Consider the following 225,547-nt stretch of genomic DNA (forward strand, 5'->3'; position numbering starts at 1 on the left):
GGTAGAACTCGAAACTGAGATGCGTCATCGCGGCGGGTCCGGCGGATCGTGCCAGCATAATATCGCTTCATCGCGATGAATGCATATTTGGTTGCGGGTGTCCTGCATTACCTCGCGTGCTGTCAGCGGAATGACGGCGCGATCTGCGGGGACCTGCAGGCGCTTGCCGCGCGGCGGCGAGCGAAGCCTCGCATCGACTAGGTGAACCGCTTCTGTTGCAGCACTGGTTTCACGCGTGATGCCGGCCATCGCGTCGTTGCTTGCCGAGGATTGGTGTAGATAGGGTTTCGCCACGCCTGCGTGCTATGTCGCGACCCGGCTTGCGCCGGGCGTTGACGCAGGCAGCTCTACACTGGGCGCACTTTCTACGGAGTGCTGCGCATGAGCGATACCACGATGACTGCAATCGCCATCCGCGATGGCAAGGGCGATGCGGATGCACTGTACGCCTGCGAGCAGCCGCGCCCGCGTCCCGCGCCGGGGCAGGTGCTGATCCGCGTGCATGCGGCCGGGATCAATCGTCCCGATCTGTTGCAGCGTGCCGGCCACTATCCGCCGCCGCCCGGCGCGCCGCAGACGCTCGGGCTGGAAATCGCCGGCGAGATCGTGGAGCCGGCCGGTCGCTGGAAGGTCGGCGATCGGGTGTGTGCACTGCTGGGCGGTGGCGGTTACGCACAGTACGCAGCGGTCGACGCGCGGCATGTGCTGCCGATTCCGCCGGGCATGGATCTGGCGCATGCCGCGGCGCTGCCGGAAACCATCTTTACCGCGTACACCAACCTGTTCGAGCATGGCCGGCTGGCGGCCGGGGAATGGCTGCTGCTGCACGGCGCCACGTCCGGGATCGGTGTGACTGCGATCCAGATGGCCAAGGCCGCCGGTGCGCATGTGCTGGCGACTGCGCGTTCGGCGGGCAAGGCGGCGCAGGCGCGCGAACTGGGCGCCGATGTGGCGATCGATTCCACCACCGAATCGTTTGTCGACGTGGCCAAGGCGCACGGCGGGGTGGATGTGTCGTTGGATATGGTGGGCGCTGCGGTATTCGCCGATACCCTGGAGGCGCTCAACCCGCGCGGGCGCATCGTCTACATCGCCTCGCAGGCCGGCTCGAACATCGAGGTGCCGATCCCGCTGCTGATGCGCAAGCAGGCCATCCTCACCGGCTCGACGCTGCGCCCGCGCAGTGCCGACGAAAAGGCGCGCCTGGCCGCGGAAGTGGAGCGCGTGGTGTGGCCGTGGATCGCGCAGGGCAAGCTGCGCGTGCTGCTCGACAAGCGCTTCCCGCTCAACGAAGCGGCTGCAGCGCACCGCTATCTGGAGCAGGGCAGCCACCTGGGCAAGGTCGTGCTGGAGATGTGAGCGCATGTGGCCACCTGTCTGTCCTGCGAACTCAGGTCAGACAGGTGGCGACGCGGAAGTTTCTGGGCGTGGCATTGCTGGCATCCACCATGGCGGTGCGCAGCGCGGGCATCGCGTGCGCGGAGACGTGGATCTGCCGGCCTCTGCCCGGTTGCCAGTGGTCAGCGCCAGTGCGCCGATGGCGCAGGAGCGCATTCTGCAGATCAGTCTCGTGCTCAAGCCTCGCACAGATGCAGCCGCGCAACTGTAGACAAGCGCCCGCGCTCAGACCGTCGTTTTGACCACCGCTTCGAGGTGGTGCCCGTCGGGATCGATGACAAACGCAGCGTAGTAATCGTCGCCGTAGTCCGGCCGCAGGCCGGGCGCGCCGTTGCAGCTGCCGCCGTGCTGCAGCGCGGCCAGATGGAAGGCATCGACCGCCGCCGCATCGCTGGCGGCGAACGCCAGATGGAAGCCGGCCCCCGGCGCGCATTGCGCAGCCTGGCGCTGCTTCAACGCCAGGCTGTCATCGCCGCCAGGCCGACCGTAACCGACCGCCTGATCGAGCGTGCCCGGCTCCAGGTCGGACCACACCCGCACATAACCGAGTGCGGCAAGTACGGCGTCGTAGAAGGCGGCCGACGCCTCGATCGTGCGGACGCCCAGAGAAAGGTGATGCAACATCGGTGTGATCCTTCAAGGGGGGCAGTAGATCCGCGTGCCGGCGGCGATCGTGGTCCATGCCCGCCCACGCGTCAATTGACGTGTCGGCAGGATTGGCCGGGCCGCGTGCGCTTTCTGATCCTGAGATACGCCGTCTTCAGCTGGTTGCGATAGGCCGGCTGACACATTAGCAGTGGTGCCGCCATAACAACGTAGCGATGGCTGCCTTTGCACGGCCATCGGGCGGCGCAGGTATAGCAAAACAAGCAGGAGCGATGTCTCGCAGCGAACCGCAGCCTGACCTTACACTGCGCCGTTGCGTGCGCTGCTGCATCGCGCCGCTGCCGCAGTGTCCGTGCATGCGCCTGAATCGGGCGATCGCGCGGGTCCCGCCACGTCACTATCAGCCCGAAGGTTTCGATGAAGCATCCAGACGCATTGCGCATTGCCCTTGTCGGCATCGGCAAGATCGCCCGTGACCAGCACGTGCCCACCATCGCCGCGCGTGCCGATGTGCAGCTGGTGGCCACCGTGAGCCGGCATGGCACGGTCGATGGAGTGCCGGCCTATCACAGCCTGGAAGAGGCCTTCGCGGCGCATCCGCAGATTGAAGCGGTGGCGCTGTGCACGCCACCGGTCGGGCGGCACGCGCAGGCACAGGCCGCGCTGGCCGCAGGGCGCCATGTGTTCCTGGAAAAACCCCCGGCCGCCACCCTGGCCGAAATCGACGATCTGCGCGCGTTGGCGCAGCGTGCGCAACGCAGCCTGTTCACCAGCTGGCATTCGCGCTGCGCCGCTGCCGTGGAGCCTGCGCGGGCGTGGCTGGCCGACAAGCAGATCCTGCGCGCGCACATCACCTGGAAGGAAGACATTCGCCATTGGCACCCGGGCCAGGACTGGATCCTGGAGCCGGGCGGCATGGGCGTGTTCGACCCCGGCATCAATGCGCTGTCCATCGTCACGCATCTGTTGCCGCGCCCCTTCGCGCTGCGCGAAGCGGAGCTGCACACGCCGGAAAATCGCCAGGCACCGCTGTACGCCAGGCTTGGCTTTGTCGATACCGCAGGGGTGCAGGTAACGGCGGAACTGGATTTTCTGCAGACCGGCCATCAGCGCTGGGATATTGAAGTGGACACCACCGATGGCCTGCTCATGCTCAGTGAGGGCGGTGCCAGGCTCAGTATCGATGGCCAGCCGCAGCCAGTGGAAGCTGCCGGCGAGTACGACGGCTTGTACCGGCGTTTCGTGCAGCTGGTGCGCGCCGGCGAATCGGAGGTGGATGTCACCCCGTTCGTGCATGTGGCCGATGCGTTCATGCTCGGCGCGCGCAAGGTCACCGCGCCATTTGCCTGGTAGCCGGTCGCACCATCCAACGTGTTGCAGCATCCACAACACCGGCGATGAGCCGGTGTTTTCCTGTGTCAAAGGCCGCGTGTCTTTACGATCGGGCTTCAACCACGCAGCGGACGCCTCGTGCTCACCCGACAGCTCAGCGCCGCCACATGCGTGCACCGCGCGCCGGCAGCGTGAAGGTGTAGGAGCCGCTGGAAATACGCACCACGCTGCCCGAGCCCAGTGCATCCACATAATCCGCATTCCAGTACAGCACGCTGCCATTCATCGCCACGGTAGTGGTGACCGGATTGCCGCACTTGTTGATGCCGACGATGCCAAGGCTGCCGCGCCGGAACAGCACATGGCAGGAACTGGACGACAGCACCTGCATGTCGCTGCCTTGCACGCCGTTGTGGAAGCCGATCATGCGGCGCAGGTCGTCGCGCAGATAGGCGTTGACCCAGCGGTTGTCGCCGCTTTCGTTGTTGTCGGTGTAGACCATCGGCATGCCGCCGTTGCGGCCGATCAGATACGCGTATGCCAACGTCTCGTCGACGGGGTCGAGGATGGCGTAGCGGAAGCCGGCATTGTTGGGGATGTCGTGGGTGACGGCGAAGGTCACCGCGCGATTGCCCGGCAAGGCCTGTCCGGTGGACGCGGGATCCACCAACTGCTGCAGGCTGGCGCCAATGGCGAATGCATTGCGCACCGCGTTGAACAACGGGAAGTCGTAGGCCGCATGCGGTGTGGACTGCAGGTACGGCGCCAGGAACTGGTCGTAATCGCCGTTGCCGCTGCCGCCGCCGGTGATCACTTCGCCGAACACATACACGCCGGAACGAATGCCCGCATCGAAGACCCGATTGAGATGGTCAAAGCTCATGTGCTTGGCCGCATCGACACGGAAGCCGGTCACACCCAGGCCCTTCAGCGCTTGCAGATAGGCGCGCTGCTGCTGCACCACCCAATCGTTGCCGACCAGGTCCGGCAGGCCCGGATCGCTGCCGCCACCGCAGATACGATAGGTGCGCACCTGATAGGCGTCGTTGTAGTTGGTGATGCACTGGGCCGGACCGAAATCGCTGGCGCTCAGGAAATTCGATTGCAAGGTGCCGAACAGGCGCAAGGTGTCATAGCGGCCTGGATTTGCAGCGTATTGCGCGAGCACGGCGCTGCCGGGGTAGTTGAGATCCGAGCGTGTCGCGGCCTCGTTGGCCATGTGGTTGAGCACCACATCGGCATAGGTTTCCACACCGTTGTTGGCCAGCGCCTGCACCATGCGCGAGAACGCGGCGGTGTCGCCCAGCGGGCCATCGATCACGCGCAGATCCTGCGGCTGGTAGCGTGCCCACCACGCGCTGCCTTGCGAGCGATAGGCGGGAGCGACCAACACCTTGCGATAGCCGGCATCGGCAATCTGCTTGGCGCGTGCTTCCACCGTGGCATACGGCCAATTGAAGGCGTGCAGGATCACATCGGCCTGCACATTGGCGGTGGTCAGCAGCAGCACCAGCGCGGCGAGCAGCAGCCGCGAGCTGCGTTGAAGCCGTGAGGGTGGGGGTGGAGTGTGCGTATCGCGCATCGGATGGATCTCCAGTCGGTAAGCGCGAGCACACGCATGTTGCGCGATACCCGCATCAAGGCCTCCGGCCCCTGTTCCGGAAAGCGCGCGCACGGCGTGCAGCGCGCGGTGATGCTAAGCGTGCATCGCGGCGCAACATCGCTGTTGTGCATACGTATTCAATGCGAGTACCTGCGAAAACCCCGATGCAGGTCGCGCTTTGCGCGGTGGCGGTGGATCGCGGTACCGCGGTACGGCGCGGTGCTGCAGCCGGCGCGGGCTTGGGCAGTCAGGCTGGGTGGCGCGGGGCGCGGTAAACTGGGCGCACATTCACCGGTTCCCCTCCCATGCGCAATCCGCTGCAAGAACAACTGCTCAAGGCCGGCCTGGTCAAGAAGGCCCAGGTGGACAAGGTCGCGCGCGAGCAGAACAAGCAGCGTCATGCCAAGGGCGCGGCCGTGGCACCGGCCGAGGTCGACAAGGTGGACGCGGCGCGGCTACAGGCCGAGCGCGCCGAGCGCGATCGCGCGCTGGCCGAAGAACGCAAGCTGCAGCTGCGGCGGCAGGAAGTGCTGGCCCAGGTCCGGCAGATCGTGGAGACCAACAAGGTCAAGCGCGATGGCGAGATCGACTACCGCTTCAACGACGGCCGCGTCATCCGCAGCGTGCTGGTCAATCCCACGCTGCGCAGCCAGCTGGCCAGCGGGGCGCTGGTGATCGTGCGGCATGGCGATGGCTTCGAGCTGATTCCGCGCGCCGCCGCCGACAAGGTCTACAGCCGCGATGCGGACACTGTGGTGCTGGATCATGGCCGTAGCAGCACGCCATCGGCGCCGGACAGCGACGACGATTATTACAGCCAGTTCAAGGTGCCGGACGATCTGATCTGGTAAGTGGTCGCATGGCAGGGCTGCAGGCTACCCTGGCGTTCTTTGCCACCCACCACCGTCATGTCCATCGTTCTCACACCGTTTGCCCGCACCCGTCTGTTTCCTCGCGATGGTCGTCGCAACGCCATCCAGGATTGCACGCCCGAGCAGTTCATCCAGCGGCTCAATGAAGAGGCGCCGGTGCGCGTGATAGAAGGCTATGCGCCGTTCTGCCAGCTGCATGTGCACCGCAACTGGACCTCGACGCGCTGCCTCACTGCGCCGATCACCGACGACAAGCGCCACCAGCTGCGCTCCGGCTACGAGGCACGCAGCACGCAGGAATTGCCGGTGCTGGTGCGCTGGTTCGAAGGTGTGGAGCCACCGGTGGCGACGTATCTGCTGCCGATCCTCTACAGCCGCGATCAGCTGGCCAAGGAGGGCGCGCCGATCGACGCCGACTGGGGCGTGGTCGGTTGCCTCTATACCACCGAGCCGGAAGAAATTCCGATGGCACCCATCACCATGCTGCGCAATGCACTGGGCGTGGAGGAGGGCGGCTCCGGTGTGGCACTGGACCGCGATGCGTACCGGCGCAGCGTGGCGTTCTGGGAACGCAATGCGAACTGGCGGCCGTAGCAGGTAGATGGCTCGCTTCGTATCGTGGGATTTTCCCGTGGTAGGGAAAGCAGCGCTGCTCTTGAACTCAGGCGTGGCGGCGGCATGGCGCCGCTTCGCCGCCACCGGCGCATCCTTTCGCCGAGCGTGAACGTGGTTGCACGTACGGCTGCAGAGTCGAGCTGCGTCTGCTGTTTCGGACTCGCCGCAGCTCGACATGCTGATGGCTGTCAGAACCGGTACTCGGCATTCACCGATGCCATGTCGGTGCTCAGATCGACATCGAATTTCTTGGCGTTGTAATGGTTGTAGTTGGCGCCGATGCTGAAGTGCTCGCCCAGGTTGTAGCCCACGCCGGCGCCTGCATACCACGACAGCTTGTCCAGGTCGGAGCGGTCGGGCACGGTGTCATTGCGCAGGCCCTGGCCCTTCCAGCCATACAGTCCGCCACGCATGCTGGCGTACCACCTGTCGCCCAGTGCGAAGCGTTGATTCAGGCCAACGGTCCAGCCATGCAGCTGGCTTTCGTCTTCCACGACGGCATCACCGTTGAACAGATTTTTCGCCTGGATATTGCCAAGATCGTTATAGCCAGCTTCCAGGCCAATCGATAACCACGGAAACAGCACGTTCCAGCGATACCCGGCGGCGATGTTGTAGCCGGTAGCGCTGCCATCGTAGGGCCCGCTCTTGAGCGAGGTGCGGCCGACGCCGCCGTTGACGAACCAACCCGCACCGTCGCCGGATGCGGACTGCGCAAAGACATCGGGTGCGGCCGTCACTGCCAGCCCCGAAAGGGCCAGTGCGACGAGGGTGTTTTTCATGAGCATGTCTCTTCAGAGTGCGATGACAAGGAGTGATGCACGCCGTCGTCCTGTGAAACGGCATCAGCGTGGCAGCGCGACGTTCTCCCTCAGAGTTTGGAAAGTTATTGGCTGCAGCTGCGTGCTGCCGGGTTGTCGCAATGTCGTCCGGGGATCCATACCGTGCAGTCGCTCGTCCAACGCTGCGCGTCTGCAGGCAATCGTCGGCGGCGCGGCTCTGATCATTGCAAGGGTGAGTGCGGGGGAAGGCTCGGCCCGCTGCCTGGCGACGCCGATCAGCGATCACTGCGGCGCGCAGCAGCAACTCCTTCAGCGGTGCCTTGCCTATCACCGAACAATAAGCACCGGCGTTGATGGGTTGATTGGATGGGGTGACGCTGTCGGTTCGTGATGCCGATGCCAGGTTGCCCAGTCGCTAGCCAATGCCAAGGGCTGGTTGGTCGGGTCGGCTCCAGGTGATGGTGCGTATCGGTCCGTGGACCAAGCCTGCGTCACGCAGCTGGCAAAAAACCGCCGCTGGTGGCCAGCCTCCCGGCGCATCGCCGAATGGCAGCTGCAGCGATTGCAGATGGCTTAGCGCCGCCGCAAGGGCCTGCTTTGACGTGTAGGCAATGGCAACCCCATCATCGGTTGCTGTCCCCACCGCAAGAAGCCGCTCGCGCACAGGGCCGGTCGAACACACGACACGGATGCAGTCGTCGAGGACGGCTTCTACGTGCTCCTGACGGGCTTTCAACGGTAAGTCCACTGCTGCGTTACGTGATGCCAATCCTACCTCCCCTGACGTGGCGTCGCCCTCATGACGGACTCGAACCCGTGCTGCCTCCGGGGAGTCCGATTGCTGGAGATGCAGCGTCTGCAAGCACCGATCGTGACGCAGCGTGTATGTGCCGGTGCACTCTGAATCGATGGACCGACGCCCATCCGTCAATCGGCGGTCCATTCCCACCAGGGGTAATGGTATTCGCGGTCGGTGGCGTGCCAGGGGCGGCCGCAGCGGGTGCAGGCGACGTGGTGGCACTCGCCCCAGCCATCGTCGGCTACTTCCAGCCCGAGCAGCTGCATCTGCTTTTGGTCGATCAGGCTGCGGGGGTCGAAGAACAGGTAACCGGGATTGAGCGCACACAGGCAGCCCGCCCGGGCGTGCCAGAAGCGCAGGCGCCGCACGGCGGCGATGAGGTGCACGCTGTTGCTGAGCAGCAGGCCGCCGAACTGCAGGCCCTGGCTGCTTCGCTCTATCCGCTCCGCATGCGTTGCCAGTGCATCGAGCACCGTTGTGTCGAACGTCTGCGCGACCTCGTGCGCGGCATCGGTGATGCGCGCACCGTCACGTGACAGCAGGGCCTGCAGCAGGGTATCGGCCTGCGTATCGGCCAGGCGGGGAGCAGGGGCGGACCACGGCCAGCGCATCAGCGCGGTTTGCCGATTTGCACGCAACGGCCGACGGTTGCGCGCAGCAGGTCGGACGACGCCCAGTCCACTCCCAGGCGGCGCCGCACGGCACCGAACTGCCGGTGCTTCGTCTGCCGCGGTGGACCGACGCTGTCGAGCAGATAACCGATGGCGCGCTGTGCGGCAACATTTGCATCCATCGCGGACTTCTTGAACCCTGTCGCGTCTGCCAGTGCCTTCATGTCCCGCCGCGCGGCCGACGTCATGATCGCTGCCGGCAGTTCATGGGCTTCGCTGTTGCCCAGCATGGCTTGAACACTTGCGTTGGTTCCAGGCTACTGTTTTCCACGGCTTCGCCTCGCGTAGGGTTCGGCGTGGGCGTTGTGCACGTAGCTGCGCATGGTGTGGGCGATCTTTTCGCGCTGGACCAATGTAATTTCGGGAGCATGGGCGCATTTTAACGCAGCGTCTTGGGCGTCCAGGTCGAGTCCCTGGCCGGGGGGCTGGCAACGGGCCTCCTGTCTGGCCACCGATGGCGCTTCCGCATCGCGGTCGCCGCGCCACTGCGATAATGGCCGCCAGATCCTGCCTGGAACCCGAGCATGCGCGCTCCTCAACGTCTTCATGGTTTGACGCTGGACACCGCCGTCTGCGCAGGTCCCTATCCGCCACAGGGCTTTTGGACGATTGCCGAAGGCGCGCTCGGTAACGGCGATTGTTTCGGTCTGTATTGGCCGTTGGGCTGCGAAGGCGAAACGCCAGTGGTGTGCGAGATGTTTCACGATGAAGGGCGCATGGTGTTCAGCCATTCGTCGCTGGATGTATTCGCGCAGTGGCTGGACATCAACCATGTGCTGGACGAGCAGGCCTGGGACGACGAGAGTTGGGACCCACGCGCGCATGATGTTCCGGATGTGGATTCGCCGTTGCCATTGATCGAGCGCGCGCAGCTGCATGTGCAGGCAGGAGAGCCGTCCGAAGCGATCGAATTGCTGCAGGCGGCATGCCGTCGCTTCCCCGAGCTGCAGCGGGCGTGGACGATGCTGACAGTGCAGCACAGGCGTCTGGGGCAGCACGAGGCTGCGGTGGATGCGGCACGTGCGGCGATCCTGGCCAACTGGGCGTTCGGTATTCCCGATCCAAGCGTGCTGCGTCTGCTACGTGCGGCCGAAGCAGGCAATGATCCGGTGCTGGCGATGGTCCAGCAGATGGAGTTTGCGTTCGGCGGAGCCAAGACCAACCCGGACTATGCAGCGATGCAGGTCTGCATCGACCGTTGCTGGGAGGCGGGCGATCACTTGGCTGCATTGCGTTTGACGCAGAATCGCTGCTATGCATTGCGTGGCGAAACCGTGTCGTTCCAGCAGCGCGAAGGGTTTGACTTGGCGTCCTGGCAGCATGACTTCGTCGCGCAGTGCCGCAGTGCGCTGCGCGACGACCGGCAGGGCATGTAACGACGTATCGGGCAGCATCTCCGCATGGCGCGCGGCGTAAACACAGAACGGGCGCCTTTCGGCGCCCGTTCTGCAAATGATCAGCACTGACGGCCGCTGGCCGTCAGCCTGCATGATCAGTAGCGGTAATGATCCGGCTTGTACGGGCCGGCCACGTCCACGCCGAGGTAGTCGGCCTGGTCCTTGGTCAGGGTGGTCAGCTTGACGCCGATCTTTTCCAGATGCAGACGTGCGACTTCTTCGTCCAGGTGCTTGGGCAGGATGTAGACCTTCTTCTCGTAGCTGTCGCGCTTTTCCCACAGGTCGATCTGCGCCAGGGTCTGGTTGGCGAACGAGTTGGACATCACGAAGCTCGGGTGGCCGGTGGCGCAGCCCAGGTTGACCAGGCGGCCGTCGGCCAGCAGGAAGATCGCATTGCCGTTGCCGAACACGTACTTGTCGACCTGCGGCTTGATATTGATCTTTTCCACGCCCTTGAGTGCGTTCAGCGCATCGACCTGGATCTCGTTGTCGAAGTGGCCGATGTTGCAGACGATGGCCTGATCCTTCATCGCCTGCAGGTGCTCGACGGTAATGATGTCCTTGTTGCCGGTGGTGGTGACGTAGATGTCGCCGCGGCCGAGGGTGGATTCGATGGTGTTGACCTCGAAGCCTTCCATCGACGCCTGCAGGGCGCAGATCGGGTCGATCTCGGTGACGATCACGCGGGCACCGTAGGCACGCAGCGAGGCGGCACTGCCCTTGCCGACGTCGCCATAGCCGCAGACCACCGCGACCTTGCCGGCCAGCATCACGTCCATCGCGCGCTTGAGGCCATCGGCCAGCGACTCGCGGCAGCCGTACAGGTTGTCGAACTTGCTCTTGGTGACCGAGTCGTTGACGTTGATGGCCGGGATCAGCAGCTTGCCGGCTTCGGCGATCTGGTACAGGCGGTGCACGCCGGTGGTGGTCTCTTCGGAGACGCCCTTCCAGTCCTTGACCACGCGGGTCCAGTAACCCGGACGCTCGACGGCCACGCGCTTGAGCAGCGCCTTGATCACGCCTTCCTCGTGCGAGGAGGCCGGCTCGTCGACCCAGGTGCTGCCATTTTCGAGCTCATAGCCCTTGTGGATCAGCAGGGTGACGTCGCCGCCGTCGTCCACCACCAGTTCCGGGCCGGTCTGGGTGCCGTCGGGCAGGGTGAAGGTCAGCGCGTCCAGGGTGCAATCCCAATACTCTTCCAGCGTCTCGCCCTTCCAGGCGAACACCGGCGTGCCGGAGGCGGCGATCGCGGCGGCCGCGTGGTCCTGGGTGGAGAAGATGTTGCACGAGGCCCAGCGTACGTTGGCGCCGATGTCCTTGAGCGTTTCGATCAGCACCGCGGTCTGGATGGTCATGTGCAGCGAGCCGGTGATGCGTACATCCTTCAGCGGCTTGGTCTGCGCATGCTTGCGGCGGATCGACATCAGGCCCGGCATCTCGTGCTCGGCGATGTCCAGCTCCTTGCGGCCCCAATCGGCCAGGGAGAGGTCGGCGATCTTGTAATCGGTATGTGGGGCGATTTTCGTGACAGCGTTCATGCAATAGCTCCGGTAAGCAGACCAATGTCTGCAATGCGGGGCGCCGTTGAACGATGAATGCTTGTCGAGCCTGGCCGTATTTCCCGCACTTTTCGTGCAGTTGGCGGATCAGTCCGCCATACCGGTCGCAGCGCCCCTCGACGAGAGCGTTGATTATATCGGCAGCACCCCCCTCCGGCATGAATTGGCCGGCTTGAAGTGGCACGCGCCCCAACCAACGGCAGGGGAGCGGGGGGCACGTGGCTGCTATGGTCCGGAGTCGATCGACACTGGGGATGGACAATGCAGGCGACACCCGATGCACGGCACGGCAGGCGGCAGCAGCGATGGGCCCTGGCAGGCGTACTGGCGCTGAGCGCACCACTGGCTGCGGCCGCAGGCGTCGCGCCGGCTGGCCCGCCTGCCGCTGCGGCAAGCACTGGCTACCAACTGCCCTCCAAGGCGCTGCAGGCAGTGGTGGACGCCCCGCGCGCGCCGCTGCTGCACCTGTCGCCCAAACGCGACCTGGGCGCGATGGTGCAGTTGCCGGCGTTGCCGGACATCGCCGAGGTGGCCCAGCCCGAACTCAAGCTGGCCGGCCTGCGCATCCATCCCCAAACCTTTGCCAGCAGCCGGTTCTCCTTTGCCGATAAGCTGTGGCTGCTGTCGGTGGCCGACGGCAGCGAGCGGCAGATCGCCGGGCTGCCGTCACCACTGTCGCTGGCCACGTTGAGCTGGTCGCCGGATCAGCGCTACCTGGCGTTCCGCCGCGAGGACGCGGCCAGCGGTGCCAACGAGCTGTGGCTGGTGGACGTGGCGGCCGGGCAGGCGCGGCGTCTGGTGGCCGGTTTGAATACCAGCGTCAACGACGATCTGCGCTGGTTGCCCGATGGCAGCGGCCTGCTGCTGCAGCAGCAAGTGGCCGGGCAGGGCGCGTCGCCCACCCGCGATGCGGTGCCGGACGGCCCGGCGATCCAGCAGACCAGTGCCGCTGCCGGCGTGCGTTCACTGCCGACCTATCAGGACTTGCTGCGCAACGAGGCCGATGCGCGCGTGTTCGAGTATTACGCCACCGGCCAGCCGGTCATCGTCAGCGTGAGCGGGCAGGTGCGCCCGATCGCCACGCCCGGCATCTATCTCAATCTGTCGGTGTCGCCGGATGGCCGTTACATCCTGAGCGAACGCAGCGAACGGCCGTTCTCGTATCTGGTGCCGGTGGACAACTTCGCACGCCGTATCGAGGTGCTGGACCTGCAGGGCAAGCTGGTGCACCAGATCGCCCGGCTGCCATTGGTGGAAGGCCTGCCGACCGGCAACGATGCCGTGCCCACCGGCGTGCGCGACATCGCCTGGCGCGTCGATGCGCCGGCCACGCTGGTCTGGGCCGAGGCGCAGGACGGCGGCGACCCGGCACGCGAGAGCAAGATCCGTGATGCGGTGCTGATGCAGGCTGCGCCATTTACGCGTGCGCCGGTCACGCTGGCGCAACTGGGCAGCCGCATCGAAGGCATCCAGTGGGGCCGCGGCGATCTGGCCATCCTCAGCGAAAGCTGGTGGAAGACCCGCCGCACCAAGCAGTGGCGCATTGCACCGGACCAGCCGCAGCGCGCGCCCGAACTGCTCTGGGACCGCTCCTCGCAGGACCGCTACAACGATCCCGGCACGCCGGCGACCGTGGCCGACGGCAAGGGCCGCACGCTGCTGCAGACCGGCGCCGATGGCAACAGCCTGTTCCTGCTCGGCAAGGGCGCCTCGCCGGAAGGCGACCGCCCGTTCGTGGATCGCTTCGATCTGCAGAGCAAGCGCGCCACGCGCCTGTTCCATTCGCAGGCGCCGAGCTATTCCGCACCGCTGGCATTGCTGGATGCGCAGGGCACGCAGTTGCTGCTCAGCCGTGAATCGCCCGAGGAGCCGGCCAACTATGTCGTGCAGGCGCTGGGCGATGCAGCGCCTGCGCCGCGGGCGTTGACGCATTTCGCCCATCCGCTGCCGCAGTTGCGTGGCGTGCAGAAGGAGCAGATCCGCTACAAGCGCGCCGATGGCGTGGACCTCACCGCCACGCTGCTGCTGCCGCCCGGTTACGACCCCAAGCGCGACGGCCCGCGGCCGCTGCTGATGTGGGCTTATCCGGGCGAGTTCAAGAGTGCCGACACCGCCAGCCAGGTCACCGACTCGCCCTATCGCTTCAATGCGATCAGCTACTGGGGGCCGCAGGCGTTTCTGGCGATCGGCTATGTGGTGCTCAACAACCCGACCATGCCGATCGTCGGCGAAGGCGATGCCGAACCCAACGACACCTATGTGCCGCAGCTGGTCGCCGATGCGCAGGCCGCGGTGGACGAAGTGGTGCGGCGCGGGGTCACCGACCGCGAGCACATCGCCATCGGCGGGCACTCCTACGGCGCTTTCATGACCGCCAACCTGCTCGCGCACACGCGGCTGTTCAAGGCCGGCATCGCGCGCAGCGGTGCCTACAACCGCACCCTCACCCCGTTCGGGTTCCAGGCCGAGGAGCGCAACTACTGGCAGGCGCAATCGGTGTATCAGGCGATGTCGCCGTTCAACTACGCCGACAAGATCAAGGATCCGCTGCTGTTGATCCACGGCCAGGACGACAACAACACCGGCACCTTCCCGATCCAGAGCGAGCGCATGTTCGCCGCGATCAAGGGCCTGGGCGGCAACGCGCGGCTGGTGTTGCTGCCCAACGAATCGCATGCGTACCGCGCGCGGCAGTCGATCCTGCAGATGCTGGCCGAGAGCGAGCAGTGGTTGAAGACCAATCTCGGCGAGCCGGTGAAGGAGACCGGCGCTACGCGCACGCGTTGATCGATGGTGCGCTGGCACCGGTAGGAGCGCGCTTGCGCGCGATGCGGCTTTACCGGTGACGCTTCTTCGCGCCCGGGTGCGCTCCTACGGTGAATGCGTCCGCCTCGCGTCCCGGGAAGATTTGCTGCGCCGTCCACACGATTGCCGCGATCACCGGTAGGAGCGCACCCGGGCGCGACGCAGCATGACCAGGACAGCCACATCGCGTAGCAGCGGGCTGGCCCGCGATGGGGCATGACCGGGAAAGCCCCATCGCGCGCCAGCGCGCTCCTACGAGATTCATCGCCACGTGCGCCAGCACACGATGGTTGGTGTTGAAACCGTCGTGCCGGTCGCGATCATCTAATCCTTTTGGGTTAGTCTTCGACGACTTTGCGCTTGAGAGGGTGTGCGTTTCCGATGAACGAGTACCGCAGCAGTCTTGTGTTCGCTACCCCCGATCTTGCCTTGCGCGACGATGTGCGTCGGCTCGGTGCACTGGTCGGTGACCTGCTCGCCGAGCAGGTCTCTGCGGAATTCCTCGATGAGATCGAACGCGTCCGCACCACGGCGATTGCGCGCCGCGAGAGCGATGCCCCGCCGTCGACGCTGAGCGAGCAGCTGGCCGGGCGCGAGCCGCGCGAGGCCGAGTCGCTGGTGCGCGCCTTCAGCACCTATTTCCAGGTGGTCAACATCGCCGAGCGCGTGCACCGCATCCGCCGCCGCCGCGAATACCAGCGCAGCGGCACCGACACGCCGCAGCCGGACGGGTTGCACGATGCCTTGCGCCGGCTCAAGGCGCAGGGCGTGACGCTGGACGAACTCAGCGAGTGGTTGCCGCGGATCGACGTGGAGCCGGTGTTCACCGCGCATCCCACCGAGGCGGTGCGCCGCGCGCTGCTGGAAAAAGAGCAGCTGATGGTCGCCAGCCTGGTCGACAACCTGGACGGCATGCGCACGCCCAACGAGCGCGCCACCGACGCGGCGCGCTTCCGCATGGCCTTGACCGCGTCCTGGCAGACCGCCGACTCCTCGCCGGTGCGCCCCACCGTGGAGGACGAGCGCGAGCATGTGGGCTTCTATCTCACCCAGGTGCTGTATCGCGTGGTCCCGGTGATGTACGAAACCCTCGAACACGCCATCGAAGAAACCTACGGCAGCGTGCCGACCCTGCCGCGGCTGCTGCGCTTCGGCACCTGGGTCGGCGGCGACATGGACGGCAACCCCAACGTGGATGCCGTCACCATCGCCGGCACGCTGGATGCGCAACGGCGTGCGGTGCTGGACCGTTATCAGAAGGAACTCTGGCAACTGGCCAGCCTGCTCAGCCAGTCGACCACGCTGGTGGCGGTGAGCCCGGCGTTGAGCGAGCAACTGCAGCGCTACCGCGCGCTGTTGCCGGAGGACGCCGCACGCTCGCGTCCGCGCCACGGCGACATGCCGTACCGGCTGCTCAACGATCTGATGCGCGCGCGCCTGCAGGCCACGCTGGACGATGCCGCGGGTGCCTACACCAGCCCGTCCGAGCTGGAACACGACCTGCAATTGATCCTGGACAGCCTGCAGGCCAACAAGGGCCTGCACGCCGGTTGGTTCGCGGTGCGCCGCCTGTTGTGGCGTGTGCGCACCTTCGGTTTCCACCTGGCGCGGCTGGATGTGCGCCAGGAATCGAGCGTGCATGCACGTGCAGTGGCCGACGCACTCGGCCAGGCGGATTGGGACGAACAGGATGCCAGGCAGCGCGCTGCATTGCTCGGTCCGTATGCAGCCGGAGAGCAGGCATTGCCGCGCGTGGATGACGAAGGCAATGCGCGGCTGGATGCGGTGTTTGCCGCGCTTGCCGATGCGCGCAGCCGCCACGGCGCCGATGCGCTGGGCAGCTACATCATCTCGATGGCGCACAACCGCGCCGACGTGCTCACCGTGCTGGCGCTGGCGCGCCGTGGCGGCCTGGTCGACGACGCCGGCGCAGTGCCGCTGGATATCGTGCCGCTGTTCGAAACCGTGGACGATCTGCGCGGCGGCACCGGCACCGTGCAGGATCTGCTGGCCGACCCTGTCTACCGCCAGCACCTGGCCGCGCGCGGCGATACGCAGATGGTGATGCTCGGGTATTCGGACAGCGGCAAGGACGGCGGCATCACCGCCTCGCGCTGGGGGCTGCAGCGCGCGCAGGTGGAACTGCTCGAAGCCGCCGCCGAGCTGGGCGTGCGGCTGACCTTCTTCCACGGCCGCGGTGGCTCGATCGCACGTGGCGGCGGCAAGACCAGCCGCGCGCTGGATGCCGCGCCGCGCGGCAGTGTCGATGGCCGGCTGCGCGTGACCGAGCAGGGCGAGGTGATCCATCGCAAGTACGGCATCCGTGCCCTGGCGCTGCGCTCGCTGGAACAGATGACCGGCGCGGTGCTGCTGTCCAGCCTGCGTCCGCGTGCGCCCGAGCCGCGCGAGGATCGCTGGCGGCCGGTGATGGACCTGGTCGCCGAACAAAGCACCGTGGCGTATCGCGCGTTCGTTGGCGCGCCGGATTTCATGCAGTACTTCCGCCGCGCCACGCCGATCGACGTGATCGAACGCATGACGCTGGGCTCGCGCCCGTCGCGCCGGCTCGGCCAGGACGCGGCCTTGTCCAACCTGCGCGCGATTCCGTGGGTGTTCGCGTGGAGCCAGGCGCGTGCGGTGATCCCGGGCTGGTACGGCGTGGGCAGCGGCCTGCAGGCGGCGGTGGATGCCGGGCACGAAGACACCTTGCGCGAGATGGCGCAGGACTGGCCGTTCTTCCGCACCTTTCTCGACGACGTGGCGATGGTGCTGTCCAAGGGCGACCTCACCATCGCCGAGCTGTTCTCGCGGCTGTCGGGCGAACTGCACGAGCGGTTCTTCCCGGGCATCGGCGCCGAGCTGGCGCTGACCAAAGGCTGGGTGAAGGCATTGACCGGCCAGCAGTCGCTGCTGCAGCACGACCCGCGGCTGGCCTTGTCGATCCGCCTGCGTAACCCCTACATCGACCCGATCAGCGTGCTGCAGGTGGACCTGCTGCAACGCTGGCGTGCCACCGATGGCGAAGACGACGAGCTGTTGCGCGCGCTGGTCGCCTGCGTCAACGGCGTCTCGCAAGGCGTGCAGAACACCGGCTGATCCGGTTCGGCGCTACGACGATCGGATCAGACGGTCGAATCAGACCGCCCGATCCGACCGTTGGTCGGAGAGGGTGCGGAATCGGCAAGCGGACTCTGGTGTAACCGGACAAATCTGTCCGATAATGCCGCGATGACGACTTCCCGCCCTGATGCCGCGCTGCGCCGCCGGCAGATACTCGATGCCGCCGACGAAGTGTTCAGCGAACACGGCGTCAATGCCCCGCTGGAGCTGGTGGTCGAGCGTGCCGGCCTTGGCCGCGCCACGCTGTACCGCAATTTCCCTGACCGGCTCGCGCTGATGACCGCGCTGATGACCCGCGGCCTGGACGGCCTGGAGCGGCTGGCCGCCGATCTGGCCGAGCGCCCGGACGGACTGGCCGTGCTGCTGCACGACGTGGCCGAGCACATCGCCCAGTCCGCGCCGCTGGTGGATTTCTGGCGTTCCATCGAACGCGCGCACCCGGCGGTGGAAACCGCCGACCGGCGCGTGGTGAGCATCTTCCTGCCATTCGTGCATCGCGCCCGCGACGCCGGCCTGTGCCGCGCCGATGTCGACGACGAACAGCTGCTGCTGGTGATCGACATGCTGGGCAGCTGCCTGCGCGGCAATGACGAATCCGAACGCAAACGCCTCGCCCATCGTTCGGCCGATCTGTTGATGCACGCATTGGGCATGCAGGTACCGGAAGGCGGCACCCGATGAAACCGGCCACGCGTTCGCGCATCGGGCGCTGGGCGTTGCGGGTGGCGCTGGTGCTGGCAGCGCTCTGGGGCGGGCTGGCGATCTACTTCGCGCTGACCGGCAACGCGTTCGTGCGCGCGGCGTGGGTGGGCTCGTGGTGCGCGATGGCAATCGCGGCGTTGTGGGGCTTGCGCCGTGGCCGCGAGAACTGGGCCTTGGTGGGCATCTTCAGTGCGGCATTTGCGGTGCTGGCGGTGTCGTGGTGGATGATGCAGCCCAGCCAGGACCGCGACTGGGCCGACGATGTCGCCCAGCGCCTGCAGCCCGAGGTGCACGGCAACATCGTCACGCTGCACAACGTGCGCAATTTCGACTGGCATAGTGAAACCGACTACCAGCCGCGCTGGGAAACCCGCCAGTACGATCTGGACCGTTTGGTCAGCGCCGATCTGGCGCTGTCGTACTGGATGGGCCCGGCGATCGCGCACACCCTGGTGTCGTTCGGTTTCGACGACGGCTCGCACGTGGTGTTCTCGCTGGAAATCCGCAAGGAGCGCGACGAGTCGTTCTCGGCATTGGGCGGATTTTTCCGCAGTTTCGAAGAGACCCTGGTAGCCGCCGACGAGCGCGACATCCTGCGCGTGCGCACCAATGTGCGCGGCGAGGACATGTATCTGTATCGGCTGGCGATTCCCAAAGCCGGGCTGCGCCGCATGTTCATGGGCTACGTGGGCCTGGCCAACGACTTGAATCGCGCGCCGGCGTTCTACAACACGCTCACCAGCAACTGCACCACGATCGTGTTCGCGTTGGCGCGGCAATTGCAGCCCACATTGCCGCTGGATCATCGCCTGCTGCTGTCCGGCTACGCCGACGAATACGCCTACGATCACGATGGGCTGATGCCCGGCTACGACTTCGCGACGCTGAAGCAGCGTGGGCATTTCACCGCACGTGCGATCGCCGCCGACAAGGCGGCCGATTTCTCCGAGCGCATCCGCGCCGGCATGCCGCAGGCACCGGCGCCTGGGGCCACCGCGAGCGCACCCCGGTGAAGGCTTGCCTGCGTGGATGTCGTACCTCTGCAGTGCTGGCGGGTGTACTGGCGAGCCTGTGGCTGAGTGGCTGCGCCATGGTCACGGTGCAATCGCACAGCAGCGGCGACTTCATCGCGCGCACGCGTGGCGATGTGCTCAGCACTGGCGCGTTGAGCCAGGCCAGCGGCGAGACGGTGCAGGTGGCCGGTCTGCAACCCAAGGCCTGCCGCAGCGACCCGCTGCCCTGCCTGCAGCAACTCGCCACCGTCGCAGGCATCGGCGATGAACGCCGGCTGGCAACGCAGGCCGAGCTATGGACCGCGCATGCGGTTGCGCTGGGCGGGCGCGACCCGACAACCATGAGCGATGCCGCAGTCGACGCCTGGCTGGAGGCCGCGCGGCACGCATACGCGTATCTGTTTTTCACCGATCGGGCGCCCAGTGCGCGTGCGTTCGAAAATCGCCAGACGCAGGTGCGCGACTACTACAACTACGCCGTGCAGCAGGTGATCGAACGCCTGTTCGCACGCGCGCAGCAGACCGGCCAGAGCGAGCGCGAACCGACCAGCATAGGCCGCTGGCAGGTCGGTATCGATATGTCAGCGTATCGGTTGCCGGGCGGCGGCAACACGCCGCGCGCGATCTTCGCCGCCTCGGCATTGCGCTTCGATGGGCTGCGCAGCACATATCGACGCGACGGCTTCGGCGCCGAACTGGTGGCCGAGGTGGACCCACAGGTGGTCGGCGACCCTGCCGGACTGGCCTTGCAACAATCTGCCGCCGCTGTCGCGACACCGGAGCGTCCGCTGCCCACCTTCAGCGAGATGCCGTATGCACCGGCAACGCTGCTGCTGCGCTTCGAGGGCGATACGCTGGATGCGGTGCTGCGCGGTCGTGCCGTCACCGTGGTGCCTTACGATCCGTATCGCCAGAACGAAGTGGTACTGCATGGCCAGCGCGTGCCGCTGGCGGCCAACTTCACTGCCGCGTATGGCCTGTGGTTGGCCAGGTCCGGGTTTGCCGCGCAGTCCCTGCGGTCGATGCTGGGCAGCGCGCGCGGCATCGACCGCCCGCACCTGTATCTGATGCAGCCCTACGACCCGGACCGACGCGTGCTGTTGATGCTGCATGGCCTTGCCAGCAGCCCGGAAGCCTGGGTCAATGTCGCCAACGAAGTGATGGGCGATGAAGCGCTGCGCCAGCGCTACCAGATCTGGCAGGTGTACTACCCCACCAATGCGCCGGTAGCGGTCAACCGCGCCGAAATCCAGGCTCTGGTGGAGCGCAGCCTGCAGCACTTCGATCCATCCGGCACGGCGATCGCATCGCACGACATGGTGTTGATCGGCCACAGCATGGGCGGGGTGATCGGGCGCCTGCTGGTGTCTTCGTCGGGCGAGCGCCTGTGGAATTCCCTGCTGGAAAACTACCGGCTGGACGGCGAGCGCGGCGCACGCGTGCGCGCGAAGTTGTCGCCGTTGCTGCATTTTTCGCCAATGCCGCAGGTCGACCGCGCCATCTTCATCGCCGCGCCGCACCGCGGCACGCCCCTGGCCGAAGGTGGGCTCGGGCGCTTCGTCGGCCGCCTGGTGCGTTTGCCGATCGCCTTGCTGGATCGCTTCGGCGATGTGTTTCAGGATCTGGCCAGCAGCGAGCGGCGCGCGCAGGGCGACGACCCGCGACGCAAGCGGCGCCTGCTGCCGCCGACCAGCATCGACAACCTGCGCGATACCGACCCGTTCGTACGCGCCAGCATGGACCTGCCGATCTCCCCGCAGGTGCATTACCACACCATTGTCGGACGCGAAAAACCGCAGGTGCCGCTGGCCGATTCCGACGATGGCCTGGTGCCGTATCGCAGCGCGCATCTGGACGGTGCCGAGTCCGAGCTGGTGGTGACCTCCTGGCACAGCGTGCAGGAAACCCCGCAGGCGATTCTGGAAATCCGCCGCATCCTGCACGAGCAGCTGCAAGCCGAAGCGGCAGACACAAACCAGGCGCAGGCCGCGCGTCCGGCTGGGGCGCCGGCGACGTTCTGAGTGCGCTGCACCATCAGTGGAAGGCGTGGCTGCTAGTCACGCACCGCGGGGTGTGGAGTTTGCCGCTGCCAATGCGCGCCATTTTCCAGTTCCCGGCGTTGCGATTGCTCACGACTGGGCCGGCCAACCTGGGCAACGCGCGGTCATCCGGTGGGTGCGACGACGCGCAGGAGCCGGAGTACACGAGCATGCCGATCCCGGCACCGACCGCACTGCCTGACGGTCGCGCAGTCGTCGCGTCGGCCGCGTTTAGCGCGTTGTTTACCTGGCCCGTGCTATCAGGCGGTTCTCGAACACGCTCGAACCAGGGAAGACGCAATGCGCAAGACGCTGTCGGCAGTGATCTGGGTGCCCTTGCTGCTGGCCGGTTGCGGCCGCGGCGAAGGTCAACGCGAGCCAGCCGACCCTGCGGGCGCCACGCCCCCGGCAGCGCAGACCGCAGCGCCTCCGTCCGCATCGCCACCGGTCGCCGATGAAGCGGTGCCCGAGTTCCCGGCCATCCCGTCGATCGTGGTGCCGGAGATTGCCGGCGTGACCCCGGCGCAGCGCGCACTGGAGGCCTCGCTGCAGGACATTCTCGACCCGATCGAAGGCGTCAGCGTGACGCCGGCACGCTGCGGCGATGGCGGCAGCCTGATCAACGACGCCGGCATCACCAGTGTCGATGCCAACGGCAATCTGCTGCGCAACGGCGACGGCGGGCTGTTCGACCTCAAGGCCGATGGCAGCGGTACCGCCAACTTCGACGGCGGCCTGATCCGCGTCAATGCCGACGGCAGCGGCACCATCAATGCCAGCGGCGCCGGTGGCGACGACGCGATCGTCCAGGTCCAGGCCAGCGGTGCCGGTACCTACAACGGCCCGGCCGGCCTGATCAGTCTGGATGGCAAGGGGGCAGGCACCTGGAACAGCGACAAGAGCGGCTTGGTCGACAACCACGGCGATGGCAGCGGTACCTGGAACGGCCCGCGCGGTCTGATCACCATCAACGCCGACGGCTCGGGAACCTGGAACGGCCCGGACGGGCTGGTGCAGAACCGCGGCAATGGCACCGGCACCGTCGGTACCCCGCCGCGCGAAGTGCGCATGCCGCCGCTGCCGAAGGTGCCGCCGGCCGGGCGCTTCCCGCTGCTGCAGAAGTTCGCACTTCCCGGCGCACCGTGCGGCTATCTGATCACCTTGAACGAGCGCATCCTGTTCGACTTCGACAAGGCCGAGATTCGCCCCGACGCCGCGCGCGTGCTCGACGTGCTGGCGGCCGCACTCGGCAAGGTCAGCGCCAAGGACATGGAGGTTCGGGGGCATACCGATGCCAAGGGCAGCGATGCCTATAACCAGGCGCTGTCCGAGCGCCGCGCCGAGGCGGTGCTGGCCGCATTACGCACCCGCGGTGCCGCGCAGTCGGCCGGCGCAAAAGGCTATGGCGAATCGCAACCGGTGGCACCCAATACGCTGGATGGACAGGACAACCCCGGCGGGCGACAACTCAACCGACGCGTGGAAATCTTCCTGCGCACCTGAGTGCGGGCCGATCTGCACGCATACAGTCGCATGCAGGCGCAGGAGCACGACGGTCCCAGATAGCTGGCGCGCTGCGCAGGCGTGTGTCGATGGATGGATGCCGGTCCACCTCATGTCAGCGCGGCGCGGCCTCGCGCAGTGCGTCCTGATGGTCGGTGCGCGGGGGATCTACTCAAAGCGGCGCACCATGCGGTGAGTTGCGGGTGTACAAGGCTGATGCCGAGCTTCGAGCGGCCAACACACCGACTGCGCCGCCGTCAGGTGAGGCGCTGCCGGTGCTCGGAAGCGGTATGGACCTATTCGTACATTTCGATTCTGAGCGCACCCTCCGCACCCACCTGACGACCGCCAGCTTTCTTGTGTTGTCCGCTCTTGGCACCGCAACCGTGCGACTGCTTAGGAGCATTCATCGCTGCGTGGCAGCTTCCCGGACATGTTGGATAAGTTCCGCCAGGTGTCGTCTGCCTTGCACATTGGCCCGGTAAATTCCGCGATGAACAACCGGATGACCGACAGGTATGGGTTTCAGGCAAGCGAAGAAAACGGGGCAGGGTGGTGAACAGACGCCCGCAGGCGATGACGGCAGCGACGCGATGGGGATCGCGTCGTTGCCGTCGTGCAGGATCGTCGCGCCGTTGCACGCAGGCGTCAGGCCACGTTCGACGACAGCGCTTCGTCCACGATGGCGGATGCCGGTACTCGCACTCGGCGCGCTGCTGCTGATCGGCTGCACGCCGCGTCCGCCCGGGCCGCCCGCAATCGCGCAGACCGCGCAACTGAAACGCGTGGTGGCTGTCTTCCGGCACGGCGTGCGCGCACCGCTGCAGGGCGAAGCCGCCGCAGCGCACTATGCCGACGCGCCCTGGCCGCAATGGTCCACACCGGCCAGCCTGCTGACGCCGCACGGGCGCATCGGCGTGCAGTTGAGCGGTGACTATCTGCGTCAATGGCTGGCGCAGCAGGGCGTGTTGCCGCTTAGCGGCTGCCCGGCAGCAGGCAGCGTGTCGGTCTGGGCCAATACCGATCAGCGCACCATCGACAGCGGCGCCTTGCTGGCCGAGGCGCTGGCACCAGGCTGCGGGATCGTCGCCGGACATCGCCAGGCCGGCAGCAACGATCCGTTGTTCCGCCCGATCGAAGCCGGCGCGGTGCCGTTCGATGGCACGGCGGCGGTTGCGGCGATCGAAAAGCAAACCGGTGGCCCCGCCGCATTACTGCGAGGGCACGCAGCCGAGTTGCAGGCAATGCAGCAGATCCTGGGTTGTACGCGCACGCCCTGCGACTTTGCGCAGATGCCGTCCACGCTGGCACCGTCGGCCAACGGGCGCGGCCTGGCCCTGGGTGGGCCGATCGATCTGACCTCCGGCACCGGCGAGGTGTTGCTGCTGCAATACGCCGAAGGCCTGCCGCTGTCGCAGGTCGGCTGGGGCCGCGCCACACCCGAGCGGCTGACGCAGGTCTCGCGCCTGCATGCCTTGTTGTTCGACATCTACGCACGTCCGCATTACATGGCTTCACGTTCGGGCGCACCGCTGGCGCGTGAAGTGCTGCAGCGCTTCGGCGATGTGCAGGCGCCAAAGGTCTCGGTCTTCGTTGGCAGCGACACGCATATCGCCGCGTTGAGCAGTTTGCTGGGCGTGCACTTTCATCTCCCCGGCTACGGCGCCGACGATCCGCCGCCGGGTGGCGCATTGCTGCTGGAGCTATGGCGCGAACCGAATGGGCAGCAGGTGGTGCGTGCGAAGTATCTTGCGCAATCGCTGGATCAACTGCGGACGCTGGCGCCATTGGATCTGGCGCACCCGCCGTTGCAGCAGGAACTGGCCTTGGGTCTATGCACGGGCGAGCAACGGATGGCGTGTCCGTTGAAGGCATTCGCTCAGGCGTTGGAGCAACAGTTGCAACGTGAGCCTTGAACGCAATGCCGGGGCTGCGATGTGCAGGCACCTTCAGCTCATCGAAGCATCCGCATGGAGAGGGTAGATGTCGTGCGCAAGATTGATCGGAGTACGGAGTTGGTCGGCAGCGCGGCGCCGCATCCGGTGTCGGGACACGCCGTAAATCCATCCCTGGAGGCTCGGTGGCGGCATCCATGCCGCCACACGGTCCCGCCCCCGGACGCGACACCACGCTCCCAGCATTGCCACTGCTGATCGGCAAGCAATGTTTTCAAGCAGACGTGGCGCTTGCGGATTGGGCCGGCCAGGTCGTCGAGATCACCTCAACACTTGGTCTTTGAGTAGTGGAGAAGGAAACACGATCCAAACCACGATCACTTAACCAGCCGCCGCTTTTCTATCAGCCGCCGACAATGATCGCTGGTACGCGTGCAAGCGCCCGCAGTAGACCGAAGCAGTCGCATGAAAACGCCAGATGTCGTGCGCAAGATCGATCGGTGTGCGGAGTCGGTCGGCAGCGCGGCGCCGCATCCGGTGTCGGGACACGCCGTAAATCCGCCCCTGGAGGCCCGGTGGCGGCGTCCATGCCGCCACACGGCCCCGCGCTCCCAGTATTGCCACTGCTGATCGGCAGACACTACGCGTGCAAGCGCCTTCAATGGCCGAAGCCCTCAGTAACAAAGCATCAGTGACCGGAGCATTCGCACAACCCCACTAGACGTCCAACACGGAGATTCGTCAGCAGGCGGTGGCCGCATCAAAAAACCGGACACGCAGTGAATCTATCCGTGGAACTCCATTGGAAACATCCATTCCGCCAAAACGCACATGGGCCGCATCAGCGGCCCATGTGCAATTCACTATATTCGCTCCCGCAGGAGCAGCTGGCTTACTTCAGCTTGGCGTCGGCGCGCAGGGCGTCGGCGCGGTCGGTCTTTTCCCACGAGAACGCGGTGGCGCTGTGCTGCGCACCGGTTGCGTCGGTGTAGGAGAAGTCCTTCGGCTTGCGGCCGAAGTGACCGTAGGACGCGGTCTGCTGATACATCGGGTGGATCAGGTCGAGCATCTGGATGATGCCGAACGGACGCAGGTCGAAGTGCTTGCGGATCAGCTTTTCGATCTGCTCGTCGGCGATCTTGCCGGTGCCGAAGGTGGTGACCGAAATCGAGGTCGGCTCGGCCACGCCGATGGCGTAGGAGACCTGCACTTCGCAACGGTCGGCCAGGCCGGCAGCCACCACGTTCTTGGCCACATAGCGCGCCGCGTAGGCTGCCGAGCGATCGACCTTGGACGGATCCTTGCCGGAAAACGCACCGCCACCGTGACGCGCCCAGCCGCCGTAGGTGTCGACGATGATCTTGCGGCCGGTCAGGCCGCAATCGCCCACCGGCCCGCCGATCACGAACTTGCCGGTCGGGTTGATGTGGAACTTGGTGCCCTTGTGCAGCCACTTGGCCGGCAGCACCGGCTTGAGGATTTCCTCGCGCACGGCCTCGACCAGATCCTTCTGCTTGATGCCCGGATCGTGCTGGGTCGACAGCACCACCGCGTCGATCGCGGTCGCAACGCCGTCTTCGTAGCGCAGGGTGACCTGCGACTTGGCGTCCGGACGCAGCCAGGACAGCGCTGAGTTCTTCTTCTTGCGGATCTTGGCCTGCTGCTCGACCAGGCGGTGCGACAGATGGATCGCGGCCGGCATGTGGCTGTCGGTCTCGTTGGTCGCGTAGCCAAACATCAGGCCCTGGTCGCCGGCGCCCTGCTGTTCCGGGTTCTTGCGATCCACGCCCTGGTTGATGTCCGGCGACTGCTTGCCGATCAGGTTGAGCACGCCACAGGTCTCGCCGTCGAAGCCGACGTCGGAGCTGTTGTAGCCGATGTCCAGAATGACCTTGCGGGTCAGCGCTTCCAGGTCGATCCAGGCACTGGTGGTCACTTCGCCGGCAACGATCGCCACGCCCGTCTTGACCATCGTCTCGCATGCCACGCGGGCGCGCTTGTCCTGGGCCAGGATGGCATCCAGCACTGCGTCGGAGATCTGGTCGGCGATCTTGTCCGGATGGCCTTCGGAGACCGATTCGGAGGTGAACAGGTAGCTGGACATCAGGCTTATATCCCTTGATTCGGATGAAAAGATGGGTGCGGATGATACACCGTCCGACAACCCTGTGCATTGTGCGCCTGAACAGCCCGCTGTGGCGTTAAACCCGTGTCGTGGCGGGGGTTTGCACGGTCATCCGGGTGTCGTCAGCTTGCCATGCAATGGTCGTACTGACCGGTCAGCATGCGCGCGTGCCTGGCGGCATGGCTGCGTGCAGCCACGCCGCTGGAGAGGAATGCGCGATGTCGCTGGACAGTGTGCCGGTGCGAGGGCGCATGGCTGCCATGGCGACCACGAGCCGGGATGCGGGTGCCCGATTGCAGCGCTCCGCCGCGGCTTGCTGCGCGCGCATCTGCGTCAGCGCGCTGCCGACGCCTGCGGGCGGCGCACGCAACCTGCCTGCGCAGCGCCCGATCGCGGCGCCGAGATTTTGCCCTGGAGATGTCCGCATGCACGTGTCCACATTGCACCCTCCCGTCCGCGCCCTGTTCCTGTCCGACCTGCACCTGGGCTCGCGGCACTGCCATGCCGCCGAGATCGCCGCGTTCCTCGGCCGCCAGCGTTGCCAGACCCTGTATCTGGTCGGCGACATCATCGACCTGTGGTGGATGTCGCAGCGGCGCGCGGTCTGGGATGCGGCGCATCAGCAGGTGATCGCCGCCCTGCATGCGCAGGCCAGGCGCGGTACCGAGATCATCTACGTGCCCGGCAACCACGACCGTGCCATCCGCCGCTTCTGCGGCCTGGTGATGCCGGCCATGCAGGTGCGCCGACGCAGCGTCCACACCTTGCTGGACGGCCGCCGGCTGCTGGTCACCCATGGCGACGACTACGATGCGCAAACCCATTTCGGCGGCTTGCAGGAACGATTCGGCGACTGGCTCTACTACCGCATCCTCACCGGCAATCAGCTGACCAATCGTCTGCGGCGGCGCCTGGGCATGCGCTACTGGTCGCTGGCCGAGTTTCTCAAGCGCCGCAGCGGCGCGGCCGAGCGCTATATCGGCCGCTTCGTGGCGGCCGGCCTGGCCGATGTGGTGCGCCGCGATCTGGACGGCATCGTCTGCGGGCATATCCATCGCGCCGCACTGCGCATGCAGGCCGGCCATCTCTACGCCAACACCGGCGACTGGGTGGAGAGCCTGACGGCGCTGCGCGAGACGCAGTCCGGCGCACTGCAACTGGTCAACCATCATGGCGACGTGCTGGCCGAACTGGCGCCGCAACCTCATGCCGCGCAGCAGCGCGCGGCGTGAGGTTGGTCAGGCGCAGCAGCTGCCGGCAGACCGCAGCTGCCGGTATGTGCCATCGGATGTGCGCGGCGTGCAGCGTTCGCTGTCCTGGCGCAAGGACTGCGGACGGCGGCTGCAGCGTCGTTTTCGACCGCGAGCCGCAGCGCAATGTGAGCACCGCGGCTGCTGGCTGACTGCCGGCCGGCCAGAACGCACGTGATGGCACTGGACGATGCCCGTCCTGCTAGCATCGGCCGATGGATTCATTGACCCAGATCGTTCTTGGTGGCGCCGTCGCTGCCGCCATCGCACCGGCCGGACAGCGCCGTGCCGCCCTGTTGGCCGGCGCCGCACTGGGCACCTTGCCCGATCTCGATGCGCTGGTATTGCTGCCGCTGACCGACGATCCGGTCACGCTGATGACGGTGCATCGCAGCGCCAGCCATTCGTTGTTCGTGCAGCCGTTGCTGGGCTGGCTGATCTGGTGGCTGTTTCGCCGTTACGGCAACGGGCGCGTGGCCACTGCGCCCAAGCGCTGGTTCTGGGCGATCCAGTTGGCGTTGATCACGCATCCGCTGCTGGATGCCTTCACCGTCTACGGGACCCAGCTGTGGTGGCCGCTGCAGCCGCATCCGGCAATGTGGTCGAGCGTCTTCATCATCGACCCGGCCTACACGCTATGGCTGTTGCTGGCTTGCGCGGTGGCATGGTTTGCGCGCGCGCGACCGGTCGCGCAGCACGCGATGGTGATCGGGCTGGCGCTCAGCTCCGCCTACCTGGGCTGGTCGTTGCTGGCCAAGCACCTGGTCGACCAGGAAGCGGACCGTGCACTGGCCGCGCTCGGCTTGAAGGATGCGCCGCGCTTCTCGGTGCCGATGCCGCTCAACACCTTGCTGTGGCGCGTGGTGGCGATGACGCCCAACGGCTATGTGATCGGCGAACGCTCGCTGGTGGCCGACAAGGGGCCGATGCAGTTTCGCGGCTATTCCAGCAACACCCAGGCCCTGGGCGAGGTGGCCGGTTTCGACGCGGTGCGCCGGTTGACCTGGTTCAATCGCGGTTTCATGCGCGCACGCCTGGTCGATGACGAGCTGATGCTCAGCGATCTGCGCATGGGTCTGGAGCCGGACTACAACTTCAACTTCGTGGTGGCCCATCGCCAAGACGGGCAATGGCAACCGATTACGCCGCGGCAGATCCAGGCCGCCTACCGCGCGCCGGTGGCGCGCGATCAAATCGGTGAGGTACTGGCACAGATGTGGCGCCGTATCTGGCACGAGCCCACCGGCACGGTGCTGACCGGCGATCTGGAACACGCCGCCACGCCTGCGCCGGCCGCTCGGTAGGTTCGCTCAGTCGGTTCGCCCAGCAATACGCACGCAGCAAGTCCGGGCAGCCGGCCGGCTCAATACACTGTCGCGCGCGCCTGCACGAACGAGTAGAAGAACACCGCGTTCGGGTCGCTGTGCACCTGCGCCAGTTCGCGGCGCATGCCGTCCACGGTGTCTGCGTTCACCGCACCGGCCTCGAGCAACTGGTCGGCCGCCGACAGCAGCACTTCTTCCCAGAACCCGATCATGGTCTTGCGCCGGCCTGGCTCGCGGTTGTCCAGATGCAGCGTCTTGATCTCGGTGTGCACATCGCGAAAGCCGCCGGCCAGCAGCAGGTTGCCCAGCTTGGCGCCGACGAACGGGTCGCCGCCCTGGTCGTGCTGGAAATCGTTGAAGGCCATCCAGTAGCGCCACAGGTTGGGCGAATACGGATGCAGCAGGAACGAAGCGTTCATCACCTCGGTGACGTACACCGGCGAGCCCGGCAGCAGCACCCGCCGCACCTCGTTGAGCACGCGCGCAGGCGAGGGCACATGCTCGAGCACCCAGCACAGGAACGCCGCATCGAACTGACGCGCCTCGAACGGCAGATCGCTGGCATCGGCCTGTTGCAGCGTGTAGCGCTCGCGGCACCATGCCAGCCGTTCCAGATTGGCGCGTGCCGCGCCCAACTGCGCCTCGCTCAGATCCACGCTGGTGACGTGCAGGTCGGGAAAGCGGCGCAGCAGGATTTCGGTCTGCGCGCCCACGCCGCTGCCCACTTCCAGCAGCCGGCGTGCGCCGCTGTAGTCGATCTGGTTGAACAGCGTGGCTTCCAGCAGGCGCGCCTGTTTGAGCAGGCGTGCCTGTTCGGTGGACGAAAACCCATGCAGATAGGTCGGGGTGTCGCTCGGTGCGGTCATGACTGCAGCTCCAACAACGCAGGAAAACTCAGGCGGCAACCGACATCGCTGGCGGCACACCGGCGATCAAGGCGTCGAAATACGCGCGGGTCAGTTCCAGCTGCGCTTCCGGCGTTTCGGCGCGATTGACCACCGCACGGAAGTCGGCGCTCTGCGGGTGATCCTTGGCGTACCAGCCCAGATGCTTGCGCGCGATGCGCACGCCCTGCGGCTGCCCGTAGAACGCATGCAGCGCTTCCAGATGGCCGAGCAGGGTGTCGCGCACGAATGCCAACGACGGCGGCGGCAACAGCTCGCCGGTGGACAGATAATGCGCCACCTCGCCGAAGATCCACGGGCGCCCCTGCGCGGCACGCCCGATCATCACCGCATCCACGCCGGTCTCGCGCAGCACCTGCGCTGCCTTCTGCGGCGAGTCGATATCGCCGTTGGCGATCACCGGAATCTGCAGCGCCGCCTTGATCTGCGCAATCGTGGCGTACTCGGCAGTGCCGGTGTAATGCTGGTCGCGGGTGCGCCCGTGCACGGCGAGCGCGGCGATCCCGCAGTCCTGCGCGATGCGCGCAATGGTCGGGCCGTTGCGGTGATCGCAGTCCCATCCGGTGCGGATCTTCAGGGTCACCGGCACATCCACCGCCTGCACCACCGCGCTGAGGATGCGTGCCACCAGGTCCTCGTCGCGCATCAGCGCCGAGCCGGCCCAGGCATTGCAGACCTTCTTGGCCGGGCAGCCCATGTTGATGTCGATCAGCTGCGCACCGTGGTCGACGTTGTAGCGCGCCGCCTCGGCCAGTTGCTGCGGCTCGGTGCCGGCAATCTGCACGCTGACCGGATCCGGCTCGCCGGCATGATCCATGCGGTGCAGCGATTTGCGCGTGCCCCAGAAGCGTGGATCGGAGATGGTCATCTCCGACACCGCCAGCCCGGCGCCCAGCCGTTTGCACAGCAGCCGGAACGGCTTGTCGGTGACGCCGGCCATCGGGGCCAGGATCACTTTCGGGTCGATGGAGTAGGGGCCGATCTGCATGGTGGCATTGTAGCTGGGTGGGGATTCGGGAATCGGGAATCGGGAATCGGGAATCGGGAGAGCAGTTCCGGCCTTCGGTCTTGTGCGGTTGCTGTGCGGGTCGCGTGGCTAGTAGAGCGAGGGCAGCGGCGAGATTGCTGGCTGACCGTACCCTCACCCCAACTCCTCTCCCGTCGGGAGAAGGTGGCGTCAGCGCCGGATGAGGGTACGGGTGCCCGACGCGGCATCACGCCAGGTACCGCCGCCCAGATTGCTATCCGATGGAGACGATCGAAGCTCCGACGCAGCGGGCCTGGCGGCGTCCGTCGATGGACAGGCCTCGACATGCCGTTCGTGGATCGAAGCAGTCCCATGGGATGCCGACGCCTTGAACGCAAAAGGCGACCGCATCGCTGCGGTCGCCTTCGTTGTTTGCTTGAAGCGTGCGGATCACACGGCCGGTTCGGGCACCATGCGCGGCATCGAGGTGGCGGCGCCTTCCACTTCGGTGGAGCGCGCGGCGTAGCGGGTGGCAAAACGCACGTGGGTGATGAAGCTGGCAGTCGGCGCCTGCGCCAGCGAGGCCACCAGCGCGCCGTTGAACGCGTCGCCGGCGCCGGTGGTGTCCACCGTCTGCGCGCTTTCCGCGCCCACGCGGTAATGCGCGGCCGTGTCGCCGCGCAGCTGTTCTTCCGCATGCGAGATGAAGGCGCCCACCGATCCCAGTGTCACCACCACGGTACCGCCCGGCAGCAGCTTGCGGCACAGCGAATGCAGCGTGTTGCCGTCCAGCGCCGCCACATCGTCGGCATTGATGCGTTCGCCGACGTGCCGGCCGAGCAGGGCCGCAAATTCGGTTTCGTTGGGCGTCAGCACGTCCGACAGCTTGAGCAGGCCGATCGAGGTCGGCGCGTTGGCCGGTGCGGCGTTGAGCACGGTCAGCACGCCGCATTCGCGTGCCAGCGCCAGCGCCGACTCGATGGTCTCCGCCGGCGATTCCAGCTGCGCCAGCAACACGCCGGACGAGGCCACCAGCGCGCGCTGGTTGTCCACAAACGCTGCGCTCAGCACCGAGTTGGCACCGGCGCCGATCACGATGGTGTTGCGGCCGTGCGCGTCGACATAGATACCGCCGGTGCCGGTCGGCTCATTGCTGGGCTCGGCGATCAACGCAAAGCCGTCGTGCGCAGCCAGCGAGCGCGCTAGCGCGCCGCCGGCATCGTCGCCCAGCGCGCACAGAAAGTGCGTCCTGGCGCCGGCACGTGCGGCCGCGACCGCCTGGTTGAAGCCCTTGCCACCCGGGCCGGTGCTGTAGCGACCGGCGATGGTGGCACCTGGCGCAGGCAGGACATCACAGCGCCACACGTGATCGACATTGAAGGACCCGACAACGACGACCGAACTCATAAATACCCTTGACTTGAATGACTGAATGAAACGTGGCGTGCGGCGATTAGACCGTCACGCCGATGAACCCGCGCCGCCTCAACCGAAATGCGATAGCACGCCGGCAATGGTAGCGGTCATGAACGTGGCGATCGAACCGCCCAGCACTGCGCGCAGGCCGAACTTGGCCAGATCGTGACGGCGTTCCGGTGCCAGCCCGCCGATGCCACCGATCTGGATCGCAATCGAGCTGAAGTTGGCAAAGCCGCACAGCGCATACGTGGCAATCAGCCGACCTTCCGCGCTCAGGCCAACGCCGGGCACTTCGCCCTTCACGATACGCGACAGCTCGCTGTAGGCGACGAACTCGTTGATCACCACCTTCTGCCCGATCAGAGAACCCACCGTGGTCGCGTCAACCCACGGGGTGCCGATCACCCAGGCGATCGGCGCCAGCACGTAGCCGAAGATCGTCGACAGGTTGGTCGGCCGGCCCAGCAGTGCGGCGGCGCCGGTGATCTCGCCCAGCCAGGTCAGCGGTGCGTTGATCAAGGCGATCAGCGCAATGAAGGCCAGCAGCATCGCGCCGATGTTCAGCGCCAGGCGCAAGCCGTCGCCGGCACCGGCCGCCGCCGCATCGATGACGTTGCTGGTGGTCTTTTCCACTTCCATCTTGACCGTGCCGCGGGTCAGCGGGGTGCCGGTTTCCGGCACCAGCAGCTTGGCCACCACCAGGGTGGCGGGCGCGGCCATGATGCTGGCAGCGAGCAGATGCTTGGCATAGAACGCCTGCTGCGCGGGGTCGCTGCCACCGAGCATGCCGACATAGGCGGCCAGCACGCCGCCGGCGATATGCGCCATGCCGCCGATCATCATCGTCAGCAGCTCGGACTGGGTCATCTTGGGGATGTACGGACGCACCGTCAGCGGCGCTTCGGTCTGGCCGATGAACACGCTGGCACACACGCTGGTGGTTTCCGCACCGGACACGCGCATCACCTTGGTGATTGCCCACGCCATCGCGCGGACCACCACCTGCATCACGCCCAGGTGGTAGAGCACGCCCATCAGCGCCGAGAAGAAGATGATGGTGGGCAGCACCTGGAACGCAAAGATGAAGCCATAGCTGTCGATGTTCATCAGGTTGCCGAAAATGAAGGTGGACCCCTCATTGACGAAGCTCAGCACCTTGACGAAGCCCTTGCCCAGCGAGTCGAACACGTCGCGTCCGCCCGGCACCAGCAGCACCAGTGCGGCGAACGAAATCTGCAGCGCCAGACCAGTGGCGACCAGCCTCCAGTCGATCGCGCGGCGGTTGCTCGAAAACAGCCAGGTGATGCCGATGAGCACCGCCAGACCGAACAGGCCGAAACCGATCCTTCCCAAACCTTCGACCATTCCAATCCCCGGGGCTGCTGACGGCAAAACGAGAAGCCTAGAGCAGGGGGTGACCGTGGGCAAGGCGAGCAGCATTCAGGGCCCGCCCGTTGGCCCGCAGGCAAGCCAGGGCGGGCGCGGGCAGTTCCCTGCGCGCGGGCGGGCGAGCCGCGCTTGCGCAAGGTCATGGGGCAGGGGCGTCGATCCGCTGCCCGTGCGTCGCCCGCAAAGACCGCACCCCGAAGCACGGTCACCCGACCGGATGCCGCTTTTCCTTTCAGCCGTCGACGAAAGCCGGTGCTGCCTGCGCGCGTACCGGCATGGAACCTGGAGCGGCATGGATGCCGCGCCAAGCGCCTACACGGACGTACTTCGGCGTGTCCCACGCTGGTATGCGCGCAAGCGCCCGCAGCAGACCGAAGCATTCGCGTGGAACTCTAGATGTCGTGCACAGGATTGATCGGTGTGCGGAGTCGGTCGGTAGCGCGGCGCCGCATCCAGTGTCGGGACACGCCGTGAATCCGTCCCCGGAGGCTCGGTGGCGGCATCCATGCCGCCACACGGTCCCGCCCTCGGACGCGGCACCCCGCTTCCAACATTGCTATCGCTGATCGGCAAGCAATGCTTCAAGCACGTGTTGATGCCGGCGGATTTTCCTGGCCGATGTAATCGGCAAGCCAGTTATCTGCTCACATCGCCAGGATGGACGCTCCGAAGGACCTCCAGCCCAGCATGCCCTCCGCATTTCTTTCAGCAACCGATAACAACCGGTGGTGCTTGCGCGGGTACTGGCGTGGGACCTTGAGCGGCATGGATGCCGCGCCAGAGCCTACACGGACGTACTTGCGGCGTGTCTCACGCCGGTACGCGTGCAAGCGCCCGCAGCAGACCGAAGCATTCACATCAAACTGGCAGACCACGTCCGCGAGGCTGGTCGGCAGCGCGGCGCCGCATCCGGTGTCGGGACACGCCGTGAATCCGTCCCTGGAGGCTCGGTGGCGGCATCCATGCCGCCACACGGTCCCGCCCCCGGACGCGGCACCACGCTCCCAGCATTGCTACTGCTGATCGGCAAGCAATGCGTCAAGCACGTGTTGATGTCTGCGGACTCCGTGGCCGATGTGATCAGTAAGCCATCCATCTACTGGCATGTCGCCAGCGATGGTGACGCTCCGAAAGACTTGCAGACCACCAGGCCCTCCGCATTTCTTTCAGCAACCGACAACAACCGGTGGTGCTTGCGGGCATGGGACCTTGAGCGGCATCGATGCCGCGCAACCCTGTCGCCCCGGTAGCACCACGTCCTACACTGCGCACGCCGATCCGGGGCAGGGCGCCGCGGAGGTTGCTGGAGTCTGCCAATGCAATACCGTCGTCTGGGGTCCACCGGGCTGCAGCTGTCGGCCCTGTCGTTCGGGGCCTGGGTCACCTTCGGCAAGCAGATCGGGCGCAGCGAAGCGCGCAACCTGATTGCCGCCGCCTGGGACAACGGCATCAATTTCTTCGACAACGCCGAGGTCTACGCACGCGGCCGCGCCGAGGAGGTGATGGGCGATGTGATCGCCGACCTGCGCCTGCCGCGCGATGGTTACTGCGTGTCGAGCAAGGTGTTCTTCGGCGCGGTGGACAGCCCGCGTCCGACCCAGCGCGGACTCTCGCGCAAGCATGTCACCGACGCCTGCCATGCCGCGCTCAAGCGCCTGCGCGTGGACTATCTGGACCTGTACTTCTGCCACCGGCCTGATCCGGACACGCCGATCCGCGAAACCGTGCGCAGCATGGATGCCCTGATCCGCCAGGGCAAAGTGTTGTACTGGGGCACCTCCGAGTGGAGCGCCGAGCAGTTGCGCGAGGCCATTAGCATCGCCGAGCAGGAACACCTGCACGCTCCGGCGATGGAGCAGCCGCAGTACAACCTGCTGCACCGCGACCGGCTGGAGCGCGAATACGCGCCGCTATGCGAGGGCGGGCTGGGCACCACGATCTGGTCGCCGCTGGCCTCGGGCCTGCTGACCGGTAAGTACAACGCCGGCGTGGACGCGGACAGCCGCCTCGGCCAGCCGGGTAATCACTGGCTGCAGGACGAAGTGCTGGGCGCACCGGAAGCGCGCCGCCTGGAACGTGCCCGCGCGTTCTGTGCGTTGGCCGCCGAGCTGGGCCAGTCGCCCGCACGCCTGGCCATCGCCTGGTGCCTGCGCAACCCGCACGTGTCCACGGTGATCCTGGGGGCCAGCCGGGTCGCGCAGCTGGAAGAAAATCTCGGCGCGCTGGAGACCTTGACCCAGGTCGATGCCGACGGTTGGGCACGGGTGGAGGCGGCGACGCACTGAGGGGTGCCTCATGCGGTGGGCGCAAGTGCGGGACGGTTGGCTGCGACGCTTTTTGTCGGGCGCTTCAAAGCAAGCGAGAAGCCGCATCTGACCGATCGTGCACGTCAGCCAACCTCTGCGGCGCAAGGTGCGTCATGCCAGTCGCGCTTTCGCTTGCCAGTGCGTGCCTTCCACCTGCGATGTAATCAGCAAGGCCAACGATCACCGTGCGTAAAAACCGCTGGTGGAACCCGTGGCTAGATCTTTTCAATAGGCACGGTGAATCGAAATCGTTTAACCCATGCAAAGGTCGTGTCGAGAAGATGAGAATGGCTCTTGATCATTAAATGAGAATGGTTATTATTTGTCTGGCTAACCGACTGGAGATCCAGATCATGACCGCTCATCCCGTGCTGCTCCGCTCCGAACCGGTCAACCTGCGCGACCGCGCTGCGCCGCGTGCCGTCCCCGCAGAAGACCTCATCAGCAGCGAGGCGCTGCTCAAAGGCCGTCGCGAAGTGCTGATCCAGCATGGCGACCGCGTCTATCGTCTGCGCCATACCAGCAACGACAAGCTCATCCTGACCAAGTAAGTTCCACCCTCCGATTCCGCGCATTGGCGCAGGGGATCGGGTTGCCTGCCGCGGGCGTTGCCGCCGCCGTCCGCGCACCCCACGCTCTCCCCCGGCGGCCGGTCGCGGCCTAGTCTGCAGCACACGCTGCCGGGAACTTCCCTTCAAAGGTTCCCGATGATTCGCCTGCATCCGCTGGTGGTCGCGCTGTCGCTTGCGCTGCCCGCTCTTCCGTTGAGTGCCCACGCTGCCGACCTCGCCGCCAGTGGTGATGCCGCGCGTGAGGTCCACGACTTCGACCGCTTGCAGGTGACCGCCACGCGCACCCAGCGTGCCCTGGTCGATGTGCCGAGCACGGTGGATGTGATCGATCGCGAGCAACTGGACAACCAACTGGTGCGCGAGCTCAAGGATCTGTTCCGCTACACGCCCGGCGTGTCGGTGACCAGCACCAGCGGCCGCTTCACCGGCGCCAACGGCATCCGCATCCGCGGGCTGGACGGCAACCGCGTGGCGATCCTGGTCGACAACGTCCCGGTGTCGGACACCTTCAGTTTCGGCAGCTACCTCAACGCCAACCGCAACTTCGTCGATCTGGAAACGCTCAAGCGCGTCGAAGTAGTGCGCGGGCCGGCCAGCTCGCTGTACGGCTCCGACGCGCTGGGTGGCGTGGTGGCTTTCGTCACCAAGGATCCATCCGATTACCTGAGTGCCGACAAGCACAGCTATGTCGGCCTGAAGTTCGGCTACGAAGGCGACTGGAACGGCCTGTTCGCCGGTGCCACCGGCGCGTTCGGCGGCGAGCGCTGGAGCGGCATGGTGGCGGTCAGCCATCGCCAGGGCCAGGAAGCACAGAACCAGGGCGACAACCGCAGCCGCGATTTCACCCGTACTGCGGCCAACCCGCAGCGCATCGATGGCCGCAGCGTGCTGGCCAAGCTGGTGTACGCGCCCAGCGCGCAGCAGCGTTTCAAGCTCACCGTGGAAGGCAACGAAGACTACGGCAGCATCGAGGCATTGACCGGCATCGACCCGCGTGTGACCACGCCATCGCAGCGCATCCTGTCGCAGGACGGACGCGACCATCAGACCCGCGCGCGCGTTTCGCTGCGCCACGAACTGGATGCATTGGATTGGGCGCTGGCCGACGATCTGCAGTGGCAGCTGTATCGCCAGGACAGCGAGAGCCTGCAGCGCACCGACGAGCTGCGCGGCAACAATACCCGCCGTCATAACGAACACAACTTCGATCAGCGCGTGTACGGCCTGCTGGTCAACGCACATAAAGCCATCGACACCGGAACGCTCAGCCACGACATCACCTACGGCCTGGACGGCACCTGGACCGACACCCGCGCCAAGCGCGATGGCTACTCGGTCAATCTGGCCAATGGCGCAATCACCAACCGCGTCGGTCAGGACGTGTTCCCGGTGCGCGATTTTCCCAAGAGCGAGACCACCAAGCTCGGGCTGTATGCGCAGGACGAGATCCGCCTGTTCGATGGAAAGCTGTCGCTGACGCCGGGCGTGCGCGTGGATTATTTCCGGCTGTCGCCGCAGGTGGACGACATTTTCCGCGAAGACAATCCCGGCGTTGCTGCCGAGACCATCGATGAAACGCAGGTGTCTCCCAAGTTCGGTGCGGTGTGGCGGTTTTCGGACGCCTGGTCGGCGTATGCCAATTACGCGCACGGCTTCCGCGCGCCGCCGTACAACGACGTCAATATCGGCTTCACCAATCTGCAGGCGCGCTACACCGCTATCGCCAATCCGGACCTGAAATCGGAGACCAGCCGCGGTGGCGAACTCGGGCTGCGTTTTAACGATGCAGTCGGCTATCTGGGCGTCAGCGTGTACTACACCGACTACCGCAACTTCATCGAATCGTATGCGCCGGCCGGCTTCAATGCCGAAGGGCTGATGCTGTTCCAATCGCGCAACGTGGACGATGTGGTGATCAAGGGTGCCGAAGCGCGCGGCGGAATCGATCTGGGCGCGCTGGCCGGCTGGCAGGGTTGGTCGCTCAACAGCGCCGTGGCGTATGCGGAAGGCGACAATCTCACCGACGACACTCCGCTCAACTCGGTCGACCCGCTGCGCGGCACGCTCGGCGTGGCCTTCGACAGCGATGCCTGGGGCGCGGAACTGATCGGCACCTTCGTCGCGCGCAAGCGTCGCCCGCAGCTGGACAGCTACTACACCCCGGCCGGCTACGCCACGCTGGACCTGCTGGGGCATTGGGAGTTCGCACCCGGTGCCAAGGTCACCGCCGGCATTTTCAATCTCGCCGACCGCCGCTATGTGGACTGGAATGCGCTGCCCAACGGCACGCTGGCCAGCAGCACGGTGCTCGATCGCTTCACCGGCGCCGGGCGCACCGCCTCGGTCAGCCTGGCGGTGAGCTGGTAGCGGCCATGCCCATCGCCCGCCCGCTGCCGTCGTTGTCGCATGCACGTGCCACCCGCGCTGCGTTGCCGCGGCCGCAGCAGTTGGCGGCGTTGGGCACGGTGCTATGCCTGTACCGGCCGGCATTGGGCAACGAACTGGATGGCTGGCAGCACGCGGTGGGGGCGGCGGCGTGCCGGCAGGTCGATAGCGATGGCGTGCGCGAGAGCATCTGGTTTTTCGATGCCGAGGGGCAGTGCTGCTGGCGCATCTGCCTGCTGCCTGACAGCGATTTCCTGATCTGGGATCGCCTGGTCTCGCGGCTGCCGCCGTTGCCGATGGAAACCCATGAGCTGGGCGTCGGCGAGCGGCTGTGGCGTCGTCTGGCCGGGCGCATGCGTGGGGAGGCGTGGCGCTTGAGCGCGCTGCGCCTGCAGGCCGCCGCCGCCCGCGAGCAGCCGTTTGTCGCCAGCCTGGCGACCGTGTCGGCGCTGGGTGCGGAGGTCGCCGCACGCCTGGCGCGCGAAGAGGGCATCGACGGCCGCGTGGCGGTGGACGATTGCTGCTGCGCGCGCGCTGCCGCCTTGCGCACGGCCTCCGCCACATCCAATAACAACAACCCATCCGACATGACGACGTCGCTGGTGCGCCTGCGCCGCTGACGTCTCCAACCACTCCCGAGAGTTCCGATGAGCCGAACGTTTTCCCGTTGTATCGCACTGACGCTGAGCCTGTTGCCGTTGACTGCCGCCGCCGACGTCCAGCGCGATCGGCAGAGCATCCTGGCGATGCAGGGCGAATACGCGGTGGACTTTGCCTTCGACGAGACGGTGTTGCTCAAGCCCGGTTACGAGCGTGCATCAGCCATGCGCAGCGGCGCCAGCGAAGTGGTGATCGTGGTGGAGGATTCACCGCGCAAGCTGGTGTTGCAGCATCTGCTGGTCGACGAGAAGAGCAAGCAAGTGACCAAGCATTGGCGGCAGGACTGGATCTACGAGGCGCCGCAGCGTTTCGAATTCAGCGCCGATCAGACCTGGACGGTGCATGCGCTGCCGCCGGCAGTGACCGCCGGTGCCTGGACCCAGTGCGTCTACGAGGTCAGCGACGCGCCACGCTACTGCGGCACCGGTCGCTGGGACTATGCCGACGGCCATCCCACCTGGACCAGTGATCTGAGCTGGCGCCCGTTGCCGCGCCGCGAGTACACCAAGCGCAGCGATTACAACGCGCTCGCGGTGATCAATCGCCACACGCTCACGCCCAACGGCTGGACCCACGAACAGTTCAACACCAAGGTGCTGCGCAAGCCCGACGGCAGCCAGGAAGCGATCGCGCGCGAGTTCGGCTTCAACGATTACCGCAAGACCACCGAGGTCGACTTCGCCCCGGCCTATGCGTACTGGAAGGGCACCCAAGGCTACTGGGCCAAGGTGCGCACGCGCTGGGCCAGATTCCTCGATACGCCACCCGGCCTGCATCTGAAGACCAAGCCGGACGGCATGGCGATGATCATGCCGATGTTCCAGCAGGCCGAGGCGGTGCAGAACGGCAGGCGGATCAAGGATGCGCAGCTGGACGCGGTATTCGCGCAGTGGGTCGAACCGGCGAACTAGGCACCCGCATGCCGTAGGAGCGCACCCGGGCGCGACGTGGCATTCCCGAAAACGCCCATCGCGCCACAGGACGCTTCTGCGAGGTCGCGCCCTGGTGCGCTCCTACCAGCGAGACGGCTGGAAGGCGCCCAGCAAGCCGGACGGCATGGCGATGATCATGCCGATGTTCCAGCAGGCCGAGGCTGTGCAGAGCGGCAAGCGGGTCAAGGACGCGCAAATCGATGCAGTACTCGCGCAGTGGGTCGAACCGGCGAACTAGGGACCCGTATGCCGTAGGAGCGCACCCGGGCGCGACGTGGCATTCCCGATAAGGCCCATCGCGCCGCAGGACGCTCACGCGAGGTCGCGCCCTGGTGCGCTCCTACGAGCGAGAAGGCAGTTAGCCGTTCAAGAGCCGTTATTCCTTGAACATCAAGAATGCCGCGACCAGGATCAAGCCGAATGCGGCCCAGTGATTCCATTTCAACGACTGGCCCAGGTAGAAGGTCGAGAAGCCGGCGAACACCAGCAGCGTGATCACTTCCTGCATGCCCTTGAGCTGCGGCGCCGAGTACACCGCGCTGCCCAGGCGGTTGCCCGGTACCTGCAGGCAGTATTCGAAGAACGCGATGCCCCAGCTGACCAGGATCGCGATCATCAGCGGCGTGCTCTTGTACTTCAGATGCCCGTACCAGGCAAAGGTCATGAACACGTTGCTGGCGATCAGCAACAGCACCGGATACAGATAGGCAGTGAAGGGGGCGGTAGGCATGACGGCAGACGGCAGGTAAGGGGCCGGCAGCATAAGCCAGCCCCGTTAAGCGCACGCGACCGTGCCGATGAGCCCGGCACGCGGGCTCAGGCCGTTGGTGGCCGGCGCAACACGTTCATCTGCAGCGTGGCCAGGCAAAACGCCTGGCCACTCACCGCTGCGCTCGCAGCGTCTGCGGTCATCCCGCTAGCGCTGCATGCCCCAGCGGCGCACGGTCAGCCGCTCGATGGCCTGGAACACCACGCCTTCCACCAGCAGGCCCAGCACGATCACCATCGCCAGGCCGGCGAACACGCGGTCGGTATACAGCTCGTTGCGGTTCTGGAAGATGTACCAGCCCAGGCCGCCCTGGCCGGAGGTGGCGCCGAACACCAGCTCGGCGGCGATCAGGGTGCGCCAAGCGAAGGCCCAGCCGATCTTCAGCCCGGACAGGATCGCCGGCAGCGCGGCGGGAATCAGCAGCTGCGCCACGTAGCGCGGCCCACGCAATCCGTAATTGCGCCCGGCCATGCGCAGCGTTTCCGGCACCGCCTGGAAACCGGCGTAGGTGGTCAGCGCCAGCGGCCACAGCACCGAATGCACCAGCACGAACACCAGGCTGCCGGTGCCCAGTCCGAACCACAGCAAGGCCAGCGGCAGCAGCGCGATCGCCGGCAGCGGATTGAACATGGCGGTCAGCGTGCCGAGCACGTCGCGGCCCCAGCGCGTGGAAGCGGCCAGCGCGGTCAGCACGAAGGCCAGCACCACGCCGAGCGCATAGCCCTGCGCCAGCACGCGTAGCGAAGCGCCCACGCGGCGCAGCAACTCGCCGGACAGCAGCCCGTCGTAGAACGCGCGCGCGGTCTGCAGCGCGCTGGGCAGCATCAGGTCGTCGCCAACCACGCGTGCGGCGATCTCCCACACCGCGACCAGCACCACCAACACCAGCGCCTTGCGCAGCCACGGCGGTGCCTGCCAGCGCGTTGGCGCGGCGGCTGCAACCAATGCCGGGTCCAGCGGCTGCAGGGCGACTTCGTACTCGGCCCGCACCGGTGGCAGTGGCGGCAGCGCGGTGGCGGTACTGCGGCTCATGGCAGCGCCTCGCGTTGGCGCTCGGCCGGGCGACGCAGCGGCGCCACCTTGGCATCATCCAGGGCATCGTCGGGCAGGTCGAACAGCAGCCGATGGATGCGCTGCGCGGTCTGCTGGAACGCCACGCTGCCGGCGCTGTGCGGGCCGAACGCATGCGCGTTGAGCTCGGCGCGCACCTGGCCCGGATGCGGCGACAACAGCAGCACGCGATTGCCCACCACCAGCGCTTCCTCGATCGAATGGGTGACGAACAACAAGGTGAAGCGCGATTGCTCCCACAGCTCCAGCACCTGCTCCTGCATGCGCGAACGCGTCAGCGCATCGAGTGCGGCGAACGGCTCGTCCATCAGCAACACGCGTGGGCGCATCGCCAATGCGCGCGCAATCGCCACGCGTTGCTTCATGCCGCCGGACAAGGTGTGCGGGTAGGCCTGGGCAAACTCGCTCAGCCCGACCTGCGCCAGGCTGTCGTCGGCACGTTCGCGCGCCTCGGCGCGCGACAGCTTGCGGGCTGCGCGCAGGCCGAACACCACGTTCTCGCGCACGGTCTTCCAGGGCGCCAGCTGATCGAATTCCTGGAACACCACCACCCGGTCCGGCCCCGGCCCGGTGACCGCTTTGCCATCCAGACGGATCTGCCCCTCGCGCGGGGTGACGAAGCCGGCCACCGCCTTGAGCAGGGTGGATTTGCCGCAACCCGAAGGCCCCAGCAGCACGAAGCGGTCGGCTTCATGCACATCGAAGCGCACGCGATGGGTGGCGCGCACCACGCGTTGCGCCGAGGCGTATTCCAGGCTGACGTGATCGACCTGCAGCAATGGTGTGGACGGACTCATCGCTCAGCTCCCGCCCGCAATCAGCGGATCGTCGAAGAAGTAGTCGCTCAGCTTGCCCGGGGTCTGCTTGATCGCGCCGCTGTGCTGCATGAACTTGCCCAGCCCCAGCGTGTTCTGCGGCACCACGGTGAACTGCACTTTCGGGTCCTTGAGGATCTGCAGCACCAGCGCGCGATCGATGCTAGAACCATTGCGACGCAGGAAGATATCGGCCGCCTGCTCCGGATGCGCGGTGACGAAGCGTGCGGCCTGATCCAGTGCCGCGACGAAGGCGCGATAGGTCTTGGGATTGTCGCGGCGGAATTTCTCGGTGGCATACAGCACGGTGGCCGAGGAGGGGCCACCTTCGATCTCGTAGGAACTGGTCACGATGTGCGCGGCCGGGTTGCGCGCCAGCTCCTGCTCCTGGAATGGCGGGCTGGCGAAATGCGCGGTGATCTCGGTGCGGCCACGGATGATCGCGGCGGCCGCGTCCGGGTGCGGCAAGGCGACCTGCAGCGGATCCAGCTGGTGGGTGCCCTTGTCGCCCCAGCGTTGCTGGGAGGCGTGCTGCAGGAAGCGCGACTGCACCGACACGCCGGTGGCCGGCACCGCAATGCGGTCCTGCGGGGTGAAATCGCCGATGCTCTTGATGCGCGGATTGTTGCTGATCAGGTAGTACGGGAAGTTGCCCAGCGACGCCACGCCGCGCACGTTCTGGCGGCCATGCGTGCGGTCCCAGATGGTGAACAACGGCCCGACACCGGCGCCGGCGATATCGATCGAACCGGTCAGCAGGGCATCGTTGACGGCGGCGCCACCGGACAACTGCAGGAACTGCACGTCGATATCCACGCCGGCAGCCTTGCCCTGCTGCTCGATCAGCTTCTGATCCTGTGCCACGTCCAGCAACAGATAGACGATGCCGAACTGTTTGGCGATGCGCAGCTTTCCTTCGGCCTGCGCATGCGCGCTGTGCAGCAACGGCAATGCGGCCAGGAGCAGCAGCGCGACATGTCGGGAAAAACGTCGGCGCTGCGGACGTGCGTGAGAGGTGACGGTCAAACGCATGCGGCGCTCCAGTCGAGGGGGGGGGGAAGAAGGCGCGTTTCCCAGCGCATTACGTGTTGCGAAACGCGCGCGAGGCAGCACCCGGCTAGAACGGCGCATCGCCTTCGATGGTGGTGCGGTTGAGCCGACGACGCAGGTGATCGGGCGTGCCGGCGGCCAGATGCATGACCGAGCGGTTGTCCCAGAACACCATGTCGTGCGGCTGCCAGCGATGCCGATACACCAGCGCATCGCCGGTGCTGTGTTCAAACAAGGCCTGCAGCAGTGCAGCACTTTCGTCGTCGGGCAAGCCGACGATGCGGGTGGTGAAATGCTCGCTGACAAACAGCGCTTTCTGGCCGGTTTCCGGATGGGTGCGCACGATTGGATGCTGCACCGGCTTCACTTCGGCAACCTGCTCCGGCGTCAGCGCCGGCCGCCACGGATTGCGCGCACGCAGTTCTTCGTACTTGGCCAGATAGCTGTGCTCGGCACGCAGGTCCTGCACCGCGTGCTTGAGCGCGTCGGGCAGGGTCTGCCAGGCCAGGTGCTGGTTGGCGAACAAGGTGTCGCCGCCTTCGCTGGGCAGTTCCTGCGCATGCAACAGCGAGCCCAGGCTGGGGGTGTCCTTGTACGACAGGTCCGAGTGCCAGTAGTGGCCTGCATCGCCCAGACCGATCGGCTCGCCGTTCTCCTTGATGTTGGACACCACCAGTACTTCCGGATGTCCTTGCAACTGGAAGTTGCGCAGCACATGGATCTGCAACGGGCCGAAGCGACGGCTGAAAGCGACCTGCTGTGCCGGCGTGATGCGTTGCTCGCGGAACACCAACACGTGGTAGTCCAGATGCGCCTGGTGGATGCGCGCGAAGGTGTCTGCATCCAGCGGCTGCGACAGATCCAGGCCGATCACCTCGGCGCCCAGCGGGGCATCGAACGGTACGATCCGGACACTGGAAGAATGCTGTGGGGAAACCGCATCGCGCGGCGGCTGCGCACGCGCAGCGGAAGTGACGCTGGCCATGACGGTGGCACCTCGACGGCAACGGATGGCCGCCTGGGCCGGCGGCCGGACACACCACTGTAGGCAGTCCGGACGCTGCTGCGAACGTACGATTGGCAAGGTGCTTATGCGCTGCCGGTATATGCAGCGGTGCGACGGAACGCGAACGGGCGACGCCTGCGCGCCGCCCGTTCGCGGGTTCAACCGACCCGCCTTAGTCGGTCCGCAGTGCCAACGCCGGTGGCGTGGATAGGATGCGTCGCGTGCCCGACCAGCCGGCCAGCAGGCTCAGCGCAAGGCCAAACGCGCCGCCGAGCAGCAGGCGCGGCCAGTCCGGCGTCAATGCGATCTCGAACGCCTTTTGCCCGACCACCGCACCGATCACCGCGGCGGCGGTCACCGCCAGCGTCGCCGCCAGCAGACCGAGCGCGCCGAACTCCACCAGCACCGCACCACGCAACTGGCCGCGACGCGCGCCCAGCGTGCGCAACACCGCGCTGTCATAGCGACGCTCGCCGGCGGTGGCCTGCAAGGCCGCCAACAGCACCAGCACGCCGGCCAGCAGGCTGAAGCCCATCACCAGCTGCACCGCCTGCGCCACCTGGTCGATCACCTCGCGTACGCGGCCGAGGATCGCATCGATGTCCAGCACCGAAATGTTGGGGTAGTCGCGGCTCAGCGCCGCCAGCTTGGGTGCATTGCCGGGCGGCAGGTGGAAGCTGGAAATCAGGTTGTACGGCGCATCGCCGACCGAGCCCTGGTTGAGCAGCAGGAAGAAATTGACCCGGAACGAGTCCCAGTCGGCCTTGCGGATGCTGGTGACGGTGAAGCTGCGCTGCTGCTCGCCCAGCAGCAAGGTGATGCGGTCGCCGAGTTTGAGCTGATACCGCTGCGCCCAGCCTTCTTCCACCGAGGCCTCCGGCGCGGTGCTGTCGGCCGCCCAGAACTTGCCTTCCAGCAAGGTGTTTGCCGGCGGAAATGCATGCCGCCAGGAGAAATTGACCGGCCGGTTGTCGCCGTCGCCATCGTCGGCCGGATCGCGGTCGCCGCGCAGCGGCGGCTTGTCGTTGATCGCCACCAGGCGCCCGGTCGAAAACGGCTCCACGGCCGCATCCTGCACACCCAGGCCGCGCAGCGTCTGCAATACCGGTTCGGTCTGCTCGGGCTGGATATTCATCAGGAAATAGTTGGGCGTGTCCGCCGGCAGCCGATCGCGCCACTGCCCGAGCAGGCCGGGGCCGACCACCGCCAGCAATAGCAGCGCGCACAACGACAGCGACAGCCCGACCAGCTGCACCACGCTCAGCCCGCGGCGCCGCGTCAGCGAGGCCAGGCCCAGCTTCCAGGCGCCGCGCAGGCGGTGCTGGATCGGCCGCAGCAAGGCCAGCAGGCCCAGCCCCAGCGCCATCGCCACCAGCGCCAATGCGGCCAGGCCACCGAGCACCCAGCCGGCCAGCACCAGGTTGCCGGTCGCGTATACGGTCAGCGCCAGCGTGGCCGCCAATGCCGCGGCGTAGACCAGCAAGGAACTCGGCGGCACCGCGGCAAAGCTGCGGTTGAGCACGCGCATCGGCGGCACGTTGCGCAGCCGCAGCAACGGCGGAAGGCCGAAGCCCAGCAACAGCACCAGGCCAATGCCGGCACCGGCAAGGGCAGGGGTGGCCTGCGGCAACGGCAGCCGGTTCGGGATCAGGCTGCCCAGCGCCTGCACCAGGCCTTCCTGCGCCAGCATGCCCAGCCCGATCCCGACCAGGCAGGCCGGAATCGCGGTGAGCAGCAGTTGCAGCGACAGCATCGCCAGGATGTCGCGCTGGCGTGCGCCCAGGCAGCGCAACACCGCCACCGTGTCGATACGCCGCATTGCAAAGCGGTTGGCCGCCAATGCAGTGGCCACACCGGACAACAGCACCGCCAGCAACGCCGACAAGGCCAGGAAACGGCCCGCACGGTCGAACGCCGCGCGCATGCCGCGCTGGGTGTCCTCGATGCCGACCAGGCGGTATTCGCTGGCGCGCGGTTTCAGCCAGGCGCGCAAGTCGGCGATGGCATCGGGCGCGCCGGAGAACATCAGCCGGTACGAGGCGCGGCTGCCCGGGCCGAGCAGGCCGGCACCATCAATATCGGCGCGATTGACCAGCAGCGGCGGCGACAGCTGCATCAGCTCGCCGGAGGCATCCGGTTCGGCACGCAGCACGCCGGTGATGGTGAGATGGCCGGCGCCGAATTCCAGCTGTTCGCCCACGCGCAGGCCCAGGGCCTCCAGCAGGCGGGGATCGGCATAGGCCTGGCCCGGCGGCGGTGCACCCGTAGGCTTGCCCTGCATGCCGGCACTGTCCGTGGACACCAGCAATTGCCCACGCAGCGGGTAGCCCGCGCCGACCCCGCGGATATTGGCCATCTGGCTGGCGTCGCCATGGAACAGCACGCTGGGGAAGCTGACCATGCGCGTGCTCTGCAAGCCACGCCGCTGCGCTTCCGCGGCGAAGTCGGCCGGAATCTCCTGGCGGCCGGTCACGCCCAGATCGCCACCGAGCACCTCGGCCGCGCTGGAGGTCAACGCCAGGGTCACCCGATCGACCAGCGTGCCGACGGCCGTCATCACTGCCACGCCCAGCACCAGCGCGGCGAACACGGTCAGCAAGTCGCCGGCCAGGAATTCGCGGCGCACCGCGCGCGCGGCTTGGCGCAGCACGTTCATGCGGCCGAACCGGGCTGGGCGTGCAGGCGGCCGCTGTCGATGCGGTAGATGTGGTTGCAGCGCTGCGCCAGCGTCATGTCGTGGGTCACCAGCACCAGCGTGGTGTCGCTGGTGGCATTGAGCGCAAATAGCAGGTCGCTGATCTGCGCGCCGGTGGCCTGGTCCAGGCTGCCGGTGGGCTCGTCGGCAAACAGGATGCGCGGTTTGGCCACGAAGGCGCGTGCCAGCGCCACACGTTGCTGCTCGCCGCCGGACAGCTGGCGCGGGTAGTGGCGCGCACGCGCGCTCAGGCCCACCGCCTCCAGCACCTCGCGCACCCGCGCCGGGTCTTCGCGGCCGGCCAGTTCCAGCGGCAGCGCGATGTTTTCTTCGGCGGTGAGTGCCGGCAGCAGGTGGAAGCTCTGGAACACGAAGCCGACCTCGCGCGCGCGCAAGGCGGCGCGCGCCTCTTCGTCCAACTGGCCCAGCTGCTGGCCGGAGAGCGCGATGCTGCCGCGGCTGGGCAGGTCCAGTCCGGCCAGCAGGCCGAGCAGGGTGGTCTTGCCCGAGCCGGACGCGCCGACGATGGCGATACTGTCGCCTTCACTGACCGTCAAGCTGATGTTGTCGAGGATGTGTAGTGTTCCCTCCGGTCCGCTGACGGACTTGCCGACCTCGCGGACGTCGATGGCGGTGCGGGTGCTGGAGCGGGGGGCCAGACTGTCGATGAGGAATCTCCGAATGCGTGAAAGAACACTGCGATATGGCGCGCTGGTCCTGTGGCTGCTGACACTGTCCCTGCTTGCGCCGGGAATTGCCTCTGCCAAAAGTCCGGTGGCGACCGCACCGATCCTGGTGGTCGGCGACAGCCTGAGCGCTGCGCACAACATCCCGGTGCAGTCCGGCTGGGTCACCTTGCTGGACCAACGCCTCAAGCGTGACATGGCGACGCCACCGGCGGTCGTCAATGCCAGCATCAGCGGCGAAACCACCTCCGGCGCGCTGACGCGGCTGCCCGGCCTGCTGCAGAAGCACCGCCCCGGCGTGGTGGTGATCGAACTCGGCGGCAACGATGCGCTGCGCGGCCTGACCCCGGCCCAGCTCAAGGGCAACCTGGAAAAGATGATCCAGCTCAGTCAGCAGGCCGGCACGAAGGTGCTGCTGCTGGGCATCGATGTGCCGCCCAATTACGGCCCCGCCTACCGTGAGCGCCTGAAGGCGAGCTACGCCGACCTGTCCAGGCAGTACAAGACCGCATTGGTGCCGTTTTTCCTGGAAAAGGTCGCGCTGCAGCCAGGCCTGATGCAGGCGGACGGCCTGCATCCCACTGCCGCTGCCCAGCCCAGGGTGCTGGAAACGGTGTGGCCAGCGCTGCGTCCGTTGCTCGGGCGCTGACAACCGGCGGCCACCGCGCGCCGTCACAGAACGTTAGTTGGTCTTCACGCCCTTTCCACTGCCGATCCGGCATGTTTCACAAAGCTGAAGACCGAGGAAAGTCCATGCGTCAGACCAAGGAAACGTCCGGCCTCGTGCTGGTCGTCGAAGACAACCGCAATATCTCTGAAATGATCGGCGAGTACCTGGAAGGCCGTGGCTTCGAGGTCGACTATGCGCAGGACGGACTCGACGGCTACCGTCTGGCCGCCGAGAACAGCTACGACGTGGTCGTGCTGGATCTCATGCTGCCACGTCTGGACGGCATCGAAGTGTGTCGCCGCCTGCGTAACGACGCACGCAAGTCCACCCCGGTACTGATGCTGACCGCCCGCGACACGCTGGACGACAAGCTCACCGGTCTGGGTTTCGGTGCCGACGACTACCTGACCAAGCCGTTTGCGATCCAGGAACTGGAAGCGCGCCTGCGTGCCCTGATCCGCCGCGAGCGCCGCCAGGTCGGCTCGGAAGTGCTCAAGGTCGCCGACCTGGTGCTCGATCCGGTCAGCATGCGCGCCACCCGCGCCGGCACCGAGCTGCAGCTCTCGCCGATCGGCCTGCGCCTGCTCACCATCCTGATGCGCGAGTCGCCGCGGGTGGTCACCCGCCAGGAAATCGAGCGCGAGATCTGGGGCAACGGGTTGCCGGATTCGGACACCCTGCGCAGCCATCTGTACAACCTGCGCAAGATCATCGACAAGCCGTTCGACCGTCCGTTGCTGCACACCGTGCAGAGCGCCGGCTATCGCATCGCCGACATCGCCCAGCCGATGGCCTGATGTCACCGGCCGGCCGCCGTTCTGGCGGCCGGTCACCTCCTCTAGGCGCCCACGCGCCTGTCGCTTCCGCGTGCTGCCGTCTGGCTGCACGACGGGCTTACGGAAGCGTTGCCTATAATCCGGCGCTCTCCCCTGGATGCAGCAATGCCGCACGGGCTTCCACGAAAAATACGTCTCGCCTTCCTGCTGCAGGTCGCCCTGGCGAGCTTGGCGATCGTGCTGGGCGGCTATCTGCTGTCCTTCGTGATCAAGTACAGCCTGGTGCGCACCGTGCTTGCCGACGAGGCGGTGCATTTCTGGCGCCTGCACAAGAGCGCGCCGAATAATCCGCCACCAAATACACGCAACATCCAGGGCTATTTTTCGCCCGCCGGCCAAGGCCGGGACCCTGCGCCAGCGGCCTTGCAGCGGCTGTCGCCGGGCTTCAGCGAAGTAGCCGCCGCCGATGCCCTGGTGTATGTCGACCAACGCCCGGAAGGGCGCTTGTACCTGGTATTCCCACGCTCGCGTGCGGCGCACCTGACGCTCTGGTTCGGGGTGGTGCCGGCGATGCTGGTGCTGCTGGCGATCTATGGCGTGTTCTGGGTGACCTACCGGATTTCCAAGCGGCTGGTCTCGCCAATCAGCTGGCTGGCGCGGCGCGTGTCGCAGTGGGATCCGCGCAATCCGGATGTCGACGAACTGGCGCCGGAGAGGCTGCCTGCCGACCTGCAGGGTGAAACCCGGCAATTGGCCGCCGCGCTGCATGCGCTGGGGCAGAGGGTCAGCGACCATGTTGCACGCGAGCGCAATTTCACCCGCGATGCCAGCCATGAGTTGCGCACACCGTTGACGGTGATCCGGGTGGCCAGCGACATGGCGCTGGCCGACGACGAACTGTCGCAACGCACCCAGCGCAGCCTGCGCCGGATCCAGCGCGCCGGCCGCGACATGGAAGCGGTGATCGACGCCTTCCTGATCCTGGCGCGCGAGGCCGAGATCGACCCGCAAAGCGAAACCTTCGATGCCGCCGAACTGGCCAGCGAGGAAGTCGACAGCGCCCGCGAACTGCTGGGCGACAAGCCGGTGTCCCTGACGATGGTCGGCGACCGCAGCCTGCAGATGTTCGCCCCGCCGCGGGTAATGCGCGTGGTGCTCAGCAACCTGCTGCGCAATGCCTGCGCCTATACCGACACCGGCAGCATCGAAGTGGAAGTCACCCAGGACCGCATCATCGTGCGCGATACCGGCATCGGCATGAGCGAGGAAGCGCGCGCGCGCGCGTTCGAGCCGTTCTTCCGCGCCGATCCCACCCGCCCGCAGGGTACCGGCCTGGGCCTGTCGATCGTGCGCCGGCTGTGCGACCGCTTCGGCTGGCGGATCGAACTGCATAGCGAGTCCGGGGTGGGCACCTCGGTTGCGGTGGTGGTGGCCTGAGGTAGTGGTGGCCGGCTGACAAGGCGTGGCGAGCAGTCGCCAAGCGGATGTGGGCGGCGCGCTCGTTAGCGGTACATGCCGATTCCGAGCAGCGGCTGTGCCCGATTGATAGCTGCGCAGTGCTTTGTTGGCCGCTCTCAGGCTGCGACATCTGTCGTCTGCTGGCACAGGCAGCGCCTGCAGCATTGGATCAATGTTGGTTTGGAATCGTCTGCTGACGAGGCAGACGCGCTGCATGCGCCTGGGGCGCCGTTTACGGTTGCGATGATGGTGTTTTCGACCGCGCGGCATTGATCTCGCGCGCTGTGGCGATCCACCGCAGACGACAGCTGCATCTGCGGGATCGCTTGCCGCAATCGATCAATGGACCGATCTGGCGAGTGCGTCGCCAGATCGACCTGCAGGGCGCTACTTCTGCTTCAGTACCGGAGCCACCGCCTTGCGCCAGATGGCATACCCATCGGCGGTCATGTGCAGCATGTCCTGGCGAAACAGCTCGGCGCGTGGTTTGCCGTTGGTGTCGAGCATCGGCGTGTAGACGTCCACGTAGTCCACGTGCGGCAGCGGCGCGAGTGCGTCCTTGATCAGGCGGTTGGCAGTGACGATCGAAGGCAGCAGATGCGCGCGCGACGGGCTGGGTTTGATCGACAGATAGCTGATGCGCGCGGTGGGCAGGCCGCGGCGGATGCGCTGCACGAATGCCAGCACGTCGTCGCGCACCTGCTGTGGCGTGCGGCCGCTGTTGAGATCGTTGTCGCCGGCATACAGCACCACCTGGCGCGGCGCATACGGAATCACGATGCGGTCGGCGTACCAGGTGCTGTCGCGGACTTCCGAACCGCCGAAGCCACGATTGATCACCGGCATGCCGGGGAAATCCTGTGCCAGCGTGTCCCAGAAACGGATCGACGAACTGCCGACGAAGACGATGCCGTGCTTGGGCGGCGGTTGTTGCGCATCGCTGTCGGAAAAGCGCCGCATGTCGTCTTCCCAGGCGACGTTGGACACCTGTGCCGGTATCTGTGGCGTGGTGTGCGGGGCGGCGGCGTGGACGTGGCCGGACAACAAGGCAAGCGCGCACAGCAGCGTGCGCAAGGGATGTTTGGTCATGCGAAAGAACCTGCGACAGTGAAGCGGACCACCATGGTGCGACAGGCTGGAAGCCCAGGGCAAACCGGCGGGCGTCCAGCGCCTGTCATGGGTTGCTCGCAGAGCGTGCCGCCGAGCCTGCACAGACAATGTGGAAAAGATTGCGCCATGCGGCAGCATCTGACTGCCTTGCAGGCCCAACGCCAGCTGTTGCTGCACCTGGTCACGCCCTGGCGGCGCGCTGCACGACGGTGCAAGATTCGCACTTTCCCCAGCAGTGACCACGCCATGCGTTCGAGCCGTCCCCAGACACGCCCTTGCGGCCGGAAGCACTGACGCATGGCCGATCAACTGGGACACGTGCCGCGCGGTCCGCGCCGCATGCTCAAGGCGGCGGTCTGGTCATGGCAGGGCCTGCGCGCGGCATGGCTGCACGAATCCTCGTTTCGGCTGGAGGTGTGCCTGGCGGTAGTGCTACTGCCGCTGGGGCTGTGGCTTGGCCAGTCCGGCCTGGAACGCATTGCGCTGATCGCGCCGTTGCTGATCGTGCTGGCCGCCGAACTGCTGAATTCGGCGATCGAGGCGGTGATCGAGCGTTACGGCCCCGAGCACCACGTGCTGGCCGGCCGGGCCAAGGACATGGGCTCGGCGGCGGTATTCCTGCTGCTGATCAATGTGCTGCTGTGCTGGGGACTGATCCTGCTGCCGCGCTTGTTCTGAAGAGCACTACCTCTGCGCGACGTGCAGCTACCAGTTCGCTTCTGTAGGCGACTGGATTGGCAGATGCATGGAGACCTTCGTTGCGATGAGAGGCACCGGATCGCGCCAGCCGACGTAACAACCTGTCACGCGGCATGCAGTGCCTGCTTCAGCCGATGGCCGGGCCTCATCGCGTCTGGCCGGAATCGCCTGCCAGGCGCACGTGTGCATGCCGGCTTGACTCGCCGCATGGCATGCTGCGGCTCTCTTTCAACGGAATCGCCTGCATGCCCGTCCTGATTCGCGCCCTGGTGTTGCTGATCCTGACCGTCTCGCTGTCCGGTTGCGGCTACAACGCGATCCAGCAGAAGGAAGAAGGAGTCAAGGCAGGTTGGTCGGAGGTGCTGAATCAATATCAGCGGCGCGCCGATCTGATTCCCAATCTGGTGCGCACCGTGCAGGGCTATGCCCAGCAGGAGCGCCAGGTGCTGACCGAGGTGACCAATGCGCGCTCGCGGGTCGGGCAGATCCAGGTCAATGCCGACGACGAAGCCTCGCTCAAGCAGTTCCAGCAGGCGCAGGGCGAACTCGGCAACGCACTGTCGCGCCTGTTGGTGGTCAGCGAAAACTATCCGCAGCTGAAATCCGATCAGTCGTTCCGCGATCTGCAGGTGCAGCTGGAAGGCACCGAGAACCGCATCACCGTGGCGCGCGGTCGCTACATCCAGACGGTGCAGGAGTACAACACCTACATCCGTTCGTTCCCGCAGGTGATCACCGCCAAGATCTTCGGCTACCAGCCCAAGCCCAATTTCAGCGTGGAAAACGAAGCGCAGATTTCGCGCGCACCGCAGGTGGATTTCGGCAATCAGCAGACGCCTCAGCAGCCGCAGCCAGCGCAGTAAACACATGCACATTGCGCAGTACCAAATACTGCGCAATGTGCCGCACGGCATGTCGAGGCAATCGTTAGGTTTGCGATGGCAACCCATCGATCGCCAGTTGGATCAATGCCAACTTTCAGGAGCGGCACATCAAGCCTCTCTGCCCCGGGGGCGATAAGGCACGGCTTGCGCGCCACTGGCGCGCGTGCCCTGGAGCGCCCGCGCTGCCAGCGAGGGCTGGGTGGCGGAGCGGGGGCGGGTACGGGGCGAATTCCTCATGCTATTCAACTGTACGAGGCTTCGCTCGCCTCCTCATCCGCCCCTTCGGGGCAGCTTCTCCCGCAGGGAGAAGGATCAGTCAAGCCAGTGCCGATGAAGTGTCAGTGCTAATCAGCCAGGAGTTGCGAATGCGGAAGAACTACACGCGGGTGTTCTGGATGTTGGTGCTGTTGCTGTCGCCGGCCTCGCTGCTGGCGCAGGATCTGGCAGCCATTCCGCCACTGCGCTCGCCGGTGGTCGATACCACCGGCACATTGGACGCCACGCAGATCCAGCAACTCGAGCAGCAGGCGCTGGCCTTGCAGCAGCGCAAGGGCGCGCAGTTGCAGGTCCTGATCGTGCCGACCACGCAGCCGGAGGCGATCGAGCAGTACACCCAGCGCGTGTTCGACCAGTGGAAGATCGGCCGCAAGGGCGTGGACGACGGTGTGTTGCTGCTGGTGGCCAAGGACGACCGCCGGGTGCGAATCCAGCCGGGCTATGGCCTGGAAGGTGCGATCCCCGACATCACGGCCAACCGCATCATCCAGGAGTATCTGGCGCCGCGCTTCCGTGAGGGCGACTACGCCGGTGGCATCAGTGCGGCGACTGCGACGCTGGCCGGCCTGATCGAGGGCGAGGCCTTGCCGGCGCCGGTCAGCGGGCACGCCGATGGCGGCGCGGGCAATGGCTCGGGTGGCGGCGGCTGGATCATGGCCTTGTTCATCGGTTTTGTGGTCGCGATGGTGGCGCGCGGCATTCTCGGTGCCCTGCCGCGGCCGCTGCGTGCATTGCTGACCGGCGTCGCCGCCGGCGGTGCCGCCCTGCTGTTTACCTCGCTGTTGTTTGCCAGCGCCGGTGCTGCGGTGATCGGGCTACTGGCCGGCCTGGCGTCCGGTTCGCCGGGGCGCTTTGTCGGCGGCGGTGGCTGGGGCGGTGGTGGATTCGGTGGCTTTGGAGGCGGTGGCCGCGGCGGTTTCGGTGGCGGCGGCTGGGGTGGTGGTGGCGGATCATCGGGAGGCGGTGGCGCCTCGGGGAGCTGGTAATGCGGTGGCTCAGGCATGTCTTCGCGCCCTCGGCGCAGCGCAGTTTCCCGGCCGGCTGCATGGACGCGATCGCCGCGGCGGTTGCCGCCAGCGAGCGCACCCATACCGGCCAGGTCATGGTGGCGGTGGAAGCCGACCTACCGCTGAGCGCGCTATGGCGCGGTCACACCGCGCGTCAGCGTGCCGAGCAGGCCTTCGCGCAATTGCGCACCTGGGACACCGAAGCCAACAACGGGGTGCTGCTGTATCTGCTGCTGGCCGACCACGCCATCGAAGTGGTTGCCGACCGTGGGCTGCGCAGCCGGGTGCCGGAGGCGCAGTGGGCCGAGGTGTGCCGGCGCATGCAGCAGTTCCTGCGCGATGGCGAGCACGAGGCGGCGGTGCTGGCCGGGATCGAGGCGGTGACCGAGCTGTTGACCGAGCATTTTACTGTCGCTGCCGGCTCCCAGCATGAAGACGAGCTGCCCGATCGTCCCCAGCTCTTAGGCTGAACGCGTGCGAGGTGTCAGAATAGACGCCTCGCTTTTTTGTGATCCGCGGTCCGCATGATCTATCTGCACGCCATCGACCCCATCGCCTTCTCGCTTGGACCGGTGCAGGTGCACTGGTACGGGTTGATGTACCTGGCCGCATTCTTCTCTGCCTGGGCACTGGGACGCTCGCGCATCCTGCGCGGCCGCCTGCCGGGTGTGGACATGGACGGATTTTCCGACCTGTTGTTCTACGGCATGCTCGGCGTGGTACTGGGCGGGCGCATCGGCTACATGCTGTTCTATGCGTTCGACAGCCTGCTGGCCAACCCGTTGATCCTGTTCAAGGTGTGGCAGGGCGGCATGAGCTTCCACGGCGGCCTGCTGGGCGTGCTGATCGCCTGCGGGCTGTGGGCGCGCAAGCACCGGCTGCACTTCTTCGACGTGATGGATTTCGTGGCGCCGCTGGTGCCGCTGGGTCTGGGCTTCGGGAGGCTCGGCAATTTTGTCGGCGGCGAGCTGTGGGGCAAGTTCACCGATGCCGGCTGGGGCGTGATCTTCCCGCTTGCGCCGGAACTGGCCGGCAAGTTGCCGGCAGAACTCCAGGCACAGTACGCCGCCGGCGCATTGAACCAGTTTGCGCGGCACCCTTCGCAGCTCTACGAGGCGGCGCTGGAAGGCGTGGTGATGTTCGTGGTGCTGTGGACCTTCTCGATGAAGCCGCGCGCACGCTATGCGGTGTCGGGGATGTTCGCGCTGCTGTACGGCGTGTTCCGTTTCATCGTGGAATTTGTGCGCGTGCCGGATGCACCGATCGGCTACCTGGCCTTCAACTGGCTGACGATGGGGCAGATCCTGAGCCTGCCGTTGATCATCGGCGGCCTGGTGTTGCTGGCGATGTCGCGCCGCGCGCCGGTGTTGCAGCCGGTGCTGGTGCAGACTGCGGGCGCGGAGGCGGCCAAGTGAAGCCCTATCTGGACCTGCTGCAGCATGTGCTGGAACACGGCGCCGAGAAGTCCGATCGCACCGGTACCGGCACGCGCAGCGTGTTCGGCTGGCAGATGCGCTTCGACCTCAATGATGGCTTTCCGCTGGTCACCACCAAGAAGCTGCACCTGCGCTCGATCATCCACGAGCTGCTGTGGTTCCTACAGGGCGACACCAACATCGGCTATCTCAAGGACCACCAGGTCCGCATCTGGGACGAATGGGCCGACGACAACGGCGATCTCGGCCCGGTTTACGGCAAGCAGTGGCGGCGTTGGACCGGCCCGGACGGTGTCGAGATCGACCAGATGCAGTGGCTGGTGGACGAGATCAAGCGCAACCCGGATTCGCGTCGGCTGGTGATCAGTGCCTGGAATGTCGGCGAGCTGCCGCAGATGGCCTTGATGCCGTGCCACAGCCTGTTCCAGTTCTATGTGGTGAACGGCAAGCTCAGCTGCCAGCTGTATCAGCGCAGCGGCGACATCTTTCTCGGCGTGCCGTTCAATATCGCCAGCTATGCACTGCTGACGCATATGGTGGCGCAGGCCACCGGCCTGGGCGTGGGCGATTTCGTGCATACGCTGGGCGATGCGCACCTGTACTCGAATCACTTCGCGCAGGCACGCGAGCAGCTGACCCGCACGCCACGCGCGCTGCCGCGCCTGCGCCTGAATCCCGCGGTGACCGACCTGTTCGCGTTCCGCTTCGAGGACATCGCCATCGAGGGGTACGACCCGCATCCGGCGATCAAGGCGCCGGTGGCGGTATGACGAGCGAGTTGCGGCATGGTCCGCCGGCATCCACTTGAGACGACAGCATTGTGATGGCCAAGCATTCGATCAAGGCACGGGAAAAACTGGCTGATTCGCTGATGGCAATGCAGGCCAGCCTGTTGGTGAATCTCACGAGCATCCTGCTCATCGCACCGATCGGCTTTTTCGGTATTGCCTTGTACAAGGGCGAACCCCTGCAGCTGACGAACATCTTCGGCGAGCAGTCTTCGGCGGCGCTGGCGGTGATTGCCGTGTTGTACCTTGTGGCTTTCTGCCTTGGAATGATGGGCCGGCACGCCGCGATGAAAATCTACGACACGCTGTATCCGGACCGATGAAACTGACCCTGATCGTCGCCTTCGACCGCAACAACGCCATCGGCCGCGACAACGAATTGCCGTGGAAGTTGCCTGACGATCTCAAGCGCTTCAAGGCACTGACCTTGGGCAAGCCGATCTTGATGGGGCGCAAGACCGCGCAGTCGCTGGGGCGTGCCTTGCCGGGGCGAGTGAACCTGGTGCTGACGCGTTCGGGGCAGGTGCCGTTCGCAGACATGCAAGCGGTGGCGTCGCTCGATGAGGCGGTTGCGCAGGCCGAGGCGGCCGGTGCACAGGAGCTGTGCGTGATCGGTGGCGGTGAGGTCTATCGCCTGAGCATGGAGCGTGCAGACCTGCTGGCCGTCACCGAAGTGGACACCATCGTGGAACGGGCCGACACCTACTTTCCGCCGATCGACCCGGCCGTGTGGGAGCCGGTGCAACGCGAGCCGCATGCGCCCGATGCGCGGCATGCCTTTGCATTCGATTACGTGGACTATCAGCGGCGCTGAGCTCACTTAGCCGCGCATGCACGACGGTGCTGCCGAGGGCATGCAGTCCGCGGTTTCGAGACGGCGATGCAAATCGATGCGCTCGCGTGCCGAAAGGCCCAATGTGCAAGCGTGCCAGTCGCGTAGCGGATGCACGATCAGGCTGAATCGCAATCGCCGAGGCATCACCCCGGCATTCTGCAACCAGTGCGCCGATCACGCCCGTTAACTAGTCCGCAGCGGAAGCGGGCGGAGCAGCACTGGGAGCGGTCGAACCGGCGCTCGCGTTCGCATTGTCTCCGCCACCGCCACGCTGGCGTTGCCTACGGCGCGGTGGCCGGCTGCGCTGTGCGGTCTTCGGCGGCTGCGTGATCGGGATTCCCGGCACCTGCACCACGCGCAGTTCGTCGGTATCCAGCTGCAAGGCGGTGAGTTTGCCGCCCCATACCGCACCGGTATCGATGGCGTGCACGCCCTGGGTGATGGTCAGCCCGAGTGCGGACCAATGCCCGCACACGATCTTGAGGTCGCGCTCGACCCGGCCCGGCACTTCGAACCACGGATACAGACCCTGCGCCTGGGTACCCGGTGTGCCCTTGTCGTCGGTGGCAATGCGCCCGCGCGGGGTGCAATAGCGCATGCGCGTGAACAGGTTGATGATTGCGCGGCTGCGGTCATACCCGCTCAGGCCCGGCGACCAGCCCGGCTGATCGCCGTACATGTTGCGCAGCAGTTTGCGATAGCCGCCGCCCTGCAGTTGCTGCTCGACCTCGCGCGCATGTTTCTCGGCCATCTGCGTGGTCCATTTCGGCGCCAGCCCGGCATGGATCATCATCCAGCCCAGTTCGCGGTCCACGTGCGCCAGCTTCTGCATCCGCAGCCAGTCGAGCAGCAGGTCGCGGTCTTCGGCCAGCACGATGCGCAGCAGATCCGGGTTGACCTTGCGCTGTTCCTCTTCCGAACGCGCGCCGATCGCCAGCAGCGACAGGTCATGGTTGCCCAGCACCACCACGCTATGCGCGCGCAGCGAATGCACCAGGCGCAGCGTTTCCAGCGATTGACCGCCGCGGTTGACCAGGTCGCCGCAGAACCACAGCGTGTCCTGCGCGGGGTCGAAGTTGATTTTTTCCAGCAGGCGCTGGGTGATGTCGTAACACCCCTGCAGGTCGCCAATTGCCCAGACGCTCATCGCGTGCGCTCCATCAGTCCAGCATCCATCAGTGCAGCGTCCTGGGTACGCTCAGCACGAAGGCGGCGATCGGGGCGGTGAATTCGGTGCCATCGTCGGCCACCATGTCGTAATGACCTTGCATCTGTCCCTGCTCGGTCTCCAGCAGCACGCCGGAGGTGTAACTGAATGCCTCGCCGGGACGCAGCCATGGCTGTTCGCCGACCACGCCCTCGCCATCCACCCGTTCGGTGCGTCCGTTGGCGTCGGTGATCTGCCAGTGGCGCGCGATCAGGCGCGCAGGCACGGCCCCCGCGTTCTGGATGCGGATGCTGTAGGCGAAGGCATAGCGGCCTTCGTCAGGGGTCGATTGGTGGGCGAGGAAGCGGGGCGACACCTCGACCTCGACCCGGTAGCGCGGATCATCGTGCATGCGGAAAGTCTAAATAAAACCGTGTGGGAGCGGCGCTCAAGCCGGCTCGACATTGGCCAGGCGGATGAAATCCGCGACCTCGAGTTGTTCGGCGCGTGCATCCGGGCGCACCTGCGCGGCCTCGAAATGGGCAGGCTCGCAGACGTTGGACAAGGCATTGCGCAGGGTCTTGCGACGCTGGCCAAAGCCGGCGCGCACCACGTCGGCAAAGCGCCGCCGATCCCTGATCAGCACCGTGGCCGGATCGCGCGGCACCAGCCGTACCACCGCCGAGTCCACCTTCGGCGGCGGCCGGAACGCGCCCGGCGGCACCACGAACAGCGCGGTGACCTCGCAATACGCCTGCAGCATCACGCTCAAGCGCCCGTACACCTTGCTGCCGGGGCCGGCGGCCATGCGGTCGACCACTTCCTTTTGCAGCATGAAGTGCATGTCGGCCACCGCTGCGGCATGGTCCAGCGCATGGAACAGGATTGGCGAGGAGATGTTGTAGGGCAGGTTGCCAACCAGCCGGATCGGCGTGCCATCGGCCAGTGCAGTGAAATCCACACTGAGCACATCGCGATGGATGATGCTCAGCGCGCCGATCGGTGCGGCCGCGTCGGTCAGTGGTGCGATCAGGTCGCGGTCGAATTCGATCACGGTCAGTGCGCCATGCTTGCGCAGCAGCGGAAAGGTGATCGCGCCCTGACCAGGGCCGATTTCGACCAGGTGCTGGCCGGCGCGCGGGTCCACTGCCTGCACGATGCGGTCGATGTAATACCGGTCGGCAAGAAAGTGCTGGCCAAGCGACTTCTTGGCCGGTGCGCTGAAAGAATGATTCATGTGCGCAGTTTAACGTGGCAGGGCCTGCACGCGGTGCCGGTTCTGCGCATCGCCGGCATGCCAGACGGGCTGCGTGCACGCTGCGCCCCGTCGATTGTTGGCAATCAGGCCTCGCTCAGCCGCGTGCGGCCAGGCGTGCACACAGCTCGGTCGCCGCCATTAGGCTGGACGGGTCGGCGATACCGCGCCCGGCCAGCTCCAGCGCGGTGCCGTGATCGACCGCCACGCGTGGATAGGGCAGGCCGAGCGTGATATTGACCGCCTGCTCGAAGCCGCTGTACTTGAGCACCGGCAGGCCCTGGTCGTGATACATCGCCACCACCGCATCGAAGCCGGTGAGCTTCTGCGGCAGGAATGCGGTATCGGCCGGCAGCGGGCCGATCAGCTGCATGCCGTCGCCGCGTAGCTGCTCCAGTACCGGGATGATGACGTCCAGCTCCTCGCGGCCCAGGTGCCCGTCTTCGCCAGCATGCGGGTTGAGGCCCAGCACCGCGATGCGCGGGCGTTCCAGGCCGAAGTCGCGTCGCATCGCGGCGTCGGTGATGCGCAGGCAGCGCGTCACGGCCTCGGCAGTGATCGCATCGGCCACTGCGCGCAGCGGCAAATGGGTGGTCACCAGGGCGACACGCACGATGGCATTGGCCAGCATCATCACCACCGGGCAGCCCGCCTGCTCGGCCAGCAGCTCGGTGGTGCCGGTGTAGGGAATGCCGCCGGCATTGATCACTGCCTTGTGCACCGGGCCGGTGACGATGCCCTGCAGCTTGCCGGACAGGCAGTCGCCGGCAGCGCCACGCAGGCCGGCGATGACCGCCGCCGCATTGGCGGGGTCCGCGGTGCCAAAACGGGTCGGCACGGCCTGGCGGATCGGATGCAGCGGCAGGTCGCCGGGCGCGCGGGCGCGCTGGTCCGGATCGAGCAGCCGTACAGACAAAGACAGCGCCTTTGCGGCGCTGTGCAGGGTATCCGGATCGGCGTAGGCGATCAGGTGGGCGTCCGAGCGCGGCCGCTGGGCGAGCCGGACGCACAGTTCCGGCCCAATCCCGGCCGGCTCGCCTGGCACCAGCGCGAGCGACGGGAGCATCGAATCAGCGCGTCGGCTGTGCCGGCGGCGGCGTCGGTGCAGCAGGCGCCGCAGGGTCAGCCGGCTTGGCCGGAGCGGCAGTGGCATCGCCATCGGCGCGGTCGCCGGTGCGGAAGCTCACATACGCTTCGCCACGCAGCTCCTGCAGATAGCGGTTGTACTCTTCTTCCAGCTTGCGGCGGCCGATCGTTTCACGGATCTGCGCACGCTGGCTTTCGGCACTGACGTCGGTCTGACGGCTGCCCACGCGTTGCACGATGTGCCAGCCCGCCTGGGTGCGGAACGGTTCGGACACCGCGCCATCGGCCAGCCCTTCGACCTGCTTGCCGAAGTCCGGGCCGAACGCATCGGCCGGGAACCAGCCCAGATCGCCACCCTGGCCACGGCTGTTGGTGTCTTCGGAGGATTCCTTCGCGGTAGCCTGGAAATCGGCGCCGCCGGTGATGCGGGCACGCAGTGTGTCGATCTTGGCCTTGGCCTGCGCCTCGGTCTGGCTGTCGTTGATGCGCACCAGGATATGGCGTGCGTTGTATTCGGTGACCAGCTTCTTCTCGCCGCCGGCATTGGCGTCGCGCATTTCCACCAGCTTGAGCAACTGGAAACCGCTCGGGCCACGCAACGGACCGGCGACCTGACCGGGCTGCATGTCCCGAATCAGCTGGGCGAATGCATTGGGGATTTCGTCCAGGCTGCGCCAGCCCAGATCGCCGCCTTCCAGCGCGTTCGGGCTGTCGGAATACCGCACTGCCGCTGCTGAGAAGTCCAGCTCGCCCTTGTCGATCAATGCCTTCACGCCATCGACCTTTTTCTGGCCGGTGGCGATCTGGTCGGCCGTCGCACCTTCCGGCAGGCCAACCAAAATGTGCGCCAGGTGATATTGACTGCCGGTGGTGGCCTGCTGTGCCAGCGCAGTGTCCACTTCACCTTCGCTCACGCTGATGCGGCTCTGCGCAAAGCTCTGACGCAGGCGCTGCACGATGATTTCGTCACGCACCGAAGCACGGAAATCGCCATAGCCCATGCCGTCGGCCGCCAGTTTCTGGCGCAGGCCATCGACGGTGGTGCCGTTCTGCTGGGCGATGCTGGCGATTGCCCGGTTGAGTTCCTCGTCGCTGACGCGGATACCGCTGCCATCGGCACGACCGACCTGCAATTTGACCAGGACCAGACGCTCGAGCACCTGGCGCTGCAGGACATCGTCTGGCGGCAGCTGGTTTTCCCGGCCGGCGTACTGCGACTTGACGTTGCGTACGGCGCGATCGAGCTCGCTCTGCAGCACCACGTCTTCATCGACGATGGCGGCAATGCGATCCAGCGGCTGGGATTGCTGTGCCGAGGCCAACGGCGAGAGCGTGCTGGTGAGTACCAGCAGCGAGGCAAGAACAACAGAGAAAGGCTTGGTCATGGAATCAAGTTCGGATCGTAATCGTCCGGATTAGTCGTGGTATTGCTGGGCGGGACCAGATACAGGTCGTCGCGGTAATAGCCGAGAATAGCACGGCGCAAAGTGCGGTCCGTGTTCTGCCCGAACGAGCTCAAGCCCTTCAGCACGAACTCCACCTGGATGGAGTTGTCCATCTCACCATTGCGGTTGCGCACGAACCGGCGCACCAGCGCGCGCACCGCCAGGCAGCAGCTGTCCCACTGCACGCCACCGATGATTTCCAGGGGCTTGCGGTCCAGTAGCGAGTAGTAATAGCGGCCGACCGCACTCCAGGTGGGGTTGATCGGGTACAGGAAGGAGAAGTCGGCCTGCTTGAGCTGGTCACTGTCGTCGATCAGGTTGCGACGATAGCGATACGCCAGATTGATGATGCCGTCGTTATTCAGAAGATAACGCGTGCGCAGGCTGGCCAGATCTTCCTTGCGGGAATTCGGATTCCACTGATAGGTTGCGCCCATCGACCAGCGGTCATTGATCATGTAGTTGGCATCGGCCACCCAGGCCGACTTGCCCTGATCGATGGTCTGCTCGCTACCGGCAGCGGCATTGGTGCTGTTGTTGATGGTGACCAGCGAGTCGTTGAAATACAGGATCTGGCCTGCACTCAACGACAGCTTCTCGCGGCCGTCGTCCTGGCGCAGCCAGCGCGAGGTCACCGCCAGGGTCAACTGGTTGGCATCGTTCTGACGGTCGGCGCCGGTATAACGCGTGTCGCGGAACAATTGGCCATAGCTGAAGGTGAACGGGCGGGTATCGAAGACCGGCAGATCATCCTGGTCGCGGTACGGCACGTACAGATAGTACATGCGCGGTTCTAGCGTATTGAGATAGTTGGTGCCGAACACCGAGGTCTCACGGTCGAAATACAGACCGGCGTCGACGGATGCGATCGGCAGGCTACGCGACGGAGACCGGTCGCCGGTCAACGGCGCGGTGTTGGCCAACGTCGAATCCAACTGATACGCGGTGTAGCGCCATGCCACGGTCGGAGTAAAGAACCAGGCAGCGCCGGACAGCGGCATCGAGATGTAGGGCTTGATGTCAAAGCGCGAGCCGCTGCCATATTCCTTGTTGCGGATATTGGTGCGGACGTACTCGTCGCCGTTGTTATCGTTGTTGCCACTGTTGGGCGTGAACGTCACCAGATACGAGTCGTCATGAGTGAAACGCACCGCCTCGGCATACACGCCGGCCTCGAAGACGCCGAATGGCTTGTCCCAGGTGAAATACGCGCGCGGCTGGCGGTTGTAGGGCAACGCCTGCTCGTCCAGCGTGTAGTCGGTGAGCTGCCAGCGGTCGGCCATCAGTCCGGCGGTCCAGGTCTCGCCCGTGCCGTAGATGCCTACAGTGCTCTGCAGGCTGGAGGCCGAGCCCATCCCATTGATGCGGCTGGTGAAATCTTCCACATAGCGGGTGTCGCTGACCCAGGAAATGCTGGCGCGCGCCTGCCAATACGTGTTGACGTTATGGTAGCCGCTATAGAAAACGCTGCCGCGATCTTTGTCGCGCAACTTGTCGTTGGGCAGATAGTTGCCGGTGATCTCGCCGCGACCGCCTTCGTACAGGTAGCGGAACTCGGTACCGAACATGAAACCGCGCTTGCTCATGTAGCGTGGCAGCAGGGTCGCGTCGTAGTTCGGCGCCAGGTTCAGGTAGATCGGTTGCAGGTAGTCGAAGCCATTGCGGCCGGACAGGCCGAACTGCGGGAACAGCAGGCCGGTCTGGCGACGGTCGTCGATCGGGAACTTGAACCAGGGGAAATACAGCACCGGCACCTTGCCGATCTGCAGCACGGCGTTGCGGGCGGTGCCGAAGCCTTCTTCGTTGTCGACGTCGATCTCCGGCGCACGCACGCGCCAGATCGGCTGCGAGGGATCGCAGGTGGTGTAGGTCGAGCGGTGCATCTGCCCGACCTGGCCCTGCAGGTCCACCGATTCGGCCGCGCCGTTGCCGCGCCGGTCCACCAGCTGGTACTGGATGTTGGTGACCTTGTGGGCGTCGGTGTCCTGGTTGCCTTCGGCACGGTCGGCGACCATGCGGAAGGAGGTGTCCTGGTAGCGGACATGGCCTTCGGCGATGTAGTTGCCGGTCTCGGTGTCCATGCGCAGGTTGTCGGCGCCCAGGAACTGGTCGCCGCGCTTGAGCGCCACATTGCCCTGGTACTGCGGGGTGGTGCTGGTGCCGGACAGCTGGTCGCCTTCGATGTCGGTCGGCAACTGCTGGCGCATTTCGGCGGCCTTGGCGTCTGCGGCGGGCGCGCCGTCGAAGCCTGGCAGCGGATCCACGGCCGGGCACAGTCCCCAGTTCAACGGCTTGTCGGCAGCCATGGCCGGGAGGCAGATGGCGATGCTCAGAGGCAGGGGCAGCAGGCGGAGAACTCGGCGCACGCGTGATTCAACCAATAAAATGGCGACTAGCTTGCCGCATACCCCGCATAGGGGCAATGAAGAGCTCCCTGGTCGGGAGGGCGAGGTTCATCGCGATGGGAGCGCGAGCAAGGCGCCGGTAGGGTTCAACGCAGCGCGGCCACGTGCGCCACGCTGCTTTCGCGCAAGGCCTGCAGGTCGTAGCCGCCTTCCAGCATGGACACCACCCGGCCACGGGCATGCCGCTCGGCCAGGGTGCGCAGCGCGCCGGTCAGCCAGGCGAAGTCGTCGGCATCGAGCATCAGATCGGCCAGCGGATCGCGCAGATGAGCATCGAAGCCGGCCGAGATCAGGATCAGCTGCGGGCGGAAGGCATCCACCAGTGGCAGCATCTCGTCTTCCCACACGTTGCGGAAGCGCAGCCCGTCGCTGCCTGGTTGCAGCAGCAGGTTGTGGATGTTGCCGATGCCGCGCTCGTAAACGCTGCCCGAGTGCGGATACAGCCCGGACTGGTGGGTGCTGAGATACTGCACGCTCGGGTCGCGCTCGAAGATCGCCTGCGTGCCGTTGCCGTGGTGGACGTCGAAATCCACGATGCTGATGCGTTCCAGCCCATGCCGGTCGCGCGCGTGCGCGGCGGCCACGGCAATGTTGTTGAACAGGCAAAAGCCCATCGACACCTGCGCGGTGGCGTGGTGCCCGGGTGGGCGCACTGCGCAAAAGGCGGTGCGGGTGGCGTCCTGCATCACCGCGTCCACCGCGGCGATGCCGGCACCTGCCGCGCGCAATGCTGCCGCGCGCGAGCTGGGAGACATCACGGTGTCTACGTCGAGCCGATGGTGGCCTTCGAAGGCGGTTTCCAGCACCGCGTCGACCTGTTCGCGCTCATGCACCCGGCACAGGTCGCCGAGCTTGGCCAGCGGCGCCTCGCGCCAGTCCAGGTCCGGGAACGCGTCGCGCAGAGCCTCCACCACCGCTTCCAGGCGGGCGGGGCTCTCGGGATGCTCGGGGCCGGCGTCGTGACCGAGGCAGGCGGGATGGGTAAAGACCAACATGGGGCAAATCTAGCCTGTCCGCCGTGCCATGTGCAGCTCAGCCGCGCCGGCGGTCGTGCCGCCACAGCACTTCCTGCTGGCCATCGGCGCGCGCCAGCACGCGCGCCAGCACGAATAACAGGTCGGACAGCCGGTTCAGGTAACCGATCGCCTCGCTGCGCACGGTCTCCTGGCGCGATAGCGCAACGGTCTCGCGCTCGGCCCGACGCACGATGGTGCGGGCCAGGTGGCAGCGCGCAGCGGCCTCGCCCCCGGCCGGCAGGATGAACTCCTTCAGCGGGGGCAGCGTGTCGTTGAAAAGGTCCAGCTGGCGCTCCAGCGCATCGATATCGGCGCTATCGATGGCGGCATGGCCGGGGATGCACAGCTCGCCGCCCAGATCGAACAACTGGTGTTGGACGGTGGTCAGCAGCTCGGCGATCGGTTCCGGCACACCGGGGGCGGCCAGCAGCACGCCGATGGCCGAATTGGCCTCGTCCACGGTGCCGTAGGCGTTGACCCGCAGCGCGTCCTTGCCGGTACGGCTGCCGTCGCCCAGCCCGGTGCTGCCGTCGTCGCCGGTGCGCGTATAGATCCGCGAGAGCCGGTTGCCCATCTCAGCCGGCCTGGGTCTGGCCGGGTGCGCTGGTCAGGCGCTCGGCGGCCACCTGGATCGCCGCGGCTGCGGCGACATACAGCGCGGCGCTGCGCAGATACGGTCCCAGCCAGTCGGTGTAGTTCTTGAACCAGCCGGCCACGGTCGGCTCGGCCACGCTGGCACTGATCCAGTAGAAGCTGCCCTGGGCGATCAACTGGCACAGCGCCACCGAGAGCAGCAGCGCCGGCACCAGCCGGGCCAGCGCGCTCCACTGTGCGCCGTGATACTGCCGACGCAGCCACACGCCGCCGGCCCACAGCGCGAAATACGCCGGGATCAGGCACCAGTACGCCGGCGACACGCAGTAGTGCTGCCAGAAGCTCAGGCCCTGGTTGGTGATCACCAGCCAATCCACCGCCACCGCCAGCAGCATCAGCAGCGGGAACGCCAGCCTGGTGCGCGCGGCCAGATGGAAGCCGCCGATGAAGAACACCGCCCAGGATGCGTCCGGGATCGGCGCGAAGTGATTGATCCGCGTGGCCGCCATCAGGACGGCAAGCAGACTCAAAACCAGGGTGTCGTGCGAGCGAGGAGTCATGCGCGGAGGTGGCTGGATCACAGGCTGGCGAGTGTAGCGTGGAACCCGGCATGCCCGCGCCATTGGCAGTCTTGCGGTGGCCGCCTGACGCAGGCGACCGCCTAGTGCCGCGTTGCTGGACACGGCGGACGCAAATCGGTGGGTGTCCGGATGCGCCCTGCACCGGCAAGGGTCGGGCAGCGCTCCCTGCGCGATCAGCCGGCCGCGCCAGACCAGCTAGGGCGCGGCAAGCTGTCCCACCCGGGCGCGGCAACGGGTCACGGGCGAAGGCTTATCATGTGGCAATGACATATCCACATGACGTTCTGATCGTCGGCGGCGGCCTGGTCGGCTCCAGCCTGGCGATTGCGCTGGACCGCATCGGCCTGGATGTCGGGCTGGTGGAAGCCACCCCGGCCGGCACGCCGCCAGCGGTGTTCGACCAGCGCAACCTGAGTTTTGCCGCCGCCACCGTCAATGCGCTGAGCGTGCTGGGGGTGATGGCCAAGCTGTGCAGCGCCCCTGGGCCGATCCGGCGCATCCACGTCAGCCGGGCCGGCGACTTCGGCCGTGTGCAGCTGGACGCGGCCGATTACGGCCGCGACAGCTTCGGCCAGGTGGTGGTGGCGCGCGATTTCGGTGAGGCCTTGCAGGCACGCCTGGACGAGCTGATTCGGCTGCGCCGCTATCGCCCGGCACGCTGCATCGGGGTCGAGCCGGTGCAGGACGGTCTGCGTGCGCTGCGGATTGCCACCGCCGATGGCGAGCAGCGCGTGCAGGCCCGGCTGGTGGTCGGCGCCGACGGCACCCATAGCGCAGTGCGCGAGCTGCTGCATATCGGCAGCGATGCGCACGACTTCCTGCAGACCTTGTTCGTGGCGCGGGTGCGTGCCTCGCGCCCACCGGATGGCACCGCCTGGGAGCGCTTCGGCGAGCACGGGCCGACCGCGCTGTTGCCGCGCGGCGACCGCCATTACGGCGCGATCCACTGCGTGGCGCGCGCCGAGGCCGAGGCGGTGGCCGCGCTCGACGAGACCGGCTGGCTGGCTCGGTTGCAGCGGGCGGCCGGATGGCGCGCCGGGCGCTTTGTCGCCAGCGGCGAGCGCAGCGCGTACCCGCTGGTGCAGGTGCTGGCCAACGAGCTGGTCGCCGAGCGCGTGGTGCTGCTGGGCAACGCCGCGCAGACGCTGCATCCGATTGGCGCGCAAGGCTTCAACCTCGGCTTGCGCGATGCACTGACGCTGGCCGAACTGATCGAGCACGATCGCAGCGATGCCGGGGCGGGCGCATTGTTGGCCGAGTACCTGGCGCGGCGGCGCGTGGACCGCGAGCAGACCATCGGGTTTTCCAGCGGTCTGGCGCGGCTCACCGGCAATCCGGCGCCGTTGCTGCGGCCGTTGCGCAGCCTCGGCCTGCTCGCCACCTCGCAGGCGGCGCCGCTGCAGTCGATGCTGGTCGGCGGGGCGATGGGTTTCCGGGGTGATGTGCCGCAGTTGTGCAGGGGCGTCGCATGAGTCGCCGTGGTAGCCGCGATGCCTTGATCGTCGGCGGTGGCGTGGTTGGTGCTGCCTGCGCGCTGGCGCTGGCCGATGCCGGCCTGAGCGTGGCTCTGATCGAAGGCCGCGAGCCCGCGCGCTGGCGGGCCGACCAGTCCGATTTACGCGTCTATGCCTTCGCCGCCGACAATGCCGCATTGCTCGACAGCCTGGGCGTATGGTCCTTGGTGCGCGCTGCCCGCGTGCAGCCGTACCGGCGCATGCGGGTCTGGGATGCGGCCGGTGGCGGCGAGCTGAGCTTCGATGCCGACACCCTGGGCCGCGAACAACTCGGCTGGATCATCGAACACGCGGTGCTGGTCGATCGCCTGTGGGCCGCCGTGCACGCGGCCGGCATCGAGGTGCATTGCCCGGCACGCGTGGTCGAGCTGGAGCAGGATGCACACAGCGTGCGCCTGCGCCTGGACGATGGCAGCCGCCTGGAAGCGGCGCTCGCCATCGCTGCCGACGGCGCCGCATCGACCCTGCGCGAGCTCGCCGGTCTGCCGGTGTCGCGGCATGCCTACGCGCAGCGCGGCGTGGTCGCCTTCGTGGAGACCGAAGAGCCGCATCAGGCCACTGCCTGGCAGCGTTTCCTGACCACCGGCCCGCTGGCATTCCTGCCGTTCGCCGATGGACGCAGTTCGATCGTATGGACCTTGCCGGATGCCGAGGCCGCGCGCGTGCTGGCGCTGGACGATGCCGACTTCGCGCGCGAGCTGACCCAGGCCTTCGCGGCGCGGCTGGGGCAGGTGCGGGTGGTCTCCGCGCGCACGGCGTTTCCGCTGCAACGGCAACTGGTGGAGCAATACGTCAGCGGCCGCGTGCTGACCTTGGGCGATGCCGCGCACGTGGTGCATCCGCTGGCCGGGCAGGGCGTCAATCTGGGCCTGCGCGATGTTGCTGCGCTGCGCGATGAAGTGCGCAATGCGCTGGCAAAGCGTGCGGACTGGGCCGCCCCGCATCGGCTGCAGCGCTGGGCGCGCACCCGGCGCAGCGAGAATACCGTGGCCGCGTATGGCTTCGATGCGATCAACACGGTGTTCTCCAACGACGACATGCACCTGACCCTGTTGCGCGGGTCGGTGCTCGGGCTGGCCGGCAAGTTGCCGCCGCTGGTCGATGTGCTGTGGAAGCGCGCCTCCGGCAGCGCGTGATCGCCTGAGGGCCGACGCGCACGGCGTCGGCCATGTCTTGGTATGTGGATTCGCTTATAGCGCGGGCAGCATGTTCCATACGACGGGCGCAGCCGGCGTGGCTACAGTCGAGCCATGTCATCTTCCACCACCCGTTCGTCCAAGCCCGGCCTGCTGCTGCTCTGCGGCCTGCTCTGCGACGCCAGCATCTGGCAGCCGCAACGCGCGGCGCTGAGCGATCTGGCCGAGGTGCAGGTGCTGGACTTCGCCGGCTTCGACAGCATCGTGCAGATGGCGGCACACGTATTGGCCGTCGCTCCGCCGCAGTTCGCAGTGGCCGGCCATTCGATGGGCGGGCGGGTGGCGCTGGAGATCATGCGCCAGGCGCCGCAACGGGTGCAGCGCCTGGCCTTGCTGGACACCGGCATCGCGCCACGCCGCGACGGCGAGCATGAGCAGCGCGCGGCGCTGGTGCGGCTTGCGCAGACGCAAGGCATGCAGGCGCTGGCACGGCAATGGCTGCCGCCGATGCTGCATCCGGACCGGCACGCCGATGCCGAGCTGATGAACCCACTGATGGCGATGGTGCAGCGGCATAGCGTGCAGGACTACGCCGGCCAGATCGAAGCCTTGCTGGAGCGCCCCGACGCCGCGCCGGTGCTGGCGCAGATCCGCTGCCCGACCTTGCTGGGCGTGGGTCGGCAGGACGTCTGGAGCCCCCTGGCCCAGCACCAGCAGATGGCGCAGCAGATCCCGCACGCACGGCTGGTGGTCTTCGAAAACAGCGGGCATATGGCGCCTCTGGAAGCGCCCGCGGCCGTCAGTGCAGCAATGCGCGACTGGCTGCAGGACGCGTGATGGCGGCCCGGTCCGGCTGGCGGCGCGTGCGCTGCCGTCGCTGATCAGGCGTGTCGGTTTTTCAGTAATGACCCGAGGAGGCTGCATGCCCGACGATGCATCGATCATCATTGCCTGCGAGCAGGTGATTCGCCAATTCGCGCTGCTCAACGATCGTCACGATCACGACGGCCTCGCCGCATTGTTCACTGCCGACGGCGTGTTCGCCCGCCCCAGTGCGCCGGAGCTGCCGGTGCACGGGCGCGAGGCGATTCTGCAATCGTTCCGCGCCCGTCCGCCGCGGACGACCTGTCACCTGATGCTCAACACCCTGGTCAGCATCCAGTCGCCGACCCTGGCGCATGCGCACAGCAAGGTCCTGCTCTACACCGCTGCAGACACCTCGACAGCGCCGCCCTGGACGGCCCAATCGCCTGCGTTGCTCGGCAGTTTCGACGACGTGCTGGTACTGGAGCAGGGGCGCTGGTTGTTCAAGCAGCGGCTTGGCGCCTTGCTGATGCGCATCGGCGCTGACTGATCGCTGCCTCGAACCGATTCAACGACGCACAGACGGCGCGTTCGCCGCCGCCGCGTACCGCAGCACCGCTTTCCTCCCCCACGTCGCGCCGCAGTCATCCATCCATCGCATTGGAGAATCGCCTAGTGGAACGCGTGAGCTCATCTGCCTGCTGTGCTGTTGCACCGCCACGGTTGCCGTCGTACCGGCGCCGTGTCCTGACCTTGCTGACACTGCTTGGCGCCGGCGTGCCCGTTGCGGCATCCGCACAAGCGGTGCCGGAAACCGCTGCACCGCCGCAGGGCATCAACCTGGGCGGGACAAGTTTTCTCGATGGCTTCGGCTCCTCGACGCCGGGCTGGACGGTGATCGAGTATCTGCGCCACTACGACTTCGACGCGATCAAGGACGCGCGCGGCGACGATTCGGCTGCCTTCCGCGATCCCAAGGTCGGTGTCAGCGTCCTGCTGACCCAGCTGATCTATGTCACGCCCTATCGGTGGAAGCGCGCGTCGCTGAGCTTCAATACGATCGTGCCGCTGGTCAACTACGACACGTCCTTCGCTGCAGACAGCCCGGTGCAGTTGCGCGGCAACGGGTTCGGGATGGGCGACATTTCCTTCGGCCCGGCGCTGCAGATCGACCCGGTGATGCGCAACGGACGAATCCTGTTCTTCCAGCGGTTCGCGATCGATGCGTTTGCTCCGGTGGGCAAATTCGATCGCGATGTCGCGATCAACCAGAGCACCGGATTCTGGTCGGTGGCGCCGCATTGGGCGTTCACCGTACAACCCAGCGACAACTGGGAGATCAGCATGCGGCTGAACTATCTCTACAATTTCCGCACCGATCGCGCCGGCGGCATACCGCCGATCCCGGGATTCCGTTTTCGCAATGGTCAGGCCGGCGATGTGCTGTGGGCCAACCTGGCCAGCTCGGTGAAGGTCAACGAGCAACTGCGCCTGGGCATCAACGGGTATTACCTGCAGCAGCTGAAGGACAATCGCACCAACGGGCAGCGTGTGCCGGACAGCAAACGCATGCAGTTCTATCTCGGGCCGGGGCTGTCCTGGCGGCTGGATGCCAACAACCTGCTGAATTTCAATGTCTATCTGCCGGTAGAGGTGAAGAATTCGGTGGCCGGCACCAGCGTCAACCTGATGTTCGTGCATTCCCTCTAGCGTGGACTCTCTGGCGTGGAAATCCGCAGGTATCCGCGGCATGCACGCCGGTGTATCTGCGTGCATGCCGCGGCGCAGACGAATGCAGCACGCTGATGCAGGCAACGCTGCATGCAGCGCAAGGCCGGGTGATCCCACGTTCGAGCTATGAATCTGTGCAGGCTGCTGCGCCAGGCCAGTGCACGCTGTCCGCGGCAAACCTGTGCGCGCGTCAGATGCCCATGCTGTGGCGCTGGGTATTTGCGTGCTCGCGGAACAACAGTTCGGCACGCGCGCCATCGCGTTGTTCGATGGCCGAGACGATGGCGCCGTGCTGCCGATGTCCGTAGTACAGATCGTCGTAGGCCAGGGTGGGCGAGCGTTGGCCGAACACCACATTGACCGGGCTGACGAAGGGCACCACGGTGCACCGGTCCACGGTCTCGGTCAGGATCGGCTTGTTGGCGGCCACCACGATGGCGCGGTGGAAGCGGGCATTCATCGCGCCATAGGCCTGCTCGTCGTCGGCATCCAGGCTGCGCGAGGCCAGGATCCGGTCGCCTTCGCCCAGACAGGCATGCAGCGTGGCCAGCAAGGCAGCCGAGGCGCCCTGTTCGGCGACGGCGCGTGCGGCCATGCCTTCCATCAGGGCACGCACCGCCAGGGCGTCCAGGCTCTCCTGCTGGCTGAAACGTCGCACCGCATAGCCGCGGTTGCCGGCCTGCACCAGCAGGCCTTCCTGGCACAGGGCTGGCAGGGCCTGACGGATGGGAGTGCGCGAGATGGCCAGTCGTTCGGCCAGCGCGGCCTCGGTGATGCGCTCACCGGGGGCGAAGGTGCCGCACAGGATCAGTTCGCGTAGCTGCTGGACCGCTTGCAATCGGTGGTTGTTCGCCATTGGCTCCATTCTCTCGCGCCGTACTGCAGCGCACGTTCCTTCGACGGGGAAAACTCGCAAAACCGGTATAAAAACCTTGCAGATGAGAGCGCTTGGTGGCACTTTGGATCCCAAGGATACCGTTTTGGCGGTCCGGAGTGGCTGGTCGGCGTTGTTGGGATCCCAAGGCGGGACGGATTTCGACTCAATCAATGATGCGCAATCGGCCAGCAGCGGTGGCCGGCGTGCATCGCAGGAGTGCAGCATGGCAAGCATCATCGGCGGCATCGGAACCTCGCACGTTCCCACCATCGGGGTGGCCTACGACAAGGGCAAACAGCAGGATCCGTTGTGGAAGCCGTTGTTCGATGGCTACACACCGGTAGCTGCCTGGTTGGCCGAGCAGCAGGCAGACGTGCTGGTGTTCTTCTACAACGACCATTGCACGACGTTCTTCTTCGACCTGTATCCGACCTTCGCCCTGGGCATCGGCGAGCGCTTCCCGGTGGCCGACGAAGGCGCAGGGCTGCGCAACCTGCCGCCGATCCGCGGCGATGTGCAATTGCAGGCGCATATCGCCGAATGTCTGGTCAACGACGAGTTCGATCTGACGGTCTTTCAGGACAAGCCGATCGACCATGGCTGCGCTGCGCCGCTGCCGTTGCTGTGGCCGCACGTGCCGGACTGGCCGGGCACGGTGGTGCCGATCGCGATCAACGTGCTGCAGTACCCGCTGCCGACCGCGCGCCGCTGCTATCGCCTGGGCCAGGCGGTGCGGCGGGCGATCGAATCCTATCCGGAAGATCTCAGGGTGGTGGTGGTGGGCACCGGCGGGCTGTCGCATCAGATCCACGGCGAGCGCACCGGTTTCAACAACACCGACTGGGACATGGAATTTCTGGACCGCTTCCAGCATGCGCCGGAAACGCTGACCGATCTCACCCACACCGATTACGTGCGCCTGGGTGGCGCCGAGAGCGTGGAGCAGATCATGTGGCTGGCGATGCGTGGCGCGCTGGGCGGACCGATCCGCAAGCTGCATCAGAACTACTACCTGATGACCACCACCGCGATGACGGTGGTGCTGTACGAGCCGGGCGTCGAAGCCGCTGACGCGCCGTCTTCGGCGCAATTGCTCGCGCACGCCACGTCTACCGCGAATGCTGCATGAGGGCCGGCCGATGAATCCGCAAGTACAGGGCATGGACCAGATCGGCGGCACTTACCTGTTCGATCTGCGCACCAGCAACCGCGCGTTGCGCATCAACCGATTCTTCTGGCATATGATCCGCGCCCCATGGCGCGACCGCTTTCTGGAAGATTCCGAAACCCTGATGCAGGAAGCCGGCCTCACCGAGCATGAAAAGGCGCTGATCCGTGCGCGCGACTGGCTCGGCCTGGTGCAGTACGGCGCCAATTTCTTCGTCATCGAAAAATTCGCCCGCGTGGTGCGCATGACCAATCTGCAGGTCTACGCCATCATGCGTGGCGAATCCTTCGAAGATTTCATGCAGACCCGGCGTGTACCCGATGCACGCTGAGCTGCAGGCGGCGGCCTGGTGCCGTCCCGCCGCATTCCCCGACTTCCCAACGTAAGGTCTACCCCCATGACCATGTCCTCTGTGTTCTTCGAACACCGCATCAAGGTCCGGCATCTACGTGTCATCGAGGCGCTGGACCGGCAGAAAAGCCTGCTCCGCGCCTCACGCGTCTTGAACGTCACCCAGCCCGCATTGACGCGTGCCCTGCAGGAGATCGAAGAGATCGTCGGCGCGCCGCTGTTCGAGCGCCATTCGCGCGGCGTGCGCCCCAATGCGATGGGCGAGGTGCTGGTACAGACCGCGCATGTCGTGCTCGGCCAGTTGCGCCGCGCGCAGGACACCTTCGAGGGGCTGCTGCAGGACGATGCGCTCACCATCACCGTGGGCGCGTTGCCGGTCGCCGCCAGCGGCCTGTTGCCGGCCGTGCTGGCCGCCTTGTATCGCGCCGAGCCCACGCTGCGGGTACGCCTGCTGCATGGGCGCACCGACGAACTGCTGCCCAAGCTGGCCGGTAACGAGATCGACCTGGTGGTGGGCCGGCTGTATCCGCTGGCCCGCTACGACGCGTTGATCCGCAAGGTGCTGTACCAGGACCCGATCGCACTGGTGGCGCGCAGCGATCACCCCCTGTTTGCCAACGGCCAGGTGCGCATTGCCGAAGCCGCTGCGTATCGCCAGGTGCTGCCGACGCTGAGCCAGCATGTCGAGCGCGACGTGGCGCAGGTGATGCGCGAGCACGGGCTGGCCACGCGCGATCAGCTGCGTTCCAGTTCGGCCAGCTTTACCCGCGAGATCCTGCTCGGCACCGACAGCATCGCGGTGATGCCGAGCATGATGGTGGCCGGGGATATCGCACGCGGCGAGCTGCGTGCCTTCCAGCTGCAGCAGCCGTCGCAGGCGCGCGCAGGCGGGGTGATCTATCGCGATGGCAGTGCCATCCACAAGCCCGGCGTGCGCCTGTTGATGCGCGAACTGGAACACCAGTTGGCGGTCATGGCCGAGCAGGGGGCGGTGTGGGTGGACGACCAGATCAGCGAGGACAACCTGTTGCTGGGCGAGTCCGCGTGATCGATTGAGCGCGGCATGCGCGGCGCAAGCCGCTGCCGTGTCGGGATGGCGCTGGAGTGCGGCATGCACACAACGGGCAGCTCAGGCTGCCCGTTGTGCTGTCTGGCATCGGTCGCTGCCTTGGCTGGGGCAGCGAGCCTGCGGGTCACTGCCGGCTGCTCGCGGCGTAATCCACATCCGGCCGCATCACGTCTCGGTGGCCAGCGCATCTTTCAGGCGCGCCTTCTGCAGCTTGCCGGTCGCGGTGCGCGGCAGTGCCTCGACCACGCGCAGGTGCTTGGGCACCTTGTACTTGGCCAGCCGTTCGATCAGATAGGCGCGGATCTGCTCCAGATCCGGCGTCTCGTCGGCCGGTACGATCGCCAGGTAGCCCACCTCCCCCCATTGCGGGTCGGCGATCCCCACCACTGCGCATTCGCGTACCTGCGGGTGATCGGCAAGCAGCGCTTCGATCTCGGCCGGATACACGTTCTCGCCGCCGGAAATGAACATGTCCTTCTTGCGATCGACGACCCAGAAGAATCCGTCGGCATCGCGCCGCACGATGTCGCCGGTGCGGAACCAGCCGTGCTCGTCGAGCGCGGCGGCGCTTGCCTGCGGGTCGCGCCAGTAGCCGGGGCTGAGGTTGGGGCCGCGCAACAACAACTCACCGGGCACGCCGACTGGGCAGTCGTTGCCATCGCCATCGACCACGCGCGTCTGCACTGCAGGGGTCGAAATGCCGACCGCGCCCAGCTTGTCGCGGATCACCGCGCAGTCCACCGACATGCCGAACACTGTGCCGGCCTCGCTCATGCCGAAGCCGCTGACCATCGGCACACCGTCGTCCAGCCAGCCGAGCAGGTCATCGCTGGCATGCGGCGCGCCGCCGCTGACCAGCGCGGTGAGATGCCGCAGCGACGCCGCGTCGAAACCGGGCTGGCTGCGGAAGGCCTGCATCATCTGCGGCACGCCGACGTAATGGGTGATGCCCAGCGACTGGTCGCTCAGCCAGCCCAGCGTGCGCCTGGGCTCGAAGCCGTTGGAAACCTGGATCGAGCCGCCCACCGCCAGCACCGGGCGCACGTTGGTGGCCAGGCCGATGATGTGGAACATCGGCGCTTCGCACAGGAAACTGCTGCCGGCATCTACGCGCGTGGTGACGCCGAAGTTGTGCGCCACCTGCTGCAGGTTCTGCTCGCTCAGCATCACGCCTTTGGGCTGGCCGGAGGTGCCGGAGGTAAACAGGATCAGGCTGATGCGTTCGGGGGGAATCGACCCGGTGTCCGCCGGCTCGAGCGTGTTCGCCGCATCGACGAAGTCGGCCAGCGAGGCGACATCGGTGCGCCCTGCCGCAACGTCGTCGCCCAACAGCAGGCGTGGCTCGGCGCGCTGCAGCAATGCATCCAGTTCGGCCGTGCTCAGCCGCCAGTTCAGCGGCACGTAAATCGCGCCGACGCGTCCGCAGGCGAAATGCAGCGCCACCTGCCAGACCGAATTGCGCGCCAGCACGGCGAGCCGTTCGCCATCGATGCAGCCGCGCGCCTGCAGCAAGGCGGCCAGACGGCCGATCAAGATATCCAGTTCTGCGTACGTCCATTGCCGGTCCTGCAGCAGGTCGCGGGCGGCAAGCCGGTGTGGGGTGAGGCGGGCGTGGAAGGAGATCGAGTCGGTCGGCATGGTCATGGCGCTGTCTTCCGAATGCAGATTGGGGGAGTGACTGGCGTGAGTGCGACGGCTGCGGCTGAAGGTTGACGCCTGCGCCAGGACACCTGGCGAACGTTCACCAGAAAGTGCGGACACACCGCAGGAACCGACGGACAAGGCAGTGCCTGTCGCATCGCGTTGCGACCGCGCTGTGTTGGTTGCGCGGTCGGTGGGCTGAAGGGCCTAATTGAGGTAGATGGTTTTGGTTTCCAGGAAGGCGTGCAGCCCTTCGACGCCGCCTTCGCGGCCGATCCCGGAGTGCTTGACCCCGCCGAACGGCATGTCGAAGTCCACCCACATGCCATTGATCGAATGACTGCCACTGCGCACGCGGCGGGCGATGCGGTAGGCGCGATCGGGATCCTCGCTGTAGACCGTGCCGTGCAGGCCGAAGTCGCTGGCATTGACCTTGGCGATCAGGTCGGCCTCGTCGTGGTAATCGATGAAGCTCACCACCGGGCCGAAGATCTCTTCGCGGGCGATGGTCATGTCAGGGGTCACCTCGGCAAACACCGTCGGCTCGATGAAGAAGCCGCGCGGCAGATGCGTCGGCCGGCCGCCGCCCATGACCAGGCGTGCGCCCTCGGCGCGGCCTTGTGCGATGTAGGACTGCACGCGCTCGAGCTGGCGGCCAAGCGCCAACGGGCCCATGCCGGTCTCCGCTGCGAACGGGTCGCCCAACTTGAGCGCGCCAACGGCCGCGCAGTACGCCTGCAGGATCTCCTCGCGTCGCTGCGCCGGCACCAGCACGCGGGTGAGTGCGAAGCACACCTGGCCGGTGATCGGCATCGAGTAGGGCACCAGGCTGGGCAGTAGCTTGGCGATGTCTGCATCGTCCAGCACGATCGCGGCCGACTTGCCGCCCAGCTCCAGCCCGACCCGCGCCAGCCGCTCGGCGCAGGCCACCCCGATCAGCCGCCCGGCCTGGGTGGAACCGGTGAAACTCACCTTGTCCACCTGCGGATGGCGGATCAGCTGTTCGCCGACCTCGCGACCACCGGGTAGCAGATTGAACACGCCATCGGGCACCCCGGCGGCGCTGATGCACTCGGCCAGAATGTAGGCATCGATCGGCGTTTCCGGCGAGGGTTTGGCCACCACCGTGCAACCGGCCGCCAGGGCCGCAGCGACCTTGTAGCAGAGCAGTACCAGAGGTGCGTTCCAGGGAGTGATCGTGGCGACCACACCCACCGGCTCCTGCACGATGTGCACGCGGCCGCCGTTGGCACGTGCACGCGGCTCCACGAACGGATGGGTCGCGATCAGATCGCCGTAATAGTCGAACAGGCCGGGTGCCTGCTGCGAGGCGCGGCGACTGAAGCCGATCGTGGCGCCGACCTGTCCGGTCCAGGCCTCGGCCAGCTCCGGCAGGCGCGCACGCAGCTGTGTGGCCACGCGCTTGAGCACGACGCCACGCTCTTGCGGCGATAGCTGCGGCCAGGGGCCGCTGTCGAACGCGGCACGCGCGGCGGCGATGGCCGCCTCGGTGTCTGCCGGCGAGGGCTCGGTGTAGCGCAGCAGGCGTTGTTCGGTGTGTGGGGCAATCACATCGACGTCGCGATCGCCGCTGCTTGCGCGCCATTGGCCGTCGATGAACAGGCCCAACGGCCCACGCGCGGCGATTCCGCGCAGGGTTGCGGACAAGGCTTCCATACTCCCTCCTCGGTGCAGAAAACCACTGGCAGCGCCAGCGATGCGCGTGCTGCACGCATCGCTTCAGGCGCCGTAGGACGTGCTCAGGCGCTGTTTTTGGTCAGGTCGTATTCGCCCAGGCCCGGCTTGTAGCTCTTCTCATCGATGAACTGACGGATGCCTTCCTTGCGGGCGTTGTTGTCGAAGGAATTGGCCGCTTCCTGCATGCGCACCAGGTAATCTTCGGCTTCGTCGTAGGTCATGGTGCCGACCCGGCGCACCGCGTCCTTTGCATACTTCAGCGCGACCGGATTCTTCTTGAGCAGTAACTGGGCCACTTCGCGGGTGCGTGCTTCCAGCCGTTCCAGCGGCACGCTTTCGTTGACCAGACGCCATTCGGCGGCCTTCTTGCCGTCGACCATTTCGCCGGTCAGTGTCATCCACATCGCATCGCGCATGGACAGCAGTTCCACCGCGACCTTGGTGACGCCGCCGCCGGGCAGGATGCCCCAGTTGATTTCCGACAGGCCGAACTGCGCCTCGTCGGCGGCGATCGCCAGGTCGCAGGCGAACAACGGCCCGAAACCGCCACCGAAACACCAGCCGTTGACCATCGCGATGGTGGGTTTCTGGTACCAGCGCAGGCGGCGGAACCAGCCGTAGGATTCGCGCTGCGAGCGACGCACGCCGCGCAGGCCCTGGGCCTCGGTCTCGCGGAAATATTCCTTCAGGTCCATGCCGGCCGACCAGGCGGTGCCTTCGCCACCGAGCACCAGCACGCCGACGTTGTCGTCGAATTCCAGCTCGTCCAGCACGTCCATCATGCGGCGGTTGAGCGCCGGGCTCATCGCATTGCGTTTGTCGGGGCGTGCAAACTTCACCCAGGCAATGCGGTTTTCGATGCGGACCGATACCACGTCATGCTCGTTCAAGCGGCGTCTCCTTCGAGTCGGTACAGAGTGGAAGTCACAGTTCTTCGGCGAGCGCGGCGTCCGGCACGTTTGCCCGTTCCAACGTGGCGCTGGCGTTCAACTTGCAGAGTAGGCGCAGCAAGGTCTGCTGCTCGCTGGCCTGCAGGCCGGTGCAGGTGCGCGCGACCGCCCGCGCCAGGCAGCCCTGGGCGGTGCCGAGCGTGCGCTCGCCAAGCGGGGTGAGGTACAGGCCCTTGCTGCGTCGGTCGCGGCCGGCCAGGCGCTCGATCAGGCCCTGCTCGGCCAGTGCGTTGGCGATCTTCATGCCGGCAGCGCGATTGACCAGCAGGCGGTTGCCCAGTTCGGTCTGGTCGCAGCCGGGCTGATCGCGGATATGGATCAAGGCGGTGACGCGCGCCGGAGTCAGGTGCAGTTCGGCCAGTTCCTGGCGCGCGGCGTGGCTGGAGGCCAGGGTCGCCAGCTGCAATTGATAGCCAAGGTCTGCGGCAAGGGCCAGGCGAGCGCTCATCGATCCATCCAAATTGTATCCGTTAAATACAATCTAGCCGACCGAAGCGGGCACTGCAAGAGGTTGTGGTGGTCATATACGAAGGGCCGTGCGCGCCTGCGTAGCGCGGGTGCGCACGGCCCTGTTTGCGATGCTGCCGAATGCCTTACTGGATCAGCCAGCCGGCCAGCTGTTCGCGGCTCAGGTGGCCGCTGTGCTGGGTGTCGAGCGCGTCGAATTCATCGGCCAGTGCCGGGTTGGCCTGTGCCTCGGCGCGGCTGATGCTGCCGTCGCCGTCGGTATCCATGGCCTGGAAATCGATGCGGTAGCTGCCGACCACGCTGTTGGGCTGGATCGAGCGCACGATCACGCTGGACTCGCCGCGCGGACGCTCCAGCTGGGCCTGATGGGTGACCTCGCCGCTGGACAGCGGCTGGGTGCGAATCACGTTGGGCACATCGATCAGCGGCATGCTGCTGGCCGGCGTCGGCGCCTGTTGCGCGAGCGCGTGGCCGCCGAGCAGCAGCAATACGGAAAACGAAACGGTACGAACGGTGGTCATCAGATCCCCCTGATGTGGAACAGCCCGCAAGCAGAGAGGCTGTCGGGCGTCCTGAGGTGTGCAACGTGCGCTCGATGTCTGACGACAGTGCCTGCATGCACTAGCTGACGGTGCGGCGTGCGCGATGCGGCATCGGCAATCGGAACCCATGGCCACACCGCACCGTCGCACGCCGCATCCAGGAAAGCGGCTCAGCCGGGGATGAATGGAAACACGATCTTCAACAAGCCCTTCAGACCGCCCTCGGCAGTGCTGGCCACGGCTTTGGCGCCCAGGCTGTTGAGCGCGCGCCGTACGTCTTCCCAACGCACCTGCGCGATGTCCTTCTTCAACAGGTCCGCCACTTCTTCGGCGGTGGGTGTGAGCTTTTGCAGCTCGCGCACGGTGGCCTGCGGATCCGGCTGCAGATAGCCCCAGCGCTCGGCGACTTTCAGCAGCGTGTCGAAGCGCACCGCGACCACTTCGCGATTGCGCTCGTACACCGGCAAGGCACCCACATCCAGGATGGCCTGTTCGAATTGCTGCGCGTCATCCGGGTGTTCGATGCGCACCGCCAGAAAGCCTTCCTTGCGGCTACGCTCGCTGACGTGCTTGGCACCGGAGCGCAGGTTGTCTTCGGTGAGCACGTTGGCGACGATGCGCTGCATTGCCGCGTCGCCTTCTTCGGGCACAAGCGAGCGCCAGCGCGCATAGCCGTCGCGACGCAACGCCTTGACCTTGGCCGAGGTCACCCGCAGCTGCAGCGCGACCATCGCGTTGGAGCTGTTGCGCGAGATGGCGCCGTCGCGTTCGAGCAGCACGAAGATCAGCAATTCCAGATCGCGCTTGGTCAGCGATTGGAATCCCTGCAGCAGGGTCAGGCGCAGGAATTCGTTGCCGAAGGCAGCCGCGTCCTTGAGTTCGATCGGTTGCATGGGGAGTCCTCCACGGGTGACCTGCAGGATGCCAGGACGCTGTTGCGCGACCTGAGAACCGTTGCGACGCGCGCAGCAGTTTCAGCGTCCGGTTTCGCGGCCCGGGCGATCGGACCTGAACGTTTCAACTGCGCCACGATCCTGCAAGGTGACGAACACCTGTTTGCCATCGGTGCCGCCGAACGCGACGTTGCTGGCCTTGCGGCCTTTCAACGCGACCGTGCGCAGCAACTTGCCCTGCGGCGAGACCACCGCGATCTGCCCGGCATCGTAGCGGGCGATATAGAGGTTGCCGTCGGCATCGCAACGCATGCCATCCATGCCGAAGTCCGGGAAGCTGATCAGCAGGCGCTTGTTGCGCAGGCCGCCATCGACGCGGTCGTATACCCACACCTTGCGCGACATGCTTTCGTTGACGTAGAGATGCTTCCCGTCGGGGCTGACGTCCAACCCGTTGGGCGTGGTCATGCCCGATTCCATCAACGCGACGACGCCATCGCGGCTGATGTGCCACAGGCGGCCGCTGTTGTCCTTCCAGTTCGGGTCGCTTGCATAGAAGCTGCCATCGGGCGCAATTGCCAGATCGTTGGGGCCGTCGGCATCGGGTAGCGAGGCGAAGGTGCTGACCGCGCGCGTCTGCAGGTTCACCTGCAGGATCTTGTGGCCGGTGAAATCGGCCACGTACATCGTCCCGTCGCGGAAGCGGATGCCATTGCCGGTGCTGCCCTCGGGCAAGGTCACGAACACCTCTGCCTTGGCGCTGCCATCGGCGTGCAGGGCAATGCGTGCGATGGTGCCGTCCTTGCCCAGATTCACCGCATAGAGCGCGCCATCCGGTCCGGCTGCAGGACCTTCGGCATTGTGGGTGAAGGCGCCGTCGCCGATCAGGTCGCGCGCAACGAACGGCGCATCGGCAGCGATCGCCAGCGAGCTGGACAACAGTAAGGCCAATGGCAGGAAACGATGGCGGGCAACAGCGGTCATGCGGCATGCTCCAGATGGGATCGTTGCCAGTGTGCCAGAACGTGCGCAGCGGCCATGGCGGTGATCACGCACGATCAAGTAAGGTGCCCGGGCAGCATTGGCCGACGAGCGACCAACAGCAGCACTGCGCCCACCTGCGGGCAGTGTGATTGGGCGCGGTGCGGCATGTACCCACTGACACTCCGGTGCGAGTGTGTTGTCGTCGCTGACGAACGCACGCGATGGTGTCAGCCGCTCTCAATCTTGCCAAGGAGGTTTGCATGTCCGTGGAATCGATCACACGTCGCCGTTTGCTCGCCGCGTTCGGCGGTGCAGGCATCCTGCTTGCTGCGCCCGGCTGGGCGTTGCCGAAGAAAAAGCCGGGCAAACCGCTCAATGTGGCACTGGCCGGTCTGGGCAGTTATGCCAGCGAACAGCTCGCGCCGGGCCTGGCACTGACCAAGCATTGCAAGCTGGCCGGCATCGTCACCGGCACGCCCGCGAAGATTCCGCAGTGGCAAGCCAAGTACGGCATCGCCGACCGCAACGTCTACAACTACGAGAACTTCGACCGGATCGCCGACAACGACGACATCGACGTGGTCTATATCGTCACGCCGACCCATCTGCATGCGCCGCTGACCCTGCGCGCAGCGGCGGCCGGCAAGCACGTCTGGTGCGAAAAGCCGATGGCGATGCATGCCGGCGAGTGCGAGGCGATGATCGCGGCGTGCAAGCGCAACAAGGTGGCGCTGACCATCGGTTACCGCATGCAGCACGAACCCAACACGCGTCGCCTGATCGCGATGGCCAGCGAGAAGCCGTTCGGCGCGATGCAGCGTGTGCGCGCCGAGGCCGGGTACAACGGCTATCACGATGCGACCAAGGCCGATCGTCCGTGGCGCTTGCGCTCCCAGTTCGGCGGCGGTGCGATGTACGACATGGGCGTGTATCCGCTCAATGCCGCGCGCTACACGGTGGGCAGCGAGCCGTTGGCTGTGACCGCCAAGCGTTGGACCGATCGCCCCGAACTGTTCGACGAAGTCGACGAGCATATGGACTTCACCCTGGAATTCCCGAACGCGGTGCGTGCCGAGTGCAAGACCAGCTTCGGCAACAACATGAATGTGCTGCGTGCCGAATGCGAGCGCGGCTGGTACGAGTTGTTGCCGTTCCAGAGCTACCAGGGCGTGACCGGCAAGGCCAGCGACGGGCGCGTGTTCGATGCCAAGGTGCCGCACCAGCAGGCGCTGCAGATGGACGAGGACGCGCTGGCGATCATCAACGGCACCCCGCTGCGCGCGCCCGGCGAAGAAGGCCTGCGCGACATCCGCATCGTCGATGCGATCTACCGCTCGGCCCGCGAGGGCAGCAAGCGAATCGTGCTCTGATCGCGCCTAAGCTCCGTCAATCGACGGAGCTGGCCCGCCCAATCCAGGCGCAGGCTGGCCCGTACCAGCCTGCCACGATGAAGTCCCCAAGGGCCGTGCAGTCCAGCACCGAAAGCGGCTGCCGATCAATCACGCCGTACTGCCAGCACTGCCGACTGCGCTGATGTGGAACGCCACACCAAAGTAATGCGATACCCGCCAGCACCCACAGCAACAACGCCACCAATCCCCCGCTTTTACGATTCCCGATTCCCCAATCCCGAATCCCAGTCCCTAATCCCGCATCGCCAACACCGTGATCTCCTCACGATCGTGATACAGCTGCTTGGCACGCACGATCAGCGATTTCTCGGCCTGCTGCTCGAACAGGTCCAGGCACAGGCGGGTCTCGTCCCAGCGCTTTTTCATCGGCAGCTTGAGGTTGAAGATGGTGTTGCGGCACCAGCCTTCGCGGATCCAGGTGGCCATGCGTTCGGCCACGCGGCGCGGTTGCTCGACCATGTCGCAGACCATCCAGTCCAGCGCCTGCGCAGGCTTCCAATGAAAGCCGTCGGCACGCAGATGCTCGACCAGGCCGGTCTCCAGCACGTGCTCGCGTAGCGGGCCGTTGTCGACGCTGGTGACATGCAGGTGCTGGCGGGTGAGCACCCAGGTCCAGCCGCCGGGAGCTGCGCCCAGGTCGGCGGCGCGCATGCCGGGTTTAACCAGCGCTTCGCGTTCGTCCGGCGCGAGCAGGGTGAGCAGGGCTTCGTCGAGCTTAAGCGCCGAGCGCGATGGCGCCTCCGGCAACAGCTTCAAACGTGGAATGCCCAGAGGCCAGGGCGCGCTGTCGGCACTATCTGCCACCGCCAGCAAGGCGTGGTCGCCATCGAGAAAACAGATGTGCAGCCGTGCCAGGCGCGACTGCGGCTTGTCGGTGAGCAGGCCGGCCTTGCGCAAGGCCGGACGCAAGGCATTGCCGAAGCTGCGCGCCAGCCCTGCCAGCGGCTTGCCCGCGTCCGAATCCGGGTGTTCCACCCACAGATCGCCGAAACGCGGCTGGCCTTCCAGAGCGGCCAGGATCGGCGTGATGCGGTCCTTGGGGTCGATGCCCTTGAGTTCGGCAATCACCACCAGCTTCTGCCGCGCGAAGATCAGCTCGCGCCAGTGCAGTTTCGCAGCGAGTTGTGCGGCCTCATCGCAGACGAACAGCACATAGCCGTCGTTGCGCTGGGTACGTGCATAGCCGGCGATGCCGACGAATGCGGCGCGCGCGCTCAACTCGGCGGCCAGCTCCGGCTCGAAGCCCTGGCGGCAGTAACACAGCAGGCCGCTCATCGCAGTGCCTGGCGTGCGCGATCGCTGCGGGGCAGATCAGTAATGGTCACCGCCGCCCTCGCCATAGTTGCGCAGCACCGCGCAGGCCTGATCGCGATGCACGTCGCGCACCACCTCGATGCCGCGGCGGGTGAGCTCGCCCACCCAGTCGGCAGGCAGCGGGCCTTCGTCGAATTCGGTCAGCGCCATCACGTCTTCGGCGCGTGCGCCGATCAGCAGGCGGTCGATGCCGGCCCACACCGTGGCGCCGTAGCACTGGCAGCACGGCTGCGCGGAGGTGGCCAGCGTTACCGGCGACAGCACATCGTTCAGGCGCGGCGTCTGCAGGCGCTGCTGCGCGAGCATGTAGGCCATGTTTTCGGCATGCGCCAGCGAGGTGGTCTGCGGCACCACGCGGTTCACCGCCGCGGCGATGATGCGGTGGTCCGGGCCGAACACGACCGCACCGAACGGGCCGCCGCTGCGCTCTTGCACATTCATCCGCGACAGCTCGATTGCCAGCGCCACCTTGTCCTCGTCGCTGGGATAGGCGCGGCTGTCGTCGACATGCGCGTGGATCCAGTCGGGCAGCGTGAGGTGGACTTGCGCGTAAAGCATCAGTGGACCATTTCTGTAGAGGGGGGAGCGGGGCGCAGTGTATCGGCCTGGGCGTCCTTTGCGGCACATTGCCCGGCCACGCACTGGCAGGCACTGATCTCGCGGAAGCCGCACACGCTCATCATGCCGCTGGCCTGGCACTGCGCCAGTACGCCTTTGGGGTCGGTGGCACTGTTGACGTTGACGCAGGCCGGGAAGGCGCCGCAGCAGTTGCCGACGTTCTTCACCGTGCAATCGGCGTCGGTGCGGCAGGTGGTGGTCACGGTGACCGGTTTGCCGGTGGCCGGGCCGCTTGCCGAGTCGGTCGCCGGAGGCTGCGCGGCGGTATCGGCCGGTGGTGCGGCCACGCAGCCGATCGACACCAGGCAGGCCAGCAGCAACAGCGTGCTCAGACACCGGGACAAAAGACGGGACATGCGGCCGCTCCGATCAGGACAGGTGAGCGGCCATGGTAAGCCCGGGATGCGCGGAATGTGGCGCGCGCTGGATCAGCTACGGAAACCCCTGGGATCGGGGCCCTGCGCGCGTTACGGCTGATGACGCTGGCCGGGGCGCGGCGTGCGACCGCAACACGCCTGCAGTTTCACCGCAGTCAACGCTGTCTGCGCAGAGCCCAGTGGCAGCGCGTGGCAAGGTCCAGTTGCTGCATGCTTTCGTCGCGGCGGTCGCTGGGCAGATCGTCATCTGGCCGGCTCGGAAGAAGCGTGCAGAACACCTCGGCCGGGGTCACCGCGTTCGAGACGGGTGGCTGCGGCGAGCAGGCCGCCAGGCCGAACGACAGCGAAAACACCGCGCTGCGCAGCGTGTTTGCAGGCGGGCGTGGACATGGTTGTGGAAGGCACATGGCGGCGTTGCTGGCGGACACAGCCTGCAATCTAGGCGGCTGCGTGCATCAGGTGCCTGCATCATTTCGCTTCCGCATGCAGTGCTGCGCACCACAGCACGCCGACCAGCAGGCAGGCGATGGCGGCAAGCTCCAGTGGCGTGGGTAGGCGCATTTCCCAGGCAAAGCCGTACAGCAACGCAAAGACCGTCTCGAACACGATCATCTGGCCAACCAAAGTCAGCGGCAGCACCCGGCTGGCCCGGTTCCACAGGGCGTTGCCGATCACCGAGGCCAGGATGCCCAGCAACAGCGAGATGCCCCAGAAACTGGCCCAGTCGATCGGCGCATGTGGCGCGCTGCCGATCAGTGCGGCCGGCGCCAGCAACAGCGCCAATGCGCCGGTGACCACGCCGGTCAGCAGCGACCAATCGCCACCTGACAGGTCCGGGCGCCGCCGCAGCCAGCGCGCATTGCCGATGGAATAGGCCGACCACGATACCAGCGCACCGACTGCGCACAGCAGGCCGGCGATGCGGGTGGCGCGATCGCTGGCGTGGTGAGCGGCATCGTGCTGCAAGGTATCCAGGGCGACCAGCGCCACGCCGATGACGCACAACACGCAGGGCGCGGCCAGGCGTCGCAGTTGCACCGCGCCTGCGGCCCGCGTGCCGATCACGGTGACCACCACCGGCAGCAGGCCGATGATCAGTGCGGTCGCCGCGCTGCCGGCCCACTGCACCGCGCTGCCGAGCAGCACGTAGTAGATCAGGTTGCCCAGCAGGCTCAGACGCACCAGCGCCCACCATTCGGCGCGCCCCAGCCGCGCAGCGGTCTGGCGCGCGCGCGGTGCCAGCACCAGGGCTGCGACCGCGCCATACGACAGATAACGGGCAACGGCCAGTTGCAACGGCGTAAACGCCGCCAGCAACTGCGGCGCCAGAAACACCAGTCCCCATAACGCACCTGCGCCGATGCCGCAGGCAACACCCATCATCAAGCGCTCACGCATCGTGCTGCTCCTTCATGCCATGCAGCATGCAACGAAGTGCGGCACGCAGTCTCCATTGCGCTTGCTCATCAACTCAGAAGATACCGCTCTGAGGCGTCGTCACCGCTGGCTGGATCACGCGCGGTGACCACCAGCGATGCGCCGATTACCGCAGGCCTGGCTGCGGCTGCCTGCCGCCGTTCCCGCGCCGGATGGCTGGCATCCGGCGCGGTCTGAATCACTTGGCCCAGGTGTCGCGCAGGGTCACGCTGCGGTTGAACACCGGCGTGGCAGCGCTATGGTCGCGGCGATCGGCAACGAAGTAGCCGGTACGCTCGAACTGGAACGACTGCTCGGGCGCCGCCTGTGCCGCACTTGGCTCCACATAGCCGCGCACGCTGCGCTTGGACTCGGGGTTGAGATAGTCGCGGTAGGTCTTGCCCTCGGACTCGTCATCGGGCTTTTCCACCGAGAACAGGCGGTCGTACAGGCGGATTTCCGCTTCCACCGCATGCGCGGCGCTGACCCAATGGATGGTGCCCTTGACCTTGCGGTTGGCGCCTTCCATGCCCGGACGTGACTCCGGGTCCAGCCAGCCACGCAGCTCGACGATCTCGCCTGCGTCGTTCTTGATCACCTCGTCCACGCGCGCAATGCCGGCGCCGCGTAGACGGATCTCGCCGCCGGGCACCAGGCGCTTCCAGCCCTTGGGCGGGACTTCGGCAAAATCCTCGCGCTCGATCCACAGCTCGCGTGCGAACGGCACCTCGCGCGTGCCGAAGCTCTCGTCCTTGGGATGGTTGGAGAAACTCAGCGTCTCTACGTGGCCTTCCGGCAGATTGGTCAGCACCAGCTTGAGCGGGTCGACCACCGCCATGCGGCGCGCCGCGGCCGCATCCAGGTCCTCGCGCAGGCAGCCTTCCAGCACCGAGAAATCGATCAGCGAGTTCTGCTTGCTGATCCCCACCCGGTCCACGAACAGGCGCATCGCCGCCGGCGTATAGCCGCGCCGGCGCAGGCCCTGCAGCGTGTACATGCGCGGGTCGTCCCAGCCGTCCACCAGCTGTTCTTCCACCAGCGCAGTGAGCTTGCGCTTGCTCATCACCGTGTAGTTGATGTTCAGACGCGAGAACTCGATCTGGCGCGGCTTGGCGGCCTCGCGCGGCAGCCCCTTGTCCAGCAGCGGCTGCAGCAGCTCCGGATGCGCGGCCAGGTCCACCTTGTCCACGCACCAGTCGTAGAGCGGGCGGTGGTCTTCGAATTCCAGCGTGCACAGCGAATGGGTGATGCCTTCCACCGCATCGCCCAGCGAATGCGCGAAGTCGTACATCGGGTAGATCGGCCACGCATTGCCGGTGTTCTGATGCTCGACATGCTTGATGCGGTACAGCGCCGGGTCGCGCAGGTTGATGTTGCCGCTGGCCATGTCGATCATGGCGCGCAGGGTGCGTGCGCCATCGGGGAATTCGCCGGCACGCATGCGCCGGAACAGGTCCAGGTTTTCCTCGACGCTGCGCTCGCGGAACGGCGAATTGCGGCCGGGCTCGGTCAGCGTGCCGCGGTATTCGCGCACCTGCTCGGCGGACAGGTCGCAGACGAAGGCATGGCCGTCGCGGATCAGTTTTTCCGCGGCCAGGTAATACACCTCGAAATAATCCGATGCATGGCGCAGCTGCGCCCACTCGAACCCCAGCCAGCGCACGTCGTCCTGGATGGCGACCACGAACTCGGGGTCTTCCTTGGCCGGGTTGGTGTCGTCCAGGCGCAGATTGCACAGCCCGCCGAACTCGGAGGCCAGGCCGAAATCCAGGCAGATCGCCTTGGCGTGGCCGATATGCAGATAGCCGTTGGGCTCGGGCGGGAAGCGGGTGCGGATGACCGTGTGCTTGCCGCTGGCCAGATCCTCGCGGACGATCTGGCGGATGAAGTCTTTCTTCTCCGCCGGGGCGGTGGCGTCGGTGGCTAGGGTCTCGGACATGCGCGCATCAGCAATAGGTAAACCGCAAGTTTAGGCGGTGGCACCGGTTAGGGGTAGGCGGCGTGTCGGAGGCCGGCCATCGCGCGTGGCCTGTGCGCGGTGATCCTGCGCGTAAGCGCCTTGCTGCCGGGGCCTGCATGGGCTGACCGCACCCAGGCCGGGTGCCATCGGCAGGCGGCACGACGGGCTGGCCGGCACCGCCGCCGGCGCGTACGCTGCGGCGATCCTTCGGAGTGCCTCACGCATGCCTTTGCCCCGCCTGGTGATCGGCGACAAGACCCTGTCCTCCTGGTCGCTGCGCCCGTGGCTGCTGCTGCGGCACTTCCAGGTACCGTTCGAAGAGATCGCGCTGCCGCTGGATACGCCGCAATTCCAGGCCCGCATCGCCGGTTATTCGCCCACCCGCAAGGTGCCGGTGCTATGGGACGACACCCTGCATGTCTGGGATTCGCTGGCGATCTGCGAATACGTCAACGAACGCTGGCTGGATGGCCGCGGCTGGCCGGCCGAGCTGTCGGTGCGGGCGCAGGCACGCGCGGCGGCGGCGGAAATGCACTCGGGCTTTGTGGATTTGCGCACCCAGCTGCCGATGAATCTGGCCCGCGCGCCTGGCCCGGCCCGCTGGGACGCGGCTGCCGAGCGCGACATCACACGCATCCAGGCGCTATGGGCCAGCCTGCGCGCCGAACATGGTCATGCCGGGCAGTTCCTGTGCGGCGACTTCGGCATTGTCGATGCGATGTTCGCCCCGGTCGCGCTGCGTTTTGCCAGCTACGGCGTGCCGCTGTTCGAGGCTGCCGGCGATTACCTGGCTGCACTGGATGCACTGCCGGCACTGCGCGAGTGGAAGCAGGACGCCGCGCGCGAACGCCTGGAGCGCGGCTGACATGCAGATCGCCTATCGCGCCAGTCACATCATCGACGCGCATCTGGCCAAGCACGCGCTGGAGGATGCCGGCATCACCGCCTTCGTGTTCGGCGAGTCGCTCTTGGGCGGCGCCGGGGAACTGCCTGCCTTCGGCGTGCTGCAGGTCTGCGTGGCCGACCTGCACCTGAGCCAGGCACAGGCGGTACTGGCAGAGATCGGCCTGTGCGGCGAGGTCACCCGCGCGCTGTAGCGCAGCGCCCGTCGTAGGAGCGCACCAGGGCGCGACGAGGCTGTGCCGATAAACGCCACGTCGCGCCCGGGTGCGCTTCTGCGCTGGTGTTATCGGCAAAGCCCCGGTCGCGCCCGGGTGCGCTCCTACGATTGGCGCGCGTCATTCCGGCTGGCGCCACCCTGGCGGCGCCGCATCCGGTGCGGCCAGCGCCCGCAGGCGCTTGAACAGCACGGTGGTTTCGGCCACGTTCCAGACCCGCAGCGCGACCTCGAAGGTATCCAGCGGCTTGGTCAAAAAGTCCTTGGCGCCCAGGCCCAGGGCGCGATGGCGCGCGCTGCGGCTGGGGTCGGCGGTGAGCACGATCACCGGCAGGAAGTGGCCAGGATCGGACAGCCGCGCCAGTTGTTCCAGCAGTGCATAGCCGTCCAGTTCCGGCATCTTCAGATCCAGCAGGATCAGGTCCGGCGCGAACGCCGACACCAGCCCCATCACCCGCAATGGGTCGGTGGTGGCGATGACCTGCTGGAAGCCTTCGCGCTGCAGCAGGTCTTCGAGCAGCCGCACATTGGCCGGCTCGTCGTCGACGATGAGGATGCGGGAAGCCAGGATTTCGTCGCGTGTCATGCCAGCAGTCCGTCGATCACAGTGAAGAATTCCGCCACATCAAGCGGCTTGGTCAGATACGCGCGCACGCCCTGATTGCCGACGCGCGCCAGGGTGGCGGTGGTGGCATCGGCACTGATCACCACCACCGGCACGCCGGCCGTGGCCGGCTGCGCCTGCAGCTCGCGCAGCAGTTCTTCGCCGTTGCCGTCGCTCAGATGCAGGTCCAGCAGGATCAGATCCGGCACGCCGTGCTGCAGCAGCGCGCGCGCCTGCGCCAGGCTGGCCGCTTCCAGCAGCTGCCATTGCGGGCGGCGTTCGCTGAGGGTGCGGATCAGGGCCTGGTTGGACGGGTTGTCTTCGATGCTCAGCAGCCGGCACACGCCCGTGCCCGCGTTACTCGGCGGCACGATGGCGCGTGCCGGCTCGCTGCGTTGCGGTTCGCCCTGCGGCAGCGAGATCCAGAAGCGCGCGCCATCGCGGCTGCTGTCCACGCCGATGCACCCGCCCATCGCCTCGATCAACCGCTTGCTCAGTGCCAGGCCCAGGCCGGTGCCTTCCACCGCCGAGCGTTCCGCACCCAGCCGCTCGAACGGCGTGAACAGCCGCTCGATCTGCGCCGGCGTCAGGCCCGCGCCCTGGTCGGCGACCGTGATGCGCACCTGCTCGCCATCCGGCTGCGCGCTCACCTGCACCTGGCCGCCGGTGCGATTGAACTTGACCGCGTTCGACAGCAGGTTGAGCAGCACCTGGCGCAGCCGCTGCGCATCGGCGCGCACTGTCCACGGCCCGTCGATGGCAGCCGGCTGCAACGCGATGCCGTGCTTGTCCGCGTCCGGGGCGATCAGGCCCAGCGCCTCGTGGACGGCCGCGCGCACCGAGATCGGCTCCGGGCTCAGATCCAGTTGGTCGGCTTCGATACGCGCGATGTCCAGCAGCTCGGTGATCAGCCCCAGCAGGTGCCGGCCGGCGCCGAGAATATGCTGCAGATGACGGCGATGCCCGGGCTCGGGCAGATCCATTTCCAGCACCTGCGCATAGCCCAGGATCGCGTTGAGCGGTGTGCGCAATTCGTGGCTGCTGCGCGACAGGAATTCGGTCTTTGCGCGGTTGGCGGTTTCTGCCTCGCGCCGTGCCAGTTGCGCTTCGGCCGCACGTGCGGCGAGCAGTTCGCTGGCCTGCGCCAGGCGCTGGCCGACCTGGCCCAGCTCGTCGCCGGCACGCGGTTGCGGCGCCAGCGGCAGGCCTTCGCCCAATCGGTCGGCGTTAGCCGCCAGCGTGCGCAGGCGCCCGGAAAGCGCCGAGGCGAACCACGCCACTGCAAACACTGCGCCCAGGCCGCCCAGCATTGCCGCACTTAAAGTGATGATGAGATTGCGCTGGCGCAGTCCCTGCGCTTTGGCGGTACGTACCTGCAATTGCGCGGTTTCGTAATTGCGCAGTTCGCGCAGTTCGGCACGCAGGATGTCGAGCTTGTACTTGCCGTCCCACAGCTGGCGGATCTCTTCTTCGCGGCTCAGATCCGGTGCCAGCAACCGGCGCCACCCCTGCATTTTTTCCGCAAACAACGGCTTGATGCGTGCAAACCGCTGCGCCTGCCCCGGGTCGGTGATGCGTTGCGACAGCCGTTCGGCCACCCGTTGCAGGCGCGGCTCGGCATCGCGGTACGGGGTGAGGAATTCATCGCGGCGCACCAGCCGATACCCGCGCACGCCGGCCGCGGTTTCGGCCAATAGCGCGTGTGCTTCGTACAGATCGCTCAACACCTCCAGCGTCTGCCGCACATCGTTTTCGGCGGCGATGTTCTGCCGCTCCACGCTGTAGATCGCCATCAAGGCCACCGCCAGCAGCAGCAGCGGCAGGGTCACCACCGCCAGGCTCTTGCGGGTGATCGGCCAATCGTTCCAACGCACCGCCATTGCATTCATAGCGCGAGTCCGGCTTGGACCGCGTACACCGCGGCCTGGGTGCGATCTTTTACCTCAAGTTTCTGCAGGATTCGCTCCACATGCACTTTGACCGTGCCGGGAGAAATCCCCAGTTCAGCTGCCAGCGTCGCATTGGTGAGGCCGCGCGGCAGCAGGGACAGCACCTGTTTCTCGCGTTTGCTGAGCGCGGTGAGGCGGTCGTCCTGCACCGGCTTGCGCCGACGCGTGGCGAGCGGTCTGGCCGGTTCTGCCACCATCGCCGGCAGCAGCAGGGCGAAGGCCTGCAGCGCCTGCACATCGTCGTTGCCGGGGGCGGGACGGTTGTCGTTCCAGGCCACGCACAGCATGCCCAGGGTGCTGCCCAGCGCCTGGATCGGCACCTTGGCCTCGCGGATATCGGCCGGGCGCGGTGGCATCAGCCAGGCCGCTTCATGGCTGTCGCCGGCTGCGCTGGCACCGGGCGGCAATGCGCGGCCGCGGCTGGCCAGCACCTGCGCGCGTGGCCCACGCTGTGCCAGCACCGCGCCATGTTCCAGGCCCAGCAACAGCAGCACCCGGCCCAGTACTGCGTCGCAGGCCTGTTCCGGCGTCTGTGCCTGACGCAGCGCCACCGCGACCTCCCAGAGCGCCTGCCAGCGTGCGCTGTCGGATGCTTCGCGGCGTAGCGTCAGGCGCCAATCGCCAGCATTGGTAGGGGTTTCCATGAGTTCGCTCTAGGCCGATCAGCATATTTGAGTATATGCCAGTCGGCAGAATTGTTGGGCCCGCTTGGTTTCGATACTGAGCTTGCCCGATGCGGCAACCCCCTCAACCACACGGAGATTTCCCATGCGTCGCACTCTGTTCTCTCTGGTTCTGGCTCTGGCTGCCACCCCGGCGCTGGCTGGCGGCGTGATGCACTACACCGACAAGGCCACGTTGCCGGCCGGCGGCGAAGAACGCGAAGTCGCCGCGCTGTTCGACACCTGGAACGCGGCACTGGCTACCGGCAATCCGGACAAGGTGGCCGATCTGTATGCGCCGGACGGTGTGTTGCTGCCGACCGTGTCCAACGAGGTCCGCGCCTCGCGCGAGCAGATCGAAAAATACTTCGAGATGTTCCTGACCAAGAAGCCGCAGGGCGTCGTCAACTACCGCACCGTGCGTGTGCTCGATGACGACAGCGCGGTGGATGCCGGTGTCTACACCTTCACGCTGACCGACAAGAACGGCAAGAAGACCGACGTGCAGGCGCGCTACACCTTCGTGTACGAGAAGCGCGACGGCAAGTGGCTGATCATCAATCACCACAGCTCGGCGATGCCGGAAGTGGACACCGCCACCGCCGCGGTGACCAGGAAGTAACGCCGCATTGGCCGTAGTGGCTTGAAAGCCGCTACGGCCGGCGCCATCCAGCAGGCAATCCTCACAATTGCGGAGTTGCACCATGCTGGGAATCGGCGCTTTCAAACAACGCATGCCACGTCCGGGCGAGGCCTTGCCCGGACGCGCGCAGGCACTACCGCTCCACAACGCCCACCTGATCAACGGCCATCCGTTGCGCGGGGAGTTCACCGGCCTGGCCCAGGTGCAGTTCGGGCTCGGCTGCTTCTGGGGTGCAGAACGCAAGTTCTGGAACCTGCCAGGGGTGTACACCACGGCGGTGGGTTACGCCGGCGGCGAGACACCCAACGCCACCTACGGCGAAGTGTGTTCCGGGCAGACCGGCCATACCGAAGCGGTGTTGGTGGTGTACGACGAAGCGTCGGTGTCGTTCGCACAGTTGCTGCGCACGTTCTGGGAAAGCCATGACCCCACCCAGGGCATGCAGCAGGGCAACGACGTCGGCACGCAATACCGCTCGGCGATCTATTGCACGACACAGGCGCAATACGACGCCGCGCTTGCCAGCCGCGATGCGTACCAGCAGCAACTGGACGCCGCCGGGTATGGCGCGATCACCACGGAGATCCGTTTCCCGGCGCCTGCTTTCTACTACGCCGAAGACGATCACCAGCAATATCTCGCCAAGCATCCCAATGGTTATTGCGGGCTTGGCGGAACGGGAGTGAGCTGCCCGATCGGGCTGGATGCCTGACGGAAAGGCGGGCCGGATTGAAGCGCTGTCATCCACGTGATCGTGGTGGCGTGCCGATGGCCAACAGTGACCGGCAGCGTTATCACGATCAGGCAGCGCATGGGAGTGCATGCCAGGCAACTTGAATGGCTACGTCGGAGACGACGTGGCCATCTTTTTTTGCGGCGTGCGCACCACGCGCCGGCACCGCCGCGGGTGGCCGAGCGGCGAACCGGCCCGGCGGATCATTGCGGTCAATCCCGACAGCCAATCGGTGCGGCGACCCACTGCATCCAGTCAGTGCAGCCAATGCGCCAGGCGTGCCGGAATCCGCCGGATCAGACGAACTCGCCGGCGAACATGCCGCGCAGCTGGGCGAGCATGTCGGTGCGCTCCGGATGCAGCAGTCGCATGCAGGCAAGCGCGAAGCCGACCGGGCTGGTGCCGGGTGCGGTGATCACGCCATCGGCGGTCACCACCTTTTCGTGCCGGTATTGCGCAGCACCGGCATACGGCACCACGTGTTCCTGCAGGAAGGCCAGCGCGTTGCTGGTATGCGCGCGCTGGTCGAGCAGGCCGGCATAGGCCAGGGCGATGGTGGCGCCGCAGATCGCCGCGACCGGGCGCTGGTGCTGCACGCGCTCGACCAGCAGGCCACTCAGGCCGGGAATTTCGCCTGCCTGCCAACGCTCGCTGCCGGGCAGGATCCAGAGATCGGCGTCCAGCGGCGCTAGATCGGAGAGAGCAAAGTCCGGGGTGATGCGCAGCCCGCCGATCGACTGCACCGGCTGACCATCGATGCTGGCGATGGCGACCTGGTCGCCGAACCATTCGCGCGCCGCCGGCAGGACAACGCCAATTTCCCAATCGGCCACGCCGTCGACCATCACCACTGCAATGTTTGCCATTGTCCGCTACGCCAGTTGAGGAACCCGGATTCTAGGCAGTGCGGGTTGCGCGGGTGTAAGCGACGTGTGGAGAACGACGCCGAACCGCGCGCCGATCAGGCCAAAACGCGCGCATGGCAGCTCGGTGGCGGCTGTGCAGGCGTCAATGCGCCCACAAGCTCAACGTTGCCTGGGAGGTAAGGCAGCCCGAGGGCGGCCGCAGTTTCCAATGCCAGCATCGCGAGGGCCTTGCCTTACGCGTCGTGGCTGCAGCGTGCTGCGCAGCCAGACTGCAAAAAACAAAACGCCCACAGCCACCAGGCTGCAGGCGTTGGTATTGCGACCCGCGGTGCTGCAATCAGCCGGCGAGCTTGTCGGTGATGGTCTTGCGCAGTGCCTGCAGATCCTTGGCGAAGGCATCGATGCCGCTGGCCAGCTTTTCGGTGGCCATCGGGTCGGCCGCCAGATCGGTGGCGAAGCTGTCGCTGTCGATCGGGGTGATCTGCGCGTTATCGGCCTGCGCAGGCGAGAGCTTGCGCGGCAGTTCGCCATATTCGGCGTCGAGCTTTTCCAGCAGCTCCGGCGAGATGGTCAGCCGGTCGCAACCGGCCAGGGCCTCGATCTGCGCGGTGGAGCGGAACGAGGCGCCCATCACCACGGTGGACGAGCCGCGCTGCTTGAACTCGTTGTAGACCGTGCGCACGAACACCACGCCCGGGTCTTCGTCGATGCTGGCCGGGGTCTGCCCCTGGGCGACGTAGTAGTCCAGGATCCGGCCGACGAACGGCGAGATCAGGAACACGCCGGCTTCCGCACAGGCCAGCGCCTGCGAGCGGTTGAAGATCAGGGTCAGATTGCAGTCGATGCCTTCGCGCTGCAGCTGGCGCGCGGCCTCGATGCCTTCCCAGGTGGCCGCGATCTTGATCAGGATCTTGTCCTTGGACACGCCACGCTCGGCGTACATCGCGATGAACTTGCGCGCCTTGGCGATGGTCGCCTCGGTGTCGTGCGCCAGGTCGGCATCGACCTCGGTGGAGACACGGCCCGGGACCAGCTCGGCCAGCCTGACGCCGACGCCGATAGTGAGGCGGTCGGCCACTTCGTTGACGGTGCTGGTGCGGTCTTCGCCGCCGTGTTCGCGGCCCCAGGCCAGTTCGCGCTCGATCAGGTCGGCATACACCGGCAGATCCAATGCCTTTTTGACCAGGGTGGGATTGGTGGTGCAGTCGACCGGCTTCAGGCGCTTGATGGCGTCGTAGTCGCCGGTGTCGGCAACGACGACGGACAGGTCACGCAACTGGGCAAGCTTGGAGGGAGCAGTCATGCGGGTTCTCTCGAATCGTGGAACGGGTCGTGGATAGGACGCAGCGCGCTACGGTAGCGCGCCTGGCGTGTGAAGTCAGGCGCCGGCCAGGGCATGTTGATCGTGCACGGCGCTGACACGCAGACGCAGGTCGCGCCCGTCGGGCGTACGCCAGTCGATGCTCTGACCGACCGACAGGCCGAGCAGCGCACTGCCGACCGGCGCCAGCACCGAGATGCGGCCGTGCTGCACATCGGCCTCGTGCGGATACACAAGGGTGAGCGTATGTCGTTCGCCATGCAGCTCATCTTCGCAATCGATGCGGGAGTGCATGGTGACGACATCGCCGGGAATCTGGTCGGGCGGCACGACGCGTGCGCGGCCCAGTTCGTCACTCAGCGCGGTGGCAGCCGGGTGCTTGTTGAAAGCGGGGGAATCGAGCAGGGCCTCGAGCCGGGCGAGGTCGTGGCTGGAAACCAGGATGGACGGGGGCAAGCCGCTGTGGTGCTGCGAAGTCATGGCAATCTCCTTGACGATGACGACTCGCCAACATGGCAAGCCTCACTGCCCAGATGAGGGCGCCGCTGCCCGATCGCAATGCATGCGAGATGGCGCAATGCACGGCAGATGTCGGGTACGGCAGGCGAGGCACCGCTAGTGACGGGCCGTGGCCAGTGAATCAGGCAGGCAGCGCTGCAGCGCCCAGGTGCGTGCCATCTGCCATCACCCAGCGACTGACTTGCCTCGTGGGAGTCCACCACGTGCCAACGACGCCGCAACTGCCACGTGCGTCCAGATACATCACGTCGTAACCACCCACCAAACAAAAAACGACGCTTGCGCGTCGCTTATGTCCGAGAACAGGTGAAAAAACATCCCGCCAAGCAACCGCAGCCATGAAACGATCTTGCGATTCCCGATTCCCGATTCCCGATTCCCGATTCCCGATTCCTCAGGCCGCAACCGCCTTAGGCCCAGTCGCCGGCTGGTCCAACGTGAACAGGCTCTCCGGCAGCTCCTTGAACAGCTGCGCCAGCTGCTCCAGGAACGCGGTCATGGCCGAGCTGCGGCGCCAGGCCATGGCGATGCGGCGGCTGGGCTGCTTGTCTTCGCGGAAGCGGATCAGGCGGATGTTCTCCGAGCGCGCGACCGGCGGCTTGACCGCCAGCAGCGGCAGCAAGGTCACACCGACGTTGGCGGCCACCATCTGGCGCAGCGTCTCCAGGCTGGTGGCCTGGAATTCGGATTTTTCCAGGGCGCCGGCAAGATGGCAGACATCCAGCGCCTGTTCGCGCAGGCAGTGGCCATCTTCCAGCAGCAACAGCCGCTGCTCGGACAGATCGTCCAGCGTCATGCTGTCGTGGCGCGACAACGGATGGCTTTCTGGCACCGCCAGCACGAAGGGTTCCTCGAACAGGAATTCGGCATGCAGCTGCTCATCCTGCAACGGCAGTGCGAGCAGCGCCGCATCCAGACGGCCTTCGCGCAGCTGGTGCACCAGTTGATCGCTTTTTTCCTCGATCAGCAGCAGTTCCAGGCGCGGGAACCGCTCGCGGATCCGCGGCACCACATGCGGCAACAGATACGGCGCCAGGGTGGGAAAGATGCCCAGCCGCACGGTGCCGGCTTCCGGATCCTGGCTGCGCCGCGCGGCTTCCTTCATCTGTTCCACTTCGGCCACGATGCCGCGTGCGCGCATCGCCGCTTCGCGGCCGGCCGGGGTCAGCATCACCTTGCGCGGCGCACGTTCCACCAGCGGCACGCCAAGCTCGTCTTCGAGTTTCTTGATCTGTGTGGACAGCGTCGGTTGACTGACGAAGCAGGCCGTCGCAGCACGGCCGAAATGCTTGTGGTCGGCCAGGGCGACCAGATATTTCAGGTCACGCAGATTCATGTGCAGCAGCCCTCATTGCGGTGACGGGGTACGACTGGAGCTTAGCGCCCGGGCTGGCCGGGCGCTGGCTTGAGTGCGCTTATGCTGCCTGGGCGACGTTGTCGGCGCTGACCGGTGCACTGGAGCGGATCAGGTAATCGAACGCGCTCAACGCAGCCTTGGAACCTTCGCCCATCGCGATCACGATCTGCTTGTACGGCACCGTGGTGGCGTCGCCGGCAGCGAATACGCCTGGAACATTGGTCTGGCCACGGTCGTCGACGATGATTTCGCCGCGTGGCGACAACGCCACCGAGCCCTTGAGGAATTCGGTGTTGGGCAGCAGGCCGATCTGCACGAACACGCCTTCCAGATCCACGTGCTGGATGTCGCCGCCGGTGCGGTCCTTGTAGACCAGGCCGGTGACCTTCTGGCCATCGCCCAGCACTTCAGTGGTCTGCGCGCTGGTGATGATGCGCACGTTGTGCAGGCTGCGCAGCTTGCGTTGCAGTACTTCGTCGGCACGCAGCTTGTCGTCGAACTCCACCAGCGTGACATGCGCCACGATACCGGCCAGATCGATCGCCGCCTCGACGCCCGAATTGCCGCCGCCGATCACCGCCACGCGCTTGCCCTTGAACAGCGGGCCATCGCAATGCGGGCAATAGGCCACGCCCTTGTTCTTGTACTGGTCTTCGCCCGGCACGTTCATCTGCCTCCAGCGCGCGCCGGTGGACAGGATCACGGTCTTGCTCTTGAGCGAGGCGCCGTTGGCCAGCTTGATCTCGATCAGGCCATCGGCACCGGCCGGAATCAGCTGCTCGGCGCGCTGCAGGTTCATGATGTCCACGTCGTACTGGCGCACATGCTGCTCGAGCGCAGCGGCCATCTTCGGGCCTTCGGTTTCCGGCACCGAGATGAAGTTTTCGATCGACATGGTGTCCAGCACCTGGCCACCGAAACGCTCGGCGGCCACGCCGGTGCGGATGCCCTTGCGTGCGGCGTAGACGGCCGCTGCCGAACCGGCCGGGCCACCGCCGACCACCAGCACCTCGAAGGCGTCCTTGGCGGCGATCTTGGCGGCGTCGCGCTTGGCCGCGTTGGTGTCGAGCTTGGCGACGATCTGCTCCAGCGTCATGCGGCCCTGGTCGAACAACTCGCCGTTCAAGTAGACGGTGGGCACCGACATGATCTGGCGGGTTTCGACCTCGTCCTGGAACCACGCGCCGTCGATGGCCACGTGCTTGATGCGCGGGTTGAGCACGGCGGCAAGATTCAGCGCCTGCACCACGTCCGGGCAGTTCTGGCACGACAGCGAGAAATAGGTTTCGAACTGGTAGTCGCCATCCAGGTGCTGCACCTGCTCGATCAGCTCGGCGGCAGCCTTGGACGGGTGGCCGCCCACCTGCAGCAGCGCCAGCACCAGCGAGGTGAACTCGTGGCCCATCGGCAGGCCGGCAAAGCGCAGCGAGATGTCCTGGCCCGGCGTGGTCAGCGCGAACGAGGGCTTGCGCTGGTTGTCATCGCGGTGGATGTCCAGGCTGATCTTGTCCGACAGCAGCACCAGATCCTCGAGCAGGTCGAGCATTTCGCGCGAGCCGGCGCTTTCGTCGATCGAGGCATTGATCTGGATCGGACGGGTAACCCGTTCCAGGTAGGCGGTCAGCTGGGTCTTGAGGTTGGCATCCAACATGGAGAACTCCTGGGAATGGGCAAGGGGAGGGCGTGGCGTCGCTGCGCTGAGGCAGGTCGCCGGGGAGGAAGGGGATGAACCGCAGCCGGCGCGATGTCGGGAATGCGTGCTGGCGATGGCTGGCGGGCAGCCCGGCACCGGCTCCGGTTCACCCCCGGCCCAGTGCTGGGCCGGAGATGCTCCGGCCTCAACCACAGGCCGGAGGTGTCAGTCGGTTTAGATCTTGCCGACCAGGTCCAGCGACGGAGCCAGGGTCTTGGCGCCTTCCTTCCACTTGGCCGGGCAGACCTGGCCGGGGTTGTTGGCGACGAACTGGGCAGCGGTCAGCTTGCGCAGCGTCTCGGTGACGTCGCGGGCGATCGCGTTGTCGTGGATCTCGAGGGTCTTGATGACGCCTTCCGGATTGATGATGAAGGTGCCGCGCAGGGCCAGGCCTTCTTCTTCGATGTGCACGCCGAACGCACGGGTGAGCTTGTGGGTCGGATCGCCGATCAGCGGGAACTGCGCCTTGCCCACGGCCGGCGAGGTTTCGTGCCACACCTTGTGCGAGAAGTGCGTATCGGTGGTGACGATGTAGACCTCGGCGCCTGCCTTCTGGAACGCGGCATAGTTGTCGGCGGCGTCTTCCACTTCGGTCGGGCAGTTGAAGGTGAAGGCGGCCGGCATGAAGATCAGCACCGACCACTTGCCCTTCAGGCTGGCCTCGGTGACTTCGATGAAGTTGCCGTTGTGGTACGCATTCGCCTTGAACGGCTGGACCTGAGTGTTGATAAGAGACATTGAGTTTCCTCGTGCGATGAAGGGGGCGGGGGATGGAACAGTCGCCATGGTAGGTAGGATCGATAGATTTCTCAAATCGATTGATGGAATTGTATAGATAGGCTGTGGCTATCGAGTTTGCAGACGGCGTCTGCCGCTGCAGGGGCCGATTCCATCTCCGATAATGGTCAGCCGATGTTGCGCATGAGTGAATGATCCGTATGAGTGAGGACCCAGCCGGTCTTGCCGCCGAGCAGTTGCTGCGGCGTGCGGTCGAGCGGATCGAGCGCAGTGATGCCGAGCCGCTGCTGCTGCACGCGCTGGGCCGCGACCGCGCCTGGCTGTTCGCGCATGGCCGCGATCCGGTCGAGCCGTCGGTCGCGCAGGCATTCGCGGCATTGGTGCAGCGGCGCCAGGCCGGCGAACCGGTGGCGTACCTGACCGGCACGCGGGGGTTCTGGACGCTGGATCTGGCGGTCTCCACCGCCACGCTGATCCCGCGCGCCGACACCGAGGTGCTGGTCGAGCTGGCACTTGAGCGCCTGGACGCCCGGCCAGGCCGCCGCGTTGCCGATCTGGGTACCGGCAGCGGCGCGATCGCGCTGGCCATCGCCAGCGAGCGGCCGCAGGCACAGGTGATCGCCACCGATGCCAGCGCGGCGGCGCTGGCGGTTGCCCGGCGCAATGCCGACAGCCACCGCTTGCGCAATGTCGAATGCCGGCAGGGCAACTGGTTTGCGCCGCTGGCCGGCGAGGGCTTCGACCTGATCGCCAGCAACCCGCCGTATATCGCCGCGCAGGATCCGCACCTGGGCGAAGGCGACCTGCGCTACGAACCGGCCAGTGCGCTGGCTTCCGGCCCCGATGGCCTGGACGACATCCGCCTGATCGTCACCGATGCGCCTGAGCATCTGCTGCCGGGCGGCTGGCTACTGCTCGAACACGGCTGGGACCAGGGCGCGGCGGTGGCCGCGCTGCTGCAGGCGCGTGGCTTCGATGCGGTGGCCACGCATCAGGACCTGGAGCAGCGTGACCGGGTGACGTCGGGGCGCTGGTCGCCCGCCGCGAGCTAGCGCGGCGGGCCACGGAGCGGTCGCCAGGTGGAGGGGGGACGGCGCGCTCAGAGCTGAAACAGGACATGCCGGTTCCGGGCACTGGCCGCGCCCGTCCCGCGCTGCGTGCAGGAGCCTGGCTCCGTCGCTCCACGCCTTCGCGCTTCGCCGTGTGCCTGCCCTTGCTCGATCGCATGAGGCGCCCGCGTGTGCAGACCGGGTGCCGATACACTAGCGGTTTCCCGCAGGACCGACGCATGCGCACGCTCTATCCCGAGATCACGCCGTACGACCACGGCACCCTCCAGGTCGACGACCGCCATACCCTGTATTTCGAACAGTGCGGCAATCCGCAGGGCAAGCCGGTGGTGATGCTGCACGGCGGCCCCGGCGGCGGTTGCAATGACAAGATGCGGCGCTTCCACGACCCGGCCAAGTACCGCATCGTGCTGTTCGACCAGCGCGGCGCAGGCCGTTCCACCCCGCATGCCGATCTGGTGAACAACACCACCTGGGACCTGGTTGCCGATATCGAGCGCCTGCGCGAACACCTGGGCATCGCGCGCTGGCAGGTGTTCGGTGGCAGCTGGGGCTCGACCCTGGCGCTGGCCTATGCGCAGACCCATCCGCAGCAGGTCACCGAGCTGGTGCTGCGCGGCATCTTCCTGCTGCGCCGTTTCGAGCTGGAATGGTTCTATCAGCAGGGCGCCAGCCGGCTGTTCCCGGATGCCTGGGAGCATTACGTCAACGCGATTCCAGTGGTGGAGCGCGCCGATCTGATCTCCGCCTTCCATCGCCGCCTCACCAGCGACGACGAAGCCACGCGTCTGGCCGCGGCCAAGGCGTGGAGCGTGTGGGAAGGTGCCACCAGCTTCCTGCATGTGGACGCCGACTTCGTCACCGGACACGAGGACGCGCACTTCGCACTGGCGTTCGCGCGCATCGAGAACCACTACTTCGTCAACGGCGGTTTCTTCGAGGTCGAAGACCAGCTGCTGCGCGACGCACACCGCATCGCCGACATCCCCGGCGTGATCGTGCAGGGGCGTTACGACGTGGTGTGCCCGCTGCAAAGCGCCTGGGACCTGCACAAGGTATGGCCGAAGGCGCAGCTGCAGATCAGCCCGGCATCGGGGCATTCGGCCTTCGAGCCGGAAAATGTCGATGCGCTGGTGCGCGCCACCGACGGGTTCGCCTGAGCGCAACCGCGAGCGTGCACGGGAAGCTGCAGCAGCGCTCGCGCGCCAGCGGTAGGAGCGCACCCGGGCGCGACGTAGGGTAACGGGACGGCCTGTCGCGCCCGGGTGCGCTCCTACGAGGCAACCGTCGTCACCGAGGCTGCGCGGATCAGCGCGGCCGCCGCATGCCCCGTAGGAGCGCGCTTGCGCGCGATGAGGCATTACCCATAACGCCCCATCGCGCGCAAGCGCGCTCCTACGGTGACTACTGGAGTCAGTGCGGCAGCAGCGCCTGCGCCAGCGGCGGCAGGATGCGCGCCAGGCGTTGTGCCCACGCCTGTTGCCCGCTGGCATCGGCAATCAGGTCCTGGCGCAATTCCAGCTCCACATGCAGCAATCCGCGGCCTTCGCCGTAGACCGGAATCGCGTAGTCGCTGGTGTCGCTGACCGCGTAGGGCTGGTTGTCGCCAACCACCAGATCCGGCTCGTTGCGCAAGGCCTGCAGCAGGCGGTGCGCCAGCCGCGTGTCGCGGTGGTACAGCACGCCGGCATGCCAGGGCCGTGCATTGCCGGCCATGATCGGCGTGAAGCTGTGCATCGACACCAGCACGGTGGGTTGCCCGCGCTGTGCGCGTGCATCCAGTTCCGTCGCAATGCGCGCGTGGTACGGCGCAAAGATCGCATCGATGCGCTGCTGCCGATCGTCGGCCGACAGCTGCAGGTTGCCCGGAACCGAGGTGCCGTCGCTGACCTCGGGCATCAGCGTGGCCGAAGCATGCGGGCGATTGCAGTCGATCACCAGGCGCGAGTAGGTCTGCGCGATGGCGACCGCATCCAGCGCATCGGCCAGCAGGCGGGTGACCTCGGCAATGCCGATATCCCAGCCGATATGGCGGTCCAGTTCCTGCTGCGGTAAGCCCAGATTGGCCAGCCGCGCCGGCACGCGCTGACCGGCGTGGTCGGCGATCAGCAGCCACGGCGAGGCGGCCTGTGGGTTGTGCACGCTGAACGGTGCGGGATCGTCGGCGCCCAGCAGGCGGGCAGCGGTCGCTTCAGCCACGCGGGGTGCCGTCCAGTGCGTGATCGACCAGGTACAGCCCGGCCCACAGCTTGGGATCCATCTGATAGCCCTCGGCCATCTTCTGCACCAGCCAGGCGCCGACCTGCGCGCGCGGGATCTCGTGCACGGTGATGTCTTCGCTGGCATCGCCGCCGCCGGCGCCGACCTTGCGCAGCCCGGTGGCGCGGACGAAGGCGATCTTCTCGCTGCTGGCGCCGGCCGAAGTGGGGCCGATCATCAGTACTTCGGCGTGCTCGGCGGTCCAGCCGGTTTCTTCTTCCAGTTCGCGAATGGCCGACAGCTCGATCGACTCGTCGGCATGCACATCGCCGACCAGACCAGCCGGCATTTCGATGGTGCGGGCCTGCAGCGGCACGCGGAACTGTTCGACGAACAACATCGCATCGTCCGGGGTCACCGCCACGATGATCGCGGCCAAGCCGCCGGCGTGCACGCGTTCGGAATATTCCCAGGTGCCGCGCACGACCATGCGCTGGTACTTGCCTTCGTAGACCACGGTGGGCGGGGTGTCGTGTCGGTTCATGGATGCAGGCCTTGTTCCAGGGAAACGGGAGTGCGCGGTGCCGGCGCGCCGCCGCACGCGGCCAGCAACCGGCGCCGGGTGAGCGGGCCGAAGCGCAGGCTCTCGCACAAGCCGCCCAGCATGTCGGCATCGGCTTGCGCGCGCGTGAAACCGGCATCGGTCAGCGCCAGCGGCGCGTCGAGCGCAATGGTGGTTAGCTGACGCCATAGCAGTGCGTGCTCGCGTTGCTCGCGCAGGCGCGCGGCCATCTGCGCCGCGCCGCGCAGGCGCAGGAACGGGATTTCGTCGATACGTTCCAGCAAGGCGTCCAGGCTGCCGAAATGCGCCAGCAGGACCGCCGCCGATTTGGCGCCGATGCCGGTGACGCCGGGAATGTTGTCGATCGCATCGCCGCACAACGCCAGGTAGTCGGCGATCTGATGGGCGTGCACGCCGTGGCGCGCCTTGACCCCGTCCATGCCCCAACGCAGGTTGCGCGCGTAATCCCACTGCTCGTCGTGCTCGAGCAGCAGCTGCGACAGGTCCTTGTCGGCCGACACGATCACCCCGCGCAGGCCGTGCGCACGCACGCTGTGCAAGGCGCTGCCGATCAGGTCGTCGGCCTCGTAGTCGCGGTGCGCCAGCACGCTCAGCCCCAATGCCGCGCACAGCGCCTTGCAATGCGCGAACTGGCGCCGCAACGCATCCGGTGCCGGGGTGCGATTGCCCTTGTAGGCCGGGTAGATCGCATGCCGAAAACAGCTGTCCAGCGCCTCGTCGAAGGCGATGGTGATGTGCTGCGGATCCTCGCGTTCGAGCAGGTCGAGCAGGAAGCGCGCAAAGCCGTGCACGGCATTGGTCGGCCAGCCCTGCGCATCCTGGAATTCGTCAGGGATCGAATGCCAGGCGCGGAACACGTACAGGCTGGCATCGACCAGATACAGCGGGGTCGGGCGGCTGATCGCCGGCGGCGCGCCTGCAAGCATGGGGACGTGCGTGGTCACGGGGTCCAGTCGCGCAGCAGCGCACGCGGGTCCGGGCGCTCGCGCTCTGGCACCTGCAGGCGCGGGGTGCCGATATGGATGAAACCGGCGATGCGCTCGTTCTGCTCCAGGCCCAGATAGCCGGTCACGGCCGGGTCGTAGGCCATCCACGCGGTCAACCACTGCGCGCCGAAGCCATGCGCCTGCGCAGCCTGCAGCAGCGCAAAACACACGCAGCCGGCGGTGAGCAGCTGTTCCTGCTCGGGCACCTTGTGCCCGGGGCGCAACGCGGCGATCACCACGATCACCAGTGGCGCATCGTTGAAACGGTTGCGGTCTTTTTCGACCGCGGCGGGCGGCGTCAGTGGATCGGCGGCCAGGCTGCGCTCGGCCAGGAAATCGCCCAGTGCCTGGCGGGCATCGCCGCTGATGCGCAAGAAGCGGAACGGCACCAGCTTGCCGTGGTCGGGCACGCGCACTGCCGAGGTGAGCATGCGCAGCAGGGTGTCTTCATCCGGGCCGGGTTCACCCAGCTGTTTGGAGGGGACCGAGCGGCGCGCGTCCAGCGCCTGGAGCGAATACGGTGCGTGCATAATTCCGGGTCGAGGCGAGGATGCGGGCAATTATAGACGGGCCCTTCCCAACGCCCGCCGCATCATGGGTGGCGGGCCGATGCCGGCCCGGTCGTGACATCCCTTCCATGTTCGTCCTGTGCGCCGCCCGATGACCCAGTTCGTATCCACCCCCGTGCTCCCCAGCCGCAATCCGCAGCTGCTCGATCAGGTACGCGAGATCGTGCTGGTGCCGCTGGCCGATGCCTTTGTCCAATTCCAGGACACATTGGCCGAGGCGCTGTTCCAGCTGGCGGCCGATGCCGGCCCGGCCCAGAACGACTTCCTGGAAGCGATCCAGGCGGTGCGGCAGCAGCGCGAGCCGATCACCGCGCGTTTTCGCGGGCATCTGGCCAAGGCCTGGCAGGGGCTGGAATCCGGGCGGCCGTTGTCGGCCGATCGCAGCCTGGGACGCGGTGCGGCCGGGCTGACCCTGCTGCCCGAGCAGGATCTGGAGGTGCGCCTGGCGGTGCGCAACCTGGCCGGCGCGCTGCAGCACCAGTGGCGCACGGAGCTGATGCGGCTCAATCGCTATCTCGGCTTCATTGCCGGCGGGCTGCGTATCGACGGCGACAGCAATCCGTTCGGGCCGGAGCATCTGGGCGTGGCCCTGTACGAGGCCTTTCAGGGGGTGACGCTGGCGCCCAAGGCGCATCTGGCGGTGATCAAGGTCTGCGAGCAGCACCTGATGGAACGCGTCGGCCAGCGCTACGGCGCGCTGGAACAGGCGCTGGCGCAGGTGGCGCGCTTGCGCGAGTTGCCGCAGCCGCGCAGCCGGCGGCGCGGCATTCCGCGCCAGGACGAAGGCGCCAGCGAGCAGGCCGCCGAGACGCCGGACTGGATCGCGCGCTTCTTCGCCGACTGGTCGGGCGGGCAGGGCGCGCTGGCCGGCGTCGAGGCGATCGACGTGCATCTGCGCAGCGGCCGCGAGCTGTTGCCGGCCAGCCTGCGCCATTTGCTGCAGCATGCCCGCCGCCAGCGCGAACCCGATGCCGACACGCCCGCATCTGCCGGGCAGCGCCTGCTGTCGCCGCGCGAGGTGGTCTCGGCGCTGTCGCTGCTGCAGACCATGCCAGCGGCCGGCTTCGATGCCATCGACGGCACCGATTCGGGCCTGGCGCGTGGCCTGCGGCAGCAGGTCAGACGCGCCGCCGCCGCGCTTGGGGTGGATCCGGCCACCACCTGCCTCAACCCCGACGACGAGGACGCGCTGGATCTGGTGGCCTTGTTGTTCGCCGCGATCCTGGTGCAGAGCCATCTGTCCGATACGCAGCGCAGCCTGCTTGGCCAGCTGCTGGTGCCGATGGCCAAGCTGGCGATGCTGGACGGCCACCTGTTCGTGCGCGACGGCCATCCCGCACGCCGCCTGCTCAACCTGTTGGTCGACGCCTGCGATGGCAATGCCGGCGAAACCGCGGCAGAGCAGGCCTTGCTCGGCCAGGTGCAGGCGGTGATCGACACGGTGGTGCGCGACTTCGACGAGCATCCGGGGCTGTTTCTGACGCTGGAAGCCGAGTTCGGCGCCAGTTACGAACAGTATCGGCGCCGGGTGGAAATTGCCGAGCGCCGCGCCAGCGAATTGCAGCGCGCCGAAGAACGCCGCGAAGCCGCACGCAGCATTGCCGCGCAGGCGCTGGCAGAGCGCCTGGCGCGCGGGCCGCTGCCGCCGCTGGTCGAGCACTTCCTCGGCCGCGTCTGGCAGCCGTATGTGCAACAGGCGGCGTTGCGTGGCGACGGCGCCGGCCCGGCCTTGGACGCCGCCGTGGCTCTGGGCGATGCGGTGCTGGCGCAACTGGGTGCTGCGCCTGGCGACACCGCGCTGGAGCCGCAGCGTGCGCAGCTGCTGCAGGCTTTCGCGCTGGCCGGGCTGGCGCAACGCGACGCCGAGTTGGCCCTGCAGGAACTGCAGCGCGCGCTGCTGTCCACGTCATCGGTACCGGCTGCGGGAGCGCCGGATCCCGCCCTGCTCGCACCGACCCTGAGCGCGCTGCGCCCGAGCCCCGGTCCGGCCGACCCGGTCGGCGAGCCGCTGACACCGATGCTGGATGCCGACGCGCAGGTGGAATTCGATCGTGTCACCGCCGATTTCTTCCGCGGCATGGCGCTGGGCACCTGCCTGGAGTTCGTCGACCGGCACGGCCGTGTGCAGGCCGGCAGGTTGTGCTGGATCAGCCCGATTTCCGGGCGGCTGATGTTCGTCAACCGACGCGGCGGGCGGCTGTGCGTGTCCTCGCCGGAGGAACTGGCGATGATGGTGTGGCTGGACCGCCTGCGTCTGTACCGCGACGAGGACGCCTTCTACAGCGCGATGCAGGACGTGGTCGATGCGCTGGACCGGCCGCACATGCTGAAGGCTTAACCCCCGCAGGCGGTTAATACGCGCTGGCAAGCGCCACCGCAGCGATGCACGCTAGGATGTCCGACTGACACGCAAACCCTGGGCGGTCACGACTAAAGTGCGAATTGCGTCACACTTAACAAACGAGCGAAACGCCTACCATGCGGTGGCGGAATTTGGGGCCGCGTCCGTTTCCTTTCGTTTGAATATTTTCACGCCTGCAGGGGCGGGGAGCCTTTGCGCATGACTTTTCAGCCCAGTCCGTCGGGACACCCGGGCCGTGACCAACGCTTGCTCGAACAGGCGCACGCCGTGTTCGTGCCCGCACTCGCGCAGGTTTTTGCAGCTGCAGTCGCCCACTTTGATGATGTGCTGTTCGATCGCGCAGAATCCGCGGGAACATCGCAGTTGCTGTTTCTCGATGGCATGCGCGAGTTGCGCCGCAAGCGCGACGAAGTGGCCACGCAGTTCCGCCAGCAGCTGGACGACGGCTGGCAGGCGTTGCTGCTGGGCGAGCCCTTGTCGGCCGAGGTGGTCCTGGCAGGCGACATCGGCACCGGCCCGCTGAGTCTGGTGCCCGAACATGTGCTCGAATCGCGGCTGGCGGTGCGCAACCTGGCCACCGTGCTGCTGCGCGACTTCAAGCAGGTGCTGGCGCGGGTGGACCGCCGCCTGGGCTGGATCGCCGGTGGCCTGGAGCTGGTGGCCGACACCAACCCGCTCGGTCCGGAACATCTGGGCGTGGCGATCCATGAAGCCTTTGCCACCTGCGACCTGGCGCCGGAAGTGCGCCTGGTGCTGATCAAGCTGTGCGAGCGCGACCTGGCCGAGCCGATCGGCAAGCTGTATGCGCGCCTGGACGAGACGCTGGCCAAGGCCGGCGTCATGCCGGAAATCTCCCAGCCCAAGCGCCCGCCGCCGCGCGTGCAACCGCGTGGCGACACGCCCGAGGAGCGTGCCCAGGCCGAAGCCCAGGGCGCGGCTGCCGACATGGGCGGCGACGACCAGATCGACCAGTACGCACCGGCCTGGGCCAACCGCTTCCTGGACCGCTGGGCGCATAGCCGCGGCCGCATGCAGGCCGCCGCCCAGCGTGGCCAGGCCGGTGGCGGCGCTGCCGGCGGCATGGATGGGGGCGAGGCCGATCACCCCGGCGGCAGCCAGGGCATGTTGCTGGAGGCGCTGCACGAATTGCTGCAGCAGACCCGCAGCGTGCGCGACAACACTGCCTCTGCCGCATCGGTGGCGGTGGGCCAGCAACGCCCGCTGAGCCAGCGCGAGATGATGTCGGTGCTGTCGCTGCTGCAGGCCACGCCGAGCGCGACGTTGCAGGCAGCCATCGGCGGCGACACCGAGTCGCTGGCGCAGCGGCTGAAGAACGAAGTGCTGTCCAGCGCCACCCGGCTGGGCGTGGACCCGGCGACCGCGCGCCTGGACCCGATGGACGAGGATGCGATCGATCTGGTCGGCATGCTGTTCGACGTGATGCTGGACGAGCGCGATCTGGAAAACCGCTCGCGCGAAATGATCGGCCGGCTGGTGGTGCCCTTCGTCAAGGTCGCGCTGCTGGACCGCAAGATGTTCGTGCAGAAGACCCACCCCGCGCGGCGCCTGCTCAATTCGCTGGCCGAGGCCTGCGAAGGCAACAACGGCGACAGCGCTGCCGAGCGCGTGCTAATGGGCAAGGTCGAGGAAATCGTCGACCGCCTGGTGGCCGAATTCAACGAGAACCTGGCGATCTTCCTGACCCTGGAAGAGGAGTTCCGCGATTTCCTGTCGCAGCACCGGCGCCGGGTGGAAATCGCCGAGCGGCGCGCCACCGAAACCCAGCGCGGCCAGGAAAAGCTCGAGCTGGCACGCAGCCGCGCGCTGTCGGAGCTGGAACAGCGCACGCAGGCCGGCACGCCGCTGCCTAGGGCCGTGGAGGATTTCCTGCGTCAGCCGTGGCTGCACCATCTGACCATGGCGATCCTGCGCGACGGCGACGAAGGCCCGGGTACCGTCGAGGCACTGGCCCTGGCCGATGGCGTGCTGGAGGAACTGGCCGAGGCACGTCGCCACATCGTCGGCAAGCCGTGGCTGCAGGTCTGGCAACCGGCATTGCATCGCGTGTTTGCCAGCGTGGGCCTGCATGGCGATGCGGTGGTGGTGGCGATCACGGCATTGCACGACACCTTGCAGGCCATTGCCGAAGCGCGCCCGGAGCTGGAAAAGGCCTTGCCGGAGCTGCCGCAGGTCAACCTGCCGCCGCCGGCTGCCGAGAGCGTCAGCGTGGTGCTGGGGGCCGAGGCGGTGGCGCAGAGCATCGACAGTGCCGATGCCGAGCGTTTCCGCGCGATGGATATCGGTACCTGGCTGGATTTTGTCGACAAGGACGGCAAGGTGCAGGCGGGCAAGCTGTCGTGGGTGAGCCCGATCTCGCAGCGGCTGCTGTTCGTCAATCGCCGCGGCGTACGCTTCTGCGTCGCCTCGCCGGAAGAACTGGCGGTGATGGTGCGCCTGGGCCGGCTGCGCGAACACATCAATGACGGCGCTTTCGACAGCGCTATGCAGGGTGTCATCGACCGCCTGGATCCGTTGCACAACAGCACCGTGCACTAGCGGGTGCCGCGCGATGCGCTTGCCGCATCGCGGTACGGTCAGGCGCGCGCCGGGCCGATAAAGTCCAGCGCCGCTTCGATGACCGAGGCATGGTCGACCATGCGGTTGTGGCCCAGGCCTTCGGTGGTCAGCAATTGCGCCTGCGGCCACAGCGCCGCAAAACGCGCGCCTTCGTCCCAGGGTGTCTCGCGGTCGCGGCGGTCGTGGATGATCAGGGCCGGGCGCTGGAAACGCGGCAGATGCGGGGACGCATCGAAATCGGCAAAGCGTTTGCCGGTGATGGTGTGCAGCAGGTTCTCGAACGGAACGAAGGTCTTGGCCGCGATGCCGAAGGCGCGGAACTGGCGGTGCGCGGCGTCGGCCGGCGCCAGCAATGGCGCGATCAGCACGTAGCGCTCCGGCTGCCAGGCCGCTTCGTCGGCGAATACGACCGATGCCGAACCCAGCGAGTGGCCGATGAAGGCCGCCGGCCGGCCGAAGCGCCGCCCGATCCGCCGCAGCACCTCGACAAAGTGCGGCATGTAGCTGATGCGCCCACCGCTCAAGCCGTGCCCGGCCTGGTCGAAGGCCACCACCGCATAGCCCAGCGCCTGCAGCCGTGGCACCCAGGCGGCAAAGCGCAGGCCATAGCTGGACCAGCCGTGGGAGAGCAGCACATACGGTTGCTGCGCCGGGTCGCCCCAGACATACACCGCGATCTCGATGCCATCGATGGACAGGCTGTCGCGGCCCACGTCGGACAGCGTGGCCAGGGTGGATGCGGCATGCCGGCGTGATGCCGCATCCGGCGTCACGAAGCGGCGCGCCAGCAGGCGGCCGGTCGGGCCGGGGGCCAGGCGGCTGGCCAACCCGAACAGCGTGCGGGTCAGGCGCATGCGCCAGCGGGAGGATGCCTTAGCCATGGGAACACTCGCTGGGGGAAGGGCTGCATCCGGCGCCAAATCTTGACGCTGGCAAGATGCGGGGGCGAGTCTGCACCGCCAATCTTGTCAGCGTCAAGATTCCCTGCTCCAATGACATCCCGATTTGCGAAGCCGCCATGTCCCACGCGCCCAGGTCAGCGACGTATCACCACGGCGATCTGCCCGCGGCCCTGCGCCGCGCGGCCTGGGAGATCGTCGGCGAATCGGGTCCGCGCGGGCTGAGCCTGCGCGAGTGCGCCCGCCGTGCGGGCGTTTCGCACGCCGCACCGGCACATCACTTCGGCTCGCTGGAAGGTTTGGTGGTGGAACTGGTTGCAGACGGGTACGAACGCATGGTCGAGTGGATCGTGCAGGCCCAGCGCGAGGTCGACCCACTGCTGGGTGGCGGCCTGGGCTATATCCGGTTCGCCATCGCCTACCCGCAGCAGTTTCGCCTGATGCAGAGCCTGGAGCCGCAGCAACGCAGCCTGACGCGCCTGCTGGCGGCCACCGATGCGGCAATGGCCTGCCTGCGCGATGCCTTAAATGCGGCCTGGCTGGCCCGGCATGGCAGTGCGCCGGATGCGCACCTGCTGCATCAACGGGTGTTGCTGGCCTGGAGCGCGGCACATGGCTATGCATGTCTGGCCATCGACCACCGCACCGAAGCGGTGGCGCTGGCACCGCCCGAGCAGTTGCTCGCCCCGATGCTGCCGGCCTTGCTGACGCCCTGAGCGTGGCTGCCGCGCTCTGCTAGCATCGCCGCGACGACAGGCGCGCGAGCGGAGCAAGCCATGGCTGTGCAGGTGCTGGTGCTGAAAGAACACGCGGCAGGCGAGCGCCGTGTCGCCGCCACGCCGGAAACGGTCAGGAAACTGGTCGCGCTCGGCGCCAGCGTGTGGATCGAGCCAGGCGCCGGCTGTGCCAGCAGCATGGCCGACGCGGCGTATCTGCAGGCCGGGGCGCAGCTCGCCACTGCAGACACACTGGCCCAGGCCGAGGTGCTGCTGAGCGTGCAGGCACCGCCCACCGAGCTGCTGCAGCAATGCAGGCCCCACACCGTGCTGATCGGCATGCTGGCGCCGGACGCCGACCCGGCACGTGCGCAGGCGATTGCCACCGGTGCGCTAGTCGCGTTTCCGCTGGAGCGCCTGCCGCGCACCACACGTGCGCAATCGATGGACGTCTTGAGTTCGCAGGCCGGCATGGCCGGCTACAAGGCCGTGTTGATCGCCGCGCAGCTGGCGCCGCGTTTCTTTCCGATGCTGACCACCGCCGCCGGCACCATGCGCCCGTGCAAGGTGCTGGTGATCGGTGCGGGCGTGGCCGGGCTGCAGGCGATCGCCACCGCCAAACGGCTGGGCGCGCAGGTCGAAGGCTTCGACGTGCGCCCGGAAACGCGCGAGCAGATCGCCTCGCTGGGCGCGCGCTTCCTCGATCTGGGCGTGAGCGCGGCCGGCGAGGGCGGTTATGCGCGCCAGCTCACCGACGACGAACGCGCCGAACAGCAACGCCGGCTGGCCGAACACCTCAAGAGCGTGGACGTGGTGGTCTGCACTGCCGCCGTGCCCGGCCGGCCGGCGCCCAAGATCCTGAGCATGGAGATGCTGCACGGCATGCGCGCCGGCAGCGTGATCGTCGATCTGGCCGCGGAAACCGGCGGCAATTGCGCCGCTACCCGGCCCGGCGACACCTATGAGCGCGACGGCGTGGTGATCGCCGGCCCGCTCAATCTGGCCAGCCAGGGCGCGGTGCACGCCAGTGAGATGTTCGCGCGTAATGTCTATGCGTTCGCCGCATTGCTGATCAAGGATGGCGCGTTGTCGTTCGACTGGGACGACGAACTGCTGGCCAAGACACGCTGGTCGGCGCCAGCGACTGCGTAGCACCGCCGAGCCCATGCGCCTTGCGTGTTGGCGGGTAGGAGCGCGCTGGCACGCGATGGCGTTTTATCGGTAACGCTGCGTCGCGCGATGGCGCTTTATCTGTAATGCTCCATCGCGCGCTAGCGCGCTCCTACGGTGGCCGCGCGCATGTCCGCCTGTGACCGGGATGCGCGCGTGCGCTGGCGGGTCGCACTCGCCGCGGCAGCGCTTCCGTCAATCGTCGGTGGGCGGATGCTCGCGCAGCCAGGTGCTGCGCTCGGCCGGGCTCATCTTCTGCCAGCGTTGCTGCAGCTCATTGCGTTGTTGCTGGTTGAGCGTGCGCATGCGTTCGAACAAGGCCTTGGCCTCGCGGCGTTGCTCCGGGCTCATGTTGCGGAAGCGGTCCATGCCGGCCTTGGCCTGTTTGCGCTGCTCCGGAGTCATGTCCAGCCAGCGGCGCGCATGGCGGTACATGCGCGGGCGTTCTTCCGGCACATCGTTCCAGCGTTCGCGCAGCGCATCGATCAGCACCTGCCGCTGCTGCTGGGTGAGCTTGTCCCACTCGGGCATCGGCGTGTCTGCCTCGCGCGGTCCGGGTCCTCGCGGGCCGGGGCCATCCGGCGGCGGCGGGCCCGGCGGTCCGGGGGAATGGGCCTGGGCCAGCAGGGACGCGCAGGGCGCGGCGCACAGCAGCAGGGTCAACAACAGGCGGGTGGTGCGGGTCATCGTGCTTATTCCATGGCCAGGGCGGTATCGGACCCCAGCCAGACGTACAGGTCCGGGTTCTGGGTCAGCATGTCGTCGGTATCGGTGGTGGTGCCGGCGACCACCTGGGTCGGAGCGCGGTCCGGCGAGGTGCTCTCGCCCGGACGCAGCTGCAGGCCGATGCCGACCGCCAGCAGGCCGGAACACGCGGTCGCCAGCAACCAGTAGCCGCGCCGGGGGCGCGTGGGAGCGGTCGCGTGACGGGCCTGGCGCAGGCGCGCCAGGGTCTGCGGCGGCAGGCTGGTCAGTGCGGAGGCGTGCAGCTGGCGCAGGTGCGCATCCAGCTGGGCCGGGTCGTGGGAGCGGTTCACAGGAAATCCTCGAACTGTTTTTGCAACGCGTCGCGCGCACGCGACAGATGGGTTTTGACCGAGCCTTCCGAGCAGCCCATCGCCTTGGCGGTGGTGGCCACGTCCAGGTCTTCCAGCACGCGCAGCGTGAACGCTTCGCGCTGGCGCGCCGGCAGGTTGCGCAAGGCCTCGACCAGCCGTTGGTAGGCCTGCTGATGCTGTTGTTCGTCCACCGGGCCGGTGCCGGGGTCGGCCCAGTCGATGGTGCCTTCGTCGTCGGCGCGTTCGGCCGGCGCCCAGAACTTCAGGCGGAAGCTGCGCCGGCGCTGCAGGTCGATGATGCGGCTGCGCAGGATGCTCCAGAACAACGGCGTCCATTCGGTGGCCGGGCGCTCGCGATAGCCGAGCAGCTTCACCATGGCGTCCTGCACGGCGTCCAGCGCATCTTCGCGGTGACGCAGGCCGGCCTCGGCAAAGCGGAACGCACGCGGGCCGATGCCGGCCAGGAAGGCGTCCAGCGAAACCGGCGCGGTGGCGGCCGGTGCGGCAGGTTGCGGATCGAAAGGGGTTCCCACCAGCACAGCGTAGCTTCCGCGGAGACGATACGACGTCAACGGGCGAGTGCCGATTCGGTTGACACGCGCCCGGGCGCGCACGGCCTGGGTATGATCGGCGGGCCGCACCGGCCAGTGGAGCGAACGACGATGAGCGACGGATTCGTAGCGCTGTACATCTTCATGCTGGCGGCCATCGCCGGCCACGTGATCATCTCGCGGGTGCCGGTGATCCTGCATACCCCGCTGATGTCCGGCTCCAACTTCATTCACGGCATCGTGCTGATCGGCGCGATGGTGGTGCTGGGGCATGCCGATACCACGCTGGAAAAGGCGCTGGGATTTGTCGCAGTGGTGCTGGGTGCGGGCAACGCGGCCGGTGGTTACGTGGTGACCGAGCGGATGCTGGACATGTTCAAGTCCAGCAAGAAGCCGTCGGGCGGGGACGCGCCATGAACGTCTCCACCGCCGAGCTGCTGGCATGGCTGGTGAAGTCCAGCTATCTGGTCGCGGCGACCTTGTTCCTGCTCGGGCTGCAGCGCATGGCGTCGCCGCTGACCGCGCGCAGCGGCATCCGCTGGGCCGGGCTGGGCATGCTGATCGCCACGGTGGCGACATTCTTCCTGCCCGAGCTGCATAACGTGCCGCTCATCCTGGCCGCGCTGGTGATCGGTACCGGCGTGGCGTGGTGGTCGGCCAGGAAGGTCGCCATCACCGACATGCCGCAGATGGTGGCCTTGTACAACGGCATGGGCGGCGGCTCGGCGGCGGCGATCGGGGCGGTGGAGTTGCTGCGCTTTGCCTTTTTCGCCAACCGCGACACCACCCACTGGAGCGCCCAGGCGGTCGCCGAACTGGCGGCGCGGCGGCCGGACACCACCACGGTGGTACTGGCGGTGGTCGGCTCGGCGATCGGCGCGGTGTCGCTGTCCGGGTCGATCGTGGCCTGGGCCAAGCTGGATGGCCGGCTCGACCGTCGGGTGACCTTTGCGGGCCAGCAGGCCTTCAATCTGCTGGTGGCACTGGCGGTGCTGGTGCTCGGCATCTGGGCGGCCAGCAGCCTGCAGCCGCTGGCGATCATCGCCTTCTTCGTGGTGGCGCTGGCGCTGGGTGTGTTGATGACGCTGCCGATCGGCGGTGCCGACATGCCGGTGGTGATCTCGCTGTACAACGCATTCACCGGCCTGGCGGTGGCTTTCGAAGGCTATGTGCTGGGTAACGAGGCGCTGATCATTGCCGGCATGATGGTCGGCGCGGCCGGCATCCTGCTGACGCGCCTGATGGCCAAGGCGATGAACCGGCCGATCAGCGGGGTGCTGTTTTCCAACTTTGGCGGCGGCGGTCAGGCGCAGGAGATCGCCGGCGCGCAGAAGCCGATTGAGGCCGGCGACGTGGCGGCGATGATGGCGTTCGCCGAGCGGGTGGTGATCGTGCCCGGCTACGGCATGGCGGTGGCACAGGCGCAGCACAAGATCTGGGAGCTGGCGCAGCGGCTGATCGCGCGCGGGGTCAAGGTGAAGTTCGCAATCCACCCGGTCGCCGGGCGCATGCCCGGGCACATGAACGTGCTGCTGGCCGAAGCCGGCGTGCCCTACGACCTGATCGCCGACATGGACGACATCAACCCCGAGTTCGCCAGCACCGACGTGTCGCTGGTGATCGGCGCCAACGACGTGGTCAACCCGGTGGCCAGGACCGATCCGGCCAGCCCCATCTACGGCATGCCGATCCTGGACGTGGTCAATTCGAAGAACACGGTAGTGATCAAGCGCGGCAAGGGCACCGGCTTTGCCGGCATCGAGAATGCGCTGTTCTACGCCGACAACACCCGCATGCTGTACGGCGATGGCGCGGAAGCGGCCGGCGCGCTGGTCAGCGAGCTGAAGGCGCTGGACGGGGGCGGGCACTGAGGCGTCGCTTCAAGAAAATACCGGGCTTTGTGGGGCATAGCGATGTTTAAAGACATTCAAAAGCTCGGCTCTTCGAGTGCGCGGTGCCCTTACCGCTTGCGGGACACGCCGTGAATCCATCCGTGGAGGCTCCTTGGCGGCATCCATGCCGCCAAGGGTCCCGCAACCGGCAAGGACACCGCACCAGGAAGTTGGTCGGTGGTCAGTTGCACAACTGCTTTCGGTTGCGAGTCTTGCTCTTGGGAAGCTAAAAAGTTTGCAGGTTGCTTTGTTGAGCCGCTGCCGGTTACTCGGCTTGCGCTTGGGAAGCCGATCGAACGCACGGTGATCCGAACAGCGCACACCATGCATTGCTTGCACCAGCGCACCGACCATCTCGCTTGGTCCTTGCCCGCCCACCGTCGCGGGACCTTACGCGGCATGGATGCCGCGTAAGAGCCTACATGGACGTACTTGCGGCGTGTCCTGCGATGGTGGGCGGGCAAGGGCCCTGCAGCAAACACACAGCGTCGAGGGTGCGGCGAGGACACCGCACCGGTTACCGGTTGCTCTGTCGAAAACCATGTACACCGACTATCTCGACTGGTCCTTGTCCGCTCACCGTCGCGGAACCTTACGCTGCAGGAGTCGCGTGACTTGAGCTGTTCAGATGAAGCATCAGCTTCAACGGATGCCTAGTGGCAGCCATTGCGAACGCGTCCGACTCAGCGCGCCGCCCACCACGCCAGGACCAGCGCGGCGGCATAGCACAGCAGGTCGAAGCCGTTGTTGGCCAGTTGCAGCAGGGTCCAGGCCAGCCCGGTGCCCATCTTCTGTGCCGAGGTCCACGGGTCCAGGCCCAGTGCGTTACCCAGCTGCGCCGAGGCGATGCCCCAGTTGGCGCCGACGATGATCAGCGCGGTCGCCACGACCGCGATGCCGATGCGCAAGGGACCGGCGCCCAGCGTGCCCAGGCGCAGCATCCAGACGATTTCCAGGGCCACCAGCACCGCCATCCAGCCGGCCTGGTTGCCCAGCGCGAGCGCGATGAGCATCCAGGCAATCAGGGCGGTGACGCATCCCAGCAGCAGGAGCGGGGGCCAGAGCCAGTGGGCGGTTCTGGCGGACGCGGTGGTAGGCGGCATTGGAGCTCCTGACAGTGCGCACATGATAAAGCGCGCGATGTACTTTGCGCGGTGATGGACGCGCCGATGGAATGCAGCGTCGTCGCCGGCTCCATCCCGCAACGGCAGCGGCGTTGCCGTGGTCGGCTAGAATGGCGGACTTGCGCGCATCCGCCGCGGCCCCATATCCAGCCCATGTACTCCCGTAGCAGCGAACCCGTCCAGTTCGAACGCGATTGCGATGCCGTCATGGTGCCGCAGGGCGATTCGGTGACCCTGCCCGCAGGCAGTTACGGCTATATCACCCAGGCGCTGGGTGGCAGCTACACAGTCTTTGTCGAAGGCAACCTGTTCCGCATTGCCGGCAAGGATGGCGATGCGATCGGCAAGGAGGCCCCGCCGGGGCTGGAACTGCCCGCCGATGCCAGCGACGAAGAGGTGGAGGCACTGGTGTGGCAGCAGTTGCGCACCTGTTTCGACCCCGAGATCCCGTTCAACATCGTCGATCTGGGCCTGGTCTACGAGGCGGTGGTCAGCCATCGCGAGGAAGACGATCAGCGTCGGGTGGACGTCAAGATGACCCTCACCGCGCCCGGTTGCGGCATGGGCGAGATCCTGGTCGACGATGTGCGCAGCAAGGTCGAAATGATTCCGACCATTGCCGAAGCCGATGTCGAGCTAGTCTTCGACCCGCCGTGGGGCCGGCATATGATGTCCGAAGCAGCCCGTCTCGAGACCGGCATGCTCTGATCGTCAGGCGCCATGTCCAAGAGGTGGCGCCGCGTCCTTTCGCCCGCCATACAGGAATCTTCCGGTGTCCGTGTCCTTCGCTTCCACCCGTTCCCCGTCGCCGCGCAGTGCCGACGAGCTGTCCGTGATCCTGGCCGCGCCCGGCTTCGGGCTGCATTTCACCGACCACATGGTCGCCATTTCCTGGACCAACGAGCTTGGTTGGCATGACGCGCAGGTACGCGCGTATGGCCCGCTGCAGCTGGATCCGGCTGCCTCGGTGCTGCATTACGGCCAGGAGATCTTCGAAGGCATCAAGGCCTACCGGCATGCCGACGGCTCGATCTGGACCTTCCGCCCGCAGGCCAATGGCGAGCGGTTGCAGCGCTCGGCGCGCCGGCTGGCGCTGCCGGAACTGCCGGTGGACCTGTTCGTCGAATCGCTGCGCCAGCTGGTGGCGGTGGATGCGAGCTGGGTGCCGTCGGCCCCGGAAACCAGCCTGTATTTCCGCCCGTTCATGATCGCCGACGAGGCATTCCTGGGCGTGCGTGCGGCGCACAAGGCCTCGTACTACGTCATCGCAAGTCCCGCCGGTCCGTATTTCGCCAAGGGCGTGGCGCCGGTGTCGATCTGGTTGTCCACCGAGTACGCACGTGCGGCCAAGGGCGGCACCGGCGCAGCCAAGTGCGGCGGCAACTACGCCGCCTCGCTGCTGCCGCAGCAGAAGGCCTATGCGCAGGGCTGCTCGCAGGTGCTGTTCCTGGACCCGGTGGAAGGCAAGTACATCGAAGAACTGGGCGGCATGAACGTGTTCCTGGTCTACAAGGACGGCACGCTGGTGACGCCGGAACTGTCCGGCAGCATCCTGGAAGGCATCACCCGCGACAGCATCCTGCAACTGGCCCGCGATCGCGGCATGCAGGTGATCGAGCGCAAGGTCGCCATCGATGAGTGGAAGCAGGGCGTGGCGTCGGGCGAGATCACCGAGGTGTTCGCCTGCGGTACCGCTGCCGTGGTCACCCCGATCGGCGAGCTGAAGGGCGATGGCTTTGCGGTCGGCGACCTGTCCGCCCCGGCCGGCGAGGTGACCATGTCGCTGCGCCAGGAGCTGACCGACATCCAGTACGGGCGCGTCCCGGACCGCCACGGTTGGCTGGTGCGTCTGTCCTGAGCCAAGACATCGCGTCAAAAAAGGCCTCTGCGCGGTCGCGCAGGGGCCTTTTTTTTGGGCGCAGCGCAGCAGGTATGTGGCAATTCATGTCCGAATGTGTCGTCAACTGACTGAACGGTGCCGTACGGTGTCACAAATCTGATATTTAATTTATGGAAAGTGCGAACTTCTTATTGTCCAGTCTGGTTGTAGTGCGGTAGGTTCGCTGAACGGATCGATAACAGGGGATCGGTCCGGGACCTCGGTGCTGACCTATGGAAGGCGGCACCGGCTACCACCGCTCCGGCGGTTCTCTTTGATCTAGAAGGGAATTCGATGTCGAACGAGTCTTTCCGCAAGTGCCCCCGCGCACTGACCATCCTGAGCGCAGCTGCGCTGACCTCGTTGTTGCTGGCAACCCCGGCCTTTGCCGGCGAGGTGTATCTGGATGGCCTGGCCACCGCCCAAACCCACCAGAAATTCATCGTGACCTACAAGGACGGCAGCACCGCGCTGGCCAGTCCAACCGCGTTGAGCACCTCGCTGCGCACCGCCGCGCGCGCTGTTCCGGCCAAGGCCGGCAAGGCGCTGGGCCTGAACTCGGTGCGCCGCCTGGCGATGGGACCGGAGCTGGTCAAGGCCGACCGCGCACTCGACCGCGCCGAAGCCGAGACCCTGATGCGCCAGCTGGCCTCCGACCCCAACGTGCAGAGCGTGGAAGTCGACCAGATCCTGCACGCCACGCTGACCCCGAACGACACCCGCCTGTCCGAGCAGTGGGCCTTCGGCACCACCAATGCCGGCCTCAATATCCGTCCGGCCTGGGACAAGGCCACCGGCGCCAATGTGGTGGTGGCGGTGATCGACACCGGCATCACCACCCATGCCGATCTCAACGCCAACATCCTGCCGGGCTACGACTTCATCAGCGATGCCACCACGGCGCGCGATGGCAACGGGCGCGACAGCAATCCTGCCGACGAAGGCGACTGGTACGCCGCCAATGAATGCGGCACCGGCATTCCCGCCGCCAATTCCAGCTGGCACGGCACCCACGTGGCCGGCACGGTGGCCGCGGTGACCAACAACACCACCGGCGTGGCGGGCACGGCCTACAACGCCAAGGTCGTGCCGGTGCGCGTACTCGGCAAGTGCGGCGGCTCGCTGTCGGATATCGCCGACGCCATCATCTGGGCCTCCGGCGGCAGCGTCAGCGGCATTCCGGCCAATGCCAATCCGGCCGAAGTGATCAACATGTCGCTCGGCGGCGGCGGTACATGCTCGACCACCATGCAGAACGCGATCAGCGGTGCGGTCTCGCGCGGCACCACGGTGGTGGTGGCGGCAGGCAACGATTCTGCCAACGTGTCCGGTTCGCTGCCGGCCAACTGCGCCAACGTGATCGCGGTGGCAGCCACCACCTCGGCCGGCGCCAAGGCCAGCTATTCCAACTTCGGCACCGGGATCGACGTGTCGGCGCCGGGCTCGGCGATCCTGTCCACGCTCAACAGCGGCACCACCACCCCGGGCAGCGCCAGCTACGCGTCCTACAACGGCACCTCGATGGCGGCGCCGCATGTGGCCGGCGTGGTCGCGCTGGTGCAGTCGGTCGCGCCGAGCGCACTCACCCCGGCTGCAGTGGAAACCCTGTTGAAGAACACCGCACGTGCGTTGCCGGGCGCCTGCTCGGGCGGCTGCGGCGCCGGCATCGTCAATGCCGATGCGGCGGTGACTGCCGCCATCAGTGGCAGCAATGGCGGCGGCGGTGGCGGCACCGGCAACACCCTGACCAACGGCACGCCGGTCACCGGACTGGGCGCGGCCACGGGTGCGGAGCTGAACTACACCATTGCGGTACCGGCCGGCAGCGGCACGCTGACCGTGGCGATCAGCGGCGGCAGCGGCGATGCAGACCTGTACGTGCGTGCCGGCAGTGCGCCGACCGACACTACCTACACCTGCCGTCCGTATCGCAGCGGCAATGCCGAGACCTGCAGCATCAGCGCGCCGTCTGGCACTTACTACGTGCGCGTCAAGGCGTACAGCACGTTCTCCGGCGTGACCTTGCGCGCCAGCTACTGAGGCACGTCGGCACTGCCTGGCCCGGCCAGGCAGTGCCGATCCGCTGCAGCAGATCCGCTTCACCCCATCAGCGACGTATCGCCCACGTCTGCCGCATCGGCAGGCGCCGGCGGTGTGTTGCCGCTCGACCGGAATGGACATCGGTCAGTCGTCTCGCCGGGCGCCCGCGCCCGTGCACTGCCTGACCCGATCCGCAGCACGTGGAGCCGGTTCGGCCATCTCGCCGCAACTGCGGCACCCTCTCAAATAAGGAACGATCGATGTCCAATGTGTCGCAACGTCGTGCGCCCACGCGCGCGCTGGTGGTTCTGGGTGTGTCCGCGCTGACCTCGCTGCTGGCAGTGCCGGCGTTTGCCGGTCAGGTCAATCTTTCCGGGCTGGATTCGCAGCCCACCCTGGACCGCTTCATCGTCAAGTACAGGGACGGTTCCAGCGCCGCGGTGAGCCCGACCTCGATGCGCGCATCGCTCACTTCGGTCGCCACCGCTGTGCCGGCACGCGCCGGCCGCGCGCTGGGCCTGAATCACCTGCGTCGCACCGCGCTGGGATCGGAAGTGCTCAAGACCGACCGTGGCCTGGACCGTGCCGAGGCCGAGACGCTGATGCGCCGGATCGCCGCCGACCCGAGCGTGGAGTACGTGGAAGTCGATCAGATCATGTACCCGACGCTGACCCCTAACGACACCCGTCTGTCAGAGCAGTGGGGCTTCGGCACCACCGCCTCGAGCATCAACGTGCGTCCGGCCTGGGATACCGCCACCGGCACCGGCGTGGTGGTGGCGGTGATCGACACCGGCATCACCAGCCACCCCGACCTCAACGCCAACGTGCTGCCGGGCTATGACTTCATCAGCGACGCGGCGCGTGCGCGCGACAACAATGGCCGCGACAACAACCCGGCCGACCAGGGCGACTGGCGCGCAGCCAACCAATGCGGCTCCGGCGTGGCAGCGGCCAACTCCAGCTGGCACGGCACCCACGTGGCCGGCACCATCGCTGCGGTCACCAACAACAGCACCGGTGTGGCCGGCACCGCATTCAATGCGCGCATCGTGCCGGTGCGTGCGCTGGGCCTGTGCGGCGGCACCACCTCCGACATTGCCGACGCAATCGTGTGGGCATCCGGCGGCACCGTCTCCGGCGTGCCGGCCAATGCCAATCCGGCCGAAGTGATCAACATGTCGCTGGGCGGCAACGGCACCTGCTCGAGCACCTACCAGAACGCCATCAACGGCGCGGTATCGCGCGGCACCACGGTGGTGGTGGCGGCCGGCAACAGCAATGCCAACGTGGCCAACTTCACCCCGGCCAGCTGCGCCAACGTGATCTCGGTGGCGTCGATCACCTCGGCCGGTGCGCGTTCGAGCTTCTCCAACTTCGGCAGCACCATCGACATCTCCGGCCCGGGCTCGGCGATCCTATCCACGCTCAACAGCGGCACCACCACCCCGGGCAGCGCCAGCTACGCCTCCTACAACGGTACCTCGATGGCGGCCCCGCACGTGGCCGGCGTGGTGGCGCTGGTGCAGTCGGCGGCCAGCCGTCCGCTGACCCCGGCGGCGGTGGAAACGCTGTTGAAGAACACCGCGCGTCCGCTGCCGGGCGCCTGCTCGGGCGGCTGCGGTGCCGGCATCGTCAACGCGGCCGGCGCGGTCAGCCAGACCCCGTAAGACGCCTCGCGCTGCTAGCGGCCGAGCCGTTGGCAGCGCTGCGGTCTGCGTGATGCGGTGTGTCTGCAGCACGCTCGATACCCCATTGCCCCGCCAAGTGCGGGGCAACGGCGTTTTGGGGGCGGCGCTGGAGAGTAGGACGGCGCGGTCCTGGTCGCCGCCGGCATCTGACTTCAACAGGCCACCTTAACCAACCCGGTGGTTCGCCACGCCTGGCCAGCGATCCCGGCTCAGGTCCGTCCATACCCGGTCGATAGCGTGGGCAGGTGGGCAGCGACGCCAGTCGGCGCGCCTCACCACGATGCAAGGGCGGCACAGATGTGCCCTCGTTTGCACCACGACATCCCGGGGAGGGGTCGATCCATGCGTTATTTACCGTTCAAGGGGCTGCGCCATGTCGCGCTGGCCTGTGCACTGCTATGCGGCACTGCGCCTGCATTCGCTGGCGACGTCAGCCTGCAGGGGCTGGGGTCGGCGTCCGCTCATCAGCGTTTCATCGTCAGCTACAAGGACAGCAGCGCCGGCAACCGTGGGCGTCTGAGTGGCTCGTTACGCGAGATCGCCCGTGCGGTGCCGGCGCGGCGCGGGCGGGCGCTCGGCCTGTCATCGTCGCGCTGGCTCGGGGTCGGGCCGCAATTGCTGGTGGCCGACCGCGCGCTGGACCGGGTCGATGCGGAAACCCTGATGCGTCGTCTGGCGGCCGACCCGGCGGTCAAGCGGGTGGAAGTGGACATGCTGCTGCGCCCGATGCTGGTGCCCAACGACAGCCGCCTGTCCGAGCAATGGGCGCTGGGCACCACCAGCGCCGGCATCAACGTGCGGCCGGCCTGGGACAAGGCCACCGGCAAGGGCGCGGTGGTGGCAGTGATCGATACCGGCGTGACCGCGCATCCGGAGCTGTCGGCCAATATGCTGGCCGGCTATGACTTCATCAGCGACGCCTTCATCGCCCGTGACGGCAATGCGCGCGACACTGACGCCACCGATCTGGGCGACTGGGCCGCGGCCAACGAGTGCGGCAGCGGTGCGGGCGCGTCCAGCTCCAGCTGGCACGGCACCCATGTGGCCGGCATCGTCGCGGCCGCCGCCAACAATGGTGCCGGTACCGCAGGCGTGGCATTCAATGCCAAGGTGCTGCCGGTGCGCGTGCTGGGCCGTTGCGGCGGCTATCTGTCCGACATCGCCGATGCGATCGTGTGGGCCTCCGGCGGCACGGTGTCCGGTGTGCCGGCCAATCCGACCCCGGCCAGGGTGATCAATCTGTCGCTGGGCGGCATCGGTTCCTGCTCGACCACCTTGAGCAATGCGATCGCCAGCGCGGTGTCGCGCGGGACCAGCGTGGTGGTGGCCGCCGGCAACAGCAATAGCGACGTGTCCCAGAGCGTGCCGGCCAATTGCCCGAACGTGATCGCGGTGGCGGCGACCACCTCGGCCGGGGCCAAGGCCAGCTTTTCCAACTTCGGCCAGGGCGTGGATATCGCCGCGCCCGGGCAGGCAATTCTGTCCACGCTCAACAGCGGCAGCACGGCGGCGGGCAGTCCCAGTTACGCGGTCTACAGCGGCACCTCGATGGCGGCGCCGCACGTGGCCGGCGTGGTGGCGTTGATGCAGTCGGTGGCGCTCAATCCACTCAGCGCGGCCAGCGTCGAAGCGATGCTCAAGAGCACTGCGCGTGCATTGCCGGTGGCGTGTCCGCAGGGGTGTGGGGCAGGGCTGGTCAACGCTGATGGTGCGGTGGCTGCGGTGATCGCCTCGACCACCCTGACCAGCAATGCAGCACGCAACGGCCTGGCCGCAGCCACCGGTGGCTCGCTGTATTACCAGGTCAATGTGCCCGCAGGCACGCGCAGCCTGCGGGTGGCGCTCAGCGGTGGTAGCGGCAATGCCGATCTGTCGCTGCGTGCCGGTGCATTGCCGAGCGATACCGCCTACAACTGCCGCACTGCGGTGGTGGGCAATGCCGACAGCTGCACGCTGAGCGCGCCCGCGCCAGGGGTGTATTACGTGCGGCTCAAGGCCACGCTGGCGTTCTCGGCGGTCACGCTGGTGGCTACGTACTGAGCGTGCGCGGAGTCCTGCGCCGGTGGGGTGCAGGACTTCGGTCTTCCTTGGGGCGTGATCTTGCATCGGCCATGTGGCGTTGGCGATGCGTCACGCCGCAGCGGACGTGCGTGACCGCTGCAGCAAACCGGAGCCACCTTTGGATTTCCAGATGCCGGCTTGCGTCAGCCGGCCTGCACGCGGCGCGGTGTTTCGCCGCGGCTAGTCGCAAACACTGCAGGGCCGCGCCTGCAATGCGGCAACGATGCCGTCGCCCGGCAACTCCAGCAGCAAGCCGCGTTGCCCGGCGTTGATCCACAGCGACGGGGCATCCAGCGCGCTGGCTTCGATCAGGACCGGGGCCTGGCGTTGCTGCCCCAGCGGGCTGATGCCGCCGACCTTGTAGCCGGTGCGACGCTCGGCATCGGCCACCTCCATCATGCGCGCCGACTTGCCGTTGCAGGCACTGGCCAGTTTCTTCAGCGACACCCGGCGATCGCACGGGATCACCACGCACACCGGCTGGTCGTCGACCCAGGCCATCAATGTTTTCAGCACCGTGTGCGGCGCCAGTCCCAGGGCGTTCGCCGCCTGCACGCCCTTCGCGTCGGCATCGGCCTGGTAGGCGTAGGGGTGCAACACATAGGCCACGCCGGCGGCATCCAATGCCTTGGTCGCGCGGGTGGCCTTGCTCATGGCGTCAGAGCGATTCGAAGCGGTTGGCGGCGACGTTCTTGCGCACCTTTTCCGGATTCCAGATGCGCCCGTTCATGGCGATGTACACGCCCGCCGGCAGCGACTGCACCGCGCCGACCGCGCAGCCGATGTTGAACTCGGCATCGGAGCCGCGAAAGCGCGCCGGATTGAGCGCGCCGGTCATCACGATGGTCTTGTCAGCGATCGACTGCAGCACCTTGCCGGTTTCCACCATCGAGTCGGTGCCGTGGGTGATCAGCACGTGGCGTGTCGGCTGGGCGGCGATGGTGGCGCGCACCAGTTCGCGGTCGGCAGCGGTGATATGCAGCGAATCCTTGCGGATGATCGGAATCACCGAGAAGCGGAAGGTCACGCCCAGCTCCTTGAGGATCTGGCCGATCTGCGGGTCGCCGATCTGGTAGTCCGATTTGTCGTCGAAGTAGATCTTGTCGATCGTGCCACCGGTGGTGACGATCAGGAGGTCTTCCATTGCTGCGGGTCCTTCAAACGGGCGCGGTGCAGGCCGCGCGAGGGCCGTCATGATACGACCCCGGCGCGGGTGCTGCCCAAGCGGGTCAACGTGGAGGGCGCTTGCGGCCGAAGCGCGCCGCCATGCCGGGGCCGCCCACCAATGCCACCACCAGCAGGGCCAGCAGCACTTCCAGCCAGGCCAGCCCACGCGCCTGCGGCTGGCTCCAGGCGGCCATCACGCCGTGACTGAACCAGCCCAGCGCGAACACGCCGGCCCAGAAACGCGCACGTGCGCTGCGCAGCGCCAGCGCGGCCATCAGCGCCGGCGGCAGTGCGAACACCAGCAGCGCGGCAGTGCGGTGGCGGTCGTCGTGGAACCAGCTCACGAACAGCACCGTCAGCGCGATCAGCGCGGCCGTCAGTAGCCAGTGCGTGGCGCGCAGGCTCATGGGCTGGCCAGGCGCCGGGCGATATCGGCCACCCGGCGGCCCAACGCACGCGCCAGCAGCGCTTCGTCCTCGCTCGGTTGCGGGTCGCCGCCGGCACCGGAGACATGGCTGGCGCCATAGGGTGTGCCGCCGCTGGTGGTATGGCTGAGCGCCGGCTCGGTGAACGGGATGCCGACGATCAGGCAGCCGTGGTGCAGCAGCGGCAGGTGCATCGACAGCAAGGTGGATTCCTGGCCGCCGTGCATCGAGGCGGTGGAGGTGAACACGCCTGCCGGCTTGCCGGCCAGGATGCCGCTGGCCCACTCGGCGCCCAGGCCGTCGAGGAAATGCTTCATCGGCGCGGCCATGTTGCCGAAGCGGGTCGGGCTGCCCAGCAGCAAACCGCTGCATTCGGCCAGATCGGCCTTGTCCACATACGGCGCGCCCTCGTCCGGCACCGGCGGGGCGCTGGTCTGGGTCACCGCCGCTACCGGCGGTACCGTGCGTAGCCGCGCGCCCATGCCCGGCACTTCGCCGATGCCGCGCGCGATCTGCCGCGCCAGCCGCGCCACCGAACCGCCACGGCTGTAATACAGCACCAGAATCTCCGCCATCGCGCATCTACCGCCTGTGTGAGTTGCCGCAGTATCGGCCAAGCCACCGCCTGCCTGCACGCCGCAGTTGCGGCAAGGCCGCGATGACGGCGCATCGGGTACCCTTGCGCGATGTCGCGTGTGAACAAAATCCACCAATGGAAAGAACGGCTGCGCGACCGCGCGCGGACGGTCAGCTTCGGGCGCTTCCTGTGGCGCCGCTTTCTCGACGACCGCCTGTTCCAGGCGGCCGCCTCGCTCGCCTATACCACGGTATTTGCGCTGGTGCCGCTGGCGATCGTCGTATTCGGGGTGCTGTCGGCGTTCCCGGCCTTCAACGAGTGGAAGGACGCGCTGACCGACTTCATCTTCAACAACTTCGTGCCCGGCGCGGCGCGCTCGGTGCAGAACTACCTCAATCGTTCGCTGGAGGACCTGGGCAAGTTCACCGTGGCCGGTATGGTCGCGCTGGTGGCCTCGCTGCTGATCACCCTGCACAGCATCGAGCAGACCTTCAACAGCATCTGGCGGGTGGCCGCCGCACGCCCGAAGGTGACACGCTTCCTGATCTACTGGACGGTGCTGACCCTGGGCACCATGCTGGCCGCCGCCTCGATGGCGATGGCCGCCTACGTGTTCGCGCTGCCGCTATTCCGCACCACCGAAGGCCAGTGGCTGGCCGAATTCGCCTGGCGGCTGGCGCCGATGGCGGTGGAATTCGTCTGCATCGTGCTGATCTACCGCGTGGTGCCGCAGCATGGGGTACGCCTGCGGCATGCGTTGCCGGGCGCGTTGCTGGCGGTGATCCTGATGGAAATCGTCAAATGGGGCTTCGGCTTCTATCTGGGCAATTTCCAGACCTATCAGCGCATTTACGGCGCGCTGTCGGCGCTGCCGATCCTGCTGTTGTGGATCTACCTGAGCTGGGTCTCGGTGCTGCTGGGCGCCTCGCTGGCCTCCTCGATGGCGGCATTCCGCTACCAGCCCGAAGCGATGCGGCTGCCGCCGGGTTTCGAGATCTATGGCCTGCTGCGCCTGCTCGGCCGCTTCCGCCAGGCACGCATCCACGGCAACGGGCTGGACGAAGACCGCATCCTGGCGCTGGAGCCGATGCTCACCGACACGCTGATGCAGGAGTTGCTGTGCGAACTCAAACGCATCCGCCTGCTGCGCCGCGACGAGCGCGGTCAGTGGCTGCTGGCACGCGACCTGGACGTGGTGCCGCTGGCCGAACTCTACGAAAGCTGCCAGCTGCGCGTGCCGATCGAAGACCGCCCCCTGCCGTGCCGCGACGATGCCTACGGCCAGGCCGCTGCCGCTGCGCTGGAACAACTGCGCCAACCCTTGCGCAGCGTGCTGGCGCAACCGGTCGGCGACCTCTACACCCACCTTCCCGGAGACCTTACATGACCGTGCGCCTTGTGCGCGGCGCCTGTGCGCTGCTGTTGCCGCTGGTGTTGCTGACCGCCTGCAAACCCACCGGCGAGGGCACGCCCGCCGCCGGCGGTGCAGCGCCGGCGACCACCGCACAAACACCGCAAACGCCGGCCGCCCCCGCCGACCCGGCCAGCCCAACCGACACCTCGGTGGTGCAGCAGACCGCCGAGATGCCCAAGCTGTCGCTGCCGACCGTGACCGGCGAGGCCTATGACCTGGCCGCGCATCGCGGCAAGTGGGTGGTGGTCAATTTCTGGGCCACCTGGTGCGCGCCATGCCTGAAGGAAATGCCCGAGCTGTCGGCGCTGCACACCATGCGCGACACCATCGAAGTGGTGGGCCTGGCCTATGAAGACATCAGCAGCGCCGACATGCAGGCGTTCCTGAAGGACCACCCGGTGTCGTACCCGATCGCCATCCTCGACCCCTACCAGCCGCCGCAGGACTTCGCCACGCCGCGCGGGTTGCCGATGACGTATCTGATCGGGCCGGACGGCAAGGTGGCCAAGCAGTTCCTCGGCCCGGTGACCGCACGCGACATCGAGACGGCGGTGGGCATCACCGGCAAGGCCGGCTGATGCAGGCGGCGCGCTTTATCGTCACCGGCGTGGTGCAGGGCGTGTGGTTCCGCGCCTCCACCCGCGAGCGCGCGGTTGCGCTGGGCCTGCGTGGGCATGCGCGCAACCAGCCCGACGGCAGCGTGGAGGTGGTCGCTGCCGGGCCCGACGCCGCGCTGGACGCGCTGGAAACCTGGTTATGGCAAGGTCCGCCGGCGGCCAGGGTGGCGGCGGTGACCCGCACGCCCTGCGCGCAGCCGCCGACTGAAGAATTTGTAACTGGCTGAGTCGCTGCCAGCCGGGCAGGCCAACAGACTTGCGATGCGTCGCCGATAACCTTGTCAGCGCGATCAGGCGTGCAGGGGGAATATATGGCCGCTCCATCTCAAGATCACACCGACGGGCACGAACTGCCTGCCCGCAACCGTCGCCTGGCGCAGCTGGCGCCATGGCTGTATTTGGGCGTCCTGTCGGGCAGCGGCTGGTTGCTGTTTCTGCAGCCGCAGACCCGCGTGCTGCAGCCAGGGCAGGCGGCCACCAGCTGGCTGCTGGCCTGGATCTTCGGCGGCATCGTGATCGCTGCGGTGCTGTGGAGCCTGAAGCTCGCACGTCACGGCCTGGGCGCGTCCGCTGCCAGCTATCCGCTGTCGGCGCGTCTGCCCGATTCCTGGGCCGACGCCTACGCGGCGCTGTTGCGCCCGGCCCCCGCGGTGCCGCTGTCGGCCTCCAGGCCGGATCCTGCCGGCACCCAGCGCGGCGCAGCCTGGCACCACTTCGGCGGCGGCATGCTCAGCGTGGAGAATTTCGATCCCAACGACGCTACCCGTGCGCCCTGGGACACCCTGGATGCCCAGGCCTGCATCTCGCGTCTGGACGATCTCCGTCCGGCCTGGCAGAACGCCACCGCGAACCGCGCGCTGCAACAGGAGCGTCGCTACTGGCTGGATGTGGTGCTGTCGCTGCTCGACCACGGCGTGATGCGCCCGCTGCAGGACGGCTACCTGCCCGACACCGCCACGCTGCGCACCGAACGTTTCCTGCTTGGCGCCGATGCCGGCCCGATCGTCCTGGCCGAGGTGCCGGCGCTGTTCGCACGCCGCCTGGCGCTGGCGATCGAGACCATGCCGGCCCCGCAGCGCGAGGCCGCCGGCGTCCAATGGCGTCTGCTGCAGCAATTGCACGGCCTGGTTGCCGAAAGCCGCATGCTGGACGAGCGCTCCCAGGTCATCCAGGTGCTGGCGTGGAATCCGGATGTGGACCTGGACCAGGTCGAAGTGGCCTACATCCTGGCCGCCGAGTACCGCCAGGGCATGCGCGACTGGTTGCGCCGCGCCGCGCTGGTGCGTCTGCCCGATAGCGCGCTACGCCTGGACGAAGTACTGCTGTCGTCCTGCAGCCCGCTCGGCGCGCAGGCCGACGACGTCGATTACATCGAAGCGATGCGCCCGCTGCACCGCGGTTTCATGCAGCTGTTCAGCCAGCGCCTGAGCCAGCTGGTGCTGCAGGCCGAGCAGGCCGAGCGCCAGGCCGGCCTGTATCCCTTGCCGCGCGCCACCGCGGCCAGCGACGAGATCTCTCAGGACTGGCCGGCGTAATCGTCGATCGGTTCCAGCACGCCGTAACGTTCCTTGTGCGGCTTGCCGTCCAGTGGCGGCAGCTGCAGCGTGTCATCGGGCACCGCGGTGTCCGGGAGCCGATCCAGCAGATTGCGGATCAGGCTCAACCGGCCGCGCTTCTGGTCGTTGAAATCCACCAGCGTCCACGGCGCGTCCGGCGTATGCGTCACCTCGAGCATGCGCTCACGCGCGGCGGTGTAGTCCTCGTACTTGCTGCGTGACTGCAGATCCACCGGCGACAGTTTCCAGCCCTTGAGCGGATCTTCCTGGCGTTCGGCAAAGCGCTGTTCCTGCTCGGCCTGATCCACGCACAGCCAGTACTTGAACAGCAGGATGCCGTCGTCGACCAGCAGTTGTTCGAAGCGCGGCGCCTGCTCCAGAAACGCGTCGTATTGGGCGTCGGTGCAATAGCCCATCACCCGTTCCACGCCGGCGCGGTTGTACCAGCTGCGATCCATCAGCACCAACTCGCCGGCCGCCGGCAGGTGCGCCACATAGCGCTGGAAATACCATTGCGTGCTTTCGCGGTCGTTGGGTGTCGGCAACGCCACCACCCGGCACTGGCGCGGGTTCAGATGGCTGGCGATGGCCTGGATCACACCGCCCTTGCCGGCGGTGTCGCGGCCTTCCACCAGCACCAGTGCGCGCTGGTTGGTATGGCGCAGCCAGCGCGCCATGTTGACCAGTTCCAGCTGCAGCGGTGCCAGCAGCTTCTTGTAGGCCTTGCGTTTCAGGTGCGACATGCGCGTTCCAACAGCGATGGAGCGCGCAGGCTATTCGCCCAGACGTGGACGCAGTGTCGCCAGATTGCAGGGCTTGGTCCGCGCATCCAGCTGCGCACGCACGATCTTTTCCCAGGCCGTGCGGCAGGCCGAGGTGGAGCCGGGCAGGCAGAATACGAAGCTGTGATTGGCAAGCCCCGCAAACGCGCGTGACTGCAGCGACGAGGTGCCGATTTCTTCGACACTGACCGCGCGGAACAATTCGCCGAAACCGGGCATGGTCTTGTCCAGCAACGGCGTGATCGCCTCCGGCGTGCTGTCACGGCCGGTAAAGCCGGTGCCGCCAGTGATCAGGATGCCATCGACCTGCGCGTCGGCGATCCACGCAGAGACGATCGCGCGCATGCGGTAGCGATCGTCCGGACACAGGGCGCGCTCGTGCAGCAGGTGGCCGTCATGAGTGAGGGCATCGACCAGATAGTCGCCGGAGCGATCATCGGCCAGCGTGCGGCTGTCGGACACCGTCAGCACGCACAGGTGCAAGGGAATGAAGTCGAGATTGGAAGGCATGTCCCAAGCCTAGCGAGCCGGAACGACCGGGTACAGCACCACGGCGTGAAGCCGCACAACGTTGGTTGCCGGCGGGGTTCGCTGACACTGCCAATTAGCAACTGATAGTTCGTGGCAAATCGATAAGTCGCTCTCCCTGTGGGGCGAGAAGGCACAGCTTGCGCGCCCCTGGTGTGCGTGCCGCCGAGCGCCCACGCGGCAAGATTGGACGCCCCTCTCCCGCCGGGAGGAGGGGGTGGGGTGAGGGTACGGCGAAGCAAGATGCCTGTCGGTACTCGCTTCGGTGAGGGCGGCAGCGCGGCCGGGGATCGGCTCCTCGGCTCGGCAGACATCCTGTCTGACTCGCCGCCGCGGCACATCCTTGTGCCGCTCTCCGCCAATCCCCGGCCACGCTGCCGCTCTGCACGTTGTTTCCATGACCTGAAAAGGTCTCGAAGAAACTCAGTGACGCTTTGAAGCACCTCTCCCGCAGGGGCGAGGAGGCACAGCTGGGCGCGCGTGCCTTGGGGTGCGGGTGCGGCGGAAGACAGCCATCTACCTTGGAAAGGCAAGCAGCCCGCTAGTTACCTGACCAACCATGTTGGCGCGCGAGTGCTTGCATCAGGTCCGCGAACCCGTCGGCAAACCCATCCATATCGAACACGCCCGACTCGCGCCGACGCTCCGCCACCCGCGCACGCAACGCACTCAACGCCGCTGGGTCACTCGCCAACGCCACCGCCTTGGCCACGAACGCAGCGTCATCGGCCGCATTCATCTCATCCAGGCCCAGGTGATGATTCAGGCTGCCGGCCACGCGCGCGGCAAATGTCTCGCCGGGCGTGGTCAACACCGGGCAACCCGCCCATAAGGCATCCGATGCGGTGGTATGCGCGTTGTATGGATGCGTATCCAGGAACAGGTCCGCATGCCGGTAGCGCGCCAGATACTGCGCGTGCGGCAGCTTCGGCATGAATACCAGGCGCTGCGCATCGACGCCCTGCGTCTGCGCCACTGCACGCAGGCGTGCGTCGGCCTGGCCCGGCCCGGACAGCAGCCACAGCACGCTGCCCGGTACCGCACGCAACACCGCCAGCATGCGCGCCATGCTGCGGGGATTGAGCTTGTAGCTGTTGTTGAAGCAGCACAGCACCACGCCATGCTCGGGCAAACCGCACTGCGCCCGCGACGGCGGCTCGGCGACCACGCGCGAGGTGTCCGACGGCTGAAACGCACCGTTCAGGCGCAGCACGCGCTCGCGGTAGAACGGCTCCAGCGACGGCGGCAGCGCAAATGCATCGCCCAGCACATGGTCCATCCACGGCGCGCCCGACGTGCCCGGATATGCCAGCCAGTTGAGCTGCAGCGGTGCCGGCCGCAGTGCGAACACTTCCGGGCGCCCGCCACCGCCCCAGCCGCGCAGGTCGAACAGCAGATCGATGCCCTGGTCGCGGATGTGCTGCGCGGTGGCCAGGTGCCCGAGCGCGGTGACATCGTGCAGCGTGGTGGCCTGCGCCAGGCGCGCACGGATCTCGCTGCGGTCGTCATGGCTGGTGGCGAACAGATGCAGTTGTAGCGCCGGCTGCCGGCGCTTCAGCGCTTCGAACAGCGCGACCGTCAGCAAGCCGGTGGGATGTGCACCAAACCCGTTGGAAACGAAGCCGAGCCGCAACCCGCCCTGGCTGCGTATGGCAGTCGGCGGTAACGGGCGCAACATCGCAGCGACTGCCTGGGCGCGCGTCCGTGCACACGCCAGCTGTTCGGCAGCGCTGGCGTCCTCGCTCAGGAAGGCGAACGGCTCCACCGCAGCAGCGCCCTGCGCCACGGCGCTGCGCACCTGCGCAGCAAGCGCATCCAGTTCGCGCCAATCGCACAGGCGGCGTCGCCAGTTGAGCAGTTGCGCAGCGATATACGGCTCATCGGGCAGCAGCTGATGCGCACGCGCATACGCGGCCGCGGCCGCTTCGGCCTGGCCTGCATCTTCCAATGCATGCCCCAGCCATAACGCGATGCCCGGATGCTGTGGCACCAGGTCCGATGCCTGCTGCAACAGCGCTGCCGCGTCGGCATGTCGTTGCTGTGTCCAGCGCACCCGGCCAAGCCGCGCCACCGCTTCCGGATGGCCCGGCTGCAGTGCAAGCGCGCGTTGTACCGCGGCCTCGCCTGCAACGATTGCGCCCATGCCGAGTTCGGCATCGGCCAGCATCAGCCAGGCGATGAAATCACCCGGCTGGCGTCGCACCGCCTCGCGCAGCTGCAGCAGCTCGCGCGGGACCTGCGCACTCACGGGCTGTCGCTCAACCGTGCCAGTTCGTCGGCCTGATGCTCGTGCAGCAGTCGTGCGATCAGTGCATCCAGATCGCCTTCGATGATGTTGGGCAGGTCGTACAGCGTCAGGCCTTCCACGCGGTGGTCGGTGATGCGGCCCTGCGGGAAGCTGTAGGTGCGGATGCGCTGGCTGCGGTCGCCGCTGCCGACCTGCAACTTGCGCGTCTGCGCTTCGGCGGCGGCTGCCTTGCTGCGTTCGGCTTCCACCAATTGCGCCTTCAGCCGCTTCATCGCCTTGTCGCGGTTGGCGTGCTGGCTGCGCTCGGTCTGGCATTCCACCACCACGCCACTGGGCACATGGGTGATGCGGATCGCCGATTCGGTCTTGTTGACGTGCTGGCCGCCGGCACCGGACGAGCGGAAGGTGTCCACTTTCAGGTCGGCCGGGTTGATCACGATCTCTTCCACATCGTCGGCTTCGGGAATGATCGCCACCGTCGCCGCCGAGGTGTGGATGCGGCCCTGCGACTCGGTCGCCGGCACGCGCTGCACGCGGTGGGTGCCGGACTCGAACTTCAGCCGCGAATACGCGCCGCGTCCGACCACCCGTGCCACCACTTCCTTGTAGCCGCCGTGCTCACCGGGACTGTCGGATTCGATTTCCACCTTCCAGCCCTGGCGCTCGGCATAGCGCGCGTACATGCGGAACAGGTCGCCGGCAAAGATCGCCGCCTCGTCGCCGCCGGTGCCGGCGCGCACTTCCAGGAACAGGTTGCCGTCATCGCGCGGGTCGCGCGGCACCAGCAGCAAGGCCAGTTGCGCATCCAGTTCTTCCAGGCGCGCCTGTGCGGCGGCGATCTCCTCTTCGGCCAGCTCGCGCATTTCCGGATCGTTGCGCATCGCTTCGGCCGCGCTCAGGTCGGCCTTGGCGCGCGCTTCGTCTTCCAGGGCCACGGCCACCGGCTCCAGCTGCGACAGTTCGCGCGACAGCGTGCGGAACTTGTCGTTGTTGTTGACCACATCGGGGTCAGAGAGCAGGTGCCGCAGTTCTTCGCGGCGCTCGGCCAGCGCTTCGAGCTTACGGCGCAGGGTCGGCGTCATCGGTCCTCACGATCGGGGTGGCTACAGGGGGATGTTGGTAACCCGGTTTTTCCGGGAACAGCCGGTCGGCCGCGTTGGTCAAGTCCAGGTCGTTGTTGAGCGCGGCATCGCGCAGCGCGGCAGTGGGCGGATGCAGCAGCCGGTTGGTCAGCGCGTGCGCCAGCTGCTCCAGTACTTCGTCGGCCGGCTTGCCGTTATGCAATTGCTGGCGCGCCTTGGCCAGTAGTTCGTCGCGGGTGCTGTCGCCGAACGCGCGCAAGCGCTTGAGCGGCGCCTGGCGCGCGTTGGCCTGCAAGGTCTCGACATAGCGTGCCACCTGCAGGTCGATGATGGCTTCGGCCTGGTCGGCGGCTTCACGGCGGCCGCGGCGGTTGTCTTCCACCGCGCGTTCCAGGTCGTCCACGGTGTACAGGTAGGCGTCGCCGAGTTCGGCCACCGAGGCTTCGATATCGCGCGGCACCGCCAGGTCGAACAGCAGCATCGGCTTGCGCTTGCGCGCGCGCAGCGCCTGTTCCACTTGCACCCGCGTCACGATCGGCTCGCGCGCGGCAGTGGCCGAGAACACCACGTCGGCTTCGGCCAGATGGCGGTCCAGATCGGTCAGCGGCAGGGCGTAACCGCCGTGCTGGCTGGCCAGCGTCTGCGCATGCGCAAGCGTGCGATTGGCGATCAACAAGCGGCGCACGCGGCCTTCGCTCAGATGTTTGGCCGCAAGCTCGATGGTTTCGCCCGCGCCGATCAGCAGTACGGTGGATTCATTGAGCCGCGCGAAGGATTCCTGCGCCAGTCGTACCGCAGTGGAGGCCACCGACACCGGATTGGCACCGACGCGGGTATCGGTGCGCGCCCGCTTGGCCACCGAGAAGGTCTGCTGAAACAGGCGGTCCAGCCCGCTGCCCAGTGCGCCGTGTGCACGGGCCACTGCCCAGGCATCCTTCACCTGGCCCAGGATCTGCGGCTCGCCCAGCACCATCGAGTCCAGCCCGGTGGCGACGCGGAACAGGTGGCGCACCGCCGCTTCCTCCTGGTGCTGATACAGGTAGCCACTCAAGCCCGGCGCATGGGTCTCCAGCCAGCTCACCAGGCTGTGCGGGTCGTCGGACATCGCATACAGCTCGGTGCGGTTGCAGGTGGACAGCAACGCGGCCTCGCGCACCTGCGGCAACGCGCGCAGGGATTCGAGCGCGCGCGGCAACGCGTCACCTGCGAACGCCGCGCGTTCGCGCAGGTCCACAGGTGCGGTCTGGTGATTCAGTCCGAGCACCCACAACGTCATTGTTCAGTTGCTTGCGATAAGCTGGCGGCCATTCAGGGCCCCATTTTACGGCCCGGTTGCCCCCGATGCCTGTACCGATTCGCATCCTGTGTGTTCTTTTGCTGGTCGCAGTCTCCACCAGTGCCACTGCAGCACCCAAGAAAGCACCGCCCGCGCCGCCGCCCGGTCGCGCTGGCACCACCTCGCTGGAGCCGGTGCTCGCCGGCGAATTCGCCTTGCAGGCCGGGCAGTTGGACGATGCCGCCCGCGCCTACCTGGATGCCGCCAAGGCCGAGGCCGGCGACGCCGGGCTGGCCGAACGCGCTGCCCGCATCGCCATGCTGGCCAACGACGACCCGCGTGCGATCGAGGCCCTGGCGCTGTGGCGTGCCCGCGCACCCTCGTCGATGTCCATGCGCAGTACCGAGGCCTCGCTGGCCTTGCGCCGCAACGACTTGCGTACCGCCCGCCGTGACCTGCTCGGCCTGCTCAAGGAGCCCGACCCGCGCGGCTGGCGCTTCGCCCTGATCGCCCTGGCCAATGGCGGGCGCGAGCCGGAAGCCTCGGCCGACGTGCTCGAAGACCTGGTCAAGGCCGGCGCCATCCCCAATCAGATCGAAGCCTGGCAGGAATTCGGCCGGCTCGCCCTGCGCATGGAGCGCCCGGCGCTGGCCAAGCGCATCGTCGACGAAGTGGTGCGCCGCTTCCCCGAAGAGCCGCGCGTGGCCTTGTTGCACGCCACCCAGCTGCAGCAGGAAGGCAAGAACGACGAAGCGCTGGCACTGCTGAAGAATGTCGAGCCGCAGGCGGTCAGGGATTCCGAGCTGCGTGGCGCGCTGGCCTTTGCCTACGACGCCATGGGGCAGACCGAAGCCGCCGCGCGGGTCTTGTCGACCGGGCCGCAGGACACCCAGACCTACGGGCTGCGTGCCTCCATGCTGGCCAAGGAAAAGGATCGCAGCGCGCTGGAGGCGCTGTACGGCGAGCTCAAGAGCAACGCCACCAAGCCCGATCCGGACCGCCGCCTGCTGCTCGGCAAGATCGCCGAATTCCTCAAGCGCTACGACGAGGCGGTGGAGTGGTATCGCGGCGTGCCCGGCGGCCCGCAGCTGAGCGAGGCGCGCCTGCGCGCCGCCAGCGCCCTGTACGAGCTGGGCCGCAAGCCCGAGGCGCTCGCCGAAGCTCGCGCATTGCAGAGCGATGCCACTGCCGACGACGACGCGCGTCGCGACGCCTACGTGCTCGAAGCCGAGCTGCACCAGCGCGCCGACGACGCAGCGGGCGAGCTGGATGCCTTCGAGCGCGGCCTGGCCGCCTATCCGGACGACGGCGCGCTGCTGTACGCCCGCGGCCTTGCCTGGGAGCGCCGTGACGATGTCGCGCGTGCCGAGGCCGACCTGCGCAAGATCCTGGTGGCCGAACCGGAAAACGTGGCGGCGCTGAACGCGCTGGGCTACACCCTGGCCGACCGCACCACCCGCTACAAGGAAGCGCTGGCGCTGATCGACCGCGCCCGCACCGCCGACCCGGATAACCCGGCTATCGTCGACAGCTACGGCTGGGTGCTGTATCGCATGGGCCGCACCAAGGAAGCCCTGGTGCAACTGCGCCGTGCCTGGGCCCTGGTCAAGGACCCGGAAATCGCCGCGCACGTGGGCGAGGTGCTGTGGGTTAGCGGCAAGCAGGACGAAGCGCGGCGCTACTTCGATGAGGCGCGGCGTCTGGATCCGGACAACCGCGCGCTGCAACGCGCCGTGGAAAAATTCGGGCTATGAGCGGGACGATCCGAACACTGGCCCTGAGCGGGCTGGTGCTGGTCGGGCTGTCGGCCTGCGTCAGCGTGCCGCGCGGGCAGGGCGGTGGTGCCGCAGTGGTCGAACAGGTTTCCGAGGGTGCGCGTCAGGCCGAAGCCGCACGCCAGGCCTGGCTGCAGGCGCATCCGGCCTGGTCGTTCCAGGGCCGGGTTGCGATCAGCAAGGGCAGCAACGGCGGTAGCGGCCGCATCGACTGGCAGCAGGACGGTGCGAAATACCGCGTGCAGCTCAGTGCGCCGGTAACCCGGCAGAGCTGGGTGCTCACCGGCGACACCGCCAGCGGCGCCGGACGCCTGGAAGGGCTGGACGGCGGCCCGCGCAGCGGCCCGGATGCCGAGCAGGTGCTGCTGGAAGCGACCGGCTGGACCATCCCGGTCAACCAGATGCCGGACTGGGTGCGCGCGCTGCGCATCGCCGACGCGCGCGCCGAACGCGCCGATCTGGATGCGGCCGGGCGGCCACGTACCGTGCGGCAGGATGGCTGGACGATCGACTTTCTCGCCTGGGCGCCGGCCGGCGCCGGGCAACCCGAGCTGCCGCAGCGCATCGAAGCCCGCAACGGCGAGGCCAAGGTGCGCCTGCTGGTCGATCAGTGGACGGTATCGCCCTGATGTCCGCGCTGGAGACGGGCTGGTCGGCGTGGCCTGCGCCGGCCAAGCTCAACCTGTTCCTGCAGATCGTCGGGCGCCGCGCCGATGGCTACCACCTGCTGCAAACCGTGTTCCGGTTGCTGGATTGGGGGGACACCATTCATCTTCGTGTGCGCAACGACGGGCTGATCCGGCGCATCGGCGACAGCCTGCCCGGCGTGGCTGAAGCCGATGACCTGGTCATCCGGGCCGCGCGCCTGCTGCAATCCAGCGCGGGCACGCAGGCCGGCGCCGACATCCGGGTCGACAAACGCATTCCCGCCGGCGGCGGCTTCGGCGGCGGCTCGTCGGATGCCGCCACCGTGCTGGTCGCGCTGAACGCCTTGTGGGGCCTGGGCTTGCCGGTCGACACGCTGGCCGAACTGGGGCTGCGGCTGGGTGCCGACGTGCCGGTGTTCGTGCGCGGGCACAATGCCTGGGCCGAGGGTGTCGGCGAGCAACTGTCCCCGATCGGTCTCCCGGCAGCGTCCTACGTGCTGGTCGATCCGGGAATTCACGTGCCCACCCCGGTCTTATTTCAATCACGGGAATTGACGCGGGATGCCGAGCCCGTGAAAATAGCGGACTTCGCTTCGGGTTCCCTGCTCGACAATGCGTTCGAGCCGGTTCTGCGGCGCCGTGAACCCGCCATCGAGGCAGTGTTCCAGGCGCTGTCCAGGATCGGGACGCCGCGTTTGACCGGGTCAGGGGGCGGGTGTTTCGTCGAATTCGCCACGCGCGCTGCTGCAGAGCAGGCCATGGCGCAGTTGCCGGACAACCTGAGGGCGTGGGTCGTGGAAGGTGCAGCGCACTCGCCACTGCTCGACGCGCTGGACGCGAGACAGGTTTGATGCAGGGGCGTCGCCAAGAGGCCCAAGGCACCAGGTTTTGATCCTGGCATTCGTAGGTTCGAATCCTACCGCCCCTGCCAGTTGTTGATGCAGGTCCCCCTGTACCAGTCGTACATGCAGGTCCCCTGCAACAGCCCGCACATCCATGTGCGGAGATTCAACGAAAAGCCCGGCATTTGGTCGGCTTTGTCCAGCTCCATCATCGCCCGCACGCTCTTTGCCGCCGCCCGAGAGATCCCATGCAAGACCAACGTAACCTGCTGGTGTTCTCCGGCAATGCCAACAAACCGCTTGCCCTGAGCATCTGCAAGGAGCTCGGCGTTCGCATGGGCAAGGCGCTGGTCACGCGCTTCTCCGATGGCGAGGTGCAGGTCGAGATCGAAGAAAGCGTGCGCCGGCAGGAAGTGTTCGTGATCCAGCCGACCTGCGCGCCAAGCGCGGAAAACCTGATGGAGCTGCTGGTGCTGATCGACGCGCTCAAGCGCGCCAGTGCCGCGTCGGTGACCGCGGTCATCCCGTACTTCGGCTACTCGCGCCAGGACCGCCGCATGCGCTCCTCGCGCGTGCCGATCACCGCCAAGGTCGCCGCCAAGATGATCTGCGCAATGGAGGCCGACCGCGTGTTGACGGTGGATCTGCACGCCGACCAGATCCAGGGCTTCTTCGACGTGCCGGTCGACAATGTCTACGCCTCGCCGCTGCTGCTGGCCGACATCTGGCGTGCCTACGGCACCGACAACCTGATCGTGGTATCGCCGGACGTGGGCGGTGTGGTGCGCGCGCGCGCCGTCGCCAAGCGTCTGGACGATGCGGATCTGGCCATCATCGACAAGCGCCGTCCGCGCGCCAACGTCGCCACGGTGATGAACATCATCGGCGACGTGCAGGGCAAGACCTGCGTGCTGGTCGACGATCTGGTCGACACCGCCGGGACCCTGTGCGCCGCCGCCGCAGCGCTGAAGCAGCGTGGCGCGCTCAAGGTGGTGGCCTACATCACCCACCCGGTGCTGTCCGGCCCGGCAGTGGACAACATCAACAATTCGCAGCTCGACGAGCTGGTGGTCACCGACACGATTCCGCTGAACGAAGCCGCGCGCACCTGCGCCAAGATTCGTCAGCTGAGCGTGGCCGAACTGCTGGCCGAGACCATTCGCCGCATCGCCTTCGGCGAGTCGGTGAGTTCGCTCTACGTCGACTGATGCCGCATTCGGCGCCCGGAGTTCCGGGGGCCGGTACCACGTCTCGCCTGGTCGCGGGTGAGACGCTTCATCGCCGCGAGGCGGTATTCCAATCTAGGTAGTGAAACAACATGGCAAAGACTCACGAAATCAAGGTCGAGCGCCGCGCGAACGAGGGGAAGGGTGCGAGCCGCCGCCTACGTCACGCTGGCGTCATTCCGGCCATCGTTTACGGTGGCGAACTCGAGCCGGTCAGCATCCAGCTCAACCATGAGCAGATCTGGCTTGCCCAGCAGAACGAGTGGTTCTACTCGTCGATCCTCGACCTGAACCTCAATGGCGACGTGCAGCAGGTGCTACTGCGTGACATGCAGCGCCATCCGTTCAAGCAGCTGATCATCCACATCGACTTCCAGCGCGTCAGCGCCAACGAGAAGCTCAGCGCCGCCGTGCCGCTGCACTTCATCAACGAAGCGGCATCGCCGGCCGGTAAGTCCAGCGAAGTGGTCGTCACCCACGAACTCAACGAAGTTCAGGTCGTCTGCCTGCCGAAGGATCTGCCGGAGTTCATCGAAGTGGACCTGGGTGCCCTGGAAGTGGGCAACGTGATCCACTTGTCCGAGATCAAGCTGCCGGCCGGTGTGGAAATTCCGGAACTGAAGCTGGGCAAGGAGCACGACGTGGCGGTGGTTGCTGCCAAGCACGTGCGGATCGAGGAAGAAGACGCTGCCGGTGAAGAAGGCAGCGAAGGCGCCGAGACCAAGTAAGCCGTCGGCCGATCCCTCGCACTGCGCGGGATCGGCTGCGGTCACTGGCATGTCTGCACTCCGCCTGATTGTCGGACTCGGGAATCCCGGTCCGGAACACGCGCAAACCCGGCACAACGCCGGGTTTCGTTTCGTCGATGCCCTCGTCAAGCGCCATGGCGTGCGCTGGGGGCTGGACGCCAAGTTGTTCGGCGAGACCGCCAAGGTCGAGATCGCCGGGCAATCGGTCTGGCTGCTCAAGCCGGCCACCTTCATGAATCTCAGCGGCAAATCGATCACCGCCGCGTTGCGGTTCTGGAAGATCGAGCCGGAGCAACTGCTCGTTGCACACGACGAACTGGATCTTGCGCCGGGCATCGCGCGGCTCAAGTTCGATGGCGGCCACGGCGGCCAGAATGGCCTGCGCGACACCATTCGCTTGCTGGGACACGGTAAATTCCATCGCTTGCGGATCGGCATCGGCCATCCCGGCCACAAGGACCGCGTGGTGCCCTGGGTGCTGGGACGGGCAGGGCGCGACGACGACGCGACAATCGGCACTGCAGTGGACGCAGCCATCGATGTCCTGCCGCTGGCACTGGACGGTAATTTCAACGAGGCGATGAAGCGCCTGCATACGGAAAAATAGAGAATGGGGAATCGGGAATGGGAGGAGCGTTGCTCTTGCCATTCTCGATTCCCGATTCTCCATTCACTGGAAAACCCATGGGTATCAAATGCGGCATCGTCGGCCTGCCCAACGTCGGCAAGTCGACCCTGTTCAATGCGCTGACCAAGGCGGGCATCGCTGCGGCCAATTTTCCGTTCTGCACCATCGAGCCGAACGTCGGCATCGTGCCGGTGCCGGATCCGCGCCTCAATCAACTGGCTGAGATCGTCAAGCCGCAGAAGCTGATTCCGACCGCGGTCGAGTTCGTCGATATTGCCGGCCTGGTGGCAGGTGCGGCCAGCGGCGAAGGGCTGGGCAACAAGTTCCTGGCGCATATCCGCGAGGTCGATGCGATCACCCACGTGGTGCGCTGCTTCGAGAACGACGATGTCATCCATGTGAACAACAAGGTTGACCCGATCAGCGATATCGAAACCATCGATACCGAATTGGCATTGGCCGATCTGGACAGCGTGGAAAAGGCGCTCAACCGTGCCGAGCGCAGCGCCAAGGGCGGCGACAAGGATGCCGCGGCGCGCAAGCCGGTGCTGGCCAAGTTGCAGGCCGCGCTGGCCGATGGCAAGGCGGGGCGTGCAGCCGGCCTGGACGACGATGAAAAGGCGCTGGTGCGCGACCTGTTCCTGTTGACGCTCAAGCCGGTGATGTACATCGCCAACGTGCTCGAGGACGGTTTCGAGAACAATCCGCACCTGGACGCGGTGCGTCGGCATGCGTTGGCCGAAGGCGCCGAAGTGGTGCCGGTCTCGGCAGCGATCGAGGAAGAGCTGTCGCAGCTTGACGACGAGGACCGCGACACCTTCCTGGCCGATCTGGGTCTGGACGAGCCGGGCCTGAATCGCGTCATCCGTGCCGCCTACAAGTTGCTTGGCCTGCAGACCTACTTCACTGCCGGCGTCAAGGAAGTGCGTGCGTGGACGGTCAGGGCTGGCTCGACCGCGCCGCAGGCGGCAGCGGTGATCCATACCGACTTCGAGAAGGGCTTCATTCGCGCCGAGACGATCGGCTTCGACGACTTCATCAAGCACCGCGGCGAAGCCGGTGCGCGCGATGCGGGGCGTCTGCGTCTGGAAGGCAAGGAATACCGCGTGCAGGAAGGCGACGTGCTGCACTTCCGCTTCAACGTCTGACCGGTTGCGCGCGACCCCGATGGTCGCGCGTCTTCGGTACTGACGATTTGCTCAAAATTTTTGTTGACACTGCATGCATCCCACAACAAAATAACGGGCTGCTTCACCCCGAACCGAATTCGCCTCATCGCGCACCGGTCCGGTAGTAAAAGCTGGAGGGATACCCAAGCGGCCAACGGGGGCAGACTGTAAATCTGCTGGCTTACGCCTTCGGTGGTTCGAATCCACCTCCCTCCACCAGTTTCACGTTGTGGCATGCAGTTCCCGGCGCGGGAGTAGTTCAACGGTAGAACCTCAGCCTTCCAAGCTGATGGTGCGGGTTCGATTCCCGTCTCCCGCTCCATTGAACGCAAATGCATGGCATAATGCAAAACTCGCTCACGTAGCTCAGTCGGTAGAGCACCTCCTTGGTAAGGAGGAGGTCGAAGGTTCGATTCCTTTCGTGAGCACCACTACTCAATCGTCTTTAACTCCAAACGATTACCGAGACACGCACCCATGGCAAAAGCTAAATTTGAGCGCACCAAGCCGCACGTGAACGTCGGCACCATCGGTCACGTTGACCATGGCAAGACCACGTTGACAGCCGCGCTGACCAAGATCGGTGCTGAGCGTTTCGGTGGCGAGTTCAAGGCGTATGACGCGATCGACGCGGCGCCGGAAGAGAAGGCGCGCGGCATCACGATTTCGACCGCCCACGTCGAATACGAATCCCCGAACCGTCACTACGCGCACGTCGACTGCCCCGGTCACGCCGACTACGTCAAGAACATGATCACCGGTGCGGCGCAGATGGACGGCGCGATCCTGGTGTGTTCGGCTGCTGACGGCCCGATGCCGCAGACCCGTGAGCACATCCTGCTCTCGCGTCAGGTCGGTGTGCCGCATATCGTCGTGTTCCTGAACAAGGCCGACATGGTCGACGACGCCGAGCTGCTCGAGCTGGTCGAAATGGAAGTGCGCGAGCTGCTCAGCAAGTACGACTTCCCGGGCGATGACACCCCGATCATCCACGGTTCGGCGCGTCTGGCGCTGGACGGCGATCAGAGCGACATCGGCGTGCCGGCGATCCTGAAGCTGGTCGACGCGCTCGACACCTTCATCCCGGAGCCGACCCGCGACGTTGACCGTCCGTTCCTGATGCCGGTCGAAGACGTGTTCTCGATCTCCGGCCGCGGCACCGTGGTGACCGGTCGTATCGAGCGCGGCATCATCAAGGTTGGCGACGAAATCGAAATCGTCGGTATCCGCGACACGCAGAAGACCACCGTCACCGGCGTGGAAATGTTCCGCAAGCTGCTCGACCAGGGTCAGGCAGGCGACAACGCCGGTCTGCTGCTGCGCGGCACCAAGCGTGACGACGTCGAGCGTGGCCAGGTGCTGTGCAAGCCGGGTTCGATCAAGCCGCACACCGAGTTCGAAGCCGAAGTCTATGTGTTGTCCAAGGACGAGGGTGGCCGTCATACCCCGTTCTTCAAGGGCTACCGTCCGCAGTTCTACTTCCGCACCACCGACATCACTGGCGCTTGCCAGCTGCCGGAAGGCGTGGAGATGGTGATGCCGGGCGACAACGTGAAGATGGTCGTGACCCTGATCAACCCGGTCGCGATGGACGAAGGCCTGCGCTTCGCCATCCGTGAAGGCGGTCGTACCGTCGGCGCCGGCGTGGTTGCCAAGATCATCAAGTAAGTGCCTGCGTCCAGTCGCCTCGCGGCGGCTGGATTCAAACGAATGGCGGGCCGGCTGAACCGCGGTCCGCCTTCGTTGTCTTAGGGTTTGCGGTAAACGAGTACATACGCCAGTAGCTCAATTGGCAGAGCAGCGGTCTCCAAAACCGCAGGTTGGGGGTTCGAGTCCCTCCTGGCGTGCCACTCCTCTTTCCGGCCCAGCGATTCGGGTCAGATCGGTAACTAGAGCCGGATGAATAGCAAAATCGAGCCTTCCAAAAGCGCGTCTGCTGCCAGCGCTGATATCGTGAAATACGTCATCTCCGCGCTCCTGGTGATCGCGGGGTTGTTTGTGTGGTTCTGGTTTTCTGCGCCCGAGCGCGCCACCCAGTTCGGAGCCTGGACGCCGCAGTTGCGTGCGCTGGCCGTGATCGTGGGGTTGGTGGCGGGCGCATTCGTGTTTTTGGGAACCGGCAAAGGCCGGGAAACCCGTGAATTCATGTCCGAATCCAGGTTCGAGTTGCGCAAGGTGGTCTGGCCGACGCGCCAGGAAGCCATTCGCACGACCTGGGTCGTGATTGTTGTTGTGATCATTCTGAGTTTGCTGTTGGGCGGCTTCGACTTTGTCATCCAGAAGCTCACGCAGTGGTTCCTGGCTCGTTGAGGAGAATCAAGCAGTGAAGCGTTGGTATGTCGTTCACGCCTATTCAGGCTTCGAAAAATCTGTTGCGCAGGCATTGCGCGACCGTATCGCCCGTACCGAGATGGAAGATCGTTTCGGCGACGTGTTGGTGCCGACCGAGGAAGTCATCGAGATGCGCGCCGGCCAGAAGCGCCGGTCCGAGCGTAAGTTCTTCCCCGGCTACGTGCTGGTGCAGATCGAGACCCACGAAGAGGCCGGTATTCCGCGCATCGACAATGAGAGCTGGCACCTGGTGAAGGAGACTTCCAAGGTGATGGGCTTCATTGGCGGCACCGCTGACCGTCCGTTGCCGATTCGCGACGAAGAGGCTGATGCGATCCTGCAGCGTGTGCAGGACGGCGTTGAGAAGCCGCGTCCGAAGGTGCTGTTCGAGCCGGGTCAGATGGTGCGCGTCACCGATGGTCCGTTCAACGACTTCAATGGTGTGGTGGAAGAGGTCAATTACGAGAAGAGCAGGCTGCGGGTTGCCGTGCTCATCTTCGGTCGCTCCACGCCGGTCGAGCTCGAGTTCGGCCAGGTCGAGAAGGGCTGACGCCGGTCGGGCGCCGTCTAGGCGCCCGCCTTGAATGCTGTTATAGTGCGCGGCTCGCTGACCTGGCGAACCGCCGGGAACCAATGGCTGCCGCATGGCAGCCATCTGCGTGTGGTCAGAAACGTGAAGCCGGGACACGTGATTTCCCGGTCCGATGGGGAGCCTGCAGTCAAGGCGCTAGCACCCGGAGAGTATCGAAATGGCAAAGAAGATAACTGCTTACATCAAGTTGCAGGTCAAGGCCGGTCAGGCCAATCCTGCGCCGCCGGTCGGCCCTGCCCTGGGTCAGCGCGGTCTGAACATCATGGAATTCTGCAAGGCGTTCAACGCAGCGACCTCCAAGCTGGAGCCGGGTCTGCCGACGCCGGTGGTCATTACTGCGTACTCCGACCGTACCTTCACCTTCATCACCAAGAGCACCCCGGCCAGCGTGCTGCTCAAGAAGGCTGCAGGCGTGACTTCCGGTTCCAAGCGCCCCAACACCGACAAGGTGGGCAAGGTGACGCGCAAGCAGCTGGAAGAGATCGCCAAGGTCAAGGAAGCCGATTTGACGGCGGCCGAGCTGGAAGCGGCAGTGCGTACGATTGCGGGTTCTGCCCGCAGCATGGGTTTGACGGTGGAGGGCTAAGACATGGCACAGAGCAAGCGCGTTAAGGCCATTGCGGCCGCTGTCGTTCCGGGCAAGACCTATGCCTTCGAAGACGCAATCAAGATCCTGAAGACCGTGACCAAGGCCAAGTTCGTCGAGTCGATCGACGTTGCCGTGCGCCTGGGCGTGGACGCCAAGAAGTCCGACCAGCAGGTGCGCGGTTCAACCGTGCTGCCGGCCGGTACCGGCAAGAGCGTGCGCGTTGCCGTGTTCGCACCGGCCGGTGCCAAGGCTGACGAAGCCCTGGCCGCTGGTGCCGAGGCGGTGGGCATGGACGACCTGGCCGAGAAGATGCAGGCCGGCGATCTGAGCTACGACGTGGTCATCGCCACCCCGGACGCGATGCGCGTCGTCGGTAAGCTCGGCACCCTGCTGGGCCCGCGCGGCCTGATGCCGAACCCGAAGGTCGGCACCGTGTCGGCCAACCCGGGCGAAGCGGTCAAGAATGCCAAGTCGGGTCAGGTGCGCTACCGCACCGACAAGGCCGGCATCATCCACTGCACCATCGGCAAGGCCAGCTTCGATGATGAAGCGCTGAAGTCGAACCTGCAGGCGCTGCTGCTGGACCTGATCAAGGCCAAGCCGGCTACCTCCAAGGGGACCTACCTGCAGAAGGTGTCGGTCAGCTCGACGATGGGCCCTGGCGTGACCGTCGACCAGTCCAGCCTTGCGCTGAAGTGAGTTGAGGGGTCGGGCCTGTCATGGGCCTGACCCGTCGATGTAGTACAGCATTGTTTTTCCGGCCCGGGTCACCGTGTGCTGGGAGTCCGTTCCCTCCTTTGGGGTAACGGACATTTTGAAGGCGATCGCCGGCATGTCCGGCGGTAGCCGTCAAAGACCGCAGGCGCGGTCAGCGCAGATCGACGACGGGCATGGATGCTCGCATTGGCAGGGAGTCGCCGTCGATGCAGCGGGATCGCTTAATCAGGTTCGCAAGAGCCGGCCGGCGTAGATGGTGTCGCCCTTCTGGAGCTTTCTGGTTTACGCGCGTCTGGGACATCCCGGATCGAGCCCACTCCAGGTCTAGAACGGCCACCAAAGGAACATCGGTCGATGTTCCCGGCTTCCAGGAAGGAGGCTGCCCTGGACCGCAACCGGCAGGAGCCGCGAGCGGAGTAGTTTGAAGCGGGGATTTGGGATTCGGCATTGGGGATTTGCAGGGGCTGCTTCATGGCATTCGACGAATCACCCATCACCGATCACCAATCCCGGCTTTAACGGAGGAGTGCAATGGCTCTCAATCTGTCTCAGAAGCAAGAAGTAGTCGCCGAGCTGGCAGACATCGCCGCCAAGGCTCACTCCTTGATCGCCGCCGAATACGCTGGCATCACGGTCTCCCAGATGACCGCGATGCGCAAGCAGGCCCGCGAAACCGGCGTGTTCTTGAAAGTTGTCAAGAACACCCTGGCTGCGCGCGCCGTTGAAGGTACTGATTTCGCTGTCGTCGCTGACAAGCTGGTCGGTCCTTTGCTGTATGCGTTTTCGATGGAGGAGCCCGGCGCTGCCGGTCGCCTGATCAAGGAATTCGCCAAGGGCAACGACAAGTTGCAGGCCAAGGTCGTGTCCATCGGCGGGGAACTGTTCCCGGCTGGCCACGTCGACGTGTTGGCTTCGCTGCCGACCCGCGATCAGGCCCTGGCCATGCTGGCCCGCGTGCTGTCCGAACCGGCTGCCATGTTTGCCCGTGCCGTCAAGGCCGTGGGCGACAAGCAGGGTGGTGGCGACGAAGCCGCCGCGCCGGTCGCCGAGACTGCCGAAGCTTGATGTCCTAGCGTTTGCTAGAACCCCAATCCAGAAAATCATTTAAAGGTAATCACAATGTCCCTTACCAACGAACAGATCGTCGACGCCATCGCCGAGAAGTCCCTGATGGAAGTGATGGAGCTGGTCAAGGCCATCGAAGAAAAGTTCGGCGTCTCCGCCGCCGCTCCGGTCGCTGCCGCTGCAGCTGGCCCGGCCGCCGTGGTCGAAGAGCAGACCGAGTTCAACGTGGTGCTGGTTGATTGCGGCGCCAACAAGGTCGGCGTCATTAAGGCCGTCCGCGCCGTGACCGGCCTGGGCCTGAAGGAAGCCAAGGATCTGACCGAAGCCGGTGGCATCCTGAAGGAAGGCGCCACCAAGGACGAAGCCGAGAAGATCAAGAAGGAACTGACCGAAGCCGGCGCCAAGGTCGAAGTCAAGTAAGCAGCATCTTGCATCGCCAGCGTTTCATGGTGATGCACTGAAGGCTGGGAGCGTAAAGCTCCCGGCCTTTGGCCGTTTCGGGCGGGAATCGAGAATCGGGATTGGGGAATCGCAAATGCAACATCGCGTGCTCATCCGATTCCCATTTCTCCATTCCCGATTCCGGCCTCACCGAGTTGGTAGTTGGAAGTAGCGGGAGAAGGCGTGCTGGTGCCGGCAATACCAGCGACTTCCAACTGACAATTTTGTTATTTCAGGGCCGCCGCGACGCGGCCCCCGCAGCCTAGGGTGAAGACTCATGACGTCTTATTCGTTCACCGAAAAAAAGCGTATCCGCAAGGACTTCGGCAAGCAGCGCTCGATTCTCGAAGTGCCGTTCCTGCTTGCCATCCAGGTCGACTCCTACCGCGAATTCCTGCAGGAAGACGTGGAGCCGAACAAGCGTAAGGACCTCGGTCTGCACGCGGCACTGAAGTCGGTGTTCCCGATTTCCAGCTACAGCGGCAATGCCGCGCTCGAATACGTGGGCTATAAGTTGGGTCAGCCGGTGTTTGACGAGCGTGAATGCCGTCAGCGTGGCATGAGCTATGGCGCGCCGCTGCGCGTGACCGTGCGCCTGGTGATCTACGACCGCGAGTCGTCGACCAAGGCCATCAAGTACGTGAAGGAGCAGGAGGTCTATCTGGGCGAAATCCCGCTGATGACCGACAACGGCACCTTCATCGTCAACGGCACCGAGCGCGTCATCGTCTCGCAGCTGCACCGTTCGCCTGGTGTGTTCTTCGACCACGACCGTGGCAAGACCCACAGCTCGGGCAAGCTGCTGTACAGCGCCCGCATCATTCCGTACCGCGGTTCCTGGCTGGACTTCGAGTTCGACCCGAAGGACGCGTTGTTCACCCGTATCGACCGTCGCCGCAAGCTGCCGGTGTCGATCCTGCTGCGCGCGCTTGGCTACAGCAACGAAGAGATGCTGGCCGAGTTCTTCGAGATCAATACGTTCCACATCAATCCGGACGAAGGCGTGCAGCTGGAGCTGGTGCCGGAGCGTCTGCGTGGCGAAACGCTGAACTTCGACCTGGCCGATGGCGACAAGGTCATCGTGGAAGCGGGCAAGCGCATCACCGCCCGTCACGTCAAGCAGCTCGAAGCCGCCGGCGTTGCCGCGCTGGCCGTGCCGGACGACTACCTGCTCACCCGCATCCTGTCGCACGACGTGGTCGATGGCTCCACCGGCGAACTGCTGGCCAATGCCAACGACGAGATCACCGAAGACCAGCTGGCAGCGTTCCGCAAGGCCGGCGTCGATGCGGTCGGCACCCTGTGGGTGAACGATCTGGACCGTGGTCCGTACCTGTCCAACACCCTGCGGATCGATCCGACCAAGACCCAGCTCGAAGCGCTGGTCGAAATCTACCGCATGATGCGTCCGGGCGAGCCGCCGACCAAGGAAGCCGCACAGAACCTGTTCCACAACCTGTTCTTCACCTTCGAGCGCTACGACCTGTCCACCGTCGGCCGCATGAAGTTCAACCGTCGCGTCGGCCGCAAGGACGTGCTGGGTGAGTCGGTGCTGTACGACAAGAAGTACTTTGCCGAGCGCAACGACGAGGAATCCAAGCGCCTGGTCGCCGAGCACACCGACACCTCCGACATCCTGGAAGTGATCAAGGTGCTCACCGAGATCCGCAACGGTCGCGGCGTGGTCGATGACATCGATCACCTGGGCAACCGTCGCGTGCGTTCGGTCGGCGAAATGGCCGAGAACGTGTTCCGCGTGGGCCTGGTCCGCGTCGAGCGCGCGGTCAAGGAGCGCCTGTCGATGGCCGAGTCCGAGGGCCTGACCCCGCAGGAACTGATCAACGCCAAGCCGGTGGCTGCCGCGATCAAGGAATTCTTCGGCTCCTCGCAGCTGTCGCAGTTCATGGATCAGAACAACCCGCTGTCGGAAGTGACGCACAAGCGTCGCGTCTCCGCACTGGGCCCGGGCGGTCTGACCCGCGAGCGCGCCGGCTTCGAAGTGCGCGACGTGCATCCGACCCATTACGGTCGCGTCTGCACCATCGAAACCCCGGAAGGCCCGAACATCGGCCTGATCAACTCGCTGGCCGTGTTCGCCCGCACCAACCAGTACGGCTTCCTCGAGACGCCGTACCGCAAGGTGCTGGACGGCAAGGTCTCCGACGACGTCGAATACCTGTCGGCGATCGAGGAAAACGAGTACGTGATCGCCCAGGCGAACGCGCTGACCGACGCCAAGAACATGCTCACCGAGCAGTTCGTGCCGTGCCGGTTCCAGGGCGAGTCGCTGCTGAAGCCGCCGGCCGAAGTCCACTTCATGGACGTCTCGCCGATGCAGACCGTGTCGGTCGCCGCGGCGCTGGTGCCGTTCCTGGAGCACGACGACGCCAACCGCGCACTGATGGGCGCCAACATGCAGCGCCAGGCCGTGCCGACGCTGCGTTCGCAGAAGCCGTTGGTCGGTACCGGTATCGAGCGTGCGGTTGCGCGCGACTCGGGCGTGACCGTCAATGCCTTGCGTGGTGGCGTGATCGAGCAGATCGACGCGGCCCGCATCGTGGTCAAGGTCAACGAGGCAGAAATCGGCGGCGGCACCGATGCCGGCGTGGATATCTACAACCTGATCAAGTACACCCGCTCCAACCAGAACACCTGCATCAACCAGCGTCCGCTGGTGAACGTGGGTGACGTGATCGCGCGCGGCGACGTGCTGGCCGACGGCCCGTCCACCGACATCGGTGAGCTGGCGCTGGGTCAGAACATGCTGATCGCGTTCATGCCGTGGAACGGCTACAACTTCGAAGACTCCATCCTGCTCTCCGAGCGCGTGGTGGAAGAAGATCGTTACACCACGATCCACATCGAAGAACTGACCTGCGTTGCGCGCGACACCAAGCTGGGGCCGGAGGAAATCTCCGCCGACATCCCGAACGTGTCCGAGCAGGCCCTGAACCGTCTGGACGAGAGCGGCGTGGTGTACATCGGTGCGGAAGTGCGCGCCGGCGACATCATGGTCGGCAAGGTCACGCCGAAGGGCGAGAGCCAGCTGACCCCGGAAGAAAAGCTGCTGCGTGCGATCTTCGGTGAGAAGGCGTCCGACGTGAAGGACAGCTCGCTGCGCGTGCCCCCGGGCATGGACGGCACCGTGATCGACGTGCAGGTCTTCACCCGCGACGGCATCGAGAAGGACAAGCGTGCGCGTCAGATCGAAGAGTCCGAAATCAAGCGCGTCAAGAAGGACTTCGACGACCAGTTCCGTATCCTGGAAGCGGCCATCTACGCACGTCTGCGTTCGCAGATCGTGGGCAAGGTCGCCAACGGTGGTCCGAACCTGAAGAAGGGCGACAACGTCACCGACGCGTATCTGGACGGCCTGAAGAAGTCCGACTGGTTCCAGCTGCGCATGAAGGACGAAGACGCTGCCGACGCCATCGAGCGTGCGCAGAAGCAGATCCAGGCGCACGAGAAGGAATTCGAAGCACGCTTTGCCGACAAGCGCGGCAAGATCACTCAGGGCGACGACCTCGCACCGGGCGTGCTGAAGATGGTCAAGGTGTTCCTGGCAGTGAAGCGCCGCATCCAGCCGGGCGACAAGATGGCAGGCCGCCACGGCAACAAGGGTGTGGTCTCCAACGTCGTGCCGGTCGAGGACATGCCGTACATGGCCACCGGCGAGCCGGTCGACATCGTGCTGAACCCGCTCGGCGTGCCGTCGCGTATGAACATCGGCCAGATTCTGGAAGTGCATCTGGGCTGGGCCGCCAAGGGCCTGGGTCGCAAGATCCAGCGCATGCTGGAAGCCCAGGCGGCGGTCAGCGAGCTGCGCAAGTTCCTGGACGACATCTACAACCACGACAGCGCGATCAATGCACAGCGCGTGGACCTGTCGCAGTTCAGCGATGAGGAATTGCTCAACCTGGGCAAGAACCTGATCGATGGCGTGCCGATGGCCACCCCGGTGTTCGACGGCGCCAGCGAAGCGGAAATCAAGCGCATGCTGGAACTGGCCGAACTGCCGCAGAGCGGTCAGACCCAGTTGTACGACGGTCGTACCGGCGAAGCGTTCGATCGCAAGACCACGGTCGGCTACATGCACTACCTGAAGTTGAACCACCTGGTCGACGACAAGATGCATGCACGCTCGACCGGTCCGTACTCGCTCGTCACCCAGCAGCCGCTGGGCGGCAAGGCGCAGTTCGGTGGTCAGCGCTTCGGTGAGATGGAAGTCTGGGCGCTGGAAGCCTACGGCGCGGCCTACACCCTGCAGGAAATGCTGACGGTGAAGTCCGACGACGTGCAGGGCCGCAACCAGATGTACAAGAACATCGTCGATGGTGAGCACGAGATGGTCGCGGGCATGCCGGAATCCTTCAACGTGTTGGTGAAGGAAATCCGCTCGCTGGCGATCAACATGGAACTGGAAGAGTGATCGAGCTGGATCCCGGCGCCGCGATGCGGTGCCGGGATCCGGAACGTAAGGCCCTCGGTTTCATCTCAGCTACGAAATTCCTCCGACCCGGAGATATCAAATGAAAGACCTGCTCAACCTCTTCAATCAACAGCGCCAGACGCTGGATTTCGACGCGATCAAGATCGCGCTGGCATCGCCTGACCTGATCCGTTCGTGGTCCTACGGCGAAGTGAAGAAGCCCGAAACCATCAACTACCGTACCTTCAAGCCCGAGCGTGACGGCCTGTTCTGCGCCGCCATCTTCGGACCGATCAAGGACTACGAGTGCCTGTGCGGCAAGTACAAGCGCATGAAGCACCGCGGCGTGGTCTGCGAAAAGTGCGGCACCGAAGTCACCTTGGCCAAGGTGCGTCGTGAGCGCATGGGTCACATCGACCTGGCCTCGCCGGTCGCGCACATCTGGTTCCTCAAGTCGCTGCCCTCGCGCATCGGCCTGATGCTGGACATGACCCTGCGTGACATCGAGCGCGTGCTGTACTTCGAAGCCTATGTGGTCACCGAGCCGGGCCTGACCCCGCTCGAGCGCCGCCAGCTGCTGACCGAAGAGCAGTACCTGACCGCACGCCAGGAGTACAACGACGACTTCGACGCCGCCATGGGCGCCGAGGCCGTGTACGAACTGCTGCGCACGATCGACCTGCAGTCGGAAATGACCCGCCTGCGCGAGGAAATCGCCAGCACCGGTTCGGAAACCAAGCTCAAGCGCCTTACCAAGCGCATCAAGCTGATCGAAGCCTTCCTGGAATCGGGCAACCGTCCGGAGTGGATGGTGATGACCGTGCTGCCGGTGCTGCCGCCGGATCTGCGTCCGCTGGTGCCGCTGGATGGCGGCCGCTTCGCGACCTCGGATCTGAACGATCTGTACCGCCGTGTGATCAACCGCAACAACCGTCTGCGTCGCCTGCTCGAGCTCAATGCGCCGGACATCATCGTGCGCAACGAGAAGCGCATGCTGCAGGAATCGGTCGATGCGCTGCTGGACAACGGCCGTCGCGGCCGTGCCATCACCGGCACCAACAAGCGTCCGCTGAAGTCGCTGGCCGACATGATCAAGGGCAAGCAGGGCCGGTTCCGTCAGAACCTGCTCGGCAAGCGCGTGGACTACTCCGGCCGTTCGGTCATCACCGTCGGTCCGTACCTCAAGCTGCACCAGTGCGGCTTGCCGAAGAAGATGGCGCTGGAGCTGTTCAAGCCGTTCGTGTTCGCCAAGCTGCAGCGTCGCGGCCTGGCCACCACCATCAAGGCGGCCAAGAAGCTGGTCGAGCGCGAAGAAGCCGAAGTCTGGGACATCCTGGAAGAAGTGATCCGCGAGCATCCGGTGCTGCTGAACCGTGCGCCGACCCTGCACCGTCTGGGTATCCAGGCGTTTGAACCGGTGTTGATCGAAGGCAAGGCCATCCAGCTGCATCCGCTGGTGTGTACTGCATTCAACGCCGACTTCGACGGTGACCAGATGGCCGTCCACGTGCCGCTCTCGCTGGAAGCCCAGCTGGAAGCGCGTGCGCTGATGATGTCCACCAACAACATCCTGTCGCCGGCCAACGGCGAGCCGATCATCGTGCCGTCGCAGGACGTGGTGTTGGGCCTGTACTACATGAGCCGCGCCCTGGAGAACAAGAAGGGCGAAGGCATGGTGTTCGCCAACACCAGCGAAGTGAAGCGCGCCTATGACAACCGCGTGGTGGAACTGCACGCCAAGGTCAAGGTCCGCATCACCCAGGTGGACGTGGAAGCCGACGGCAAGCGCAGCAGCGGCACCTCGATCGTGGACACCACGGTCGGTCGTGCACTGCTGAGCGAAATCCTGCCCGAAGGCCTGCCGTTCCAGCTGGCCAACACCGAGATGACCAAGAAGAACATCTCGCGTCTGATCAACTCCAGCTACCGTTTGCTGGGCTTGAAGGACACCGTCGTGTTCGCCGACAAGCTGATGTACACCGGCTATGCCTACGCAACCCGTGCAGGCGTGTCGATCGGCATCGACGACATGCTGATCCCGGACGAGAAGAAGGGCATCCTCACCGAGGCCGAAGCCGAAGTGCTGGAAATCCAGGAGCAGTACCAATCCGGTCTGGTCACCGCCGGCGAGCGCTACAACAAGGTCGTGGACATCTGGTCGCGTACCAGCGAGCGCATCGCCAAGGCGATGATGGACACCATCGGTACCGAGAAGGTCGAAAACGCCAAGGGCGAGACCATCGACCAGAAGTCGATGAACTCGCTCTACATCATGGCCGACTCCGGTGCGCGTGGTAGCCAGGCGCAGATCCGTCAGCTGGCCGGTATGCGCGGCCTGATGGCGCGTCCGGATGGCTCGATCATCGAGACGCCGATCAAGGCGAACTTCCGCGAAGGCCTGAACGTGCAGGAGTACTTCAACTCCACCCACGGTGCCCGTAAGGGTCTGGCCGATACCGCGCTCAAGACCGCAAACTCGGGTTATCTGACCCGTCGTCTGGTCGACGTGGCGCAGGACGTGGTGATCACCGAAGTCGATTGCGGCACCACCGAAGGGTTGATCATGACCCCGATCGTGGAAGGCGGCGACGTGGTGGAGCCGTTGAAGGAGCGCGTGCTGGGCCGTGTGGTGGCCGAGGACGTGTACCTGCCGGGCAACGACGAAGAGCCGATCGTCACCCGCAACACGCTGCTGGACGAAGCCTGGGTTGCCAAGCTGGAAGACGCCAGCGTGCAGTCGGTGAAGGTGCGTTCGACCATCAGCTGCGAGTCCTCGTTCGGCGTGTGCGCACGCTGCTACGGTCGCGATCTCGCACGTGGTCACCAGGTCAACATCGGTGAAGCGGTCGGCGTCATCGCCGCCCAGTCGATCGGTGAGCCGGGTACCCAGCTGACCATGCGTACGTTCCACATCGGTGGTGCGGCATCGCGTGCGGCGGCGGTGGACAACATCACCGTCAAGACCACCGGTTCGGTGAAGTTCAACAACCTCAAGTCGGTGGCGCATGCCAGCGGCGCGTTGGTCGCGGTCTCGCGTTCGGGCGAACTGTCCGTGCTCGACGGCCATGGCCGCGAGCGCGAGCGTTACAAGCTGCCGTACGGTGCCACCATCACCGCCAAGGACGGTGATGCGGTCAAGGCCGGGCAGGGCGTGGCGAACTGGGATCCGCATAACCACCCGATCGTGTCGGAAGTGGCCGGTTTCATCCGCTTCATCGACTTCGTCGACGGCGTCACCGTCATCGAGAAGACCGACGAACTGACCGGTCTGGCCTCGCGCGAAATCACCGACCCGAAGCGTCGCGGTGCACATGCCAAGGAACTGCGCCCGATCGTGCGCATCGTCGATGGCAAGGGCAACGACCTGACGATCCCGAATACGGATCTGCCGGCGCAGTACCTGTTGCCGCCGCGCTCCATTGTCAACCTGCAGGACGGCGCTGCCGTCGGCGTGGGCGACGTGGTTGCCAAGATCCCGCAGGAAGCGTCCAAGACCCGCGACATCACCGGTGGTCTGCCGCGCGTTGCCGACCTGTTCGAAGCACGCAAGCCGAAGGATCCTGCGATCCTGGCCGAGCGCTCGGGCATCATCAGCTTCGGTAAGGACACCAAGGGCAAGCAGCGCCTGATCATCAAGGACACCGATGGGTCGGAACACGAAGAGCTGATCCCGAAGTACCGCCAGATCATCGTGTTCGAAGGCGAGCATGTGACCAAGGGCGAGACCGTGGTGGACGGCGAGCCGAGCCCGCAGGACATCCTGCGTCTGCTGGGTGTCGAGCCGCTGGCCGCGTATCTGGTCAAGGAAATCCAGGATGTGTACCGCCTGCAGGGCGTGAAGATCAACGACAAGCACATCGAGGTGATCACTCGCCAGATGCTGCGCAAGGTCGAGATCACCGACCAGGGCACCAGCAAGTTCCTCAACGGCGAGCAGGTCGAGCGCCAGCGCGTCATCGAGGAAAATGCCCGCCTGGTCAAGCGCAACGAACTGCCGGCCAAGTACGATCCGGTGCTGCTGGGTATCACCAAGGCCTCGCTGGCCACCGAGTCGTTCATCTCGGCGGCTTCGTTCCAGGAGACCACCCGCGTGTTGACCGAGGCTGCCGTGCGCGGTACCCGCGACAACCTGCGCGGTCTGAAGGAAAACGTGATCGTGGGTCGTCTGATCCCGGCCGGTACCGGTCTGGCGTATCACGCCGGACGTCGCAAGTCGTCGGGTCTGACCGACTCGGAAATGGAAACGCTGTCGGGCAAGCCGACGGTAGCCGAACCGGTCGCAGCCGTGGCCGACGCTGGCGCGGACGAGGAGTAAGCGCTCCGACGGCGGTCGCAAGACCGCCGTAAGCCAAGCGAAAAGGAGGGCAGGAGGCCCTCCGTTTTCCGGCCCTGGATGGGCCAGCAGGGTTAGAATTCCGTGAAGTTGACGGAGTTTCGTCCTGCCAGCTATACTTCCCTGTCTCGGCGGGCCGTTTTTCGGCCTGCCTTTGTTTTCGTGCAAGGCCGTCTCGGCCTCTCAATCAGAAGAATCAACTGATGACGACGATCAATCAGCTGGTCCGCAAGCCTCGGCAAGCGACCACCTACAAGAGTGCCTCCCCGGCACTGGACAAGTGTCCGCAGCGCCGTGGCGTCTGCACACGCGTCTACACCACTACCCCTAAGAAGCCGAACTCGGCCCTGCGTAAGGTTGCCAAAGTGCGCCTGACGAACCAGGAAGAGGTCATCAGCTACATCGGTGGTGAAGGCCACAACCTGCAGGAGCACTCCGTGGTCCTGATTCGCGGTGGCCGCGTTAAGGATCTTCCCGGTGTGCGTTATCACACCGTCCGTGGTTCGCTGGACGCCGCCGGCGTCGCAAAGCGCCGTCAAGGTCGTTCCAAGTACGGCGCCAAGCGCCCGAAGAGCTAAGGAAACACTCCAATGTCCCGTAAAGGTTCTACTCCGCAGCGCACCGTCCTGCCTGATCCAAAGCATGGCAGCGAAACCATTGCCCGCTTCATCAATATGGTGATGCAAAGTGGCAAGAAGTCGGTTGCTGAGAAAATTGTCTATGGCGCGATGGACGTCATTGGCGAAAAGAATCCGAATGCCGTCGAGCTGGTGCAGAAAGCACTGGACAACGTGGCCCCGGCTGTCGAAGTTAAATCGCGTCGCGTCGGTGGTGCTACCTATCAGGTGCCCGTCGAAGTGCGCTCCTCCCGTCGCATGGCGCTGGCAATGCGCTGGTTGATCGATTCCGCGCGCAAGCGTGGCGAGAACACCATGCCGCGCAAGCTGGCTGCAGAACTGTTGGACGCCTCGGAAAGCCGTGGCGGCGCGATCAAGAAGCGCGAAGAGACGCACCGTATGGCGGAGGCGAACAAGGCGTTCGCACATTACCGCTGGTGACCTCGTGGGCCTTGGTAACGGGGCCCTTCAGCACCATCTGAGTGCTGTTTGCGACGCATTACGCGTCGCATCCAATCCGAAGGCCGCCGAAAGGCGGCGTTCGGCCATCCGAAATCCAAGAAATTGAGAGGCTCCCCGTGGCCCGCACCACCCCTATCGAGCGTTACCGCAACTTCGGCATCATGGCCCACATCGATGCCGGCAAGACCACCACCTCCGAGCGCATCCTGTTCTACACCGGTGTCAGTCACAAGATCGGCGAAGTCCATGACGGCGCTGCAGTGATGGACTGGATGGAGCAGGAGCAGGAGCGTGGTATCACCATCACCTCCGCTGCGACCACCGCGTTCTGGTCGGGCATGGACAAGTCCATGCCGCAGCACCGCTTCAACATCATCGACACCCCCGGGCACGTTGACTTCACCATCGAAGTGGAGCGCTCCTTGCGCGTGCTCGACGGTGCGGTGTTCGTGCTGTGCGCCGTTGGTGGCGTGCAGCCGCAGTCCGAGACCGTGTGGCGCCAGGCCAACAAGTACTCCGTGCCGCGCATGGCCTTCGTCAACAAGATGGACCGTACCGGTGCCAACTTCGACAAGGTCGTCGAGCAGCTGAAGGCCCGTCTGGGTGCCTACGCCGTGCCGATGCAGGTGCCGATCGGCGCCGAAGACGGCTTCGAGGGCGTGGTCGACCTGCTCAAGATGAAGGCGATCCATTGGGATACCGCATCGCAGGGCACCACCTTCGAATACCGCGACATCCCGGCCGATCTGGTCGAGATCGCAACCGAGGCGCGTTCGTTCATGGTCGAGGCGGCTGCAGAAGCCAGCGAAGACCTGATGGACAAGTACCTCAACGAAGGCGACCTGAGCGAAGAAGAGATCCTGGTGGGTCTGCGCGAGCGCACCCTGAAGGTTGAGATCGTGCCGGTGTTCTGCGGCTCGGCGTTCAAGAACAAGGGCGTGCAGGCCATGCTCGACGGCGTCGTGCACCTGCTGCCGTCGCCGGCCGACCGTCCGCCGGTCCAGGGTATCGATGAGGACGAGAAGGAAGACACCCGTCCGGCCACCGATACCGCGCCGTTCTCGGCGTTGGCGTTCAAGATCATGACCGACCCGTTCGTGGGCTCGCTGACGTTCTTCCGTGTCTACTCGGGCACGTTGAACTCCGGCGACCAGGTCTACAACCCGGTCAAGTCGAAGAAAGAGCGCGTGGGCCGCATCCTGCAGATGCACTCCAACAATCGCGAAGAGATCAAGGAAGTGCGCGCTGGTGACATCGCCGCTGCCGTGGGTCTGAAGGACGTCACCACCGGCGACACGCTGTGTGCGCAGGACAAGGTCATCACCCTGGAGCGCATGGTGTTCCCGGAGCCGGTGATCTCGATGGCGGTGGAGCCCAAGACCAAGTCGGACCAGGAAAAGATGGGTATGGCCCTGGGCCGTCTGGCGCAGGAAGATCCCTCGTTCCGCGTCAAGACCGACGAAGAATCCGGCCAGACCATCATCTCGGGCATGGGCGAGTTGCACCTGGACATCATCGTCGACCGCATGCGTCGCGAGTTCAATGTCGAGGCCAACGTCGGCAAGCCGCAGGTGGCCTACCGCGAAACCATCCGCAAGTCCGACGTCAAGTCCGACTACAAGCACGCCAAGCAGTCCGGTGGTAAGGGTCAGTACGGTCACGTGGTGATCGAGCTGTCGCCGATGACCGAGGACGATCGCAAGAGCGACAACGTCAAGGACGATTTCCTCTTCATCAACGACATCACCGGCGGCATCATCCCGAAGGAATTCATCCCCTCGGTCGAAAAGGGTCTGCGCGAGACGATCACCAGTGGTCCGATCGCCGGCTTCCCGGTGGTGGGCGTGAAGGTCAAGCTGGTGTTCGGCTCGTACCACGACGTCGACTCCTCGGAAATGGCGTTCAAGCTGGCCGCGTCTATGGCGTTCAAGCAGGGCTTTGCGAAAGCCAGCCCGGTGTTGCTGGAGCCGATCATGAAGGTCGAAATCGTCAGCCCGGAGGATTACCTGGGTGACGTGATGGGCGACGTGAGCCGCCGTCGTGGCGTGTTGCAGGGTCAGGACGACAGCCCGTCGGGCAAGATCATCAACGCGATGATTCCGCTGGGTGAAATGTTCGGCTACGCGACCTCGCTGCGCTCGATGAGCCAGGGCCGCGCGACGTTCTCGATGGAATTCGACCACTACGAAGAGGCACCGGCCAACATCGCCGACGCCGTCACCAAGAAGGGCTGAGTTCGCTCAGCCGCTTCTCACAAATTTTTCAATTAGAGGTAGTTAGTCATGGCAAAAGCTAAATTTGAGCGCACCAAGCCGCACGTGAACGTCGGCACCATCGGTCACGTCGACCATGGCAAGACCACGTTGACAGCCGCGCTGACCAAGATCGGTGCTGAGCGTTTCGGTGGCGAGTTCAAGGCGTATGACGCGATCGACGCGGCGCCGGAAGAGAAGGCGCGCGGCATCACGATTTCGACCGCTCACGTCGAATACGAATCCCCGAACCGTCACTACGCGCACGTCGATTGCCCCGGCCACGCCGACTACGTCAAGAACATGATCACCGGTGCGGCGCAGATGGACGGCGCGATCCTGGTGTGTTCGGCTGCTGACGGCCCGATGCCGCAGACCCGTGAGCACATCCTGCTCTCGCGTCAGGTCGGTGTGCCGCATATCGTCGTGTTCCTGAACAAGGCCGACATGGTCGACGACGCCGAGCTGCTCGAGCTGGTCGAAATGGAAGTGCGCGAGCTGCTCAGCAAGTACGACTTCCCGGGCGATGACACCCCGATCATCCACGGTTCGGCGCGTCTGGCGCTGGACGGCGATCAGAGCGACATCGGCGTGCCGGCGATCCTGAAGCTGGTCGACGCGCTCGACACCTTCATCCCGGAGCCGACCCGCGACGTTGACCGTCCGTTCCTGATGCCGGTCGAAGACGTGTTCTCGATCTCCGGCCGCGGCACCGTGGTGACCGGTCGTATCGAGCGCGGCATCATCAAGGTTGGCGACGAAATCGAAATCGTCGGTATCCGCGACACGCAGAAGACCACCGTCACCGGCGTGGAAATGTTCCGCAAGCTGCTCGACCAGGGTCAGGCAGGCGACAACGCCGGTCTGCTGCTGCGCGGCACCAAGCGTGACGACGTCGAGCGTGGCCAGGTGCTGTGCAAGCCGGGTTCGATCAAGCCGCACACCGAGTTCGAAGCCGAAGTCTATGTGTTGTCCAAGGACGAGGGTGGCCGTCATACCCCGTTCTTCAAGGGCTACCGTCCGCAGTTCTACTTCCGCACCACCGACATCACTGGCGCTTGCCAGCTGCCGGAAGGCGTGGAGATGGTGATGCCGGGCGACAACGTGAAGATGGTCGTGACCCTGATCAACCCGGTCGCGATGGACGAAGGCCTGCGCTTCGCCATCCGTGAAGGCGGTCGTACCGTCGGCGCTGGTGTGGTTGCCAAGATCATCAAGTAAGTCCTGCAGCCCGGCGGCTTTCAGTCGCTGGATCTGCAAAAGGGAGGGTCGGCGCAAGCCGGCCCTTTTTTTGTGCGCCAGGCCGGGTGGACATGCACAAGACAGCGTATTGACGGAGCAGGGCGCTTGCACAGGTAAAAGTCCATCGCTATAATGCGCTGCTCAGTGTCCCTGGGTAGGGCGCTGAGTTACAGCGAAAAGAACGGCAGGATGCCGCTCGTGTTCGCCAGACCGGGAAGGTCGCGTTGCATGGAGCACTCAACAACTCACATGTTGTTGACCGTGCTCTTGTTGCGCATTATACTTTTCCGTCTGGGCAGGCCGGTTTACCGGTCTGCCTCAGTTTTTGGGCGGAGGAAATGCCCTCGTCAGCAGGATGCATGGCGATTTCATCTACGTCAGGAATATCGGGGCAGGTATCCCAGAGGCCTTGCCCGTCGCTCTTTTAACGAAGGAAGCTTCCGTCATGTCGGAACAAAAGATCCGGATTCGGTTGAAGGCGTTCGATCATCGTTTGATCGACCGTTCGGCCAGCGAGATCGTCGAAACGGCTAAGCGGACCGGCGCGCAAGTGCGTGGCCCGATCCCGTTGCCGACCAAGATCGAACGTTACACCATCCTCGTATCCCCGCATGCCGACAAGGATGCGCGTGACCAATACGAAACCCGCACGCACAAGCGTGTGCTCGATATCGTCGACCCGAACGACAAGACCGTGGACGCGCTGATGAAGCTCGAACTCGCGGCTGGCGTCGACGTTCAGATCAAGTTGACCTGAGGACTACGACCATGACGAAGAAATATTCGTTGGGCTTCGTAGGCCGCAAGGCTGGTATGAGCCGCGTCTTCACTGAAGACGGTCGCTCGGTACCGGTCACGCTGATCGAAGCAACTCCAAACCGCATCGCGCAGATCAAGACCGTCGAAGCTGATGGCTACAGCGCTGTGCAGATTACCGTTGGTACCCGTCGTGCCGCGCTGGTCAACAAGCCGGCTGCTGGCCACTTCGCCAAGGCGAAGGTGGAAGCGGGTCGCGGCCTGTGGGAATTCCGCGTTGAAGACGCTCAGCTCGGCGATTTCGCCGTCGGCGGCGAAATCAAGGCGGACATCTTCGAGGTCGGCCAGAAGGTCGACGTCCAGGGCGTCACCAAGGGTAAGGGTTTCCAGGGCACCATCAAGCGCTACAACTTCCGTATGGGCGATGCAACTCACGGTAACTCGCTGTCGCATCGCGCGCCGGGTTCGTTGGGTCAGCGCCAGACCCCGGGTCGCGTTTTCCCGGGTAAGAAGATGTCGGGCCACATGGGTGCCGTGCAGCAAAGCACGCAGAACCTGGAAGTGGTCAAGGTCGACGTCGAGCGTGGTCTGATTGCTATCCGCGGCGCCGTGCCTGGCGCAGCTGGTGGCGACGTGATCGTCCGTCCGGCGAGCAAGGCATAAGGAGAGATGACGATGGAACTCGTTATCACGGGTAGCAACAACAAGGTCTCGGTCTCCGATGCCGTGTTCGGTCGCGAATTCAGCGAAGATCTGGTTCACCAGGTCGTCGTCGCTTATCGCAATGCCGGTCGCGCTGGTACCAAGGCTCAGAAGACGCGTTCGGAAGTTGCGGGCACGACCAAGAAGTCGAAGAAGCAGAAGGGCGGCGGTGCGCGTCATGGCGCGCTGACGGCTCCGATCTTCGTCGGCGGCGGCGTGACCTTCGCGGCCAAGCCGCGCAGCTTCGAACAGAAAGTCAACCGCAAGATGTACCGTGCGGCCATCTGCGCGATCTTCTCTGAGCTTAACCGCCAGGGTCGCCTGATGATCGTCGATGCGTTCGACGTCGAAACCACCAAGACCCAGGGTCTGATCGAGAAGCTGAAGGGACTGGACGTGGGCAAGCGCCCGCTGATCGTCACCGAGGAAGCGTCCGAGCACCTGTATCTGTCCGCCCGCAATCTGCCGTATGTGCAGGTGCGTGATGTGCAGGGTCTGGATCCGGTCGCTCTGGTCGGGGCCGATACGGTCGTGATCACCGCCGATGCGGTCAAGAAGGTCGAGGAGTGGCTGGCATGAGCAGCAACGAAAAAATCTTCAGCGTGCTGCGTGCTCCGCGAGTCTCCGAAAAGACCGCGCGCCTGCAGGAAATCTCCAACCAGTATGTCTTCGAAGTTTCGAACGAAGCCACCAAGGCCGATGTAAAGGCCGCGGTTGAGCAGCTGTTCGACGTCAAGGTCAAAGCGGTCAACGTGGTCAACGTCAAGGGCAAGAGCAAGTCCTTCCGTAACCGTGCTGGCAGCCGTGGCAATTGGCGCAAGGCGTACGTCCGCCTGGTTGATGGTCAGTCCATCGACGTAACGGCCAAGGCCTGAGGTCCATCCCATGCCATTGATGAAGTTCAAACCCACCTCTCCCGGCCGTCGTTCCGCCGTGCGCGTGGTTACTCCCGATCTGCACAAGGGCGCACCGCACGCGGCGCTGCTCGACTCGCAGAGCAAGTCCGGTGGTCGTAACCACCATGGCCGCATCACCGTGCGTCACGTCGGTGGTGGCCACAAGCAGCACTACCGCATCATCGACTTCAAGCGCAACAAGGAAGGCATTCCGGCGCGTGTGGAGCGGATCGAATACGATCCGAACCGTACCGCTCATATCGCCCTGCTGTGCTACGTCGACGGCGAGCGTCGCTACATCATCGCCCCCAAGGGCTTGAAGGCTGGCGATCAGGTCATTGCCGGTGCCAACGCACCGATCAAGACCGGCAACACGCTGCCGCTGCGCAACATCCCGGTCGGTACGACGGTCCACGGTATCGAGCTGAAGCCGGGTAAGGGCGCTCAGATCGCACGTGCTGCCGGTGCAGCCGTCCAGCTGGTCGCTCGCGAAGGCATCTATGCCACGCTGCGTCTGCGCTCGGGCGAAATGCGCAAGGTGCCGGTCGAGTGCCGCGCCACCATCGGCGAAGTCGGCAACGACGAGCACAACCTCGAGAAGCTGGGCAAGGCTGGCGCCAAGCGCTGGCGCGGTGTTCGTCCGACCGTTCGCGGTGCGGCCATGAACCCGGTCGATCACCCGCACGGTGGTGGTGAGGCCAAGGCTGGCCAGGGTAATCCGCATCCGGTCACCCCGTGGGGTGTTCCGACCAAGGGTTACAAGACGCGCAAGAACAAGCGCACCCAGCAATTCATCGTCCGCGATCGTAGGGGCTAATCGACCATGGCACGTTCACTTAAGAAGGGCCCGTTCGTCGATCACCACCTTGCAAAGAAGGTGGAGTCCGCTGCGGGTAGCAAGAAGCCGATCAAGACCTGGTCGCGCCGTTCGATGATCCTGCCGGAAATGGTAGGCATCACCATCGCCGTGCATAACGGCAAGAACCACATTCCGGTGCTCGTCAACGAGAATATGGTCGGCCACAAGCTCGGCGAATTTGCCGTCACCCGGACCTTCAAGGGTCACGGTGGCGACAAGAAGTCGAGCAGGTAAGGAGAGATGACGATGGAAGCGAAAGCAATCCTGCGCACCGCGCGCATCTCCCCGCAGAAGGCCCGCCTGGTCGCTGACCAGGTGCGTGGACTGTCCGCCGAACGTGCGGTCAATCTGCTGAAGTTCTCGGACAAGAAGGCTGCGCACCTGATCAAAAAGGTTGTGGAGTCGGCTATTGCCAATGCCGAGAACAATCAGGGCGCGGATGTCGACGAGCTGAAGGTCAAGACCATCATGGTTGATGAAGGTCCCTCCCTGAAGCGTTTCATGGCGCGGGCGAAAGGCCGCGGTACCCGCATCCTCAAGCGCACCAGTCACATCACTGTGATTGTTGGCGCCGCCAAGTAAGCGGAAAGGAAAAGACCATGGGTCATAAAGTTCATCCGACTGGAATTCGCCTTGGCATCGCCAAGGACTGGAATTCCAAGTGGTACGCAAGCAAGGCCGACTTCGCCGCCTACCTGGCAGCCGACCTGAAAGTGCGTGAAATGCTGCGCAAGAAGCTCGCGCAGGCAGGTATCAGCAAGATCTTGATCGAGCGCCCTGCCAAAACCGCCCGCGTGACGATCCACACCGCCCGTCCGGGCGTGGTGATCGGCAAGCGTGGCGAGGACATCGAAAAGCTGCGTAAGGAAGTGAGCGCGATGATGGGTGTTCCTGCCCACATCAACGTCACCGAAGTGCGCAAGCCGGAGCTGGATGCGCAGCTGGTCGCCGAGTCGATCGCGCAGCAGCTTGAGCGTCGCATCATGTTCCGCCGCGCAATGAAGCGCTCGGTCGGCAACGCGATGCGCTTGGGTGCCCTGGGCATCAAGGTCAATGTGGCTGGCCGCCTCAACGGTGCAGAAATCGCCCGTTCGGAGTGGTACCGCGAAGGCCGCGTGCCGCTGCACACGCTACGTGCCGACATCGATTACGGTTTTGCCGAAGCGTCCACGACGTACGGCATCATCGGCATCAAGGTCTGGATCTATAAGGGTGAGGTCTTCGACTTCTCCCAGGTTGGCCAGGAGAAGCAGGACGACAGCCCGCGCAACGATCGTAACGATCGCGGCGACCGTGGTGACCGTCCTTCGCGCCCGGCTCGTGAAGCGAGGTAACGGCAATGTTGCAACCCAAGCGAACCAAATATCGCAAGATGCACAAGGGCCGTAACGACGGCCTGGCATGGAGCGGAAACGCCGTCAGCTTCGGCGAGTACGGCCTCAAGGCAACCGCGCACGGTCAGCTGACCGCGCGTCAGATTGAAGCAGCACGTCGTACGATCAGCCGCCACGTCAAGAAGGGCGGCAAGATGTGGATTCGTGTGTTCCCCGACAAGCCGATCACCAAGAAGCCGATCGAAGTCCGCATGGGCTCCGGTAAGGGTAACGTGGAGTACTGGGTCGCGCAGATTCAGCCGGGCCGCATGATCTATGAAATCGAGGGTATTCCCGAAGATATCGCACGTGAGGCGTTTCGCCTTGCCGCCGCGAAATTGTCGGTGACCACCACTTTCGTGACCCGGACGGTGCGCTGATGGATATCAAACAACTCCGCGAGAAGTCGGCTGACGAACTGAAGGCCCACCTGACCGATCTGCGTAAGGAGCAGTTCTCGCTCCGTATGCAGCAGGTCACCGGCCAGCTGCCGAAGACCCACGATACCCGCCGGGTGCGCCGCGAGATTGCTCGCGTCAAGTACCTGCTCGGCAGCACCAAGTAAGGACGGCCGCGATGAGCGACAACAACGAAAAGCAAGCGCTGCGCACGGTCGAAGGCCGTGTCGTCAGCAACAAGATGGACAAGACGGTCACCGTGTTGGTGGAGCGCCAGGTCAAGCACCCGTTGTACGGTAAGTACATCAAGCGCTCGTCCAAGCTCCACGCACACGACGCCGACAATGCCTGCAACGAAGGCGACGTCGTGCGTGTGACCGAGATTGCTCCAATGTCCAAGACCAAGAACTGGCGGGTGGTCGAAATCGTCACCCGTTCGGCCGAATAAGGGAGATCTGAATCATGATCCAGATGCAGAGCTACCTCGATGTCGCCGACAATTCGGGTGCCAAGGAAGTGATGTGCATCAAGGTGCTGGGCGGCTCCAAGCGCCGCTACGCACACATTGGCGACATCATCAAGGTGACCGTCAAGGACGCCATTCCGCGTGGCAAGGTCAAGAAGGGCGAAGTCTACGACGCCGTCGTGGTGCGTACCCGCAAGGGTGTGCGCCGTCCCGACGGTTCGCTGATCCGCTTCGATGGCAACGCCGCTGTGCTGTTGAACAATAAGCAGGAGCCGATCGGGACCCGCATCTTCGGGCCGGTGACGCGCGAGCTGCGTTCCGAGAAGTTCATGAAGATCGTCTCGCTCGCTCCCGAAGTGCTGTGAGCGGAGGACATATACATGGCTAACCGTATCAAGAAGGGCGACCAGGTCGTCATCAACACCGGCAAGGACAAGGGTAAGCAGGGTGAAGTTGTGCGTGTGGATGGCGATCGCGTGATCGTCTCCAATGCCAACGTCATCAAGCGCCACACCAAGCCGAACCCGCAGGCGGGTGTCGCCGGCGGCGTGGTCGAGCGTGAAGCGTCGATCCATATCTCCAACGTCAATATCGTCAACCCGGCAACGGGCAAGGGCGAGCGCGTTGGCTTCAAGGTGCTGGAGGATGGACGCAAATTGCGTGTGTTCCGCTCCAGCGGTGAGGCGCTCGACGCCTGAGGAATGCGATCATGAACACTCGTCTCGAAAAGTTTTACAAGGAAAACGTGGTGCCGGCCCTGATGAAGGAATTCGGCTACACCAATCCGATGGAAGTGCCGAAGCTGGTCAAGGTCACGCTCAACATGGGCGTGGGCGAGGCGGCTACCAACAAGAAGATTCTGGAAAATGCGGTCGCCGACATGTCCAAGATCTCCGGTCAGAAGCCGGTGGTCACCAAGTCGCGCGTTTCGGTCGCATCGTTCAAGATTCGTGACGGTTGGCCGATCGGCTGCAAGACCACCTTGCGTCGCGCCAAGATGTACGAGTTTCTGGATCGTCTGATCAACATCTCGCTGCCGCGCGTGCGCGACTTCCGTGGTGTTTCCGGTCGCTCCTTTGACGGTCGTGGCAACTTCAACATGGGTGTGAAGGAACAGATCATCTTCCCGGAAATCGACTTCGACGCCGTCGACGCGATTCGCGGTATGGATATCGCCATCACCACCACCGCCAAGACGGATGCGGAAGCGAAGGCGCTGCTGGCAGCGTTCAAGTTCCCGTTCCGTAACTGACCGTCGAGGACATCCGAAATGGCAAAGACCTCCATGATCCACCGCGACATCAAGCGTGCAAAGCTGGCGAAGAAATTCGCCGGCAAGCGTGATGCGCTGAAGAAAATCCTCTCCAGTCAGGATGCGTCCTACGAAGAGAAGATCGATGCGTCGACCAAGTTGCAGAAGCTGCCGCGCGATTCGTCGCCGAGCCGCCACCGCAACCGTTGCGAGTTGTCCGGTCGTCCGCGCGGTGTCTACCGCAAGTTCGGTCTGGGTCGCAACATGCTGCGCAAGGCCACGATGAACGGCGACGTTCCGGGCCTGCGCAAGGCAAGCTGGTAACAGCATTGCCGGCCGTTCGCGGCCGGCTTGAACAGGATGGTTCTGTTCAACAAGGGAGTCCGACGCAAGTCGGGCTCTTTTGTCGTATACTTCCGCTTCTGTCTTGCCCGCATGGGCCCGGCATGGCGCAAAGGGTCCTGGCCCATCCCCAGGAAAACACAAGATTTTCGCGAAAGCGGATATCGGTGCACTCAAAGGTACTCATATGAGCATGACTGATCCCATCGCCGACCTGCTGGTACGCATCAAGAATGCGGCCGCGGTCGGTAAGCAGACGGTGAAATTGCCGTCGTCCAAGATCAAGGTCGCGATCGCCCAGGTCCTGAAGGACGAGGGTTACATCACCGACTTGCGCGTGACAGCGACCGAGAACAACAAGTCGGAGCTGGAAATCGTGCTGAAGTATTTCGAAGGCCGTCCGGTCATCGAGACCCTGAAGCGTTTCTCGCGCTCGGGTCTGCGCCAGTACCGCGGCAAGACCGAGCTGCCCAAGGTCCTTGGCGGCCTGGGTATCGCCATCATCTCCACGTCGAAGGGCATCATGACCGATGCGCAGGCTCGCGAAGCCGGCGTTGGTGGTGAAGTCCTGTGCTTCGTGGCCTAAGGGAAGGAATCGATCATGTCCCGTGTAGCCAAGAAGCCTGTTTCCCTTCCGAAGGGTGTTGAACTCAAGGTCCAGCCCGAGCTGGTCAGCGTCAAGGGCCCGAAGGGCACCCTGACCCTGCCGAAGCCGGTTGGCGTCGAAATCGCCATCGACGGCGACGTTGCCACGCTGTCGGCCAACGAGCCGTCGCAGATTGCCATCACTGGCACCGTGCGCGCCATCCTGGCCAACATGGTCAAGGGTGTGTCCGAGGGCTTCGAGCGCAAGCTCGAGCTGGTCGGCGTCGGTTACCGTGCCGCCATGCAGGGCAAGGACCTGAGCCTGTCGCTCGGTTTCTCGCATCCGCTGGTGTTCGTGGCGCCGGAAGGCATCACGCTGTCGACCCCGACCCAGACCGAAATCGTGGTCCAGGGCGCCGACAAGCAGCGCGTCGGCGAAGTTGCCGCCAAGATTCGCGGTTTCCGTCCGCCGGAGCCCTATAAGGGCAAGGGTGTGAAGTACGCCGGTGAAGTCATCATTCGCAAGGAAGCCAAGAAGGCTTAATGGCGAGTCCCTCGCAAGAGCCCGCACATCCCTGTGCGGACTTTTGATAGGAGCACGCTTTCCCTTCAGCTTCCGTAGGATAAATATCATGAGCATCAACAAGAACATCGCCCGTCTGCGTCGCGCCAAGTCCACCCGTTCGCACATCCGTGAACTGGGCGTCGCTCGCCTGTCGGTGCTGCGCACCGGCCAGCATCTGTATGCGCAGGTCTTCACCGCCGACGGCTCCAAGGTGATCGCTGCGGCGAACACCCTGCAGGCCGACGTCAAGGAAGGCCTGAAGAACGGCAAGAACAGCGATGCGGCCGTCAAGGTCGGCAAGCTGATCGCCGAGCGCGCCAAGGCTGCGGGCATCGAGAAGGTCGCATTCGACCGCTCGGGCTACCGCTACCATGGCCGTATCAAGGCGCTGGCCGACGCAGCTCGCGAAGGCGGCCTGCAGTTCTAAGCACTGCTGCGGATGTGGCCATCGGCCACATTCGCGTTACCGCCGGCAGGGGAGATGCCGGACCGTCCCGTTCTTTTGCAACGGTGCCGGGAACACAGCGTGACTCCACAACCATAAGCGGCTTCGAGCCGTACATACTCAATCAATAAAGGAATCAAGATGGCAGAAGAACGTGCACCGCGGGGTCGTGATCGCGACCGTAACCGCGAAGAGAAAGTCGACGATGGCATGATCGAAAAGCTGGTCGCGGTCAATCGCGTCAGCAAGACGGTCAAGGGCGGTCGCCAGTTCACCTTCACCGCGCTGACCGTGGTCGGCGATGGTCTGGGCAAGGTCGGTTTCGGTTATGGTAAGGCGCGCGAAGTGCCGGTCGCCATTCAGAAGTCGATGGAGCAGGCGCGCAAGAACCTGGCCACTGTCGATCTGAACAACGGTACCTTGTGGCATGCCGTCAAGTCCGGCCATGGCGCAGCACGCGTCTACATGCAGCCGGCGTCGGAAGGTACGGGCGTCATCGCCGGCGGCGCCATGCGCGCTGTGCTGGAAGCGGTCGGCGTCAAGAACGTGCTGGCCAAGGCGGTTGGTTCGCGTAATCCGATCAACCTGGTCCGTGCAACCTTGAAGGGTCTGTCGGAAGTGCAGTCGCCGGCCCGTGTTGCGGCCAAGCGCGGCAAGAAGGTGGAGGAGCTCAACCATGGCTAAGGACACCAACAAGACCGTGAAGGTGCGCCTGGTGCGTGGCCTGCGTGGAACCCAGTCGCGTCACCGCCTGTCGGTGCGTGCGTTGGGCCTGAATAAGCTCAACGATGTGCGTGAACTGAAGGACAGCCCGCAGGTTCGCGGTCTGATCAACACCGTTCACTACCTCGTCAAGGTTGAGGACTAATCCCATGACTTTGCATCTCAATGACCTCAAGCCCGCCGACGGCGCCCGTACCGAGCGCACCCGCGTCGGTCGTGGCATCGGCTCCGGCCTTGGCAAGACCTGCGGCCGCGGCCACAAGGGTTCGTTCGCTCGCAAGGGCGGCGGCAAGATCAAGGCCGGCTTCGAAGGCGGCCAGACGCCGATGCAGCGCCGTCTGCCGAAGATCGGCTTCCGTTCCAAGATGGCGCGTGACAGTGCCGAAGTGTTGTCCTACCAGCTGGACAAGCTGGAAGCCGGTGAGATCGACTTCGCAGCGCTGCGTGCGGCCAATCTGGTCCCGAGCCGCGCCAAGAAGGCGAAGATCGTGCTGAAGGGCGAGCTGAGCAAGAAGTTCGTGCTGAAGGGTGTCGCCGCAAGTGCGGGCGCCAAGGCAGCAATCGAAGCTGCCGGCGGCAGCGTAGAGGAGTAATCGGCAGATGGCGCAGGCTGGCATTGGTAACCTCGGTGGCGGGCTCGGCAAGTTCACGGAACTTCGCCAGCGGCTACTGTTCGTCCTCGGGGCATTGATCGTCTATCGCATCGGCTGCTATGTGCCGGTGCCGGGCGTGAATCCCGATGCCATGCTTTCGTTGATGCAGGCGCAGGGCGGCGGCATCGTGGACATGTTCAACATGTTCTCGGGCGGCGCCCTGCACCGTTTCAGTATTTTTGCGTTGAACGTGATGCCGTATATCTCGGCATCGATCGTGATCCAGTTGGCCACGCACATCTTTCCCGCCCTCAAGGCGATGCAGAAGGAAGGCGAATCCGGCCGACGCAAGATCACCCAGTATTCGCGCATCGGTGCGGTCTTACTGGCGGTGGTGCAGGGCGGCAGTATCGCGCTGGCACTGCAGAACCAGACCGCGCCCGGTGGCGCTCCGGTGGTGTACGCGCCGGGCATGGGCTTTGTGCTCACCGCAGTGATTGCACTGACCGCCGGCACCATCTTCCTGATGTGGGTGGGTGAGCAGGTCACCGAGCGTGGCATCGGTAACGGTGTGTCGCTGATCATCTTTGCCGGCATCGTTGCAGGCCTCCCGTCGGCGGCAATCCAGACCGTCGAGGCCTTCCGCGAAGGCAATCTGAGCTTCATTTCGCTGCTGCTGATCGTCATCACCATTCTGGCGTTCACGCTGTTCGTGGTGTTTGTCGAGCGCGGGCAGCGACGTATCACGGTCAATTACGCGCGCCGCCAGGGCGGTCGCAATGCATACATGAACCAGACCTCGTTCCTGCCGCTGAAGCTCAACATGGCAGGCGTGATTCCGCCGATCTTCGCGTCCAGCATCCTGGCCTTCCCGGCCACGCTGTCGATGTGGTCCGGTCAGGCGGCATCGGGCAGTGGCGTAGGTTCGTGGCTGCAGAAGATTGCCAATGCGCTTGGGCCTGGTGAGCCGGTGCACATGCTGGTGTTCGCTGCGCTGATCATCGGCTTCGCGTTCTTCTATACCGCGCTGGTGTTCAACTCGCAGGAAACCGCTGACAACCTCAAGAAGTCGGGCGCACTGATTCCGGGTATCCGTCCGGGCAAGGCGACAGCTGACTATGTGGACGGCGTGCTGACCCGGCTGACCGCAGCGGGTTCGTTGTACCTGGTGATCGTCTGCCTGCTGCCGGAAATCATGCGCACCCAGCTGGGCACCTCGTTCCACTTCGGTGGTACGTCGTTGCTGATCGCCGTGGTGGTGGTGATGGACTTCATTGCACAGATCCAGGCCCATCTGATGTCGCATCAGTATGAGAGTCTGCTGAAGAAGGCCAACCTCAAGGGTGGCTCGCGCGGCGGTCTGGCGCGCAGTTAAGTGGTACACTAGATCTTCATTGCGTGAAGACGGCCTGGTTCCCGGGCCACGATCTTCCGATCAGAAGGGCGGCTCGCGCGACGTCTCGCGCGCGGGTGTGACGAGGTGGTCCTGTGCGGGAGTAGTACAGGCGATTCGGAGAAGTTTTCTGGATCAACATCGTCCGGCGCCGGAGCGAGGGCACACTCCCCACGCCGGGTCCATGGAACTTTTGGTTCCACGGGCTTCAGAGCAATCCGAGGCCTTGCTACAATTCCGAGTTCACTTTTGATCCATCCTGCCGGATGGCGCCTGGGCGCTGTCGGGCCATCACTCAGTTGGAGAATCGCGTCATGGCGCGTATTGCAGGCGTCAACCTGCCAGCCCAGAAGCACGTCTGGGTCGGGTTGCAAAGCATCTACGGCATCGGCCGTACCCGTTCGAAGAAGCTCTGCGAATCCGCAGGCGTTACCTCGACCACGAAGATTCGTGATCTGTCCGAACCCGAAATCGAGCGCCTGCGCGCCGAGGTCGGCAAGTATGTCGTCGAAGGCGACCTGCGCCGCGAAATCGGTATCGCGATCAAGCGACTGATGGACCTGGGCTGCTATCGCGGTCTGCGTCATCGCCGTGGTCTCCCGCTGCGTGGTCAGCGCACCCGTACCAACGCCCGCACCCGTAAGGGTCCGCGCAAGGCGATCAGGAAGTAAGGGATAGATCATGGCAAAGCCAGCAGAAAAGAAAACGAAGAAGAAGATCAAGCGCGTCATCACTGACGGCGTCGCTCACGTCCATGCTTCGTTCAACAACACCATCGTCACCATCACCGATCGCCAGGGCAATGCGCTGTCGTGGGCTACGTCCGGCGGCGCCGGTTTCCGTGGTTCGCGTAAGTCGACCCCGTTCGCTGCTCAGGTTGCCGCCGAAAAGGCTGGCCGCGCTGCGCTCGACTACGGCGTGAAGTCGCTGGAAGTACGTATCAAGGGTCCGGGTCCGGGCCGTGAGTCGGCCGTGCGTTCGTTGAACAACGTGGGCTACAAGATCACCAACATCATCGACGTGACGCCAATCCCGCACAACGGGTGCCGTCCGCCGAAGAAGCGTCGCGTCTAAAGGGAGCGATAAGAAATGGCTCGTTATATCGGTCCTACCTGTAAGCTCGCCCGCCGCGAAGGCGCCGACCTTTCCCTCAAGAGCCCGGCGCGTGCGCTGGACTCCAAGTGCAAGCTTGAGCAGAAGCCCGGCCAACACGGCGCGGCTCGCAAAGGCAAGCTCTCCGACTACGCTACCCAGCTGCGTGAAAAGCAGAAGGTCAAGCGCATCTACGGTTTGCTGGAACGTCAGTTCCGCAACTACTACAAGAAGGCCTCGACCAAGAAGGGCAACACCGGCGAGAACCTGCTGCAGTTGTTGGAAACCCGTCTGGACAACGTCTGCTACCGCATGGGCTTTGCCGTCACCCGTCCGGCCGCGCGCCAGCTGGTGTCGCACCGTGGCGTGCTGGTCAATGGCAAGTCGGTGAATCTGGCTTCGTACCAGATCAAGGCTGGCGATGCGATCACGCTGTCGGAAAAGGCACAGAAGCAGCTGCGCGTGCAGGAAGCCCTGACCGTGGCTGAGCAGCACGACATGACGCCGTCGTGGGTCGAGGTCGATTCGAAGAAGTTCAGCGGCGTGTTCAAGGCCGTTCCGGATCGCGCTGACCTGCCTTCGGATATCAACGAAGCGCTGATCGTCGAGTTGTATTCGAAGTAATTCACATTGGAGAGCCTCCGGCACCGCCGGAGGTTCGCAGGAGACCCCGCAACATGACGGTTACCGCCAACCAGGTTCTGCGCCCCCGTGGTCCGCAGATCGAACGTCTTACCGACAATCGCGCAAAGGTCGTGATCGAGCCCTTGGAGCGCGGTTACGGGCACACGCTGGGCAATGCCCTGCGTCGTGTGCTGTTGTCGTCGATCCCGGGTTTTGCGATCACCGAGGTCGAGATCGACGGCGTGCTGCACGAGTACACCACGGTCGAAGGGCTGCAGGAAGACGTGCTTGACGTCCTGCTCAACCTGAAAGACGTGGCGATTCGTATGCATAGTGGCGACAGCGCGACGCTGTCGTTGTCCAAGCAGGGTCCGGGCACGGTCACTGCGGCCGACATCAGGACCGATCACAACGTCGAGATCATCAATGGCGACCACGTGATCTGCCACCTGACCAAGGACACGGCGCTGAACATGCGCCTGAAGATCGAGCGTGGTTTCGGCTATCAGCCGGCTGCCGCGCGTCGTCGTCCGGATGAAGAGACCCGCACCATCGGTCGTCTGATGCTGGATGCGTCGTTCTCGCCGGTGCGTCGCGTTGCCTATGCCGTGGAAGCTGCGCGCGTTGAACAGCGCACCGACCTCGACAAGCTGGTGATCGATATCGAAACCAACGGCACGATCGATGCCGAGGAAGCCGTGCGCACCGCCGCCGACATCCTCAGCGATCAGCTGTCGGTGTTCGGCGATTTCACCCACCGCGATCGCGGTGCGGTCAAGCCGGCTGCCAGCGGCGTGGATCCGGTGCTGCTGCGCCCGATCGACGACCTCGAGCTGACCGTGCGTTCGGCCAACTGCCTGAAGGCCGAGAGCATCTACTACATCGGCGATCTGATCCAGAAGACCGAAGTGGAGCTGCTCAAGACCCCGAACCTCGGCAAGAAGTCGCTGACCGAAATCAAGGAAGTGCTGGCACAGCGCGGCCTTGCACTGGGCATGAAGCTGGAGAACTGGCCGCCGGCCGGTGTCGCCCAGCACGGCATGCTTGGTTAATGCATCACCGCATGGGCGTCTTCGGGCGCCCATGCTGTTTTTTTTACATCGACGGGCCAAAGCCCGCGGTGACATCCGGTCAAAGGACGGCCGGCTCGGACCAACCGCAGTCCATTCAACAGCGCCAGGATGGCGACAACGTCTCTCAAGCAGTCTCAACATTCCTTAGGAAATCACACTCATGCGTCACCAGAAATCCGGTCGTAAATTCAACCGCACCAGCGCGCACCGCGAAGCCATGTTCCGCAATATGGCCGCGTCGCTGTTCAAGCACGAGCTGATCAAGACCACCTTGCCGAAGGCCAAGGAACTGCGTCGCGTCGCCGAGCCGCTGATCACCATCGGCAAGGTCGATGGCGTTGCCAATCGTCGTCTGGCGTTCGCTCGCCTGCGCGACAAGGAAGCAGTGGGCAAGCTGTTCGTCGAGCTGGGCCCGCGTTACGCGACCCGTCCCGGCGGCTACCTGCGCATCCTGAAGGCCGGCTTCCGTGCCGGTGACAATGCGCCGATGGCGTATGTCGAGCTGGTCGACCGTCCGGTCGTCGCCGAGGAAGTGGCCGAGTAATCGGTTCGCTCTTCGCAAAGATTCTCGAAAAGCCCGGCTAGCGCCGGGCTTTTTTATGGCCGTTCCCGAACCATGGCGGTCGATCTTGGTATCGGTATTTCAGCGGCAGCGCGGCGACGTGCATGGCTCAACCATGATCAAGGGCGCCGCTGCAAGAGTGACCGTTTCCGGGTTGCATCGCCGGTCTGCAGGGTGGCGCATGACTGGCGACATGCATGGCTGCACCGGGCCTGCTGCCAGGCAACCTGCCCGATGCAGGCATCCGTGGTCACCGCGCCAGCGATGGCTGATAATCGGGCATTCGATCCTAGGCAAGCGGTAGCGATGAATCCATTTCGTTGGGGTTTCCGGGCGCAGTTTTTGCTGGGCTTTCTTGCCTGCGCAGGACTGCTTGCCTATGCGATCTATGTGCAGCTGCATCTTGGGCTGGAGCCTTGCCCGCTATGCATCTTCCAGCGGATCGCGTTTGCGGCGCTGGCGCTGTTGTTTCTGCTGGGCGCCTTGCATGGGCCGCGCGCAGCGGGCACGCGTAAGCTCTATGGCGTGCTGAGCTTCATCGCTGCCGGCGTCGGCATGGGCATCGCGGCGCGCCATGTCTGGGTGCAGATCCGGCCCAAGGACATGATGTCCTCGTGCGGGCCGCCGTTGAGCTTCCTGAGCGAAACGATGGGGCCGTTCGAAGTGTTCCGCACCGTGCTGACCGGCACCGGCGACTGCGGCAATATCGATTGGCGCTTTCTGGGCCTGAGCATGCCGATGTGGAGCATGCTGTGGTTTGTGGGCCTGGCGCTATGGGCGCTGTATGCCGGCTTCAGGCAGCGTGGTCCGCGCAAATTGTTCTGATCGTTTCGTTCCGGCGCTGGCCGGCGCCCGAGATTTCTGGAGTTCACGATGTCCGCTTCCCCTCATTCGTCCGTCAACCAGGCAGACCAGTGGTCGCCGCAGAGCTGGCGGCAGCGTCCGGCGCTGCAGATGCCGGTCTACCCGGACGCCGTTGCGCTGGAACACACGCTGGGCGAGTTGCGGCAGCTGCCGCCGCTGGTGACCTCCTGGGAAATCTTCGCGCTCAAGCGCCAGCTGGCGGAGGCGCAGGAAGGCAAGCGCTTCCTGCTGCAGGGCGGCGATTGCGCCGAGAACTTCAGCGATTGCGAATCGGGCACGATCTCCAATCGCCTGAAGGTGCTGCTGCAAATGAGCCTGGTGCTGGTGCATGGCCTGCACCTGCCGGTGGTGCGGGTAGGGCGCTTTGCCGGGCAGTACGCCAAGCCACGTTCGGCCGACACCGAAACCCGCGACGGGGTGACCTTGCCGAGCTACCGCGGCGATGTGATCAACGCGCCGGCCTTCACCGAAGCGGCGCGCGTGCCGGATCCGCAGCGCATGATCACCGCGCATTCGCGCTCGGCGATGACGATGAATTTCGTACGCGCCCTGATCGACGGCGGCTTTGCCGACCTGCACCATCCCGAATACTGGAATCTGGACTGGGTGGGGTATTCGCCGCTGGCGGCGGACTACCAGAAGATGGTGGCATCGATCGGCGACGCGGTGCGCTTCATGGAGACCCTGTCCGGCGCGGAGGTCTACAACCTCAACCGCATCGACTTCTACACTTCGCACGAGGCGCTCTTGCTGCCGTACGAAGAAGGCCTGACCCGGCAGGTGCCGCGCCAGTGGGGCTGGTTCAACCTGAGCACGCATTACCCGTGGATCGGCATGCGCACCGCCGCGCTGGATGGCGCGCATGTGGAATACCTGCGTGGCGTGCGTAACCCGATCGCGATCAAGGTAGGGCCGTCGGTGCAACCGGATCAGCTGTTGCGTCTGATCGACGTGCTCAATCCCGAAGACGAACCCGGCCGCCTGAGCTTCATCCATCGCATGGGCGCGGCGCAGATCGCCGAGAAGTTGCCGCCGCTGCTGGAGGCGGTCAAGCGCGATGGGCGTCGGGTGTTGTGGGTCTGCGATGCGATGCACGGCAACACCGAAAGCACCGGAAATGGCTATAAAACACGACGGTTCGACAATATCCGCAGCGAGGTCGAGTTGTCGTTCGATCTGCATGCGGCCGCCGGGACGCGGCTGGGCGGGGTGCATCTGGAACTGACCGGCGAAGACGTCACCGAATGCACCGGTGGTGCGCGCGAGCTGACCGAGCGCGACCTGGAACGCGCCTACCGCTCCAGCGTGGATCCGCGGCTGAACTACGAACAGTCGCTCGAAATCGCAATGGCGATCGTGCGCAAGCAACAGCAGGTGGCGTCGCAACCGCTGGGCGCGTGATGTCACCGTACGCATGACGTGATGCTCATGCCGCGTGCGGCATGATGCTGCAGCCATCCCTCTTTCCCCCCCCACAGGAGGAACGGTTTGACTGCCGATTGGAACGTCATCCGCGAATACGCAATTCCGCTTGGTGCCGCGCTGCTGGCGGGCATCGTCACCTGGTCGCTGATGCTGTGGCTGTTTCGCCGTATGCAGGGCCGCGACTATCGCCGCGCACGCATCATTCGTGTGGTCACGCTGCCGGCTGCCTTCATCCTGCCACTGCTGTTTCTGGGCGTGGCCACCGAAGCGACGCCGCTATCCGGCAAGGGGCTGGCGGCAATGCAGCATCTGCTGCACGTCGGCATCGTCGGCTGCGTGACCTGGCTGTTGGTGCGCGCCGTCGCCGCCGGCGAGATGGCGATCCTGCGCAGCAACCCGATCGAGGTGTCCGACAACCTCACCGCACGGCGCATCCAGACCCAGACACGCGTGCTGAGCCGGGTGGTGATGGGCGCGGTGATCCTGCTCGGCATCTCGGTGGTGCTGCTGACCTTTCCGCAGGTACGCCAGATCGGCAAGACGCTGCTGGCCTCGGCCGGCATCATCGGCCTGGTGGCCGGTATCGCGGCCAAGCCGGTGTTCGGCAACCTGATCGCTGGTCTGCAGATTGCCTTGACCCAGCCGATCCGGCTGGACGATGTGGTGATCGTGGAGGGCGAGTGGGGCCGTATCGAGGAAATCGGCAGCTCGTATGTGGTGGTGCGGATCTGGGACGAGCGGCGCATGGTGGTGCCGTTGACCTGGTGGATCGAGCACCCGTTCCAGAACTGGACTCGCAGCAGCGCCGACCTGCTCGGTACCGCATTCCTGTGGTTGGACTACCGCACCCCGATCGCGGCGGTGCGTGCCGAGCTGGAGCGCATCTGCAAGAGCGAGCCGCTGTGGGATGGACGCGTGTGCGTGACCCAGGTGACCGAAACCAGCGAGAGCACGATCCAGGTGCGCCTGCTGGTGAGTGCGCGCAATTCCGGCGATGCGTTCGATCTGCGCTGCATCAGCCGCGAGCGCATGATCGACTTCCTGACCCGCGAGCACCCTTACGCATTGCCCAGGATCCGCGCCGAAATCGCCGCGCAGGAAAAGCCACCCCTGCGTGCCGCCGCACCGATCGCCCAGGAGAGCGTGCGCTCGCCCGGTGCCGAAGACGGCGAGCCTGCGACTACGGTGTAGTAGCTGCAGGCGCGGCCGCTGGTGCGCTGGGCGCGGTCGGCGCATAGCGGGGCGCAACACGCGCCTTGCTTCGTTGTTCGTAGGCGTAGGCCAGTTCGATCAGGCGCGGCTCGCTCCAGGCACTGCCCATGAACAACAAGCCCAACGGCAGGCCCTTGGTCTGCCCCATCGGCACGCTCAGGCTGGGATAACCGGCCACCGCGGCTGCACCGTAGCCGGCTCCGGGAAAGGTATCGCCCTTGACCAGGTCGGTGACCCAGGCAGTACCGGTGGTCGGCACGATCAGCGCATCCAGGCGATTGGCCTGCAGCGCGGCGTCGATGCCGTCCGGCCCGGCCAGCCGTTTGGCAGTGGCGCGGGCCGTGAGATACGCGGCATCGTCCAGTCCGGCCGCGGCCTGCGCCTGCTCGAACAGCTCCTGCCCGAAGTAGGGCATCTCACGCTGCGCGTGGCTGCGATTGAAGGCGATCAATTGCTCCAGGCTCGACACCGGGGCGGCGTGGCTGCGCAGATACGCGTTCAGGCCGGCCTTGAACTCGACCAACAAGACCGTTTGCTCGGCGGCATCCCACTGGCCATCGGTTGCCAGGCTGGTTTCGATCACGGTGGCGCCGGCGGCGCGCAGCGTCTGCACGGCGCGCTCCAGCGTGGCGGCAATGGCCGGATCTTCGCGCAGGGGGTTGCGCAGCAGGCCAAGGCGGGCGCCGCGCAGGCCATCGGGCCTGAGATGCGCCAGATAGTCCGGTGTGGACGTCGGTGCAGTGCGCGCGGCCGGATCCTGCGGGTCAGGCGCGGCGATCGCCTGCAGCACGGCGGCCGCATCGGCGACGCTGCGCGTCATCGGGCCGGCGGTGTCCTGGCTGGCCGAGATCGGAATGATGCCGTCGCGGCTGACCAGGCCCACGGTCGGCTTGAGTCCGACCAGGCCGTTCACCGAGGCCGGGCAGGTGATGCTGCCGTCGGTTTCGGTGCCAATGCCGACCGTGGCCAGGCTGGCGGCGATCGCCGCGCCGGTGCCGGCACTGGAGCCGCAGGGATTGCGATCCAGCGCGTACGGATTGCGGGTCAGCCCGCCGCGTGCGCTCCAGCCGGAGCTGGACTTGGTGGAGCGGAAGTTGGCCCACTCGCTCAGGTTGGTCTTGCCCAGGATCACCGCGCCAGCGGCGCGCAGGCGCTGCACCAGAAACGCATCGCGGCCGGGCCTGAAATCGGCCAGCGCCAGCGAGCCGGCGCTGTTGACCATCGGCAGCGCATCGATGTTGTCCTTGAGCAGCACCGGAATGCCATGCAGGGGCCCGCGCACATGGCCGGTGCGGCGTTCGGCGTCCAATGCACGTGCGTCGGCTTCGGCCTGCGGGTTGAGTTCGATCACCGAATTGAGAGTGGGCCCGGCGCGATCGATGGTGGCCACACGCTGTAGATACGCGCGGGTCAGATCCAGGCTGCTGGTCGTGCCGGACGCCACGCGTGCCTGCAGACCGACGATGTCGGCGTCGATCAGATCGGCTTGCCTGGCAGTGGCTGCGTTGGCACCGGCCGAGGTCAGGCTTTCGGTATGGGCACAGCCGCACAGCGCAAGCAGCAGCGCGAAGGACAAGGTGGTGGATCGCATTGGCGGTGTTCCCCGGGGACTGCTCGCAGGCTAACGGCGCTGCGGCGGGGTGACAATGTGTATGACAAGCCCGCAGACGGGCAGGGTGGGTCAGCGGCGCCAGCGCTTGATCAGATCGCGTGCCAGCACGCCGACCACGATCAGATTGATCGCCAGCACGCCCCAGGCGGTCCAGCCGGGATGGCGGACGATGGCGTAGATATCGAACGGCAGGTAGATGGCCGCCGACAGGCAGCCCAGCAGTGACGCCCAGGCCTTGGCACGCCACAGACCCCAGGCTTCCACCACGTGCAACAGGCCATAGACCAGCATTGCGGCAGCGGCCAGATGGACGGCGTCGGGACTGATGGTCTTGAGCAACGACGGCAGTGCGCCGTGGTCGGGATCCAGGTTAAAGCGGCGGATCAACGTGCTGACCGCGTTCTGCAGCGGGAGCGGGCCCAGAATTTCCAGGCCCGTCGCCGCCAACAGCGCGAGCGTCCCCTTGACCGCCTCTAGCAAGGCGATCACATGCAGCCCCGGATGCGCACGCGGATCCGGGCTGTAGGGTGTGTTGCTCACGGAGATGGACGTCCCGTGCTTAGCCGGAACGGCCAGCGCGCTTGCGGTCGCTTTCGGTGAGGAACTTCTTGCGCAGGCGGATTTCCTTCGGGGTGACTTCGACCAGCTCGTCGTCCTCGATGAAGTCCAGTGCCTGCTCCAGCGTGTACTTGATCGCCGGGGTCAGCTTGATCGCATCGTCCTTGCCCGAGGCGCGCATGTTGGTCAGCGGCTTGGTCTTGATCGCGTTGACGGTCAGGTCGTTGTCCTTGGAGTGGATACCGACCAGCTGACCTTCGTACACGTTGTCACCTTCAGCAGCGAACAGACGGCCACGCTCTTCCAACGGCCCCAGCGCATAGGCCGGGGTGGCGCCCGCTGCGTTGGCAATCATCACGCCGTTCTGGCGCTTGGCGATCGCGCCCTGTTCCTTCGGACCGTAATGGTCGAACACGTGGAACAGCAGGCCCGAGCCCTGGGTCAGGGTGCGGAACTCGTTCTGGAAGCCGATCAGACCACGCGCCGGGATCATGTAGTCAAGGCGCACGCGGCCCTTGCCGTCCGGCTCCATGTTCTTCAGCTGGCCCTTGCGGGTGCCCAGCTTTTCCATCACGCCGCCCTGGTGCTGTTCTTCGATGTCCACCACCAGCTGTTCGATCGGCTCCATCTGCTTGCCGTCGATTTCCTTGATGATGACTTCCGGACGCGACACGGCCAGTTCGTAGCCTTCACGACGCATGTTCTCGATCAGCACCGACAGGTGCAGTTCGCCACGGCCGGAAACCAGGAACTTGTCGGCGTCGGAGCCTTCCTCGACCTTCAGTGCCACGTTGTGCACCTTCTCGCGGTCCAGACGGTCGCGCAGCTGGCGGCTGGTCAGGAACTTGCCGCCGGACAGGTCCTTGTTGCCGGCGAACGGCGAGTTGTTGACCTGGAAGGTCATCGAGATGGTGGGCTCGTCCACGGTCAGCGCCGGCAGCGCTTCCGGGGCGTCGAGCGCGCACACGGTGTCGGAAATGGTCAGCTCGGCCACGCCGGAGATGGCGACGATGTCGCCGGCCTCGGCGGTGTCCTGCTCGATGCGCTCCAGGCCGAGGAAGCCCAGCACCTGCAGCACCTTGCCCTGGCGCTTCTTGCCTTCGCGGTCGATCACGCTGACCGGCATGTTCTTCTTCAGCACGCCGCGCTGGATGCGGCCGATGCCGATCACGCCGACGAAGTTGTTGTAGTCCAGCTGGCTGATGCGCATCTGGAACGGGCCGTCCGGATCCACGTCCGGTGCCGACACGTGCTGCATGATCGCTTCGTACAGCGGGGTCATGTCGCCGTCGCGCACGCTCGAATCCAGGCTGGCGTAGCCGTTCAGGGCGGAGGTGTAGACGATCGGGAAGTCCAGCTGCTCGTCGGTTGCGCCGAGCTTGTCGAACAGGTCGAACACCTGGTCGATGACCCAGTCCGGGCGTGCGCCGGGACGGTCGATCTTGTTGACCACCACGATCGGCTTGAAGCCCATCGCGAACGCCTTCTGGGTCACGAAGCGGGTCTGCGGCATCGGGCCGTCCATCGCGTCGACCAGGATCAGCACCGAGTCCACCATCGACAGCACGCGCTCGACTTCGCCACCGAAGTCGGCGTGTCCCGGGGTGTCGACGATGTTGATGCGGTTGCCGTTCCAGGTGATGGCCGTGTTCTTGGCCAGGATCGTGATGCCACGCTCCTTTTCCTGATCGTTGCTGTCCATCACGCGCTCAGCCAGCACGGTGCGTTCGGACAGGGTGCCGGACTGCTTCAGCAGGCAGTCGACGAGGGTGGTCTTGCCATGGTCAACGTGCGCGACGATGGCGATATTGCGGAGTTTTTCGATAGACATGCGGAAAGGGCCCCTGTCTGGCGCCAGTCTTGAGATGAGGTAAGCCCGACATTATAGCGGTTTCGTTGCCGTGCCGTTGCGTTCGGCCGCCAAGCGGTCCAAAACGCCCATTCAGCTAGCCCGGATACCCCCGACGATGGTCCAACCTGCACGGCCGCCTGCACGCCCGGGTGTATTCTAATGGGCTGTCATACACCCTGAAACCTGCAAGGATTTCCATGTCCCTGATTGCCCATTTCGACACCACCCGCGGCCCGATCGTGGTCGAGCTGTTCGCCGACAAGGCCCCGCTGACCGTTGCCAACTTCGTCAACCTGGTCCAGCGCGGCTTCTACGATGGCCTGAGCTTCCACCGCGTCATCGCCGACTTCATGATCCAGGGCGGCTGCCCGGAAGGCTCCGGCCGCGGCGGCCCGGGCTACCGTTTCGAGGATGAAGCCAACAACGGCGTCGGTCACGAGCGCGGCGTGCTGTCCATGGCCAATGCCGGCCCCAACACCAACGGCAGCCAGTTCTTCATCACCCACACCGCCACCCCGTGGCTGGACGGCAAGCACACCGTGTTCGGCAAGGTCACCCAGGGCCTGGACGTGGTCGATGCCGTCGCCCAGGGCGATGTGATCAACAAGGTGACGATCGAAGGCGATACCGACGCTGTGCTGGCCGCCAAGGCCGACCGTGTCGCGGAGTGGAACAAGATCCTCGCCGCCTGATGTCTTTCCCCCGAACGGCCGCTCTGTGCGGCCGTTCGTCTGTCACTGCGCGCCGCCAGGCCTTGCGCCACGCCAGCGTGCACCTCCACCCATGTTTTTTAGCAGAGGAAACTCCCCATGAAAGCACCTGTTCGTGTTGCCGTGACCGGCGCTGCCGGCCAGATCGGCTATGCCCTGCTGTTCCGCATCGCCTCCGGCGAAATGCTGGGCAAGGATCAGCCGGTGATCCTGCAATTGCTGGAACTGTCCAATGAAAAGGCCCAGGCCGCGCTCAAGGGCGTGATCATGGAGCTGGAAGACTGCGCATTCCCGCTGCTGGCCGGGGTGGTCGGCACCGACGACGCCGAAGTGGCGTTCAAGGACATCGACGTCGCCCTACTGGTCGGTGCGCGTCCGCGCGGCCCGGGCATGGAGCGCAAGGACCTGCTGCTGGAAAACGCCAAGATCTTCACCGCGCAGGGCGCGGCGTTGAACAAGGTCGCCAAGCGTGACGTCAAGGTGCTGGTGGTCGGCAACCCGGCCAACACCAATGCCTACATCGCGATGAAGTCGGCGCCGGATCTGAACCCGAAGAACTTCACCGCCATGCTGCGTCTGGACCACAACCGTGCGCTCAGCCAGCTGTCGCAGAAGCTCGGCAAGCCGGTCGGCGGCATCGAAAAGCTGGTGGTGTGGGGCAACCATAGCCCGACCATGTACCCGGACTACCGTTTCGCCACCGCCGATGGCGCGTCCATCGGCGATGCGATCAACGACCAGGAATGGAACGCATCGACCTTCATCCCGACCGTGGGCAAGCGCGGCGCGGCAATCATCGAAGCGCGCGGCCTGTCCTCGGCTGCGTCGGCCGCCAACGCCGCCATCGATCACGTGCGTGACTGGGTGCTGGGCAGCAACGGCAAGTGGGTGACGATGGGCGTGCCGTCCGACGGCTCCTACGGCATTCCGGAAGGCGTGATCTTCGGCTTCCCGGTGACCACCGCCAACGGCGAGTACACCTTGGTCAAGGATCTGCCGATCGACGACTTCAGCCAGAAGTACATCGACAAGACCCTGGCTGAGCTGGAAGAAGAGCGCAGCGGCGTGTCGCATCTGCTGGGCTGATCTGTCGCCTCGCTGTTTTGACGAAAACGCCGGGCAATGCCCGGCGTTTTTTATGTGGCGCTTTGTGCGATGCAGTGCGTGAGATGCGGTGGGCTGCGGCGCGGAAAAGCTACAGGCATGCCCATCGATGTTGTAGAGCCGGTGCGAGACGCATGGCCGCTGCACCGATCCCTTCGCGCGCTACCTTCGGCTCAAGCCAGGCCTTCGGCCTGCAATGCGGCCTGCACATCCGTATCGTCCAGCATGCGCTGCACGAATGCATCCACTGCGCTCAGGCCGCTCAGGTCCACGCCCACCTTCTGCGCCCATCGCAGCGTCACGAACAGGTACGCATCGGCGCCGGTGTGGGTGTCGCCTGCCAGCCAGTTGCGCCCCTGCAGATGCGCGTCGACACGTTCGTACAAGCTGCGCAGCTTGCTGCGTGCGTCGTCATGGCTGCGCGCGATCAGCGCGTCGTCCTGCAGATAGGCGGTGCTGCCGAAGATCGGCTTGAAGGCCGGATGCACGTCGGCATTGGCGAAGGCGATCCAGCGATTAATCTCCGCACGGCTGCGCGCGGTGCCATCGCCGGACAAGCCGGTGAGCGGCGCGATGTCGGCGATGTAGTTGAGGATGGCGGCGTTCTGGGTCAGTGCCCAGTCGTCGACGACCAACAGCGGCACGGCACCGGCCGGGTTGAGGCGCAGATATTCGGGGGACTTCATCGTGGCGGCGTCGACCACCTCCAGATCGAAGGGCAGCCCCGACCAGCGCAGCACGATGTGATCTGCCAGCGAACACGCGCCCGGCTTGGTGTACAGCTTCATGAGAATTTCCGCACAAGAACGAAGACGCAAGCTTAGCGGCAACGCGTGAGTGCGTGGGCAGCGTCAGGAGGCGGTGCGCGGGCGCAGCTTCTGTACGCGATAGAACGTATGGTCGCCGATGGTGGCCACCTGATAGGCATTACGCCAGCTCGGGCTTGCGATCGCGCTTGCGGCAAAGTGACTGGCGCCCGGCACGATTTCCTTGCGTTGACCCACCGGCAGCGCCCAGTTGCGCTCTGCAGCCAGCGCCACATCCAGCGCCTTGTTCCAGGCATCGTCGTTTTTCAGCTGCGTTCCCGGAGCCACGATGGTGGGCGCGAACTGCTTGCGTGCAGTGACCACCTGACACATCGAGTCGCCCCACAAACCGCTGTCCAGCCGACGCAACGCAACTTCCGCGACGGCTTGCTGACCGCGCAAGGTCTGATCACGCGCTTCCAGGTACACGGTGGTGCTCAAGCACAACGAATCTGCAGCCGGCTGCGGCAACAACTGCGACAGCCAAAGTATCCAAACCAGTTTCATATAACTCCTTGCTCCGTATGGGCCGATCCGCAGAGCATCCAAGGTGGATGCACCAGTACAGAGGGCTTGGCGTCATGGGGAGGCGACCTGCCACGGGTCGCCCGGTCTCCGGCGAAAGAAGATCTACCGGAGGTGCCCACCAAATGCGGTGGGTCAAAAAGTTGGCGCAAGGTAGGCGTCGATCACAGAATCGCGGCTGAATAGGCGGGGTTGACGCGTGTGATCGCTTGCTGCATCTACCGCTTCGCTCAACGACAACAGTGCGATGCATTCGTTGTGTGCGTCGCATCGCGGTGGCGACAGCGGTGCTGTAACCGATATCGACACGGTGCGCGCGCAGTGTTGCGCGTCTGCGCGGTCGTTCGAGATACGCAATGCGTTGCGCGTGAGCTACGCATGTAGCGTCATTGGCAGGCTGCGTTACACATCATCGTCACTGATGGATGTGCTTGCGTACTGCCGTTTTCTACCGCAGCGGGGATACATCGAGATGCGAACGCGGGGTGCATAAAGGAACTTTCTGTGCGTGGTGCTTGATGCTGCCCGGATCATGCATCGAACGCTCGCATATGCATCGTAGAACGCGGCGTTGTAATCACTAGAAGAGGCGTCCGAGTTGCTCGATGCGCGTTGATTGTGACGAGTGAGCACGAAGCGCCACGACGTTATTAGCACTCGCATCGCATCACCAAGTCGCGCATCAAGCTTGCATATGCATCGCGCACAAATGCGTCAGCGGAAATTTGGATGGCTTGTAGTGGCCGTGCGACGATGTGTAGCCGAGATCGTCAAAATCATCGACCACGATTCTTTGACGGCATCAGTGGCGCATCTACGTTGGCCATGCGGCAATCGCATTGCGCGCTTGCTGCCGCTTTTGCTTATGCGCAGTGCACATGTTCGAACGTGTCAGGCGTCTTGAATCACACGCATCAAGTTCGACACGGTGCGAAATAATTTCATGCAGACATGCAGGGCGCTTGCCGAGGACCACAATTGCAGTCAGCGCAGACCCTATGTGCACGCGGTGAAGATCGTCGTGGCCCGATCGAGATTGTCAGATCTGACTCGACGGTATTGCTGCAACAGGCCTGCGTTTTTCAGCCATTGCAAACGCATTGCCGATCCAGGCGATCAGCACGCACAACACGCCGCAGAGCATCGGCCCCAAGGCCATCGCCCACGCCAGATGCGCATCGTTTCCCATGTGATAGTCGGATGTGCCCAGCAGCAGTCCGATCACGCCACTGCCGGCTGCCAGCGCGAGTTGGGCTGTCGCGGTGAGTGCGGCACTTTCGCGCGCCTGCTGTGCGGGGCCATGACGCGAAGCAAGTTCTGCATGGCGTGCCCACACCCATTGCCCGGCACTACCGGCCGCCAACCCCATGCCGAAGGCCAGGCTGGCATCCAGCACGTAATGTCGAGACGTGGCGATGGCGAAGAGCAATCCCAGTACGGACAACGCGGCTCCACTCAGGCCCAGTCGACGCATTGCCACGGTCGGCCAACGCGCTGCCAGGGGCTGTATGCAAACGCTGCCCAATGCATATGCAATCAATACCGCGCTGCCCCATCCGGCCGAGCCGGTACGCGACTGCGCCAGATACGGCGCCAATTTGGTGAATGTCGGCAACGCCAAGGCCAGTGCGGCGATGACCGCCAAGGGCAGCAACTGATCGCGCCGCCAATAAGAGGCAGCTAGCGGCGATGGTGTGGCGGCAGCCGTATGCGTGTAAGGCTGCAATGCGTTGCGTAACCACCATGACGACAGCAGTGCGATGCTGCTGACCAGCGCGACCACCATCAACGCAGTCGATGCGGCGGCATGTGTGCCGGCCTTCAGAACCAGGCCGATCGCGGCGCTGACCAACAGTGCGGCCAGCCCGCTACCGATCAGACGCAGCGCACTGACGCCGCGCGCGCCACGCCAGGGCCAGTGGCCAAATCCTAGCAAGGTGTTCTGTGCGACGTCACCGACGGCATAGGCGGCCCGGAAGGGCAGGCTGAGCAGCAATACGCTGATCAGGTGGACATCGGCGGGAAGTGATGGTGTCACGAACAGCAGCGCCAGGGCGATCGCTGCCAAGGCGATGCCGCGCCATTGCGAGCGGCCGGCCCAGGCCAGGCTGACGCCGGCGCTCCAGCGTCGCGCTGCAAGCATGCCCATCACCGCACTGACCGCCAATCCGCCGGCGACCGACACGCCGGCGGCCACCGCGCTCAATCCGACGTATTCGGTCAACGCAAAAATCAGCAGCAACTCGCCGGTGTACCACAGCAGGCTTTTGCCAAAATGCGCCGCAACGTAGGCCCGCAGCGCTGCCGGCGGCAGGATGGGAGGCAGCGATGCAGTCAGCGTCGAGGGCATGTGCGGTTTATAGCCGAGCTGCGCGACAGGAAAAAGAATGTACCGTGCTGCGCCGATCAGCGGCGTTCGCGTTATCGGGGGTGTGATCGATGGCAGCGTTGGGGTGCGCACCGATCCGGCGCATCCGACGCCAGCGTGGACGCCTGCGCCGACATCGGATAGGCAGACCGGTCATCGCTCTACCATCGCCACCATCGGCGTTGATGGTGGGCACTCCGGCTAAGACGAGACTCGCACGGAGGTTGGTACGGGCGTCGCGAGCAGGGTGCTATGGCGTTCAGCGCTTTGCAGCAGCGCGTGTTACAACTTCGCCGCCAGTCGGCAGGCCTGATCGATCGCACGCTTGGCATCCAGTTCGGCCGCGACATCCGCACCGCCAATCAGATGCGGTTGCTGTCCGTTGGCTTGCAGCGCGGCCAGCAGGTCGCGGCGCGGTTCCTGCCCGGCGCAGATCACCACCGTGCCGACATCGAGCAATTGTTCGGCGCCTTCCACGCGGATCCGTAGCCCGGCGTCGTCCACGCCCAGATATTCCACGCCGCCCAGCATCTTGACGCCCTTGGCCTTGAGCGTGGCGCGGTGGATCCAGCCGGTGGTCTTGCCCAGGCGCGCGCCAGGTCTGCCGGGGCTGCGCTGCAGCAGCCAGACCTGGCGGGCAGGGCGCTCGGGCTGCGGCTTGGCTAATGCACCGGCCGTTTCGAAGCTGGGGTCCACGCCCCATTCGGCCATCCAGCGCGCAGGGTCCAGCGACGACGATGGCCCTGTGTGCACGAGAAATTCGCCGACATCGAAGCCAATCCCGCCGGCCCCGATGATCGCGACCTTGTCGGCAGCGACATGGCGGCCCAGCACCACGTCCAGATAGCTCACGACCATCGGGTGATCGGCGCCGGGAAAGTCCACCTTGCGCGGCTCGATGCCGGTGGCCAGCACGATCTCGTCGAAGTCTTTCAGGCCTGCGGCTTCTACCCGGGTATTCAGGCGCAGCTGCACCCCGGTCGCGTCGATGCGGTGACCGAAGTAGCGCAGCGTCTCATTGAATTCTTCCTTGCCCGGGATGCGCCTGGCGACGTTGAATTGCCCGCCGATTGCATCGCCTGCATCGAACAAGGTGACGTGATGACCGCGCTCGGCGGCCACCGTCGCGCAGGCCAGGCCGGCCGGGCCGGCACCGACCACCGCAATGCGCCTGGGGTTGGGGGTCGGTGCGTAGATCAGTTCGGTTTCGTGCGCTGCGCGTGGGTTGACCAGGCAGCTCGCCAGCTTGTTGTCGAACACATGATCCAGGCAGGCCTGATTGCAGGCGATGCAGGTATTGATGGCGTGCGACTGGCCGGTGCGGGCCTTGTTGGCCCACTGCGGGTCGGCCAGCAGCGGGCGCGCCAGCGACACCATGTCGGCCGCGCCGTCGGCGAGGATGCGCTCGGCCACTTCGGGCATGTTGATGCGGTTGGTGGCCACCACCGGAATGCGCAGGTGCGGCTTGAGCTTGGCGGTCACACCGGCAAATGCCGCGCGCGGTACCGAGGTGGCGATGGTCGGGATGCGTGCCTCGTGCCAGCCGATACCGGAATTGATGATGGTCGCGCCGGCCGCCTCGATCGCCTGTGCCTGCTTCAGGATGTCCTGCCACTGGTTGCCGCCTTCGACCAGGTCCACCAGCGACAGCCGGTAGATGATGATGAAGTCCGGCCCGCAGGCCTCGCGGATGCGTCGCACGATCTCCACCGCAAAGCGCATGCGCTTGGCCGCATCGCCACCCCAGGCATCGCTGCGCTGGTTGGTGCGCGCAGCGGTGAATTCGTTGATCAGATAGCCTTCCGATCCCATCACCTCCACACCGTCGTAGCCGGCGTCGCGCGCCAGCCGCGCCGCACGTTCGTAGGCAGCGATCTGGCGATCCACCGCACGTGCCGATAGCGCGCGAGGAGTGAACGGGTTGATCGGCGCCTTGAGTCTGGACGGCGCCACCGACAGCGGGTGATAGGCGTAGCGCCCGGCATGCAGCAGCTGCAGGCAGATCTTGGCGCCGTGCGCATGCACCGCCCGGGTGACCTGACGATGCGGGCGCACCTCCCACGGCCACGACAGCTTGCCGCCGAACGGCTTGAGCCAGCCCACCACATTCGGCGAAAAGCCGCCGGTGACGATCAAGCCGACCCCACCGGCAGCGCGCTCGGCGAAATACGCGGCCAGTTTGGGAAAATCGCGCGCCCGGTCTTCCAGACCGGTGTGCATCGAGCCCATCAGGACGCGGTTGCGCAATTGCGTGAAGCCCAGATCGAGCGGTGCGAACAGGTGCGGGTAGGACGAGACGGACGGGCCGGTGGCGGGCGACATGGTGTGGATACGCTGGCGTACGGAGTGCGCACGATGCAGGTAAACAGGCCTGGCGGCAAGTCTTGACGCACGCGACCGGTGCTGTCGGCAGCTTGGGACGAGGGCGGGGCGGAGGGTATCCGCAGCTGGCCGCGCATCAGCTGGGGGCATTCCACCTTTATCTGTATCAGAGCGCCAACCTGCGCAAACAACAAACGAGATGGCCTTGGATGGCTGACGTGCGATCCGGCGCTCGCCAATATCCCGATCAGTTGCGTCCGTTTAGCGGCCACGTACTAAACGCCACGCCGGTCGCCGTGATCGCAGTTGCGACTCTCTAATAGAACAGAGCCGATCCACATCGGCGTTCCTGTCGCGGAACAGATCGCCTTGCGTGCATTTCGGCGCACGCAAGGCGACTACGCCGACGCCACAGCAGCAACGCGGGCCGCACGACCAGGAGGCCAGTCCCGCTTTGCCGCCGATTCAAGCGCGTGAGCTGCGGCATTGCTTCCCTTACTTATGTGCAAGCCAACAGGCTATGCGCAAGCCAACACGCCCAGTACCCCACGCAGCAGCCGCACTGAAGCGTTAATGCCGATCACCAACCCGCCAGCACCAGCTTGCCGATCGTACTGCCGCTTTCCAGGCGTCGATGCGCCTCGCGCAATTGCTGCGCATTGATCGGCGACAGCGTTTCGGTATGGGTGGTGCGCAATTCGCCCGCATCAATCAGGCTGGCGGCGCGGTTGAGGATGCGGTGCTGCTCGACCATGTCCTCGGTTGCGTAGCGGGCACGGGTGAACATCAGCTCCCAATGGATGCCGATGCACTTGGATTTGTAGGGGTCGCCGATCGACAGCGGGCCGCGCGGCTCCACGATCAAGCCCACATGCCCCTGCGGTGCCAGGATCTCGCCCAGTTGCTCCCAGTAGCGGTCGGTGTCGGCCAGGTTGAGTGCGGCGTCCACGCTCTGCATTCCCAAGGCCTGCAACTGCGGCTGCAGCGGCTGGTGATGGTCGACCACATGCTGGGCGCCCATCTGTCGCACCCATTCGATGGTCTCCGGCCGCGAGGCGGTGGCGATCACGCTGAAGCCGGCATGCCGCGCCAGCTGGATCGCGATCGAGCCCACGCCGCCCGCGCCACCGATGATCAACACGTGCTTGCCGCGATTGCGCGCGCCATCGAAAGAGAACGGCATGCGCTGGAACAGCAGCTCCCAAGCGGTCAACGTGGTCAGCGGCAGGGCAGCGGCCTGGGCGAAGCTGAGCGAGGTGGGCTTGCAGCCGGCGATGCGCGCATCGACCAGCTGATATTGCGCATTGCTGCCCGGTCGGCCGATGTCGCCCGCGTAATACACCTCGTCGCCGACTGCGAATGCGGTGACCTCGGGGCCTACCGCTTCGACGACGCCGGCCGCGTCGTAGCCCAGGATCTTCGGCGCATCCAGCGTCTGCGGCTTGGGTGCACGCACCTTGGTGTCGACCGGATTGACCGAGATTGCCTCGACACGCACCAATAAGTCATACCCCGAAGGGGCCGACGGGGCCGGAAGTTCCATGTCAAGCAGTGCGGCGGGATCGTCGATTGGAAGATGACGGGTGATGACGACAGCTTTCATCGGGTCGCTCCATGTGGGGAGTTCAGGGTGCGTTGTGAGGCCGTCGCGCTGCAACCACCGGCCCCACAATTCAGCTCGGACGGGGCCTGGCGTTCACCAATGTGGTTTTCGCATCACTGCGCAGCCCGCCGGCAAGGTGGATCCGCCAGCGTATTCAACTGGCTTAATTGGGCTGCGGTTCATGCGGGTCAGATGTGCAAACTGAGTGCGCCGTCCTTCCCTTCATGAAACTGTATACGTAGTATTGAAGGGGATCGCCGGCTCTGGTGATTGCTTTCACATGTTATATGACCGTTAACGCGATCTTCACTGAAGCCGGCTTAATCTGCGCCCCGATGGCTCTGGATGTGACGAGCATCTTTACCAAGAACAACGCCTCTATCGGTTTTATCTCCCAAAGAAGGAGCTGTATACACATGAACAAGAAAATTCTCACTGCCGCGTTGCTCGGCGGTCTGGCGGTTGCCCAGGCTGCTTCCGCGCAGGAGTTCGATGACCGTTGGTACCTGACCGGTAGCGCTGGCTTCAACTTCCAGGACAGCGATCGTCTGACCAATGATGCCCCGTTCGTCACCCTGGGTCTGGGCAAGTTCGTTAGCCCGAACTGGTCGATCGACGGCGAGCTGAACTATCAGAACCCGAACTTCGATGCCAACCAGGATCAGAACTGGAGCCAGTACGGCATCTCGTTCGACCTGCGTCGCCACTTCATCCAGGAAGGCCGCGGCTGGAACCCCTACCTGCTGTTCGGTCTGGGCTACCAGCGTTCGGAAGAAGAATTCGACGCGACCCCGAACCCGGTTTCGCCGGGCCAGCAGAAGGACGGCAACTTTGCCGCCAAGGCTGGTGTCGGTCTGCAGACCACCTTCGACAAGCGCGTCGCCGTGCGTGCCGAGTTGGCCTACCGCGCTGACTTCAACGACCAGAGCGTTGCTGCTCCGCAGGAAGACTGGTTCGGCGACGTGCTGGCTTCGGTCGGCGTCGTGATCCCGTTGGGACCGGCTCCGTCGACCGCTCCGCCGCCGGCTCCGGCTCCGGTTGCTCCGAGCTGCGCAGACCTGGATGACGACGGTGACGGCGTCAACAACTGCGACGACAAGTGCCCGGCTTCGCAGCCTGGCCAGACCATCGGTCCGGACGGTTGCCCGGTGCCTGTGTCGATCGATCTGAAGGGCGTGAACTTCGACTTCAACAAGTCGACCCTGCGTCCGGACGCCGTCTCGATCCTGAGCGAAGCGACCGAGATCCTGAAGCGTTACCCCGACCTGAAGGTTGAGGTTGCTGGTCACACCGACTCGAAGGGTACCGACGAGTACAACCAGAAGCTGTCCGAGCGTCGTGCGACCACCGTGTACGACTACCTGACCAAGAACGGCGTTGATGCGTCGCGTCTGGTTGGTCCGATCGGCTACGGCGAGAGCCGTCCGATTGCTCCGAACGCCAACCCGGATGGTTCTGACAATCCGGAAGGCCGTGCGAAGAACCGTCGTACCGAGCTGAACGTCCAGAACTAATTGGACCGCTAGCTGTTGCATACAAAACCCGGCCTTGCGCCGGGTTTTGTCTTTGTGGGGCCGCAAAACCTGCGCCCAGACGGTGCAAATCCTGTCTGTGTTGCCATCCAAGCACGCTTCCGGTTGAAACGGCGTTCATCGCTGCCTACACTCGCCGCGTCAACACCACACTCATAATTGGAAGAACCCGATGCTGCGTACCGCTACGGCTGGATTGCTCTGTCTTGCCTTGATTCCCGCCGCCTACGCCGCTCCGAACTGCGCCGGCAGCACGGTGTCCCAGCCGCTGCCGTTGCCCGCCACCGTCATCGCGCCGGCGGCTGCCGAGTTCTACACCCGTAGCGTGCAGCTGGGCATGCCCACCGGCGTGCTGGCACAGCCCTACACCACCGAGCAGTCGGTGGACCGCGTGCTGCTGCGTCTGCGCGTGGAAGGCTGCCAGGATCTGGCCAAGGTCATTCCGCCCGGCGGCACCGTCAATCCGAACGATCCGGCCGCCTACAAGGCCACCACCGCGTTCGACAACACGCCGTGGCGCTTTGACATGAGCCAGAACGGCAAGCGCATGACCGCCGAAGAATTCGATGCCTGGATGAAGGCGCGCGGCGTGCGTGTGGTCAAGGCACGCCCGGTGGCTGCACCGGCTCCGGCTGCTGCCGCAACGGCAACGCCTGCGGCCGACGCCAAGTCGGTCGAAAACAAGTAAGCAGCGCGGTCGGGACGGCATGACCCGGCGGCCTGCGCCGGCGACGTCCCGGCAGCGCACGCGTGGTCCGGCGGGCGCATCGCGCGCCTCCGGTACGACTACCGCGCCACGCCACGGGCTGGCGCGCGTGCTGTCCAAACTGGGCGTGTGTTCGCGTACCGAAGCGGCGCGCTGGATCGCCGACGGGCGGGTCAGCGTGGCCGCGCGCGTAATACGCGATCCCGAATATCCGATCCGCGCCGATCAGCACTCCACCATCCGTGTCGATGGACAGCCGTTGGCCGGCCCGGCGCGGTGCTACCTGATGCTCAACAAGCCGCGCGGCGTGGTCACCACCGCACGCGACGAGCAGGGCAGGGACACGGTGTATCGCTGCTTCGATGGCGCCGGATTGCCGTGGATCGCCCCGGTCGGGCGCTTGGACAAGGCCAGCGAAGGCCTGCTGCTCTTCAGCAACGATCCGCAATGGGCAGCAACGGTGACCGACCCGATGACCGGGCCGGACAAGACCTATCACGTGCAGATCGATTGCCGCCCGAGCGCTGCGCAACTGGCGCAACTGCAGGCCGGCGTGGTCGATCCCGATCCGGACGGCGAGGGCGTACTGTTGCGCGCCAAGCGGGTCGACGTGCTGCGCGAAGGCGAGCGCAATGCGTGGCTGGAGATCGTGCTGGACGAAGGCCGCAATCGGCAGATCCGCCGCTTGTTGGCTGCGGTGGAGATCGGCGTGCTGCGGCTGGTGCGGGTGGCGATCGGCTCGTTGGCGATGGGCGAGCTGGGCAAGGGTGCGTGGCGGATGCTCAGTCCAGCGGAAGTCAGTGCGCTGACGGCGGCTCCCGCCAGCGCGCCAGACGCGCGCTGAGCAAGGCGCTCACCACCTCGACGGCGCGGGCGTCGCCGGCACCGTTGGCATCGTGGCGTCTGCCCTTGGCGTGATTGCAGCCGGCGCAGGCCAGGGCGAGATTGCGCGCTGCATTGGCATCGTCGCCGACCAGTGCACACAGGGCCGCCGCCGCGCGACGGCCGAACCAGGCCTGCGGGACCACGTGTTCCAGCGTGGTGTGGCCGAGCGGTTCGCCATCGGCGCGCAGTTGCAGGCGCCGACGGCAATGCAGGCAGCGGGTTTCCCAGTTGCCATCCAACAGCTGCGCCTGGGTATCGGTCTGCGCCGCGAGCAGCAGCCGTTGGCGCTGCACCGAGCGCATCAGTGCTGGATGACGTCCAGTTCGCGGCCGATCTTGATGAAGGCGTCGATCGCCTGATCCAGCTGTTCGCGGGTGTGCGCGGCGCTGATCTGGGTGCGGATACGCGCCTGGCCCTTGGGTACCACCGGGAAGAAGAAGCCGATCGCGTAGATGCCTTCTTCCAGCAGCCGCTCGGCGAATTTTTGCGCCAGCGGTGCGTCGTAGAGCATCACCGGGCTGATCGGGTGCACGCCGGGCTTGAGGTCGAAGCCGGCGGCGGTCATGCGCTCGCGGAAGTAGCGGGTGTTGTCGACCAGTTGCGTGCGCAGCTCGCCGGCGGCTTCCAGCATCTCGAAGGCCTTGATGCCGGCGGCCACCACATGCGGCGGCAGCGAGTTGGAAAACAGGTATGGGCGCGAGCGCTGGCGCAGCAGTTCGATGACTTCGCGCTTGGCGGTGGTGAAGCCGCCCAGTGCGCCGCCCATCGCCTTGCCCAGCGTGCCGGTGATGATGTCGATCCGGTCCAGCACGCCCTTGACCTCGGCCGAGCCGCGGCCGCTGGCGCCGAGGAAGCCGGTGGCATGGCATTCGTCGATATGCACCAGCGCGTTGTATTTGCGGGCGAGGGCGGTGATCTCGTCCAGCGGGGCGATGAAGCCATCCATCGAGAACACGCCGTCGCTGGTGATCAGCTTGGTCTTGCAGCCGGCCGCGTCGGCGGCCTGCAGCTGCGCTTCCAGATCGGCCATGTCGCAGTTGGCGTAGCGGAAGCGCTTGGCCTTGCACAGGCGCACGCCGTCGATGATGGAGGCGTGGTTGAGCGCGTCGGAAATGATCGCGTCCGCTTCGCCGAGCAGCGGTTCGAACAGGCCGCCGTTGGCATCGAAACAGGCGGCGTAGAGGATGGTGTCCTCTGTGCCGAAGAACTCGGCGATGGTGCGCTCGAGCTGCTTGTGCAGGTCCTGGGTGCCGCAGATGAAGCGCACCGAGGCCATGCCGAAGCCGTGCGTGTCCAGCGCGTCCTTGGCGGCCTGGATGATGTCCGGGTGGTCGGCCAGGCCCAGATAGTTGTTGGCGCAGAAGTTGAGCACGCTGCGGCCATCGGCCAGGGTGATCCGAGCCGACTGCGGGCCGGTGATGATGCGCTCGGACTTGAACAGGCCCTGGGACTGGATGGTTTCCAGTTCGGCGGCGTAATGGGCAGTCAGCGCAGCGGGAGCGTTGGTCATGGCGGTCGCAGTGGCAAGAGACGCATGATTTTAACGATCACGGTGGCATACCACTACGTCATGCAAAATCGGCATAAGGTGCGGCCTTGATGTCATTTCACCGCCTGCGTGCCGCTGCGCAGCATGGCATGCTTGCTGTTCAGCTGCGCCCCAACGGTTTGGAGATTGCTGTGACCCACCCCCGCTTCCGTCTTGTATCGACCGTGTTGTGCAGCCTGCTGGTCCTGGCCGGCCCGGCTGGCGCGCGCGACATCGGCCTGCTCAATGTCAGTTACGACCCCACTCGCGAGTTCTACCGCGACTACAACAGCGCCTTCGCCGCGCAGTGGAAGCAGCAGCATCCGCAGGACACCGTCACGGTGGAGACCTCGCATGGCGGCTCCGGCAAACAGGCACGGGCGGTGATCGACGGCATCGAGGCCGATGTGGTCACGCTGGCGCTGGCCTACGACGTCGATGCGATCGCCGAAAAGGCCAAGCTGATCGACAGTGACTGGGAAAAGCGCCTGCCCGACAACAGCGCGCCGTACACTTCGACCATCGTGTTCCTGGTGCGCAAGGGCAACCCGAAGAACATCCATGATTGGCCAGACCTGCTGCGCTCCGGCGTGGCGGTGGTGACGCCCAACCCCAAGACCTCCGGTGGCGCGCGCTGGAATTACCTGGCTGCCTGGGCCTACGCCGACCATATCTTCAAGGGCGACCGCGAGCGCATCTTGCGCTACATGCAGGCGCTGTTCCGCAACGTGCCGGTGCTGGATACCGGTGCGCGCGGCGCCACCACCACGTTCGTGCAGCGCGGCATCGGCGATGTGCTGCTGGCCTGGGAAAACGAGGCGCTGCTGGCGCGCGAAGAGCTGGGCAAGGACAAGTTCGAGATCGTGGTGCCCAAGCTGTCGATCCTGGCCGAGCCGTCGGTGGCGCTGGTCGACAAGAACGTCGACAAGCACGGCACCCGCGAGGTGGCCGAGGCCTATCTGCGTTACCTGTATGCGCCGGAAGGGCAGAAGCTGGCGGCCAAGCATTTCTATCGGCCGCGCCATCCGGAATTTGCCGACCCTGCCGATTTGGCGCGGTTCCCGGACATCAAGCTGGTGACCATCCAGGAAGCGTTCGGGTCGTGGGACAAGGCGCAGCAGGAACACTTCGCCGACGGTGGCGTGTTCGATCAGATCCAGGCAAAAAAGTAGGCGATGCAGATGTCGGTTGCACCCCACCCAGCGCCGTCACCGCGCCGACGCGTGATGCCAGGGCTGGGCTTGAGTCTTGGAATCACGCTGACCTGGCTGGGATTGATCGTGCTGATCCCGCTGCTGGGCATTTTCATCAAAACCAGCGGGTTGGGCTGGGACGGCCTGTGGCGGGTGTGGAGCGAGCCGCGCGTGCTGTCGGCGCTGCGGGTGAGCTTCGGCACCGCGTTCGCGGCTGGCGCCTTCAATGCGGTGATGGGCACCTGGGTGGCGTGGGTGTTCGTGCGCTACAGCTTCCCTGGCAAACGTTTCTTCGATGCGGTGATCGATCTGCCATTTGCATTGCCGACCGCGGTGGCCGGCATCGCGCTGACCGCGTTGTACGGTGGCAACGGTTGGGTTGGGCGCTGGCTAGAGGCGATCGGCATCAAGGTGGCCTATACCCAGCTTGGCATCGTGCTGGCGCTGGTGTTCGTCGGGTTGCCGTTCGTGGTGCGGGTGGTGCAGCCGGTGCTGGCCGAGAGCGAGCGCGAGCTGGAAGCGGCTGCTGCCACACTGGGCGCATCGCGCTGGCAGACGGTGTGGCGGGTGGTGCTGCCCGGACTCTGGCCGGCGGTCCTGACCGGGTTTGCGCTGGCCTTCGCGCGTGGTGTGGGTGAGTACGGCTCGGTGATCTTCATCGCCGGCAACCTGCCCAATTCGACCGAGATCGCGCCGCTGCTGATCACCATCCGGCTGGAGGAATTCGACTATGCCGGCGCCACCGCGATTGCCGCGGCGATGCTGCTGCTGTCGTTCGTGATCCTGTTGGTGGTCAATACGCTGCAGGCACGCCTGCTGCGCTATCAACGGAGGACTGCATGAACGATGCTGTTTCGCCGCTGCCTGCCATGTTGCACACCCGCCAGATGACCGAACAGGCCCGCCGCATCACCGACTCGGCCACCAACGAGCCGCGTTGGGTGCAGTGGTTGATGATTGCGGGGGCGCTGCTGTTCCTGCTCGCGTTCCTGCTGCTGCCGCTGGTGCTGGTGTTTGCCGAGGCGCTGCGCGGCGGCTGGGAGACCTTCCTGCGTGCGATCGTCGACCCGGATGCATTGTCGGCGATCAAGCTGACCCTGATTGTCACTGCCATCGTGCTGCCGCTGAACCTGGTGTTCGGCGTGGCGGCGGCGTGGGCGGTCAGCAAGCACCAATTCCCCGGCAAGCGCTTGCTGATCAGCCTGATCGACCTGCCGTTCTCGGTGTCGCCGGTGGTGGCGGGCCTGATCTTCGTGCTGATCTTCGGCCGCAGCGGCTGGGCATGGCCGTTGATCGACGAAGGCTGGCGACTGCAGTTGCCGTTTTTTGGCGAGTTGCTGATCCAGTTGCCGCGCATCGTGTTTGCGTTGCCCGGCATCGTGCTGGCAACGACCTTCGTCACGTTCCCGTTCATCGCGCGCGAGTTGATGCCGCTGATGGAACAGCAGGGCAGCGATGAAGAACTGGCCGCATTGAGCCTGGGCGCCAACGGTTGGCAGATGTTCTGGCGGGTGACCCTGCCGAACATCCGCTGGGGCCTGCTGTACGGCGTGTTGCTGTGCGCGGCGCGTGCGATGGGCGAATTTGGCGCGGTGTCGGTGGTGTCCGGGCATATCCGCGGGCGTACCAACACGCTGCCCCTGCATGTTGAAATTCTCTACAACGAATACGCCTACAGCGCCGCGTTTGCGTGTGCCTCGTTGCTCGCACTGACCGCGCTGCTGACGCTGGCGCTGAAGACGTACCTGGAATGGCGGCACGGCGATTCGCTCGCCGCCAACCATCGACATTGAGGTGAACATGGGCATCCGCATCCACCGCCTGCGCAAGCAGTTCGATACGTTCACCGCGCTGGACGACATTACCCTGGACGTGCGTCAGGGAGAGTTGCTGGCCTTGCTGGGCCCGTCCGGTTCGGGCAAGACCACCTTGCTGCGGATCATGGCCGGGCTGGAGCATGCCGATGGCGGGCAGGTGCTGTTCGGCGACGAAGACGCCACCCGCATGAGCGTGCAGTCGCGCCGGGTCGGCTTCGTGTTCCAGCACTACGCGCTGTTCAAGCATATGGACGTGTTCGAGAACATTGCCTTCGGCCTGCGGGTGCGGCGCGGCAACGAGCGCTGGGCCGAAGCGCGTATCCGCGCACGCGTGGAGGAGTTGCTGGCGCTGGTGCAGTTGCAGGGTCTGGAGGAGCGCTATCCCACCCAGCTGTCCGGTGGCCAGCGGCAGCGTGTGGCCTTGGCGCGTGCGTTGGCGATCGAGCCGCGCGTACTGCTGCTGGACGAGCCGTTCGGTGCGCTGGATGCGCAGGTGCGCCGCGATCTGCGCCGCTGGCTGCGCGAGCTGCACGAACGGACCGGCCTGACCACGGTGTTCGTCACCCACGATCAGGAAGAAGCGCTGGAGTTGGCCGACCGGGTGGCGATCCTCAACCGTGGCCGCATCGAGCAGCTCGACACGCCGGCGATGATCTACGACAAGCCGGCCTCGCCGTTCGTGTACTCCTTCGTGGGAGCGGTGAACCGCATCCCCGGCGTGCTGGCGCAAGGCCAGATCCAGGTTGCCGGGCATGCCTTGCCGGCAGCCAATGCCGCGCTGGCGGCCGGCCCGGTAGAGGTCTACGTGCGGCCGGAAGATCTGGTGCCGGACGATGCCGGCTGGCCGGCCACGGTGGCCTGGTCGCAGCGTAGCGGGGCACGTCTGCGTTTGCGCGCAACGCTGGAGCCGGCAGGCAACGAGGTGGAAGTGGAGCTGCCAGCATCGGCGGGCAGCTTTCAGCCCGGGCAGCAGCTGCGGCTGGCCGCGCGGCATTACGGTGTGTTTCCGGTCTGATTTGGGCTGGCTGGCGCCAGCCGGGAATGGTGAATCGGGAATAGGGAATTGGAATTAGCGGTCGGCAGCGCTGCGCATTGCTGTTGCGAATTCCTAATCCCCAATCTCCACTCCCGGCCCATCAAGATTCCGTGCGGGCGGTCGATGAGACAGAACGCTGACCAGCGTCATCTGCGCTCGAGCGTGTGCGCTGGGTCAAGCGAGCGCGACTTGTATGTTGCGCTGCAATGACAGTTGGACTAATAAGTCATGGCAGGCCCGCCTTGCGCAATCCGACCGCCCATCGTTCCAGGAGATGTCCATGAAGCCGTCCTCGCTCGCGTGTTGTCTGTCGTTGCTGTTGCTCGGTGTGGTGCCGTTGGCACAGGCGCAGGACGAAGAAGCCGCCGCTTCTCCCTTCAGCGGCACTTTTGCGGTGACCAGTGACTATCTGTTCCGCGGTATTTCGCAGACCAATGAAGAGCCCGCCTTCCAGGCTGGACTCACCTACAAGACGCCGTTCGGTCTGTACATCGGCACCTGGACGTCCAATGTCGACTACGGTGCCGGCGATCCGGATTGGGAAGTGGATGGCTTTGTCGGCTACAACACCGATCTGGGCACCAATTTCAATTTCGATGTGATGGTCAATCGCTACCAGTATTTGGGAGCGGGCGCTTCCAATTACGCCGAGTTGATCACCAAGACCACGTTCCTGAAAACCTATAGCCTCACCGTTGCCTACACCAACGATCTCTACGGCACCAAGACCGATGGCTACTACTACGCGCTGGATGCCAACTGGTCGCTGCCCTACGACTTCACCTTCGGGGCGCATGCGGGGCACAGCGTCTATACCTCGTCGCTGAGTCAGGTGGATCACGACTACAACGACTTCGGCGTGAATGTCGGCAAGGCCTTCGGTCCGCTGGGCTTGAGCGTGGGCTATTACGACACCAGCGAGGCGGCGGAATTCGGCTTTGGTCGGCAGAATTCGCAGAACCATCTGGTGGCGACTGCCACGGTCACCTGGCCGTGATGCCGTGATGGCAATCGCTTGACGGCGGCTCTAACGACTCGGCCGTGCAGTGGTAGTGGTGCGGCGGCGGCAAGAGCTGATGCCTGGGTTCTTCAGTGCCTGAAGTTGAACGACACCGAGGCTCAAATCCCGTTTGTTTTGTCTTTGCGTGATGCATCGTGTGGATAGATCACCTACGGAGCGGCTGATCTGCTGCGTGGCTGCAGGGCCCTTGCGCGCCCACCATCGCGGGACACGCCGCAAGTACGTCCATGTAGGCTCTTACGCGGCATCCATGCCGCGTAAGGTCCCGCGACGGTAGGCGGGCAAGGACCAGTCGAGATGGTCGGTGCGTGGTTGCAAGCAGGCCATCTCGTGCATCGTCCGGATCACCTTGCATCCGACAATTTTCCCGTCGCGCGCTGAGCAACGGGCGGACTTCCAACAAGCAATCTATGGACCTCTCAGCGTCTCAACGCCTAGCAACAAGCGTGTTTTTTACCTGACCACCGACCAACTTTTTGGTGCATTGAGGCCGCCGCGCCCTCGACCCACTAAGCTTTGCCTGCTGCGTTGCCTGCGCTCTGAAGACGGACATGAAAAAGGCGCCTCGCGGCGCCTTTTGCGTTGAAGCGTATCGGCCGATTAGTTCCAGCTCAACACGACCTTGCCGGCCTTGCCTTCTTCCATTAGGTCGAAGCCCTTCTGGAAGTCGTCGATCGGCAATTGGTGAGTCAGCACCTTGTGCAGCGGGAAACCCGACAGCACCAATTGCGTCATCTTGTACCAGGTCTCGTACATCTTGCGGCCGTAGATGCCCTGCACGGTGAGGCCCTTGAAGATGATCTTGTCCCAGTCGCAACCGGCGCCGCGCGGCATGATGCCGAGCATGGCGATCTTGCCGCCGTGGTACATGCAGTCGAGCATGTCGTTGAAGGCGCGCGGGTTGCCGCTCATTTCCAGGCCCACGTCGAAGCCTTCCATGTGCAGGTCGGCCATGACGTCCTTGAGCGAGGTCTTGGACACGTTGACCACGCGCGTGGCGCCCATGTCGGCCGCCAGCTTGAGGCGGAAGTCGTTGACGTCGGTGACCACCACGTTGCGCGCACCAATGTGCTTGCAGATGCCGGCGGCAATGATGCCGATCGGGCCGGCGCCGGTGATCAGCACGTCCTCGCCGATCACGTCGAACTCCAGCGCGCAGTGTGCGGCATTGCCGTAAGGGTCGAAGAACGCGGCCAGCTCCGAGGGAATCTGGTCGGGGATCGGCCACAGGTTGCTGGCTGGCATCACCATGTACTCCGCAAAGGCGCCGTTGACGTTGACGCCGATGCCGACCGTGTTGGGGCACAGGTGCGGGCGGCCGCCACGGCAGTTGCGGCAGTGGCCGCAGACGATGTGGCCTTCGGCCGACACGCGCTGGCCGACCTGGTAGCCGGTCACGGCTGAGCCGAGCTCGGCCACGCGGCCGACGAACTCATGGCCGATGGTCAGGCCGGGCTTGATGGTGCGCTGGCTCCACTCGTCCCACAGGTAGATATGCAGGTCGGTGCCGCAGATCGCGGTCTTTTCCAGCTTGATCAGCACCTCGTTGGGGCCGGGGCTGGGGATGGCGACCTGTTCCAGCCAGATGCCCTTGTTTGCTTCGCGCTTGACCAGCGCCTTCATCGTCTGCGCCATCTGGCGGGACCTGCTGAGTGAAAGTAAGACGGCGATTATATGCGGCGCGAGGTCGGGGCCATGCGGCGGTGCGGGAAGTGAGTGATGTCGGCTGACCCGGTTCATGGCGGGGTAGGGCCGGTGCCACGCTTCTCCCCTCGGGAGAAGGTGCCCCGCAGGGGCGGATGATCGGGTGCCTCAGAGATTTACCAGTACATGCAATGACAAACGCGTCGCCACGCGCCTTCAGAAGTGACGCGCCGGGTGCTTCGCAGCGTACCCTCACCCCAACCCCTCTCCCGTCGGGACATTGGCCTCTTTACGAGGCGAAGGTGACGCAAAGCGCCGGATGAGCGGCGCCTCAGCAATATGTCACCGCCTGCGATGGCAGGCGCGTCGCCACGCGTCGCCAGGGTGAATCATCGGCGTTACCCCCCATTCTAAAAGCATCCGCTCCGTGCCCCTGCCTGCGCTAGCGGGTGCGCCAAGGCACGCGCGCCGGTGGCGCGCAAGCCGGGCCTTCTCGCCACTGGAGGTGGAAAGGGCGGCGGCGACTCAGAACTTCACATCCAGACTCATGAAGTACTGCCGCGGTGCGCCGACCACCATGGTCTGGTTGTAGCCATCCGGATCGTAGGCGACATAGCCGTTGGTGCCGGTGCTGGCGAAATAGCGCTTGTCGGTGAGGTTGGTGATGTTGAGCGCCAACGCCACATCGGCCACCCCGGCCACGCGACCGAAGTCGTAGCGCGCGCCGGCATTGAACAGCCAGTACGAAGGCACCTGCGAATCGTTGAGGAAGGTGATGTAGCGCTTGTCGACGTACTTGCCGTCAAGATCCAGACGCAGGTTGCCGAGCTGGTAGCTGGCGCTGGAGGAGAACATCAACGCGGGGATACCGACCACGTCCTTGCCGGAGGTGGCGACCACGCCGTTGTTGAGGTAATCGTCCTGGTAGCGCGAGCGGTTCCACGACAGCGAGTTCAACCAGCTCAGGCCCTCCACCGGGCGCCACATCAAGGCCAGGTCGGCACCCGCGCTATGCACCGCGCCGACGTTGCTCAGGATGGCCGCGCAGGTCTGCACTGCGGTACACGGCGAGGTGGTCAACAAGCGGTTGGAGAACTTGGTGAAGTAGGCATCGGCCGACAGCTGGAACTGCGCATCCTGCACGCGGTAACCCACCTGCACGGTCTGCGACTCTTCCGGTTCCAGCGTGGAGCGGCTGCGGTCGAACGCCGCCTGCGAGGTGCCGAACGGAGTGAAGCCGAACGCGGCGATGTTCTTGCTGTAGGAGGCGTACAGGTCCTGGCGCTCGTCCAGCTTGTAGTTCACGCCGACCTGCGGCAGGAAGTTGTCTTCGGCGCGAATGCGACCCTGTGCCAGTGCGGTGGTCGGCACCAGCGATTGCGCGCGCGTGGTGGTGCTGAGCGCCTTTGCGCCGTAGTTGAGGGTCAGCCGATCGTCGAGCAGGCGCACGGTGTCCTGCAGGTACAACATGCGGGTCTGGGTGGTGTAGCGCTGCAGGAAGTCACGACGGAACGGGGTCTGCACTTCGTACACGTTGTACAGCGAGGTATAGCCCTCGTTGCCGAGCGCGAAGTAGTTGCGCTGCTGCGTGGTACGTGCGTTTTCCGCCCACAGGCCCACTTCCAGATCGTGGTTGCCCCACGACCATTTCAAGGCGCTGGTGCCGCCGAAACGATCCAGGCCGTAGTCGGTGGTGCGCATCGACAGCGGCACCTGCGCAGAGGTGCGTACATACGGTGTCACCCATTGACCTTCGCCACGATTGCCGTGGTAGTAGCCAGTGGCATCCAGGGTGGCGCCACCGAACACGAACGTGCCCGACAGACCGGCCAGGTTGTCGCGGCGCAGGCCGCCGCCGGCGTAGTAGCTGGCGTCGAGCCAGCTGTAATCGTCGGGCAGCCCGGCCAGCGATTGCGGATAGCCGTTGGCCACGCCGCTGGTGGCGCCGGTGTTCTGATACGCACGCGCCATCTGCACGGCGGTGGCCCAATCCGGCTGCAGGTAGTCGTAGTCCCAGCCCAGTGCGCGTTGGCTGGTCAACGACAGGTCCATGTAGTCGTATTCCTTGCGCCGCGAGGTATCCACGAACAGGCTCAGACGGTTGCCGTCGCCCCACTGGTAGACGGTCTTGAGGTTGGCCTGCTCGGACTGCTGGTCGCCGAAGCCTTTCCACTTGTCGGTGCTGGCATTGGCATAGGACAGGTACGCCGACAAGCCGTTGCGATCGCCGGTGTCGCCGCGCACGAAGGTGCGGCGCGTGGCATCGCTGCCGACCGTCTGCACCAGGCGCAGGCCGGGCGTGCTTTGCGGGTCGGCCGAGTAGAACTGCATGGTGCCGCCGAGGTTGGTGTTGGACGCGGTGCCCAGCGCACCGGCGCCTTGCGCGATTTCCACCGAGCCGAGGTTTTCCGAAATGATGGCGCGGGTGATGTGCAGGCCGTTGGTGACGCCGTAGCTCATGTTGCCGAGCGGAATGCCATCGAGCGTGTAACCCAGCCGGCTCTGATCGAAGCCGTGCAGGGTGACCTGCGTGGACCACTCGTAGGTGCCGAACGGATCGGCCGACTGGAACTGCACGCCCGGCAGCTTTTCCACTGCCTTGAAGGCGCTGCTGCCCGGTGTCAGCTGCTCGATGTCCTGCCGGCTGATGCGCTGGACCTGGCGGGTGCTGCCTTGCGACACCACGTTGATCGCGTCCAGCTGGGTAGCGTTGGTGGCGGCATCGGCCACGCTGGCAGGGGCATCGGCTACCGGCGCATCTGCACCGGCAACCGGATCGGCCGCCGGCGTAGCAGCAGAGGCGATGGCGGGGAGCAGCGCGGCCAGGGCAAGCGCCAGCGGAGTGACATGAAAACGGCGAGCGGAAGTCATGGGGGAATCCTGTTCGAGCACGGCTGAGGGCAACGCACGGTGCAGGACCGGCGTTTCGCGACGCAGGGTGTCAACGACGTATGAAACATTGATGACGGCGGCTGTCGCAAAACTGTCGTGCTTGCCCGCTATACGTGTCGTACCCGGCCGCACTGCGCGGCGATGTACATGTATTTCTTGCAGGTCCAGTAGCCATGACGTCCTCCCCCTCGCGCCGCGATTTCCTCAAGCGCGTCGCCGCGCTGACTGCCGCCGGCGCCTTGCCGTCCTCGATCGGCCGCGCACTCGCGCTGCCGGCCAACTCGCGCACCGGCACGCTGCGCGACATCGAACACGTGGTGATCCTGATGCAGGAAAACCGCTCCTTCGATCATTACTTCGGTGCGCTGCGCGGCGTGCGTGGCTTCGGCGATCCGCGTCCGTTGCAGCTGCGCGACGGTCACCCGGTATGGAGTCAGCCGGCCGCCGATGGTCGTCGCCTGCTGCCGTTCGCCTTCGATTCGCAAAGCACCTGCGCGCCGTTGATTAAGAGCCTGGATCATTCGTGGAAAGCCGGCCACGGGCAGGACCCGGCGCGCTGGGCCGAGTACGACGCCTGGGTGCCGTACAAGGGCGAATTGACGATGGGATATTTCCAGCGTCACGACATCCCGTACTACCACGCACTGGCCGATGCGTTCACCATTTGCGATGGCTATTTCTGTTCGTTGCACGGGCCGACCAATCCCAATCGCATGTACCTGTTCACCGGCACCAGCGGCCCGAGCGTGGGAAATTTCGGTGCGCAGGCGGTGACCAATGCCGACGACGGCAACTGGACTGCCGACATGGCGCGCGACAAACCCGGCTACGCGGCGATGGACTGGACCACCTATGCGCAGCGCCTGCAGGCCGCAGGCGTGGACTGGCGCGTGTACCAGGAGTACGACAACTTCGGCTGCAACTCGCTGGCGTATTTTTCGCACTACCGCGATCTGCACCCGAGCGACGAACGCTATCGACGTGCACGTGCCTGCGTGCCCGGGTCCACTGCAGACAATGCCGCCACCACGCAGGCCGATCATCTGATCTCCGCAATCGCCGCCGACGTGCAGGCCGATCGCTTGCCGCAGGTGTCCTGGATCGTGCCGCCCACCGCGTACTGCGAGCATCCGGAAGCGCCGCCGGCCTATGGCGAATCGCTGGTGGCGCGCCTGATCGATGCGCTCACCGCCAATCCGCAGGTGTGGGCGAAGACCGCGCTGATCATCAACTACGACGAGAACGACGGCTTCTTCGATCACGTTCCCGCAGTGCTGCCGGCACTGGATGCGCGCATGGGGCGCAGCAATGTCGATACGCGCGGGGAGGTCTACGAGGGTGTGCCGATGGGGCTGGGCATCCGCGTGCCGATGCTGGTGATCTCGCCCTGGACGCGCGGTGGCTGGGTCAATTCGCAGGTGTTCGATCACACTTCGGTGCTGCGCTTGCTGGAACGCCGCTTCGGTGTGGCCGAGCCCAACATCAGCCCGTGGCGTCGCGCGGTCAGCGGCGATCTGACCAGCGTGTTCGATTTCCGCAAGCCGGACGACTCGGCACTGAGCGCACTGCCGTCGGTCGACGACTACCGCGCGCGCACCGCCGCGGTGCGCAACAAGCCGCTACCGGTGCCGCCGGCCCAGGCCAGCATGCCGCGACAGGAGCCGGGACAACGTCCGGCGCGCGCGCTGCCGTATGCCTTGCAGGTGCATGCGCGCGAGCAGGGCGACGGCGGCGTGCAGCTGCAGTTCGTCAACAGCGGCGCTGCAGCAGCCGCGTTCAACGTCTACACCAGCGCTGCGAGTGGCGGCCCGTGGTACTACACCGTGTTGCCCGGCACCCGGCTCGACGATGTGCCGGTCGGCGCTGCGCACAACGGCGGCTATGCGCTGAGCGTGCATGGACCCAATGGCTTCCTGCGCGAATTCGCCGGCGACCTCGCTGCGGCCGGAACGCAATCGGCTGCACCATGGTTGGAGGCGCGGCAGGACGGCGAGGTGCTGGTGCTGGACATCGGCAATGCCGGGCAGCAGCCGTGCACGCTGCAGCTGCGCGCGCTCGACTATGCAGACCCGACCGCGCGCTCGCTGCACCTGGCTGCAGGTCAGCGCCAGACCGTGCGTCTGGCACTTGCTGCCAGTGATCACTGGTACGACGTGGTGCTGGAACAACCGGGCGCGGCATTCCGCCGCCGCCTGGCCGGGCATCTGGAAACCGGCAGGCCCAGCCGCAGCGATCCGGCATTCGGGCGGGCCTGAGCCGGTACCAGGGCGCGCCGGTGATGGACGCGCAGGGCAGGCGGGTCGGCCTGGCCTCGACGGCAACCGGGCGTCGGTGAGCCGCAACGGGATCTTCGATCCGGCGATGACCCGCACGATCGCCGTGGATAGCCGGTATTTGCGTTGGGTCATGCCGGAAGTCGCTCCGGCACCGCAGCTGTTGCAGGAACTCGGCATGCGCTGACGCGGGCGGCCGGCACCGCAGCGGGAGGGGTTATCATGCGCTCCCGTTTCGCTGCGGCGAGCCGGCCCCTTCCCCAAGGAATCTCTCGCGCATGCGCATCCTGCTTGCCCGTCACGGCGAGACGCCGTGGAACGCCGAAGGCCGTTACCAGGGCCAGATCGATATCCCGCTGTCGCCGGTCGGCGAAGGCCAGGCCGCCGCCCTCGGCGCGCGTCTGCAATCGTTGGAGATCACCCGCGCGGTGGCATCGACGCTGTCGCGTGCGCAGGCTACCGCGAAGCTGGCGCTCGGCAGCGCACGCGAAAGCCTGTTGCAGACCGATGCGGACCTGCAGGAAATCGCCCACGGCGAATGGGAAGGCCTGCTGGCCAGTGAGATCAACGACAAGGATCCGGCACGTCTGCGCGCCTGGCGCGACGAGCCCGATACCGTGCTGATGCCCGGCGGCGAGTCCCTGCGGCAGGTGCTGGACCGCAGCTGGCGCGGCCTGGCGCGCGCGGCCGAAGGCCTGGGCGCGGCCGATACCTTGCTGGTGGTCGCGCACGATGCGGTCAACCGCGTGATCCTGTGCAAGATCCTGGGCCTGCCGCTGTCCCGGCTGTGGACCTTCCGCCAGGCACCGACCACGCTCAACCTGCTCGAAGGCGAGGACGTGGATCACCTGGAAGTGGTGCGGCTCAACGACTGCGCGCACCACACGCCGTTTTTTGGTGAAGCCAAGCATCGGGCGCTGTAAGACAACGCCCGGCACGGACGCTGGATGAGACTGTGGCCTGTGATATCGGCACAATTGCTAGGTGGCCCAGGGCGCTTCGCTACGCTGTTTTTGGCAGCGTGTCCGGCCTGTTGGCGCTGGGAGCGTTCTCCGACTTCATTCCCGCGCCTTTCCTGTCCGGTCGGGCCTGGATAGCGCCGATGGTGCTGCTGGGAAGCGGGCTGACGGTATCGATCGTCGCGCCGGCCTATCGCATCGGCGGGTGGAAGGCGGTCGTTGGCAAGCAGCTGTTCAACACCGTGCTGGCGCTCTGCCTGGCGCCGCCGCTCTTGGGATTGCTGTGCTGGCTGGTGCTGGCCAGAGGTGGGCCCTGGATCTACACCCGCATCGCCGGCGTCGATTTCGAAGAGACGCATGTCATGCAGACCGCGGCCATGCCTAGCGCGCGGGCGTGTAAATACCGATTGAGTGGCGGGCCGCTCGCGCATCGTTTTCCGGGCCATCTGTGCATCGACGAAGCGCAGTATCGGCGTCATCCCGAGCAGCGCGTCTCGGTGCTGTTGCGCGGTCAACGCTCCGTGTTGGGCATGCGCATTGCGTCCATTTCCGATGTCCCTTGACTGCGGGCGACAGCGCTGCCTCAGTTGGTCACCAAGTTGTGCGCACCCTGTCGGCCAATGCAACAGCACGCGATCTTCCGGCATACCTGGTGATGTGCCTGGCACGCCGGCAAACGGCGATAATGCGGTTCTTCCCGCGCAGCCCTGACCGTGAACGCAACCGACTCCCTCTCCGACTGGCTCGCCTACATCGAGCAGCAGCATCCGCAGAACATCGCCATGGGCCTTGAGCGCGTGCGCGAGGTCGCTGCGCGGTTGCAGATTGAAGCGCCAGCCAGGCACGTCATTGTCGTAGGCGGCACCAATGGCAAAGGCTCCGCCGTGGCCTTTATCGAGGCGATCGCGCAGGCCGCCGGCTGGAAGGTGGGCAGCTACACCTCGCCGCATTTGCTGCGCTACAACGAGCGCATGCGCATCGACGGCAACGAGGCCGGCGACGCGCAACTGGTGAACGCCTTTGCGGCCGTCGAAGCGGCGCGTGGCCAGACCGCACTGACGTATTTCGAATACGGCACGCTGGCGGCGCTGTGGCTGCTGCAGCGCTCCGGACTGGATCTGGCGGTGCTGGAAATCGGCCTGGGCGGGCGCCTGGACGCGGTCAACCTCATTGATTCGGATGTGGCGGTGATCACCACCGTGGATATCGACCACACCGATTGGCTGGGCGAAGACCGCGAGGCGATCGGAACCGAGAAGGCCGGCATCATCCGCGCCTGGAAGCCGGTGGTGCTGGGCGAAATCGACCCGCCGTCGAGCGTGTTGCGGCGGGCCTACCAGTTGGGCGCCAATGCGATCCGCGCCGGCAGCGATTATTTCTTCGAGCCGATCGAGGCGCAGCACCCGGACGCGCCGCAGTGGCGCTGGCGCGATGTCGCGGTGACCCTGGAGCTGCCAATGCCGGCCTTGCAGGCGCCGGTGCAACTGGCCAACGCCGCCGCGGCGATCGCCGCGTTGCAGGCCTTGCCGGTGGAACTGCCCGATGCCGCCTGGGCGCAGGGCATTGCCAATGCACGGGTGGCCGGGCGGCTGCAGCGCAGCGACATCGATGGCGTGCAGGTGCTGCTGGATGTCGGCCATAACCCGCAGGCCGCGCGCGCGCTGGCCGATGCGCTGGGCGCGCAGGCGCACACCGGCAGCACCCATGCGATCTACGCCGCATTGGCGGACAAGGATGTGCTGGGCGTGGTGGAGGCGGTGGCCGCGCAGGTCGACCATTGGGCCCTGGCGGGGCTGGACGGTGCACGGGGGCAGTCGGCGCAGGCCTTGCAGGCCCGTCTGCAGGGCAGTGCCGCAGCGCAGGCGGCCTGCCATGGCGATGTGGCGGGCGCACTGCGCGCGGTGCTGGCGCAGGCCTCACCGGGCGATCGGGTGCTGGTGTTCGGCTCGTTTCATACCGTTGCCGACGCCCTAAACGCACTTCGTTCAGTCCACCCAGGTCGGTAGCCCGGCTGCGGCCTTATAATCGCCGCGGCACCCCGCCACGCCGCCTCTCGTCTCATTACGTGGATACTGCTCTGAAACAGCGACTGATTGGCGCCATCGTTCTGGTGGCGCTTGCCGTGATCTTCCTGCCGATGCTGGTCAAGGGCCCTGCGCCGTCGAGCGGCGTGGCCGATGTGCCGCTGGAGGCGCCTGCCGCACCGGCCAATGGCGAGTTCGAAACCCGCGAATTGCCGCTGGTCACCCCGGGCGATGCGCCGGCCGGTGGCGCGCTGGGCATGCGCGGCGCCGCCACGGCGCCGGCTGCGATGCAGGACAACCCGGATGCGGCCGATCTGGCCAACCCGTCCAGCGCGCCGTCGGCGCCTGAGCTGGCGGCCGGCAACTACGCGGTCAACTTCGGCGCCTACGCCACCAGCGCCGATGCCGACGCGGTGCTGGCGCGGCTCAAGCAGGCGCAGCTGCCCGGCTTCAGCGAAAAGACCCAGATCAACGGCCGGCCGGCCTGGCGCGTGCGCGTGGGGCCGTATGTCGACCAGGCGCAGGCCGAATCGGCGCGCCTGCAGGCAGTGAAGGTGCGCAGCGACGTCAACGCCCAGGTGGTGACGCTGGATGCCAATGCCGCCGCGCCAGCGCCTGCAGCCAGTACACCGACGCCGGCGCCGGCCCCGGCCGCAAAACCCAGCAGCAGCGTGGCCGCCGCCAGCACCGCCGCGCCGACCAAGACCGAAAGCCTGCCGCCGGAGCCGGCCAAGCCGGTGGCCGCCGCGCCCAAGCCGGCCGAAGCGCCCAAGCCCGCTCCGGCCAAGCCGGAGGTGGCGAAAACGGAGCCGGCCAAGCCCGAGCCGACCAAGCCGGTTGTCGCGGCGCCCGCCGCGCCGGCAGCGCCTGCGGCCAGTTCGGTCGGCTTTGCGGTGCAGCTGGGCGCTTTCGGGCGCGCCGAAGACGCCGACGCCTTGCGCGACCGCGTGCGCGCCGCTGGTTTCAGTGCCTTCGTCGAACAGGTGCGGACCGACAAGGGCGCGCTCAACCGCGTGCGGGTCGGCCCGGTGGCCAACCGTGGCGATGCCGAACAGTTGCGTGCGCAGGTGGCGGCCAAGGTCGGCATTTCCGGCATGGTGCGTCCGCATCCGTAAACCATTGCGCCTCCATCGGGCGGGCGCGGTGCATGGTGGAGATCGGCATGCCGGTTGGTTCGCTACGTGCAGTGCGGCTCGTCCGCAGCCCGCCTGATCGCCGCTTGCGTGGTATCGCCAGCGGCGAGCGGATTTCCTGATCGCCTCACACCCATGGAGGGGAGCGCAATGAACACCAAGCCAGGTTGGACCAGCGGCGCGCGCGCCGCGCGGAGAAGTGGGCAATGATCGACATGGTGCTGGGCGTCATCATCCTGGTGTCGGCCCTGTTGGGCCTGCTGCGCGGATTTGTCGCCATCGTGGTCGGCACGCTGTCGTGGTTGCTGGCTGGCTGGGCGACGTTCCAGTTCGGCGGCCCGGCCGCGCGCTGGATCGCCGACGGCAAGCATCCATCGGCTACCGAATCGTTCGGCGGCTACGCGATGGTGTTCGTTGGCGTGCTGATCACCGTGGCGTTGATCGGCATGGTGATCCGTGCCGGGGTGGATGCGGTGCGCCTGGGCGGGATGGACCGCATGCTCGGGTTCGGCCTGGGTCTGGTGCGTGGCGGCTTTCTGGCCAGCGTGCTGGTGCTGCTGATGAGCTTCACGCCGCTGCCGCGCGAGCCGTCCTGGCGCCAGTCGATGCTGATGCCGATGCTGTCGCCGGGCGCGAGCTGGATGCGGGCGCAACTGCCGGCCTGGCGGATGCCGTCGATGGACATGCCATCGATGGAACTCGGCAACTTGCCAACGGAGTTGGGGAAGTTGCCCTCGGCAGGCGATAATACGGACCTGGGCAAGGCGCTGTCCGGGTCCGGTCTGAGCGACACCATCACGCGTGCGCTCGGGCAACCCGGTAAAGCCGCCAGCGACGGACGCGATCCGGCGCAGGCGATGCCGGCCAATATCGATCCGGCGCAGGTTCGCGGCGGAGAAAGCGACCCGGCTCGGGTCGAGTCCCAAGGCCAGGCACGGCCCCCTTCACAGTAACGGCGCAAGCCGTAGCGGAGAACGCGCACCATGTGTGGCATCGTCGGTATTGTCGGCAACCAGAACGTCGCCGGGCAGCTCTATGACGGCCTGACCGTCCTGCAGCATCGTGGGCAGGACGCCGCAGGCATCGCCACCGCAGACGGCACGCGCCTGCGTGTGCAAAAGGCCAACGGGCTGGTACGCGACGTCTTCGACGAGAAGAAGATGGCGGTGCTGGAAGGCCGGGTCGGCATCGCGCATTGCCGCTACCCGACCGCGGGCTCGGAAGGCATGGACGAGGCGCAGCCGTTCTACGTCAACTCGCCCTATGGCATCGCGCTGGCGCACAACGGCAACCTGATCAACACCGAGGCCTTGCGCCAGCAGGTGTTCGAAGCCGACCGCCGCAACATCAACACCGATTCGGACAGCGAGGTGCTGCTGAACGTGTTCGCCTACGAGCTGGACGCGCAGCGCATGCTCACCCCCGAGGCGGCGATCCGCGCGGTGGCCGGCGTGCACCGCCGTTGCAAGGGCGGCTATGCGGTGGTCAGCGTGGTGCTGGGCCTGGGCCTGGTGGCCTTCCGCGACCCGCATGGCATCCGGCCGCTGGTGCTGGGCAAGCGCGAGCATGCCGAAGGCACCGAATACATCGTCTCCTCCGAATCGGCCGCGCTGGACATCCTCGGCTACCAGCGCGTGCGCGACGTGCGCCCCGGCGAGGCGATGGTGATCACCGCGCGCGGCGAGCTGTTTTCGGAAGTCTGCGCCGCACCGACCGTCAACGCGCCGTGCATCTTCGAGTACGTGTACTTCGCGCGTCCCGACTCGATGATCGACAACATCTCGGTGCACAAGGCGCGCATGCGCATGGGCCTGAAGCTGGGCGAGAAGATCCTGCGGCTGCGCCCGGACCACGATATCGACACCATCATCCCGATCCCGGACACCTCGCGCGATGTGGCGCTGGAGATGTCCAACGTGCTCGGGGTGAAGTACCGCGAAGGCTTCGTCAAGAATCGCTATGTGGGCCGCACCTTCATCATGCCGGGGCAGGGCGAGCGGCAGAAATCGGTGCGGCGCAAGCTCAATCCGATCCACCTGGAATTCCGCAACCGCGTGGTGCTGCTGGTCGACGATTCGATCGTGCGCGGCACCACCAGCCGGCAGATCGTGCAGATGGCCCGCGATGCCGGTGCGCGCAAGGTGTATCTGGCCTCGGCCGCGCCGCCGGTGCGTTACCCCAATATCTACGGCATCGACATGCCGGCGGCCGAAGAACTCATCGCGCATGGCCGCAGCGAGCTGGAAATCCAGGAATTTTTGGGCTGCGACTGGCTGATCTACCAGGATCTGGAAGACCTGGAAGTGGCCGTGCGCGAAGGCAACCCGGACATCCAGCAGTTCGATTCCTCGTGCTTTAACGGCGAGTACATCACCGGCATCGAACCGGGCTATTTCGAACGCATCCAGCAATTGCGCTCGGACGATGCCAAGAAGCGTCGCCGCGCGTGAGGCAGTGCGGTAGCGCTGCAGCTTGGCGCTACCCAGACGTGGCCTAGATCCGCTGTGCCACGCCGAATATCTGCGTGGTGATCGCGCGATTTGATTGCTGCCGATCGACAAGTCGGTGCGCTGCGCTGGTTCGATAGTGGCGCCAGCCGCTGGTTGTACGCAGATCGCACCTGCGACGGCTGCGTAGGGGTCTCGATCGCCGCTGCAGATCGAAGCGCCAGTTGTCGATCTGGCGGCTACCGCAACGACGGAGTGATGGACACGATGGATCTTCTGCAAGCCGCACATGCCTGCCTGCAAGCGGCCGATCCGCTGGAGAAGGTCGCGTTGACGCAGCGACATGCGGCCGCGTTCCGTGCCGGCACGTTGCCGTTGCCACCGCCGCAGGCGGCGCCTCCGGAGCCGATCCGCATGCCTGGCCGACCTGCGAGGCCGGTGCTGGTGCATCCGCGCGAGGTGCCGCGGCGTGGGCTGGGCAACCCGGAAGGTCGCGCCGCCTTTATCCACGCCATCGCGCATATCGAGCTCAACGCCATCGACCTGGCCTGGGATGCGGTGTATCGCTTCCGCGGGTTGCCGGCGGCGTTCTATGCCGACTGGGTTGGCGTGGCCGACGACGAATCGCGCCACTTCATGCTGCTGCGCGCGCGATTGCATGCACACGACCACGACTACGGCGACTTCGCCGCGCACAACGGCCTGTGGGAAATGTGCGAGAAAACTGCACATGACGGCCTGACACGCATGGCGCTGGTGCCGCGCGTGCTGGAAGCGCGCGGGCTGGATGTGACACCGGCGATGATCGTCAAGCTGCGCTCGCTCGGCGATACCGCCACTGCCGAGGTGCTGGACACCATCCTGCGCGAAGAAGTGGCGCATGTGGCGGCCGGCTCGCGCTGGTACCGCTGGTATTGCGCGCAGGCCGGCATCGAGCCGCGCGCGCGCTTCAAGGCGCTGCTGCACGAGTACGCCGGTGGTTACCTGCATGGGCCGTTCAATCTGCAGGCGCGGCTGCTTGCCGGCTTCGATGAGGACGAACTGGCCGATCTGGTGGAGCAGGCCGGCTGAGCAGCCGGTAATGGATGCGTGGGCGGGCTGCAGTGCGCAATCTATCGATCACTGTTTGCGGAGCAGACTGAATTGGCTCGCACCGGTGCCATGCTGGGTGATGCGCGTTTGCAGCCTCGCTCATGAAGTGCCGAGCGCATTGGCGGCAGAACGATTGCAGCGCATGACTTCGACGCGCATCGCTGTTCTTCGTCGTGGCATAGCGCCCGCGCCCGGTTGCCTCCAAGCGCAACACGCCATCAGCGCGGCAACGCGCGTCCGATCACCGGACTGTGCGCTGGGTCCTGCCGCGCAGCTGCCGGAATCGCATCCATTCAACGGCAGACATCACAAAACTGTAATTTTCTTTTGTAACAACTTGCAATCGGCACGGCCCGGCGCGCCTTAATGGCGTCCCGGGGGCAGGGGCCCGGTGTTTCACATCCGTTACTTCCATGTCTAAGGAGAGAGAGACGATGAAGTCGAAGTCGATGTGCACCACGGTGGGTCTGATCGCCATGTGTCTGGCCGGTTCGGCCGCCGCTGCCGGCAAGCCGCTGTATCAATCCGGCCCTGCGCTGAGCCGCAGCGCGAGCGCTACTGCCACTGCCGAACCCTCGTTGCAGCGCCTGCTCAGCGCACCGTCCACCGCCAACGCGCAGGTGGTCCAGCTCGACGCCGGTGCCGTCACCGCTTCGGAAAAGCTGCTGGAATTGCAGCTGGACGGCCAGACCATCACCGCCACTCAGGCCAAGGTCGATGCGTTGGAAGGCGGCGATAGCGTGTGGTACGGCAACCTCGGCCCGCGCGCCGGCATCCGTGCCCGCACGCTGTCGGGTGTGGATCCGCTCAACTCGGCCATTCTGGTGCGCAGCGGCGATACCGTCACCGGCACCATCCGTTACGCCGGCAAGCTGTATCGGCTGCGTCCGCTCGCCGATGGCCGCCACGTGCTGGTGCAGGTGGAAGAAAGCCGCCTGCCGCAGGAGCACCCGGCCGAATACAGCCTGCTGCCGAAGATCGACATGCCCAGCGACGGGCGCGTCACCGCGGCCGCCGCATCGTCGGGCAGCCCGGCGACCATCCGCGTGCTGGTAGTGGCCACCAATCAGGCGGTGACCGCCTATGGCGGCAACATGCAGTCGCTGGTGCAACTGGCAGTGGCCGAGGCCAACCAGGGCTATATCAACAGCAATGTCGGCATCACCTTGCAGCTGGCGCGTTACGAGACCACCAGCTACAGCGAAACCGGCAATTTCACCACCGACCTGCAGCGCTTCCGCGTAACCAACGACGGTTACATGGACAGCATCCACACCAGCCGCAACACCTACACCGCCGATGTGGGCGTGATCGTATTGAACAACAGCAGCTACTGCGGCCTGGCATCGGGCATCGGCTCCACCGCAGCGACCGCGTTTGCCTCGGTGTACTGGGATTGCGCCACCGGCTATTACAGCTTCGCGCATGAAATCGGCCATCTGCAGAGCGCCCGTCACGACGCCACCAACGACCCCAGCACCTCGCCGTATGCGTACGGGCACGGTTATCGCTACGGCAACAGCTGGCGCACTATCATGGCCTACGACTGCAGCAGCAGCTGCCCGCGCCTGAACTACTGGTCCAACCCCAACATCAGCTACAACGGCGTGCCCATGGGCAACGCCAGCACCGCCGACAATCAGCGCGTGCTGGTCAACACCAAGGCCACCATCGCCGGCTTCCGCTGAGTAACAAGCCGATCCTTCCGTCGTCGGGCCCGGCACGCAGGTGCCGGGCCTTTGCCGCTACACGCAGGCGCAGCGATCGCGCAGACTAGAGGCACTGCCGGCAGCTGCCGGCGTGTCCTGCGGAGCGGAGCACCCATGTCCAAGTCCCTGCGTTATGCGGCGCTGTGCCTGGTCGCGCTGGCAGTTGCCGGCTGCAAACAGCAACCTGCTGACCCGGCCCCTGCGCCACCCAAACCGGCGGTGTCCGCGCCGGCAGCCACGACCGGCAACGATGCCCGCGCCCGCGCGCTGGATGTGCTGGAAACCCGCCTGCAGAACGACCATTTCTATCCGGACAACTGCATCAGCATCGTCGACGAAGACGACGCTGAGCCCGCAGCGGATGCGTTCGACTTTGCAGTGCGCGAGCGGCATGGCAACGAGTGCCCTGGTGACCCGCAGACCAACCCGGTGCGCGATCGTTTCCGCGTGCAGGCCGATGGCACGGTGCTCTGGTACGACATAGTCAACGCCGACTTTGTCGACTACGCCGAGCATGCGCGCAGCATGCAGTGATGCGTCTGGAGACTGCATGGACCGTGCGGTTGCGTACCAGCAGGCTGGCGCGAGCAGGCGTGCCGACAGCGCGTCAAGTTGCATTCCAGCACGGGTGAGCAGCACACCGAGCGTGCGCAGGCCTGATCTCGAAACCACGGCGCTCATCTGCAGACGGCGCGGCCCGTGCCCATCGCGGTCTGTCGCTTGCAAACGGGTGCCGGGCGAGCGGCTTGCGCCGAGCTGGCAGCCGCTCGCTAGCTGCTGTCAGCCACGTTAAAGCGGCAGCTGCTCCAGCGACACGCCGTCGGCATCCACATGCAACACCGAGCCTTGTTCGTACCAGTCGCCCAGCACGATGCGCGTGCAGGTCTGGCCGCCGGCCTGCAGAGTGTGGATTGCAGGGCGATGGGTGTGACCATGGATCAGGCGGTCCAGGCCATACCGCACGAAGGTGGCCTCCACCTCGGCCGGGGTGACATCGGTGACAGTCTCGAAGCGCGATTGGTCGCCCTGCTTGAGTTCTGCATGACGCGCCTGGCTGGCAGCGCGCGCCTGCTGCGCGAAGGCCACCCGCGCGGCCAGCGGCTGCGCCAGGAACTGCGCCTGAAAGACCGGATCGCGCGTCTGCGCACGGAACGCCTGGT

General features: G+C 65.7%; 215 protein-coding genes, 5 tRNA genes, 1 pseudogene and 1 riboswitch (2 of these 222 only partly in view). Of the genes and pseudogenes, 137 read left to right on the plus strand and 84 right to left on the minus strand.

The genetic code is table 11. The features are described from left to right. Nucleotides 1-28, minus strand: partial view of a methylenetetrahydrofolate reductase [NAD(P)H] gene (gene metF, locus ABQY64_RS04325; protein WP_024938327.1) — the start only. It extends 800 nt beyond the left edge of the window; the window shows 28 of its 828 coding nt (coding positions 1-28); its start codon is at nt 26-28; its stop codon lies off the left edge, out of view. Next, complete coding sequence (locus tag ABQY64_RS04330; RefSeq protein ID WP_349780337.1) at nt 25-294, minus strand: hypothetical protein; 270 nt, start codon at nt 292-294, stop codon at nt 25-27. Before ABQY64_RS04330 ends, metF begins: the two co-directional genes overlap by 4 nt. 87 nt (nt 295-381) lie before the next feature. On the opposite strand from ABQY64_RS04330, the gene ABQY64_RS04335 reads away from it, so the two are divergent. After that, nucleotides 382-1,359 (plus strand): NAD(P)H-quinone oxidoreductase, encoded by a 978-nt coding sequence (locus ABQY64_RS04335; protein WP_349780338.1) that lies wholly within the window; start codon nt 382-384, stop codon nt 1,357-1,359. 264 nt (nt 1,360-1,623) lie between these two features. Here the strand turns inward: ABQY64_RS04335 and ABQY64_RS04340 are convergent, their stop codons facing one another. Next, nucleotides 1,624-2,022, minus strand: a complete 399-nt coding sequence (locus tag ABQY64_RS04340) for a VOC family protein (protein ID WP_104627036.1) — start codon at nt 2,020-2,022, stop codon at nt 1,624-1,626. 399 nt (nt 2,023-2,421) lie between these two features. On the opposite strand from ABQY64_RS04340, the gene ABQY64_RS04345 reads away from it, so the two are divergent. After that, on the plus strand, nt 2,422-3,357 hold the full coding sequence (locus ABQY64_RS04345) for a Gfo/Idh/MocA family oxidoreductase (protein WP_349780339.1): 936 nt from the start codon (nt 2,422-2,424) through the stop codon (nt 3,355-3,357). 133 nt (nt 3,358-3,490) lie between these two features. Here the strand turns inward: ABQY64_RS04345 and ABQY64_RS04350 are convergent, their stop codons facing one another. Then, nucleotides 3,491-4,861, minus strand: coding sequence for an alpha-amylase family protein (locus tag ABQY64_RS04350; RefSeq protein WP_024938324.1), 1,371 nt, complete (start codon nt 4,859-4,861; stop codon nt 3,491-3,493). 383 nt (nt 4,862-5,244) lie between these two features. On the opposite strand from ABQY64_RS04350, the gene ABQY64_RS04355 reads away from it, so the two are divergent. Together ABQY64_RS04355 and ABQY64_RS04360 are read left to right on the plus strand one after the other, a co-directional pair. Then, nucleotides 5,245-5,790 carry a DUF2058 domain-containing protein gene (locus ABQY64_RS04355; RefSeq protein WP_046345723.1) on the plus strand — a complete coding sequence of 182 codons (546 nt, stop codon included), beginning with the start codon at nt 5,245-5,247 and terminating at the stop codon, nt 5,788-5,790. Between the two features lie 57 nt (nt 5,791-5,847). Beyond that, entirely contained in the window at nt 5,848-6,405 is a 558-nt protein-coding gene (locus ABQY64_RS04360) for a DUF3228 family protein (protein ID WP_349780340.1), read from the plus strand. 209 nt (nt 6,406-6,614) lie between these two features. Here ABQY64_RS04360 and ABQY64_RS04365 read toward each other — a convergent pair whose 3' ends face one another. From ABQY64_RS04365 to ABQY64_RS04375, 3 genes are all read right to left on the minus strand, one after another. Further along, nucleotides 6,615-7,208: a porin family protein gene (locus ABQY64_RS04365; protein WP_349780341.1), complete on the minus strand. Its 594-nt coding sequence runs from the start codon at nt 7,206-7,208 to the stop codon at nt 6,615-6,617. Between the two features lie 927 nt (nt 7,209-8,135). Next, nucleotides 8,136-8,618 carry a hypothetical protein gene (locus ABQY64_RS04370; protein WP_349780342.1) on the minus strand — a complete coding sequence of 161 codons (483 nt, stop codon included), beginning with the start codon at nt 8,616-8,618 and terminating at the stop codon, nt 8,136-8,138. Further along, complete coding sequence (locus tag ABQY64_RS04375; protein WP_349780343.1) at nt 8,618-8,908, minus strand: hypothetical protein; 291 nt, start codon at nt 8,906-8,908, stop codon at nt 8,618-8,620. Before ABQY64_RS04375 ends, ABQY64_RS04370 begins: the two co-directional genes overlap by 1 nt. Nucleotides 8,909-9,202: 294 nt before the next feature. Between ABQY64_RS04375 and ABQY64_RS04380 the strand changes: the two genes are divergently transcribed. Next, the gene (locus ABQY64_RS04380) at nt 9,203-10,054 is read left to right on the plus strand and encodes a tetratricopeptide repeat protein (RefSeq protein ID WP_349780344.1); all 852 of its coding nucleotides are present in this window, start codon (nt 9,203-9,205) and stop codon (nt 10,052-10,054) included. A 116-nt stretch (nt 10,055-10,170) separates the two neighbouring features. Here the strand turns inward: ABQY64_RS04380 and ahcY are convergent, their stop codons facing one another. Further along, on the minus strand, nt 10,171-11,613 hold the full coding sequence (gene ahcY, locus ABQY64_RS04385; RefSeq protein ID WP_016902210.1) for an adenosylhomocysteinase: 1,443 nt from the start codon (nt 11,611-11,613) through the stop codon (nt 10,171-10,173). A 31-nt stretch (nt 11,614-11,644) separates the two neighbouring features. Continuing rightward, a riboswitch (S-adenosyl-L-homocysteine riboswitch) is annotated at nt 11,645-11,758 on the minus strand. 188 nt (nt 11,759-11,946) lie between these two features. Between ahcY and ABQY64_RS04390 the strand changes: the two genes are divergently transcribed. The 7 genes from ABQY64_RS04390 to ABQY64_RS04420 all read left to right on the plus strand — a co-directional run bounded on the left by ABQY64_RS04390 (nt 11,947) and on the right by ABQY64_RS04420 (nt 24,732). Next, nucleotides 11,947-14,421 carry a prolyl oligopeptidase family serine peptidase gene (locus ABQY64_RS04390; protein WP_374151358.1) on the plus strand — a complete coding sequence of 825 codons (2,475 nt, stop codon included), beginning with the start codon at nt 11,947-11,949 and terminating at the stop codon, nt 14,419-14,421. 399 nt (nt 14,422-14,820) lie between these two features. Continuing rightward, on the plus strand, nt 14,821-17,535 hold the full coding sequence (gene ppc / locus ABQY64_RS04395; protein ID WP_349780346.1) for a phosphoenolpyruvate carboxylase: 2,715 nt from the start codon (nt 14,821-14,823) through the stop codon (nt 17,533-17,535). Between the two features lie 132 nt (nt 17,536-17,667). Then, nucleotides 17,668-18,240: a TetR/AcrR family transcriptional regulator gene (locus ABQY64_RS04400; RefSeq protein ID WP_016902213.1), complete on the plus strand. Its 573-nt coding sequence runs from the start codon at nt 17,668-17,670 to the stop codon at nt 18,238-18,240. Further along, nucleotides 18,237-19,274, plus strand: coding sequence for a DUF4105 domain-containing protein (locus ABQY64_RS04405; RefSeq protein ID WP_016902214.1), 1,038 nt, complete (start codon nt 18,237-18,239; stop codon nt 19,272-19,274). Before ABQY64_RS04400 ends, ABQY64_RS04405 begins: the two co-directional genes overlap by 4 nt. 77 nt (nt 19,275-19,351) lie before the next feature. Then, nucleotides 19,352-21,295, plus strand: a complete 1,944-nt coding sequence (locus ABQY64_RS04410; protein WP_230673699.1) for a triacylglycerol lipase — start codon at nt 19,352-19,354, stop codon at nt 21,293-21,295. Between the two features lie 318 nt (nt 21,296-21,613). Continuing rightward, on the plus strand, nt 21,614-22,816 hold the full coding sequence (locus ABQY64_RS04415) for an OmpA family protein (RefSeq protein ID WP_016904953.1): 1,203 nt from the start codon (nt 21,614-21,616) through the stop codon (nt 22,814-22,816). A 593-nt stretch (nt 22,817-23,409) separates the two neighbouring features. Beyond that, nucleotides 23,410-24,732 (plus strand): histidine-type phosphatase, encoded by a 1,323-nt coding sequence (locus ABQY64_RS04420; protein WP_374151343.1) that lies wholly within the window; start codon nt 23,410-23,412, stop codon nt 24,730-24,732. An 871-nt stretch (nt 24,733-25,603) separates the two neighbouring features. On the opposite strand, the gene metK is transcribed toward ABQY64_RS04420, so the two are convergent. Then, a complete protein-coding gene (gene metK, locus ABQY64_RS04425; RefSeq protein WP_349780348.1) occupies nt 25,604-26,815 on the minus strand; it encodes a methionine adenosyltransferase in 1,212 nt (403 codons plus the stop codon). Nucleotides 26,816-27,261: 446 nt separating this feature from the next. Between metK and ABQY64_RS04430 the strand changes: the two genes are divergently transcribed. Both ABQY64_RS04430 and ABQY64_RS04435 read left to right on the plus strand, forming a co-directional pair. Next, complete coding sequence (locus ABQY64_RS04430) at nt 27,262-28,068, plus strand: UDP-2,3-diacylglucosamine diphosphatase (RefSeq protein ID WP_039524069.1); 807 nt, start codon at nt 27,262-27,264, stop codon at nt 28,066-28,068. Between the two features lie 233 nt (nt 28,069-28,301). Next, nucleotides 28,302-29,390, plus strand: coding sequence for a metal-dependent hydrolase (locus ABQY64_RS04435; protein ID WP_349780349.1), 1,089 nt, complete (start codon nt 28,302-28,304; stop codon nt 29,388-29,390). A 59-nt stretch (nt 29,391-29,449) separates the two neighbouring features. Here ABQY64_RS04435 and ABQY64_RS04440 read toward each other — a convergent pair whose 3' ends face one another. The 4 genes from ABQY64_RS04440 to ABQY64_RS04455 form a co-directional block, all read right to left on the minus strand. Next, nucleotides 29,450-30,277, minus strand: a complete 828-nt coding sequence (locus tag ABQY64_RS04440; RefSeq protein ID WP_047125989.1) for a methyltransferase domain-containing protein — start codon at nt 30,275-30,277, stop codon at nt 29,450-29,452. 28 nt (nt 30,278-30,305) lie between these two features. Then, nucleotides 30,306-31,304 carry a tRNA dihydrouridine synthase DusB gene (dusB, locus tag ABQY64_RS04445; RefSeq protein ID WP_102254778.1) on the minus strand — a complete coding sequence of 333 codons (999 nt, stop codon included), beginning with the start codon at nt 31,302-31,304 and terminating at the stop codon, nt 30,306-30,308. A 429-nt stretch (nt 31,305-31,733) separates the two neighbouring features. Continuing rightward, nucleotides 31,734-32,690: a ribokinase gene (locus ABQY64_RS04450; protein ID WP_016903834.1), complete on the minus strand. Its 957-nt coding sequence runs from the start codon at nt 32,688-32,690 to the stop codon at nt 31,734-31,736. 78 nt (nt 32,691-32,768) lie between these two features. Next, nucleotides 32,769-34,067, minus strand: a complete 1,299-nt coding sequence (locus tag ABQY64_RS04455) for a NupC/NupG family nucleoside CNT transporter (protein ID WP_016903833.1) — start codon at nt 34,065-34,067, stop codon at nt 32,769-32,771. A 1,340-nt stretch (nt 34,068-35,407) separates the two neighbouring features. Here ABQY64_RS04455 and ABQY64_RS04460 point away from each other — a divergent pair. From ABQY64_RS04460 to ABQY64_RS04485, 6 genes are all read left to right on the plus strand, one after another. Beyond that, a complete protein-coding gene (locus ABQY64_RS04460; RefSeq protein ID WP_349780350.1) occupies nt 35,408-36,376 on the plus strand; it encodes an aldo/keto reductase in 969 nt (322 codons plus the stop codon). Nucleotides 36,377-36,708: 332 nt separating this feature from the next. Continuing rightward, nucleotides 36,709-36,948, plus strand: a complete 240-nt coding sequence (gene hemP / locus ABQY64_RS04465; RefSeq protein ID WP_024938306.1) for a hemin uptake protein HemP — start codon at nt 36,709-36,711, stop codon at nt 36,946-36,948. A gap of 156 nt (nt 36,949-37,104) precedes the next feature. Further along, nucleotides 37,105-39,336: a TonB-dependent hemoglobin/transferrin/lactoferrin family receptor gene (locus ABQY64_RS04470; RefSeq protein WP_349780351.1), complete on the plus strand. Its 2,232-nt coding sequence runs from the start codon at nt 37,105-37,107 to the stop codon at nt 39,334-39,336. A 5-nt stretch (nt 39,337-39,341) separates the two neighbouring features. After that, the gene (locus ABQY64_RS04475) at nt 39,342-39,974 is read left to right on the plus strand and encodes a Hemin transport protein (protein ID WP_166767950.1); all 633 of its coding nucleotides are present in this window, start codon (nt 39,342-39,344) and stop codon (nt 39,972-39,974) included. 27 nt (nt 39,975-40,001) lie between these two features. After that, nucleotides 40,002-40,925: a DUF6607 family protein gene (locus ABQY64_RS04480; protein ID WP_349780352.1), complete on the plus strand. Its 924-nt coding sequence runs from the start codon at nt 40,002-40,004 to the stop codon at nt 40,923-40,925. Between the two features lie 94 nt (nt 40,926-41,019). Further along, nucleotides 41,020-41,184 (plus strand): hypothetical protein, encoded by a 165-nt coding sequence (locus ABQY64_RS04485; protein WP_349780384.1) that lies wholly within the window; start codon nt 41,020-41,022, stop codon nt 41,182-41,184. Between the two features lie 138 nt (nt 41,185-41,322). Here ABQY64_RS04485 and ABQY64_RS04490 read toward each other — a convergent pair whose 3' ends face one another. The 7 genes from ABQY64_RS04490 to ABQY64_RS04520 all read right to left on the minus strand — a co-directional run bounded on the left by ABQY64_RS04490 (nt 41,323) and on the right by ABQY64_RS04520 (nt 48,909). After that, nucleotides 41,323-41,676: a DMT family protein gene (locus tag ABQY64_RS04490; RefSeq protein ID WP_024938302.1), complete on the minus strand. Its 354-nt coding sequence runs from the start codon at nt 41,674-41,676 to the stop codon at nt 41,323-41,325. A gap of 186 nt (nt 41,677-41,862) precedes the next feature. Beyond that, on the minus strand, nt 41,863-42,747 hold the full coding sequence (locus tag ABQY64_RS04495) for an ABC transporter permease (protein ID WP_039530625.1): 885 nt from the start codon (nt 42,745-42,747) through the stop codon (nt 41,863-41,865). Continuing rightward, on the minus strand, nt 42,744-43,583 hold the full coding sequence (locus ABQY64_RS04500; protein WP_349780353.1) for an ABC transporter ATP-binding protein: 840 nt from the start codon (nt 43,581-43,583) through the stop codon (nt 42,744-42,746). Before ABQY64_RS04500 ends, ABQY64_RS04495 begins: the two co-directional genes overlap by 4 nt. A gap of 3 nt (nt 43,584-43,586) precedes the next feature. Beyond that, on the minus strand, nt 43,587-44,633 hold the full coding sequence (locus tag ABQY64_RS04505) for an ABC transporter substrate-binding protein (protein WP_349780354.1): 1,047 nt from the start codon (nt 44,631-44,633) through the stop codon (nt 43,587-43,589). Nucleotides 44,634-44,718: 85 nt separating this feature from the next. Then, nucleotides 44,719-45,636 carry a TauD/TfdA family dioxygenase gene (locus tag ABQY64_RS04510; RefSeq protein ID WP_349780355.1) on the minus strand — a complete coding sequence of 306 codons (918 nt, stop codon included), beginning with the start codon at nt 45,634-45,636 and terminating at the stop codon, nt 44,719-44,721. 193 nt (nt 45,637-45,829) lie between these two features. Next, nucleotides 45,830-48,313, minus strand: coding sequence for an FtsX-like permease family protein (locus tag ABQY64_RS04515; RefSeq protein ID WP_349780356.1), 2,484 nt, complete (start codon nt 48,311-48,313; stop codon nt 45,830-45,832). Beyond that, nucleotides 48,310-48,909, minus strand: a complete 600-nt coding sequence (locus ABQY64_RS04520) for an ABC transporter ATP-binding protein (protein ID WP_024938296.1) — start codon at nt 48,907-48,909, stop codon at nt 48,310-48,312. The genes ABQY64_RS04515 and ABQY64_RS04520 overlap by 4 nt, the downstream gene beginning before the upstream one ends. 109 nt (nt 48,910-49,018) lie before the next feature. Between ABQY64_RS04520 and ABQY64_RS04525 the strand changes: the two genes are divergently transcribed. The 3 genes from ABQY64_RS04525 to ABQY64_RS04535 all read left to right on the plus strand — a co-directional run bounded on the left by ABQY64_RS04525 (nt 49,019) and on the right by ABQY64_RS04535 (nt 51,921). Next, nucleotides 49,019-49,687 (plus strand): arylesterase, encoded by a 669-nt coding sequence (locus ABQY64_RS04525; protein ID WP_349780357.1) that lies wholly within the window; start codon nt 49,019-49,021, stop codon nt 49,685-49,687. 104 nt (nt 49,688-49,791) lie between these two features. Next, the gene (locus ABQY64_RS04530; protein WP_002811889.1) at nt 49,792-50,505 is read left to right on the plus strand and encodes a response regulator transcription factor; all 714 of its coding nucleotides are present in this window, start codon (nt 49,792-49,794) and stop codon (nt 50,503-50,505) included. A 144-nt stretch (nt 50,506-50,649) separates the two neighbouring features. After that, nucleotides 50,650-51,921, plus strand: coding sequence for a HAMP domain-containing sensor histidine kinase (locus ABQY64_RS04535; RefSeq protein ID WP_349780358.1), 1,272 nt, complete (start codon nt 50,650-50,652; stop codon nt 51,919-51,921). 408 nt (nt 51,922-52,329) lie between these two features. Here the strand turns inward: ABQY64_RS04535 and ABQY64_RS04540 are convergent, their stop codons facing one another. After that, complete coding sequence (locus tag ABQY64_RS04540; RefSeq protein ID WP_349780359.1) at nt 52,330-53,031, minus strand: SGNH/GDSL hydrolase family protein; 702 nt, start codon at nt 53,029-53,031, stop codon at nt 52,330-52,332. Nucleotides 53,032-53,349: 318 nt separating this feature from the next. On the opposite strand from ABQY64_RS04540, the gene ABQY64_RS04545 reads away from it, so the two are divergent. The 8 genes from ABQY64_RS04545 (at nt 53,350) to ABQY64_RS04580 (ending at nt 58,956) form a co-directional block, all read left to right on the plus strand. Then, nucleotides 53,350-53,730, plus strand: a complete 381-nt coding sequence (locus ABQY64_RS04545; RefSeq protein ID WP_104608404.1) for a diacylglycerol kinase — start codon at nt 53,350-53,352, stop codon at nt 53,728-53,730. Between the two features lie 266 nt (nt 53,731-53,996). Beyond that, the gene (locus ABQY64_RS04550; RefSeq protein ID WP_228600622.1) at nt 53,997-54,614 is read left to right on the plus strand and encodes a LemA family protein; all 618 of its coding nucleotides are present in this window, start codon (nt 53,997-53,999) and stop codon (nt 54,612-54,614) included. Between the two features lie 386 nt (nt 54,615-55,000). Continuing rightward, nucleotides 55,001-55,897 (plus strand): TPM domain-containing protein, encoded by an 897-nt coding sequence (locus tag ABQY64_RS04555; RefSeq protein ID WP_349780360.1) that lies wholly within the window; start codon nt 55,001-55,003, stop codon nt 55,895-55,897. Beyond that, nucleotides 55,897-56,388 carry a TPM domain-containing protein gene (locus ABQY64_RS04560; protein ID WP_349780361.1) on the plus strand — a complete coding sequence of 164 codons (492 nt, stop codon included), beginning with the start codon at nt 55,897-55,899 and terminating at the stop codon, nt 56,386-56,388. The genes ABQY64_RS04555 and ABQY64_RS04560 overlap by 1 nt, the downstream gene beginning before the upstream one ends. 54 nt (nt 56,389-56,442) lie before the next feature. Continuing rightward, nucleotides 56,443-57,333, plus strand: a complete 891-nt coding sequence (lgt, locus tag ABQY64_RS04565) for a prolipoprotein diacylglyceryl transferase (RefSeq protein WP_039523643.1) — start codon at nt 56,443-56,445, stop codon at nt 57,331-57,333. Next, complete coding sequence (locus ABQY64_RS04570) at nt 57,330-58,124, plus strand: thymidylate synthase (RefSeq protein WP_039530607.1); 795 nt, start codon at nt 57,330-57,332, stop codon at nt 58,122-58,124. The genes lgt and ABQY64_RS04570 overlap by 4 nt, the downstream gene beginning before the upstream one ends. Before the next feature lie 53 nt (nt 58,125-58,177). After that, entirely contained in the window at nt 58,178-58,465 is a 288-nt protein-coding gene (locus ABQY64_RS04575) for a hypothetical protein (protein WP_104560196.1), read from the plus strand. Continuing rightward, the gene (locus ABQY64_RS04580; protein ID WP_104560197.1) at nt 58,462-58,956 is read left to right on the plus strand and encodes a dihydrofolate reductase; all 495 of its coding nucleotides are present in this window, start codon (nt 58,462-58,464) and stop codon (nt 58,954-58,956) included. The genes ABQY64_RS04575 and ABQY64_RS04580 overlap by 4 nt, the downstream gene beginning before the upstream one ends. A gap of 208 nt (nt 58,957-59,164) precedes the next feature. On the opposite strand, the gene ABQY64_RS04585 is transcribed toward ABQY64_RS04580, so the two are convergent. From ABQY64_RS04585 to ABQY64_RS04625, 9 genes are all read right to left on the minus strand, one after another. Further along, nucleotides 59,165-60,124: a symmetrical bis(5'-nucleosyl)-tetraphosphatase gene (locus ABQY64_RS04585; RefSeq protein WP_228600625.1), complete on the minus strand. Its 960-nt coding sequence runs from the start codon at nt 60,122-60,124 to the stop codon at nt 59,165-59,167. Nucleotides 60,125-60,152: 28 nt separating this feature from the next. Then, a complete protein-coding gene (apaG, locus tag ABQY64_RS04590) occupies nt 60,153-60,536 on the minus strand; it encodes a Co2+/Mg2+ efflux protein ApaG (RefSeq protein WP_039523655.1) in 384 nt (127 codons plus the stop codon). A gap of 36 nt (nt 60,537-60,572) precedes the next feature. After that, a complete protein-coding gene (gene rsmA, locus ABQY64_RS04595) occupies nt 60,573-61,361 on the minus strand; it encodes a 16S rRNA (adenine(1518)-N(6)/adenine(1519)-N(6))-dimethyltransferase RsmA (protein WP_047124649.1) in 789 nt (262 codons plus the stop codon). Nucleotides 61,362-61,476: 115 nt separating this feature from the next. Then, nucleotides 61,477-62,445, minus strand: coding sequence for a 4-hydroxythreonine-4-phosphate dehydrogenase PdxA (gene pdxA, locus ABQY64_RS04600; RefSeq protein ID WP_047128162.1), 969 nt, complete (start codon nt 62,443-62,445; stop codon nt 61,477-61,479). A gap of 4 nt (nt 62,446-62,449) precedes the next feature. After that, nucleotides 62,450-63,850 carry a peptidylprolyl isomerase gene (locus ABQY64_RS04605; RefSeq protein WP_047124651.1) on the minus strand — a complete coding sequence of 467 codons (1,401 nt, stop codon included), beginning with the start codon at nt 63,848-63,850 and terminating at the stop codon, nt 62,450-62,452. Beyond that, nucleotides 63,847-66,276: an LPS-assembly protein LptD gene (gene lptD / locus ABQY64_RS04610; RefSeq protein WP_167763027.1), complete on the minus strand. Its 2,430-nt coding sequence runs from the start codon at nt 66,274-66,276 to the stop codon at nt 63,847-63,849. Before lptD ends, ABQY64_RS04605 begins: the two co-directional genes overlap by 4 nt. Nucleotides 66,277-66,401: 125 nt before the next feature. Further along, nucleotides 66,402-67,310 carry a histone deacetylase family protein gene (locus ABQY64_RS04615; RefSeq protein ID WP_349780362.1) on the minus strand — a complete coding sequence of 303 codons (909 nt, stop codon included), beginning with the start codon at nt 67,308-67,310 and terminating at the stop codon, nt 66,402-66,404. Between the two features lie 37 nt (nt 67,311-67,347). After that, on the minus strand, nt 67,348-67,905 hold the full coding sequence (locus ABQY64_RS04620; RefSeq protein ID WP_039515447.1) for a cob(I)yrinic acid a,c-diamide adenosyltransferase: 558 nt from the start codon (nt 67,903-67,905) through the stop codon (nt 67,348-67,350). Nucleotide 67,906: 1 nt separating this feature from the next. Beyond that, entirely contained in the window at nt 67,907-68,485 is a 579-nt protein-coding gene (locus ABQY64_RS04625) for a hypothetical protein (RefSeq protein ID WP_039515445.1), read from the minus strand. A 284-nt stretch (nt 68,486-68,769) separates the two neighbouring features. On the opposite strand from ABQY64_RS04625, the gene ubiH reads away from it, so the two are divergent. From ubiH to ABQY64_RS04650, 5 genes are all read left to right on the plus strand, one after another. Then, on the plus strand, nt 68,770-69,978 hold the full coding sequence (ubiH, locus tag ABQY64_RS04630; protein ID WP_349780363.1) for a 2-octaprenyl-6-methoxyphenyl hydroxylase: 1,209 nt from the start codon (nt 68,770-68,772) through the stop codon (nt 69,976-69,978). After that, a complete protein-coding gene (locus ABQY64_RS04635; protein ID WP_349780364.1) occupies nt 69,975-71,156 on the plus strand; it encodes a UbiH/UbiF family hydroxylase in 1,182 nt (393 codons plus the stop codon). Before ubiH ends, ABQY64_RS04635 begins: the two co-directional genes overlap by 4 nt. A gap of 114 nt (nt 71,157-71,270) precedes the next feature. Next, nucleotides 71,271-71,993 (plus strand): alpha/beta fold hydrolase, encoded by a 723-nt coding sequence (locus tag ABQY64_RS04640; RefSeq protein ID WP_047125963.1) that lies wholly within the window; start codon nt 71,271-71,273, stop codon nt 71,991-71,993. A gap of 85 nt (nt 71,994-72,078) precedes the next feature. Further along, nucleotides 72,079-72,510: a nuclear transport factor 2 family protein gene (locus ABQY64_RS04645; RefSeq protein ID WP_039523669.1), complete on the plus strand. Its 432-nt coding sequence runs from the start codon at nt 72,079-72,081 to the stop codon at nt 72,508-72,510. A gap of 125 nt (nt 72,511-72,635) precedes the next feature. Next, the gene (locus ABQY64_RS04650; protein WP_349780365.1) at nt 72,636-73,670 is read left to right on the plus strand and encodes a transporter; all 1,035 of its coding nucleotides are present in this window, start codon (nt 72,636-72,638) and stop codon (nt 73,668-73,670) included. A gap of 211 nt (nt 73,671-73,881) precedes the next feature. On the opposite strand, the gene ABQY64_RS04655 is transcribed toward ABQY64_RS04650, so the two are convergent. Further along, the gene (locus ABQY64_RS04655) at nt 73,882-74,556 is read right to left on the minus strand and encodes a GntR family transcriptional regulator (protein ID WP_024938271.1); all 675 of its coding nucleotides are present in this window, start codon (nt 74,554-74,556) and stop codon (nt 73,882-73,884) included. A gap of 235 nt (nt 74,557-74,791) precedes the next feature. Here ABQY64_RS04655 and ABQY64_RS04660 point away from each other — a divergent pair, with 235 nt between their 5' ends. The 3 genes from ABQY64_RS04660 to ABQY64_RS04670 all read left to right on the plus strand — a co-directional run bounded on the left by ABQY64_RS04660 (nt 74,792) and on the right by ABQY64_RS04670 (nt 77,135). Beyond that, nucleotides 74,792-75,697 (plus strand): gallate dioxygenase, encoded by a 906-nt coding sequence (locus tag ABQY64_RS04660; protein WP_024938270.1) that lies wholly within the window; start codon nt 74,792-74,794, stop codon nt 75,695-75,697. A 10-nt stretch (nt 75,698-75,707) separates the two neighbouring features. Further along, complete coding sequence (locus ABQY64_RS04665; protein ID WP_039523676.1) at nt 75,708-76,067, plus strand: protocatechuate 3,4-dioxygenase; 360 nt, start codon at nt 75,708-75,710, stop codon at nt 76,065-76,067. A 66-nt stretch (nt 76,068-76,133) separates the two neighbouring features. Beyond that, nucleotides 76,134-77,135 carry a LysR substrate-binding domain-containing protein gene (locus ABQY64_RS04670; RefSeq protein ID WP_016900751.1) on the plus strand — a complete coding sequence of 334 codons (1,002 nt, stop codon included), beginning with the start codon at nt 76,134-76,136 and terminating at the stop codon, nt 77,133-77,135. Between the two features lie 186 nt (nt 77,136-77,321). Here the strand turns inward: ABQY64_RS04670 and ABQY64_RS04675 are convergent, their stop codons facing one another. The 7 genes from ABQY64_RS04675 to ABQY64_RS04705 form a co-directional block, all read right to left on the minus strand. Continuing rightward, complete coding sequence (locus tag ABQY64_RS04675) at nt 77,322-78,800, minus strand: AMP-binding protein (protein ID WP_104623373.1); 1,479 nt, start codon at nt 78,798-78,800, stop codon at nt 77,322-77,324. 204 nt (nt 78,801-79,004) lie between these two features. Further along, nucleotides 79,005-80,474 carry an aldehyde dehydrogenase gene (locus ABQY64_RS04680; protein WP_104623372.1) on the minus strand — a complete coding sequence of 490 codons (1,470 nt, stop codon included), beginning with the start codon at nt 80,472-80,474 and terminating at the stop codon, nt 79,005-79,007. 83 nt (nt 80,475-80,557) lie between these two features. Next, complete coding sequence (locus ABQY64_RS04685) at nt 80,558-81,385, minus strand: p-hydroxycinnamoyl CoA hydratase/lyase (RefSeq protein ID WP_016900748.1); 828 nt, start codon at nt 81,383-81,385, stop codon at nt 80,558-80,560. A gap of 34 nt (nt 81,386-81,419) precedes the next feature. Further along, a complete protein-coding gene (locus ABQY64_RS04690) occupies nt 81,420-81,893 on the minus strand; it encodes a MarR family winged helix-turn-helix transcriptional regulator (RefSeq protein WP_024938266.1) in 474 nt (157 codons plus the stop codon). 145 nt (nt 81,894-82,038) lie between these two features. After that, on the minus strand, nt 82,039-82,434 hold the full coding sequence (locus tag ABQY64_RS04695; protein ID WP_039530569.1) for a hypothetical protein: 396 nt from the start codon (nt 82,432-82,434) through the stop codon (nt 82,039-82,041). 191 nt (nt 82,435-82,625) lie between these two features. Continuing rightward, nucleotides 82,626-83,348, minus strand: coding sequence for a hypothetical protein (locus ABQY64_RS04700; protein ID WP_016900745.1), 723 nt, complete (start codon nt 83,346-83,348; stop codon nt 82,626-82,628). Between the two features lie 81 nt (nt 83,349-83,429). Next, on the minus strand, nt 83,430-84,332 hold the full coding sequence (locus ABQY64_RS04705; RefSeq protein WP_166772571.1) for an SMP-30/gluconolactonase/LRE family protein: 903 nt from the start codon (nt 84,330-84,332) through the stop codon (nt 83,430-83,432). A 260-nt stretch (nt 84,333-84,592) separates the two neighbouring features. On the opposite strand from ABQY64_RS04705, the gene ABQY64_RS04710 reads away from it, so the two are divergent. Continuing rightward, nucleotides 84,593-85,702, plus strand: a complete 1,110-nt coding sequence (locus ABQY64_RS04710; RefSeq protein ID WP_349780366.1) for a Gfo/Idh/MocA family oxidoreductase — start codon at nt 84,593-84,595, stop codon at nt 85,700-85,702. A gap of 273 nt (nt 85,703-85,975) precedes the next feature. Here ABQY64_RS04710 and rlmM read toward each other — a convergent pair whose 3' ends face one another. From rlmM to ABQY64_RS04740, 6 genes are all read right to left on the minus strand, one after another. Next, nucleotides 85,976-87,019, minus strand: coding sequence for a 23S rRNA (cytidine(2498)-2'-O)-methyltransferase RlmM (gene rlmM / locus ABQY64_RS04715; protein ID WP_349780367.1), 1,044 nt, complete (start codon nt 87,017-87,019; stop codon nt 85,976-85,978). A gap of 36 nt (nt 87,020-87,055) precedes the next feature. Continuing rightward, a complete protein-coding gene (locus ABQY64_RS04720; protein ID WP_024938261.1) occupies nt 87,056-87,616 on the minus strand; it encodes a nucleoside deaminase in 561 nt (186 codons plus the stop codon). Next, a complete protein-coding gene (locus ABQY64_RS04725) occupies nt 87,616-88,032 on the minus strand; it encodes a hypothetical protein (RefSeq protein ID WP_184457028.1) in 417 nt (138 codons plus the stop codon). The genes ABQY64_RS04720 and ABQY64_RS04725 overlap by 1 nt, the downstream gene beginning before the upstream one ends. A 176-nt stretch (nt 88,033-88,208) precedes the next feature. Continuing rightward, nucleotides 88,209-88,481: a hypothetical protein gene (locus ABQY64_RS04730; RefSeq protein ID WP_146093049.1), complete on the minus strand. Its 273-nt coding sequence runs from the start codon at nt 88,479-88,481 to the stop codon at nt 88,209-88,211. 40 nt (nt 88,482-88,521) lie between these two features. Then, entirely contained in the window at nt 88,522-89,451 is a 930-nt protein-coding gene (locus ABQY64_RS04735) for a DMT family transporter (protein ID WP_349780368.1), read from the minus strand. 217 nt (nt 89,452-89,668) lie between these two features. After that, nucleotides 89,669-91,408: a glutamine--tRNA ligase/YqeY domain fusion protein gene (locus tag ABQY64_RS04740; protein ID WP_349780369.1), complete on the minus strand. Its 1,740-nt coding sequence runs from the start codon at nt 91,406-91,408 to the stop codon at nt 89,669-89,671. A 244-nt stretch (nt 91,409-91,652) separates the two neighbouring features. Here ABQY64_RS04740 and ABQY64_RS04745 point away from each other — a divergent pair, with 244 nt between their 5' ends. Then, nucleotides 91,653-92,294, plus strand: a complete 642-nt coding sequence (locus ABQY64_RS04745; RefSeq protein ID WP_102254739.1) for a glutathione S-transferase family protein — start codon at nt 91,653-91,655, stop codon at nt 92,292-92,294. Nucleotide 92,295: 1 nt separating this feature from the next. After that, nucleotides 92,296-92,526, plus strand: a complete 231-nt coding sequence (locus ABQY64_RS04750) for a DUF2007 domain-containing protein (RefSeq protein ID WP_016900736.1) — start codon at nt 92,296-92,298, stop codon at nt 92,524-92,526. 141 nt (nt 92,527-92,667) lie between these two features. On the opposite strand, the gene ABQY64_RS04755 is transcribed toward ABQY64_RS04750, so the two are convergent. The 3 genes from ABQY64_RS04755 to ABQY64_RS04765 are packed head-to-tail and all read right to left on the minus strand — an operon-like array spanning nt 92,668 to nt 95,743. Next, on the minus strand, nt 92,668-93,132 hold the full coding sequence (locus ABQY64_RS04755; protein WP_039530555.1) for a response regulator: 465 nt from the start codon (nt 93,130-93,132) through the stop codon (nt 92,668-92,670). Continuing rightward, nucleotides 93,129-95,039 carry an ATP-binding protein gene (locus ABQY64_RS04760; RefSeq protein ID WP_166772565.1) on the minus strand — a complete coding sequence of 637 codons (1,911 nt, stop codon included), beginning with the start codon at nt 95,037-95,039 and terminating at the stop codon, nt 93,129-93,131. The genes ABQY64_RS04755 and ABQY64_RS04760 overlap by 4 nt, the downstream gene beginning before the upstream one ends. After that, nucleotides 95,036-95,743, minus strand: a complete 708-nt coding sequence (locus tag ABQY64_RS04765) for a response regulator transcription factor (protein WP_126968002.1) — start codon at nt 95,741-95,743, stop codon at nt 95,036-95,038. Before ABQY64_RS04765 ends, ABQY64_RS04760 begins: the two co-directional genes overlap by 4 nt. A gap of 124 nt (nt 95,744-95,867) precedes the next feature. Between ABQY64_RS04765 and ABQY64_RS04770 the strand changes: the two genes are divergently transcribed. Then, the gene (locus ABQY64_RS04770; protein ID WP_115510501.1) at nt 95,868-96,383 is read left to right on the plus strand and encodes an SgcJ/EcaC family oxidoreductase; all 516 of its coding nucleotides are present in this window, start codon (nt 95,868-95,870) and stop codon (nt 96,381-96,383) included. Between the two features lie 82 nt (nt 96,384-96,465). Then, nucleotides 96,466-97,116 (plus strand): peptide-methionine (S)-S-oxide reductase MsrA, encoded by a 651-nt coding sequence (gene msrA / locus ABQY64_RS04775; protein WP_349780370.1) that lies wholly within the window; start codon nt 96,466-96,468, stop codon nt 97,114-97,116. A gap of 317 nt (nt 97,117-97,433) precedes the next feature. On the opposite strand, the gene ABQY64_RS04780 is transcribed toward msrA, so the two are convergent. From ABQY64_RS04780 to ahpC, 6 genes are all read right to left on the minus strand, one after another. Next, a complete protein-coding gene (locus ABQY64_RS04780; RefSeq protein WP_016900730.1) occupies nt 97,434-98,003 on the minus strand; it encodes a type 1 glutamine amidotransferase family protein in 570 nt (189 codons plus the stop codon). Nucleotides 98,004-98,340: 337 nt separating this feature from the next. Then, nucleotides 98,341-99,306 carry a transaldolase gene (tal, locus tag ABQY64_RS04785; RefSeq protein WP_054591347.1) on the minus strand — a complete coding sequence of 322 codons (966 nt, stop codon included), beginning with the start codon at nt 99,304-99,306 and terminating at the stop codon, nt 98,341-98,343. A gap of 75 nt (nt 99,307-99,381) precedes the next feature. Next, nucleotides 99,382-99,804: a nucleoside diphosphate kinase regulator gene (rnk, locus tag ABQY64_RS04790; protein ID WP_016900728.1), complete on the minus strand. Its 423-nt coding sequence runs from the start codon at nt 99,802-99,804 to the stop codon at nt 99,382-99,384. Nucleotides 99,805-100,237: 433 nt separating this feature from the next. Then, on the minus strand, nt 100,238-101,179 hold the full coding sequence (locus ABQY64_RS04795; protein ID WP_349780371.1) for a LysR substrate-binding domain-containing protein: 942 nt from the start codon (nt 101,177-101,179) through the stop codon (nt 100,238-100,240). A gap of 79 nt (nt 101,180-101,258) precedes the next feature. Further along, on the minus strand, nt 101,259-102,851 hold the full coding sequence (gene ahpF, locus ABQY64_RS04800) for an alkyl hydroperoxide reductase subunit F (protein WP_024940622.1): 1,593 nt from the start codon (nt 102,849-102,851) through the stop codon (nt 101,259-101,261). 216 nt (nt 102,852-103,067) lie between these two features. Then, entirely contained in the window at nt 103,068-103,631 is a 564-nt protein-coding gene (gene ahpC / locus ABQY64_RS04805) for an alkyl hydroperoxide reductase subunit C (protein ID WP_039523700.1), read from the minus strand. 200 nt (nt 103,632-103,831) lie between these two features. Here ahpC and prmC point away from each other — a divergent pair, with 200 nt between their 5' ends. Beyond that, nucleotides 103,832-104,683, plus strand: a complete 852-nt coding sequence (gene prmC / locus ABQY64_RS04810) for a peptide chain release factor N(5)-glutamine methyltransferase (protein WP_349780372.1) — start codon at nt 103,832-103,834, stop codon at nt 104,681-104,683. Between the two features lie 236 nt (nt 104,684-104,919). Next, nucleotides 104,920-105,861, plus strand: coding sequence for a prolyl aminopeptidase (gene pip, locus ABQY64_RS04815; protein WP_104555982.1), 942 nt, complete (start codon nt 104,920-104,922; stop codon nt 105,859-105,861). Nucleotides 105,862-106,114: 253 nt separating this feature from the next. Here pip and ABQY64_RS04820 read toward each other — a convergent pair whose 3' ends face one another. From ABQY64_RS04820 to ABQY64_RS04835, 4 genes are read right to left on the minus strand one after another with little or no spacing between them, the layout of a single operon-like run. Continuing rightward, on the minus strand, nt 106,115-106,900 hold the full coding sequence (locus ABQY64_RS04820; RefSeq protein WP_211914857.1) for an N-formylglutamate amidohydrolase: 786 nt from the start codon (nt 106,898-106,900) through the stop codon (nt 106,115-106,117). Then, on the minus strand, nt 106,893-107,444 hold the full coding sequence (locus ABQY64_RS04825) for an NUDIX hydrolase (protein WP_005988855.1): 552 nt from the start codon (nt 107,442-107,444) through the stop codon (nt 106,893-106,895). Before ABQY64_RS04825 ends, ABQY64_RS04820 begins: the two co-directional genes overlap by 8 nt. Next, entirely contained in the window at nt 107,441-108,409 is a 969-nt protein-coding gene (locus tag ABQY64_RS04830; RefSeq protein WP_161961387.1) for a 5'-3' exonuclease H3TH domain-containing protein, read from the minus strand. Before ABQY64_RS04830 ends, ABQY64_RS04825 begins: the two co-directional genes overlap by 4 nt. Before the next feature lie 14 nt (nt 108,410-108,423). Further along, complete coding sequence (locus tag ABQY64_RS04835; protein ID WP_039514249.1) at nt 108,424-108,999, minus strand: nitroreductase; 576 nt, start codon at nt 108,997-108,999, stop codon at nt 108,424-108,426. Nucleotides 109,000-109,129: 130 nt separating this feature from the next. On the opposite strand from ABQY64_RS04835, the gene ABQY64_RS04840 reads away from it, so the two are divergent. Next, nucleotides 109,130-111,376 carry a DUF1631 domain-containing protein gene (locus ABQY64_RS04840; protein ID WP_349780373.1) on the plus strand — a complete coding sequence of 749 codons (2,247 nt, stop codon included), beginning with the start codon at nt 109,130-109,132 and terminating at the stop codon, nt 111,374-111,376. A 222-nt stretch (nt 111,377-111,598) separates the two neighbouring features. Continuing rightward, on the plus strand, nt 111,599-113,956 hold the full coding sequence (locus tag ABQY64_RS04845) for a DUF1631 domain-containing protein (protein ID WP_349780374.1): 2,358 nt from the start codon (nt 111,599-111,601) through the stop codon (nt 113,954-113,956). 38 nt (nt 113,957-113,994) lie between these two features. Here the strand turns inward: ABQY64_RS04845 and ABQY64_RS04850 are convergent, their stop codons facing one another. Beyond that, nucleotides 113,995-114,858 (minus strand): alpha/beta fold hydrolase, encoded by an 864-nt coding sequence (locus ABQY64_RS04850; protein ID WP_349780375.1) that lies wholly within the window; start codon nt 114,856-114,858, stop codon nt 113,995-113,997. Between the two features lie 137 nt (nt 114,859-114,995). Here ABQY64_RS04850 and ABQY64_RS04855 point away from each other — a divergent pair, with 137 nt between their 5' ends. Continuing rightward, nucleotides 114,996-115,592 carry a TetR/AcrR family transcriptional regulator gene (locus ABQY64_RS04855; protein WP_212579211.1) on the plus strand — a complete coding sequence of 199 codons (597 nt, stop codon included), beginning with the start codon at nt 114,996-114,998 and terminating at the stop codon, nt 115,590-115,592. A 60-nt stretch (nt 115,593-115,652) separates the two neighbouring features. Continuing rightward, nucleotides 115,653-116,744, plus strand: coding sequence for an NAD(P) transhydrogenase subunit alpha (locus ABQY64_RS04860; RefSeq protein ID WP_212579212.1), 1,092 nt, complete (start codon nt 115,653-115,655; stop codon nt 116,742-116,744). A gap of 213 nt (nt 116,745-116,957) precedes the next feature. Here the strand turns inward: ABQY64_RS04860 and ABQY64_RS04865 are convergent, their stop codons facing one another. Genes ABQY64_RS04865 through ABQY64_RS04875 form a run of 3 tightly spaced genes read right to left on the minus strand, consistent with a single transcriptional unit; the run spans nt 116,958 to nt 118,359 of the window. After that, nucleotides 116,958-117,449, minus strand: coding sequence for a DUF3106 domain-containing protein (locus tag ABQY64_RS04865; RefSeq protein ID WP_039810786.1), 492 nt, complete (start codon nt 117,447-117,449; stop codon nt 116,958-116,960). A 5-nt stretch (nt 117,450-117,454) separates the two neighbouring features. Beyond that, the gene (locus tag ABQY64_RS04870) at nt 117,455-117,799 is read right to left on the minus strand and encodes a hypothetical protein (protein ID WP_212579213.1); all 345 of its coding nucleotides are present in this window, start codon (nt 117,797-117,799) and stop codon (nt 117,455-117,457) included. Continuing rightward, a complete protein-coding gene (locus tag ABQY64_RS04875; protein ID WP_016900713.1) occupies nt 117,796-118,359 on the minus strand; it encodes an RNA polymerase sigma factor in 564 nt (187 codons plus the stop codon). The genes ABQY64_RS04870 and ABQY64_RS04875 overlap by 4 nt, the downstream gene beginning before the upstream one ends. Nucleotides 118,360-118,482: 123 nt before the next feature. On the opposite strand from ABQY64_RS04875, the gene ABQY64_RS04880 reads away from it, so the two are divergent. Both ABQY64_RS04880 and ABQY64_RS04885 read left to right on the plus strand, forming a co-directional pair. Then, nucleotides 118,483-118,788, plus strand: coding sequence for an NAD(P) transhydrogenase subunit alpha (locus ABQY64_RS04880; protein ID WP_024940817.1), 306 nt, complete (start codon nt 118,483-118,485; stop codon nt 118,786-118,788). Then, nucleotides 118,785-120,242 (plus strand): NAD(P)(+) transhydrogenase (Re/Si-specific) subunit beta, encoded by a 1,458-nt coding sequence (locus tag ABQY64_RS04885; RefSeq protein ID WP_349780376.1) that lies wholly within the window; start codon nt 118,785-118,787, stop codon nt 120,240-120,242. Before ABQY64_RS04880 ends, ABQY64_RS04885 begins: the two co-directional genes overlap by 4 nt. Nucleotides 120,243-120,946: 704 nt before the next feature. Here ABQY64_RS04885 and ABQY64_RS04890 read toward each other — a convergent pair. Next, nucleotides 120,947-121,366 carry a hypothetical protein gene (locus ABQY64_RS04890; protein ID WP_102254755.1) on the minus strand — a complete coding sequence of 140 codons (420 nt, stop codon included), beginning with the start codon at nt 121,364-121,366 and terminating at the stop codon, nt 120,947-120,949. Between the two features lie 174 nt (nt 121,367-121,540). On the opposite strand from ABQY64_RS04890, the gene sufT reads away from it, so the two are divergent. From sufT to ABQY64_RS04915, 5 genes are all read left to right on the plus strand, one after another. Further along, a complete protein-coding gene (gene sufT / locus ABQY64_RS04895) occupies nt 121,541-122,095 on the plus strand; it encodes a putative Fe-S cluster assembly protein SufT (protein ID WP_016900709.1) in 555 nt (184 codons plus the stop codon). A gap of 64 nt (nt 122,096-122,159) precedes the next feature. Next, nucleotides 122,160-123,245, plus strand: a complete 1,086-nt coding sequence (locus ABQY64_RS04900) for a branched-chain amino acid aminotransferase (protein ID WP_039523741.1) — start codon at nt 122,160-122,162, stop codon at nt 123,243-123,245. Between the two features lie 315 nt (nt 123,246-123,560). After that, entirely contained in the window at nt 123,561-125,306 is a 1,746-nt protein-coding gene (locus tag ABQY64_RS04905; protein WP_115510488.1) for a S8 family peptidase, read from the plus strand. A 260-nt stretch (nt 125,307-125,566) separates the two neighbouring features. Continuing rightward, nucleotides 125,567-126,976, plus strand: coding sequence for a S8 family peptidase (locus tag ABQY64_RS04910; RefSeq protein WP_349780377.1), 1,410 nt, complete (start codon nt 125,567-125,569; stop codon nt 126,974-126,976). 363 nt (nt 126,977-127,339) lie between these two features. Beyond that, nucleotides 127,340-129,037, plus strand: a complete 1,698-nt coding sequence (locus ABQY64_RS04915) for a S8 family peptidase (protein WP_115510487.1) — start codon at nt 127,340-127,342, stop codon at nt 129,035-129,037. Nucleotides 129,038-129,238: 201 nt separating this feature from the next. Here ABQY64_RS04915 and ybaK read toward each other — a convergent pair whose 3' ends face one another. The 4 genes from ybaK to wrbA all read right to left on the minus strand — a co-directional run bounded on the left by ybaK (nt 129,239) and on the right by wrbA (nt 131,285). Next, nucleotides 129,239-129,712 (minus strand): Cys-tRNA(Pro) deacylase, encoded by a 474-nt coding sequence (gene ybaK, locus ABQY64_RS04920; protein ID WP_115510486.1) that lies wholly within the window; start codon nt 129,710-129,712, stop codon nt 129,239-129,241. Between the two features lie 4 nt (nt 129,713-129,716). After that, nucleotides 129,717-130,202, minus strand: a complete 486-nt coding sequence (locus ABQY64_RS04925) for an asparaginase domain-containing protein (RefSeq protein ID WP_102583828.1) — start codon at nt 130,200-130,202, stop codon at nt 129,717-129,719. Nucleotides 130,203-130,287: 85 nt separating this feature from the next. Beyond that, complete coding sequence (locus ABQY64_RS04930; RefSeq protein ID WP_039523750.1) at nt 130,288-130,632, minus strand: DUF2069 domain-containing protein; 345 nt, start codon at nt 130,630-130,632, stop codon at nt 130,288-130,290. After that, nucleotides 130,629-131,285 carry an NAD(P)H:quinone oxidoreductase gene (gene wrbA, locus ABQY64_RS04935; RefSeq protein WP_172454310.1) on the minus strand — a complete coding sequence of 219 codons (657 nt, stop codon included), beginning with the start codon at nt 131,283-131,285 and terminating at the stop codon, nt 130,629-130,631. Before wrbA ends, ABQY64_RS04930 begins: the two co-directional genes overlap by 4 nt. Before the next feature lie 51 nt (nt 131,286-131,336). Between wrbA and ABQY64_RS04940 the strand changes: the two genes are divergently transcribed. The 4 genes from ABQY64_RS04940 to ABQY64_RS04955 all read left to right on the plus strand — a co-directional run bounded on the left by ABQY64_RS04940 (nt 131,337) and on the right by ABQY64_RS04955 (nt 134,793). Beyond that, nucleotides 131,337-132,614, plus strand: a complete 1,278-nt coding sequence (locus tag ABQY64_RS04940; RefSeq protein ID WP_115510485.1) for a YihY family inner membrane protein — start codon at nt 131,337-131,339, stop codon at nt 132,612-132,614. Then, complete coding sequence (locus ABQY64_RS04945; RefSeq protein WP_016900699.1) at nt 132,611-133,219, plus strand: TlpA disulfide reductase family protein; 609 nt, start codon at nt 132,611-132,613, stop codon at nt 133,217-133,219. The genes ABQY64_RS04940 and ABQY64_RS04945 overlap by 4 nt, the downstream gene beginning before the upstream one ends. Next, the gene (locus ABQY64_RS04950) at nt 133,219-133,485 is read left to right on the plus strand and encodes an acylphosphatase (protein ID WP_104593907.1); all 267 of its coding nucleotides are present in this window, start codon (nt 133,219-133,221) and stop codon (nt 133,483-133,485) included. Before ABQY64_RS04945 ends, ABQY64_RS04950 begins: the two co-directional genes overlap by 1 nt. An 84-nt stretch (nt 133,486-133,569) precedes the next feature. Further along, nucleotides 133,570-134,793 carry a hypothetical protein gene (locus tag ABQY64_RS04955; RefSeq protein WP_126968013.1) on the plus strand — a complete coding sequence of 408 codons (1,224 nt, stop codon included), beginning with the start codon at nt 133,570-133,572 and terminating at the stop codon, nt 134,791-134,793. On the opposite strand, the gene ppk2 is transcribed toward ABQY64_RS04955, so the two are convergent. The 5 genes from ppk2 to hemA form a co-directional block, all read right to left on the minus strand. Beyond that, nucleotides 134,775-135,557: a polyphosphate kinase 2 gene (ppk2, locus tag ABQY64_RS04960; protein WP_024938581.1), complete on the minus strand. Its 783-nt coding sequence runs from the start codon at nt 135,555-135,557 to the stop codon at nt 134,775-134,777. The genes ABQY64_RS04955 and ppk2 overlap by 19 nt on opposite strands. A gap of 30 nt (nt 135,558-135,587) precedes the next feature. Next, on the minus strand, nt 135,588-136,106 hold the full coding sequence (moaB, locus tag ABQY64_RS04965; protein ID WP_104556002.1) for a molybdenum cofactor biosynthesis protein B: 519 nt from the start codon (nt 136,104-136,106) through the stop codon (nt 135,588-135,590). Between the two features lie 559 nt (nt 136,107-136,665). Beyond that, nucleotides 136,666-138,372 (minus strand): tetratricopeptide repeat protein, encoded by a 1,707-nt coding sequence (locus ABQY64_RS04970; RefSeq protein ID WP_167704706.1) that lies wholly within the window; start codon nt 138,370-138,372, stop codon nt 136,666-136,668. Further along, nucleotides 138,369-139,454: a peptide chain release factor 1 gene (prfA, locus tag ABQY64_RS04975; protein ID WP_024938578.1), complete on the minus strand. Its 1,086-nt coding sequence runs from the start codon at nt 139,452-139,454 to the stop codon at nt 138,369-138,371. The genes ABQY64_RS04970 and prfA overlap by 4 nt, the downstream gene beginning before the upstream one ends. Beyond that, the gene (gene hemA / locus ABQY64_RS04980) at nt 139,432-140,730 is read right to left on the minus strand and encodes a glutamyl-tRNA reductase (protein WP_024938577.1); all 1,299 of its coding nucleotides are present in this window, start codon (nt 140,728-140,730) and stop codon (nt 139,432-139,434) included. Before hemA ends, prfA begins: the two co-directional genes overlap by 23 nt. Before the next feature lie 65 nt (nt 140,731-140,795). Between hemA and ABQY64_RS04985 the strand changes: the two genes are divergently transcribed. From ABQY64_RS04985 to ABQY64_RS05255, 55 genes are all read left to right on the plus strand, one after another. After that, the gene (locus ABQY64_RS04985; protein ID WP_349780378.1) at nt 140,796-142,484 is read left to right on the plus strand and encodes a tetratricopeptide repeat protein; all 1,689 of its coding nucleotides are present in this window, start codon (nt 140,796-140,798) and stop codon (nt 142,482-142,484) included. Then, entirely contained in the window at nt 142,481-143,134 is a 654-nt protein-coding gene (lolB, locus tag ABQY64_RS04990; protein ID WP_024938575.1) for a lipoprotein insertase outer membrane protein LolB, read from the plus strand. Before ABQY64_RS04985 ends, lolB begins: the two co-directional genes overlap by 4 nt. Beyond that, nucleotides 143,116-144,003: a 4-(cytidine 5'-diphospho)-2-C-methyl-D-erythritol kinase gene (ispE, locus tag ABQY64_RS04995; RefSeq protein ID WP_024938574.1), complete on the plus strand. Its 888-nt coding sequence runs from the start codon at nt 143,116-143,118 to the stop codon at nt 144,001-144,003. The genes lolB and ispE overlap by 19 nt, the downstream gene beginning before the upstream one ends. 3 nt (nt 144,004-144,006) lie before the next feature. After that, nucleotides 144,007-144,083 (plus strand) — tRNA-Gln (locus ABQY64_RS05000). A 159-nt stretch (nt 144,084-144,242) separates the two neighbouring features. Next, nucleotides 144,243-145,202: a ribose-phosphate diphosphokinase gene (locus tag ABQY64_RS05005; protein ID WP_002811729.1), complete on the plus strand. Its 960-nt coding sequence runs from the start codon at nt 144,243-144,245 to the stop codon at nt 145,200-145,202. 110 nt (nt 145,203-145,312) lie between these two features. After that, complete coding sequence (locus ABQY64_RS05010; protein ID WP_016900688.1) at nt 145,313-145,948, plus strand: 50S ribosomal protein L25/general stress protein Ctc; 636 nt, start codon at nt 145,313-145,315, stop codon at nt 145,946-145,948. Nucleotides 145,949-145,997: 49 nt separating this feature from the next. Continuing rightward, nucleotides 145,998-146,576 carry an aminoacyl-tRNA hydrolase gene (gene pth / locus ABQY64_RS05015; protein WP_349780379.1) on the plus strand — a complete coding sequence of 193 codons (579 nt, stop codon included), beginning with the start codon at nt 145,998-146,000 and terminating at the stop codon, nt 146,574-146,576. A 77-nt stretch (nt 146,577-146,653) separates the two neighbouring features. Further along, entirely contained in the window at nt 146,654-147,745 is a 1,092-nt protein-coding gene (gene ychF, locus ABQY64_RS05020) for a redox-regulated ATPase YchF (RefSeq protein ID WP_016900686.1), read from the plus strand. A 154-nt stretch (nt 147,746-147,899) separates the two neighbouring features. Beyond that, nucleotides 147,900-147,985 (plus strand) — tRNA-Tyr (locus tag ABQY64_RS05025). A 29-nt stretch (nt 147,986-148,014) separates the two neighbouring features. Then, a tRNA-Gly gene (locus ABQY64_RS05030) sits at nt 148,015-148,088 on the plus strand. A gap of 33 nt (nt 148,089-148,121) precedes the next feature. Continuing rightward, nucleotides 148,122-148,197 (plus strand) — tRNA-Thr (locus ABQY64_RS05035). 46 nt (nt 148,198-148,243) lie between these two features. Beyond that, a complete protein-coding gene (gene tuf, locus ABQY64_RS05040; RefSeq protein WP_024938571.1) occupies nt 148,244-149,434 on the plus strand; it encodes an elongation factor Tu in 1,191 nt (396 codons plus the stop codon). Nucleotides 149,435-149,540: 106 nt separating this feature from the next. Further along, a tRNA-Trp gene (locus tag ABQY64_RS05045) sits at nt 149,541-149,616 on the plus strand. Between the two features lie 49 nt (nt 149,617-149,665). Beyond that, entirely contained in the window at nt 149,666-150,076 is a 411-nt protein-coding gene (secE, locus tag ABQY64_RS05050; RefSeq protein WP_016900684.1) for a preprotein translocase subunit SecE, read from the plus strand. Between the two features lie 13 nt (nt 150,077-150,089). After that, complete coding sequence (gene nusG, locus ABQY64_RS05055) at nt 150,090-150,647, plus strand: transcription termination/antitermination protein NusG (RefSeq protein WP_016900683.1); 558 nt, start codon at nt 150,090-150,092, stop codon at nt 150,645-150,647. Between the two features lie 199 nt (nt 150,648-150,846). Then, the gene (rplK, locus tag ABQY64_RS05060) at nt 150,847-151,275 is read left to right on the plus strand and encodes a 50S ribosomal protein L11 (RefSeq protein ID WP_016900682.1); all 429 of its coding nucleotides are present in this window, start codon (nt 150,847-150,849) and stop codon (nt 151,273-151,275) included. A 3-nt stretch (nt 151,276-151,278) separates the two neighbouring features. After that, nucleotides 151,279-151,977 (plus strand): 50S ribosomal protein L1, encoded by a 699-nt coding sequence (gene rplA / locus ABQY64_RS05065; RefSeq protein ID WP_016900681.1) that lies wholly within the window; start codon nt 151,279-151,281, stop codon nt 151,975-151,977. 549 nt (nt 151,978-152,526) lie between these two features. Further along, entirely contained in the window at nt 152,527-153,060 is a 534-nt protein-coding gene (gene rplJ, locus ABQY64_RS05070) for a 50S ribosomal protein L10 (protein ID WP_016900680.1), read from the plus strand. A gap of 54 nt (nt 153,061-153,114) precedes the next feature. Next, on the plus strand, nt 153,115-153,480 hold the full coding sequence (rplL, locus tag ABQY64_RS05075; protein ID WP_016900679.1) for a 50S ribosomal protein L7/L12: 366 nt from the start codon (nt 153,115-153,117) through the stop codon (nt 153,478-153,480). 298 nt (nt 153,481-153,778) lie between these two features. Next, nucleotides 153,779-157,930 carry a DNA-directed RNA polymerase subunit beta gene (rpoB, locus tag ABQY64_RS05080; protein WP_016900677.1) on the plus strand — a complete coding sequence of 1,384 codons (4,152 nt, stop codon included), beginning with the start codon at nt 153,779-153,781 and terminating at the stop codon, nt 157,928-157,930. A 100-nt stretch (nt 157,931-158,030) separates the two neighbouring features. Then, nucleotides 158,031-162,245, plus strand: coding sequence for a DNA-directed RNA polymerase subunit beta' (gene rpoC, locus ABQY64_RS05085; protein WP_039524480.1), 4,215 nt, complete (start codon nt 158,031-158,033; stop codon nt 162,243-162,245). 221 nt (nt 162,246-162,466) lie between these two features. Next, nucleotides 162,467-162,841, plus strand: a complete 375-nt coding sequence (rpsL, locus tag ABQY64_RS05090) for a 30S ribosomal protein S12 (protein ID WP_002811712.1) — start codon at nt 162,467-162,469, stop codon at nt 162,839-162,841. Between the two features lie 12 nt (nt 162,842-162,853). Beyond that, complete coding sequence (rpsG, locus tag ABQY64_RS05095) at nt 162,854-163,321, plus strand: 30S ribosomal protein S7 (protein ID WP_005993356.1); 468 nt, start codon at nt 162,854-162,856, stop codon at nt 163,319-163,321. A gap of 137 nt (nt 163,322-163,458) precedes the next feature. Continuing rightward, the gene (fusA, locus tag ABQY64_RS05100; protein ID WP_024938568.1) at nt 163,459-165,576 is read left to right on the plus strand and encodes an elongation factor G; all 2,118 of its coding nucleotides are present in this window, start codon (nt 163,459-163,461) and stop codon (nt 165,574-165,576) included. Nucleotides 165,577-165,624: 48 nt separating this feature from the next. After that, nucleotides 165,625-166,815 carry an elongation factor Tu gene (gene tuf, locus ABQY64_RS05105; RefSeq protein ID WP_024938571.1) on the plus strand — a complete coding sequence of 397 codons (1,191 nt, stop codon included), beginning with the start codon at nt 165,625-165,627 and terminating at the stop codon, nt 166,813-166,815. A 466-nt stretch (nt 166,816-167,281) separates the two neighbouring features. Further along, nucleotides 167,282-167,593 (plus strand): 30S ribosomal protein S10, encoded by a 312-nt coding sequence (gene rpsJ / locus ABQY64_RS05110; RefSeq protein WP_003486723.1) that lies wholly within the window; start codon nt 167,282-167,284, stop codon nt 167,591-167,593. Nucleotides 167,594-167,604: 11 nt separating this feature from the next. After that, the gene (rplC, locus tag ABQY64_RS05115) at nt 167,605-168,255 is read left to right on the plus strand and encodes a 50S ribosomal protein L3 (protein ID WP_047125911.1); all 651 of its coding nucleotides are present in this window, start codon (nt 167,605-167,607) and stop codon (nt 168,253-168,255) included. Between the two features lie 12 nt (nt 168,256-168,267). Continuing rightward, nucleotides 168,268-168,873, plus strand: coding sequence for a 50S ribosomal protein L4 (gene rplD / locus ABQY64_RS05120; RefSeq protein ID WP_016900669.1), 606 nt, complete (start codon nt 168,268-168,270; stop codon nt 168,871-168,873). Beyond that, entirely contained in the window at nt 168,870-169,169 is a 300-nt protein-coding gene (gene rplW / locus ABQY64_RS05125; protein ID WP_002811694.1) for a 50S ribosomal protein L23, read from the plus strand. The genes rplD and rplW overlap by 4 nt, the downstream gene beginning before the upstream one ends. Before the next feature lie 10 nt (nt 169,170-169,179). After that, complete coding sequence (gene rplB / locus ABQY64_RS05130) at nt 169,180-170,007, plus strand: 50S ribosomal protein L2 (protein ID WP_003486715.1); 828 nt, start codon at nt 169,180-169,182, stop codon at nt 170,005-170,007. Between the two features lie 6 nt (nt 170,008-170,013). Next, the gene (gene rpsS, locus ABQY64_RS05135) at nt 170,014-170,283 is read left to right on the plus strand and encodes a 30S ribosomal protein S19 (RefSeq protein ID WP_005993369.1); all 270 of its coding nucleotides are present in this window, start codon (nt 170,014-170,016) and stop codon (nt 170,281-170,283) included. Between the two features lie 12 nt (nt 170,284-170,295). After that, nucleotides 170,296-170,631 (plus strand): 50S ribosomal protein L22, encoded by a 336-nt coding sequence (rplV, locus tag ABQY64_RS05140; RefSeq protein ID WP_002811686.1) that lies wholly within the window; start codon nt 170,296-170,298, stop codon nt 170,629-170,631. Between the two features lie 17 nt (nt 170,632-170,648). Next, nucleotides 170,649-171,383, plus strand: a complete 735-nt coding sequence (gene rpsC / locus ABQY64_RS05145; RefSeq protein WP_024938565.1) for a 30S ribosomal protein S3 — start codon at nt 170,649-170,651, stop codon at nt 171,381-171,383. 5 nt (nt 171,384-171,388) lie between these two features. Further along, nucleotides 171,389-171,802, plus strand: coding sequence for a 50S ribosomal protein L16 (gene rplP / locus ABQY64_RS05150; protein ID WP_011036127.1), 414 nt, complete (start codon nt 171,389-171,391; stop codon nt 171,800-171,802). Then, nucleotides 171,802-171,987, plus strand: a complete 186-nt coding sequence (rpmC, locus tag ABQY64_RS05155) for a 50S ribosomal protein L29 (protein WP_006450638.1) — start codon at nt 171,802-171,804, stop codon at nt 171,985-171,987. Before rplP ends, rpmC begins: the two co-directional genes overlap by 1 nt. Before the next feature lie 11 nt (nt 171,988-171,998). Beyond that, on the plus strand, nt 171,999-172,268 hold the full coding sequence (gene rpsQ / locus ABQY64_RS05160) for a 30S ribosomal protein S17 (protein ID WP_016900663.1): 270 nt from the start codon (nt 171,999-172,001) through the stop codon (nt 172,266-172,268). A gap of 14 nt (nt 172,269-172,282) precedes the next feature. Beyond that, nucleotides 172,283-172,651, plus strand: a complete 369-nt coding sequence (gene rplN, locus ABQY64_RS05165) for a 50S ribosomal protein L14 (RefSeq protein WP_003486699.1) — start codon at nt 172,283-172,285, stop codon at nt 172,649-172,651. Nucleotides 172,652-172,666: 15 nt separating this feature from the next. Then, nucleotides 172,667-172,984, plus strand: a complete 318-nt coding sequence (gene rplX / locus ABQY64_RS05170) for a 50S ribosomal protein L24 (protein ID WP_003486696.1) — start codon at nt 172,667-172,669, stop codon at nt 172,982-172,984. Between the two features lie 11 nt (nt 172,985-172,995). After that, nucleotides 172,996-173,538, plus strand: a complete 543-nt coding sequence (gene rplE, locus ABQY64_RS05175; RefSeq protein ID WP_010371090.1) for a 50S ribosomal protein L5 — start codon at nt 172,996-172,998, stop codon at nt 173,536-173,538. 18 nt (nt 173,539-173,556) lie between these two features. Continuing rightward, nucleotides 173,557-173,862, plus strand: coding sequence for a 30S ribosomal protein S14 (gene rpsN, locus ABQY64_RS05180; RefSeq protein WP_005917137.1), 306 nt, complete (start codon nt 173,557-173,559; stop codon nt 173,860-173,862). Nucleotides 173,863-174,067: 205 nt separating this feature from the next. After that, a complete protein-coding gene (gene rpsH, locus ABQY64_RS05185) occupies nt 174,068-174,466 on the plus strand; it encodes a 30S ribosomal protein S8 (RefSeq protein WP_010371096.1) in 399 nt (132 codons plus the stop codon). A gap of 15 nt (nt 174,467-174,481) precedes the next feature. After that, nucleotides 174,482-175,009, plus strand: a complete 528-nt coding sequence (gene rplF, locus ABQY64_RS05190) for a 50S ribosomal protein L6 (RefSeq protein ID WP_016900656.1) — start codon at nt 174,482-174,484, stop codon at nt 175,007-175,009. An 88-nt stretch (nt 175,010-175,097) separates the two neighbouring features. Beyond that, nucleotides 175,098-175,457 (plus strand): 50S ribosomal protein L18, encoded by a 360-nt coding sequence (gene rplR / locus ABQY64_RS05195; RefSeq protein ID WP_016900655.1) that lies wholly within the window; start codon nt 175,098-175,100, stop codon nt 175,455-175,457. A gap of 159 nt (nt 175,458-175,616) precedes the next feature. Continuing rightward, complete coding sequence (rpsE, locus tag ABQY64_RS05200) at nt 175,617-176,159, plus strand: 30S ribosomal protein S5 (protein WP_003486682.1); 543 nt, start codon at nt 175,617-175,619, stop codon at nt 176,157-176,159. After that, the gene (rpmD, locus tag ABQY64_RS05205) at nt 176,152-176,343 is read left to right on the plus strand and encodes a 50S ribosomal protein L30 (protein WP_024938563.1); all 192 of its coding nucleotides are present in this window, start codon (nt 176,152-176,154) and stop codon (nt 176,341-176,343) included. Before rpsE ends, rpmD begins: the two co-directional genes overlap by 8 nt. Nucleotides 176,344-176,347: 4 nt before the next feature. Then, a complete protein-coding gene (rplO, locus tag ABQY64_RS05210) occupies nt 176,348-176,791 on the plus strand; it encodes a 50S ribosomal protein L15 (protein ID WP_016900650.1) in 444 nt (147 codons plus the stop codon). Nucleotides 176,792-176,798: 7 nt separating this feature from the next. Further along, nucleotides 176,799-178,166 (plus strand): preprotein translocase subunit SecY, encoded by a 1,368-nt coding sequence (secY, locus tag ABQY64_RS05215; protein WP_016900648.1) that lies wholly within the window; start codon nt 176,799-176,801, stop codon nt 178,164-178,166. A 332-nt stretch (nt 178,167-178,498) separates the two neighbouring features. After that, nucleotides 178,499-178,855, plus strand: a complete 357-nt coding sequence (gene rpsM / locus ABQY64_RS05220; protein ID WP_003486672.1) for a 30S ribosomal protein S13 — start codon at nt 178,499-178,501, stop codon at nt 178,853-178,855. A gap of 10 nt (nt 178,856-178,865) precedes the next feature. Next, complete coding sequence (rpsK, locus tag ABQY64_RS05225) at nt 178,866-179,258, plus strand: 30S ribosomal protein S11 (RefSeq protein ID WP_003486671.1); 393 nt, start codon at nt 178,866-178,868, stop codon at nt 179,256-179,258. 15 nt (nt 179,259-179,273) lie between these two features. After that, nucleotides 179,274-179,900 (plus strand): 30S ribosomal protein S4, encoded by a 627-nt coding sequence (rpsD, locus tag ABQY64_RS05230; RefSeq protein ID WP_002811641.1) that lies wholly within the window; start codon nt 179,274-179,276, stop codon nt 179,898-179,900. A gap of 53 nt (nt 179,901-179,953) precedes the next feature. Further along, nucleotides 179,954-180,952 (plus strand): DNA-directed RNA polymerase subunit alpha, encoded by a 999-nt coding sequence (locus ABQY64_RS05235; RefSeq protein WP_349779254.1) that lies wholly within the window; start codon nt 179,954-179,956, stop codon nt 180,950-180,952. A gap of 181 nt (nt 180,953-181,133) precedes the next feature. After that, nucleotides 181,134-181,517, plus strand: a complete 384-nt coding sequence (rplQ, locus tag ABQY64_RS05240; RefSeq protein ID WP_003486665.1) for a 50S ribosomal protein L17 — start codon at nt 181,134-181,136, stop codon at nt 181,515-181,517. Between the two features lie 324 nt (nt 181,518-181,841). Continuing rightward, nucleotides 181,842-182,360 (plus strand): disulfide bond formation protein B, encoded by a 519-nt coding sequence (locus tag ABQY64_RS05245; RefSeq protein WP_024938561.1) that lies wholly within the window; start codon nt 181,842-181,844, stop codon nt 182,358-182,360. 48 nt (nt 182,361-182,408) lie between these two features. Further along, nucleotides 182,409-183,800 (plus strand): class II 3-deoxy-7-phosphoheptulonate synthase, encoded by a 1,392-nt coding sequence (locus tag ABQY64_RS05250; protein WP_039530484.1) that lies wholly within the window; start codon nt 182,409-182,411, stop codon nt 183,798-183,800. An 87-nt stretch (nt 183,801-183,887) separates the two neighbouring features. Further along, on the plus strand, nt 183,888-185,015 hold the full coding sequence (locus ABQY64_RS05255) for a mechanosensitive ion channel family protein (protein ID WP_047128220.1): 1,128 nt from the start codon (nt 183,888-183,890) through the stop codon (nt 185,013-185,015). Here ABQY64_RS05255 and ABQY64_RS05260 read toward each other — a convergent pair. The 3 genes from ABQY64_RS05260 to typA all read right to left on the minus strand — a co-directional run bounded on the left by ABQY64_RS05260 (nt 185,005) and on the right by typA (nt 189,037). After that, nucleotides 185,005-186,612 carry an amidase gene (locus ABQY64_RS05260; RefSeq protein ID WP_349779263.1) on the minus strand — a complete coding sequence of 536 codons (1,608 nt, stop codon included), beginning with the start codon at nt 186,610-186,612 and terminating at the stop codon, nt 185,005-185,007. The two genes, ABQY64_RS05255 and ABQY64_RS05260, sit on opposite strands and share 11 nt — an antisense overlap. 105 nt (nt 186,613-186,717) lie before the next feature. After that, nucleotides 186,718-187,137 (minus strand): DUF2127 domain-containing protein, encoded by a 420-nt coding sequence (locus ABQY64_RS05265; protein WP_349779262.1) that lies wholly within the window; start codon nt 187,135-187,137, stop codon nt 186,718-186,720. A gap of 70 nt (nt 187,138-187,207) precedes the next feature. Beyond that, a complete protein-coding gene (typA, locus tag ABQY64_RS05270) occupies nt 187,208-189,037 on the minus strand; it encodes a translational GTPase TypA (RefSeq protein WP_016904579.1) in 1,830 nt (609 codons plus the stop codon). 218 nt (nt 189,038-189,255) lie between these two features. Between typA and ABQY64_RS05275 the strand changes: the two genes are divergently transcribed. Beyond that, the gene (locus ABQY64_RS05275; RefSeq protein ID WP_016904578.1) at nt 189,256-189,750 is read left to right on the plus strand and encodes a peptidylprolyl isomerase; all 495 of its coding nucleotides are present in this window, start codon (nt 189,256-189,258) and stop codon (nt 189,748-189,750) included. A 117-nt stretch (nt 189,751-189,867) separates the two neighbouring features. After that, nucleotides 189,868-190,854, plus strand: coding sequence for a malate dehydrogenase (locus tag ABQY64_RS05280; protein ID WP_024938556.1), 987 nt, complete (start codon nt 189,868-189,870; stop codon nt 190,852-190,854). Nucleotides 190,855-191,045: 191 nt separating this feature from the next. On the opposite strand, the gene ABQY64_RS05285 is transcribed toward ABQY64_RS05280, so the two are convergent. The 5 genes from ABQY64_RS05285 to ABQY64_RS05305 all read right to left on the minus strand — a co-directional run bounded on the left by ABQY64_RS05285 (nt 191,046) and on the right by ABQY64_RS05305 (nt 198,496). Next, nucleotides 191,046-191,660 carry a glutathione S-transferase family protein gene (locus tag ABQY64_RS05285; protein ID WP_039523801.1) on the minus strand — a complete coding sequence of 205 codons (615 nt, stop codon included), beginning with the start codon at nt 191,658-191,660 and terminating at the stop codon, nt 191,046-191,048. 63 nt (nt 191,661-191,723) lie between these two features. Then, nucleotides 191,724-192,185: a cell wall hydrolase gene (locus ABQY64_RS05290; RefSeq protein WP_016905076.1), complete on the minus strand. Its 462-nt coding sequence runs from the start codon at nt 192,183-192,185 to the stop codon at nt 191,724-191,726. A gap of 1,057 nt (nt 192,186-193,242) precedes the next feature. After that, the gene (locus tag ABQY64_RS05295) at nt 193,243-194,553 is read right to left on the minus strand and encodes a hypothetical protein (RefSeq protein WP_104600963.1); all 1,311 of its coding nucleotides are present in this window, start codon (nt 194,551-194,553) and stop codon (nt 193,243-193,245) included. Between the two features lie 300 nt (nt 194,554-194,853). Continuing rightward, nucleotides 194,854-196,893, minus strand: coding sequence for an NADPH-dependent 2,4-dienoyl-CoA reductase (locus tag ABQY64_RS05300; protein ID WP_065046554.1), 2,040 nt, complete (start codon nt 196,891-196,893; stop codon nt 194,854-194,856). Between the two features lie 580 nt (nt 196,894-197,473). Continuing rightward, the gene (locus ABQY64_RS05305) at nt 197,474-198,496 is read right to left on the minus strand and encodes a zinc-binding alcohol dehydrogenase family protein (protein WP_065046552.1); all 1,023 of its coding nucleotides are present in this window, start codon (nt 198,494-198,496) and stop codon (nt 197,474-197,476) included. A 416-nt stretch (nt 198,497-198,912) separates the two neighbouring features. On the opposite strand from ABQY64_RS05305, the gene ABQY64_RS05310 reads away from it, so the two are divergent. The 3 genes from ABQY64_RS05310 to ABQY64_RS05320 all read left to right on the plus strand — a co-directional run bounded on the left by ABQY64_RS05310 (nt 198,913) and on the right by ABQY64_RS05320 (nt 201,578). Next, the gene (locus ABQY64_RS05310; protein ID WP_016904179.1) at nt 198,913-200,010 is read left to right on the plus strand and encodes an OmpA family protein; all 1,098 of its coding nucleotides are present in this window, start codon (nt 198,913-198,915) and stop codon (nt 200,008-200,010) included. 190 nt (nt 200,011-200,200) lie between these two features. Beyond that, nucleotides 200,201-200,716, plus strand: coding sequence for a hypothetical protein (locus tag ABQY64_RS05315; RefSeq protein ID WP_024938551.1), 516 nt, complete (start codon nt 200,201-200,203; stop codon nt 200,714-200,716). Between the two features lie 19 nt (nt 200,717-200,735). Further along, nucleotides 200,736-201,578 carry a pseudouridine synthase gene (locus ABQY64_RS05320; protein ID WP_104600962.1) on the plus strand — a complete coding sequence of 281 codons (843 nt, stop codon included), beginning with the start codon at nt 200,736-200,738 and terminating at the stop codon, nt 201,576-201,578. Here ABQY64_RS05320 and ABQY64_RS05325 read toward each other — a convergent pair. Beyond that, nucleotides 201,532-201,921 carry an HNH endonuclease gene (locus ABQY64_RS05325; protein ID WP_104600961.1) on the minus strand — a complete coding sequence of 130 codons (390 nt, stop codon included), beginning with the start codon at nt 201,919-201,921 and terminating at the stop codon, nt 201,532-201,534. The genes ABQY64_RS05320 and ABQY64_RS05325 overlap by 47 nt on opposite strands. Beyond that, entirely contained in the window at nt 201,921-203,129 is a 1,209-nt protein-coding gene (gene kbl / locus ABQY64_RS05330; protein ID WP_349779253.1) for a glycine C-acetyltransferase, read from the minus strand. Before kbl ends, ABQY64_RS05325 begins: the two co-directional genes overlap by 1 nt. Nucleotides 203,130-203,218: 89 nt before the next feature. Here kbl and ABQY64_RS05335 point away from each other — a divergent pair, with 89 nt between their 5' ends. The 5 genes from ABQY64_RS05335 (at nt 203,219) to ABQY64_RS05355 (ending at nt 208,190) form a co-directional block, all read left to right on the plus strand. Next, complete coding sequence (locus tag ABQY64_RS05335; protein ID WP_184611202.1) at nt 203,219-204,319, plus strand: sulfate ABC transporter substrate-binding protein; 1,101 nt, start codon at nt 203,219-203,221, stop codon at nt 204,317-204,319. Between the two features lie 3 nt (nt 204,320-204,322). Further along, on the plus strand, nt 204,323-205,183 hold the full coding sequence (cysT, locus tag ABQY64_RS05340; protein WP_039523812.1) for a sulfate ABC transporter permease subunit CysT: 861 nt from the start codon (nt 204,323-204,325) through the stop codon (nt 205,181-205,183). Beyond that, a complete protein-coding gene (gene cysW / locus ABQY64_RS05345; protein ID WP_024938545.1) occupies nt 205,180-206,133 on the plus strand; it encodes a sulfate ABC transporter permease subunit CysW in 954 nt (317 codons plus the stop codon). Before cysT ends, cysW begins: the two co-directional genes overlap by 4 nt. Nucleotides 206,134-206,140: 7 nt before the next feature. Further along, nucleotides 206,141-207,172 carry a sulfate/molybdate ABC transporter ATP-binding protein gene (locus tag ABQY64_RS05350; RefSeq protein WP_349779252.1) on the plus strand — a complete coding sequence of 344 codons (1,032 nt, stop codon included), beginning with the start codon at nt 206,141-206,143 and terminating at the stop codon, nt 207,170-207,172. Nucleotides 207,173-207,473: 301 nt separating this feature from the next. Next, the gene (locus ABQY64_RS05355; protein ID WP_039523829.1) at nt 207,474-208,190 is read left to right on the plus strand and encodes a TorF family putative porin; all 717 of its coding nucleotides are present in this window, start codon (nt 207,474-207,476) and stop codon (nt 208,188-208,190) included. 624 nt (nt 208,191-208,814) lie between these two features. Here the strand turns inward: ABQY64_RS05355 and tdh are convergent. Further along, entirely contained in the window at nt 208,815-209,849 is a 1,035-nt protein-coding gene (gene tdh, locus ABQY64_RS05360; protein WP_016902219.1) for an L-threonine 3-dehydrogenase, read from the minus strand. A gap of 534 nt (nt 209,850-210,383) precedes the next feature. Continuing rightward, nucleotides 210,384-212,729, minus strand: a complete 2,346-nt coding sequence (locus ABQY64_RS05365; RefSeq protein ID WP_047128232.1) for a TonB-dependent receptor — start codon at nt 212,727-212,729, stop codon at nt 210,384-210,386. A gap of 194 nt (nt 212,730-212,923) precedes the next feature. Here ABQY64_RS05365 and ABQY64_RS05370 point away from each other — a divergent pair, with 194 nt between their 5' ends. From ABQY64_RS05370 to ABQY64_RS05420, 11 genes and pseudogenes are all read left to right on the plus strand, one after another. After that, entirely contained in the window at nt 212,924-215,005 is a 2,082-nt protein-coding gene (locus tag ABQY64_RS05370; protein ID WP_349779251.1) for a phosphocholine-specific phospholipase C, read from the plus strand. Between the two features lie 11 nt (nt 215,006-215,016). Further along, nucleotides 215,017-215,210, plus strand: a pseudogene (locus ABQY64_RS05375) (S46 family peptidase); the annotation flags it as partial. A 91-nt stretch (nt 215,211-215,301) separates the two neighbouring features. Then, on the plus strand, nt 215,302-215,946 hold the full coding sequence (locus tag ABQY64_RS05380) for a histidine phosphatase family protein (RefSeq protein ID WP_349779250.1): 645 nt from the start codon (nt 215,302-215,304) through the stop codon (nt 215,944-215,946). Between the two features lie 98 nt (nt 215,947-216,044). Continuing rightward, a complete protein-coding gene (locus tag ABQY64_RS05385; protein ID WP_230673773.1) occupies nt 216,045-216,545 on the plus strand; it encodes a hypothetical protein in 501 nt (166 codons plus the stop codon). 150 nt (nt 216,546-216,695) lie between these two features. Continuing rightward, nucleotides 216,696-217,988, plus strand: a complete 1,293-nt coding sequence (gene folC / locus ABQY64_RS05390) for a bifunctional tetrahydrofolate synthase/dihydrofolate synthase (RefSeq protein WP_349779249.1) — start codon at nt 216,696-216,698, stop codon at nt 217,986-217,988. Between the two features lie 59 nt (nt 217,989-218,047). Next, complete coding sequence (locus ABQY64_RS05395) at nt 218,048-219,121, plus strand: SPOR domain-containing protein (protein WP_349779248.1); 1,074 nt, start codon at nt 218,048-218,050, stop codon at nt 219,119-219,121. Nucleotides 219,122-219,345: 224 nt separating this feature from the next. After that, nucleotides 219,346-220,092: a CvpA family protein gene (locus ABQY64_RS05400; RefSeq protein ID WP_349779247.1), complete on the plus strand. Its 747-nt coding sequence runs from the start codon at nt 219,346-219,348 to the stop codon at nt 220,090-220,092. 30 nt (nt 220,093-220,122) lie between these two features. Then, nucleotides 220,123-221,589, plus strand: a complete 1,467-nt coding sequence (purF, locus tag ABQY64_RS05405) for an amidophosphoribosyltransferase (protein ID WP_016902228.1) — start codon at nt 220,123-220,125, stop codon at nt 221,587-221,589. Between the two features lie 264 nt (nt 221,590-221,853). Then, complete coding sequence (locus ABQY64_RS05410; protein WP_374151344.1) at nt 221,854-222,657, plus strand: ferritin-like domain-containing protein; 804 nt, start codon at nt 221,854-221,856, stop codon at nt 222,655-222,657. Between the two features lie 455 nt (nt 222,658-223,112). Continuing rightward, nucleotides 223,113-224,366 carry a zinc-dependent metalloprotease gene (locus ABQY64_RS05415; protein ID WP_349779245.1) on the plus strand — a complete coding sequence of 418 codons (1,254 nt, stop codon included), beginning with the start codon at nt 223,113-223,115 and terminating at the stop codon, nt 224,364-224,366. A gap of 135 nt (nt 224,367-224,501) precedes the next feature. Further along, complete coding sequence (locus ABQY64_RS05420; protein ID WP_024938411.1) at nt 224,502-224,921, plus strand: hypothetical protein; 420 nt, start codon at nt 224,502-224,504, stop codon at nt 224,919-224,921. A gap of 255 nt (nt 224,922-225,176) precedes the next feature. Here the strand turns inward: ABQY64_RS05420 and lpxH are convergent, their stop codons facing one another. Further along, nucleotides 225,177-225,547, minus strand: partial view of a UDP-2,3-diacylglucosamine diphosphatase gene (gene lpxH, locus ABQY64_RS05425; protein ID WP_016902232.1) — the 3' portion only. The gene runs 373 nt beyond the window's last position; only the last 371 of its 744 coding nucleotides appear in the window; its start codon lies beyond the right edge, outside the window; its stop codon occupies nt 225,177-225,179.

Origin of the sequence: Xanthomonas sp. WHRI 7065 (assembly GCF_040203115.2) — a bacterium.
Lineage (GTDB): Bacteria > Pseudomonadota > Gammaproteobacteria > Xanthomonadales > Xanthomonadaceae > Xanthomonas > Xanthomonas arboricola.

Coding starts and splice junctions, on each gene's coding strand:
- rplX (WP_003486696.1), top strand. CDS start 172,667: ATGGCTAACCGTATCAAGAAGGGCGACCAGGTCGTCATCAACACCGGC.
- ybaK (WP_115510486.1), bottom strand. CDS start 129,712: ATGAGCAAGGCCACCCGCGCGACCAAGGCATTGGATGCCGCCGGCGTG.
- ABQY64_RS04530 (WP_002811889.1), top strand. CDS start 49,792: ATGCGTCAGACCAAGGAAACGTCCGGCCTCGTGCTGGTCGTCGAAGAC.
- rpsG (WP_005993356.1), top strand. CDS start 162,854: ATGTCCCGTAAAGGTTCTACTCCGCAGCGCACCGTCCTGCCTGATCCA.
- apaG (WP_039523655.1), bottom strand. CDS start 60,536: ATGCACGATGATCCGCGCTACCGGGTCGAGGTCGAGGTGTCGCCCCGC.
- lgt (WP_039523643.1), top strand. CDS start 56,443: ATGATCTATCTGCACGCCATCGACCCCATCGCCTTCTCGCTTGGACCG.
- tuf (WP_024938571.1), top strand. CDS start 148,244: ATGGCAAAAGCTAAATTTGAGCGCACCAAGCCGCACGTGAACGTCGGC.
- ABQY64_RS04750 (WP_016900736.1), top strand. CDS start 92,296: ATGCAGATCGCCTATCGCGCCAGTCACATCATCGACGCGCATCTGGCC.
- ABQY64_RS04690 (WP_024938266.1), bottom strand. CDS start 81,893: ATGAGCGCTCGCCTGGCCCTTGCCGCAGACCTTGGCTATCAATTGCAG.
- ABQY64_RS04400 (WP_016902213.1), top strand. CDS start 17,668: ATGACGACTTCCCGCCCTGATGCCGCGCTGCGCCGCCGGCAGATACTC.
- ABQY64_RS04825 (WP_005988855.1), bottom strand. CDS start 107,444: ATGAACCGACACGACACCCCGCCCACCGTGGTCTACGAAGGCAAGTAC.
- rplF (WP_016900656.1), top strand. CDS start 174,482: ATGTCCCGTGTAGCCAAGAAGCCTGTTTCCCTTCCGAAGGGTGTTGAA.
- cysT (WP_039523812.1), top strand. CDS start 204,323: ATGCAGATGTCGGTTGCACCCCACCCAGCGCCGTCACCGCGCCGACGC.
- ABQY64_RS04380 (WP_349780344.1), top strand. CDS start 9,203: ATGCGCGCTCCTCAACGTCTTCATGGTTTGACGCTGGACACCGCCGTC.
- ABQY64_RS04645 (WP_039523669.1), top strand. CDS start 72,079: ATGCCCGACGATGCATCGATCATCATTGCCTGCGAGCAGGTGATTCGC.
- ABQY64_RS04840 (WP_349780373.1), top strand. CDS start 109,130: ATGACCCAGTTCGTATCCACCCCCGTGCTCCCCAGCCGCAATCCGCAG.
- ABQY64_RS04435 (WP_349780349.1), top strand. CDS start 28,302: ATGGATTCATTGACCCAGATCGTTCTTGGTGGCGCCGTCGCTGCCGCC.
- rplV (WP_002811686.1), top strand. CDS start 170,296: ATGGAAGCGAAAGCAATCCTGCGCACCGCGCGCATCTCCCCGCAGAAG.
- ABQY64_RS04735 (WP_349780368.1), bottom strand. CDS start 89,451: ATGCGTGAGCGCTTGATGATGGGTGTTGCCTGCGGCATCGGCGCAGGT.
- ppc (WP_349780346.1), top strand. CDS start 14,821: ATGAACGAGTACCGCAGCAGTCTTGTGTTCGCTACCCCCGATCTTGCC.
- ABQY64_RS04615 (WP_349780362.1), bottom strand. CDS start 67,310: ATGTTGGTCTTTACCCATCCCGCCTGCCTCGGTCACGACGCCGGCCCC.
- ABQY64_RS04335 (WP_349780338.1), top strand. CDS start 382: ATGAGCGATACCACGATGACTGCAATCGCCATCCGCGATGGCAAGGGC.
- ABQY64_RS04860 (WP_212579212.1), top strand. CDS start 115,653: ATGGCTGTGCAGGTGCTGGTGCTGAAAGAACACGCGGCAGGCGAGCGC.
- ubiH (WP_349780363.1), top strand. CDS start 68,770: ATGACATATCCACATGACGTTCTGATCGTCGGCGGCGGCCTGGTCGGC.
- ABQY64_RS04450 (WP_016903834.1), bottom strand. CDS start 32,690: ATGAGTTCGGTCGTCGTTGTCGGGTCCTTCAATGTCGATCACGTGTGG.
- ABQY64_RS05300 (WP_065046554.1), bottom strand. CDS start 196,893: ATGTCGCCCGCCACCGGCCCGTCCGTCTCGTCCTACCCGCACCTGTTC.
- pdxA (WP_047128162.1), bottom strand. CDS start 62,445: ATGCTCCCGTCGCTCGCGCTGGTGCCAGGCGAGCCGGCCGGGATTGGG.
- rpmC (WP_006450638.1), top strand. CDS start 171,802: ATGGATATCAAACAACTCCGCGAGAAGTCGGCTGACGAACTGAAGGCC.
- ABQY64_RS04470 (WP_349780351.1), top strand. CDS start 37,105: ATGATTCGCCTGCATCCGCTGGTGGTCGCGCTGTCGCTTGCGCTGCCC.
- ABQY64_RS04665 (WP_039523676.1), top strand. CDS start 75,708: ATGAATCCGCAAGTACAGGGCATGGACCAGATCGGCGGCACTTACCTG.
- ABQY64_RS04490 (WP_024938302.1), bottom strand. CDS start 41,676: ATGCCTACCGCCCCCTTCACTGCCTATCTGTATCCGGTGCTGTTGCTG.
- ABQY64_RS05290 (WP_016905076.1), bottom strand. CDS start 192,185: ATGAAACTGGTTTGGATACTTTGGCTGTCGCAGTTGTTGCCGCAGCCG.
- sufT (WP_016900709.1), top strand. CDS start 121,541: ATGTACTCCCGTAGCAGCGAACCCGTCCAGTTCGAACGCGATTGCGAT.
- ABQY64_RS05235 (WP_349779254.1), top strand. CDS start 179,954: ATGACGGTTACCGCCAACCAGGTTCTGCGCCCCCGTGGTCCGCAGATC.
- ABQY64_RS04605 (WP_047124651.1), bottom strand. CDS start 63,850: ATGACCAAGCCTTTCTCTGTTGTTCTTGCCTCGCTGCTGGTACTCACC.
- rpsJ (WP_003486723.1), top strand. CDS start 167,282: ATGTCGGAACAAAAGATCCGGATTCGGTTGAAGGCGTTCGATCATCGT.
- ABQY64_RS04365 (WP_349780341.1), bottom strand. CDS start 7,208: ATGAAAAACACCCTCGTCGCACTGGCCCTTTCGGGGCTGGCAGTGACG.
- ABQY64_RS05380 (WP_349779250.1), top strand. CDS start 215,302: ATGCGCATCCTGCTTGCCCGTCACGGCGAGACGCCGTGGAACGCCGAA.
- ABQY64_RS05415 (WP_349779245.1), top strand. CDS start 223,113: ATGAAGTCGAAGTCGATGTGCACCACGGTGGGTCTGATCGCCATGTGT.
- ABQY64_RS04930 (WP_039523750.1), bottom strand. CDS start 130,632: ATGAGCCTGCGCGCCACGCACTGGCTACTGACGGCCGCGCTGATCGCG.
- ABQY64_RS05280 (WP_024938556.1), top strand. CDS start 189,868: ATGAAAGCACCTGTTCGTGTTGCCGTGACCGGCGCTGCCGGCCAGATC.
- rplQ (WP_003486665.1), top strand. CDS start 181,134: ATGCGTCACCAGAAATCCGGTCGTAAATTCAACCGCACCAGCGCGCAC.
- ABQY64_RS04745 (WP_102254739.1), top strand. CDS start 91,653: ATGCCTTTGCCCCGCCTGGTGATCGGCGACAAGACCCTGTCCTCCTGG.
- ABQY64_RS04510 (WP_349780355.1), bottom strand. CDS start 45,636: ATGGCCAGCGTCACTTCCGCTGCGCGTGCGCAGCCGCCGCGCGATGCG.
- rplE (WP_010371090.1), top strand. CDS start 172,996: ATGAACACTCGTCTCGAAAAGTTTTACAAGGAAAACGTGGTGCCGGCC.
- rpsM (WP_003486672.1), top strand. CDS start 178,499: ATGGCGCGTATTGCAGGCGTCAACCTGCCAGCCCAGAAGCACGTCTGG.
- ABQY64_RS05010 (WP_016900688.1), top strand. CDS start 145,313: ATGGCAAAGACTCACGAAATCAAGGTCGAGCGCCGCGCGAACGAGGGG.
- ABQY64_RS04890 (WP_102254755.1), bottom strand. CDS start 121,366: ATGCCGCCTACCACCGCGTCCGCCAGAACCGCCCACTGGCTCTGGCCC.
- rpoB (WP_016900677.1), top strand. CDS start 153,779: ATGACGTCTTATTCGTTCACCGAAAAAAAGCGTATCCGCAAGGACTTC.
- rpsD (WP_002811641.1), top strand. CDS start 179,274: ATGGCTCGTTATATCGGTCCTACCTGTAAGCTCGCCCGCCGCGAAGGC.
- prmC (WP_349780372.1), top strand. CDS start 103,832: ATGAGTGAGGACCCAGCCGGTCTTGCCGCCGAGCAGTTGCTGCGGCGT.
- rpsH (WP_010371096.1), top strand. CDS start 174,068: ATGAGCATGACTGATCCCATCGCCGACCTGCTGGTACGCATCAAGAAT.
- msrA (WP_349780370.1), top strand. CDS start 96,466: ATGCTGGGAATCGGCGCTTTCAAACAACGCATGCCACGTCCGGGCGAG.
- ABQY64_RS04950 (WP_104593907.1), top strand. CDS start 133,219: ATGCAGGCGGCGCGCTTTATCGTCACCGGCGTGGTGCAGGGCGTGTGG.
- ABQY64_RS04480 (WP_349780352.1), top strand. CDS start 40,002: ATGAGCCGAACGTTTTCCCGTTGTATCGCACTGACGCTGAGCCTGTTG.
- ABQY64_RS04850 (WP_349780375.1), bottom strand. CDS start 114,858: ATGGCTAAGGCATCCTCCCGCTGGCGCATGCGCCTGACCCGCACGCTG.
- ABQY64_RS04760 (WP_166772565.1), bottom strand. CDS start 95,039: ATGAATGCAATGGCGGTGCGTTGGAACGATTGGCCGATCACCCGCAAG.
- secY (WP_016900648.1), top strand. CDS start 176,799: ATGGCGCAGGCTGGCATTGGTAACCTCGGTGGCGGGCTCGGCAAGTTC.
- ABQY64_RS04360 (WP_349780340.1), top strand. CDS start 5,848: ATGTCCATCGTTCTCACACCGTTTGCCCGCACCCGTCTGTTTCCTCGC.
- rpsN (WP_005917137.1), top strand. CDS start 173,557: ATGGCAAAGACCTCCATGATCCACCGCGACATCAAGCGTGCAAAGCTG.
- ABQY64_RS04355 (WP_046345723.1), top strand. CDS start 5,245: ATGCGCAATCCGCTGCAAGAACAACTGCTCAAGGCCGGCCTGGTCAAG.
- ABQY64_RS05245 (WP_024938561.1), top strand. CDS start 181,842: ATGAATCCATTTCGTTGGGGTTTCCGGGCGCAGTTTTTGCTGGGCTTT.
- pip (WP_104555982.1), top strand. CDS start 104,920: ATGCGCACGCTCTATCCCGAGATCACGCCGTACGACCACGGCACCCTC.
- ABQY64_RS04345 (WP_349780339.1), top strand. CDS start 2,422: ATGAAGCATCCAGACGCATTGCGCATTGCCCTTGTCGGCATCGGCAAG.
- rpsS (WP_005993369.1), top strand. CDS start 170,014: ATGGCACGTTCACTTAAGAAGGGCCCGTTCGTCGATCACCACCTTGCA.
- rplR (WP_016900655.1), top strand. CDS start 175,098: ATGAGCATCAACAAGAACATCGCCCGTCTGCGTCGCGCCAAGTCCACC.
- ABQY64_RS05400 (WP_349779247.1), top strand. CDS start 219,346: ATGATCGACATGGTGCTGGGCGTCATCATCCTGGTGTCGGCCCTGTTG.
- ABQY64_RS04695 (WP_039530569.1), bottom strand. CDS start 82,434: ATGACCACCGTTCGTACCGTTTCGTTTTCCGTATTGCTGCTGCTCGGC.
- ABQY64_RS05350 (WP_349779252.1), top strand. CDS start 206,141: ATGGGCATCCGCATCCACCGCCTGCGCAAGCAGTTCGATACGTTCACC.
- ABQY64_RS04535 (WP_349780358.1), top strand. CDS start 50,650: ATGCCGCACGGGCTTCCACGAAAAATACGTCTCGCCTTCCTGCTGCAG.
- ABQY64_RS04755 (WP_039530555.1), bottom strand. CDS start 93,132: ATGACACGCGACGAAATCCTGGCTTCCCGCATCCTCATCGTCGACGAC.
- dusB (WP_102254778.1), bottom strand. CDS start 31,304: ATGCAGATCGGCCCCTACTCCATCGACCCGAAAGTGATCCTGGCCCCG.
- ABQY64_RS04670 (WP_016900751.1), top strand. CDS start 76,134: ATGACCATGTCCTCTGTGTTCTTCGAACACCGCATCAAGGTCCGGCAT.
- ABQY64_RS04620 (WP_039515447.1), bottom strand. CDS start 67,905: ATGGGCAACCGGCTCTCGCGGATCTATACGCGCACCGGCGACGACGGC.
- ABQY64_RS04925 (WP_102583828.1), bottom strand. CDS start 130,202: ATGGAAGACCTCCTGATCGTCACCACCGGTGGCACGATCGACAAGATC.
- ABQY64_RS04405 (WP_016902214.1), top strand. CDS start 18,237: ATGAAACCGGCCACGCGTTCGCGCATCGGGCGCTGGGCGTTGCGGGTG.
- ABQY64_RS04375 (WP_349780343.1), bottom strand. CDS start 8,908: ATGCTGGGCAACAGCGAAGCCCATGAACTGCCGGCAGCGATCATGACG.
- ABQY64_RS04720 (WP_024938261.1), bottom strand. CDS start 87,616: ATGCTTTACGCGCAAGTCCACCTCACGCTGCCCGACTGGATCCACGCG.
- ABQY64_RS04625 (WP_039515445.1), bottom strand. CDS start 68,485: ATGACTCCTCGCTCGCACGACACCCTGGTTTTGAGTCTGCTTGCCGTC.
- ABQY64_RS04770 (WP_115510501.1), top strand. CDS start 95,868: ATGCGTCGCACTCTGTTCTCTCTGGTTCTGGCTCTGGCTGCCACCCCG.
- moaB (WP_104556002.1), bottom strand. CDS start 136,106: ATGCCTTCCAATCTCGACTTCATTCCCTTGCACCTGTGCGTGCTGACG.
- rpsK (WP_003486671.1), top strand. CDS start 178,866: ATGGCAAAGCCAGCAGAAAAGAAAACGAAGAAGAAGATCAAGCGCGTC.
- ABQY64_RS04370 (WP_349780342.1), bottom strand. CDS start 8,618: ATGCGCTGGCCGTGGTCCGCCCCTGCTCCCCGCCTGGCCGATACGCAG.
- ABQY64_RS04555 (WP_349780360.1), top strand. CDS start 55,001: ATGCGGAAGAACTACACGCGGGTGTTCTGGATGTTGGTGCTGTTGCTG.
- ABQY64_RS05370 (WP_349779251.1), top strand. CDS start 212,924: ATGACGTCCTCCCCCTCGCGCCGCGATTTCCTCAAGCGCGTCGCCGCG.
- ABQY64_RS04440 (WP_047125989.1), bottom strand. CDS start 30,277: ATGACCGCACCGAGCGACACCCCGACCTATCTGCATGGGTTTTCGTCC.
- ABQY64_RS04540 (WP_349780359.1), bottom strand. CDS start 53,031: ATGACCAAACATCCCTTGCGCACGCTGCTGTGCGCGCTTGCCTTGTTG.
- ABQY64_RS04545 (WP_104608404.1), top strand. CDS start 53,350: ATGGCCGATCAACTGGGACACGTGCCGCGCGGTCCGCGCCGCATGCTC.
- rpmD (WP_024938563.1), top strand. CDS start 176,152: ATGGCTAAGGACACCAACAAGACCGTGAAGGTGCGCCTGGTGCGTGGC.
- ABQY64_RS04865 (WP_039810786.1), bottom strand. CDS start 117,449: ATGACCCGCACCACCCGCCTGTTGTTGACCCTGCTGCTGTGCGCCGCG.
- ABQY64_RS04885 (WP_349780376.1), top strand. CDS start 118,785: ATGAACGTCTCCACCGCCGAGCTGCTGGCATGGCTGGTGAAGTCCAGC.
- ABQY64_RS05285 (WP_039523801.1), bottom strand. CDS start 191,660: ATGAAGCTGTACACCAAGCCGGGCGCGTGTTCGCTGGCAGATCACATC.
- ahpF (WP_024940622.1), bottom strand. CDS start 102,851: ATGTTGGATGCCAACCTCAAGACCCAGCTGACCGCCTACCTGGAACGG.
- rplB (WP_003486715.1), top strand. CDS start 169,180: ATGCCATTGATGAAGTTCAAACCCACCTCTCCCGGCCGTCGTTCCGCC.
- ABQY64_RS04830 (WP_161961387.1), bottom strand. CDS start 108,409: ATGCTTGCAGGCGCGCCGCCGGCGATCAGCCGCCCGACCCCGCTGTAT.
- rplW (WP_002811694.1), top strand. CDS start 168,870: ATGAGCAGCAACGAAAAAATCTTCAGCGTGCTGCGTGCTCCGCGAGTC.
- ABQY64_RS04560 (WP_349780361.1), top strand. CDS start 55,897: ATGCGGTGGCTCAGGCATGTCTTCGCGCCCTCGGCGCAGCGCAGTTTC.
- ABQY64_RS04915 (WP_115510487.1), top strand. CDS start 127,340: ATGCGTTATTTACCGTTCAAGGGGCTGCGCCATGTCGCGCTGGCCTGT.
- tdh (WP_016902219.1), bottom strand. CDS start 209,849: ATGGCGCAGACGATGAAGGCGCTGGTCAAGCGCGAAGCAAACAAGGGC.
- ABQY64_RS04835 (WP_039514249.1), bottom strand. CDS start 108,999: ATGCACGCACCGTATTCGCTCCAGGCGCTGGACGCGCGCCGCTCGGTC.
- ABQY64_RS05365 (WP_047128232.1), bottom strand. CDS start 212,729: ATGACTTCCGCTCGCCGTTTTCATGTCACTCCGCTGGCGCTTGCCCTG.
- rlmM (WP_349780367.1), bottom strand. CDS start 87,019: ATGAGCGGCCTGCTGTGTTACTGCCGCCAGGGCTTCGAGCCGGAGCTG.
- ABQY64_RS05410 (WP_374151344.1), top strand. CDS start 221,854: ATGGATCTTCTGCAAGCCGCACATGCCTGCCTGCAAGCGGCCGATCCG.
- ABQY64_RS04415 (WP_016904953.1), top strand. CDS start 21,614: ATGCGCAAGACGCTGTCGGCAGTGATCTGGGTGCCCTTGCTGCTGGCC.
- prfA (WP_024938578.1), bottom strand. CDS start 139,454: ATGACGCCGACCCTGCGCCGTAAGCTCGAAGCGCTGGCCGAGCGCCGC.
- ABQY64_RS04580 (WP_104560197.1), top strand. CDS start 58,462: ATGAAACTGACCCTGATCGTCGCCTTCGACCGCAACAACGCCATCGGC.
- ABQY64_RS04340 (WP_104627036.1), bottom strand. CDS start 2,022: ATGTTGCATCACCTTTCTCTGGGCGTCCGCACGATCGAGGCGTCGGCC.
- ABQY64_RS04780 (WP_016900730.1), bottom strand. CDS start 98,003: ATGGCAAACATTGCAGTGGTGATGGTCGACGGCGTGGCCGATTGGGAA.
- rpsL (WP_002811712.1), top strand. CDS start 162,467: ATGACGACGATCAATCAGCTGGTCCGCAAGCCTCGGCAAGCGACCACC.
- ABQY64_RS05315 (WP_024938551.1), top strand. CDS start 200,201: ATGCTGCGTACCGCTACGGCTGGATTGCTCTGTCTTGCCTTGATTCCC.
- ABQY64_RS04845 (WP_349780374.1), top strand. CDS start 111,599: ATGACTTTTCAGCCCAGTCCGTCGGGACACCCGGGCCGTGACCAACGC.
- ABQY64_RS04795 (WP_349780371.1), bottom strand. CDS start 101,179: ATGAATCTGCGTGACCTGAAATATCTGGTCGCCCTGGCCGACCACAAG.
- ABQY64_RS04550 (WP_228600622.1), top strand. CDS start 53,997: ATGCCCGTCCTGATTCGCGCCCTGGTGTTGCTGATCCTGACCGTCTCG.
- hemP (WP_024938306.1), top strand. CDS start 36,709: ATGGTTATTATTTGTCTGGCTAACCGACTGGAGATCCAGATCATGACC.
- ychF (WP_016900686.1), top strand. CDS start 146,654: ATGGGTATCAAATGCGGCATCGTCGGCCTGCCCAACGTCGGCAAGTCG.
- ABQY64_RS04515 (WP_349780356.1), bottom strand. CDS start 48,313: ATGAACGTGCTGCGCCAAGCCGCGCGCGCGGTGCGCCGCGAATTCCTG.
- metK (WP_349780348.1), bottom strand. CDS start 26,815: ATGTCCAGCTACCTGTTCACCTCCGAATCGGTCTCCGAAGGCCATCCG.
- ABQY64_RS04700 (WP_016900745.1), bottom strand. CDS start 83,348: ATGCAACCGATCGAACTCAAGGACGCGGCTGCCTTCGGCAACGAATTC.
- ABQY64_RS04705 (WP_166772571.1), bottom strand. CDS start 84,332: ATGACCGCTGTTGCCCGCCATCGTTTCCTGCCATTGGCCTTACTGTTG.
- ABQY64_RS04855 (WP_212579211.1), top strand. CDS start 114,996: ATGTCCCACGCGCCCAGGTCAGCGACGTATCACCACGGCGATCTGCCC.
- ABQY64_RS04635 (WP_349780364.1), top strand. CDS start 69,975: ATGAGTCGCCGTGGTAGCCGCGATGCCTTGATCGTCGGCGGTGGCGTG.
- ABQY64_RS05295 (WP_104600963.1), bottom strand. CDS start 194,553: ATGCCCTCGACGCTGACTGCATCGCTGCCTCCCATCCTGCCGCCGGCA.
- ABQY64_RS04675 (WP_104623373.1), bottom strand. CDS start 78,800: ATGACCATGCCGACCGACTCGATCTCCTTCCACGCCCGCCTCACCCCA.
- ABQY64_RS04905 (WP_115510488.1), top strand. CDS start 123,561: ATGTCGAACGAGTCTTTCCGCAAGTGCCCCCGCGCACTGACCATCCTG.
- ABQY64_RS04525 (WP_349780357.1), top strand. CDS start 49,019: ATGAGGAATCTCCGAATGCGTGAAAGAACACTGCGATATGGCGCGCTG.
- ABQY64_RS04740 (WP_349780369.1), bottom strand. CDS start 91,408: ATGTCCGAGACCCTAGCCACCGACGCCACCGCCCCGGCGGAGAAGAAA.
- ABQY64_RS05305 (WP_065046552.1), bottom strand. CDS start 198,496: ATGAAAGCTGTCGTCATCACCCGTCATCTTCCAATCGACGATCCCGCC.
- ABQY64_RS04420 (WP_374151343.1), top strand. CDS start 23,410: ATGGGGATCGCGTCGTTGCCGTCGTGCAGGATCGTCGCGCCGTTGCAC.
- ABQY64_RS04475 (WP_166767950.1), top strand. CDS start 39,342: ATGCCCATCGCCCGCCCGCTGCCGTCGTTGTCGCATGCACGTGCCACC.
- kbl (WP_349779253.1), bottom strand. CDS start 203,129: ATGACCAACGCTCCCGCTGCGCTGACTGCCCATTACGCCGCCGAACTG.
- ahpC (WP_039523700.1), bottom strand. CDS start 103,631: ATGTCTCTTATCAACACTCAGGTCCAGCCGTTCAAGGCGAATGCGTAC.
- rpsE (WP_003486682.1), top strand. CDS start 175,617: ATGGCAGAAGAACGTGCACCGCGGGGTCGTGATCGCGACCGTAACCGC.
- ABQY64_RS04945 (WP_016900699.1), top strand. CDS start 132,611: ATGACCGTGCGCCTTGTGCGCGGCGCCTGTGCGCTGCTGTTGCCGCTG.
- ABQY64_RS04430 (WP_039524069.1), top strand. CDS start 27,262: ATGCACGTGTCCACATTGCACCCTCCCGTCCGCGCCCTGTTCCTGTCC.
- ABQY64_RS05005 (WP_002811729.1), top strand. CDS start 144,243: ATGCAAGACCAACGTAACCTGCTGGTGTTCTCCGGCAATGCCAACAAA.
- ABQY64_RS05310 (WP_016904179.1), top strand. CDS start 198,913: ATGAACAAGAAAATTCTCACTGCCGCGTTGCTCGGCGGTCTGGCGGTT.
- rpsC (WP_024938565.1), top strand. CDS start 170,649: ATGGGTCATAAAGTTCATCCGACTGGAATTCGCCTTGGCATCGCCAAG.
- ABQY64_RS04910 (WP_349780377.1), top strand. CDS start 125,567: ATGTCCAATGTGTCGCAACGTCGTGCGCCCACGCGCGCGCTGGTGGTT.
- purF (WP_016902228.1), top strand. CDS start 220,123: ATGTGTGGCATCGTCGGTATTGTCGGCAACCAGAACGTCGCCGGGCAG.
- ABQY64_RS04410 (WP_230673699.1), top strand. CDS start 19,352: ATGGTCACGGTGCAATCGCACAGCAGCGGCGACTTCATCGCGCGCACG.
- ABQY64_RS04940 (WP_115510485.1), top strand. CDS start 131,337: ATGTCGCGTGTGAACAAAATCCACCAATGGAAAGAACGGCTGCGCGAC.
- ABQY64_RS04640 (WP_047125963.1), top strand. CDS start 71,271: ATGTCATCTTCCACCACCCGTTCGTCCAAGCCCGGCCTGCTGCTGCTC.
- ABQY64_RS04500 (WP_349780353.1), bottom strand. CDS start 43,583: ATGAGTCCGTCCACACCATTGCTGCAGGTCGATCACGTCAGCCTGGAA.
- ABQY64_RS04655 (WP_024938271.1), bottom strand. CDS start 74,556: ATGGAGCCAATGGCGAACAACCACCGATTGCAAGCGGTCCAGCAGCTA.
- rplL (WP_016900679.1), top strand. CDS start 153,115: ATGTCCCTTACCAACGAACAGATCGTCGACGCCATCGCCGAGAAGTCC.
- ABQY64_RS04765 (WP_126968002.1), bottom strand. CDS start 95,743: ATGGAAACCCCTACCAATGCTGGCGATTGGCGCCTGACGCTACGCCGC.
- ABQY64_RS05355 (WP_039523829.1), top strand. CDS start 207,474: ATGAAGCCGTCCTCGCTCGCGTGTTGTCTGTCGTTGCTGTTGCTCGGT.
- rsmA (WP_047124649.1), bottom strand. CDS start 61,361: ATGAATCATTCTTTCAGCGCACCGGCCAAGAAGTCGCTTGGCCAGCAC.
- ABQY64_RS04985 (WP_349780378.1), top strand. CDS start 140,796: ATGCCTGTACCGATTCGCATCCTGTGTGTTCTTTTGCTGGTCGCAGTC.
- ppk2 (WP_024938581.1), bottom strand. CDS start 135,557: ATGTCGCACCTGAAACGCAAGGCCTACAAGAAGCTGCTGGCACCGCTG.
- lolB (WP_024938575.1), top strand. CDS start 142,481: ATGAGCGGGACGATCCGAACACTGGCCCTGAGCGGGCTGGTGCTGGTC.
- ABQY64_RS05250 (WP_039530484.1), top strand. CDS start 182,409: ATGTCCGCTTCCCCTCATTCGTCCGTCAACCAGGCAGACCAGTGGTCG.
- ABQY64_RS04660 (WP_024938270.1), top strand. CDS start 74,792: ATGGCAAGCATCATCGGCGGCATCGGAACCTCGCACGTTCCCACCATC.
- ABQY64_RS04710 (WP_349780366.1), top strand. CDS start 84,593: ATGTCCGTGGAATCGATCACACGTCGCCGTTTGCTCGCCGCGTTCGGC.
- ABQY64_RS05420 (WP_024938411.1), top strand. CDS start 224,502: ATGTCCAAGTCCCTGCGTTATGCGGCGCTGTGCCTGGTCGCGCTGGCA.
- ahcY (WP_016902210.1), bottom strand. CDS start 11,613: ATGAACGCTGTCACGAAAATCGCCCCACATACCGATTACAAGATCGCC.
- ABQY64_RS04495 (WP_039530625.1), bottom strand. CDS start 42,747: ATGAGCCGCAGTACCGCCACCGCGCTGCCGCCACTGCCACCGGTGCGG.
- rplN (WP_003486699.1), top strand. CDS start 172,283: ATGATCCAGATGCAGAGCTACCTCGATGTCGCCGACAATTCGGGTGCC.
- ABQY64_RS04880 (WP_024940817.1), top strand. CDS start 118,483: ATGAGCGACGGATTCGTAGCGCTGTACATCTTCATGCTGGCGGCCATC.
- hemA (WP_024938577.1), bottom strand. CDS start 140,730: ATGACGTTGTGGGTGCTCGGACTGAATCACCAGACCGCACCTGTGGAC.
- ABQY64_RS04955 (WP_126968013.1), top strand. CDS start 133,570: ATGGCCGCTCCATCTCAAGATCACACCGACGGGCACGAACTGCCTGCC.
- ABQY64_RS04680 (WP_104623372.1), bottom strand. CDS start 80,474: ATGGAAGCCTTGTCCGCAACCCTGCGCGGAATCGCCGCGCGTGGGCCG.
- ABQY64_RS04460 (WP_349780350.1), top strand. CDS start 35,408: ATGCAATACCGTCGTCTGGGGTCCACCGGGCTGCAGCTGTCGGCCCTG.
- rplK (WP_016900682.1), top strand. CDS start 150,847: ATGGCAAAGAAGATAACTGCTTACATCAAGTTGCAGGTCAAGGCCGGT.
- ABQY64_RS04585 (WP_228600625.1), bottom strand. CDS start 60,124: ATGAGCGTCTGGGCAATTGGCGACCTGCAGGGGTGTTACGACATCACC.
- rplP (WP_011036127.1), top strand. CDS start 171,389: ATGTTGCAACCCAAGCGAACCAAATATCGCAAGATGCACAAGGGCCGT.
- ABQY64_RS05320 (WP_104600962.1), top strand. CDS start 200,736: ATGACCCGGCGGCCTGCGCCGGCGACGTCCCGGCAGCGCACGCGTGGT.
- ABQY64_RS04575 (WP_104560196.1), top strand. CDS start 58,178: ATGGCCAAGCATTCGATCAAGGCACGGGAAAAACTGGCTGATTCGCTG.
- rpsQ (WP_016900663.1), top strand. CDS start 171,999: ATGAGCGACAACAACGAAAAGCAAGCGCTGCGCACGGTCGAAGGCCGT.
- rpoC (WP_039524480.1), top strand. CDS start 158,031: ATGAAAGACCTGCTCAACCTCTTCAATCAACAGCGCCAGACGCTGGAT.
- typA (WP_016904579.1), bottom strand. CDS start 189,037: ATGTCTATCGAAAAACTCCGCAATATCGCCATCGTCGCGCACGTTGAC.
- ABQY64_RS05325 (WP_104600961.1), bottom strand. CDS start 201,921: ATGCGCTCGGTGCAGCGCCAACGGCTGCTGCTCGCGGCGCAGACCGAT.
- secE (WP_016900684.1), top strand. CDS start 149,666: ATGAATAGCAAAATCGAGCCTTCCAAAAGCGCGTCTGCTGCCAGCGCT.
- rplJ (WP_016900680.1), top strand. CDS start 152,527: ATGGCTCTCAATCTGTCTCAGAAGCAAGAAGTAGTCGCCGAGCTGGCA.
- tuf (WP_024938571.1), top strand. CDS start 165,625: ATGGCAAAAGCTAAATTTGAGCGCACCAAGCCGCACGTGAACGTCGGC.
- ABQY64_RS04505 (WP_349780354.1), bottom strand. CDS start 44,633: ATGCGTTTGACCGTCACCTCTCACGCACGTCCGCAGCGCCGACGTTTT.
- ABQY64_RS05335 (WP_184611202.1), top strand. CDS start 203,219: ATGTCATTTCACCGCCTGCGTGCCGCTGCGCAGCATGGCATGCTTGCT.
- ABQY64_RS04455 (WP_016903833.1), bottom strand. CDS start 34,067: ATGGTCGAAGGTTTGGGAAGGATCGGTTTCGGCCTGTTCGGTCTGGCG.
- ABQY64_RS05275 (WP_016904578.1), top strand. CDS start 189,256: ATGTCCCTGATTGCCCATTTCGACACCACCCGCGGCCCGATCGTGGTC.
- rplO (WP_016900650.1), top strand. CDS start 176,348: ATGACTTTGCATCTCAATGACCTCAAGCCCGCCGACGGCGCCCGTACC.
- ABQY64_RS04725 (WP_184457028.1), bottom strand. CDS start 88,032: ATGTCCCGTCTTTTGTCCCGGTGTCTGAGCACGCTGTTGCTGCTGGCC.
- pth (WP_349780379.1), top strand. CDS start 145,998: ATGTCTGCACTCCGCCTGATTGTCGGACTCGGGAATCCCGGTCCGGAA.
- rplA (WP_016900681.1), top strand. CDS start 151,279: ATGGCACAGAGCAAGCGCGTTAAGGCCATTGCGGCCGCTGTCGTTCCG.
- cysW (WP_024938545.1), top strand. CDS start 205,180: ATGAACGATGCTGTTTCGCCGCTGCCTGCCATGTTGCACACCCGCCAG.
- tal (WP_054591347.1), bottom strand. CDS start 99,306: ATGACTGCTCCCTCCAAGCTTGCCCAGTTGCGTGACCTGTCCGTCGTC.
- rplC (WP_047125911.1), top strand. CDS start 167,605: ATGACGAAGAAATATTCGTTGGGCTTCGTAGGCCGCAAGGCTGGTATG.
- rnk (WP_016900728.1), bottom strand. CDS start 99,804: ATGACTTCGCAGCACCACAGCGGCTTGCCCCCGTCCATCCTGGTTTCC.
- rplD (WP_016900669.1), top strand. CDS start 168,268: ATGGAACTCGTTATCACGGGTAGCAACAACAAGGTCTCGGTCTCCGAT.